The organism is Massilia sp. BGA-UO-ETr-WB1, assembly GCF_059567845.1.
In genome coordinates this window covers 617,333-842,378 of record NZ_JCAQOT010000025.1, presented here as the reverse complement: position 1 = coordinate 842,378, position 225,046 = coordinate 617,333, and the positions used below count along the sequence as shown (strand labels likewise).

Below are 225,046 nucleotides of genomic sequence, written 5' to 3'. Positions count from 1 at the left end.
TGGAAGTTACCGCCCGAGATGATCTCGAAACCGCCGCCGTCCTTGCCGAAGATCAGCGGGTTGTCGGTGGCCGAGTTGATCTCGTTTTTCACGATGGTGTCGATGTAGTCCAGCGCGTCGAACACGGGACCGTACACTTGCGGCGTGCAGCGCAGCGAGTACACGTCCTGGATGCGGGCGGTGTACGGGATGTCGGTGCGGCGCAGCTCGTCCGGGAACTGCACGGCGCGTGCTTCGTGCGTGGTGCGGGTGGAACCCTTGAGCAGCTTGCGCACCACCTTGGCGGTCTTGATCTGACCAGGGTGCGGGCGCGCCTGCTGGATGCGCGGGTCGAACGCGGCCATCTCGGCGCGCATCGCTTCCAGCGTCAGGCCCAGCGACAGGCAGGCGTCGGTCAGCAGGTTGCGCGCGTCATCGGTGGCCAGCACGGCCACGGCCAGCGAGGCGGTGCAGCCGTTGATCAGGGCCGATGCGTCCTTCGCTTTCAGGTCGAACTTCACCGGGCCGATTTCGGACCTGGTGATGGCTTCCGGCGCGGACATGCGTTTGCCGTCGTACATCACTTCGGCTTCGTCGAAGCCGGCGATGGCGGCTGCCAGGTAGGCCAGCGGCGCCAGGTCGCCGGACGCGCCGACGGAACCCTTTTGCGGCATGATCGGATGGATGCCGGCGTTGATGAAGGCCAGCAGGCGGTCCACCACTTCCACGCGCGGCGCGGAGTAGTTGGAGGCGAAGGCGTTCGCGCGCAGCAGCATGGTGGCGCGGCTCACCTCTTCCGGGAACGGCTCGCCGATGCCGCCGCTGTGGGCCATGATCAGCTGGGTCTGGAACAGTTCGATGTGCTCGACCTTGATGCGGGTGTCCTTCAGCAGGCCGACGCCGGTGTTAAAGCTGTACATCATCGGCGCTTCGTCGTGCATCCAGGTCGATTCGATGTAGTCGCGGCTTTCCTTCAGCGCAGCGCGCGAGGACGCGGCCAGCTCCACTTTGGCGTGCGGCGCGCGCGCCACGGCGATCACCTGCTCCGCTGTCAGGTTGAAGCCATCAATGATGACGGTAGTTTCGGTAGTCATAGTCATTCCTTCATGTGTGCGGGTCAGTTCGCGCCGGACTCGAACCAGGCGCCGATCATCTGGCGTTCGGCGTCGGTCATCTGCGTCATGTTCGCCAGCGGCATGTCCTTGTTCTGCACGGCGCGCTGGTAGATCTTGGCGGCGTGCTGCCTGGTCTGCTCAGGCGTGTCGAGCATCACGCCGCCCGGAGGCGAGGCGAAGCCGGCTTGCGTGGGCTGGGCCGAGTGGCACGATGCGCAGCGGGCGATCATCACTTGCTGCACGGTGTTGATGTCGTGGCTGGAGCGGGCAATGTCGGCGGCGCCCGGTGCTGCACCTGCCGCACCTTCGGCGCCATGGCCGTGGCCATCGGCAGCGGTGGCGGCAGCCGGCTGCGCTGCCATCGCCTTGCGCGGTGCGGGAGCAATGGCGATTGCCACGGCCACCAGCAGGATCACGCCGGCAACCGGGTAGCCCAGCGAGACGCGGCCGGCATGGCGCAGGTTGAAGAAGTGGCGGATCAGCACACCGGCAGCCATGATGGCGCCCAGGATCAGCCAGCTGTAGGCGTGGCTGTAGGTCATCGCGTAGTGGTTGCTGATCATGATCAGCAGCACAGGCAGCGTGAAGTAGTTGTTGTGCACCGAACGCACCTTGGCGCGCTTGCCGAAGATCGGGTCGGGCGACTGGCCCTTCTCCATCGCTTCCACCAGCTTGCGCTGGCCGGGGATGATCACGAACAGCACGTTACCCACCATCATGGTGCCGATCATGGCGCCAACGTGGATGTAGGCGGCGCGGCCGCTCAGGGTGTGCGTCAGCACGTAGGCCGAAGCGACGATCAGCACGAACAGCACAGTGCCGAGAACGGCGGGCTTTTCGCCCAGCGGCGATTTGCACAGCAGGTCGTAGACGATCCAGCCGCCGGCCAGCGTGCCCAGGCCCACGGCCACGGCTTGCATGGACGACAGGTCGGCCACGTTTTTATCGATCATCATCGCCGAGGCGTTGAAGTAGTAGACGATGAACAGCATCGCGAAGCCGCTCAGCCAGGTCGCATACGCTTCCCATTTGAACCAGTGCAGGTCGGACGGCAGTTCGGCCGGGGCCACCAGGTATTTTTGCGGGTTGTAGAAACCGCCGCCGTGCACGGCCCACAGTTCACCCGAGACGCCGGCCTTGGCCAGCGGGCTGCCGGGCTTGGGCGGCCGGATCGAGTTGTCCAGCCAGACAAAGTAAAACGAAGCGCCGATCCACGCTATGCCGGTGATCAAATGCAGCCAGCGTACCAGCAGATTGAGCCACTCCACCCCATACGATCCGAATAAAGCTTCCATGAATTTTCCAATTAGTCTGTTCATCTGCCTCTGGCGGGCACTTCAGATGAGCGAGGTTGTCACCTCCGGAACGATCGTTATCCTGCCGCCGCTACGATCGTGATGGCCTGTGGCCATCAACCTGCCCCCGGCCATGGAAAGTGTCTCCTCTCTTGCCGGGATGGTGGAACGATAGCGGTCCTGGAGGCGCGAGTCCTGCACTTGCACATATAACTTGCATACGTTTCCCGTTATAGCTGTTACGGGCCCGGATATGCGACTCTGTTATGCATAAGTTTAAATATCCAACCTTGGGAGACCGATATGTCACGCTTGCCAGAACACCTGGACATCCACCTGATCCGCATTCTTTACCTGCTGCTGTGCGAGAAAAACGTCTCGCGCGTGGCGCTGAAACTGAACCAGCCGCAGCCATCCATCTCGGCCTCGCTGCGCAAGCTGCGCGAGCTCACGGGCGACCCGCTGCTGGTGCGCGGCGGGCGCGGCATGGTGCCGACGCAACACGGCGAGAGCCTGCTCAAGCCGGCCAAGCGCATCCTCGACGAGACCGAAAGCCTGTTCAGCCCCAAGACGGCCTTCGTGCCGCAGGAGGAAGCGCGCACCTTCCACATCGCCGCGCCGGACTACATGAACACGCAGTTCTTCACCGAGGTGATCGCCCGGGTGCGGCGCGAGTCGCCCAAGAGCCGCCTGGTGATCCACGCGCTGGGACCGGACGCCGACTATGTGCGCCTGCTGTCGGACGGCGAGCTCGATCTGGTGGTGGCCAACTGGGACGAGCCGCCGCACCACCTGCACATCTCCAAGCTGTTCGACGACCCCATCGTGTGCCTGATGCGCGCCAACAGCGCCTATGCGCGCCGCACGCCGAAAGACGGCATGACCATCGAGGACTACCTGACCTTGCCGCACGCGGCGCCGGCGCTGATCCTGCCCGGCTACCACGGCAACATCGACGCCTTCCTGGAGCAGCAGAACATGGAGCGCAACATCGTGGTGGAGTCGGCGCACTTCCGCATGCTGCCCTACATCGTGGCGCAGACCGACCTGGTGCTGACGGCCGGCCAGCAGTTCGCCAGCTTCTACGAAAACACGCTGGGCCTGAAGTCGTACAAGGTGCCGGTGAAGTTCCCGCCGCTGCGCTTCTACCAGCTGTGGCACGAGCGCGCCCACCACGCCACCGAGCACAAATGGCTGCGCGCGCAGGTCAGCACGGCCGCGCGCCTGCTGGTGAAGTAGCTTATAGCCGGTACGCACAGTCGTTATCGGCAGCGCGATATAAGTCCCGGCATCCGGGCATCTATTATCAAATCGCCACCTCCCCGGATCACCCAACATGGAGCGGGCCGCCTTCGAACGCGGCCCGATTGCACGATGACGACTCTGAAGCAACTGAACACCTGCGACGTGCTGGATTTCAGCGCCACGCTGCACGGACTGTACGAACATTCGCCGTGGATACCGCAACGCGCCGCAGCGCTGCGCCCTTTCCGCACCATAGACGCCTTGAAGCTGGGCTTGCAGAAGGTGGTGGCCGACGCCACGCGCGACGAGCAGCTGGGCCTGATCCGCGCCCACCCGGAATTGGCGGGCAAGGCGGCCGTGGCCGGCGAACTGACGCCCGAGTCCACCGGCGAGCAGGCCAAGGCCGGCCTGCACCTGTGCAGCCCGGAGGAATTCGCGGCGCTGCAGGAGCTGAACGAAGCCTACAACAGCAAGTTCACCTTCCCCTTCATCATCGCCGTGAAAGGCGCCGACGGCCAGGGGCTGACGCGCCAGGCCATCATCTCCGCCTTCCGCCGCCGGCTGCGCAACCAGGTGGAGGACGAAACCCGCGAAGCGCTGCGCCAGATCAACCGCATCGCCGAGATGCGCCTGAACGCGCTGCTGCAGCATGAACCGGCAATGGGGCAGGCCATCATGGCCTGGGCCGAGCAGATCGGCGCGCTGAGCGAGGACACGCAAGGCCTGACCTGCACCTACATGACGCAAACCCACCGCAGCACGGCGGTGCAGCTGGCGCAGTGGATGCGCGAAGCGGGCATGCACGCGCATATCGACGCGGTGGGCAACGTGGTGGGCCGTTACCTTTCCACCGACCCGCAGGCGCGCACCCTGCTCACAGGCTCGCATTACGACACGGTGCGCAACGGCGGCAAGTACGACGGCCGCCAGGGCATCCTGACCGCCATCGCCGTGGTCAAGCAACTGCACGAGCGCGGCGAAACGCTGCCCTTCCATTTCGAGGTGATCGCCTTCTCGGAAGAGGAAGGGGTGCGTTTCAAGAGCACCTTCCTGGGCAGCAGCGCCGTTATCGGCCAGTTCGACCCGGCCCTGCTGAACCTGCGCGACCGCGACGGCATCCTGTTGCGCGACGTGCTGGCCGAGGCGGGACAGGACGTGAACACCATCGCCGCCATCGCGCGCGACCCGGCCGACCTGCTGGGGTATGTGGAAGTGCATATAGAACAAGGCCCGGTGCTGCTCGACCGCGGCCTGCCGGTGGGCGTGGTGACGTCGATAGCGGGCAGCCGCCGCTTCCTGGTCGAGCTGAAGGGCGTGGCCAGCCACGCCGGCACCACCCCCATGGGCATGCGCAAGGACGCCGCAGCAGCGGCCGCCGAGATCGTGCTGTATGTGGAAGACCGCTGCGGCGCGCACCAGCCGGGCGCCCTGGAATCGGCCCTGGTGGGCACCGTCGGCCAGCTGCAGGTACCGGGCGGATCGACCAATGTGATCCCCGGCGCCTGCAGCTTTTCGCTCGACATCCGCGCCGCCAGCGACGCCGCGCGCGATGCGGCGGTGGCCGACATCCTGGCGCGCATCGACAAAGTGTGTCAACGGCGCCACATTGATGTCAAGGTTGAACAAACAGTTTCTGCCAGTTCGGCGCCCTGCGCGCCCTGGCTCATGCAGCAGATTGCGGCCGCCACCGAACGGGCCGGCGTCCCCGCATTCCAGCTCGCGTCCGGCGCAGGCCACGACGCCATGCTGATGGCCCGCATTACCGATGTGGCCATGCTGTTCACCCGCTGCGGCAATGGCGGCATCTCCCACAACCCGCTGGAGACGATGACCGCCGACGATGCCGACGTGGCCGCCCGCATCCTGCTCGACTTCCTGCGCCATTTCAAGGCCAGGCCCAAGGCGGCAGCCAGGAACAATGCGGACTATACCGAGAAACAGATAACCAATATTCCCCAGCAAATAAGCTGACAAGGAGCGTATAGACGACGATACAAGAAAGCAGCGCAAAAAACAGAGCGCGGGACGTCATATTTTTCCACTCGCAAGAAGTGGAATTTCGGACGTATAAAAACTAAACACGAGACAAACATCATGAACTTCCTGGATAACTACTTCAAGCTCAGTGAGAACGGCAGCAATGTCCGCACCGAGGTACTGGCCGGCATCACCACCTTCCTGACGATGGCTTACATCATCTTCGTCAACCCTTCCATCCTCGGCGACGCGGGCATGCCCAAGGACGCCGTCTTTGTGGCCACCTGCGTGGCGGCGGCGGTCGGCACCCTGATCATGGGCCTGTACGCCAACTTCCCTATCGGCCTGGCGCCGGGCATGGGCCTGAACGCCTACTTCGCCTACGGCGTGGTGCAAGGCATGGGCTTCCCCTGGGAAGCGGCGCTGGGCGCAGTGTTCATTTCCGGCTGCTGCTTCCTGCTCGTGAGCCTGCTGCGCGTGCGCGAGAAGATCATGAACGCCATCCCGGCTTCGCTGCGCACCGCCATTCCGGCCGGTGTGGGCTTGTTCCTGGCGCTGATCTCGCTGAAGAACTCGGGCATCGTGGTCTCCAGCCCGGCCACCTTCGTCACCATGGGCAACCTGCACGAACCGGCGCCCATCCTGGCCATCGTCGGCTTCCTGATCATCGTCGCGCTGGACCGCCTGAAAGTGACCGGCGCCCTGCTGATCGGCATCATGAGCGTGACGGTGCTGAGCTTCTTCTTCGCCGGGAACACCTTCAACGGCGTGGTCTCCATGCCGCCGTCGATCGAACCGACCGTGTTCAAGCTGGACATCATCGGCGCCATTTCGCACGGCCTGCTGAACGTGGTGCTGGTGTTCTTCCTGGTTGAACTGTTCGACGCCACCGGAACCCTGATGGGCGTTGCGCAGCGCGCCGGCCTGATGAAAGACGGCAAACTGCCGCCGACCATGAACAAGGCCCTGCTGGCCGACTCCGGCGCCATCATCGCCGGCTCCGTGATGGGCACTTCGAGCACCACCGCCTTCATCGAAAGCGCCGCCGGCGTGCAAGCGGGCGGCCGCACCGGCCTCACCGCCGTCACCGTGGCCGTGCTGTTCCTGCTTGCCTTGTTCATTGCGCCGCTGGCCGGGGTGGTGCCGGCATACGCCACCGCTCCCGCCCTGTTCTTCGTGGCCTGCCTGATGCTGCGCGAACTGGCCGAAATCAACTGGAGCGAAACCACGGAGAGCATTCCCGCCGTGATCACCGCGCTGGTGATGCCATTCACCTATTCGATCGCCAACGGCCTGGCGCTGGGCTTCATCAGCTACGCCGCGTTGAAACTGCTGACCGGTAAGCACAAGGAAGTCAGCGGCATGATCTGGGGTATCGCCGGCGTATTCCTGTTCAAGACTATCTATATCGCAGGTTGAAGGAGTAGTTCATGTCTCACCCGATTCGTTTTTACTATCAGGGGCGCGTGCAGGAAGTCGCGTCCGCATCGCCCACCCGCACGCTGCTTCAGCATCTGCGCGAAGACCAGCATTGCACCGGCACCAAGGAAGGCTGCGCCGAAGGCGACTGCGGCGCCTGCACCGTCGTCATCGGCTCGCTGGTGAACGGTGAACTGGAAATGCGCAACGTGAACTCGTGCATCCAGTTCCTGCCTACGCTGGACGGCAAGGCCGTGTTCTCGGTGGAAGACCTGAAGCAGAAAGACGGCGCCCTGCACCCGGTGCAGGAAGCGCTGGTCGAGTGCCACGGTTCGCAATGCGGCTTCTGTACACCGGGCTTCGCCATGTCCTTGTGGAGCCTGTACCTGAAACAGGAAACGCAAACAGAACCCCTGTGCCGAAAACAAATCGACGAGACCCTGTCCGGTAACCTGTGCCGCTGCACGGGTTACCGCCCGATTATCGATGCCGCGCACCGCATGGGCGAACTGCCGCCGGTGCGCTTCGACCGGGATGCCCTGGTGGCCGCCCTGCAAGACCTGCAACGAAACACCATGTTCAGCTATACCCACGACGGCCAGACCTTCCACGCGCCGCGCACCCTGGCCGAACTGGCCGAACTGCGCGCCGCCAAACCCACTGCCACCATCCTGGCCGGCTCCACCGACGTGGGCCTGTGGGTGACCAAGCAAATGCGCAACCTGGGCGACGTGATCTACGTGCGCCAGGTGCAGGAGCTGCACCAGCTGGGCATGGTGGACGGCATGCTGGAAATCGGCGCCGCCGTGTCGCTGGACGACGCCTACCGCTCGGTGGGCGACCTGTACAAGAACGCCTCGCTGCACGAGCTGTGGCAGCGCTTCGCCTCGCAGCCGATCCGCAGCACCGGCACCCTGGGCGGCAGCGTCGCCAACGGTTCGCCCATCGGCGACTCCGCGCCGTGGCTGATCGTGCTGGGCGCCGAGATCGTGCTGAACGGCTCGCAGGGCCGCCGCAGCATGCTGCTGCAGGACTTCTACCTGGACTACATGAAGAAGAACTGGCAGCCGGGCGAATTCGTGGAAGCGGTGCGCATTCCGCTGCCGAAGGCAAACCAGCAGTTCCGCACCTACAAGCTGGCCAAGCGCTACGACCAGGACATTTCCGCCGTCGCAGCCGCCTACTGCATCACGCTGGAGGACGGCATCGTGCGCAATGCGCATATCGCCTACGGCGGCATGGCCGCCACGTCCAGGCGCGCGCCGCTGGCCGAAGCCGCCGTCAACGGCAAGCCGTGGAATGAAGAGACGCTGAAGGCCGGCATGGCCGCGCTGGCGCAGGACTACACGCCGCTGACCGATATGCGCGCCACCGCCAGCTACCGCATGAAGACCGCGCAGAACCTGCTGCGCCGCTTCTGGCTGGAGTCGCGCCCCGACGGCGCGCTGCCGGTCACTTCGATCAACGCCTTTGCATTCAAGGAAAAGGACGCAGCATGAACAGTAAATCCGAAGCGTTCATGACCATCGGCGCAGCCCAGGGATGGGCCGAAGTCGGCCAGAACCACCCGCACGAATCGGCCATCCTGCACGTGCTGGGCGAAGCCACCTACACCGACGACATCCCCGAGGCGCAAGGCACGCTGCATGCCGCGCTGGGCCTGTCGCCGAAAGCGCACGCGCGCATTTTGTCCATCAACCTGGAGCCGGTGAAAGCCATGCCGGGCGTGGTGGCCGTTTATACCTACAAAGACATCCCCGGCACCAATGACTGCGGCCCGATTATCCACGACGATCCGATCCTGGCAGAGGAAAAGGTTGAGTACGTGGGCCAGCCCATCTTCATCGTGGTGGCGCAGACCCACGACCAGGCGCGCCACGCCGCGCGCAAGGCCGACATCCAGTACGAGGAACTGCCAGCCATCCTGACGCCGGAAGCGGCGCGCGACGCCGAGTCCTTCGTGGTGCCGCCGATGCGCCTGACGCGCGGCGACGCAAAGGCCGCCTTCGAGCGCTCGAAGAACATCCTGAAAGGCACGCTGCACGTCGGCGGCCAGGAGCAGTTCTACCTGGAAGGCCAGATCTCGTACGCGCTGCCGAAGGAAGCGGGCGGCATGCACGTCTACTGCTCCACCCAGCACCCGACCGAAATGCAGCACGTGGTGGCGCATGCGCTGCACGTCGCTTCGCATGCCGTGGTGATCGAGTGCCGCCGCATGGGCGGCGCCTTCGGCGGCAAGGAATCGCAGTCCGCGCTGTGGGCCGCCTGCGCGGCCGTGTGCGCCAATGCGCTCAAGCGCCCGGTCAAGCTGCGTGCCGACCGCGACGACGACATGATGGTGACCGGCAAGCGCCACTGCTTCTACTACGAGTACGAGATGGGCTATGACGACAATGGCCGGATCACCGCAGCCAAGGTGGAAATGGTGACGCGCGCGGGCTTCTCGGCCGACCTGTCCGCGCCGGTGGCCACGCGCGCCATCTGCCACTTCGACAACACCTACTACCTGAGCGACTGCGACATCCGCGCCATGGCGGGCAAGACCAACACGCAGTCCAACACCGCCTTCCGCGGCTTCGGCGGCCCGCAGGGCGCCATCGCCATCGAATACATCGTCGACGAGATCGCGCGCAACCTGGGCAAGGACGCGCTGGACATCCGCAAGATCAACTTCTACGGCCGCAACGACGAGGAAGGCCGCAACACCACCCAGTACGGCCAGAAGGTGGTCGACAACGTGATCCACGAGCTGGTGGACCAACTGGAAAACGACAGCGCCTACCGCGCCCGCCGCGAAGCGGTCCGCGAGTTCAACGCCACCAGCCCGGTGCTGAAAAAAGGCCTGGCGCTGACGCCGGTGAAGTTCGGCATCGCCTTCAACGTCACCCACTTCAACCAGGCCGGCGCGCTGGTGCACATCTACACCGACGGCTCGGTGCTGGTGAACCACGGCGGCACCGAAATGGGCCAGGGCATCAACACCAAGGTGTGCCAGGTGGTGGCGCATGAACTGGGCATTCCGCTGGCCCGCGTGCGCGCCAGCGCCACCGACACCAGCAAGGTCGCCAACACGTCGGCCACGGCCGCCTCCACGGGCGCCGACTTGAACGGCAAGGCCGCGCAGGACGCCGCCGCCACGCTGAACCGCCGCCTGCGCGAGTTCGCCGCCAAAACGTACGCCTGCGAAGCGGCCGCCGTGGTGTTCGCCAACGGCATGGTGCACGCCGGGAACGCCACGGTCAGCTTCGCGGACCTGGTGCAGAAAGCCTACCTGGCCCGCGTGCAACTGTGGTCCGACGGTTTCTACGCCACGCCGGGCCTGAGCTGGGACCGCGAGTCGATGACCGGCAACCCGTTCGGCTACTACGCTTACGGCGCCTCGGTGTCCGAAGTGGTGGTGGACACACTCACCGGCGAATGGAAGCTGCTGAAAGTGAACGCCCTGTACGACGCGGGCAATTCGCTGAACCCGGCCATCGACGTGGGCCAGGTGGAAGGCGCCTTCATCCAGGGCATGGGCTGGCTGACGACGGAAGAGCTGTGGTGGAACAAGGCCGGCAAGCTGATGACGCACGCGCCGTCGACCTACAAGATTCCCGGCGTGTCCGACTGCCCGGAGGACTTCGACGTGCAGCTGTTCAAGAACCGTAACGCGTTCGACAGCATCCACCGTTCGAAGGCGGTGGGCGAGCCGCCGCTGCTGCTGCCCTTCTCGGTGTTCCTGGCGATCCGCGACGCGGTAGCCTCGGTGGGCGGCTATCGCATCAACCCGCCGCTGCGCGCCCCCGCCACCAGCGAAGCCATCCTCGACGCGGTGGAGGCCGTGCGCGAGCAGGCCGAAGCGGCGTGAGAGCGTAACCGACCGAACTGAAAGAGCCGCTGCGTGACCCCGCAGCGGCTTTTTTTTGCCGGATCCACCAATTGAAGAACGCCATTTATCTCTCCCTGCTCCTGCTGCAAGCGGCTCCCGCCTTCGGCGCCGATGCGATCCTGCGCGTGTGCAGCCTGAGCCTGGCGCCGCAAACCATGCAGGCCGCGGACGGCTCGCCCACCGGCTATGCGGTGGAACTTCTCCAGCATGTCGCCCGCAAGCTGCGCTGGAGCGTACACCTGCCGGAAGCCAGCGTCGTTGAGTAGACCCGCGTCAGTCGTGGGCGGCGAAAACTTCCTTGGCCGCGAACACGCCATTCAGCGCGGCCGGGAAGCCGGCGTATAAACTCATCTGCAGCATGGTCTCGATAATCTCGCTGCGCGACAGGCCGACGTTCAGCGCGGCCGCGATATGGACTTTGAGTTGCGGCTGCGCCGTTCCCATGGCGGTCAGGGCGGCGACGGTGGCCAGCTCGCGTTGCTGCAGCGTCAGGCCCGGGCGCGAATAGATGTCGCCGAAGCCGAATTCGATGATGTATTTGCCCAGGTCCGGGCTGATATCGGCCAGCGATGCGATCACCTTGTCGCCGGCGGCGCCATCGACTTCCCTCAGGCGTTCCAGTCCCCGTTCATAGCGCGTGCTTTCCATGCTGTTTCTCCTGTGATTGCAGTTCGTTTTCCAAGGTGGAGTACAGCGCAATTTTCTGGTGGAGATAGGCCAGCGTTTCCTGCATCACCTTCACTTCCGCCTCGACGGCGGCGGTGTGCTGGACCAGCATGGCTTTACGTTCGGCCACGCTGGCCGGCAGCTCGCCCTGCTCCCGCAATTGCGCATAACGCTGCATCTCGCCGATAGACATGCCGGTGGCGCGCAGCCGCAACAGGAAATCGATCCAGTTGAGGTCTTCCGCCCGGTAGAGCCGGTGGCCGTTGCTACGGCGCGGAATCGGCTTGATCAAGCCGATCCGCTCGTAGTAGCGCAGCGTGTGGACGCTCAGTCCGCACGCTTCAGCCGTCTGTTGTATCGTGAGTGAAGCTGTCATGGAGGCATGGTAGAAGTTCGAGTGCACTCAAAGTCAAGCCTATTTGGCGGGTCTTGGGATTGATCCTGAGCCTTGGCGATGGCTTCCACATTGCAAACATCGCCATCGGGCAAGTTCACGGTGATTTGCGCTATCTTGCACCTCCTGCCAATGGACATACTCAGTGTATATCGTTGACACGGAGGAGCAGCCTCGAGATAGGTTAAAACAGCATTATTCGAACTGTTTCTTGAACTCTTCGAACTGGGCGGCCAGGTCGGCGAAGTCCTGGCGCAGCTGGGCGACTTCGGCTTCGAGCTGGGCGACGCGGCCGCCCTGGGCCGGGGTGCTGGTGCTGCCGCCGTAGCTGGCGGCCGTTTCTTCGCGCGCCAGCGCTTCTTCGCCTTGCAGCAGGTGGCCGTAGCGCGGCTCCTTGGTGCCGGGGGCCAGCGGCAGCTTGGCGGCCAGCGGCGGGTATTTGTCGATCAGGAATTGCAGCGCCTGTTCGACGTCGGGCACGGATTTGAAGTCGTGCAGGCGGCCGGTGCGGGTGCGGATTTCGCCGGCGGTCTGCAGGCCGCGCAGCATCAGCACCGTCAGCACGGCCACCTTGTCCTGCTCCAGCGACCATTTGATGCGCATGCGGTGCTCGTACTTGGTGACGCGCGCACCGGCTTGCGTGATGCCGTTGACGAACTTGCGCTGCATCAGCCGCTGCAGCACGTCGGCCACGGTTTCTTCGGACAGCGACATCACCGGGTCGCGGCTGGAGAGCTGGTTACAGCCGTTGGTGATGGCGTTCAGCGACATCGGGTAGTTGTCGGGCGTGAGGGCTTCTTTTTCTGCCAGGACGGCGAGCACGCGGGTTTCAAACGGGTCCAGCAGGTTGGGGTTGTCCGCTTCGTTGGTCATGCGTTTTCCTTCATTCGACAAGTTGCATAGCCGAATTTACCATATTCCAGGTCAGGCAATAAGGATGGCGCGGAAGTCGTTGACGTTGGTGAGCGTGGGGCCGGTGACGACGGAGTCTCCCAGGGCCTGGAAAAAGCCGTGGCCGTCGTTGTCGTCGAGGCTCAGCCTGGGACGCAGGCCCAGCGCCGCCGCGCGCGCCAGCGTGTCCGGCACAAGAATGGCGCCGGCGATTTCCTCCACCCCGTCCACGCCGTCGGTGTCGCCCGCCAGCGCGTACACGCCCTGCTGACCTCCCAGCGCCACGCCCAGCGCCAGCAGGAACTCGACGTTGCGCCCGCCCCGGCCCTTGCCGCGCAGCGTCACCGTGGTTTCGCCGCCGGACAGCAGGATGCAGGGCTTTTCGAAGGGCTCGCCGTGCCTGGCCGTGCTGCGCGCGATTCCCGCCATGACCTTGCCGACGTCGCGCGCTTCGCCTTCCAGGCCGTCGCCGAGCAGGTGGCAGCGCATGCCGGCCTGGCGGGCAACCCGCGCCGCCGCCTGCAGCGCCATTCGGGGCGTGACGGCCATGCGCAGCTCGGAGGCGGCCAGGCGCGGGTCGCCAGGCTTGACGGTTTCGCCTACGCCGCTGCGCAGCAGCGCCAGCACGCTGTCCGGCGCGGCGATGCCGTAGCGCGACAGGATGGCCAGCGCGTCCGCGCAGGTGGTGGCGTCCGGCGCGGTGGGGCCGGAGGCGATGTCGATCGGGTCGTCGCCGGGCACGTCGGAGATCAGCAGGGTCACCACGCGGGCCGGGGCGCAGGCCGCCGCCAGCCGGCCGCCCTTGATGGCCGAGATGTGGCGGCGCACGCAGTTCATCTCGGAGATGGTGGCGCCGCTGGCCAGCAAGGCCTGGTTGACGGTCTGCTTTTCCGCCATGCTGATGCCGGGCGCGGGCAGCGGCAGCAGCGCCGAGCCGCCGCCGGAGATCAGGCAGATCACCAGGTCATCCGGGCTCAGGCCCTGCACCAGGTCCAGCATGCGCTGGGCAGCTCGGTGGCCTGCTTCGTCCGGCACCGGGTGGGCGGCCTCGGCGATTTCGATGCCCTCGCATGGCACGGCGTAGCCGTAGCGCGTGACCACCAGGCCTTGCAGCCGGCCGGGCCAGTTGCGCTCGACCGCCTGCGCCATCGCCGCGCTGGCCTTGCCCGCGCCGATGACGATGGTGCGGCCCTTCGGCGCCGGAGGCAGATTCGCCGGCACGCAAAGCGCCGGCTGCGCGGCGGCGATGGCCGCGTCGAACATGTCACGCAGCAGGCGGCGCTCCCGCTCGCCGTGCGCCGCGTCGATCAGCTTAGCCATGGCGCACAGCTCCTTCCATGGCCATGCGCACCACCGGCTGCGGCGCTTCTTCCGGCTCCCTGGCTGCGGGCTCGCCGTACAGCACGTCCATGTCCGCTGTGCCGTTCAGCACCGCGTCCGCCCGCGCCCGGTCCAGGCCACCCACCCAGCGCGCTATCGCCATGGTGCCGACCGCGTTGCCGATGGTGTTGGTGATGGCGCGCGCTTCGGACATGAAGCGGTCCACGCCCAGCAGCAGCACCATGCCCTCCACCGGTATCTTGCCCATCGACGCCAAGGTGGCGGCCAGCGTGATGAAGCCGGAGCCGGTCACGCCCGCCGAGCCTTTGGAAGTCAGCATCAGCACGCCCAGCACCAGCAGCTGGTCCATCAGCGTAAGGTGCGTGTTGGTGGCTTGCGCAATGAAGATGGCGGCCATGGTGTAGTAGATGCACTGTCCGTCCGGATTGAAGGTCAGCCCGGACGGCACCACCAGCCCCACCACCGGTTTGGAGCAGCCCACCTGCTCCAGCTTGTGCATCAGCTGCGGCACCACGGACTCGGACGAGCTGGTGCCCAGCACCGTGAAGATCTCTTCCTTCAGGTACTTGAGGAACTTCCACAGGCTGAAGCCGGAGAGGCGCGCCACCAGGCCCAGCACCACGAACACGAACAGGAAGCAGGTGAGGTACATGGTGCCCATCAGCTGCGCCAGTTTGGCGATGGACGAGAAGCCGTATTTGCCGACCGTGAAGGAGATGGCGCCAAACGCCGCAATCGGCGCAACCCGCATCACCATGCCAACGATGTAGAACATGGCGTTCGAGAAGCTCTCCAGGAAACTCACCACCGGCTTGGCGCGGCTGCCCAGGTGCGCCAGCGCCACGCCGAACATGATGGAGAACACCAGGATCTGCAGGATCTCGTTCTTGGCGAAGGCGTCCACCACGCTGCCCGGTATCATGCCCAGCACGAAGTCCATGAAGCTGGCCGGCTTGGCGGCCGCCGCCGTGTAGGTGGAAATGCTCTTGGTGTCCAGCGTGTGCGGATCGATGTTCATGCCCACGCCCGGCCCCACCAGGTTCACCGCCAGCAGGCCGAGGCCCAGCGCGAAGGTGGACATCACCTCGAAGTAGATCAGCGCGCGGCCGCCGACGCGGCCCAGGTCCTTCATGCTTTCCATCTTCGCGATGCCCAGCACCACGGTGGCGAAGATCACCGGCGCGAACACCATCTTGATCAGTTTGATGAAGGCGTCGCCCAGCGGCTTGAGCTTGGTGCCCAGTTCGGGATCGAGCACGCCGAGCACGATGCCTGCAGCCACGGCGATGAGGACTTGCACATATAGCGTCCCCAGGAACTTGCGGGTTCTTTTCATGATCAGTCTCCAGTTGTGAGTGAGCGTGCGGCGGCTCTCGGGCCGCCTTGGCACGCGGGTGGCTTGCTTTATTGGCCGGCGCGGATGTAGTCGCACACGGCGCGGGTGACGTCGGCCGTGGTGGCCTTGCCGCCCAGGTCCGGCGTGTGGACTTTGTCCGCCGTCACGGCTTCAATCGCCTTCATCAGCCGCTTGGCGGCGCCCTCCTCGCCCAGGTGCTCCAGCATCATGGCGGCGGTCCAGAAGGTCGCCACCGGGTTGGCGATGCCCTTGCCGGTGATGTCGAAGGCGGAGCCGTGGATAGGCTCGAACATCGACGGGAAGGCGCGCTCCGGGTTCAGGTTGGCCGTCGGGCCGATGCCCAGGCTGCCCGACAGCGCGGCGGCCAGGTCGGACAGGATGTCCGCGTGCAGGTTGGTGGCGACGATGACGTCCAGCGTTTTCGGTTTCAGCACCATGCGGGTGGTGACGGCGTCCACCAGTTCGCGGTCCACTTTAACATCCGGGAAACCGGCCGCCACTTCGTAGAAGATCTCGTCCCACATCACCATGCCGAAGCGCTGCGCGTTGGACTTGGTGACCAGCGTCAGGTGCTTGGCGGGCCGCTTCTGCGCCAGCTCGAACGCGAAGCGGTGGATGCGCTCCACGCCGGCGCGGGTGAACACGGCGGTCTCGGTGGCGGTTTCAATCGGCAGGCCGCGGTGCGTGCGGCCGCCATTGCCGGCGTACTCGCCTTCCGAGTTCTCGCGCACGATCACCCAGTCGATATCCTCGCCGCCTTTCAGGGGGCTGGTCACGCCCGGCAGCACGCGCGCCGGACGCACGTTGGCGTACTGGTCGAAGCCCTGCGCGATGGGCAGGCGCAGGCCCCACAGCGAAACGTGGTCCGGCACCTGCAGGCTGCCCACCGCGCCAAAGAAGATGGCGTCGAAGGCCTTCAGCTGTTCCAGGCCGCCTTCCGGGATGTAGTAGCCGTGCTCCAGGTAGTAGTCCGAGCTCCACGGGAAGTGTTCGATGTCGAACTTGAAGCCGCCGTCGTGGCTGGCGAGCGCGTTCAGCACCTCCAGTCCGGCTGCGATGACTTCGGGACCGATGCCATCGGCTGGAATGGCGGCAATTTTATGGATGCGCATGGATATCTCCTCAAGATTTGTATGGGATGCAACAGCACCGTGAACACAGTGTAGTGCTGCGCCAAACCCATGGAATGCATGTAAAGTTACGCTACTTGTTCCCTGGAGTTAAAGATGATCGATCCATCCGAGCTGGCGTTTTTCGTCCAGATCGTCAAGGAAGGCAGCCTGTCGGGCGCGGCGCGCGAGCTGGGCGTCACGCCCGCGTCGGTGAGCAAGCGGCTGACGAAACTGGAGGAGGAACTGGGCGTGCTGCTGCTGAACCGCACCACGCGGCGCCTGAGCGTGACCGACGCGGGCGAGCTGTATTACGCCAACGCGGTGCGCATCCTGGGCGAGCTGGAAGAGCTGGAGCGGCAGCTGTCGCAGGACCGCGCCGCGCCCAAGGGGCTGCTGCGGGTGAATGCGCCGCTGGGCTTCGGCCGCACCTACATCACGCCCATCGTCTCCAACTTCGTCAAGCGCTACCCGGAGGTGGAGGTGCAGCTGCAATTGAGCGACCATCCGCTGAGCCTGGTGGACGAGTCATTCGATATCGGCATCCGCTTCGGCGAAGTGCCGGACGCGCGCGTGGTGGCGACCAGGATCGCGGCCAACCGGCGGCTGGTGTGCGCGGCGCCTTCCTACCTGAAGCAGCACGGCGTACCAAAGGTGCCGAACGACCTGGCCAAATTCAATTGCATCGTGCTGCGCCAGAACGACGCGGCTTACGGCACCTGGCGCTTTACCAAGGGACGGCAGACGGAGACGGTGAAGGTGCGCGGTACCTTGAGCAGCAACGACGGCGAGGTGGCGCTGAACTGGGCGCTGGACGGGCACGGCCTGCTGCTGCGGGCGGAATGGGATATCGCGAAGTATCTGCGCTCGGGGCGCTTGCAGATTGTGCTGGAGGACTATGCCACGCCGCCGGCGGACATCCACGCCATCTACCCGGAGAAGCACAAGCTGTCGCCCAAGGTGAAGGTGTTCGTGGAATTCCTGGCGGCGAGCTTCCAGGGGCCGGCGGGGACGAAGCCGGCTTCCACCTGGTAAGGCTTGGTAATTACTCCACCAGCTTGTTCAGCTGGGCGGAGTCGAATTTATCGCATTCCGGCACGGATGGACAATCCAGCCCCGCCGCCTTCATGGTGGCGGCCATGCGCTCGATCTGCTGCTCCTGCGCCGCCGCCTGGTCGATCAGCGCGCGCAGCGCCTTGATGAGCGGGTCGTCGCCGTTGGCGGTGATGCCGTAGGCGGAGAACAGCTTGGCGGACGGGCTGACGCTGACCGCTTCCTTGTCGATCACGTGCGCAGGGTTGCCCACCGCCGTGGCGCCCGCAGGCACGGGTTTGAGCAGCACCGCATTGGAGCCGACCTTGGCGTAGTCGCCCACCGTGAACGCGCCCAGCACCTTGGCGCCGGCGCCGATGATGACGCCGCGCCCCAGCGTGGGGTGGCGCTTGCTGCCGGTGTGCAGCGAGGTGCCGCCCAGCGTGACGCCCTGGTAGATGGTGCAGTCGTCGCCCACCACGGCGGTTTCGCCGATGACCACGCCGAAGCCATGGTCGATGAACACGCGGCGGCCGATCTCGGCGCCGGGGTGGATCTCGATGCCGGTGATGATGCGGGCCAGGTAGGAAATGAAGCGGCCCAGCCATTTCAGGCCGCGCGTCCAGCACCAGTGCGCCCAGCGGTGCAGCACAATCGCCTGCAAGCCCGGATAACAGGTCAGCACCTCCCAACCGTTGCGGGCGGCAGGGTCGCGTTCGATGATGCTGTTGATGTCTTGGCGCAGGTTGTGGAACATGGCGGCGAAGGATTGGGACCGTTAACGCATGGTAGCGTATTCGGTTGCGGGTTGCTCGAAGCTGAAAAAACGGGGAGTGTTTTGCCGGGGCGCTGCGGCGCCCCGGCGGACGGCTGGAATCAGCCTTCTTTGACGAGGCGCTGGCGGCGCGCTTCGTACAGACAGACGCCTGAGGCGACCGATACGTTCAGGCTCTCGACGGTGCCGAACATGGGGATGCTGACCAGCATGTCGCAGGTCTCGCGGGTCAGGCGGCGCATGCCCTCGCCTTCCGAACCCATCACCAGCGCGGTCGGGCCGGTGAAGTCGGACTGGTACAGGTTCTTCTCGCCGTCGTCGGAGGTGCCGATCAGCCAGATATCGCGGTCTTTCAGGTCGCGCAGGGTGCGCGCCAGGTTGGTCACGGTGATGTAAGGCACGTTCTCGGCCGCGCCGGACGCCACTTTGGCGGCGGTGGCGTTCAGGCCTACCGCGCGGTCCTTCGGCACGATGACCGCGTGCGCGCCGGCGCCGTCGGCCACGCGCAGGCAGGCGCCCAGGTTGTGCGGGTCGGTAATGCCGTCCAGCACCAGCAGCAGCGGCGGGCCTTCGATGGCGTCCAGCAGCTCATCCAGGTTGCGCGCCAGCGAAATCTGCTGCGCAAAGGCGATCACGCCCTGGTGGCGGTGGGTGCCGACGATCTTGTCGAGGCGGGTGGAATCCACAGGCATCACGCGCACGCCGAGCGACTTGGCGTTGGCCACCAGGTCGGTCATGCGGCGGTCGTTGCGGCCGACGTCGACGAAGATTTCCTCTACCGAGGAAGCTTCGTGGCGCAGACGCGAGGTGACGGCGTGGAAGCCGAAAATCATTTTATTCTTGGACATGCTTATCTTCTTGTGACGCCGCCCCACTGGAGCGGGGGGCGGCTGGTTCAGTACTTAACTGCGGTGCTTAGCGTTTCTTCTTGCTCTTGGCGGCTGGCCTGGCTGCCGGGGCTGCGGACTTGCTGCGCTTCGGATTTGCGGCGGCCTTGGGCTGGCTGCCTTTCGACTTCGCTGCGGCCGGGGTACGCGACTGCACGCTCGGACCGGGCTTGACGTTGGTGCGCGTATCCGGTTTGGACGGCTGCTTGCGGTTACGGCCGCTGCCTGGCTCGTCGCCGGAGCCGGAACCCGGGCGAATGCCGGCAGCATCCTGCTCGGCTTGCGCCAGGCGCAGGTCGATCTTGCGGGTTTCCAGGTCCACGCGCACCACCTGCACGTTCACCTTGTCGGTCAGCTGGTAGCGCTTGCCGCTGCGTTCGCCTTTCAACTCATGGCGCGCTTCGTCGAACTGGAAGTAGTCCGCGCCCAGGTCGGTGATGTGCACCAGGCCTTCCACGAACAGTTCCTGCAGCTGCACGAAGATGCCGAAGGTGGTCACGCCGGTGATCATGCCGGTGAATTCCTCGCCCAGCTTGTCCTGCATGAAGTAGCACTTCAGCCAGGATTCCACGTCGCGCGAGGCTTCGTCGGCGCGGCGCTCGTTGGCCGAGCAGTGCACGCCCAGCGCGTCCCACACGGTCAGGTCGCCGGCCGCTTTCGGCTGCTTGCCTTCCGCCTTGTCCTTGGCCTGCTGGCGGCGCGTGGCGTTCGACACGGCCGTGTTCAGCACGCTGGTATCGGCCACTTTCGGGTCGTACTTCTTGCCCAGCAGGATGGCCTTGATGGCGCGGTGCGTCAGCAAGTCCGGATAGCGGCGGATCGGGCTGGTGAAGTGGGCATAAGCCTCGTACGCCAGGCCGAAGTGGCCGATGTTGTCCGGGCTGTAGACCGCCTGCTGCATCGAACGCAGCAGCATGGTTTGCAGCAGCGACGCGTCCGGACGCTCCTTGATCTTGCGCATCAGCTCGGCGTAATCGCCGGCGGCCGGCGTGTCGCCGCCCGCCAGGCTCAGGCCGACCTGCTTCAGGAAGTCGCGCACCTGCTTAAGCTTTTCCTTGGTCGGGCCGGCGTGGATGCGGTAGGTGCCGGGATGCTTGTGGCGCAGCAACAGGTCGGCGGCGCACACGTTGGCCGCCAGCATGCACTCTTCGATCAGCTTGTGCGCATCGTTGCGGGTGCGCGGGATGATCTTCTCGATCTTGCCGGCGGCGTTGCAGACGATATAGGTTTCGGTGGTTTCGAAGTCGATCGCGCCGCGCTCGTTGCGGGCTTTCACCAGCGCGTGGTACACGTCGTACAGGTTCTGCAGGTGCGGCACGATGCCGGGGCGGCGCGCCGCTTCCGGACCCTTGGTGTTGCCCAGGATGGCAGCCACTTCGTTGTACGTCATGCGCGCGGCCGAGTGGATCACGGCCGGATAGAACTGGTAAGCCTTGATCTCGCCCTTGGCGGTGATGACGGCGTCGCACACCAGCGTCAAGCGGTCGACCGCCGGGTTCAGCGAGCACAGGCCGTTGGACAGCTTTTCCGGCAGCATCGGGATCACGCGGCGCGGGAAATACACCGAGGTGCTGCGCTCGAGCGCATCCGCGTCCAGCGCGTCGTTCGGCTTGACGTAGTGGCTCACGTCGGCAATCGCGACGATCAGGCGGAAGGCGTTGGCGCGGCCGACCTTCACCGGCTCGCAATACACGGCATCGTCGAAGTCGCGCGCGTCTTCGCCGTCGATGGTGATCATCGGCACGTCGCGCAGGTCCACGCGGTCGGCCAGGTCGGCGTCGCGCACGTGGTCCGGCAGCTTGTTGGCCTGCTTCAGCGCGGCGTCCGAGAAGATGTGCGGCACGCCGAATTTGCGCACCGCGATTTCGATTTCCATGCCGGGGTCGTCCAGCGCGCCCAGCACTTCGGTGATGCGGCCCTGCGGCTGCTTGAAGCGGCCCGGCTGCTCGGTCAGCTCGACGGTGACGATCTGGTCCACCTTGGCTTTGCCCACCGGGCCTTCAACGATGATGTCCTGGGCGATGCGCTTGTCTTCCGGCGCCACCAGCCACATGCCGTTTTCCTTCAGCAGGCGGCCGATGATGTGGGTGTTGGCGCGCTGCACCACTTCAACAATGGTGCCTTCCGGACGGCCGCGGCGGTCCAGGCCGACCACTTTGGCCAGCACCTTGTCGCCGTGCAGCACTTTGGCCATTTCACGCTCGGACAGGAACAGGTCTTCGCCCGGCTCGTCCGGGATCACGAAACCGAAGCCGTCGCGGTGGCTTTGCACGCGCCCGGCCACGAAGCCGGAGTGGTCCGCCAGGGCGAAGAAGCCGTTGTGGTCTGAAACGATCTGGCCGTCGCGCTCCATGGCGTTCAGACGGCGCGTCAATACGGCGTGGGACTCGGCCTTGACATCGAGCGACAGCGCGAGTGCGCGCAGATCGAGCGGCGCCTTGGCGCTGCGGAAGATGCCGAGAATTTCCTCACGGCTAGGAATGATATGGGTAGATTGGTTCAAAAGTATTTCTATGGTTTTATTATTGATGGAGAAAAAATCGTGTACCGCCCTGACCAGCCACGTTGACATGGAACAGGGCGTAGTGTACCGGAGGTCGCGCCATTTGCCTAACGCGGGCCCGTGGCGTACGTATCGGCGGGGCCTGAAAAAAGTTACTCCAGGCTATTTGACTTCTCAAAAGAATCCTCTATAATTCTGGTCTTCCGCAGCGGCAACGTTGAGGAAACGGCGAGTTGATGTGCAGTATGGAACGGCAACGTTCATCTGGCGCGAAACTCTCCAAGTCGTTATAATAGCAGAAGTTGTTATGCAGTATCTGTTAGTAGCATCAGTGCCCACGTGGCGGAATTGGTAGACGCGCATGGTTCAGGTCCATGTGCCGCAAGGTGTGGGGGTTCGAGTCCCTCCGTGGGCACCACAGAATTCCGCAAAAAAGCCTCCTTCGGGAGGCTTTTTTCATTGTCGACCGCATTTGTCGGACTTGCTGACACTCAGCAACGGCCAGCCGTCAAACCGCGTGCAAGCTTGATCCCACAGCGCCGCATGGTTCTTGCATCAGTCCAGGCATTCCAATCGCGCTGGCTTGGGCGGGCCGCAGGAAATATTTTCACGGAAACATCAATTGACGCTTGACCAAGACCGCCGCGGCCTTTAAGATTCGGGCCTCTGTTGCAGAACAACGCTACGGAAGACGCAGTAACAGTGCCCACGTGGCGGAATTGGTAGACGCGCATGGTTCAGGTCCATGTGCCGCAAGGTGTGGGGGTTCGAGTCCCTCCGTGGGCACCACAGAATTCCGCAAAAAACGCCTCCTTCGGGAGGCGTTTTGCATTTACGCGCCACTTTGCGCGCCGGCCGCGCGCACAACCGAGAAATCTTGCTTCCGCTCTTGACGGCATGGCTCGCAGCCCTTACTATGCGTGCCTCTGTTGCAGAACAACGCAGCAAGGACAAAGAAGACAGAGCCCACGTGGCGGAATTGGTAGACGCGCATGGTTCAGGTCCATGTGCCGCAAGGTGTGGGGGTTCGAGTCCCTCCGTGGGCACCACAGTTCTGTTTTCGATGTTTGTAGTAGCGCAGTAAGTAGCACAATTGCCCACGTGGCGGAATTGGTAGACGCGCATGGTTCAGGTCCATGTGCCGCAAGGTGTGGGGGTTCGAGTCCCTCCGTGGGCACCAAGAATTCCGCAGAAAAAGCCTCCTTCGGGAGGCTTTTTCTCATTGTGCGCCCGGTTTGTTGACTCCCGCATATTTACGTCATAGCATCCTTATTCATTTAACAATAAGGATGCCCATGCTGCCGCTCCCTGTCCGCGCCTGCTGCGCCGCCCTGCTGCTCACCCTGTCCGCCGCTGCTGCGGGCGCCGCCGAGAAAACCGCCGCAGACTGGCAGGCCGCCGCCAAGGCCGACATCGAGGCAGTCCACAAGCTCATCCTCACCGCGCACCCCGGCAGCATCGACGAACGCAATCCCGGCTTCAAGGCCTGGGCCGAGCAAGGCTACCGGGAAGCGCTGCAGCTGCTGCCGCGCGTGAACAGCTACGATTCCATGATGTCGGCGGTGCGCTACTACGTCACCGGTTTCCGCGACGGCCACCTGGTGTACTCGGACAATGCGCGGCGCGGCTACCCCATGCTGGTCAACGGCTGGCGGCTGCGCAAGCAGGGCAGCGCCTACGTGGTGGATGCGCAGCTGAGGGAATGGCCGGCGCCCTTGCCGCCGCTGGGCGCCCAACTGCTGCAATGCGACGGGCGCAAGGTGGACGCCATCCTCGCCGAAGACGTGGCGCCCTATATCGACCGGCGCACCACCGGCAAGATGCAAGAGTACCTGGCCGGCGCGCTGACCGTGCCCGCCCTGCCCGATCTCAAGCTCAAGCGCTGCCAGTTCCGCACCGCCGAGGGCGCCGTGATGGACATGCCCATCACCTACCAGGGCATCCCCATGCAGCGCTACTTCCAGCCGTGGGAAAAGGCGCCGCAGCAGGGCCCGCAGCAGCAGCGCCGCAGCAACAAGTTCAGCTTCGAGGACGGCGTGCTGTGGATCAGCGCGGCCAGTTTCAACTCGCTGCCGTCCAAAGAGCAGATCGCCGAATTCGACGCCATGCTGGCCGCGCTGGGCAAACTCGAAGGCGTGCGCCTGATGGTGTTCGATACGCGCGGCAACGGCGGCGGCAGCAGCGCCATCGGCGACAAGATCTTCACCGCAGCCACCGGCGGACTCGACTACGACAAGCAGGATCTCGACAAGCTGCCGCGCACTTACGCCCAATGGCGCGTGTCCGATGTGCTGCTGGAGACGGCGGACAAGTTCAGCAAGGGCTTCAGCACGCGTTACGGCGCCGACAGCCCGGAGACCCGGCGCGCCGAAGCCTTTGTCAAGCAGGTGCAGGAAGCGAGAGCAAGAGGCGAAACCTGGCTGGAGCAGCCCGGCGGCCGCCTGCTCACCCGCGCCGAGATCGCCAGGCGCGGCGGCAAGCTGCGGCGCTACAGCGGCCCCGTGGCGCTGCTGACCGACGCCTCCTGCGCCAGCGCCTGCCTGGACTTCGCCGACCAGGTGCTCAGCGTGCCCGGCGCCATCCACATCGGCCGCACCACCGGCGCCGACACGCTGTACATCGACACCGGCCGCGCCCAGCTCCCGAGCGGCAATGTGCTGGTGCTGCCGCAGAAAGTGTGGCGCAACCGCCTGCGCGGCAACGACGAGGCGCTGGTGCCCGGCATCGTATTGAAGGCGGACCTGGACGACGACGCGGCGGTGCGCACCGAGACGCTGGCCGCGCTGAAGCCGCACTGAAGCCACCCCGGCAAGCCGGCCCTTGACGGCGGCTCATCCATCCCTTACTATGCGTGCCTTCTGTTGCAGAACAACGCTACGGAAGACGCAGTAACAGTGCCCACGTGGCGGAATTGGTAGACGCGCATGGTTCAGGTCCATGTGCCGCAAGGTGTGGGGGTTCGAGTCCCTCCGTGGGCACCACAGAATTCCGCAGAAAAGCCTCCTTCGGGAGGCTTTTTTCATTCCGCGTTCATTCCGCGAAGCGTACACTCATAAAGTCCACGAAGCTGCGCAGCTTGGGCGAGCGGTAGCGGTCCTGCAGATACACCAGATGCATCGGACGGCTGGGCAGCGCATGTCCGGGAAACAGCCGCACCAGGCGCCCTGCGCGCACATCCTCCTCCAGCAGGATCGCCGGCTGCAGCACGATGCCCATGCCATGCACCGCCGCCACCCGCAAGGCCTGCCCGTTTTTGACCTGCACGCGGCCGGACACCGGCACGCACAGGTCACCGCCTTCACCGCCCTCCCCCGTCAAACGCCAATGCGCCAGCGCGGCCGTCGAAAACGCCAGGCACTCATGCCCGCTCAATTCCTCCGGACTGGCCGGCGTGCCCCGCCGCGCCAGGTAGCCGGGCGACGCGCAAATCATCAGCTGGTAAGGCGCCAGCCGCCTGGCAACCAGCGCGGAGTCCGGCAAGTTGCCGATACGGATGGCCGCCTCGCAACCCTCTTCCACCAGGTCCACCACGCGGTCGCTCAGCACGACGTCCACATCCACCTGCGGATAGCGCTCAAGGTAGCCGGACAAGGCCGGCATCAGCGCTTCGGCGCCGAACGTGACGGGCGCTGTAACGCGCAATTTGCCTGCCGGCGCCAGTTGCAGGTTCTGCGCCTGCGCATCGGTTTCGGCCACCAGCCGCAGGATCTCCTTGCAGCGCTGGTAGTAGTCCTCGCCGAAGGCGGTCAGGTACTGGCGCCGCGTGGTGCGGTTCAGCAGGCGCATGCCGAGGCGCTGCTCCAGCATGCGCAGATGGTTCCCCGCCATCGTCGCCGAGATGCCGCTGGCCGCCGCAGCAGCACTGAGGCTGCCCTTGTCCACCGCCAGGACGTAAACCTTCATGCTCTCCAGCAGGTCCATTTAAAAGCTCCGGTTGAAAATGCATCAATATGAATGCAGTTTATCTCAGCCGGATTTTAAATAAAACTGAGGCTTTCCAGCACTCCAAGAAGGACCATTATGAAAGCCATCCAACTGACCGCCCCCGCCCTCAACGCTTTCCGCCAGGCCGAGCTGCCCGATCCCACGCCGGGCGCCGGCGAGGTGCTGGTGCGCATGCGCGCCGCGACGCTGAATTATCTGGACGTGGCCATCGCCAGCGGCAAGTTCCCCGCACCGGCCTTTCCGCTGGTGCCGGTGGCGGACGGCGCCGGCGAGATTGCCGCACTGGGCGCCGGCGTCAGCGGCTGGTCGGTGGGCGAGCGCGTGATTCCGCACTTCATGCCGAACTGGCAAGGCGGCGGCATCACGCCGCACAATGTGGCAGCCATGCGCGGCCTGACCTTGCCGGGATCGCTGGCCGAGTACGTCGCCGTGCCGGCCAGCAGCCTGGTCGCCCTGCCCGCGCACCTCGATTTCATCCACGGCGCGGCGCTGCCGATTGCCGCCACCACGGCATGGAATGCGGTGCGCTCGGCGCAGCTGCGGCCGGGTTCCGTGGTACTGCTGCTGGGGACGGGCGGCGTGAGCATTTTCGCCTTGCAGTTCGCCAAGGCGTCCGGCGCCACGGTCATCCTGGCGTCGTCGTCGGACGCCAAGCTGGAGCGCGCGCGGCAGGCGGGCGCGGACCATTTGATCAACTACCGCGCCACGCCGGGCTGGGACGGGGAAGTACTGAAGCTGACCGGCGGGCGCGGCGCCGACTTGGTGGTGGAAACCGCCGGCGCCGCCACCTTCTCCCGCTCGCTGAATGCAGCGGCCATGGGCGGCACCGTGTTCACGGTGGGCTTTGTGGCCGGCACGGCAGCGTCGATCGACCTGCTTCCCATCATCGTGAAGGCCTTGCGCGTGACAGGCAACAACACCGGATCGGTGGCCGACCTGGCCGAGGCCGCGCGCGCCATCGCCGCGCACAACATCGTGCCGGCCATCGACCGCGTGTACGGCATCGGCGACACCGCCGCAGCGTACGGGGAGCTTGCCGCGGGCGGACACCACTTCGGCAAGCTCGCCATCGCCCATTGAGCCTGTGCCCGCTGCACCCGCCGTACTGTTACTTCGCCAGCGCGGCGCGCACGGCGTCGGACAGCGGCGTGGTCGGATGGCCGGTCAGGCGCGACAGGGTGCCGCTGTTGTCTTCCAGCGCGCCCTTCGCCACGCCCGCATCCGATTCGGACAGCAGCGACGCCAGCCACTCCGGCAAGCCCGCGCCCAGCAGCGCGGCCTTGTATTCGGCTTCCGGCAAATCCTTGTACGGCACTTCCTTGCCCGCCTGGCGCGACAGTTCAGCCGCCAGTTCCGGCAGCGAGAAGCTGCTGTCGCCCGCCAGTTCGTACAGCGGCTCGGGCGCGGCACTGTTCAGCACCGCCACTGCGGCGGCCGCGTAATCGCCCCGCGTGGCGGCCGAGACACGGCCGGCCTGCGCGCTGCCCAGCAGCACGCCATGCGCCAGCGCGCCGCCCAGGCCGGCCGTGTAGTTTTCGTAGTACCAGCCGTTGCGCAGGATGCTGTAGCGCAGGCCCGAGGCGCGCAGCAACTCCTCGGTCGCCTTGTGTTCGCCCGCCAGCGCCAGCGGCGAGGTGTCCGCGTGCAGCACGCTGGTGTAGGCCAGCAGGCCCACATTGGCGCGCTTGGCCGCCTCGATCACATTGCGGTGCTGCGGCAGGCGCTGCCCGATCTCGCTCGACGAAATCAGCAGGATCTTCTCCGCGCCCGCGAAGGCGGCGTCCAGCGTGGCAGGGTCGTTGTAGTCCGCCTTGCGCACCTGCACGCCCAGCGCGGCCAGGCCGGCGGCCTTGGCCGGGTCGCGCACGGCGGCCACGATGGAGGCGGCCGGCGTGGTTTTCAGCAGTTCGCTAACAATCAGCTGGCCCAGTTGGCCGTTGGCGCCGGTAATGACGATCATGGTGTTTCCTTTCAATTCGCAGTTGGAGTAATTCATCTTAGCGCCTATACTTACCATTTGTAAGTACGCACATTTTAGTAAGTACCCCCCCCACCGCTGCCGGAGGCCCTGATGTCCCAACCGAAAACCCTGCGCGCCGCCTTGAGCGCGCACAACGAAGCCGGCCGTGGCCAGCTGATGGTGGCCGCGTGCCCGTCGCGCGCGGTGCTCAGCCACGTCACCAGCCGCTGGGGCGTGCTGGTGCTGGTGGTGCTGCTGGACGGCATGCACCGCTTCAGCGAACTGCGCCGCGAGGTGGGCGGGGTCAGCGAAAAGATGCTGGCGCAGACCCTGGAAGCGCTGGTGGCGGACGGCTTCGTGCTGCGCTACGCCCATCCGGTGATCCCGCCGCGCGTGGAATACAGCCTCACGCCCATGGGCCGGGAACTGGCGCAGCGGCTGGAATCGCTGGTCGACTGGATCGAAGAAAACTATCCGAGGATCGCCGAAGCCCGCGCGGCAGCGGGCAGCGATGAGGCCGAAGCCGCCTGACCTGCCACCTGAGCGCCGGCGAGCAGCTGGCATCTTGCCAGCATCATTTGCTTACCAATTGCATCGCCAAGGCGCGGCATCCTGTACTACACTTGGTCCTTGAACCCGCATCACGGACCGGGCAATGACGTCGATACCGCCTATCAAATTGCAAACCATACTGATCGTTACCGGCGCCAGCCTTGACCTGGCTGCGCTGGAAGGTGCGCTGGCGACGTCCGGGCTCGGCCTGCTCTCGGTCAGCCGCGCCGACAGCGCCCTCAACGCGGTGCGCGCCGGCGGCGTGGCCATGGTGCTGCTCGATGCGGCCCAGGCCGGCAGTTCCAGCTACGAGCTGTGCGGCTACCTGCAGGCCGCCAGCGCCACGCCGGCCCTGCCCATCATCCTGCTGACGCCGGCAGGCGGCGGCGATGCGGCCGAACTCCTCGAGGAAGAACAGCGCGCGCTGGCCGCCGGCGCCAGCGCCAGCCTGCGCCTGCCGTTCAGCACCGGCGCGGTGCTGGAACAGATCCTGACCCTGCTGCCCGCGCCGCGCTCGGCAGAGGAGCTGAGCGCCAGCATTGCACAATTGCGCCAGCTGCGCCTGGCGGACGCGGCCAGCCACCAGCACGCCGAAGCGCTGCGCGAAGGCCAGAACCAGCTGCTGGAACTGGTGGCGCGCGGTGCCCCGCTGAAAACCACGCTGGACAAGCTGATGCTGCTGATCGAGGCGCAATCGCCCGGCGTGCTGTGCTCCATCCTGCTGCTCGACCTGGACGGCCGCACGGTGCGCAGCGCCTCCGGCCCCAGCCTGCCCGCCGCCTATATGGACGCCATCGACGGCCTGCCGATCGGTCCGGTGGCCGGCTCCTGCGGCACCGCCATGTACCGCAAAGAAGCGGTGATCGTGAGCGACATCCAGACCGATCCGCTGTGGGCGCCGTACGCCGCCATTGCCGCCCAATACGATTTGCGCGCCTGCTGGTCCGTGCCGGTGCTGCTCGACAGCGACACCGTGCTCGGCACCTTCGCCATGTACTACCGCGACGTGCGCAGCCCCAGCGCGGGCGACATGCGCCTGATCGGCGTGGCCACCCACCTGGCCGGCATCGCCATCGCCCGCACCCGCCACGAGGACGAACTGCGGCGCCACCGCACGCAGCTGGAGGCGCTGGTGGCCGACCGCACCACGGAGCTGCGCAAGGCCAAGGAGCGCGCCGAGCAGGTGAACGACGAGCTGGCCACGGCGCTGGACAACCTCAGCATGACGCAGGACGAACTGGTGCGGCGCGAAAAACTGGCCGCGCTGGGCGCGCTGGTGGCCGGCGTGGCGCACGAACTGAACACGCCTATCGGCAACAGCCTGATGGCGGCGGGCACCATGGCCGACCGCACCCAGGCGCTGCGCACCGCCATCGCCGGCGGCGCCGGCCAGGCCGAGCTGGACGCCTATCTGGACCAGGCCGAGCAGGCCGACGACATCGTGGTGCGCAACCTGAAGCGCGCGGCGGCACTGCTGCACAGCTTCCGCGCCATCGCGGTCGATCACGACAATGGCCAGCGCAGCCGCTTCAAGCTGGCGCCGCTGGTGGCCGGCCTGATGCCCGCGCTGCAAGCGTCCGCCAAGAAGGTGGCGGTGCAGGTGGAGCTGGACATCCCCGGGCATTTGGAACTGGACAGCTACCCCGGCCCGCTGAGCCAGGTGCTGCAGACGCTGTTCGAGAACAGCCTGGCGCACGGCTTCGAAGGGCGCGGCAAGGGCCACGTGCGCATCAGCGCCAGCCTGAACGCCAAGGGCGAGGTGGTGCTGGTGTACGCCGACGACGGCAACGGCATCGCGCCCGAACACCTGGGCCGCGTGTACGACCCGTTCTTCACCACGCGGCGCGGCACCGGGGGCTCCGGCCTGGGTCTGTACATCGCGCATAACATCGTCAGCAGCGTGCTGGGCGGCCGCATCAAGCTGGCCAGCGAGCCCGGCAATGGCGCCGCGTTCACCCTGCTGCTGCCGCCGGCCGCGCCGCTTTAAGCTTTTTAGGACCGTCATGAAAACACTGCTCGCCTCCATCCTGCTCTTGTCCTGCACCGCCCTGGGCGCCGCGCCGGCCCCGTTCTACTGGTGGGTGAGCAAACTGGACGGCTCGCGCGTGTGCGCGCAAGGCCCGCTCGGCGAGGGCTGGGAAAGGGTGGAGCGTCCGTATAAAGATAGCCGTTGCGAAAAATTAGCATATGCCAAATAATGGGGCCATAACAATACGCCCTGATGCAGGCCGGTAAGTAGTAGTTCTATTCCAATAACCGAGGAGAACGAATGTTTACGAGTCCAGAGCAGTTCGCAGCCACCACCAAGGCGCTGTTTGAATTCCAGTTAGAAACCTTCAACACGCTGACCAACAAAGCCGTCCAGGGCGTGGAGCAGGTGGTTGCGCTGAACATGGCGACCGCCAAGACCAGCGTGCAAGAGCAACTGGCCGCCGGCAAGGAAATCAGCGTGGCGCGCGACCCGAAAGCCGTGATGGCCGTGGCCGCCGCCAAAGTCCAGCCCGGCATCGCCAACGCCGCCGCCTACAACGAGCAGCTGGGCGGCATCATCGCCGAGATCCGCGAAGAATTCACCCGCGCCGCCGACGCCCACATGACGGAAGCGAAAAGCACGCTCAGCGCGCTGATCTGCGACGTGACCAAGAATGTGCGCCCGGGTTCCGAAAACGCGGTGCAGATCGTCAAGCAAGCCATCGACAACGCCTTCGCCGGCTATGAGCAGGTGACCAACGCCACCCGCCAGGCCGTGGCCAACGTGGAGGCGCAAATCGCCAAAGCCGCCGCCACGGTGACGCCGACCGAAAAGTAAGCCCACCCGCGGGACGGCCGGCGCCGCCGGTTGCTCCCGGCCCGCTAACGCGCTACACTGTATGCACATACAGTCCGTAGCGCGTAGCAATGATCAGAGTTCTGGAAAACGAGTTTTATTACCTGGACAACTTCCACCGGGTACTGCAGTGGATCGGCGAGCGCTACGACGACCTGCTCACTGCCGAGGAACGCGCTTTTCTCACCCAATTCCCCACCCTGCCACGCGCGTCGCGGGCGCTGTTCGTGCGCATGGTGATGCGCAAGGGCGAGCTGTTCCGCGCCAGCAAGCTGGTGTACGCCGAGATCGGCTGCGCCCACGAGGCCGCCCGTCCGCTGGCCGGGCTGGGCTGGATAGACGCCGACCCGGTGCTGACCCTGGACCAATTGTTCGCGCTGCTGCAAAAGCCCGAAATCGTGCGCGTGTTCCAGCTGGGCGGGCATGAAAAGAGCGCGCGCAAGCCCGAGCAGCTGGCCGCGCTGCGCGAGCGCCACGACGGCGCGCACCGCTTTTCGGCCTGGTGCGGCGAGGCCTTCGACCACGTCTACCAGGTGCTGGCGCAGCAGCTGTGCGACCGGCTGCGGCTTATCTTCTTCGGCAACTACCACCAGGACTGGTCCGAGTTCGTGCTGTCCAACCTGGGCGTGTACAAATACGAGAAGGTGGAATTTTCGCCGTCCGCGCGCGGTTTCCGCAGCCGGCGCGACATCGACGACTACCTGGCCCTGCACCAGTGTCGCGAACGGTTTGCCGAGGGCGAAGCGCCGCAGGACGTGCTGCGCAGCCTGCCGCCCGCCATCACCGGCAACGAATGGCTCAACAGCCGGCGCGACAAGCTGCTGTTCCAGATGGCGCAGCACCTCGAAAGGCAGCAGGACTGGGACGGCGCGCACGCCATCTACGCCGCCAGCGCCTATCCGGGTGCGCGGGCGCGCGCCATCCGCGTGCTGGAAAAAAGCGAACGCTGCGGCGCCGCGCACGCGCTGCTGCTGGAAGCCATGGCGCAGCCGGAGAGCGAACACGAACGCCAGCAGCTGCTGCGCATGCTGCCGCGCCTGAAGCGCAAGCTGGGCCATCCCAAGCCGCCCGCCGCGCAGCCCGCGCCCGTGGTTCGGCTGGACCTGTCGCTGCCGATGCCGGCCGGAGACTGGTGGGTGGAAGGCGTGGTGCGCGACCACCTGGCGCGCGAGGACGCGCCGGTCTACTACGTCGAGAACGCGCTGATCAACTCCCTGTTCGGACTGCTGTGCTGGGACGCCATCTTCACCAGCATACCGGGCGCCTTCTTCCATCCCTTCCACCACGGCCCGGCCGACCTGCACAGCGCCGACTTCCAGCGCCGCCGCGCGCCGCAGTTCGCGGCCTGCCTGGGCCAGCTGGACGACGGCAGCTACCTGGACACGATACGCCGCAATCTGGCGGCCAAGGACGGCATCCAGTCGCCCTTCGTGTTCTGGGGCGCGCTGGACGCCGAACTGGTGGAACTGGCGCTGGCCTGCATCCCGGCCGCGCACCTGAAGAAATGGTTCGAGCGCATCCTGCTCGACATCAAGACCAACCGCAGCGGCTTCCCCGACCTGATCCAGTTCTGGCCCGCCGAACGGCGCTACCACATGATCGAAGTGAAAGGCCCGGGCGACCGCCTGCAGGACAACCAGCTGCGCTGGATCAGCTACTGCGCCGAACACCAGATGCCGATCACGGTCTGCTACCTGCAATGGGCGCAGGCATGAGCACCGGCATGAGCGCCGACCACCCCGTCTACACCGTGGCCGTGCGCGCGCTGTGCGAGTTCACCGCCAAGACGGGCGACCTCGACCTGCGCTTCACGCCCACGCCCACGGCGCAGGAAGGCATCGCCGGCCACGCGCTGGTAGCCTCGCGGCGCGGCGACAGCTACGAGAAGGAAGTGAGCCTGTCCGGCACCTTCGGCCCGTTGCGCGTGCGCGGCCGCGCCGATGGCTACGATCCGCAGCAAAACCAGCTGGAGGAAATCAAGACCTTCCGCGGCGACCTGGCGCGCATGCCGGACAACCACCGCCAGCTGCACTGGGCCCAGCTGAAGATCTACGGCCACCTGCTGTGCCTCGCGCGCGGGCTGGACAAGCTGCGCCTGGCGCTGGTGTATTTCGACGTCGGCAGCCAGAAGGAAACGCTGATCACCGAGCAGGCCGGTGCGGAAAGCCTGCGCGCCTTCTTCGAGCTGCATTGCGGCCGCTTCCTGGCATGGGCCGAGCAGGAGATGGCGCACCGCGCGCAGCGCGACGCGGAACTGAAAGCCATGCGTTTTCCGCACGCGGATTTCCGCCCCGGCCAGCGGCAACTGGCGGAAGCCATGTACAAGGCCAGCACCCGCGCCTGCTCGCTGCTGGCGCAGGCGCCCACCGGTATCGGCAAGACCGTCGGCAGCCTGTTCCCGCTGCTGAAGGCGAGCGCGGAGCACAAGCTGGACAAGGTGTTCTTCCTGGCCGCGAAAACGTCCGGCAGGCGCATGGCGCTGGACGCTGTCGAAACCATCCGTTCGTCCGCGCCGCTGCTGCCGCTGCGCGCGCTGGAGCTGGTGGCGCGCAACACGGCATGTGAGCACCCCGACAAGGCCTGCCACGGCGAATCGTGCCCGCTGGCGCAAGGCTTTTACGACCGCCTGCCCGCCGCCCGCAGCGCCGCCCTTGCCGCCTGCGCCGGCGCGGCCCCCGCCGGCGCCAGCGCCGCCACGCCGGTGCTCGACAAGGCCGCCGTGCGCGACATCGCACTGGCGCACCATGTATGTCCTTACTATCTGGGCACCGAACTGGCGCGCTGGGCCGACGTGGTGGTGGGCGACTACAACTACTACTTCGACATCAGCGCCATGCTGTACAGCCTGACGCTGCAAAACGACTGGAAGATCAGCGTGCTGGCCGACGAAGCGCACAACATGGTGTCGCGCGCGCGCAAGATGTACTCGGCGGAGCTGGAACACGCCGGCCTGCGCATGCTGCGCAAGACCGCGCCGGAAGCGCTGAAGAAGCCGCTGGACCGCGTGCACCGCCAGTGGTCCGCGCTGGAGAAGGAACAGGACGGTGAGTACCAGGTCCACGCCGAGCTGCCCGAAAAGTTCATGAACGCGCTGCAAACGGCGGTCACCGCCATCGGCGAATACTACGCCGAGCATCCCGCCTACGTGGACGAAGACCTGCAGCGCTTCTATTTCGACGCCATGGGCTTCGCGCGCCTGGCCGAAAGCTTCGGCCAGCATTCGCTGTTCGACATCACCGTCAGCGGCGCCGGCACCAGGATCAACTCCGTGCTCTGCCTGCGCAACATCGTCCCGGCGCCGTTCCTGAAGCCGCGCTTCGAGGCCGCGCACTCCACGGCGCTGTTCTCGGCCACGCTCAGCCCGTGGAACTACTACTGCGACACCTTGGGAATGCCGGACAACACCGCCTGGATCGACGTCGAATCGCCCTTCATCGCCGAGCAGCTGTCGGTGCGCGTGGCGGGCCACATCTCCACGCGCTACCAGCACCGCGACCGTTCGCTGGCGCCGATAGCGGAGCTGATGGGCGGGCAGTACCAGCGCCAGCCCGGCAACTACCTGGCCTTCTTCAGCAGTTTCGACTACATGGAAAAAGCCGCCGCGCTGTTCGCCGAGCGCCATCCCGGCGTGCCGGTGTGGCTGCAAACCCGGCGCATGGACGAAGCGGGCCGCGAACAGTTCCTGGCGCGCTTCAGCGCCGAAAGCAGCGGCATCGGCTTTGCGGTGCTGGGCGGCTCCTTCGGCGAAGGCATCGACCTGCCCGGCGCGCGCCTGATCGGCGCCTTCATCGCCACGCTGGGCCTGCCGCAGCTCAATCCGGTGAACGAGCAGATCCGCCAGCGCATGGACGCGATCTTCGGTTCAGGCTACGACTACACCTACACCTACCCCGGCATGCAGAAGATCGTGCAGGCGGCCGGCCGCGTGATCCGCACGGAGACCGACCGGGGCACCGTGCACCTGATCGACGACCGCTTTGCGCGCCCGGAAATCCAGGCGCTGCTGCCGTCCTGGTGGCGCATCGGCTGATATGGCCGGGGCGATGCCTCTCAGCAGCGCGCGGCCCAGGCCGTGAGTTCGCGGGCGCGCTTGCGCACGGTGACCACGGCGCTGCCGCCCCGGTCGCTCACATAGGTGAGCTGGTAGAACCGGTCCGGCGTGACGTCGATCGCGGCCAGTTCGAACTTGTGGGCGCGCTGCGGGGCGCAGCGCGTGTTGCCCGCGAATAGCAGGCGCGCGCTTTGCAGCAGCGGGCCTTGCTGCTCCAGCACCGTGACGATATCGCGCTCGCCGAGCGGCTGCTTGAGGTGCACGCGCTGCGGCGACACGCCGCAGTCTGACGAGCGGTCCAGCCACACGTATTGGCGCTGCCGGCCGCTCGCGCTCCAGCGCTGCGCTTTGGCTTCGTAGGTGTAGCCATCGCTACGCGCCAGGCACAAGCGCCACGCCGCGCGCTGCGGCGGCTGTTCGGCCCAGGCCGTCACGGTCCAGTCGCGCGCGCCCTCGCCGCGCTGGATGTCGTAGCTGGCTTTGAGCGCGCCGCCGCCGGGGTGCTGGCTGTACCAGCTTTCAAAGGATTTGATTTCAGCCTCGCTGGGCGGACGGGTTTCCGCACGCGCCCCCTCTGCGCCCGGCCATGCCAGCGCCAGGACCAGCGCGGCCAACGTAGCCGCCGGGGCCGCCGGCAGGATATGGGTCAGTTTTCTCATTGGATCACGCTGCGCACTTTCTGGTAGCCGCTGCGGCTGATCGGCAGCCGGGTGCCGTCCTTCAGCACCGCCACGTGGCTATCCTTGCCGGCCTGCTCGATGCGGCTCATACATTCGATATTGAGCAGGTAAGAACGGTGGATGCGCAGGAACTTGCCCGCTTCCAGCTGGCTCTCCAGGTCGGACAGGCGCTGGTTCTTCAGGTAGGACTTGCCCTCGCTGCGGATCTGCACATAGTCGTCCTGCGCTTCGATATAGTCGATCTTCCCGGCGGCGATCACATGCACCCTGGCGCCGTCGCGTATCAGCACACGGCCCAGCGGCCCCTTGCGCGCCGCCGCGTCCCGCACCACATCCGCCAGGCCTTCCTGCGCCGGCAACGCGCTATCGGGCTTGTCGGCCTTGCCGATGCTGGCGCGCACATGCGCCAGCGCCTGGTCGAAGCGGTGCTGGCTGAAAGGTTTGAGCAGATAGTCGAGCGCGTGGTACTCGAAGGCCTTGATGGCGTACTGGTCGAAGGCGGTGGCGAACATGAAACGGCACTTGCCGGCCGCCAGTTCGGCCACTTCGAAGCCGTCCAGCTTGGGCATCTGGATGTCCAGTATCGCCAGGTCCGGCTCCAGTTCCGTGATCGCCTTCACGGCCTCGAAGCCGTTGGCGCATTCGGCCACCACTTCCACGTCCGGATGCGCCGCCAGGTATTCACGCACGACGCCGCGCGCCAGTGCTTCGTCGTCCACGATGATGATGCGCATGTCTCTATCCTTCCTTGGTCTCTGCCGGCATGGCAATCGCCACAGTGAATATACTTCCTTCGCGCGCCCAGTGGATGGCCGCTTCGCGCCCGTAGGCGCAGGCCAGCCGCTGGCGCACGTTGGCCAGGCCGATGCCGTTGCCATCTTTTGCTGCGCCGGCAGATGCGTCCTGGTCCACCGCGTTGCGCACGCTGATGTGCAGCAGCGAGCCGCTGCGCCGCGCCGCCACCTCGACCCACCCTCCTTCCGGCAGCTGCGCGATGCCGTGCTTGATGGCGTTTTCCACCAGCGGCTGGATGATCATCGGCGGCACCAGGCAGGCGCCAGCCCCCTCCTGTATCGCCTCCCTCGCCTCCAGGCGCTCGCCGAAGCGTACTTTCTCAATCGCCAGGAAGTGCCGCAGCAGCGCCATCTCCTGGTCCAGCGCGACCTTCTTGTGCGCCTCCATGCTCAGGCTCTGGCGGAAAAAGCCGGCCAGCTGCAAGGTCATCTCGCGCGCGCCTTTCGGATTCTGCGACGTGAGCGCGCTGATGGAGTTCAGGCTGTTGAACAGGAAGTGGGGATCGATCTGGGTGCGCAGCATGCGCAGTTCGGCGTCCTGCGCCATCAGGCGCGATTCCAGTTCGCGGCGTTCGGCGCCGGACGCCCGCTCGAACTCGGTCACCAGGTAGTTGATGGCGGCCAGCAGGCCGTACAGCAGCACGCCCAGCCCGGAGATCAGGATCGCCAGCTGCGGCTTGAAGTCGATGCCCGCCCACGGCACGTCCGGCAGCAGGCAGGCCTCGTTCCAGCCGCGCACCACGGCGTTCCACAGCAGCGTGGAAACGATGGCGGCGGCGCCCAGCGCCAGCAGCACGCTGGCCGCGCCGCGTTCGGCCAGCGGATACGCACGGCACAAGTAGTAGGCGGAGAAGCCGGCGCTGACCGCGTACACCAGCATCACCGGGATGGCGAAGATCATCGCATTGACCCAGGCGGCATCCTCCACCGCCACCGTCACGCCGCCCAGCGCCGTGCCCAGGAACAGCCAGGCCAGCAAGTAGAGCGCGGCGCCGCGGCGGCTGGAGATCAGGCCTTGCATCGGTGCGGCAAGCGCTTAGTTGCGCACTTCGAGGCCGCCCATGATGGCGACGCCACGGATGATCAGGCGCTTGCTGGCATCCTTGTTGGGGAAGGTCTTTTCGCTGAAGCCGCCCAGCAGCGGCGTGCCCTGCAGGCTGACGGTCCAGTCGTCGGGCACCTTGATCTCGATGCCGCCGCACAGGGCGAACACGTTCAGCACCGCCTCGCTCTGCATCGACGCGTGACGCAAGTCCAGCTGGCAGCCGCCCATGATGGAGGTCACTTCGCCGCCACGGAAATCGCTGGTGGTGATGCGGCGCTCCATGCCGCCCAGGATGGCCGTCACGTTGATCACGCTGTCGTCGTCGGCCGGTCCATCCAGCTTGCCCAGCTTGTCGAACATCTGCGGCGGCTTGCGCCCCTGCTGGGCCTTGAAGATGACCACCAGGCCCAGCCCGATCAGCAACAGCGGCGCCAGTGTGCGCCAGCTGATATACAGCAGGCCGGTGCTCTTCAGGATCATCGCGGCGCCAAAGGCGATCAGCATACCGCCGATGGCCTTGCCGCCCTTGTCGCTGCTTTGCGCCAGCTTCAGCGCGCCAGCCAGTATCAGCAGCACCGGCCAGAACTGCAGCGTGTAGTCGAAATCGAGGATGCCGAGATTTTCAAGCAGGAACACGCAGCCGATGGCGATCACCGCCACGCCGATCAGGACCTGGCCCAGGCCATGTTGCGGACGCTTATTTTCCATCGTAATGCTCCTTGTTCGACTCGAAGTAATGATGCAGAACGGGCTTCAGCACCAGCGTCACGCCCCACATGATCAGCAGCAGCGGCCAGCTGTTGCCAAAGGTCAGCCCCCATACATGCTCGAACGAGCAGTAGAACCAGGCGCCGAAGAACATGTGCGACAGTCCGTCCAGCACCAGCTTGACATTGGTCGGAGGCACCAGGTTGCTGATGCCGGCCAGTACCAGCAGCGCTGGCCAGTAGCGCCACGCGGTGCCCCAGTGCAGTGCGCCCGACCGGTCGAGCAGGAAGGCCACGCCCACGCCGGTGAGGATAATGCCCCAGGTTAGCTGTTTGCGCCAGTGCTGCTCGTTTTCCTTGCCCATTACCGCCTCCGTGTGAATGTGTGGTGTAACAATACGGGGCAAGCGCGGCATGCGATAGCGCTATTCGGCGAACGGCGTGCCGGCGTCGGTGAATGACGCCGTTTTCAGCGAATGGCGCGGCGGGAGGGCAAAGAAAAGGGCCCGGACCTTGCGGTGCGGACCCTTGCGTAGCGGTGCGGGCAGTGCTGCGGCGAACTGTCAGACGCGGTCGCCGGTGCTCATTTTCTGGTCATACATCATCAAGCCCCAGCCTAGCTGGCGGCGGATTTCCTCCGGCGTTGGAGGAGGCTGAACTTCCTGCGAACGGCGTTCGAGATACTCGCGGACCACGTACTTCGATGGATGGTTTGCCTGCGTCATGATGGCCTCCGTATGTCTGCCTGCTATTCGGTTCGGCGCTGCCGTAACCGGCTCACTTCTTTGGAATTGGTGCCGGTACTCGAGGCGGCCGGCAAACCTGCGGAGGAGCTTCTGCGCTGCGCTTTTCGCGGCGCCCTGCATCAATCACGCAAGTCCATAGTATTCCCGTAGCGGGCCAAGCACCGTACGTTAACGCACACTTTGCGCACCGATTCATTGAGATAGGTCAAAACCCTGTAGGACTAAGCGCTGTAAGGGCTAGTGCGAATTCTTACATCCAATATTTACAGCTTTTTTTGCAGGAATTCGAGGAAGCAGCTGATACGCTGCGAGAGCTGCGTGTTGCGGTAATAGACCGCGTGAATCTGCTGGCGGAAGCCGGTGGAATACGCTTCGAGCACCTTCACCAGGCGGCCGGCGGCGATGTCGGCGCGCGTCATGAAGTCGGACAGGCAGACGATGCCCTGGCCGGCCAGCGCAAGCTGGCGCAGGGTCTCGCCGCTGGATGCGGCCAGCGCCGGTGTGATCTGCAGGCTGTTGCCGGCGGCGTGGCGCAGCGGCCATACGTTGCCCAACTCGTACTGCGCGAAGCCGAGCAATTCGTGCTGCGCCAGCGCCTCCGGCGTGGCCGGGGCGCCATGCCGCGCCAGGTATGCCGGACTGGCCAGCACATGCAGCGGACTGGAGCTGAGGGCGCGCGCGTGCAGGGTCGAATCGCTCAGCGTGCCGATGCGGATGGCGATGTCGGTGCGGTGCTCGATCAGGTCGGCGATCTGGTCGTTGCTGGTCAGTTCCAGGCGGATGTCCGGATACATGGCGCGGAATTCGGCCACGTGCGGCACCACGCAATGCAGCATGAAGGGCGAGGCGGCGTCCACGCACAGGCGGCCGGCCGGCTTCTGGCGGCGGATGCGGATGGTTTCCTCGGCCTCTTCCATGGCGGCCAGGATGGCGCGCGCCTGCGCCAGGAACAAATGGCCCTCCTCGGTCAGCTCCATGCGGCGCGTGGTGCGCGTCAGCAAGGTGGTGGCCAGCTTTTCCTCCAGCCGGGACAGCGCGCGGCTCACGCCCGAGGTGGTCTGGCCCAGGTGCACCGAGGCGGCGCTGAGGGTGCCGCTGTCGATCACCGCCACGAAAATCTTCAGATCGTCCGAATTGATATCCATGCCGGATTATAGACCGCGCACATTACATTGTTGAATTAACCCGGCAAGGCGGACTGATACATTCGACAAGTTATCAAATTGAAAAACTTGGTAACTTTCCCACCCTCACAAGGAGAGTCCTATGAACAATACTTTATGCAGCAAAGCGGTCATCGCCGCGCTGCTTTCGGCCGGCCTGCTGGCCGCCCCCGCCGTCCAGGCCGATGCCCTGGTGTTCGACGACCAGGGCAACGCCGTGTTCGGCGTCACCCACGACACGGCCGGCACCTATGAGGATGAGTTCGTCTTCTCGGTGGACGGCGAGGACCACCATTACGCCTCCGGCAGCCTGGTGCCCGGCTATTCCTTCTTCAACAACGCCCTCTCGGCCAATTACGAGATCATGGAGGTGCAGATTTTCAGCCAGAACTCGAACAGCAGCCGCACCTATCTGCCTACCCAGTTCCCCTGGGCCGACTCGCCCTTGCTGTTTTATCCTGTCAATCGCCTCACGCCGGGCAACTACGGCTTCATCATCACCGGCCGCACCACCAATCCGGGCGCGGGCGGCTCCTTCGCCGGCAATTTCAACATTACGCCAGTGCCCGAGCCAGCTACTTACGGTATGTTGCTAGCCGGCATGGTCTTATTGGGAGTTGCATCACGCACACGAAAGACCTGAAAAACTGACAACTTGCGGCGAGATTTGTTACCATCGCCGCTCGTCAGCTTTAACAGGAGAGAGAAATGCTGCATCAAAAGACGGCCCAATTCATGGCCGCTGTAGTTGGTATGTTCATCATCGCCACCGCCCAGGTTCACGCCCAGGACGCGGCCAAGGCGCCCAAGCTTGCCAATGTGACCATCCTGGCCACCGGCGGCACCATCGCCGGCAGCGGCGCCACGTCCACCACCACCGTCGGCTACACCGCCGCCACGGTTGGCGTGCAACAACTGATCAAAGCCGTGCCGGAACTGGCCAAAGTGGCCAACGTCAATGGCGAACAGGTGTTCCAGATCGCCAGCGAAAGCATGACCAACGACCACTGGCTGACCCTGGCCAAACGCGTCAACGTGCTGCTGGCCCAGAACAGCGTGGACGGCATCGTCATCACCCACGGCACCGACACCCTGGAAGAAACCGCCTACTTCCTGAACCTGGTCGTCAAGAGCCGCAAGCCGGTCGTGCTGGTAGGCGCGATGCGCCCATCGACCGCCCTGTCGGCCGACGGTCCGATCAACCTGTACAACGCCGTGCTGCTGGCCGCCGACCCGTCGGCCGCCAACAAGGGCGTGCTGGTGGCCATGGGCGACCAGATCCACAGCGCGCGCGACGTGAGCAAGACCAACACCTCCACCCCGGACGCATTCAAGACTTCCGAGCTGGGCATGCTGGGCTACATCCAGGGCAGCAAGCCCTTCTTCTACCGCGCCTCGACCCGCAAGCACACCGCCGACACCGAGTTCGACATCGCCAACCTTGCTGCACTGCCGCAAGTGGACATCGTGTACGGCTACGCCAACATGAACACCGTGGCGCTGGACGCGTTCGTGGCCGCAGGCGCCAAGGGCATCATCCACGCCGGCACCGGCGACGGCAGTGTCGCCGCCAAGGTAAAACCGGGCCTGGTCGCGGCACGCAAGGGCGGCACCATCATCGTGCGCTCCAGCCGCGTCGGCCAGGGCATCCTGGCCCGCAACGGCGAAGCCAATGACGACGAGCTGGACTTCGTCGTATCGGACACGCTGAGCCCGCAGAAAGCGCGTATCCTGCTGATGTTGGCCCTGACCAAGACCAATAACACCAAAGAACTGCAGCGCATGTTCTACAATTACTAAAAGCAGCCTGCTTTAAAGACACAAGGCCTTCCTTGCGGAAGGCCTTTTTCTTAATGAAACGCTTATCCACATTCATTATCGGCGCCCTGCTGGCCCAGCCCTGCCTGGCCGACGACATCGTATTCGGGGTGTCCACCGGCAGCGCCATGCCCATGACGGAATTCCGCGATGGAGCGCTGGTGGGCGGCCTGTTAAAGGACTTCGGCGATGCGCTCGCGCGCGAATTGCAGGCCGCGCCGCGCTATCTCACCTTTCCGCGCAAGCGCGTGGAATCGGCATTAATCGGCAAGCAGGTGGATTTGATATGCGATTTGCGCCCGGAATGGCTGGACCGCAAGGAATGGAATTGGACCGATACGGTTTTCACCAATAATATGACGGTGGCAAGCCGAAAAGACACGCCGCCGATAGCGCAATTGAAAGCCCTCGCCAATCTGCGGACCGGGACCTTGCTGGGATACCGGTATCAGGAAATAGAAAACGTCCTAGGCAAAAGCTTTCTGCGCGACGAGGCATTAACCGACGATATCAACCTCAGCAAGCTGCTGACGCACCGCTTCGATTATATGCTGACCAATTCGCTGTATTTCGAATATCAGCGCAAAGTCCACGCGGAACGCCTGCAGTTGAACCCGGTCTCCTTCAAAATTACTTCCTTCGATACTTACTGCGCCTTGCCGCCGCAAGGCAAATGGCAAGCAGCCAGGGTGAACCGCGCTATCCAGGCGCTGAAAAGCCGGGGCGAGATCCAGGCCATCCTGTCGCACTACCGTCCCGCCGGTAACTAAGCAAGCCATTCAGCCACGACCCAGCCGTCCCGCGCCAGGGCGGCTTTGGCACGCCTGAAGCATGCCAGATGTTGGCTTAATCACACCAAATCCGGGCATGAGCGTGCCTACCCTGCACCCGCAAGCAACAGGCGGCGGCACGCAAGCCTGCGTTCCTTGACACTGGCGGCCCTGGTGATACCATGAGGCAACACCCTCTCGAGTCCCGCCATGCATACCCAGACCCAAACGGATTTCCATTCGCCAGTCCAGTACCGCGCTTTATTCACGCCATGGACGGACGTTTTATTGCTGGGCGGCGGTTCGGTGATCGCATTATTGATCTTTAAAGCGCTGCGCCTCGATTCCGAAAGCGTGGCGCAATTGGCCATTGCCATGCTGGTCATTGCCAATTTCGTTAATCATCCGCACTTCGCCTATTCCTACCAACTGTTTTATGGATCGTGGAATGATGTAAGGAATGGCGCCATGCCGCCTGATTTAACGCGCCGCTGGTGGCTGGCGGGCGTTATTGCCCCTGCCGCACTGGCCTTGACACTGGTGCTGGGCGCATTGTTATGGCTGAATGGCCATCCCCTGGTATTGGGCATCGGTTTGAACCTGATGGGATTACTGGTGGGCTGGCATTATGTAAAGCAAGGCTTCGGCATGGCAATGATGGATGCGGCTTTTAAAAAGCGCTATTGGCCGGCTGCGACGCGTAAAGCCTTGCTGATGAATGCCTACGCCTGCTGGGTTGCTGCATGGACTTTAGGCAACAGCACGCAGATTGCGCGCGATTTGTGGGGCGTATTCGGCATTGCGGTCAATGTTCCCGGCCTTATTGTGATTGCCGCCTGCACCGTAGCGGCAGGCACGACTGCTTGGTGCGGACTGGAAATATATCGCGCCATTAGCCAATGGCATGCGCAGCAATTGAATTGGAAACAGTTGCCGCTGGCGGGATTAACCGGCTATCTCGTCACGCTCTATGTCTGGATGGGCCTGATCAGCCTGGATGCGGCATTCGTGCTGACCATCCCCTTCTTCCATTCGCTGCAATATCTGACCGTGATCGGCCGCTACAAGGCCAACGAAGCCAAATCCGGCGGCTGGACCCGGGCCCGCATAGCGGGCTTCGTGCTGACCGGCGCCGTGCTGGGCGCCATCGGCTTCTGGCTGCTGCCCGGCGCGCTGGACTATGCACGCACCGGCAAGATCCCCGAAATCGGCAGCCCCGCGCTGGCCGTGGCCTGCTGCTGGATTTTCATCAATGTGCACCACTACCTGATCGACAACGTGCTGTGGCGCCAGGGTAACCCCAAGGTCAAACAGCATTTGTTCGACGCCTGAACGGCCGCTTCCGCACTGCCGGTTTCACTCCACGCTGCATCGCAGCAAAAACGTGTGCTCGCGCGAACATGGAAGACCACGGCAACGGCATCGCGCCGGGCGACCTGCAGCAAGCCGCGCTCCTTCGGCCCGCTGGGCATGCGTGACCGGGTATGGGCATTGGACGGCAACATCGAGAGCGATTCAGATCGCACTATTTCACTTAGAAACTTTAATAGAAAATCAACTCCAGGCGCGGAATTGCAGATTGGCCTGCCCAGCTGGGTTCGAACCAGCGACCCTCAGCTTAGAAGGCTGATGCTCTATCCAACTGAGCTATGGGCAGTCAGGGTTGATATTTTTTGCCGGCAGAGAAGCTCTGCGGAAATGAAAAACGGGCTGTCTTTCGACAGCCCGTCTTAAAAGTTCTTGGTCGGAGTACAAGGATTCGAACCTTGGACCCCCTGGTCCCAAACCAGGTGCGCTACCGGGCTGCGCTACACTCCGATGAACGTATTATAGGTGCTAGGCCCCTATGGCGTCAATGCGGCGGCGGAAAAGTTTCGTCTGCTCAAGAGTCAGGCAGCCAGCTTGGCATCGACCTTGTCGGCGATGCGGCGGGCGCAGCTTTCGGCGGCGGCCGCGTCGCGCGCTTCCACCATCACGCGGATCAGCGGCTCGGTGCCGGAGGCGCGGATCAGCACGCGGCCGCTGTCGCCCAGCTCGCGCTCGACGGCATCCTTCTCGGCCACCATGGCGGGATTCTTCTGCCAGTCGAAACCGGCCGGCACGCGCACATTGATCAGGGTTTGCGGGAACAGCACCAGCTCGGCCGCGCATTGCTCCAGCGACTTGCCGCTGCGCTTCAGCGCGGACAGTACTTGCAGCGCCGACACGATGCCGTCGCCGGTGGTGTGCTTGTCCAGCGCCAGCAGGTGGCCGGAGCCCTCGCCGCCCAGCAGCCAGCCGCGCTCCTGCATCACTTCCAGCACGTAGCGGTCGCCCACCTTGGCGCGCGCGAACGGGATGTTCTTTTCCTTGAACGCCACTTCCAGCGCCATATTCGTCATCAGCGTGCCGACCGCGCCGTCCACCTTGCCGGTGGCGCAGCGGTCCATCACCATCACGTACAGCAGCTCGTCGCCGTTATACAGGCGGCCCTTGGCGTCGCACATGATGAGGCGGTCGGCATCGCCGTCCAGCGCGATGCCGAGGTCGGCGCCGTGCTCGACCACGGCGGCGGCCATGGCGGCCGGCGCGGTGGCGCCGACGCCGTCATTGATGTTGTAGCCGGACGGCTTGTTGCCGATGGCGATCACTTCCGCGCCCAGTTCATGGAACACGTGCGGCGCGATGTTGTAGGCGGCGCCGTGCGCGCAGTCGACCACGATCTTCAAGCCGCGCAGGTCCAGCGCGTTGGGGAAGGTGCTCTTGCAGAACTCGATGTAGCGGCCCTGCGCGTCGTCCAGGCGCTTGGCGCGGCCCAGCTTGTCCGGCGCCACGCATTCCATCGGCAGGTCCAGCTGCGCTTCAATGTCCAGTTCCACCGCGTCGGGCAGCTTGGCGCCCTGGTCGGAGAAGAACTTGATGCCGTTGTCCTGGTAAGGGTTGTGCGAGGCGGAAATGACCACGCCGGCCTGCAGGCGCAGCGCGCGCGTCAGGTAGGCGATGGCCGGGGTCGGCATCGGGCCGGCCAGCATCACGTCCACGCCGGCGGCCGCGAAGCCCGCTTCCAGCGCCGCTTCCAGCATATAGCCGGAAATGCGGGTGTCTTTGCCGATCAGCACGGTCGAACGCGCCGAGCCGCTCATGTTCTTGACCAGCACCTTGCCTGCGGCATAGCCCAGGCGCATGACGAAGTCCGGGGTGATCGGCGCGACGCCAACCAGGCCGCGTACGCCATCGGTTCCAAAATATTTACGTGCCATGTCAGTTCTCTTTATCGTTAGTTTGCCGCTTGCCATACTTTCAGCGCATCGACGGTCTCTGCCACGTCGTGCACCCTGACTATTTGCGCGCCATGCGCCACTGCCGCCAGCGCGCCGCCCAGGCTGCCGGCCATGCGCTGCTCGACCGGTTTGCCGGTTACCGCCCCTATCATGGACTTGCGCGACAGGCCCGCCAGCAGCGGTACGCCCAGCTCTTGCACCAGCTGGCGGCCCGCCTTGATCAAAGCATAATTATGCTCGACAGTCTTACCAAAGCCAAACCCCGGATCGATCCAGATTCGACGCCGCTCTATACCGGCTTCCGTCAGCGCGGCGATGCGCGCGCGCAGGAAGTCCGCCACCTCGCGCACCACGTCGCCGTATTCGGGCGCTTGCTGCATGGTAGCCGGGTCCCCGCGCATGTGCATAATACACAACGCGCAGTCGCTGTCGCGCACGGCAGCGATGGCGCCCGGCGCCTGGAAGGCGTTGATGTCGTTGATCATGTCCACCCCGGCCAGTACGGCTTCGCGCATCACGGCGGGCTTGTAGGTGTCCACCGAGATGGCTTTGCCGCAGTCGCGCAGCGCGTAGACCACCGGCATCACGCGGCGCAGCTCGTCTTCCAGCGGGACCGCCGGCGCGCCCGGGCGGGTCGATTCGCCGCCGATGTCGATGATGTCCACGCCCTGCTCGATCATTTCTTCGGCGTGGGCGATGGCGAACTCCAGCGAGGCGTGCTGGCCGCCGTCGGAGAAGGAATCGGGGGTGACGTTGAGGATGCCCATCACGAGGGCGCCCGCCGGGTGCAGCGGGAGGTTGAAACGGCCGAACGGTATGGTCTGTCGCATAAAACTGGTAAAGGCGTCTGAAAAGGAAAAAGGGGGATCGCGCCGCAGTGCGGTACGATCCGAGCCCCGTAGTAAAAAGCAAAAAGGGCGAGGATTGCTCCTCACCCTTTCTGTCTGGCGCGCGGCGTTTAAGCCGGTGCGGTGGCGCTGTTCGGCGTGGCGCCCGGACCGTCGCCGCTCGGCTGCTTGCGCAGCGTGACGCCGGCTTTCGGCGGGCGCGGCTCGATGCCGGCCATGATATCGTTGATCTGGTCGGCGTCGATGGTTTCCCATTCCAGCAGCGACTTCGTCATCACTTCCACCTTGTCGCGGTTTTCTTCCAGCAGCTTGCGGGCCAGCGCGTATTGCGTGTCCAGGATGTTGCGGATTTCCGCGTCCACCTTTTGCTGCGTGGCTTCCGAGATGGTCTTGTTGGTGCCGCCCATGAAGCCTTCGTTCTGGCTGTCCTCGTACACCATGACGCCCAGCGCGTCGGACATGCCGAAGCGGGTCACCATGGAACGGGCCAGCTTGGTGGCGCGCGAGAAGTCGTTGGAGGCGCCGGTGGACATCTGGCCGACGAAGATTTCCTCGGCGATGCGGCCGCCGAACAGGATGGAAATCTCTTCCAGCATCTTGTCCTTGTAGCCGGAGATGTTGTCGTGCTCAGGCAGCTGCCAGGTCAGGCCCAGGGCCCAGCCGCGCGGCATGATGGTCACTTTGTGCACCGGATCGGCCTTCGGCAGCAGCTTGGCGACGACGGCGTGGCCGCTCTCGTGGTAAGCCGTGTTGCGGCGCTCTTCCTCGCGGATCACCATGGACTTGCGTTCCGGGCCCATGAAGATCTTGTCTTTCGCGTCCTCGAAGTCCTGCATGTCGACCAGGCGCTTGTTGCGGCGCGCGGCGAACAGGGCAGCTTCGTTGACCAGGTTGGCCAGGTCGGCGCCCGAGAAACCGGGGGTGCCGCGGGCCAGGATGTCGGCTTTCACGTCGGTGCCGATAGGCACTTTGCGCATGTGCACGTTCAGGATCTGCTCGCGGCCGCGGATGTCCGGCAGGCCGACCGATACTTGACGGTCGAAACGGCCCGGGCGCAGCAGCGCCTTGTCCAGCACGTCCGCACGGTTGGTGGCGGCGATCACGATCACGCCGGACGAGGCTTCGAAGCCGTCCATTTCCACCAGCAGCTGGTTCAGCGTCTGTTCGCGCTCGTCGTTGCCGCCGCCCATGCCGGCGCCGCGATGGCGGCCGACGGCGTCGATCTCGTCGATGAAGATGATGCAAGGCGAGTGCTTCTTGGCGTTCTCGAACATGTCGCGCACGCGGCTTGCGCCCACGCCGACGAACATTTCCACGAAGTCCGAACCGGAAATCGAGAAGAACGGCACCTTGGCTTCACCCGCGATGGCGCGCGCCAGCAGGGTTTTACCGGTACCCGGAGGGCCGACCATCAGCACGCCGCGTGGAATGCGGCCGCCCAGTTTCTGGAATTTGGTAGGGTCTTTCAGGAAGTCGACGATCTCGGTCACTTCCTCTTTCGCTTCGTCGCAGCCGGCCACGTCGCCGAAGGTGACGGTGTTGTTGGTTTCATCCAGCATGCGCGCCTTCGACTTGCCGAAGGAGAACGCGCCGCCCTTGCCGCCGCCCTGCATCTGGCGCATGAAGAATATCCATACGCCGATCAGCAGCAGCATCGGGAACCAGGACACGAACACCTGCTGCAGGAACGATGGCTCCTCGGGCGGTTTCACGTCGAAGCGGACGTTGTTGTCGCGCAGGTCGCCGATCAGGCCACGGTCCAGGTAGGTGGAGGTGGTGCGGACCTTGCTGCCGTCGTCCTTGGTGGCGGTGATGGTATTGCCTTCAATCACCACATCTTTGACGCGCCGGGCTTTGACTTCATCCAGCAAATCGGAATAAGCGATCGTCTTCGAACCAGCGGCCGTGCCATGATTCTCGAATTGCTTAAACAGCATGAATAATAGCAGGGCAACGACGACCCAAATGGCTGATTTGGAAAACATGTTATTCACGAAAACTCCTTGGATGCGGGACGCATCTTTGACCGATAGCAGAAATCCGATTTTACTCGCAATACCGCTGCCCGTGCCATAAACCTGCCCCGTACGGTGCACAAATCCGGCGCACACCTGCCGCGAGGAGACGCAAATCCGCTCCCCATCGCAGGATTTGCGGCCGGGACGGCAAATATCAAGGTCTTTACACTATGGGATTGGACTTATTTTCCACCGGATTCTTCAATCCGCGCCCCAGCAGGAAGATTTCGGACGATTTGTCGCGGCTGGCCTTGGGCTTTTTCTGCGTCACGGTCTTGAACTCGGCGCGGAATTTCTCGTACACCGAGTTGAAACCCATGTCTTTAAAGCATTTGACCAGCAGCGCGCCGCCCGGTTTCAGGTGCAATTGCGAAAATTCGATGGCCAGATCGATCAGATCCTCCATGCGCGCCGCGTCCGCCGAGGAGATCCCGGACAGGTTGGGCGCCATGTCGGACAGCACCAGGTCGCATTTGCGGCCCTGCAACACCGCGCCGAGCTGCTCCAGCGTTTCGATTTCGCGGAAGTCGCCTTGTATAAAATGCACGTCGGCGATCGGTTCCATCGGCAGCATGTCGAGCCCGATCATGGTGCCGTTGATGCCGCCGCCCTCCTTGCCGGCCAGCTTGCGCCGCACGTACTGGCCCCAGCTGCCGGGGGTGCAGCCCAGGTCGACGATCACCTGCCCTGGTTTGACCAGATGTTCGTCTTCGTCGATCTCCTTGAGCTTGTAAGCGGCCCGGGCGCGGTAGCCGTCTTTCTGCGCCGCTTTCACGTAAGGATCGTTAATATGGTCGTGCAACCAGTTTTTGTTTAATTTCTTCTTTGCCATTCGCGTAGAATACTGCCTTTAGAGAACTACCGAAAAAAATATTATGATCAAACTCACACCCGTTGAACGCGCTGCCCTGCGCGCCGAGGCCCATGGCCTGAAACCTGTCGTCATGATAGGCGAAGCGGGCTTGACGCCTGCCGTCATCAAGGAAATCGAACTGGGCCTCGACGCCCACGGCCTGATCAAGGTGCGCGTGTTCGGCGACGACCGCGAAGCCCGCGCCGGCATGTACGACACCATCTGCGAGCAGCTGGAAGCCGCTCCGGTGCAGCACATCGGCAAGCTGCTGGTCCTGTACCGTCCGAAAAAGGAAGTGGAAAAGGAACGCAGCGCCAAGACCGGCAAAGGCATGCGCATGGTCACCATCGTGAAACCGAGCGCCAGCGGCACCAAAAAGCCGTCGGTCAACAAGGTTCTGCTGAAGGGGAATGAGCGTGTGACCGAGGGCGGCACCATCAAGCGTGCCAAGGTCCGCCAGAAAAGCACCAAGAAGTCCTCGCTGGGCTGATCTGCGAACCGGGGTTTCAACCCCGGTTTTTTTTTACTGCTTCAACACCAGCCAGCCCGCCAGCAGGCTCTGAATCAGGTAAATGCCGCTCGCCGCGCCGTGCAGCATGCCAAAGCGGCTTTTCATGGCCGACTCCATCACGCCCGCCGGTCCCGCCGCCGCGCGCAGTTCGGCCATCATCGGCTGCAGGCCGAAGTGGCTGACCACCGTGCACATCACCATCAGCACGATAATCGCCAGCACGGTGCGGCGGCGCTTGGCGTCCCAGTCCGGGGTGGCGCGCCACAACAGCAGCATCATGGCCAGGCCGCAGCCCAGCGACAGCAGCGCCATGGCATGGAACATGCTGCCGGCGATGGTGCCGGCCAGCACGCGGTCGCTCAAGGTGGCGAACAGGGTCGGCGCCACCAGGTAGCCCACCGCCCACAGGCTGCCGGCCCACAGGGCGGCCACCAGCAGGCGGACTTTCACCATGTAAGCGCGCATCAGATGTAGCGCACTTCCAGGATCTCGTACTCGCGCGGGCCGGACGGCGCCTGCACTTCCACCACGTCGCCGGCCGACTTGCCGATCAGCGCGCGGGCGATCGGCGAGGTCACCGATACCTTGCTCAGTTTCAGGTCGGCTTCATCCAGGCCGACGATCTGGTAGGTCACCTTCTGGCCCGATTCCAGGTCTTCCAGGTCCACCGTGGAGGCGAACACCACGCGGCCTTCGGCGTCCAGTTGGGTTGGATCGATGATTTGCGCTGCGCTCAGCTTGCCTTCCAGTTCCGCGATGCGGCCTTCCACGAAGGCCTGGCGCTCCTTGGCGGCATCGTACTCGGCGTTTTCCGACAGGTCGCCATGCGAACGCGCTTCGGCGATCGCGTCGATCACGATGCGGCGCTCCTTGGTCTTCAACTGGTGCAGCTCCTCCTTCAGGAGTTCTGCGCCGAATTTGGTCAATGGAACTGAAGTCATAATTGTCTCTCTAGGTTACGAAAAGCACAGAGCCCGCGCCATGCATCGGCGCGGGCTCTGTGTCAGCGATCTGGATTGCGTATCGCTTAAAGGAGCTTAGTGTAAGGTTTTATGCAGACCTTGTAAATCGTACACGCGCAACTCGTCCAAATGGCGGATACCGGCCACGGCCGCTTCCGCGCCGGCAATGGTGGTGTAGGTGGTGACGCGGGCCGCCAGCGACGAGGTACGGATGGCGCGCGAGTCCGTGATGGCGCTGCGCTTCTCTTCCACCGTATTGATCACCAGCTTGATCTCATGGTTCTTGATCATGTCGACCACGTGCGGACGGCCTTCGGCCACCTTGTTGACCGCGGTGACCGGCACGCCGGCCGCCGAGATCACCGCCGCGGTGCCCTTGGTGGCCACCAGCGTGAAGCCCATGTCGACCAGGTCTTTCGCCACTTTCACGGCGCGCGGTTTGTCCGAGGCCTTCACCGACAGGAACACCTTGCCCGACTTCGGCAGGTTCACGCCGGCGCCCAGCTGCGACTTGACGAAGGCTTCGCCGAAGGTCATGCCCACGCCCATCACTTCGCCGGTCGATTTCATCTCAGGGCCGAGAATGGTGTCCACGCCCGGGAATTTCACGAACGGGAACACGGCTTCCTTGACGCTGTAGTAAGGCGGCACCACTTCCTTGGTGATGCCCTGCGATTCCAGGCTCTGGCCGACCATGCAGCGCGCGGCGATCTTGGCCAGCTGCAGGCCGGTCGCTTTCGACACGTATGGCACGGTGCGCGAGGCGCGCGGGTTCACTTCCAGCACGAACACCACGTCCTGGCCATCCTGCTTCTGGATCGCGAACTGCACGTTCATCAGGCCGACCACGTTCAGGCCCTTGGCCATCAGCGAGGTCTGGCGCTTCAGTTCGTCGATGGTTTCCTGCGACAGCGAGTAAGGCGGCAGCGAGCAGGCCGAGTCGCCCGAGTGCACGCCGGCTTGTTCGATGTGCTCCATCACACCGCCGATGAAGGTGGTGGTGCCGTCGGAGATGCAGTCCACGTCGCACTCGATGGCGTCGTTCAGGAAGCGGTCCAGCAGCACCGGCGAGTCGTTCGATACTTTCACGGCTTCGCGCATGTAGCGTTCCAGGTCGCGCTGCTCGTGCACGATTTCCATCGCGCGGCCGCCCAGCACGTAGGAAGGGCGCACCACCAGCGGGTAGCCGATTTCCTGCGCCAGGGTCAGCGCCTCGGCTTCGGTGCGCGCGGTGCGATTAGGCGGCTGGCGCAGGCCCAGGTCCTGCAGCAGCTTCTGGAAACGCTCGCGGTCTTCCGCGGCGTCGATCATGTCCGGCGAGGTGCCGATGATGGGCACGCCGTTGGCTTCCAGGTCCAGCGCCAGTTTCAGCGGGGTCTGGCCGCCGTACTGCACGATCACGCCCACCGGTTTTTCCAGCGCCACGATTTCCAGCACGTCTTCCAGCGTCAGCGATTCGAAGTACAGGCGGTCCGAGGTGTCGTAGTCGGTCGACACGGTTTCAGGGTTGCAGTTGACCATGATGGTCTCGTAGCCGTCTTCGCGCATGGCCAGCGCCGCGTGCACGCAGCAGTAGTCGAATTCGATACCCTGGCCGATGCGGTTCGGGCCACCGCCCAGCACCATGATCTTTTTCTTGTCCGACGGGTTGGACTCGCATTCCTCGTCGTAGGTCGAGTACATGTAAGCGGTGTCGGTCGAGAACTCGGCGGCGCAGGTGTCCACGCGCTTGTACACCGGACGGATATTCAGCTCGTGGCGCTTGTTGCGCACGGCGGTGTCGGTGGTCTGCAGCAGGAAGCCCAGGCGGCGGTCCGAGAAGCCCTTCTGTTTCAGCTTGTACAGCGTGGTCTTGTCGATGTTTTCCAGCTTCTGCGTGTCCAGCCACAGTTCCAAGTCCACGATCTCCTTGATCTGGATCAGGAACCATGGATCGATCTTGGTCAGGTTGTGCACTTCTTCCAGCGTGAAGCCCTGGGCGAAAGCGTCGCCCACGTACCAGATGCGCTCAGGACCAGGCTCGCCCAGTTCCTCTTCGATCTTCTCGCGGTCGCGGGTTTTTTCGTTCATGCCGTCCACGCCCACTTCCAGGCCGCGCAGGGCTTTCTGGAACGATTCCTGGAAGTTGCGGCCGATGGCCATCACTTCACCGACCGATTTCATCTGGGTGGTCAGGTGGTGGTCGGCGGTCGGGAACTTCTCGAACGTGAAGCGCGGCACCTTGGTGACCACGTAGTCGATCGAAGGCTCGAACGAGGCAGGGGTGGCGCCGCCGGTGATCTCGTTGCGCAGCTCGTCGAGCGTGAAGCCGACGGCCAGCTTGGCCGCCACTTTGGCGATCGGGAAGCCGGTCGCCTTGGATGCCAGCGCCGACGAACGCGACACGCGCGGGTTCATCTCGATGACGATCATGCGGCCGTCTTTCGGATTGATCGAGAACTGCACGTTGGAGCCGCCGGTGTCCACGCCGATCTCGCGCAGCACCGCCAGCGAGGCGTTGCGCATGATCTGGTATTCCTTGTCGGTCAGCGTTTGCGCAGGAGCGACGGTGATGGAGTCGCCGGTGTGCACGCCCATCGGGTCCAGGTTTTCGATCGAGCAGATGATGATGCAGTTGTCCGCCTTGTCGCGCACCACTTCCATCTCGTACTCTTTCCAGCCCAGCAGCGATTCTTCGATCAGCAGCTCGTTGGTTGGCGAGGCTTCCAGGCCGCGTTTGCAGATGGCTTCGAACTCTTCCTCGTTGTAGGCGATGCCGCCGCCGCTGCCGCCCATGGTGAAGGACGGGCGGATGATGGTCGGGAAGCCGACTTCCTTCTGCACCGCCCACGATTCTTCCAGCGAGTGGGCAACGCCGGAACGGGCCGAACCCAGGCCGATCTTGGTCATCGCATCCTTGAACTTGGAGCGGTCTTCGGCCTTGTCGATGGCTTCCGGAGTGGCGCCGATCAGCTCGACCTTGTACTTGTCCAGCACGCCGTGCCGGTGCAGGTCCAGCGCGCAGTTCAGCGCGGTCTGGCCGCCCATGGTCGGCAGGATCGCGTCCGGCTTTTCCTTGGCGATGATTTTCTCAACGACTTGCCAGGTGATCGGCTCGATGTAGGTCACATCGGCCATTTCCGGGTCGGTCATGATGGTGGCGGGATTGCTGTTCACCAGGATGACTTTGTAGCCCTCTTCGCGCAGGGCCTTGCAGGCCTGGGCGCCGGAATAGTCGAACTCGCAGGCCTGGCCGATGATGATGGGGCCGGCGCCGATGATCAGAATACTTTTAATGTCTGTACGTTTTGGCATCTTATTATTTCTCCGCCGCTGCCATCATCGAGATGAAGCGGTCAAACAGGTAGGCGACGTCGGTAGGACCAGGCGATGCTTCAGGGTGGCCCTGGAAGCAGAAGGCCGGGGTGTCGGTGCGGGCGAAGCCCTGCAGCGAACCGTCGAACAGCGATTTGTGGGTGACGCGGCAGTTGGCCGGCAGCGTGTCCGCATCGACCGCGAAACCGTGGTTCTGCGACGTGATCAGCACTTGTTTGCTGTCCAGGTCCTGCACCGGGTGGTTGGCGCCGTGGTGACCGAACTTCATCTTCAGCGTCTTGGCGCCGGAAGCCAGCGCCATGATCTGGTGGCCCAGGCAGATGCCGAACACCGGCAGCTTTTTGTCCATGAAGACTTTGGTGGCGGCGATCGCGTAATCGCACGGCTCAGGGTCGCCGGGGCCGTTCGACAGGAACACGCCGTCCGGGTTCATGGCCAGCACCTCTTCGGCGCTGGTCTGGGCCGGCACCACGGTCACTTTGCAGCCGCGCGACGTCAGCATGCGCAGGATGTTGCGCTTGACGCCGAAGTCGTAGGCGACCACATGGAATTTCGGATCTTCCAGCTTGGCGTAGCCTTCGCCCAGGGTCCATTCGGCTTCGGTCCACTCGTAGGCGGCCTTCACCGTCACCACCTTGGCCAGGTCCATGCCGGACAGGCCGGGGAAGGAGCGCGCCAGTTCCAGCGCCTGCTCGACCGACGGTTCCTTGCCTTGCGTGCCGGTCAGGATGGCGCCGCCCTGCGCGCCTTTTTCGCGCAGGATGCGGGTCAGCTTGCGGGTGTCGATGCCGGCGATGGCGACGATGTTCTCGGCCTTCAGGTAATCGGACAGGGACTGGGTGGAGCGGAAGTTCGAGGCCAGCAGCGGCAGGTCGCGGATCACGAGGCCGGCGGCGTGGACTTTGGTGGATTCGACGTCTTCAGGATTGACGCCGTAGTTGCCGATGTGGGGATACGTCAGGGTGACGATCTGGCGGCAGTAGCTGGGGTCGGTCAGGATTTCCTGGTAACCGGTCATGGAAGTATTGAAAACTACTTCGCCTGTCGTGTGGCCGACGGCACCGATGGAAAAACCTTTGAAAATAGTTCCGTCAGCAAGAGCCAGGATGGCTGGGACGGCGGGGCCAGAAAAAAATGGCGGCAAGGGCAACTCCTGATAAAGTTACCGTAGCTGCGCCACGTCAGACGACCGACAAAATACCTGGCTGCGGGCCGGGCGGAAGGTCAGATTGATGATGGGTGAGTGGTAGTCGCTACGGTAGATGTGAGATTGGCTAAACCTTTGAATTATAACCTAAAGAGGCCCATTCCACAATGCCGTCCGGAAGTCGTTCGTCAGTCCCTGCAGCAATTCTTGCGCCAGATCCAAACGTCTTTGCACCGCCCCGCTAGACTGAGCCGGTGCCCGTCATCCCCCTGCCCCTGCCGCCCGAAACCTATGACGCACCCTGGAAAGGCGCGCTGGCAGCCTATTTCCGCGATTTCATGGCGTTCTATTTCCCGGACATGGGCGCAGCCATCGACTGGTCCAGGGCGCCGGTATTCCTGGACAAGGAACTGCCCCAGGTAACGCGCGACGCCGCACTCGGCACCCGGCTGGCGGATCATCTGGTGCAGATTTATACCCGGGACGGCAGCAAGCAGTGGATGCTGATCCATATCGAGGTACAGCCACAGCAGCGCCACGCCGCCAAATGGAAGCTCGCACGCTTGCTGTTCGCGCGTGACTGGGAGCGGCAGCGTGTCATAAACTTATTTCATGTCATAGACTGGATCATGCGCCTGCCGAAGGAACTGGAGGACCAGTTATGGCAGGACATCGTCGATCTGGAAGGGAGGAAAGCCATGGATACCTACGTCCCGCGCGGCGCACGCATAGCGATGATGCGCGAACTGAACGAGGCACGTGAAAAAGCGCAGAAAGAAGGCTGGCTGGAGGGGCAGCGCAAAGGCTGGGAGGAAGGACGGCGAAAAGGCTGGGAGCAAGGGCAGGCACAAGGGCAGGCACAAGGCCGCCAGCAAGGGCTTTTTGATGGGCTGCTGGAAGGCCGGCAGGAAGGCCGGCAGGAAGGCCGCATAGAAGGCCGCCAGGAAGGTTTGGCCGACGGGTTGCGGATGGGGCAGGCTGCACTCCTCGCCAGGCTGCTGACCAAGCGCTTCGGCCAACTGCCCGCCGATGCCGAGGCACAGATTGCCGGGGCCGAGTTGAGCCAGCTGCAGGCATGGGCGGATGCGGCGCTGGAGGCCCGCACGCTGGCCGAGGTCTTCAAGCGCCACTGAAGCGCCGGCGCCATCGAAGGCGCCACCCTGCCCCGCCGGCCCTGCTCTGCCCTGGTTTAGGCTTAACCCAGGGCGGCGATGCCGACCTTGGCTACTTGCGCGTCTTCGTTCGACTTCACGCCGGACACGCCAACCGCGCCCACCACGTGGCCGTCAACGATCACCGGCACGCCGCCTTCCAGCATGCCTTCCATTTCCGGCGCGCTCAGGAACGACACGCGGCCGTTGTTGATCATTTCCTCGTACACGCGCGATTCGCGGCGGCCCAGCGCGGCCACGCGCGCCTTCTTCGGGGCGATGTGCGACGAGATCGGCGCGGCGCCGTCCAGGCGCTGGAACCACAGCGCATGGCCGCCGTCGTCCACGATGGAGATCGATACCGCCCACTTGTTGGCCACAGCCTCGGCTTCGGCAGCAGCGGCAATCTTTTTCACATCTTCGAGGGTCAGTACTGGTTTGGTTTGCATGGGACTTCCTGATTAAGAATATTGAAATAACAACTTACTGCTCGCGCATGGCTTTCAGCTTTTGCTTGAGCTGGGCCATGATGGCGTTGGTGGCCCGCTCCCCGGCCTGGATGGCCTTGTTGCGGTTGCCGAAATCGTTGCCCGCCATGCGCCCCAGCGGGGGCTGGATCACGATGTCGGCGTCCTTCAGCTCATACTGGTTGATGCGCTGCCCCATGATGCTGAAGGTCTGCAGGATCACTTCCAGCGAGCTGATCGCCGCCTGCGAGTCGGTCTGGGTGGAAATATTGACGGCGATAATGAAATCCGCGCCCATCTCGCGCGCGAAGCGCACCGGCACCGGCGCCACTAGGCCGCCGTCCACATATGTGTGGCTGCCGATCACCACCGGCTGGAACACGCCCGGCACGGACGAACTGGCGCGCACCGCCATGCCGGTATTGCCGCGCTGGAACAGGATCGGCTGGCCGTTCTTCAGGTCGGCCGCCACCGCGCCGAAGGGGATCTTGAGTCTTTCGATGGGGCGGTTGTGCACCGCCTTGTTGACGTAGGCTTGCAGCGCCTCCCCCTTCAGCACGCCGGACGACTTGCCGAACAGCGGCATGGCCCAGTCCGAGATGGCGGCCTCATCCATCTCATACGCCATTTTCTGCAGGGCGGCGCCGGAATTGCCGGCCGCGTACAGCGCGCCGACCACGCTGCCGGCGCTGGTGCCCACCACCACGTCCGGCACGATGCCCTGCGCCTCGAGCGCCTTGATCACGCCGATATGGGCGAAGCCGCGCGCGGCGCCGCCGCCCAGGGCCAGGCCGATCTTGATCTTGCGCTGCGGGGGCGCGACGACGACGGGGGGCGCCAGCGGATTGACGGGAATCACGGCCGGCGCCACCACGGTGGCGGCCGGCGTAGCCGGCACCACGGGCGGCGCCACGGGAGTGGATGCGCATCCGGCCAGCGCGGCGGCGGCCAGGACGGAAGCGAATAAGCGTTTCAGGGACATGTATCGACTATCTGCACAGTTAAAGCGGGCAGATTGTAACGCAAGCCGGGCCATGGCCCCAAAACAGGCTTCAAATCGCAGCGCTCGGACAGCTGCTTACACTTTAGGCAGGCACACCGTGAAACTGCTGCCCTTGCCCGCCTCGGATTTGATCGACAGGCTGCCGCCATGCCGCAGCAGCACGTGCTTGACGATGGCCAGGCCCAGCCCGGTGCCCTGGGTTTCGCGCGAACGGCTCTTGTCGACACGATAGAAACGCTCGGTAAGCCGCGAGATATGCTCGGGGCTGATGCCGATGCCGGTATCCGCCACCACGAACTTGGCGCCCTTGCCGCTGTCGTTCCAGCTCAGGCGGATGCTGCCGCCGGCCGGCGTGTAGCGCACCGCGTTCGAGGCCAGGTTGCCGAAGGCGCTGTGCAGCTCGTCGTAATTGCCCTGCACCGCCACGTCCTCCATCTCCAGCGTGATCTCGTGCTTGCCCGCCGACAACGCGCGCGCGTCGCGCAGCACCTGCTCCAGCAGGGTGCGGGTGTCGATCTTCTCCGGCCGCATCGGGTGGTCCACCGACTCCAGGCGCGACAAGGTCAGCATGTCCTCGATCAGGTGCTGCATGCGGTGGCCCTGCTCGGTCATCAGCTTCAGGTGCGCCATGCGGGTGGCCGTGTCCAGGTCCTCGGAGGCGGCAATTTCCAGGAAGCCGACAATCACCGTCAGCGGCGTGCGCAGCTCGTGCGAGGCGTTGGCGATGAAGTCGCGCCGCATCATCTCGGTGCGCTCGGTCTCCGTCACGTCGTGCGTCACCAGGATCTGGCGCCGGTTCTCGAACGGAATGATATGCACGATCAGCTTGCGCTCGCGGAAGGTCAGCGTCAGCGGCTGGTCGTAGCGGCCCAGGATGATGTAATCCATGAACTCCGGGCTGCGGATCAGATTGGTCACCCGCATGCCCTTGTCGCGCTCGTTGCGCAGGCCCAGGTGGGCCTCGGCGGCCGGATTGCACCACTCCAGGAACAGCACGTCGTCCATGATGACCACGCCGTCCGGCAGCAGATGCATGGCCTGGCGGAAGCGCGTCAGCCATTCGGTCAGCTCGGCCTGGTTCTTTTCATCGTCGCGGCGCAGCCGGTACAGGCGCGAGAAGATGCCGGTCCAGGCGCCCCAGCCGTCCGGCAGCTTGGCGCTCTGCGGGTCGTCCAGCCAGTCGCTCAGCTGGTACAGATAGTTCAGCTGCGCAAACACCATCGCGGCCATCACGATGAAGGCCACGATCAGCGCCGGCGTGGCGCCGAACAGCCACCACAAAATGCCGACGCCCACCAGGATCAAGCCCATGCGCAGCGCCGCCGGCACCCAGAACACCAGTTTTGGATTCATAGTTCTATTTTTCGGACAGCATGTAGCCGACGCTGCGCACCGTCTTGATCAGGTGTTCGGCCTCCTTCAGTGCCTTGCGCAGGCGCAGCACGTGCACGTCCACCGTGCGCTCCTCGATCACCACGTGGTCGCCCCATACTTTGTCGAGCAGCTGGCTGCGCGAGAACACGCGCTCCGGATGCGCCATGAAGAACTTCAGCAGCTTGTACTCGGCGTGGCCGATGTCGATCTTCTGCTCGTTCATCAGCACCGTGCAGCTGACCGGGTCCAGGGTCACGCCGCCCACGTTCATGGCGGCCTGCGCGTGCTCCGGGCTCTTGCGCCGCAACAGCGCCTTGGCGCGCGCCAGCAGCTCGCGCGGCGAGAACGGCTTGGTGATGTAATCGTCGGCGCCGCTATTCAGGCCGGCCAGCTTGTCCTCTTCCATGCTCTTTGCGGTGAGCATGATGATGGGGATGTCCTGGAACTGGCGGTCGGAGCGGATGCGCGACAGCAGGCGCAGGCCGGTCTGGTCGGGCAGCATCCAGTCCAGCAGCAGCAGCTGCGGCGTGCGCTTGGTGATGAAGTCCCAGGCATCGCCCACGGTCGAGACGGCGCACACATTCCAGCCCGCGTCGCGCAGCGAAAACGTCACCAGTTCGACGATCGCAGGCTCGTCCTCCACTATCAGTACAGTCGTTTTATCAGATGCCATGGTACCGCTTTGCTTTATTCTGGGAGATCGTCCGGTACTGGAGCGGTCTTGGTATGGCGGATGTCCTTGCCTTCCACCACGTAAATCACGTACTCGGCGATGTTCTTCGCGTGGTCGCCGATGCGCTCGATCGCTTTCGCCACCCACAGCGTGTCCAGCGCGGCCGAGATGGTACGCGGATCTTCCATCATGAAGGTGATCAGATTGCGCATGATGGAGCGGAACTCGTGGTCGATCACGGCGTCCTGCGCGATCAGCTGCAGCGCCTGCTTGCCGTCGTTGCGGGCGAACGCGTCCAGCGCGTCGTGCAGCATGTCGCTGGTGGCGTTGGCGATGCTGCGCACCATTTCGTAGTGGCTCACCGTCACGGCGCCGCGGCTGTGCAGGCTTTTCGCGGTGCGCGCGATCTTGGTGGCCTCGTCGCCGATGCGCTCCAGGTCGGTGATCACCTTGATGGTGGCCATCACGGTGCGCAAGTCATTGGCGGTCGGCTGGCGGCGCACGATCAGGTGGCTGCAGGCGTCGTCCAGCTGCACTTCCAGCTGGTTCACGGTGTCGTCTTCGCGCATCACGCGCTCGGCGCGTTCCAGGTTGCCGATGCGGAAGCAGGTCATGGCGTCGAGGAATTGGGTCTCGACGATGCCGCCCATCAGCAGCACCTTGGAGCGGATCGCTTCCAGTTCCTCGTCATACTTCTTGGATGAATGTTCGCCCATCATGGTGGTTCTCTCCGTACTCTTGTTATGTGCCGAGGCTTAGCCGAAGCGGCCGGTGATGTAGTCCTGCGTTTCCTTGCGGGCAGGGTTCATGAAGATCTGGTCGGTTTCGCCGAACTCCACCAGCTCGCCCAGGTACATATAGGCGGTGTAGTCGGAGCAGCGCGCCGCCTGCTGCATGTTGTGGGTGACGATGGCGATGGTGTAATCCTGCTTCAGCTCGCTGATCAGTTCTTCCACTTTCGAGGTCGAGATCGGGTCCAGCGCCGAGGTCGGCTCGTCGAGCAGCAGCACGTCGGGCTTCACCGCCACGCCGCGCGCGATGCACAGGCGCTGCTGCTGGCCGCCGGACAGCGACAGGCCGCTCTTGGTCAGCTTGTCCTTCACCTCGCCCCACAGCGCGGCCTTCTTCAGCGCCCATTCCACGCGCTCGTCCATCTCGCCTTTCGACAGGTCCTCATACAGGCGCACGCCGAAAGCGATGTTGTCGTAGATCGACATCGGGAACGGGGTCGGCTTCTGGAACACCATGCCCACCTTGGCGCGCAGCATGTTCACGTCCTGGCCCGGCTCGAGGATGTTGCGGCCGCGGTACATGATGGAACCTTCGGCGCGCTGGCCCGGGTACAGGTCGTACATGCGGTTCAGGGTGCGCAGCAGGGTCGACTTGCCGCAGCCGGACGGGCCGATGAAGGCCGTCACCTGCTTCTCGTGCACGTCCAGGTTGACGTTGTGCAGGCTCTGCGCCTTGCCGTAGAAGAAGTTCAGGCCCGAAATTTCGATGGTCTTGCGCTTGGCGGCTTTGATTTCGTTGCTCATTTGCGTATTCATCAGTAGTAATCTTTTTTCGAATTAGTTCGGGGCTTTTTGCGAGAACACGGTGCGCGACAGGATGTTCAGGCCCAGCACGCTGAAGGTCACCAGCAGGGCGCCGCCCCAGGCCAGCGAGCGCCAGTTGTCGTACGGGCTCATGGCGAACTGGTAAATCACCACCGGCAGATTGGCCACCGGCGCGTTCATGTCGGCGCTGAAGAACTGGTTGTTCAGCGCGGTGAACAGCAGCGGCGCGGTTTCGCCGGAGATGCGGGCCACGGCCAGCAGCACGCCGGTCACCACGCCGGCCTTGACCGCGCGCAGGCGCACCGTCATGGCCACTTTCCAGCGCGGCGCGCCCAGCGCGAAAGCCGCTTCCAGCAGGCTGCTGGGCACCAGCTTGAGCATATTGTCGGTGGTGCGCACCACCACCGGCACCGCGATCAGCGACAGCGCGATGGAACCGGCGTAGCCCGAGAAGTGCTTCACGTTGGCCACGTACAGCGCGTACACGAACAGGCCGATCACGATGGACGGCGCGGACAGCATGATGTCGGTCACGAAGCGGGTCACTTGCGCCACCTTGTTCTCTTCACCGTATTCGGCCAGGTAGATGCCGGCCAGGATGCCGATCGGGGTCGACACCACGGTGGCCACGCCCACCATCATCAGGCTGCCGACGATGGCGTTCAGCAAGCCGCCGCCTTCGCTGCCGGGGGCCGGCGTGTTGGCCGTGAACAGGGTGTAGTGCAGAGCCGAGAAGCCGTTGATCAGCAGCGTGGCGAGGATCCACAGCAGCACGATCAGACCGACCGACATGGCCATCACGGACAGCGCGATGCCGACACGGTGCACCATCAGGCGCTTGCGGTAGACCGCGTTCATTGGGGTAGCTTGGCTCATTTGACGCCTTCCTTGCGGGACATGCCGGCCAGCATCAGCTTGGCGGCGGACAGAACGATCAGGGTAATCACGAACAGGATCAGCGCCAGCGCGTACAGCGAAGACACGTGCAGCGTGCTCTCCGCTTCGGCGAACTCATTGGCCAGCGTGGAGGCGATCGAGTTACCGGCCGCGAACAGCGACCAGGACAATTTGTTGGCGTTGCCGATGACGAAGGTCACCGCCATGGTCTCGCCCAGCGCGCGGCCCAGGCCCAGCATCACGCCGCCGACCACGCCGCTCTTAGTGTACGGCAGCACGATCTTGCGCACCACTTCCCACTTGGTGCAGCCCAGGCCGTATGCCGATTCCTTCAGCACCGCCGGCACGATCTCGAACACGTCGCGCATCACGGAGGAAATGAAGGGGATGATCATCACCGCCAGGATCAGGCCGGCGGTCAGGATGCCGATGCCCATGGTCGGGCCGCTGAACACGGAACCGATCACGGGCAGCTGGCCCAGCGTGGCTTTCAGGAAGGGCTGCACGTAGTCGCCGAACAGCGGCGCGAACACGAACAGGCCCCACATGCCGTAGATGATGGACGGCACGCCGGCCAGCAGCTCGACCGCCGTGCCCAGCGGGCGGCGCAGCCAGACCGGGCAGATCTCGGTCAGGAACAGCGCGATGCCGAAGCTCACCGGAAAGGCGATCAGCAGCGCGATGCCGGCCGTGGCCAGGGTGCCGACGATGGCGATCAGCCCGCCGTAGTTGTCGTTGACCGGGTCCCACTCGACGGTGGTGATGAAGGCCGGGCCGAAGTGCTGCAGCGCCGGCATGGCGCCGAGCACCAGCGAAATGATAATCCCCACCAGTACCAGCAGTACCGACAGGGAAAAGGTCATCGTGACTTTGTGGAAGATGAAATCCTGGATGCGCTGTTTGCGCATGGTCGAGAGCATGGCGGCATTGGACACTTCTGTCATGGCGGGCTCCGACAAGGTGATCGGCGGGGTAGTGATGTCTGCGCTCATAGAGTTGTCTTGTTCTGGATGTGGGCTAGCCGGGTGCGCCGCAGAGCTGATCTCCGCAGCGTCCCCGGCTAGCCTCCTCGGGCTTGCCGAGGAGGCCGCATGGATTAGTAGATTGCTTTACCCGAAGCGTCTTTCAGGTTGGCTTTCCACGAGTCCTGCACCAGCTTCACAACCGAAGCAGGCAGCGGCACGTAGTCCAGATCGGCAGCGGCGGCGCCGCCATTCTTGAAGGCCCAGTCGAAGAACTTCACGACTTCCTTGCCCTTGGCTGCGTCAGCCTGGGTTTTGTGCATCAGGATGAACGATGCGCCGGTGATGGGCCAGGAGGTCTTGCCGGCCTGGTCGGTCAGCACCACGCCGAAACCTGGCGTCTTGGCCCATTCGGCGTTGGCGGCGGCGGCCTTGAAGTTGTCATCGTCAGGCTGCACGAACTGGCCGTCCTTGTTTTTCACCTGGGCGTGGGCGATCTTGTTCTTCTTGGCGTAGGCCCACTCCACGTAGCCGATCGCACCCGTGATGCGCTGCACGTTGGCGGCCACGCCTTCGTTGCCCTTGCCGCCCACACCCACCGCCCACTTCACTGCGGTGCCGGCACCGATCTTGGTCTTAAACTCGGGATTGGTTTTCGACAGGTAGTCGGTCCACAGGAACGAGGTGCCCGAACCGTCGGCACGGTGCACTACCGTGATGTCGTCGGCCGGCAACTTCATGCCTGGGTTCAGCGCCACGATTTCCGCTGCGTTCCACTTGGTGATTTTGCCCAGGTAGATGTCGCCGATGACTTGGCCGGTCAGCTTCATCGCGCCAGGAGCGATGCCCGCCAGGTTTACCACCGGCACCACGCCGCCCATGATAGCCGGGAACTGCATCAGCCCCTCGGCAGCCAGGTCCTCTTCCTTCAGCGGCATGTCCGAGGCGCCGAAGTCGACGGTCTTGGCTTTGATCTGCTTGATGCCGGCGCCGGAACCTACGGACTGGTAGTTCAGGCCGTTGCCGGTGGCTGCCTTGTACGACTCCGCCCACTTGGCGTAAATCGGATAAGGGAAAGTTGCGCCCGCGCCGGTCAAGTCCGCAGCGGAGGCGGTGGAGAAGGCGACGGCAGCGGTTGCGCCGATAACCAGGGAGGTGAACAACTGTTTCATACGCATATCAATGTCCTTAGGGGTTGTGACGGGTTGAATGTTGCGCAGTCTACCGAGCCAATATGACAGCTTTATGACATGGGAAAAAATAATTAAAACGCACGTCTCAGAGGGAATCATACCCCGGTTTTGGGCGCGCCCCACCCAATTATGACAAGCATGACAGCGGGCTTGTCACGGTTTTGTCATGGAGTTGTCACAATTAACATCTACACTGGTGCGCGCCTGAATTGGGCTAGAATTAACCATCTGCAAAGATAAAGTGATAGACAACATCATGAAGCCTGACCTGCGTTCGGAAACAAATAAGCACGGTATCTTCCTCGACCGCGAACTATCCCAGCTGGCGTTCAACCGCCGCGTCATGGCGCAGGCCGCCGATCCCGCCGTGCCGCTGCTGGAGCGGCTGCGCTATTTGTGCATCGTCAGCAGCAACCTGGACGAATTCTTTGAAGTGCGCGTGGCCAGCCTGCTGGCGGCCGCCGCCACCGACGGCAGCAGCAGCGCGCTGCACCCTGCCCTGGCCGCCAACCTGCGCCGCATCTGCGACGAGTGCCATGAACTGGTCAAGCTGCAATACGACTTACTCAATACCGAAGTGCTGCCGCAGTTGCAGGAAGCCGGCATCCACCTGCTGCGCCACACCCAGCGCAACGAGGCGCAGCGCGCCTGGGTCAAGCAGTATTTCGAGCGCGAAGTGCGCCCGCTGCTCACGCCGATCGGGCTGGACCCGGCCCATCCCTTCCCGCAAGTGGTTAACAAGAGTCTCAACTTCATCGTCTCGCTGACCGGCAAGGACGCCTTCGGCCGCGGCACCGCCATCGCCATCGTCAAGGCGCCGCGCGTGCTGCCGCGCGTGATCCGCCTGCCCGACGAGTTGTCGGACGCCGGCGGCGTGTCGTTCTGCCTGCTCTCCTCCATCATCCACGCGCATATTTCCGACCTGTTCGCCGGCCGCGAAGTAATCGCCTATTCCCAGTTCCGCGTCACGCGCGACTCCGACCTGTGGGTGGACGAGGAGGAGGTGAAAAACCTGCGCCAGGCGCTCAAGGGCGAGCTGCAGGGCCGCCAGTTCGGCACCTCGGTGCGGCTGGAAGTGGCGAAGAACTGCCCGCCCGAGCTGTCGCAATTCCTGCTCGACCAGTTCGCGCTCGACAACAGCCGCCTGTACGAAGTGGACGGCCCGGTCAACCTGGTGCGCCTGACCGAGATCATCAACAACGTGGCCCACCCCGAGCTGCGCTTCCCGCCCTTCTTCCCCGGCGTGGCCAGCAAGACCACCAACACCGACATTTTCGGCGCGCTGCGCCAGCAGGACATCCTGCTGCACCACCCTTACCAGTCGTTCCAGACCGTGATCGACTTCATCCGCGCCGCCGCGCTGGACCCGGCGGTGGTGGCCCTCAAGCAGACCATCTACCGCACCGGCATGAACTCGGACCTGATGGAGTCGCTCATCATGGCGGCCCGCGCCGGCAAGGAAGTGACCGTGATCGTGGAGCTGATGGCGCGCTTCGACGAAGAGGCCAACATCAACTGGGCCGACAAGCTGGAACAGGCCGGCGCGCAAGTGGTGTACGGCGTGGTGGGCCTGAAGACGCACGCCAAGGTGGCGCTGGTGATACGCCGCGAAGAAGCCGGGCTGCGCTATTACTCGCACCTGGGCACCGGCAACTACCACCCCACCACCACCAAGCTCTACACCGACTTCGGCCTGCTCACCAGCAACCCGGAACTGGGGCGCGACGTCAACGAAGTGTTCATGCACCTGACCAGCCTGACCAAGCCGCAGAAGCTGAACCACCTGTGGCTGGCGCCGTTCGCGCTGCAGAACGAGGTGATCAAGGCCATCCGCAACGAGGCCAAGATCGCGCGCGCCGGGCGGCCCGGCCGGATTATCGCTAAAATGAACGCGCTGGTGGACGAATCGGTGATCCGCGCGCTGTACGCGGCGTCCAAGGACGGCGTGAAGATCGACCTGATCGTGCGCGGCGCCTGCACCCTGAAACCGGGCGTGCCGGGCTTGTCCGAGAATATCCGGGTGCGCTCCATCATCGGCCGCTTCCTGGAACACAGCCGCATTTATTACTTCCGCAACGACCTGACGCACGACGTCTACCTGGGCAGCGCGGACTGGATGAGCCGCAACCTGTTCCGCCGCATCGAAGTGGCCTTCCCCGTGCTGGACCGCGCGCTGAAGCGGCGCGTGATCGCGGAAGGCTTGAACCCTTACCTGAAGGACAACAGCAACGCCTGGGAGCTGGAGCCGACCGGCCACTACCAGCGCCGCCGTCCGCGCGGCAAGCAATCCCAGTTCAGCGGGCAGCAGTATCTGATGCACACCTTGGGCACGCCTGGCAGCGAAGTGGACGACTAAGTTGGGATAGCTAACGCGAAAGGGGAAGACGATGGACCTGATCTTGTGGCGTCACGCCGAGGCCGAAGAAGCGGCGCCCGGCCAGTCGGATTTGGAACGCGCCCTCACTACCAAGGGCCAGAAGCAGGCGCGGCGCATGGGCCAGTGGCTGGACTCCCAGCTGCCGGACAATTGCCGCGTGCTGTCCAGCCCCGCCGTGCGCACCCTGCAGACGGTGGAAGCACTGGGCCGCAAATTCAAGATCCACAACGACCTGGCGCCGGGCGCGGACGCGGCCGACGTGCTGAAAGCGGCCAACTGGCCGGGCGCCAAGGAAACCGTGCTGGTGGTGGGCCACCAGCCCACGCTGGGCCAGGTGGCGGCGCTGCTGATGACGGGCGACGACCAGGAGTGGGACATCCGCAAAGCCAGCGCCTGGTGGTTCGCGCAGCGCGAACCGGGCGATCCGGACAGCCTGTACCTGAAGGCGGTGATGGCTTCGGACCTGGTGGTGAAATAAGTGTTGCAATTCCGGCTTGAAAAGCAAAACGCTTCTGCTACAGTTTAGTTGTATCAACTCTAGGGAGCTGCCGTCCGAAAGACGGTTGAAGACATATGTTTACCCTCCTCACCATGGGCATTTTTGGCGGCATGATCGCACTGATTGTGTTCGAGCTGATCCAGGAGTCCAGTGGGAGTCATCACAAACTATCCGATCGCTATCACGAATAGCCTACCGCTTGGCGGAACCGGGCGCCTTAAGTTTGCACTTAAGGCGCCTTTGTCGTTTACAGTCCGCCTATATCCCCGGCTTACATGCCCGTTTTGAACTTGGTGTAGATGCGGGTGACCGAGCGGCGCACGTCGGCCGGCACCGCTTCCGGGGCGATCATGCGCTGCATGTCGGCCGCCGGCAGGAACACCGTCTTGTTCTCGGCGATATCCTTGCGCACAAACTTCATGCCGGCCTTGTTCGGGTTGGCGTAGAACACCTTGTTGGTCAGGCTGGCGTGCACTTCGGGGCGCAGGATGTAGTTGATGAACAGGTGCGCGTTGTTCGGGTGCGGCGCGTCGGCCGGAATGGCCATGGTGTCGAACACCAGCGCGGCCGAAGTCTTCGGCACCAGCACCTGGATCTGGTTGCCGTTCTTGGCGTCGAGCGCGCGCTGGCGGGCGATGTTGATGTCGCCGGACCAGCCGAAAGCCACGCAGATGGCGCCGTTGGCCATATCGTTGATGTAGCCGGACGAGCTGAACAGCGTTACGTAGGGACGGATGGCGCTCAGCACCTTGCCCGCCTCGGCGTAGTCGGCCGCCTTGGCCGAATAGGCCGGCTTGCCGATGTATTGCAGCGCCGCCGGCAGCACCTCGGACGGCGAATCGAGGAAGGACACGCCGCAGGACTTCAGCTTGGCCGCGTATTTAGGATTGAAGATCAGGTCCCAGGCGTTGTCCGGCATCGGCTCGCTGCCCAGCGCGGCTTTCACCTTGCCGACATTGATGCCGACTGTGGCGTAGCCCCACAGCCAGTCCACCAGGTATTCGTTGTTGGGGTCGATCTTGGCCAGCTTGGCCTGGATTTGCGGGTCCAGGTTGGCCAGGTTGGGCAGCTTGGACTTGTCCAGCTTGCGCAGCTGCTTGGCGTCGATCTGCAGCTTGGCCCATGGCGCCGTCGGCACCACGATGTCGTAGCCGGACTTGCCGGCGGCCAGCTTGGAGTTCAGGATTTCGTTGTTGTCAAAAACATCATAGCGGACCTTGATGCCGGTCTCTTTCTCGAAGTTCTTGATGGTGTCTTCAGCGATATAGTCCGACCAGTTGTAGATGTTCAGGACTTTTTCTTCCTGCTGCGCCTGCGCCTGCCCCATGATGGCTGCCGTTGCCGCCAACATCACCAACTTCCTCCAACGCTTCCCCGCCATATGCCTGCCTCCAAAGAAAAGAAGAATACTCAGAACGCGAGATGATCGGGCATTGTGGCGCTGAATGCAAGCGCCGGCGCCAGCTACACCAGGAAGTCGAACAGCGAGCGCGCGCCGGTATAGCCCGGCAGCGCCTCGCTGGCGGCGGCCTGCTCCTGCTGCGTGTAGAACGCCACCAGCACATTGGCCTGGGTGGTCAGCGCCTTGGCCAGGTCGGCCTTCTTCGCCGTCAGCGTGCCGATCTCCTTGCTGACCTGCTGCGCCTCGCGCTGGATGCTGCTGTTCTTGCCGGTCAGCGTGTCGATCTTGGCGTCGAACTGGTCCGCCAGGCCCTTGCCCTGGTTGGTGAACAGGCTGGCCACGCCGGCCGAATCGGCCGCGATGGCGCTTTTCAGTTTTTTATCGTCCAGCACCAGCTTGCCGCTGCTGTCCACCGTCACGCCGGCCGCCGCCAGCGCGGTCTTCGACACCCCGCCGCCGCCCTGCACCAGCGAGTTGAGTTCGCGGCTCACCTGGCCCAGCGCCAGGTCGGACTTCAGCTCGCCTTTCTGCAAGGCGGTCAGCTTGTTGTTCAGGTCGTTGTAGGCGTTGACGAAATTGGTGACGTTCTGCGCGATCTGGGCGCTGTCCTGGCTCACCGTCACGTCGGTCTTGCCGGTGCCGGTCAGCGTCACGCTGACGCCTTCGATGGCGTCCTTCAGCGTATTGCCGGCGCTTTTCACTTCCTTGCCGTTCACGGTGGCCAGCGCGTCCTGCGCCGCTTGCGCCTGGGTCAGGCCCTGCGCCGTGGGGCTGTTGTTGGCGGCCGGGTTGTAGGACACCAGGCTTTTCACGGCCGCGTCGCCGGACACGCTGATGCGCATGCTGGCCGCCTCGCCGTTCTCGCCCTTGATCTGCAAGGCATAGCCGGTGCCGCTCTTGACCACGCTGGCGTTGATGCCGGCGTCCTTGAAGGCGGCGGCAATGCCGTCCAGCGTATTGTTCTTGCTGTCGATGGTGATGGTCTTGGCGGCGGTTTTGCCGGGCGTGAACTTGTCCGCGCCCTCCGTGCCGAATTCGACCTTGATGGTGGCCGGCGAGCCGGTGCCGATCTTGGCGCCGGCGCTGGCCAGCTGGCCGCTATTGAGGATCTGGCCCTGCGCCAGCTGCTTCACGTCCACCGCGTACGTGCCCGGCTTGGCGGTGCCGCCGGCGCTCACGTTCAGCACGCCCTTGCCGGACGAGGTGGCCGAGGTGCTCAGGCCGCTGCCCGCGAGGCGTTCGGCGATCGACTGGAAGCCGGTCAGCGCGCTTTGCAGCTGGCCCAGGCCGGACAGTTTGGTCTGGTCGCGCAGCAGGCTGGTGTTCAGCCTGGCGACCGAACCGGCCTGGCTGGCCAAGGTGCGCTCGACCTTGGCCAGTACCGAGGCGGACGGCGTGGCGGTGTTGGCGCCGTAGGCCGCCGTGCCGGTCAGATTGCCGTAGTTGCCGATGCTACCGATGCCTGTGTTTGCCATGTTGTGCCATCCGATCAAAGTGGAAGACATGATAAGGTCTTCGCCAGCGCTCCCATGCGGCAAACAAAGCGGTATAAAGCGGCCGTATCAGCGCATGAACTTACCGATGGCGGCCACCGTGGCCGCATCCGGGTTGACAAATTGTAGGCCGACTTTCACATCGTCGCCGCTAAAGATGCAATATGTTACTTTTGAGCGGCAGTTGATAATGACCTGCTTGCCATCCACAAACATCTCGAATGAAACCTGCCCCATCTGGCCGGAGGGCACCATGTGTCCCATGGTGACCGACATGCCGGTCGGGCCGAGGTCGATGGTGCGGGCCGGCGCGGGCTTGGCGCCATCCATCACCACCACCGCCTTTGCGCGCAGAATTTTACGGGTTGTCTGCCTTTGATCTACTAGCACTCTTTTGCTTCCTGACTATCGTGATTGCCTGACTGGAGCGCGTCTCTGGTAGCGCTCTACAAGCCGTCATTTTACTGCGCATTCAATTTTGATGCAGGCGGAAGTTGCCGTGCGGTTAAACTTGCTTGCTGCAACTTATTGCAGCTCGCGCAGCTTGGTGAAAGCGTCGTCGATCCGCTCCACCGCCACGATGGTCATGCCCTCGATGGCCTGCTTGGGCGCGTTCGCCTTGGGGATCATGGCGATCGAGAAGCCCAGCTTGGCCGCCTCGCGCAGGCGCTCCTGGCCGCGCGGCGCGGGCCGGATCTCGCCGGCCAGGCCCACCTCGCCGAACACCACGAAGCCGCGCGGCAGGGCCTTGCTGCGCATCGACGAATTAATCGCCAGCAGCACGGCCAGGTCGGCCGCCGGCTCGGTGATCTTCACGCCGCCCACGGCGTTGATGAACACGTCCTGGTCGAAGGCGGCAATGCCGGCGTGGCGGTGCAGCACCGCCAGCAGCATGGCCAGCCGGTTCTGCTCCAGGCCCACCGACAGCCGGCGCGCGTTCGGCAGGTGGCTGGCGTCCACCAGGGCCTGGATTTCCACCAGCAGCGGGCGGGTGCCCTCCTGCGTCACCATCACGCAGGAGCCGGGAACCTGGTTGTCGTGCTGGGACAGAAACAGCGCGGACGGATTGGACACGCCCTTCAAGCCCTTGTCCGTCATGGCGAACACGCCCAGCTCGTTGACCGCGCCGAAACGGTTCTTGATGGCCCGCACCAGGCGGTAGCTGGAATGGCTGTCGCCCTCGAAGTACAGCACCGTGTCGACGATGTGCTCCAGCACGCGCGGCCCGGCCAGCGCGCCCTCCTTCGTCACGTGGCCCACCAGGATGATGGTGATGCCGCTCTGCTTGGCCATGCGGGTCAGCTGGGCGGCGCACTCGCGCACCTGGGCCACCGAGCCGGGCGCCGAGCTGAGCGCGTCCGAATACATGGTCTGGATCGAGTCGATCACCGCCACCTGCGGCTTCAGCTCGGCCAGCGTGCCGAGCACCTTTTCCAGCTGGATCTCGGCCTGCAGCTTCAGGTCGCGCGCGTCGATCGCCAGGCGCTTGGCGCGCAGCGCGATCTGGGCGCCGGACTCCTCGCCGCTCACATACAGCACGCTTTTCGCGTGCGACATGTGGGCCAGCGCCTGCAGCAGCAGGGTCGACTTGCCGATGCCGGGGTCGCCGCCGATCAGCACTACGCCGCCGGCGACCAGGCCGCCGCCCAGCACCCGGTCGAATTCCTCGATGCCGGTGGGGAAGCGCGGCACGTCCAGCGCCTCGATGTCCTGCAGCGACAGCACCGGCGCGGTCTGCGCCAGCGACAGGTGCTGCGGGTTGGAGTAGCGGTTATTGCCGGCGCCGGACTCCATCACGGTTTCCACCATGGTGTTCCACTGCTGGCAGGCGCCGCACTGCCCGGTCCATTTGCTGCTGGTGCCGCCGCATTCGCTGCAGGTGTAATTGGTTTTTGCCTTGGCCATGCCGATGTTCCCCTTAAGCTTCCACCACGCGCACGCGCGGCGCCAGTGCGCACATCAGCTCGTAGCCGATGGTGCCGGCCGATTCGGCCACCTCGTCGATCGGCATGCCCTGCCCCCACAGCACCACCGGGCTGCCCACGCGCGCCTGCGGCAGGCCGCTCAGGTCCACGGTCAGCATGTCCATCGACACCCGGCCGACAATGCGGGTGCGCACGCCGTCCACCAGCACCGGCGTGCCTTGCGGCGCGTGGCGCGGGTAGCCGTCGGCATAACCGCAGGCCACCACGCCGATGCGCATCGGGCCGTCGGCCTGGAAGCGGCTGCCGTAGCCGACGCAGTCGCCGGCCAGGATGTCCTGCACCGAAATGAGTTCGCTGCTCAGCGTCATGGCCGGCAGCAGGCCGAGTTCCTGGGCGCTCTTGCCGCCCGGCGAACCGCCGTACAGCATGATGCCGGGCCGTATCCAGTCGCTCACCAGCTGCGCGCCCAGGTTTTCCGCCGCCCCGGGCATCTGGAAGATGCCGGCCGAATTGGCCAGGCTGAACGGCCCCGGCAGGCCCGCCGCGCCGGCGTTGAAGCGGCGCAGCTGTTCGCCGATCGGCAGGCGCGGGTGCGCGGTTTCGTCGGCGTTGGCGAAGTGGGTCATCAGCGTGATTTCGCCCACGTGCGGCAGCGCGCGCAGGCGCGCGTGGGCGGCGGCGAACCGCTCCGGCTTGAAGCCGAGGCGGTTCATGCCGGTGTTCATTTTCAGGTGCAGGTTCAGCGGCCTGGCCGACGCGGGCAGCCGGGCCGCCTCGATCAGCGCCAGCTGTTCCTCGCAGTGCACGGCGCCGTTGATGTCATGCTCGGCCATCATGGCCACGTCAGCCGCGTCGAAGCCGCCCTCCAGCAGCAGGATGGGCTTGCTCCAGCCCAGGTCGCGCAGGCGCAGCGCGTTGTCCGGCTCGATCAGCGCCAGGCCGTCCGCACCGGCCAGGCCGCGCATGGCGCGCTCCAGGCCGTGGCCGTAACCGTTCGCCTTCAGCACGCCCCACACCCTGGCGCCCGGCGCGCAGGCCCTGGCGCGGGCCAGGTTGTGTTTCATGGACTCTATATGGATGGTTGCGACGATCGGCCTTGGCATAGTGACTTTGGGACGGTTGAGCGAAGCCGTATTCTACCGGATGGGATGGCGGACGCGCCCGCGGAATCGGCCCGGATTGCCCGCGCGCGTGGTGATTTCCAAGGGGAAACATCGGTTTCATACATGTAGTCGATTTCTTGGGAATACCAGATATTCATGGTATAAAGCAAGCCGAGATTAGTTTCCAGGCCTTCCAGTATGAATCGTGGTTTTTACACCATCATGGCAGCGCAGTTCTTTTCGTCACTGGCAGACAATGCACTGCTGTTCGTGGCCATCGACCTGCTGATTTCCATGAAGTCCCCGGCGTGGCTGACGCCGCTGTTGAAATTGTCGTTCGTGCTGTTCTACGTGCTGCTGGCCGCTTTCGTCGGCGCTTTCTCGGACGCCCTGCCCAAAGGCCGGGTCATGTTCATCGCCAACATGATCAAGATCCTGGGCTGCGCCATGATCTTCTTCCACGTGCACCCGCTGCTGGCCTACGCCATCGTCGGCTTCGGCGCGGCGGTGTACTCGCCCGCCAAGTACGGCATCCTGACCGAACTGTTGCCGGCCGAAAAGCTGGTGGCCGCCAACGGCTGGATCGAGGGCCTGACCGTCACCTCCATCATCCTGGGCACCGTCATGGGCGGCGCGCTGGTCACCGGCCGCCTGTCGAACATGCTGCTCAATATCGACATCCCGCTGATCGACACCGGCATCGACACCACCACCGAAGCGGCGTTGTGCGTGCTGGGCCTGACCTATGTGCTGGCCGCCATCTTCAACCTGCGCATCCCGGACACCGGCTGCGTCTACCCGCACCAGGAACGCAATCCGATCAAGCTGATCGTCGATTTCTCGAACTGCTTCACGCTGCTGTGGAGAGACAAGCTGGGCCAGATCTCGCTGGCGGTGACCACGCTGTTCTGGGGCGCCGGCGCCACCTTGCAGCTGATCGTGCTGGAATGGGCGCAGCGCTCGCTGGGCATGCGCTACGACCAGGCCACCAGCATGGTGGGCATGGTCGCCATCGGCATCGCCTTCGGCGCCATCATGTCGGCGCGCTTCATCACGCTGCGCAAGTCGCTGTCGGTGATCCCGCTGGGCATCCTGATGGGCGTGATCGTGATGGGCATGACGCTGGTGTACTCGACCTGGATCGCCTACCCGCTGCTGGTGGTGATCGGCGCCATCGGCGGCTTCTTCGTGGTGCCGATGAACGCGCTGCTGCAGCACCGGGGCCACGTGCTGATGAGCGCTGGCCACTCGATCGCGGTGCAGAACTTCAACGAGAACCTGTCCATCCTGACCATGCTGGCCATGTATTCGCTGATGATACGCCTGCACCTGGGACTGAACACCATCATCGTGCTGTTCGGCCTGTTCATCGCCGGCATCATGCTGTGCATTATGTGGCTGCACAATGCCAACCAGCGCCAGCAGGATTCGCTGGCACTGATCGGCGAAGCCAAGCACTAGCGTCCAGTCGCGTTTTAACCCGCTTACGGGGGCAGCAGCCCCTGTTCTCGGCGCGCGGCGGCCCGCGCGCGCCAGTCGTCGGGCGCGACGAAACCCCGCTCGCGCTCGACCAGCCAGCCATTCCGCTCCACCACCGACGCCACCATCACCGGCGACATCTCCTGTTCGAAACGCGCCAGCACGGCCTGCACCACTTGTGCTGCGCCCAGCGGCACGGCGCTGTCCACCGCCGCGATGGAATTGACGCGCGCCGGTCCGGCGGCGGCAGGCGCGCCCTGCCCGGCACCCGGCACGGGGGCCGGAACCCCGGCGCCGGCGGCAGCCACGCGCACCTTGAGCGGCGCCAGCCATTGCAGGCGCGGCATCACCACGTATTGCTGGTCCGGCTGCGCGGCGCCGTCGCGGCCGCCGGCGAATTCGCTCAGCGTGCTCCAGTAGCCCAGGCAGTGCCCGGGCGAGATGCCCGCCAGCGCGTGCGGCGAACCTTGCGGATAGAACAGCCAGCCCTTGACCAGCGCCTGCGCCTGGTCCACCGGCTGCGGCAGCAGCGGCTGCGCGGCCGGGTGGTAGGCCAGTTCCAGCTGCTTGGCGAAGGTCTTGCGCATTTTGACGCCCAGCGTGTCCGCCAGGTTGGGGCCGACCAGGTGGTTGAAGCTGGCCGCCCCCGCAGTATCGTCCAGCAGGTAGAACTTGGTGGCGAACTCCCAGTGCAGCAGCCGGCTGCCGTGGCGCAGCAGGAAGTCGAACTCGCCCACCGTGTCGTTGCGGTTGGCGCGCACCTGCAGGCCGTGCGCCACCAGCGTGCCGTGCTGCTCGAAATAGAAGGCCATCAGCTTCTCGGCGTACAGGCCAAGGCGCGAATAGAAGCGGCCGCCCAGGGCGGCGTCCAGCGGCGCGGGATCGTGCTCCAGCGCGGCCAGCCATGCGGCGGCGGCCGGCGGCACGGGGCCCAGCGTGGCGATGCGGTTTTGCCAGTGCGGCGAAGAGGGGTCGAGCAGGTCCGGCGCTTCCAGCAGCCAGGCCAGCGCGCGCACATGGGGACGGGTCAGATGGCCCCATGTGCGCTCGAAGCGCGTCTGGTACGTTTCCGTACCGGTCGGTTCCGGCGCGCTGTCAGGCCCGGCCGGCATGGGCCGCTCTCGCCAGGCACAGGTCGGACCACGCCTTGGCCTTGTCCACCGGCTTGCGCAGCAGGTCGGCCGGATGGTAGGTGGCGATGGTGGGAATGCCGTCGTAACGCAGCACCTTGCCGCGCGCGGCGGCGCCCAGCAGGCCTTTGCCGGCCGCGTGCCCCAGCGTGAGGATCATGCGGCTGCCGGCCAGCTCCAGCTCGCGCTGCAGGTAAGGGCGGCAAGCCGCCAGCTGCTCGGGCGTGGGCAGGCTGTCGCGGCCGCTGCCATCCTGGGCGGCCGGCGGGCGGCATTTCACCAGCGTGGTGACGTAGGCGTCTTCGTCCGGCGCGAGCGCGATGGCTTTCAGCATATTGTCCAGCAGCTGGCCCGCTTCGCCGGTGATGGCGCGCACTTCCTGCTCGTCCGCAGCGGTGGGAGCGGTGCCCAGCACCAGCCATTGCGCGTGCGGGTCGCCGCGCCCCGGCACGGCGGCCTGGCGGCTATGGCACAAGTCGCAGCGGGTGCAGGTGCTGACGGCGGCCTGCAGCGCAGTCCAGTCCATGTCGGCGATCTGCTGGCCGGGCTGCTGCGCGCGGGCGGCGGCCGACGCCGGAGCCGCCGCCGGCACGGGCACGTCGTCGAACCAGGCGGTCGATTCCGGCTCTTCCGCGCCTGCGGCGGGCGGGCGCGACGGCGCTGCCTGCACCGGCTTGGCGGGGGATTTGGTGACCACCGGCGGCGGCGTGGCCGGCAACGGCGCGTCGTCGAACCAGGCCGTATCGTCGCTCGCTGCGGCGTCCGGCGCAGGGCGCGCGGCGGCAGGCTGCATGGCGGCAGGCTGCTGCGCGGGGATCTCATGCCGGACGGCGGCAGGTTCGTGCCCGGCGTACGCCGCCATGACCGCAGCGGCCAGATCGACATCCCCGGCCGCCTCGGGAACTTCGGCAACCTCGTTCCCGGCGCAGGCCTCGGCAGCGCCCGGCGCCGGATTGCGCAAGCGCCACTGCACGCCTACGCCGATCTCCTGCAGGAAGACTTCGTTGCGGTTCATAAAATATAACGCATGACGATCGCGTCCTCGCGTTGCTGGCCGCCGGCCGGGTAGTAACCCTTGCGGCGGCCGATCTGTTCAAATCCATAGCGCTGGTACAGGTCCAGCGCGCGCGCGTTCGACGGCCGCACTTCCAGCAGCATCGATTCCATCCCCAACCCGCGCGCACAGGCCACGGACTGGTTCAACAGGAAGCGGCCCAGCCCCTGCCCCTGCCACTCCTGCGCCACCGCCACGTTCAGCAGATGCGCCTCGTCGACCATCTGCATCACCAGGAAGTAGCCCATCAGCTGCATGTCCGTGTTGCGCAGCACCCAGGCGTGGTAGCCGCTGGCCAGCGAATCGGCGAAATTGCCCCGGGTCCAGGGATAGGGGTAAACACGCTCTTCCAGCGCCACCACTTCATCGATATCGCTGTCCTGCATCGGTTCATAATTGAGCCGCGCCAGATCCCACACAGGCTTCATGCGGCGGCCTTTGCTGCGTTGATCTCGCGCCGTTCGGCGCTGGTGTAGGCAATCTTGTTGCGCAGGTAGAGCGGCTGCGCGTCGGCCGCCTTCACGCCCTGCCCTGCGGCGAAAGCGATCCGGCCCAACTGCGCGATCTGCGCCGCATGCGGCATCACGTCCGCGTGCGCGCCGGCCGCGAACGGCTTGCCCGCCAGCGCTTCCGCGTAGGCGGAAAAGCCGTTGCCGCAAGCCGTCACTTCGCCCTGCGGCGCCACCGCTTCCGGCGCCGACAGCGCGGGAGCCAGGACAGGCGCCGGCGCCGCCTGCGAGCCGCCGCCGAAGCGGTACTGGGCCCAGTAGACTTCGCTCATGCGCGCGTCCAGCACGGCCAGGATGTCGGTGCCGCCATGCTGCTGGTGGCAGGCCAGCGCCATCGCGTCCAGCGTCACCACCGGCACCAGCGGCAGCCCGGCGCCGTAGCCCAGGCCCTGGGCGATGCCGCAAGCGGTGCGCACGCCGGTGAAGGAACCGGGGCCGGCACCGTAGGCGATCGCGTCGCAATCGCGCAGCGCCACGCCGGCTTCGGCCAGCAGTTCCTGGATCATCGGCAGGATGGCCTGCGAATGGGTGCGCACGCCGGACGACGAACGCGTGTAGAGCTTGCCGCCGCGCAGCAGCGCGCAGGAAGCCATTTCAGAGGATGTTTCAATTGCAAGTATGGTAGACATGCCGTATTTTAACCCGCCGAAGCCGGCCTGCGCGGGTCGCGGTACAATACCGCGCATGCATAGCACTACCCTACATACCGATAACCGCGCCGACGTCGCGGCAGCGCTGGCGCAAGACCGCTGGATCGTCGCCTGCCTGTGCGCAGCCTGGTGCGGCACCTGCTCCGGCTACCGCGCCGCCTTCGACGAGCTGGCCGCGCGCCATCCCGACAAATACTTCCTGTGGGTCGATATCGAAGACCATGCCGACGTGGTGGGCGACCTCGATGTGGAGAACTTCCCCACCCTGCTGATCCAGCGCCACGAGCACGTGGCCTTCTTCGGCACCATGCTGCCCGACCCGAATGTGGCGCACCGTTTGATCCTGGCGCAGGCCGGCATGGACGAAGGCGAACTGGCGCGCTACGCGCAAAGCAGCGAAGAGCGCCGCCACTGGCAGCGCGACTGCAATCTGCGCGCCCTGCTCTCGGCCGCTTCCTAGGCCGGCACCTAAGCCAACCTGAGCGGCAGGCTGCGCAGGCGCTGCCCGGTCAGCGCGAACACCGCGTTGGCCACCGCCGGCGCCACCGGCGGCACGGCCGGTTCGCCCATGCCTTCGGGCGGCTCGGCGCTCAGCATGATGACGGTTTCCACTTTCGGCGCCTGGTCCATGCGCAGCACCGGGTACTGGTGGAAATTGGTCTGCTCCACCTTGCCGTCCTTGATGGTGATCTCGCCGCCCAGCGCGGCCGACAGCCCGAACACCACGGACGATTCCACCTGCTGCGAAATAATGCCCGGGTTGACGGCGATGCCGCAGTCCACCGCGCACACCACGCGGTGCACGACGATCTGCTTGTCCACCACCGACACTTCGGCCACCTGCGCCACGATGGTGCCGAAGGACTGGTGCAGCGCCACGCCGTGCGCGCGGCCCGCCGGCGGCTGGCCGGCCTTGTCCACCGCCGCGTTCAGCACCGCCAGGTGGCGCGGATGGCGGTTCAGCATGCCGCGCCGGAAGCCGACCCCGCTCATGCCCGCCGCGTGCGCCAGTTCGTCGATGAAGCTCTCCTTGAAGAAGGCATTGTGCGAATGCCCCACCGAGCGGAAATAGCCGACCGGCACCGCGCTGTCGGCGATGACGTGGCGGATGCGCTGATTGGGAATTTCGTACTGCATGTCGAATTCACCCTCGGCGGTGGTCATATCGGGCCCCAGGCCCGGCAGGCCCAGGCTGCGCTTGAGGTACTGGTGCCCGATCGAGCCGCTGACGGACTTGTTGTCCCAAGCCGCGATATTGCCGGCCGCATCCAGGCTGGCGGCGAAACGCGCCAGCGCAGCCGGGCGGTACACGTCGTGCGTGGTATCGTCCTCGCGCGACCAGATCAGTTGCACCGGCGCGCCATTGCACTCCTTGGCCACCGCCACCGCCTGCGCGATGAAGTCGGTTTCCAGCCTGCGCCCGAAACCGCCGCCCAGCATGGTGACCTCCAGCGTCACGTCGGCCGCTTTCACGCCCGCCACCTTGGCCGCAGTGTCTATCGCCAGCGTCGGCACCTGGGTCGACACCCACAGCCGCACCTTGCCGTCCTTAACCTGGGCGGTGCAGTTGAGCGGCTCCATGGCCGCATGCGCCAGGAACGGCGCGCGGTACTCGGCCTTCAGCGTCTTGACCGCGCCCTGCGCCTTGTCCATGGCGTCGACCACGTCCATGTCGCCCGCCGTGTAGTAGGCATGGCCGTCCTCATCGTCCAGCTGCTGCGCGAAATGCTTGAACACATCGGCGCTCGACAGCCTGCCGTTCACGCCTTCCAGCCAGGTCACCGGCAGCGCCGCTGCGGCCTGCCTGGCCTGCCAGTACTGCGCCGCCACCACCGCCAGGCCGGCGCCGGCGCCGGTTTTTTCGGCCAGCGCCGGCGAAAAATCCACCACGCGCGACACGCCCGGCATTTTCAGCACCGCCTGCGTGTCCACGCTGGCCACCGCGCCGCCGATCACCGGCGACATGACCACCGCCGCGTACAGCATGCCTTCGGGCCGCACATCCAGCCCGAACACGGCGCTGCCGTTGGCCTTGGACGGCGAATCGCGGCGCGGCACGACGGTGCCGATCAGGCGGAACTGGCCCACGGTTTTGAGCCGCACTTCGCCTGGCGTCATGCCCGCCGCGGCCGCCACCAGGCTGCCGTAGCTGGCGCGCTTGCCGTTCGGATGCGCCACAAAGCCGGCCTCGGTGAAGCACTCGAGCGGCCGCACCTTCCATTCGCGCGCGGCGGCCTCGATCAGCAGCGCGCGCGCAATGGCGCCGGCTTCGCGCATCGGCAGCCACAAGTCTTTCACGCTGGACGAGTGACCGGTCAGATTGATGCCCAGCTCGCGCCCTGCCTTGGCCACCAGCCATGCCGCCACGCGCTTGCCGCGGCTTTCGTCGTCGGGATGGAAAGGCAGGTTGTCCACCAGGGCAGCCACGTTACCGTAGATTTTGTCGTTCGGCGCCTGCACCAGCGTCACCCGCTCCAGCGGCACGTCCAGTTCCTCGGCCAGCAGCATGGGCAGCGCGGTGTGCACGCCCTGCCCCATTTCGCTGCGCGCCATGGCCACCGTCACGCTGTTGTCCGGCGCAATGGCGACCCAGCCGTTGAGCGCCACCGCGCCGCCGGAGCCCCCCAGCGGCAGCGGCACCTTGCCGCGCACCCGCTGGCGCGCCGGCAAGGCGCCCCAGCCAACCACCATGGCGCCCGCCACCGCAGTGGCGCTCAGCAGAAACCGGCGGCGCGACAACTTCATAAAGTCCTTTCGATGGGGTGCATCAGGGCTGCCAGCGCTGCAGCAGGTCATCCGGCAGCACCGGGCGGCTGTAGAAGTAGCCTTGCGCCAGGTTGCAGCCGTGGCGCAGCAGGAAGGCGGCCTGTTCGTCGGTTTCCACGCCTTCGGCGATGACGGACAGGTTCATGCTCTTGCCGAGCTGGATGATGGCGATGGCGATCGCCTCGTCGTTCACGTCGGTCGAAATGTCCTTGATGAAGGAGCGGTCGATCTTCAGCGTCTGCACCGGCATCTGCTTCAGGTAGGCCAGAGATGAATAGCCGGTGCCGAAATCGTCGATCGCCAGGCCCACGCCGATCGAGTGCAGGTCATTGATGAAGACCAGCGCGTCGCCGGTGTTCATGATCACGGACTCGGTCACTTCCAGCTGCAGGCGGTGCGGTTCCAGCCCGGTCTCGCGCAGGATGTCGCCCACCATGGAAGCGATGCTGCCGCGCTCGAACTGCTTGGCCGACAGGTTGACCGCCATCTTCGGCACCCACAGCCCGGCTTCCTGCCAGCGCACCATCTGCAAACAGGCCTGGTACAGCACCCACTTGCCCAGCTGGTTGATGTAGCCGGTGTCCTCGGCCAGCGAAATGAAGCGGTTCGGCGGCACCAGGCCCAGTTCCGGGTGGTTCCAGCGCACCAGCGCCTCCACGCCCACCAGGCGGCCGGTGTCGATTTCCACCTGCGGCTGGTAGTTCAGGAACATCTCCTCCTTCTCCAGCGAGCGGCGCAGGAAGGTTTCCAGGCGCAGGCGCTCCACGCCCTCGCCCGACATGGACGGCGCGTAGAAGCGGTAGCCGTTGCGGCCGCGCGCCTTGGCCTGGTACATGGCCACATCGGCGTTGCGGATCAGCATATTCAGGTCGGTGGCGTCGGCCGGGTACAGGCTGATGCCCACGCTGCAGGTGACGAACAGTTCGTGTCCTGCCACCATGAAGGGCTGCTCGAACATGCCGACCAGCTTTTCGGCCACCAGGCTGGCGCCGTACTGGCCGTCCACGTTCTCCAGCAGCACGATGAATTCGTCGCCGCCCAGGCGCGCCAGCGTGTCGCCGTCGCGCAGCTTGTCCAGCAAGGCCTTGGCCACCTGCTTGAGCAGCTCGTCGCCGATGTGGTGGCCCAGCGTGTCGTTGACGTTCTTGAAGCGGTCCAGGTCGATGAACAGCAGCGCCAGCTGCTCCTGCTCGCGCGCGGCGCGCTGCAGCGCGTGGTGCAGGCGGTCGTGGAACAGCAGGCGGTTCGGCAGTGCGGTCAGCGGATCGTGGTGGGCCAGGTGGTCCAGCTTTTCCTGCGACTGCTTGACCAGCGTGATGTCGCTGAACACGCACACGTAGTGCGTGGTCTCGCCATGGGTGTCGCGCACCGCGCTCACCGTCAGCCACTCCAGGTACAGCTCGCCCGTCTTGCGCAGGCTCCACAGCTCGCCGCGCCAGAAGCCGGTGGTTTCCAGCTCCTGCCACATGGCGTGGTAGAAGGTGTCCTCGTGGCGGCCGGAGCGCGTCAGCGCGCGGTCGCGGCCCAGCGCTTCGGCCTCGCTATAGCCGGTAATCTGCGTAAAGGCCGGGTTCACCGCCACGATGGTGCCCTGCGCGTCGATCACCATCACGCCGTCGGCGATGTGCTCCAGCACCGTGGCCGACAGGCGCAGCTTTTCCTCCGCTTCCTTGCGCGCGGTGACGTCGGCATAGACCCAGATGCTGCCCTCGTTGGCGCGGCTCTGGTCGATGGCGCAGCCGCTCACCATGCACCAGAACAGCGTGCCGTCCTTGCGCCGGTAGTGGCGCTCTTCGCTGAAGTACTCGCCGGCCGACAGCGTGGGATACTGGCGCGCGCCGGCCGACTCGAAGTCGAACGCGGTGGGGAACACGATGGCGGTGGAGGCGCCCGCCATGGCGCCCGGCTCGTAGCCGAACAGCTCTTCGCAGCGGCGGTTGACCGAGACGATCTGGCGGTTGCGCACGAACATCACGCCGAACATCACGTTGTCCAGGATGGCGCTCTGCTCGGCCAGCAGCGCCTCGATGCGCATTTCATTGTGCTTGCGCTGGCTGATGTCGGAAATGATGCCGTCCACCCAGGGCGCGCTGTCGCCGCGCTCGGACACCTGCGGCTGGCCGTTCTCGGCCACCCAGCGCTCGGTGCCGCTGGCGTCGGTGATGCGGTACTCGACCGCATAGGGGCGGCCGTCGCGGATGGCCTGGCTCACCACGCGGCGCTGCCTGCGGCGGTCCTCCGGGCAGATCAGGTTGGCCCAGGAATGGCTGGTGCTGCGCATGAACTGGGCGGCCGAATAGCCGCAGATGTCCTCGATGGCGTCGCTGACGAAATCGACCGGGCCGTCCGGGCGGAAGCGGAACACCGCGCCCGGCACCTGGGTCACGATGGTGCGGAAGCGCTCCTCGCGCTGGCCGATGTCCTCGAACAGGTGCTTGATCGCCACCCGCATCTGCTCCAGCTGGCCGGACAGGCGTCCCAGTTCGTCGCTGCCGGTCGGTTCCAGCCGGGTTTCAAAATCGCCGTGCGACAGGCGGTCCGAGAAGCGCATCAGCTTGCGCAGCGGCTTGAGCAGGCGCTTGTTCAGGAACAGCACGATCAGCAGCAGCGACACGGTGAGCTGCGCGGCCAGCACGAACACGTAGGAGCGCTGCTTCTCGCGCAGCTCCTGCTGGCTGCGGGCGTCGTCCATCTCCACCACGATGCGGCCGATCTTCTCGCCGCGCACCAGGATCTCGCGCTCGGCGCGATAGACGTTGCCGGTCTGCCGGCGCGGCGACTGCAAGTGCATGAACTGGGTCTCGGCCTGGCCGGTGACCTGCACCTGCAGCACCGAACGGTCGCGCATCACCGATTCCACCAGCGAATGGGCCGATTCGGCGTTCATATTCCACAGCGACTCCTGCATGCCCAGCGCCAGGATGTCGGCGTTGCGCTGCAGCGATTCGTTCAGCGCCATCTTGGCCGACTGCTGTTCATGCACGCCGATCAGCAGATAGCTGCCGATGATTGCAGGTATCACGAGGCCGCCAAACACCACCAGCAGCAAGGCGCCGTAGATGGAAAGGCCGTACAGCGCGCTCAGACGGGAACGCATCCTTCTGTATAAAGAACTAATCATTCACCACGGGACTTGGGGCTTGCGCGTGTTTGCGCGGTCAGGAATTTTTCATTTGAAACAATTATGCACGCAAACAAGCGTGCAAGTCACCAGAATACACGCTGCCGCGCCGTCCGCCGCAAGCAGGAAAGCGACAAGCTTGCTATCATCGCCACTCTTTCAACGAGGAGCCCGCAATGACTTTTAATACCTACACCGCATCGATCCCAGTGTTCAAGCAGATTCTGAACAGTCTGCTGGCCATCCTCGACAAGGCCGAAGCCCACGTGACCGACAAGAAACTGGACGCTAACGCCCTGTTGCAATTCCGCCTGTTCCCGGACATGCTGCCGTTCTCGCGCCAGATCCAGATCGCCACCGACTTCGCCAAGGGCGCCGGCGCGCGCCTGGCCGGCCAGGAAGTGCCGCCGTATGAAGACACCGAAAAGACCTTCGCCGAGCTGAAAGCACGCATCGCCAAGACCATCGCCTTCCTGGACGGCCTGAACGCGGCCGACTTCGGCGGCGCCGAAGACCGCGCCATCACCACCGGCAGCGGCGAGAAAACCAAGCACTTCACCGGCGCCACCTACCTGCTGCACTACGCGCTGCCGCACTTCTTCTTCCACGCCACCACCGCCTACGACATCCTGCGCCACAACGGCCTGGAAATCGGCAAGAAGGACTTCATCGGCACGTATTGATCGTTAATCACGTGTTGCGGCGCGGGTAGCCCTGCGCCGTGATGCGCTGCCACACCAGCTCTTTTTCCGCCTCCGACATCGACACCCAGTGCGCCACCTCTATATAGGTGCGGCCGCAGCCGCGGCAGATGTCGTCGAAGGTGGTGGAACAGACGGCCACGCAGGGCGTGTCCGGGCGCTGGGCCGGCGGCGCGGACGGCGCGGCCGCCTCGTGCACCGCCGCCGCCATGCGCTTCAGTTCCATTTCCGTCATTCCTTCACCTGCGGCTTGACCTCGATATCCAAGGCGTCCCAGCCCGCGTGGCCCAGCTTCTGCATGGTTTCGATGTTCTTCTCGAAGATGTCCCCGGCTTCCGGGAACGCTTCCACCGCGCGGTCCACGCTTTCCTCGCGCAGCAGGTGCAGGGTCGGATAGGGCGAGCGGTTGGTGTAGTTGTCGATATCGTTCTTGCCGGTGTCGGCGAACTGGTAGTCCGGGTGGAAGCTGGCCACCTGCAGGATGCCGTCCAGGTCCATTTCCTCCAGCGCCTCGTCGGCCACGTCCAGGAAGTCGTTGTAGTCCTCGAAATCGTTCAGCACCTGCGGGTGCATGATCAGCGTGGTATCGACTTTTTCCGGGTTCGCTTCGGCCAGGAACTCCAGTTCCTCCATCAGCACGTCCATCAGCTCCTCGGCCGTGGCGGCGTCCGTCACCACGTAGCGGATCTGGTTCTTGATGTGCACGGCCTTGGCGAAGGGGCACAGATTGAGGCCGATTACGGCCTTTTCCAGCCATTTCTGGGTCAGGGCGATGACGGTGTCGTGGTCGGCGATGGGCTTGCTCATAGGTCTTTCCTTGTAAATGCTTCCGGCGAGCGCGCATTGTACGCACTCCGGCAAAATGCCGTCTACTTCCGTCAACTTCAATATATATGCCGACATCATTACATCAAAGAAACTGTCATCCGGGCGACATATTTCTTGACTCAGCAGCGTCAACCTACGTACACTGCCCCATTATTCATGGCTCGTTTGTGTTTCTCGACGACAACAACGGAATACTATGCAAGCACGAATTAACCCATCCTTGCTGGCGGCGCTGATCACCCTGGCGCCGGCGATCGGCCAGGCAATCGACAGCGCGCCCCCGGCGGCGCCGTCCGCCACGCTCCCCCTGATCCCGCTGTCCACGCCCGCCACGGCCAAGCTGCCGACCACCGAACTGCTCCCCGCCTCCAAAGTTGTCGCCAAGCCGGCCGTCAGCGAAGACGCCTTCAAGGAAACCGACGTCTGGGGCCGCATCCGCACCGGCTACGCCATCCCCGACCTGAACAACGAGCTGGTCCAGAAGCACGTCAACTGGTACAGCGCCCGTCCGGACCACATGGCCCGCACCACCCAGCGCGCCTCGCGCTACCTGTTCCACGTGGTGACCGAACTGGAAAAGCGCGGCATGCCGACCGAACTGGCGCTGCTGCCCTTCATCGAATCGGCCTTCAACCCGCAAGCCCTGTCCAGCGCCAACGCGGCCGGCATGTGGCAGTTCGTGCCGGGCACCGGGCGCGACTACAATCTGAAGCAGGACGCCTTCAAGGACGAACGGCGCGGCATCCTGGCCTCGACCGACGCCGCCCTCAGCTACCTGCAGCGCCTGTACGACATGTTCGGCGACTGGCAGCTGGCCCTGGCCGCCTACAACTGGGGCGAAGGCAATGTGCAGAAAGCCATCAAGCGCAACCAGGCGGCCGGCAAGCCGACCGATTTCGAGAGCCTGGCCGAGCACATGCCGGCCGAAACCCGCAATTACGTGCCAAAACTGCAAGCGGTGAAGAACATCGTGGCCAATCCGGCCCAGTTCAGCCTGCACCTGCCGGTGATCGACAACCAGCCCTATTTTACCGCTGTCGACAAGACCAGCGATATCGACCTGGCCGTCGCCGCCCAGCTGGCGGAAATGTCGGTGGACGAGTTCAAGGCGCTCAATCCGCAGTTCAACCGCCCCGTCATCACCGGCGGCGAGCAGACCCAGATCCTGCTGCCCAAGGCCAACGCCGAAAAGTTCAACCTGAACCTGGCGCAATGGGGCCGCGCCCTGTCGAGCTGGACCACGCACAAGATCACCAGCGCGCGCGAGCGCATCGAGACGCTGGCGTCCAAGTTCCAGACCACGCCGGAAGTGATACGCCAGGCCAACAACATCCCGAGCAAATCGGTGCTCAAGGCCGGCTCCACCATCCTGGTGCCGAAAACCTCGTCCTCGCTGCACGTGGACATCGCGCCGGAAGTGGCGGACAACGCCATCGTCGCCTTCGAGGCGGACCGGGGCGGCAAGAAGGCGCGCACCAGCAATTACAAGCAAGCCAAGGGCGGCACCGCCAAGGATGCGCCCGTGTCGCTGGTGAAGGCGCGCGTGCCGCGCGACGCCGCCGGCAAAAAGAAAACCAAGCAAAACTGAGCCGGGCGGGCCGCGCGCCCGTCCCTGCAGGCCACGAAAAGTTGCAGTGGCGGCAGCTACGTCCTACAATCTTGGTCTCACGGTATCGGGTCTCCCACCCAGCACTGGAATAAACAACCCATACTGTCGCTAACGCCGCCCTGGGCGCGCGTGCCATCGCAGCAGTAGCAATTGGAGTGAATATGGCGTTCTTGCAAGGCAAAAAAATCCTCATCACCGGCCTGCTGTCCAACCGGTCCATCGCTTACGGCATCGCCAAGGCGTGCCAGCGCGAAGGCGCGGAACTGGCGTTCACCTACGTCGGCGAGCGCTTCAAAGACCGCATCACCGAGTTCGCCGCCGAGTTCGGCAGCAAGCTGGTGTTCGATTGCGACGTCGGCAGCGATGAGCAGATCGAAGCCCTGTTTGCCGACCTGGGCAAAGAGTGGAGCCAGCTGGACGGCCTGGTGCACGCCATCGGCTTCGCCCCGCGCGAAGCGATCGCCGGCGAATTCCTGGACGGCCTGACGCGCGAAAACTTCCGCATCGCGCACGACATCTCGGCCTACAGCTTCCCGGCCATGACCAAGGCCGCGCTGCCGCTGCTCAAGCCGGGCTCGTCGGTGCTGACGCTGTCCTACCTGGGCGCCGTGCGCGCAATTCCTTACTACAACACCATGGGCCTGGCGAAAGCCTCGCTGGAAGCGTCGGTACGCTACCTGGCGGAAAACCTGGGCCAGGTCGGCATCCGCGCCAACGGCATTTCGGCCGGTCCGATCAAGACCCTGGCCGCGTCCGGCATCAAGGACTTCAGCAAGCTGCTGGGCTTTGCCGCCTCGCACGCGCCGCTGCGCCGCAACGTGACGATTGAAGAAGTGGGCAACACCGCCGCCTTCATGCTGTCCGACCTGGCCTCCGGCATCACCGGCGAAATCACCTACGTGGACGGCGGCTTCTCGCACGTCATGGGCCTGAACGCCAGCGACTACCAATAATCGCACCTCACCGCCCAAGCGAGCTGAGCCGCATTCGGGGTCAGACCCCGAATGCGGCTCAGGCCGCTTAGCATACTGCACAGCATGAGCGACCTTTCCGACGAAGCCCTGATGCTGCGCTACTGCGAAGGCGACCTGTCCGCCTTCCAGGAGCTGTACGGCCGCCATAGCCGCGGCCTGTACCGGTTTCTCAGCTGGCGCTCGCCGCGCCGCGACTGGGTCGATGAAATCGCCCAGGACAGCTGGTTCAGCCTGCACCAGGCGCGTTCCGGCTACACGCCGCAAGCCACTTTCCGCACCTTTCTGTACCAGATCGCCCGCAACCGCCTGATCGACCTGCTGCGCCAGCCGCAAACCGCCGCCGAGGACGAGGCGCCCTGCCCGGCCGCCGATGCCGCCGCCGCGCCCGATGCGGCCATGGAATCGCGCCAGCAGAACAGCGCGCTGCACGCGGCCATCCACGCGCTGCCCGCCGAGCAGAAGGAAGCGCTTATACTGCAACAATTCAGCGGCATGTCGCTGGAGGAAATCGCCCAGCTGGTGGCGGCGCCGGTGGAAACCGTGAAGAGCCGCCTGCGCTACGCGATGAAGAAATTGCGCGAGCAGTATGCGCAGGAGGAACAGGCATGAGCGGCAAAGACCACGACCAACTCGACGATGCGGCGTTCGCAGCCTTCCTGCAAGGCGACGATCCGCTGGCGCGCGATCTGGCCGCGCTGGACCAGCCCGCGCCCCCGCCCGCGCTGGACGCCGCCATCCAGGCCCGCATCGCCGCCGCGCTGGCCGCCGAAAAACTGGCCGCGCTGCCGGCCGCGAACGATCCGGTTGCCGCCCCAGCCATTGCACCCGCGCCTGCGCCGGCACCTGCATCCACTCCTGCGCCGGCTCCTGCCGTTGCGCCTCCGGGACCGCGCTGGCAATCGCGCTGGCAGCTGCCCCTGGCACTGGCCGCCGGGGTCGCTGCGATCTCGCTCGCGCTGCCCTTGTGGCAAACGCACGACCCGGTCACCGAAGCCATGGTCGCCGCCGCGCCGGCCATGCCTCCCGAGCCGTCCGCACCGCCACCACCCCAGGCAATCGAGGCGCCAGCCGGGACGGTAGCGCCAGCAGCTCCTTCGCCTGAATCCGTGCCTGCGCCAGCCCCGGCGCCGGCGCCAGCCCCGCAGGCCAAACCGGCCAGCGGCGCCATCGAGAAAAAATCCGGGCGGGAAGACGCCGTGGCCCCAGAAGATGTCGCCAGCGCACCGCCGCCACAGAGCGAGCTGCCCCGCTATGCGCGCACCGCGCCTGCGTCGGTTGGGCAAGCGGCGCGAATGCCCGCGCCTGCGCCAAGCAGCTCGGTGGTCACCACCGTGATCGCCAACGCTTCCAACGTACGGCCATCGGCGGAATACAGCCAGCCGGCCGCATCGCTGGAGAAGTCCGCCGCGGCCGGCATCGACTACCGCGCCGCGCCCCGGATAGCGGCGCCGGCACCGCCACCCGCACCGGCACCGATGGCATTCGCGCCGATGGCGCCCATCGTGCAGCCGGCACCGGCCGCGCAGGCCGCGCCGTCGCAAAATGTGTCCATCACCGGATCGCGCATCCTGGCGCCGCAAGAACTGCAGGCCAAGGCCTGGCTGCAGAAGATTGAAGACCTGCTCAAGGCAAACGAACGCGACGCGGCCCTCGCCGAATGGCAGAAGTTCCGCGCCGCGTATCCAAGTTATCCAGTGCCGGACACGGTGTCCGAACACTTCCCGCCCGCTGCCGACTAACCGCCCGGTACCTCGAATTCCCCCATCAGCACCGTGTTGCCGCGCCCGGTGAGGCGCACCGTGATCATCTCCTCCTTGGCGTCCGGCGTGCCGAAGCCGGTGGTCAGGCGCAGCTGCACGGTGGTGGCGCCGGCCACCAGTTGCTGGCGGTGGCCGAAGAAGTTGGCCTGCACCTGGTACTTGCCCGGCTTGGCCTTGCGCAGCGAGAATTCCTCCGGTCCGTAGCCGCCGGTGAAATCGCGCGAGATGCGGCCGCCCTGCGCGGTCATCATCTGCGCGTAGTAGCAGCGTTCGCCGTTCGGGTCCGTCACCCACAGGTCCATGTCGCTGTTGTCCGCGTCCCAGGACAGCACCGCGCGCAGGTCGAGCGGCAGGTTTTTCAGCAGGCGCGAATCGACCCGGCCCGTGTCCACGGTACCCCTGGGCGCCTTGGCGATAATGGCGTTCATCTCGGCCAGCGCAATCAGTTCGACGTCGGCGAAGCGCCCATCCCATGGCCGCAGCACCACTTCGTACAACTGGTCCACCGCCTGCTGATGCTTGCCGACGGCGGCATAGGCCAGGCCCAGGTCGCGGTAGGACTGCGGCTCTTCGCCCGCCAGCAGCAGCACCTGCTCGAACACCGGCACCGCCAGTTGCGGCGCGCCCGCCTGCAGCAGGCGGTAGCCGAGGATGCGCAGTACGTGGCGGTTCTCCAGTTCCAGCTCGGCCAGGTTGGACAGCACCCGCAAGCCCAGCTCGCGCTGGCCGCGCTCGAACAGCATGTCCGCCACGTCCAGGTAGAAGGCGCTGCTGCCGCTCCACGATGGCCGCTCGTCCAGGTACACCGCATACAGCTGCTCATTGGCGGCAGCCTTCATGCGCGCAATATAGGGCGCGTTCGAAGACCACTTCTTCATCGTGATGGCGCCCGCCGCGCCCGGCGCGTCGCCTGCCTGCCCCGCCTGTCCCGCAACGAGACCTCCAGCGGGCGCCGGTGGGGGCGGAGGGGCAGCGGGCGCAATCCCGCGCGCCAGCGGCGACACGTTGGTGGCATTGGCGGTGATGGTTTTCCGCGCCATCATCGGCTCCGGCGCCGGCGCGGCAATGGGCGCCGGCATTGCGCGCGCGTCCTCGGCCACGAGGACCTCCCTCGCGCCGGCAATTCGGCTACCCTCCACTTTGACACCGACCGTACCGGGACGCGCATCAAGCTGTGCCGGTTGCGGCACGAACTTGACCGGCGGGTCTTTGGGAAATTCGGTACTCCACCACGCCACCTTCTGCTGGAAGCGGCGCACCACGTTATCTAGCTGCTTGTCGCGCCGCCGCGCCAGCATGGAACCGTAACGCGCCTTCGCCTTCTCAAAATCGGCCAGCAGCTCGGCCGGAGGCGTGACGTCATAACGCACATAGTCGTCCATCCGCTCCAGCACCAGCAGCGAGGTTTCGCGTGTCGGCAAGCCGAATTGCGCACCCAGGCGGCGGATGGCGCCGCGATGCAGCTCGAAGTCCGCCTCCAGTTCGCGCAGCTTGTAGCCCGCCCAAATGACGGCAGCTTGCGGACTAAACGGCGCGCTTTCCGCCACCGCCAGCTTGATGCCGCTCTCCCTCCCCTGCTGCACCAGCGTGAACGCCAATTGCGCGCTCGGCTGCGTGAGCTTGCCCGCCACGCGCAGCATGCCCTGCCGCGCGCCGGACAGGTCGGCCAGCAGGTCTTTGGCGCCGTCCGCCCGCAGGTCGCGCAATTGCGGGCCGTCCGTCAGCAGCATCTCGGCCGCCGCGCCGGGGCGGTCCGCCTGCACCTGCACCAGTTGTCCGCCGCTGCGCTCGGCCAGCGCAGCCAGCCGCCCCGTGTCCGCGCTGGCAGCGGAATTGAGCGCATACAGGCGCTGCCCCGCCGCCAGGGCCGGGAACTTCCCGCCGCCGTAGTTCAGCAGGCCGTCGCTCACCAGCAGGTATTCGTTCACATCCGCCTGCGGCTGCCAGTCCGCCAGCGCGCTGCCGCCGTCGTACACTGTGGCTTGCAGCGCCTTGCGCAGCGCGCTCCAGTCGCCGCGCTCCACCCGGTAAGTTACCGCCGCCTCGGAGCGGTCGCGCAGGCGCACCAGCCGCACTTCGGCCTGGCCCAGCGCCTTGAAGTAGCGGTCCAGCTCCGCCAGTTCCGCGTCGTGCTTGCGGCCCGCGCTGGAGCTGGAACTGTCCCACAGCAGGCCCACCACCTTGGGCAGCTTGCGCGCCGCGCGCCGCGCCGCCACCGGGATCTCGGCCACGAAATAACGCTCGCCCGCAAACTCCTGCACATAGGCTTGCGGCTGCGCGCCGGCCGGGATGCGCAGCACCTGCGCGCCGCCGCTGCCACCACTGGCCGCGAAGTCCTGCTTCGCCACGCGGGCGTGGTAGCCGCTGCGCATGCCGCTGAATTGCAGCTCGCCGAGGGCGCCGCTACTATGCGGCGCGGCGCCGGCGCCGCTCACTTGCAGGTTGAGATCGAACTCGCGCACGCGTCCGCCGTAGGCCAGCGGCAGGCGGTACAGCCAGGCCGCACCCGTCCCGGTTACATCGCGCGCCAGCGTTTCGGCGTACTTCAGCTCCACTGTGCGCGTGCCTTGCGCGGGAATCGGATAGACGCGCAGGCGGAAGTTATTGCCCTCGGTGCGCTCCAGCAGCCCGGGGTCGATGCCGCGCCGCTCCACCGCCTCCAGTATCTCGCGGCCCCGGCTTTTTTCCACCGGCACGGCCGGCCGCAGCTTGCCGTCGATATCAAGCGCGAAGGCGCTGATCTGCTGCCCCTCCTGCAAGGGGAAATGCAGCGTGCCTTCCAGCACGCGGCTGTTCGGATTGAAAAACACCATGCGCACCGTGGTTTCCGCCATGCCGCCGCTGACGGCACTGGCGATGCTCAGGCTTTGCAGCCGCACCGGCCGCTCGCCGCCCGGCGTTTCCATCAGCGGCGTGTCCATCCTCGGCGTTACCGCAAGGGCGGCGCAGGCCAGCGGCAACAGCGCCAGCAACGCAAACAGTCGTTTCAACATATTTTTCTCCTGGTCCCGGACCGGCCGGTATCAGCAATGAAACGAAGCGGCGCAAGAAAAGGGGTTAAATCAGGACAAAAATTGTGCCCTTGCTACTAAAATGACCAGATAAGCGTGCAGGAACGGCGGAAATGGGTTATAGTAGCGGCTTGTGCGCTGCAACACGCAGTCGGCACTTAGAATAACAGCAGCTACGCAAGCCTTAGCGCATCGTCCCGATGACGCTTATAAAGCCCCCCGCCTTGTGTGTCGAATAAGACACCGTCCCGGCGCAAAGCTTTTGTGCCGAAATTTCTAATCTGGTTTGTTAGAGTCATTTCGTTTGGTTGGCGTTGCTATTTTGCGTTCTGCGTTTTTGCATGAACGCTGATTTTTACGAAAGATAAGAATGACTTTTGAAGCACTTGGTATCAACACGTCCGTACTCAAAGCCCTGACCGACGCCGGCTACACCAAGCCTACTCCGGTGCAGGAGCAAGCTGTGCCCGCCGCTATCGCGGGCAAGGATCTGTTGGTATCCTCCCAGACCGGTTCCGGCAAGACCGCAGCTTTCATGCTGCCGTCGCTGACCCGTCTGGCCGCACTGCCGCCGGCTGCCGCCGGCAAGACCCCTAACCAGGAAATGCAAGCCGCCAAAGCACGCGGCGAGCGTCCACGTTTCAAAGCTGCACAGCCAAAAATGCTGGTGTTGACCCCAACCCGCGAGCTGGCCCTGCAAGTGACCACCAATACCGACAAGTACGCAGTGAACCTGCGCGGCATCAAGGCCGTGTCCATCCTGGGCGGTATGCCTTACCCTAAACAGATGCAACTGCTGTCACGCAATCCGGAAATCCTGGTGGCGACCCCGGGCCGCCTGATCGACCATATGGAATCGGGCAAGATCGATTTCTCCCAGCTGCAGATCCTGGTGCTGGACGAAGCCGACCGCATGCTGGACATGGGTTTCATCGACGACATCGAGAAGATCGTTGCCGCCACCCCGGACAGCCGCCAGACCATGCTGTTCTCGGCCACCCTGGACGGCGTAGTGGGCAATATGGCCCGCCGCATCACCAAGGACCCGATGGTCATCCAGATCATCAGCGCCGCCAACAAGCACGAGAACATCTCGCAGCGCGTGCACTTCGTGGACGACCTGTCGCACAAGAACCGCCTGCTGGACCACCTGCTGCGCGACGAAACGCTGGACCAGGCAGTGGTGTTCACCGCCACCAAGCGTGACGCCGACACCATCGCCGACCGTCTGAACATCGCCGGTTTCTCGGCAGCCGCGCTGCACGGCGACATGCACCAGGGCGCGCGCAACCGCACCCTGGACAGCATGCGCCGCGGCCAGGTGAAAGTGCTGGTGGCAACCGACGTCGCGGCACGCGGCATCGACGTTCCGACCATCACCCACGTGTTCAACTACGACCTGCCGAAGTTCGCTGAAGACTACGTGCACCGCATTGGCCGTACCGGCCGTGCCGGCCGCAATGGTCTGGCGATCTCGCTGGTGAACCACGCCGAAGGCATGAACGTGAAGCGCATCGAGCGTTTCACCAAGCAGCTGATCCCGGTCACGACGATCGAAGGTTTCGAGCCTAAGCGCACCGCGCCTCCGCGTTCGGCTGCCCGTCCAGGCGGCTGGAAACCAGGCGACAACCGTGGCGGCAAGCCAGGCCAGCGCAGCTTCAGCAAGCCGGGCGCTCCGCGCAAGGAAGGCGGCGGCTACCCGCGCGAAGGCGCCAGCACCGGCAGCGGCTACAACCGTGAAGGCGGCAGCTTCAACCGCGACGGCGGCGCTGGCGGCTACAAAGGCGCCCGCACCGACGGCGCACGCCGCAGCTACGGCGACCGTTAATCCGCGCGCTCAGCTCTAGATGAAAAGCCACCGAAAAAACCGGTGGCTTTTTTTTCGCCCCGGCCATATACTTGCTCACTCAATCATTTATCAATCATCAGTCAAATAACGTTCAAGGACTCATCATGGAAAACATTACCGGCGACGCCGCCCTCGACTTCTGCCTGCGCCTGGCGCGCGCGCAAGCGGCCATGGTGCGCCGCCTGGACGCGGCACTCGGCGGCCACTTCGGCCTGAGCTTCGGCGACTTCATGCTGCTCAACCATCTGGCCAAGGCGCCCGGCGGCCGCCTGCGCCGCGTGGACCTGGCCGAGCGCCAGGGCCTGACCGCGTCCGGCGTCACGCGCACCCTGCTGCCGCTGGAGAAAAACGGCATGGTGGCGCGCCAGCCGGACCCGCGCGATGCCCGCGTCGGCTACGCCGTCATCACCTCCGCCGGCCACGAGATGCTGGACAACGCCATGGTGACGGCGCGCGAAGTGAGCGCCGAACTGCTGCGCAATTCGGACCCGGCGCAGCTGGACACGCTGGCCGCCGTGCTGGGCAGCGTGGCCGGCATGAACCTCACCAATAGCTGACTAGTCCGCCTTGAAGTTCTGCCCCAGCGACATGGGCTTGTTCAACAGGATGGTCTTGGGATCGCGGCAAATGTAGACCAGCACCGCGATGGTCGCAAGGTAAGGCAACATGGACAGGAACTCGGACGGTACCGCGATGCCCAGCCCTTGGCCATGAAACTGCAGCACCGTCACGCCGCCGAACAGGTAAGCACCCAGCAGCACGCCGCGCGGCTTCCACGTGGCGAACACCACCTGCGCCAGCGCGATCCAGCCGCGGCCGGCCGTCATGCCCTCCACCCACATCGGCGTCAGCGCCAGCGACATGTAAGCGCCGGCCAGCCCCGCCATCGCGCCGCCGAACAGCACGCAGCCGTAGCGCAGGCCGATCACGTGGAAACCGACCGCGTGCGCGCTGTGCGGCGACTCGCCAACCGCGCGTATCAGCAGGCCAAGCCGGGTACGCGCCAGCATCCACCCCGCCGCGATCACCAGCAGCACCGAGGCGTAGACCATGCCGTCGAAGCGGAACAACAGCGGCCCGATGAAGGGCAAGTCCGACAAAACCGGCAAGGACAGTTTGGTCAACGGCTCCACGGTCTGCCCCACCAGCCCGCGCCCGAGGAAGGCCGACAGACCGATGCCGAACAGCGTTAGCGCCAGCCCGGTGGCGACCTGGTTGGTCTGCAGGGTGAGCACCAGGAAGGCGAACAGCAGCGCCATCCCCGTGCCCGCCGCCATCGCGGCCACCAAGCCCATACCCGCGTTGCCGGTGCCCAGCGTAACGGAGAATCCCACCACCGCCCCCACCAGCATCATGCCCTCCAGTCCCAGATTCAGCACGCCGGAGCGTTCCGCCACCAGTTCCCCTACGGAGGCGAACACCAGCGGCGTGGCCGCGCCTGCGGTGCTGGCAAGGAACGCGATCAAATATTCCGGGTTCATGCTGTTTCTCCCTGCAGGACCGTAGCGGCACGCTGGCGCGGCTTGAAGCGGTAGTGAATGAACAGGTCGGCCGCCAGCAGATAGAACAGCAGCAGGCCCTGGAACAGACCGGTGATGGCATTCGGCAGCTGCAGCTCGATCTGCACCGATTCGCCGCCGATATACAGCAGCGACATCAGCAGCGACGCCAGCACCACGCCCAGTGGATGCAGCCGGCCGACGTAGGCGACGATGATGGCCGCGAAGCCATAGCCCGGCGACACGGAGGGCTGCAGTTGACCAATCGGTCCCGCCACCTCGCCCACGCCGGCCAGCCCGGCCAGCGCGCCGCTGATCAGGAAGGCGCCCCACACATTGCGCCGCTCGCTGAAGCCCGCGTAAGCGGCCGCCATCGGCGCCATGCCGCTGACCTGCATACGGTAACCCGCGAAGGTGCGCGCGCAGAAGAACCAGGCCGCCACGGCCAGCGCCAGCGCCAGCGGCAACGCCGCATTGACGCGCAAGCCTTCCGCCAGCAAGGGCAGCAGCGCGGAATCGCCGAACATCTTCGACTGCGGAAAGTTGAAACCAGCCGGATCGCGCAAGGGGCCGTGCACCAGGTAGCTAAGGTACAAATAGGCGACATACACCAGCATCAGCGACACCAGGATTTCACTGGTGTTGAAGCGCGTGCGCAGCAGCGCGGGGATGGCGGCCCACGCCATGCCGCCCAGCGCGCCGGCCAGCAGCATCAGCGGCAACACCCACCACGCCTCCACGCCGTCGAAGTACAGCGCCACGCAGCCGGCCGCAATGGCGCCCATGGTGAGCTGGCCGTCGGCGCCGATGTTGGCGACATTGGCGCGGAAGCCTAGCGCCAGCCCAACGCCGCACAGGATCAGCGGCGTGGCTTTGAGCAGCAGTTCGCCCACGCCGTACATGCTGGCGGCGGGCTTGATGAAGTAGACGTAGAACGCGTGCAGGGGTTCCTGCCCCAGCACGTAGAACAGCACTGAGCTGGTGACCAGCATGGCCAGCGCCGCGATCAGCGGCGAGGCCAGCATCATCGTGCGCGACGGTTCGGGGCGGGCTTCAAGCCGGGACATGGTTTTCTCCTTGCGATTGTTCGGTGGCGGCGGGCCCGGCGCTGAAATCGCCGCTCATCCACACGCCGATCTGGTTGACGCTGGAGTCGGCCACGCGCACCGCGCGCGACAGCCGGCCCTTGGCCAGCACGGCGATGCGGTCGCTCATCATGAACAGTTCGTCGATCTCCTCGGACAGCACCAGCACCGCCACGCCCTGGTCGCGCAGGTCGATGATGGCCTGGCGTATCAGCATGGCGGCGCCGATGTCCACGCCCCAGGTGGGCTGCGCCAGCACCATGACCTTGGGTGCCAGCGCGATCTCGCGGCCGACAATGAATTTTTGCAGGTTGCCGCCGGACAGGCTGCTGGCAACGGACGCCTCGCCGCCGCATTTGACGTCGAAGCGCTCGATCACCTTGCGCGCGAAGTCCTTCACGGCGCCGTAGCGTATCAAGCCCTTCCTCACCATGCCGCTGGCACCGGCCGGCACATAGCCGGTCAGCAGCGCATTGTCGGCCAGCGACAGGCCCGGCACCGCGCCGCGCCCCAGGCGTTCCTCGGGCACGAAACACATGCCCAGTTCGCGCCGCTGGGCAGGATCGAGCCTGCCCGCCGGCTGGCCGAGCAGCTCCAGCGCGCCGGCTGCCGCCAGCGGCAGCTCGCCGGAAATCGCCTTCAGCAATTCCTGCTGGCCGTTGCCGGACACGCCGGCGATGCCGACGATCTCGCCGCTATGCAGCTCCAGCCCGATATCCTTGAGCACCGTGCCGAAAGGGTCGATGGTGGCCAGGTTCAGTCCCTTGAGCGCCATGCGCACCTCGCCCGGCTTGCGCGGCGCGATGCGGCATACCGGCAGCTCACGGCCTATCATCAGCTCGGCCAGCGAACGCGCGCTTTCTTCGCGCGGCACGGCCGTGCCGGACACGCGCCCGCCGCGCAGCACGGTCGCCTGGCCGCACAGCGCCCGGATCTCATCGAGCTTGTGGCTGATGTACAGGATGCTGCAGCCCTCGGACGCCAGCCGCCGCAGCGACTCGAACAGCTTGAGCACCGCGTCCGGCGTGAGCACCGACGTGGGTTCGTCCATGATCAGCAGCTTCGGATGCGCCAGCAGGCAGCGCACGATCTCCACCCGCTGCCGCTCGCCCACCGACATGCTGTGCACCAGCCGCTCCGGGTCCAGCGGCAGGCCGTATTCCTCGGACACCTTGCGGATGCGCGGCGCCAGTTCGGCCGGCGTGGCCCGTTCGTCCAGCGCCAGCGCGATGTTCTCGGCCACGGTGAGCGTGTCGAACAGCGCGAAGTGCTGGAACACCATGCCGATGCCCAGCTTGCGCGCGGCCGACGGCGAATCGATGCGGACTTGCTTCCCCTCCCACAGGATCTCGCCGCCGTCCGGCTGGGTCACCCCGTAAATGATCTTCATCAGCGTGCTCTTGCCCGCACCGTTCTCGCCCAGTACGGCGTGTATCTCGCCCGGCATCACCGTGAGGTTGATGTTGTCGTTGGCCACGACCGAGGGATAGATCTTGGAAATGCCCAGCATCTGCAAGCGCGGCTCTGCGCGCGGCGGGGACGTCGGGGCTGCGGTTCGATTCATTTGTCGATACTCCTGACTGCGGTTGTATACAACTGAACGTTATGCAAGTTGCATACCATGCATGCAAGGGCATGATGTGAGGAGCCCGCCGTTACGGGCCTGCCGTCGCAATGTCCGCCGCCCGCATTTGGCGCACCGCGCACCAAAAAGGATAGTGGACAGTAGCATCTTCACCACGATTGAACTTAACTGTATACAGAATTGTCGTGAAAGGCGCAGCGTATCGTACACAATGTGAGCACGAATCCTGCATATAGCTGTTTCACCACAGAACAGGAGACTCCACACCATGAGTAAGCAGCCGCCGTCCAAAGCCGCCGCGGACGCGCCCACCAAGCGCGGCACCACGGCAGTGGACCTGCGCATACACCGCGCCGTGTTCAACGCCGTCATGAGCCACCGCCTGCCGCCCGGCACGCACCTGGGCGAAGCGGATTTTTGCGAGCTGTACCAGGTAAGCCGCACCACCGTGCGCAAGGCCCTGCAACGGCTCGCGCACGAACACATTATCGAACTGCGGCCCAACCGGGGCGCGGTGGTCGCCTCGCCCACTCCGGCCGAGGCGCGCGACATCTTCGCCGCGCGCCGCGCCATCGAGCGCGCGATCGTGCCGCTGGCGATACGCAACGCCACGCCCGCCTCGCTGCAGCGTATCCATGCGGCGCTGGTCGAAGAGGACGAGGCGCGCCGCAGCGGCGACCGCGCCAGTTGGATACGCCTCGGCGGCGAGTTCCATTTGCTGCTGGCCGAGCTGGCCGGCAACCAGGTGCTGCAGCGCTATATGGCGGAGCTGGTGTCGCGCTGTTCGCTGATCATCGCGCTCTATGAAAGCCCCGGCACGCACATGTGCGAAAACGACGAGCATAAACGCCTGGTGGCGCTGATAAGTGAAGGCGAGGAAGCGCAAGCCGTGGCGCTGATCGAACATCACCTGGTGGAGATCGAATCGCGCCTGAACCTGGGCGCGTCGGGCCGCAAAGTGAACCTGGCCGACGCCCTGGCCGGTTTCTGACCGGCCCGGACGGCGCGCAACCGGTGCCGCATCTGGCCCGGTTATTGCTATGCCGCATCTGGCCCGGTTATTGCTAAAGAGGTAGGCAGTCATACCATACCAACCAACGAGGGAGTTAGAGCATGTCCAACAAGTTATTGAAGACCGCAGTCGTTTCAGTCATCGCCATGCTGGCCGGCAGCGCGCAAGCAGCGGACTGGAGCGACACCTCGCTGAGTTACCGCTACGGAACAGACTTCGCCGAACCGTTCAATCCGGCCGACATCAAGAAGAACATCGTCAACCTGAGCCACGTCAGCGGCTACGCCTACGGCAAGAACTTCTTCAGCGCGGACATGCTGTTCTCGGACAAAAACGATCCCTCGGCCGTGGGGGCCAGCAGCGGTGCGCACGAGGTCTACGTCCTTTACCGCCACACGCTGGACCTGGGCAAGGTCACCGGCAGCAATTTCAAGATGGGTCCCATGCGCGGCCTGGGCTTCACCGCCGGTTTCGACATGAACACCAAGACCGATGCGGGCTACAACTCCAAGAAGCGCATGGTGGTGGCCGGCCCCACGCTCAATCTGGACGTGCCGGGCTTCCTCGACGTCAGCCTGCTGGCCCTGTGGGAAAGCAACGCGCCCTATAGCGGCTTCTCGAAAGTGAGCACGCCGCGCTACGACTACGACGTGCATCCGATGCTGACGGCGGCCTGGGGCATTCCTTTCAGCGCCGGCATACCGCTGTCGTTCGAAGGCTACGCCAACTACATCGCCAGCAAGGGCAAAGATGAGTTCGGCGGCGCGACCAAGCCGGAAACCAACATCGACATGCAGATCATGTACGACATGAGCGCTGCCGTGGGCGCCGCCAAGAACACCTTCAAGGTCGGCATCGAGTACCAGTACTGGAGGAACAAGTTCGGCAACGACCATAAAGGCCCGGCGGGCCGCGGCGCATTCGCCAAGACTCCGATGATACGCGCCGAATACCATTTCTGATCCGCTTCCACCAAACCCTGAGAGGATGAACACGATGAATCGCCGTAAACTGCTTGCCGCCGCACTGGCCACCCTGGCCGCCACCGCCTCCTTCCACTCCGGCCTTGCTCACGCTGAGGAACCGCTGAAGGTGGGCTTCGTCTACGTCGGCCCGGTCGGCGACGCCGGCTGGACTTACGCGCACGACCAGGGCCGCCTGGCCATGGAAAAAGCGCTGGGAGCCAAAGTGAAAACCACCTTCGTCGAGAGCGTGCCGGAAGGCGCGGACGCCGAGCGCGTGATCCGCAAGCTGGCAGCCGACGGCAACAAGCTGATTTTCACCACCTCCTTCGGCTACATGAACCCAACCGAGAAAGTGGCGAAGACCTTCCCGAAAACGGTCTTCCTGCACGCCACTGGTTTCAAGACCGGCAAGAACATGGGCACCTATGAAACGCAGCTCTATGAAGGCGCCTACCTGAACGGCATCCTCGCGGGCAAGATGACCAAGTCCAGGACGCTGGGCGTGGTGGCCTCCTTCCCGATCCCGGAAGTGGTTCGCAACATCAACGCCTTCACGCTGGGCGCGCAAAGCGTGAACCCCGGCATCAAGACGAAAGTGATCTGGGTGAACTCGTGGTATGACCCGGCCAAGGAACGCCAAGCGGCGGAAACCCTGATCGCGCAAGGGGCCGATGTGCTGAACCAGAACACCGACTCGCCGGCCACGCTGCAGGCGGCGCAGGAAAAAGGCGTCTACGCCTTCGGCTGGGATTCGGACATGAGCAAGTTCGCGCCCAAGGCCCACCTGACGGCGGCTACCAACAACTGGGGCGACTACTACACCGAGACCGCCAAGGCCGTCATGGCCGGCACCTGGAAAAGCGGCGAAGTGCGCGGCGGCCTGAAGGAGGGCATGGTCAAGATGTCGTCGCTGAACGCGGCCGTGCCGGCCGATGCCGCCAAGGCGTTCGAAGAGAAGAAGGCGGCCATCACTGCCGGCAAATTCCACCCCTTCCAGGGTCCGATCAAGGACCAGTCGGGCGCCGTGAAAGTGGCAGCGGGCGCGGTGATGCCTTTGAAGGAACTGCTGTCGCTGAACTACTACGTGCAGGGCGTCGAAGGCAGTATTCCCAAATAAGGAGCGCGCATGAACCCGCACGATACCGCGCTGTACAACGACTGGCACCCGGTTGCCGCTGCCGCCGCGATCGGCGGCGTGGCTGGCGGCGCCATCGTGCGGGCGCAATTGCTGGATTTGCCGCTGGCGCTCTGGCGCGACAGCGCCGGACGGATCAACGCCTGGGAGGACCGTTGCCCGCACCGGGGCACGCGGCTGTCCCTGGGTACGCTGCAAGGCGACACACTGCGCTGTGCCTACCACGGCTGGAGCTTCGGGAGCACGGGCAGGTGCGAGCACATCCCCGCCCTGCCCGACCTTGCGCAAGCCAATCTGAAGGCGCAAGTGGCAACCTTCCACGCGCAGGAGCGCTACGGGCTGGTGTGGGTTTGTCTCGGCACGCCCGCAGGCGAGGTGCCGCCCTTCCCCGAGTTCAGCGATGCCCGGCTGCGCAAGGTGCTGTGCGGCCCCTACGATGTACAGGCCGCAGGTCCCCGCATCGTCGAAAACTTCCTCGACATGTCGCACTTCGCGTTCGTCCACGAAGGCATACTGGGTGAACAGGAGCGCGCAGCTATCGCCAACTATACGGTCGAACAGTTCGACGACGCCGCGTACGGTAAAGGCGTACGCGCGGTCCAGTGCCGCGCGTGGCAGCCGCAAGCCAGCAAGGACGCGGCGGCCGGCATGGAGGTCGAATACACTTACCGCGTGGTGCGCCCGCTCACCGCTATCCTGACCAAGCTGCCAGCCGGCCCGGCGGCGGCCGGCGGCGGCACGAACGCAGCTTGCGCCGCCGCCCCAGACACTGCGAGCGCCCGGGAAGCGCCTTCCGACGCAATCAGCTTGCACGTGCAGCCGTTGACGGAAACCACTTCCCGAGTCTGGATCATGCTCGCGCTGAACGACTTCACTTCACGCGACGAAGAGCTGCGCCACTTCCAGGACACCATCTTCCTGCAAGACCTGCCCATCGTGGAGAGCCAGCGGCCGCAGCGCATGCCCCTCACGCCGGGCGCCGAAGTGTCGGTAGCCTGCGACCGCATGTCGCTGGCCTACCGCAGCTATTTGAAAGCACAGGATGTGCGCTACGGCGTGATCCGGTAAATCACTGCTGCGGTTCGACGTAGATGGCGCGGAAGTCGTTCACGTTGGTCAGCGTCGGCCCGCACACCACCGACGCGCCTATCGCCTGGAAGAAGCCGTGGCCGTCGTTGTTGGCCAGGCTTATCCGGGGATTGATGCGCAAGCTCCACGCCTTCTCCAGCATGTCCGGCCCGATGATGGCGCCGGCGATTTCCTCCTGGCCGTCCACGCCGTCCGTGTCGCAGGCGATGGCGTAAATGCCGGGGTGGCCGTTCAGCGACACGCCCAGCGACAGCAGGAATTCCACGTTGCGCCCGCCCCGGCCGCCGCCGCGTATCGTCACCGTGGTTTCGCCGCCGGACAGCAGCACGCACGGCGCTTCGAACGGCTGCCCGCGCATGGCCACCTGGCGCGCCATGCCGGCCATGACGATGCCCACGTCGCGCGCCTCCCCCTCGATGCTGTCGCCCAGGATGTAAGGCACGATGCCGGCCTTGCGCGCCACCTCGGCTGCCGCCTCCAGCGCGATTTGCGGCGCCGTGATGAGGCGGATTTCGCTGCGCGCCAGGCGCGGGTCGCCCGGCTTGATGCTTTCGCTGGCGCCCGACTCCAGCAGCCGCGTCACCGCCTCCGGCACCGAGATGCCGTAGCGCTGCAGGATGGCCAGCGCATCGGCGCAGGTGGTGGCGTCGCCGCAGGTGGGGCCGGACGCGATGTCGGCCGGGTTATCGCCCGGCACGTCCGAAATCAGCAGCGTGACCACGCGCGCCGGATGGCAGGCCGCAGCCAGCCGCCCGCCCTTGATGGCGGACAGGTGGCGCCGCACGCAATTCATTTCGCCGATGGTGGCGCCGCTTTGCAGCAGCGCGCGGTTGATCTCCTGCTTGACCGCCAGGTCCAGTGCCGGATCCGGCAGCGGCAGCAGCGCCGAACCGCCGCCGGAAATCAGGCAGATCACCAAGTCGTCCGCCGTCAGCCCCTGCACCATGCCGAGGATGCGGCGCGCCGCCGCCATGCCGTTCGCGTCCGGCACCGGATGCGCCGCTTCGGCGATCTCGATGCGTTCGCACGGCACCGCATAGCCGTAGCGCGTGACCACCAGCCCGCTCAATTCACCCGGCCAGTGCTGCTCCAGCACGCGCGCCATCTCGGCCGAGGCCTTGCCCGCGCCGATCACCAGCGTGCGCCCGCGCGGCGGCTCGGGCAAGTGCGCCGGAAGGCACAGCGAGGGCTGCGCCGCCGCCACGGCGGCGTCGAACATGCTGCGCAATAAAGTGGCTTGAGATGTCATGAGCGTATCCTATTCAGGCAGCTTGGCGCCGATCTGGTAGTTTGCCATGATCTCCAGCGCCCGCACCAGCGCCGAATGGTCCCAGGCCTTGCCGCCGTGCGCCGCGCAGGTGTTGAACAGCTCCTGCGCCGTCGCCGTATTGGGCAGGCTCACGCCGATGGCGCGCGCGCTGCTCAGCGCCAGGTTCAAATCCTTCTGGTGCAGTTCGATGCGGAAGCCCGGATCGAATGTGCGCTTGATCATGCGTTCGCCGTGCACTTCCAGGATGCGCGAGGCGGCGAAGCCGCCCATCAGCGCCTGCCGCACCTTGGCCGGGTCCGCGCCCATGCGCGAAGCGAACAGCAGCGCCTCGCCCACCGCCTCGATGTTCAGCGCCACGATGATCTGGTTGGCTACCTTGGTGGTCTGGCCGTCGCCGTTGCCGCCCACCAGCGTGATGTTCTTGCCCATCAGTTCAAACAGCGGCTTGACCGCGTTGAACGCCTCTTCGCTGCCGCCCACCATGATGGTCAGCGTGGCGGCCTTGGCGCCCACTTCGCCGCCGGACACCGGCGCGTCCAGGTACTGGCAGCCCAGCGCGTTGATGCGCTCCGCGAACTGCTTGGTTTCAATCGGCGAAATGGAGCTCATGTCCACCACCGTCTTGCCGGCGCTCAGGCCCTGCGCCACGCCGCCTTCGCCGAACAGCACCTCGGCCACCTGCGGCGTATCCGGCACCATCAGGATGATCACGTCCGCCTTCTGCGCCACTTCCTTGCTGCTGGCGCAGGCCACCGCGCCCAATTCCACCAGCGCGGGCGGCAGCGCCTTGCGCTGCAGTACGAACAGCTCGTGGCCGCCTTTCAGCAGATTCGCCGCCATCGGCGCGCCCATGATGCCGAGACCGATAAAGCCGATTTTAGTTACGCCATTACTCATATCCATGCTCCTCTTGATGGGCCGCGCTCAGGCGGCGTTCTTGAATTTTCCGGCCAGCGCTTCGGCGCCGCGCGCCAGCAGCCCGATGTCGCTGCCTACCGCAGTGTAGGTGCAGCCGGCCGCGATGTAGCGGCGCGCCAGCGCCTCGTCCCCCATCAGCACCCCGGCCGCCTTGCCGGTGGCGACGATGCGGCGCACCGCGCCCTCAATGGCGGCCACCACGTCCGGGTGTTTCAGGTTGGCCAGGTGGCCCATGGAGGCGGCCAGGTCGCCCGGGCCGATGAAGATGCCGTCCACCCCCTCCACGGCGGCGATTTCCTCGATATTGGCGATCGCCTCCGGCGTTTCCACCTGCAGCAGCACGCAGATATCGTCGCTGCTGGTGGCCCAGTAGTCTGCCACGCGGCCATAGTCGGAGGCGCGCGCCGCCGTCGAAAAGCCGCGCACGCCGTGCGGCGGATAGCGCGTGGCGGCCACCGCCTGGCGCGCCTCCTCCGCGTTCTGCACGAAGGGAATCAGCAAGGTCTGCGCGCCCACGTCCAGCAGCCGCTTGATCACCACGGTGTCGTTCCACGGCGGGCGCACGATGGGCTGGGCCGATCCCTGCGCAATCGCCTGTAGCTGCGAATGCACCATGGGCAGCTCGTTGGGCGAGTGCTCCATGTCCAGCAGCAGCCAGTCGAAGCCCGCATTGGCCAGCACCTCCACCGTGACGTTGCTCGACAGCCCAGACCACAGGCCGATTTGCAGCGTGCCGCTCTTCAGCGCCCGCTTGAAATGGTTGATCCGTTTGCTCATGCCACTGCTCCTTGGAAAGGTTGGTGATATTTGTACAAACACTAAGTTGTCAGTCGTCATATGACTTGACTTAGTATATGCTGCAATGCAGAAGCAGCGCAAGAAATGAAATACAATCGCACTCTCTCGTTTGCGCTGGATCAAGCATGGAAACCAAATGGCTGGAAGACTTCATCTCGCTGGCCGAGACCAATAACTTCAGCCGCTCCGCCTCGCAGCGGCACGTGACGCAGCCGGCTTTCTCGCGCCGCATCCAGTCGCTGGAAAACTGGCTCGGCACCGACCTGGTGGACCGCACCTCCTACCCCACCCGCCTGACGCCGGCCGGCCTGGTGTTCTACGAGCAGGCGCTGGAAATGCTGGGCCAGATCAACGGCGTGCGCGAGCTGCTGCGCAACAAGCGCGCCGCCGCCATGAACAGCATCGACCTGGCCGTGCCGCACACGCTGTCGCTGACCTTCATCCCGAAATGGATCACCCAGCTGGAGACCGACTTCGCCCCCATCAACAGCCGTTTGATGGCGCTCAATGTGCACGACGCCGTGCTGCAGCTGGTGGAAGGCGGCTGCGACCTGCTGCTGTGCTACCACCATCCGCGCCAGCCGGTGCAGCTCGATCCCGGCCGCTACGACATGCTGGTGCTGGGCCGCGAAGCCATGCGCGCCTACGCCCGCTGCGACAAGACGCGCACGCCCGAGTTCACGCTGCCCGGAACCAAGCAGGCGCCGCTGCCCTTCCTCTCCTACACCAACAACGCCTACCTGGGCCGCATGGTGGAGCTGATCCTGGCGGACACCAAGACCGCCCTGCACCTGGAAAACCATTACGAAACCGATATGGCGGAAGGCCTGAAAATGATGGCGCTGGAGGGACGCGGCATCGCCTTCCTGCCCGAATCGGCCGTCACGCGCGAGCTGAAACAGAAGCTGCTGGCGCCCGCCGACGGCGGCGTGCAGGACTGGCAGATCGAAATGGAAATCCGCCTGTACCGCGAACGCCCTTCGCCCTCGCGGCCCGGCAAATTCATCGTTTCGCGGCTGTGGGACTACCTCGAGAGCCTGCAGAAAACGTCCGACAAAAAGCGCCGCGTGCCGGCCTCGGAACGTTAATTTTTACTCAACGATTGTAACGTTATGCTTTTTTTGCATAGGCGGATGCGCATACAGCATTAGCCGCCTTGCAGAGCTCCAGCCTATGATTCGCCTCGCTAACGCAACGCCACAAGCACCGCGTCGAACGAAGAATCCATCGAATAAAACAGGAGCCAAGCATGACCACCCAACACGCACTGCCGTCCTACCTCAATCCAGAAGATCTCGGTCCATGGGGCCAGTACCTGAAGCAGATCGACCGCGTTACCCCGCACTTGGGCAGCCTGTCGCGCTGGGTGGAAACGCTGAAGCGCCCCAAGCGCATCCTGACCGTTGACGTGCCGATCGAGCGCGACGACGGCTCCATCGCCCACTACGAAGGCTACCGCGTGCAGCACAACATGTCGCGCGGCCCGGGCAAAGGCGGCGTGCGCTTCCACCAGGACGTGACCCTGTCCGAAGTGATGGCCCTGTCGGCATGGATGACCGTGAAGAACGCGGCCGTGAACGTGCCATACGGCGGCGCCAAGGGCGGCATCCGCGTTGACCCGAAAACCCTGTCGCGCGGCGAACTGCAGCGCCTGACCCGCCGCTACACCAGCGAGATCAGCCTGATCATCGGCCCGAACAAGGACATCCCGGCGCCGGACGTGAACACCAACGAACAGGTGATGGCATGGATGATGGACTCCTACGCCATGATCGAGGGTAACCTGTCGACCGGCGTCGTGACCGGCAAGCCGATCTCGCTGGGCGGCTCGCTGGGCCGCCGCGAAGCAACCGGCCGCGGCGTGTTCGTGGTGGGCCAGGCGGCAGCGGCCAAGCGCGGCGTGGCAATCCAGGGCGCCCGCGTGGCGATCCAGGGCTTCGGCAACGTGGGCGGCGTAGCGGCAACCATGTTCGCCGATGCCGGCGCAAAAGTCATCGCCGTGCAGGACCACACCGGCACCGTGGTGCACTCGAACGGCCTGGACGTGGCACAATTGCACAAGCACGTAGCGGAAACGGGCGGCGTAAAAGGCTTCCCGGGCATCGAACAGTTCATGGACCGCGATGCATTCTGGGGCATTGAATCGGACATCCTGATTCCAGCCGCCCTGGAACAGCAGATCACCGCCGCCAATGCGCCGCTGATCCGCACCAAGATCATCCTCGAAGGCGCCAACGGCCCGACCACGCCGGAAGCGGACGACATCCTGTCCGACAAGGACATCCTGATCGTGCCGGACGTGCTGGCCAACGCCGGCGGCGTGACCGTGTCATACTTTGAGTGGGTGCAGGACTTCTCCAGCTTCTTCTGGAGCGAGGACGAGATCAATGCACGCCTGACGCGCATCATGCAAGACGCGTTCAACGCAGTCTGGGAAGTATCGCAAGACAAGAAGGTAACGCTGCGCACCGCGACCTTCATCCTGGCCTGCACCCGCGTGCTGCAAGCGCGTGAGGTACGCGGCCTGTACCCTTGATCAACACGCTGAGTAAGTGAAATCCACAGGCTGGAAGCGCACCGCGTACGCGGATAGTGTTGGTAATATCAGTTATTAGCCGCATTCAGTCATCACCACGCCTGCCCTGGCTTATGCTCGGGCAGGCGTTTTTCGCATATTAAAGGATTTGTTTCATGAGCACTTTCGAACAGAAGGCACTGGATTATCACAAGGCCGGCGGCCCGGGCAAAATCGCCATCGCCGTCACCAAGAGCGTCGCCAGCCAGGACGACCTGTCGCTGGCCTACTCGCCCGGCGTGGCCGTGCCCTGCGTTGAAATCCAGCGCGACCCTGCGCTGGCCTACGAGTACACCGCCAAGGGCAACCTGGTGGCCGTGATCACCAACGGCACCGCCGTCCTGGGCCTGGGCAATATCGGCGCGCTGGCCGGCAAGCCCGTGATGGAAGGCAAAGTGGTGCTGTTCAAGAAGTTCGCCGGCATCGACTCCTTCGACATCGAGATCGACGAAACCGATCCTGACAAGCTGGTCGACATCATCGCCGCGCTGCACCCGACCTTCGGCGGCATCAACCTGGAAGACATCAAGGCGCCGGAGTGCTTCTACATCGAGCGCAAGCTGCGCGAGCGCCTGTCGATCCCGGTGTTCCACGACGACCAGCACGGCACCGCCATCGTGGTCGGTTCGGGCCTGCTGAACGCGGTTGAAATGACCGGCCGCGACATCGCCGACATCAAGATCGTCTGCTCGGGCGCCGGCGCCGCCGCCATCGCCTGCCTGGATCTGATCCTGTCGCTGGGCGCGCGCCGCGAGAACATCTTCGTGTGCGACAGCAAAGGCGTGCTGACCACCGCGCGCGAACTGGACGGCGAGAAGAAAGCCTGGGCGCGCGACACGCAGGCCACCAAGCTGTCGCAAGTGATCGAAGGCGCGGACGTGTTCCTGGGCCTGTCCGGTCCCGGCCTGCTGTCGCAGGCGGACGTGAAATCGATGGCCAAGCAGCCCATCATCTTCGCGCTGGCCAACCCGGAGCCCGAGCTGCGCCCCGAGCTGGTGCGCGAAGTGGCGCCGGACGCCATCATCGCCACCGGCCGCTCGGACTATCCGAACCAGATCAACAACGCGCTGTGCTTCCCTTACCTGTTCCGCGCCGCGCTGGACTCGGGCGCAAGCACCATCAACCAGGAGATGAAGATCGCCTGCGTGGTGGCGCTGGCCGGCATGGCCCGCAGCGACGAGCGCTTCGGCAAGGACTACGTGGTGCCCGGCCTGCTGGATCCGCGCCTGCTGGTCGGCGTGACGCCGAAGATCGCCCAAGCCGCCTTCCGCAGCGGCGTGGCGCGCAAAGAGCTGGACGTGGAAGCCTACAGCGCCCACCTGGCCAAGCTGGGCGAATCGCTGATCTGATTGCAGTGGCGGGTTACGCGCTATGCGCGCCAACCCGCCGCCTCAGCTCCGCTTGCGCGCGGCCACCCAGTCGCTGACGACGTGCTCCAGCACCTTCAGCGGCAGGGCGCCGTGCGTCAGCACTTCTTCGTGGAAGGCCTTCAGGTCGAACTTGTCGCCCAGCTCCTGCTGCGCGTGCTCGCGCAACGACAGCATGGTCAGCATGCCCACCTTGTAGGCCAGCGCCTGCCCCGGCGATACGAAATAGCGCTCCACTTCCGCCGTCACGTCCCCCTCCGGCATGCCGGTGTTCTCCAGCATGTAAGCGATGGCCTGCTCGCGCGTCCAGCGTTTGTAGTGGATGCCGGTGTCGACCACCAGCCGCGTGGCGCGCATCATGTCGTCGCGCAGGCGGCCCAGCTTGTCGAGCTGCGTCTTCTCCCATCCCAGCTCGCTGGCCAGCCGCTCGGCATACAGCGCCCAGCCTTCCTGGTAAGCGCTGAACGGAATCACCTTGCGGAAGAACGGCACATCCTCCAGTTCCATCGCCACCGCGATCTGCAGATGATGGCCCGGCAAGCCTTCATGATGCGCCAGGGTGCGCATGGAGAACTTCGGCGTTTCGCTTACCGTGCGCATGTTCACGAAGAACACGCTGGGCCGTGAACCGTCGAACGCTCCGGGCTGGTAATAGGCGCCGGGCGCCGTGGCTTGCAGCGCGGCCGGCACCGGCTCCACGCGCAGCGCCAGGCGCGGACGCATGCTGAACGCCGAGCCCAGTTCTTTGCTGGCCTCGTCGATAATGGCGCGGTAGTGCGCCAGCATGGCGGCGCGGCCCTCCGCCGTATCCGGATATTTCTGCTCGGGCCGCGCCGACAGGCGCATCACGCGCTCGCCCAGGCTGCCTTCGTCCAGTCCCTGCTCCTTCAGGATGACATCCATCTCCGCACCCACGCGCGCCACCTCGGCCAGGCCCAGGCTGTGCACCTGCTGCGGCGTGAAGTCGGTGGTGGTGTGCATGCGTACCGCCCAGGCGTAGTAGTCGTCGCCGTCCGGCAGGCTCCACGCGCCGTCGTTCTTCAGTGCCTTGCCGCGCAGGGCGACGAAGTAGGCAATCAGGCTGCGGTAAGCCGGATAGACCTGGCCCTGCAGGGCCGCCTCGGTATCCGCCAGCAGCCTGGCGCGCGTGGCATCGTCCAGCGTCCCGGGCGGCAGCGCCGCCAGCTTGTCGCGCATGTCCAGGTACAGCCGGTGCTGCTGCGGCGGCGTGGCGACGAAGGCCTGCATCTGCCGCAGCACTTTCTCCACCGTGAAGCGCGGCGGCACGATGCCTTTGCTCTCGCTGAGCTTCATCCGCTCCAGCACCTGCGCGAACTTGACCGGGAAGCGGCGCAGGCGCGCGATGTAGTTTTCCGCATCGCCCGCGCCGGCGATGCGGTGCACCTGCACCATGAAGTCGGGCAGCGTGGCCTGGATGCCGTCGAGCTGGTTGACCGGGAAAGCGTGCGCCAGGTAGGGCTCGCCCTCCACCTGCATGGTCATGAAATAGTGCAGCGTGTCGTAGGACAGCTTGCCGTCGCGGTCCAGGTCCGCGCGGTCATAGCTCTCCAGCACCGCCAGGTTGTCCTTCATCTCCGCCATCACCTTGCGCTCATGGGCCGGCGAAGCGTCGTCCAGGCGGCTGCTGAAAAAATCCAGCCAGCGCGGCAGCACGCCGAACGAAGACAGCAGCTCCGGGCTGTCCATGGCGAAGGTGGCGAACACGCGCGTGTAGAACCAGTCCAGCCGCAGCGGCTTGAAGTGCGACGTGTGCGTCACCAGCAGCACGACAGCCAGCACGATGGCCGTCAGCGCCGTCAGCAACCAGGTTAACGCACGTTTCATTCATGACCTCGAGATTGTTAAATCAAGTTCTGATTTTATCAATTTTTCGAGCCGAAAACTGCCTGGCCTTTGAATACGCAGTTACCAGCTGCAGGTGCGCAAGCCTGCGAAGATGTCGTCCCGGCCCGGCAGGTGGAAATTGCGGAAACGGGCCGATCCCAGCCGCGACGGCGTGGCGAAGGAGGCGCCGCGCAGCACCTGGTGGGTGGCGAAGTGCGGCGCCGAGTATTCGCGCCACGGCCCCGCTTCGAAGCCGGGATACGGCTCGAACGGCGTGGCGGTCCATTCCCACAGCGGCCCCCAGCGGAACGCCGGATGCCCGGACAGGGCCGCGTATTCCCATTCCGCCTCGGTGGGCAGGCGCCGTTCGGCCCAGGCGCAGTAAGCCTGCGCTTCGAACAGGCTGATGTGGCGCACCGGCTCCGGCCCGGCCAGCGTGCTCAGATGGCCGAAGCGCATGGTGCGCCAGTAGGCCCCGTCGCGCTGCCAGTAGCGCGGCGCCGAGCGCTCCTGGCGCATCAGCCAGGCATTGCCGGCCGTGCTCCAGTACTGGCGCCGCTCATAGCCGCCGTCGGCCACGAAATCGGCATACTGCGCGTTGCTGACCAGCGCCGCGTCGATGCGAAACGGCGGCACGTAGCAGGCGTGGGACTGCAGTTCGTTGTCGAACACGAAGCCCACCCCGCCCTGGCTTCCCATGTGCAGTGTACCGCCCGGGAAGCCGATCTCGGACTGCTGCGGCCAGCTCGGCTCGTCGCGCGCCAGTTCCGGCGGCACCGCCACGCCCAGCGTCTGCAAGGCCGACAGCATGGCTTCGCCCTGCATGTCCTCGTAGGCCAGCGCCAGCCGGTAGGGATAGAGTTCGGTGTCGCTGCCGCCGCAGCGCGACAGCTGGTCCAGCACCCGGTCCAGCACTTCGCGGCAGTAGGTTTTCAGCGCGCCCGCGCTGGGCAGGTCCAGGTTCCAGCGCGCGCCGTGCGGCACGGTGTTGGCGTCGAACCAGTCGTCGCCCTTGCTCAGCAAGGCGTTCGGCTCGGCGTCGGCCGGGTGGCTGGAGGTGGCCTCGCGCAGCACGAACCACTCGGCGAACCAGGCCGTGCGGCCCAGCTCCCACAGCGGCGGATTGAGGCTGCGCAGCTGCGGCACGCGGATTGCCGCGTCCAGCCCGGCCGCCGCGGCGCAGTCGAACAGCGCCAGCGTGTAAGCCCGGGCATGCTGCAAGGCGTCCGCCAGTTGTTCCGGCCGGGCGTTGCGGAATGATGCATGAAGTGAGCTCATGGCTGATTGTAACCGAAGCTCCGGCGCAAGCGCCCGCCTGCAAGGCACTGCAGGCTTGTGATATCGTGACGGGCATTATGCAAACACCTATCAAACTCACCTCCTTTTCCCACGGCGGCGGCTGCGGCTGCAAAATCGCCCCTGGCGTGCTGTCGGAAATCCTGAAAAACACCCACGGCTTCCCGGTTCCGAAGGAACTGATGGTGGGCATCGAAACCTCGGACGACGCGGCCGTCTACAAGCTCAACGACGAGCAGGCGCTGATCGCCACCACCGATTTCTTCATGCCCATCGTGGACGATCCGTTCGACTTCGGCCGCATCGCCGCCACCAACGCCATCTCGGACGTGTACGCCATGGGCGGCACGCCCATCATGGCGCTGGCCCTGGTCGGCATGCCGGTCAACAAGCTGCCGATCGACACCATAGGCCAGATCATCAAGGGCGGCGAATCGATCTGCGCCGAGGCGGGCATTCCCATCGCCGGCGGCCACACCATCGATTCGGTGGAGCCGATCTACGGCCTGGTGGTGCTGGGCCTGGTGCATCCGTCCAAGGTCAAGCGCAACTCCGGCGCGCTGCCGGGCGACGTGCTGGTGCTGGGCAAGCCGCTGGGCGTGGGCGTGCTGTCGGCCGCGCTGAAGAAGGACAAGCTGGACGCGGACGGCTACGCCGCCATGATCGCCAACACCACCAAGTTGAACAAGCCGGGCCAGGCGCTGTCCGCGATGCCGGGCGTGCACGCCATGACCGACGTGACCGGCTTCGGCCTGCTGGGCCACCTGCTGGAGCTGGCGCGCGGCGCCGGCCTGGAAGCGCAGCTGGACATGGCCGCCATTCCGTTGCTGCCCGGCGTGGAGCAGCTGGCCACGGACGGCTACTTCACCGGCGCCTCCGGCCGCAACTGGGACGCCTACGGCAAGGACGTGACGCTGTCGGCCGCCATCACGCCGGCGCAGCAAGCCTTGCTGACCGACCCGCAGACGTCCGGCGGCCTGCTGGTGGCCTGCGATCCGGCCAGCGTGGACGAGGTGCTGGCGCTGTTCGCGCGCGAGGGCTTCGAGGCCGCCGCCGTGGTGGGCCGCACCGCCGCCGGCGCGCCGCGCGTGTGGGTCGCTGCATAAAGCTGTTTTGGCGAAAGAGTTAGCAAGATGGTATAATAAATAGTTAACCCTTCTTTTCCATATACAACTCCGATGATACGCAACAAACTGCTGAAACTCGCCCTCCCTTCCCTGTTCACCCTCCTCGCCAGTACTGGCGCTCACGCGGAAATCATCCAGTACAACTTCACTGCGAACAATGGTTATGTTGCCTTGCTCGGTGAAGGCACCCTGGACCCAGAATCCATTGCCGGCGGCCTGAGGGAAGGCGACACTCTGCACGGCACGTTTTCCTTCGACACCGAAAGGCCAGCCGATCTGGTCCAGGAATACCCAGACCTGTCCAGCGCACTCTACCTCGGCAACATTTCTCTGAGCGTCACCTTCGACCGTACCGGCTACACCTTGAGCACCAGCGATGCCTATGCATCGACGACGACGGTCATTCAACACAGCCTTGGAACTACGGGGATTCTCTCCAAATCAGCGGACCGGTCGAGTTATTCTTGTCCAACTTCTTCGGTACCGCGCTCTCCAACACCGAGCTGCCGACGGCCCTGTCCTTGTCGGACTTCGACGAAGCCAGGGTCAGCTTCAACTACTATTCGCCCACCGAATACAACTGGCTTGGCTTCAATGCCGATCTGACCAGCCTGACACGCGTCGGCGAGGTGCCTGAGCCGGCGACGTTTTCTTTGATGGCACTGGGATTGGGTCTGCTCGGCGTTTCGGTACGCCGTAAGAAGCGCCCAGCAGCCTGAGAGCCGTCATAGGCCAGCCTGCGCTGATCGGGGAGCTGCATTATTTAGCAACTCCCCATCAATTTTCTTGACATCCCTACTGCTGATCTCGTACATTAAAGCCCATGTTCCCGCATCCGCACCTATCCGCTTTCCTGCTGCCGGCTCCTAGCGCCCTATCGCTAGCGCCGCGCCTACTAGCACGCGCTTAAAAATCGCGTCTCAGTTGTACCCCTGCGCCGGCCACAAGCTGCGCAAGTCTCCCCAAAATCAGGAAAGTTTGCACCGATGTCCACCACGGCTATCCACACGCACCGTAGCACCGCACGCACCTTCGACGGTTTCGCGCTGCTACTGCTATCGCTACCGACCGGTTGCCTGGCCTAGCGTCTTCGTGGCCCGCCCGGCAGCCAACGCCACATCGCATGCGCCCATGATCGACATAGGGCTTTCCAAAATTCAGAAGACTCAGGAGTACCACCATGATGTTGCAAAACCCAGCAGCGAAATACCGCGCCTTCCCGGCTGTTCAATTGACCGACCGCACCTGGCCGAACGCCATCATCAGCAAGCCGCCAATCTGGATGAGCACCGATCTGCGCGACGGCAACCAGGCGCTGATCGAGCCGATGAGCCCGGAGAAGAAGCTGCGCTTCTTTGAAATGCTGATCAAGATCGGCATCAAGGAAATCGAAGTGGGCTTCCCTTCGGCCTCGCAGACCGACTTCGACTTCGTGCGCAAGCTGATCGACGAAGACCGCATTCCGGACGACGTCACCATCATCGTGCTGACCCAGTCGCGCGAAGAGCTGATCCGCCGCACCGTGGAAGCGGCGGCCGGCGCCAAGCGCGCCATCGTCCACCTGTACAACTCGGTGGCGCCGGTGTTCCGCAAGGTGGTGTTCGGCATGTCGCGCGAAGAGATCACCAACATCGCCACCACCGGCACCACGCTGGTGAAAGAGCTGGTGGCCCAGCACCCGCAAACCGACTGGGGCTTCGAATACACGCCGGAATCGTTCTCCACCACCGAACTCGATTTCTCCAAGCATATCTGCGACGCCGTCAGCGCCATCTGGAAGCCGACCCCGCAGAAGAAGATGATCATCAACATGCCGTCGACCGTGGAGTGCAGCACGCCCAACGTGTATGCCGACCAGATCGAGTGGATGTCGCGCAAGCTGGAGCGCCGCGATTCGCTGATCCTGTCGGTGCACCCGCATAACGACCGCGGCACCGCCATCGCCGCCGCCGAACTGGCCGTCATGGCCGGCGCAGACCGCGTGGAAGGCTGCCTGTTCGGCAACGGCGAGCGCACCGGCAACGTGGACCTGGTGACCCTGGCATTGAACCTGTACACCCAGGGCGTGCACCCGGGCCTGGACTTCTCCGACATCGACAGCGTGCGCAAGCTGGTCGAGGAATGCAACCAGCTGCCGGTGCACCCGCGCCACCCTTACGTGGGCGACCTGGTGTTCACCGCCTTCTCCGGTTCGCACCAGGACGCGATCAAGAAGGGCTTCGCCAAGCAGCAGCCGGACCAGCCATGGGAAATCCCCTACCTGCCGATCGACCCGCAAGACCTGGGCCGCAGCTACGACGCCGTGATCCGCGTAAACAGCCAGTCCGGCAAGGGCGGCATGGCCTATCTGCTCGAGCAGGACTTCGGCCTGGTGCTGCCGCGCCGCCTGCAGATTGAATTCAGCCGCGCGGTGCAGGCGGTGGCCGACCAGACCGGCCTGGAGATCACCTCCGAAGGCATCCACCAGATCTTCAGCCGGGAATACCTGGAGCAGACCGCGCCTTACGCCTACAGCTCGCACAAGATGCAGGAAGACACCACCAGCGACGAGCCGGTGCAGATCGACATCGCCCTCAGCCACCGTGGCGCCAGCATGGCGCTGCAAGGCGGCGGCAATGGCCCGATCGACGCCTTCGTCGACGCGCTGGGTCTGGACATCAAGCTGATGGACTACCATGAGCACTCGATCGGCTCCGGCGCCAACGCCAAGGCGGCCTGCTACGTTGAGCTGCGGCTGGAAAACGGCCCGACTCTGTTCGGCGCCGGCATCGACAGCAACATCGTCACCGCCTCCTTCAAGGCCGTTCTGAGCGCCGTCAACCGCCAGATCAAGCAGAAGGAAGCCGCCGCAGCCCCTGCCGCCACCGGCGCGGAAGCCGCGGCATGATGCGGGTGCCCATGTTCTCCGGGGCGGCTGCCGCCGCCCTCCTGCTCGCCGCCGCCAGCACCCACGCCGCCCCGCCTGCGGGGCAGGATGCTTACGCCAGCGGGCAGGTCAAGGTGGACGTGGGCGACCGCAAGCTGAATATGTACTGCATGGGCAAAGGCTCGCCGACCGTGCTGTTCGAAGCGGACGGCGGACGCGCGGGCTGGGACTGGTCCGCCGTGCAGCCGGAAGTGGCCAAGCGCACCCGCGCCTGCGTCTACGACCGCGCCGGCATGGGTTTCAGCGACCCTGCCACCCGCGCCGCCACGGCGGGCAACGCCACCAAGGATCTGCACTTCCTGCTGAAGAACGCGCGCATGGACGGGCCGTACGTGGTGGTGGGCGCCGGCTTCGGCGCCATGATCGCGCAGCAGTTCGCCGCGCGCGGACGCGACAACGTCACCGGCCTGGTGCTGGTGGAGCCGCCGGCCGACGAAGCGCTGGCCGCAGCGCCGGCGGCCGGTGCCGGCCCGCATCCGCAGGCTGCGGCGCTGGACGCCGCGCTGGCCTGCCTGGACGCCGCCAACAGCGGCAAGACGGCATCCGCCCCGGCCTGCGCCTACGCTCCCGGCGGCGAAACCGGCCCCAAACTGGCTGCCGCGCAGGCGGCGCAGGTGGCCAAGCCAGCCTACTGGCGCTCACGCGCCTCCGAAATCGACAACCTGGCCGCCAGCGCCAGCCAGCTGCGCGCGGCGCGCAAAACCTACGGCGACATGCCGCTGGTGGTGCTCACGCGCGGCCCGTCGGCCGAACCGGCCGCAGCGCAGCAACTGGCCGCCCTGTCCACGCGCGGCAGCAGCGCCGTGGTGCAGGACGCCGGCCAATCCATCCTGTTCGCCCGGCCGGAAGCGGTCGTCAGCGCCGTAATAGGCGTTCTGGACCAACAGTCGCCTTAATCGTCCGATCGCCTGCTGTGTCATTCACATGAATGACGCGCCCCCGTCCCGGCGAGCCTAGACTGCGTAGACTGCCTAGACTGTCATTGCGAAGGATGGACCACATCATGAAAACCCTCATCGTGGCGGGCCTGCTCGCCTCTGCATCGCTGCTGGCCGGCGCCCAGAACGCCGGCGACACCGTGACCATCCCCGCCCCCGTGCGCCAGATCGAAGCGCCCGCGCCCGGGCAGATCATCCCCATGCAGCGCGAGGAATTCCAGCACTTCGCCGGCGCCTACAACCTGGCCAACGGCCAGACGCTTTACCTGCGGCGCGTGGACAAGCGCTACTTCGCCAGGGTGGACGACTGGGCCGAACACCAGATCGTGGCCATCGGCTCGAACGACTTCGTGGCGCTGGACCGCCAGCTCAAAATGCGCATCGAACTGCAGCCCTATGGCCAGGTGAACGGCGAACTGCTGATCGCCGTGCCGCCCGTGAACCCGGCGCAAAACGGTGCGCAGCAGCCACAGCTCCTCCATCTGGCCTTCCGCTGATTCCAAGCCCCCTTCTCCTCCTGATTGTTGCTATACTTTATTGCATTGCAACATTCGGGGGGGGAGCATGAAACTGGCGAATCTGAATATCGGAGCCCGGCTCGGGCTGGGCTTCGGCGCGGTTCTGCTGCTGATGGCGGCGCTGATCGGGATGGGCCTGCAACGGCTCTGGGAGATCGGCGAGCTGAACGCCACCATGGTGGATAAGGACTGGCGCAAGGCCGATGCCGCCGCCACCATCGCCGCCACCACGCGCGCCAATTCGGCGCTGGTGCTGGAACTGTTCATCGTCACCGACAAGACGGCCGAGGCGCGCATCCACGCCGACATCGAAGCCAATAAAAAGACCATCTCCGGCGCGCTGGAGCTGCTGGACCAGCTGGTCTACCTCCCCGAAGGCAAGGCCATGCTGGCGGCGATACGCGCGCACCGGGCGCAGTATGTGCAGTCCTTCGGCAAGGTGTCCAAGCTGATCGCCGCCGGCCAGCGCGACGAGGCCGCGCAACTGATGTCCAGCGAAACGCTGCCGGTGCTGGCCGCGCTGCAAGGCAGCGTCAAGCAGCTGAACGATCTGCAGCGCGGCATCGTCACCGCGCATGGCGCAAAGGTGAAAGACAATATCGGCATGGCGGAGCGCATGATGGCCGGCGTGGGCCTGGTGGCGCTGCTGCTGGGCGTGGCGTTCGCATGGCGCGTCACGCGCTCGATCACCACGCCTATCGGCCACGCGCTGCGGGTGGCACGCGCCGTCGCGGCGGGCGACCTTACCAGCCAGATCAAGGCCGACACGCGCTGCGAAGCAGGCCAGTTGCTGGAAGCGCTGAAGGAAATGAACGGCAGCCTGGCGCACATCGTCGGCCAGGTGCGCAGCGGCACCGGCGCGATTGCCACCGCGTCCGGCCAGATCGCCAGCGGCAATATGGACCTTTCCGCGCGCACCGAGGCGCAAGCGAGCGCGCTGGAACAGACCGCCTCCTCCATGATCGAGCTGACCGCCACCGTGCGCAACAACAGCGACAACGCGCGCCAGGCCAACCAACTGGCGCAAAGCACGGCAGCGGTGGCGCAGCGCGGCGGCAGCGTGGTGTCGCAGGTGGTGGACACCATGGGGTCGATCAATGCCTCCTCGCGCAGGATTGCGGATATTGTCGGCGTCATCGACGGCATCGCCTTCCAGACCAATATCCTGGCGCTGAACGCTGCGGTGGAGGCGGCGCGCGCCGGGGAACAGGGACGCGGCTTTGCGGTGGTGGCGTCCGAAGTGCGCACCCTGGCGCAGCGTTCGGCCAGCGCGGCCAGGGAAATCAAGGAATTGATCGCCGATTCGGTGGGCAAGGTGGACGCGGGCGCCAAGCTGGTCGAGCATGCCGGCAGCACCATGGAGGAGGTGGTCGCCAGCGTTCAGCGCCTGAGCGACATCGTCGGCGAGATCACGCTGGCCAATCACGAGCAGACCGACGGCATTGAGCAGATCAACGTCGCGATTGGGCAGATGGATCAGACCACGCAGCAGAACGCTGCGCTGGTGGAGGAAGCCGCGGCGGCGGCGGCGGCCATGCATGACCAGACCGGTGCGCTGCAGGCGGTGGTGAGCCGGTTCCGCCTGGCCGAAGGCCAGGGCCACGCGCACGGCGACGCCCACATTGAGCCGCCTGCCCGCGCGCTGCTGGAACGGCGCGCCGCGTGACGGCTTGACGGCGCGGCGCCGGCGCCGGCGCCTAGCGCCGCGCCAGGCGGATGCCGGTGAATTGCCAGCGGGCGCCGGCAGGGAAAAAATTGCGGTAGCTGGCGCGCGCGTGTCCGCCCGGCGTGGCGCAAGACGAACCGCGCAGCACGTACTGGTTCAGCATGAACTTGCCGTTGTACTCGCCCAGCGCGCCCGGAGCCGTCTCGTAGCCGGGATACGGCCCGTAGCTGCTGCTGGTCCATTGCCAGCAGTGGCCGAACATCTGCCGCAGCCCGGCGTTGCCGCCCTCCCGCGCGGCGGCCGGATGCAGGTCGCCGGTTTCCACCGCAAGCTGCTGCGCCGCGAACTCCCACTCCCCCTCTGTCGGCAGGCGCGCGCCGCGCCAGTGCGCGTAGGCGTCCGCCTCGAATAGCGACAGGTGCGTGGCCGGGCCTTGCGGGTCCAGCGGCTGCAGGCCGAACAGCGTGAACTCGGACCACCGCCCGTCCGCCTCGTCGCGCAGCCAGTACATCGGCTTGCGCAGGCCTTGCGTGCAAACCCAGTCCCAGCCCTCGGCCAGCCAGAGCGACGGCGTCTCGTACCCGCCGGCCTCGATGAACGCCAGGTACTCGCCGTTCGTCACCAGGCGCGCAGCCAGCGCGAACGGCGCCACATACTGGCGGTGGCGCGGCAGCTCATTGTCGAAGCAGAAGCCTTCGCCGCCGTGGCCGATCTCGGTCAGCCCGCCGTCAAAGGCGATCCATTCGGGCCCGGCTGCGGGAGGGGCGCCGGCCGGCGCCCCGGCGCGCTGAACGTAGGCCGGATGCAAGGGATTCTGCGCCAGCAGGTGCTTCACGTCCGTCAGCATCAATTCCTGGTGCTGCTGCTCGTGCTCGAGCCCCAGCGTGACCAGCATTTCCAGCTGCCCGCGCTGCGGCGCCGGCAGCTCGCCCGCGAACAGGCGCGCCATGCGCACGTCCACATTGGCGCGGTAGGCCTTCACCTCGGCCAGCGCGGGCCGCGTCAGCAAGCCGCGCTGCGGGCGCGGATGCTTTTCGCCGATGCCGTTGTAATAGGAATTGAACAGCACCCGGAACGCGGGATGGAAGGGCGCGAAGTCCGCCTCCATGCGCTCCAGGATGAACGTTTCGAAGAACCACGTGGTGTGCGCCAGGTGCCACTTGATGGGGCTCGCGTCCGGCATCGACTGCGCGCCGCAGTCCTCGTCCGACAGCGGCTCGGCCAGCGCCAGCGAACGCTCGCGCACCGTGTTGTAGCGCGCGATCCAGCGCGCGGGGTCGGTCATGTGCATAGTCTGGTGCCCGGTCAGTCGCCTATCGCCCTGGCGTGCAGCACCGCGAACCACCCGGCGTCGTCGGTCCAGGTGCGCGTGGCGGCGAAGCCGGCTTCCTGCAGCAGGTCGATAAAGCTGCGCCGCGTGTACTTGTAGCTGTCTTCCGTATGAATCCGCTCGCCGCGCGCGAAATGACGCTGGTAGTCCGGCCAGCTCACCGTCAATGCCTCGCGCGCCTCCAGGTGCATCTCGACCCGGCTTTCCTCGGCGTTGAAGAAGGCCCGGTGCTGCCACTGCGTGACGTCGAAGTCGGCGCCGATCAGATGGTTCAGGTGGCGCAGCATGTTCAGGTTGAACGAGGCCGTCACGCCGATCGCGTCGTCATAGGCCGCGTCCAGCACGGCGCCGTCCTTGATCAGGTCCACGCCGATCAGCAAGCCGCCGTCGCCCTGCTCGTTGGCGCGCATGCGGCGCAGGAAGGCGATCGCCTCGTGCGGCGCGAAGTTGCCGATCGATGAACCGGGATAAAAGAACACGCGCCGCTCGGGCCGCACGCTGGCCGGCAGATGGAAGCTGCGCGAAAAATCCAGCCCCAGCGGCGTCATTTCGATGTGCGGGAAACGCTGCTGCAAGCGGCTCACCGCTTCCAGCAGGAAATCGCGCGAAATATCGACCGGCACGTACTGCGCCGGATGCAGCAGCGGGAACAGGCCGGCCGCCTTGGCGCAGTTGCCCGCCCCCAGGTCGATCAGCGTGGAACCGCGCCCCGCCGCCTGCGCAATCTCGGCGCCGTGGCGCTCAAAGATGGACGCCTCGGTGCGCGTGGGATAGTATTCGGGCAGCTCGCAGATCGCTTCGAACAGCTTGGAACCGAGGCTATCGTATAAATACTTGGGCGAAGTGTAGGCCCGCTCGGCCAGCAAGCCGGTACTGATCTCGGCGATGGCGGCTGGGCTGCCCTGCGGAACGCCGGCTGGCCGGCTGGGAATATCAGGCGGAATCACGCGGATCGCCGCAGTACGGGACATAGGCATATTGTGCTCAGTCAAGTTGGTCGGCCATCACCGGGCCTGCTGCCGATGACAGTTTTGCTATCATAGCTGAATATCACGCTTCCAGCGCCGCCGTGCCACAGCCGTGCATTCTTCCGTTAGCTGTTTAACAAAATTAGTGCGCTGCTTAACAAATCAGTGCTTCATTCCTCACATCAAAAGGAAAAAACCCATGAAATTCTCCCCCTTGAACATCGTCAAATCCCTGATGGCCGCCGGCCTGCTGTTCGCCGCCGCGCACGCCCCCGCCCAGCAAGTGCTGCGCGTGTCCGCCATCCCCGACGAAGCGCCGACCGAACTGCAGCGCAAGTTCAAGCCGCTGGGCGAATACCTGGAGAAGAAACTGAACGTGAAAGTCGAATTCACCCCGGTGACCGACTACGCCGCCTCGGTGGAAGGCCTGATCAACCACAAGCTGGACATGGTGTGGTTCGGCGGCTTCACTTTCGTGCAAGCCAAGGACCGCAGCAAAGGCCAGGTGGTGCCGCTGGTGCAGCGCGCCGAGGACGAGAAATTCCGCTCGGTGTTCGTCACCACCAACAAGGCCATCACCAAGCTGGATGACCTGAAAGGCAAGACCCTGAGCTTCGGTTCCGAGTCCTCCACCTCCGGCCACCTGATGCCGCGCTCCTTCCTGCTGGCCGCCAAGATCAACCCGGACACCGACCTGAAACGCGTGGCCTACTCCGGCGCGCACGACGCCACCGTGGCGGCGGTTGCCGGCGGCAAGGTCGATGCGGGTGCGCTGAACATCTCCGTGTGGGAAAAGCTGGTGGCCGAGAAGAAGGTCGATGCCAGCGCCGTGCGCGTGTTCTATACCACCCCGGGCTACTACGACTACAACTGGACCGTGCGCGCCGACATGCCGGCCGAGATGAAAAAGAAGATCACCGAAGCCTTCCTGGCGCTGGACCCGTCCAAGCCCGAAGACAAGGCGATCCTGGACCTGCAGCGCGCCTCCAGGTTCATCCCGACCAAGGCTGAAAACTACACCTCCATCGAAGCGGCCGCAGTCAACGCGGGCCTGCTGAAAAAGTAATATGGCATCTCCTTTGTACCTGCTCGAGCGCCTGACGGTGCGCCATATCGGCGCCGCCAGTGCGCCCGCGCTGCACGCCATCGACCTGGCCATCGCGCCGGGCGAGCAGCTTGCGCTGATCGGCCCTTCGGGCGCTGGCAAGACCACGCTGCTGGCCACGCTGGCGTGCAACCACCAGCCGCAATCGGGCGACGGCGGCCGCTACACGGCCTTCGGCGTCGACCCGTGGACGCTGGACAACGCAGCCCGGCACCGCCTGCGCGCGCGCCTGTTCCTGGCGCCGCAGACACCGCCGCTGCCGCCGCGCCAGCGCGTGGTGACGGCGGTGCTGGCCGCGCGCCTGCCGCACTGGAGCCTGTGGCGCGCACTGCGCTCGCTGGTGAAGCCGGTCGATCCGGAAGCGGCCTACCGCGCGCTGGCCCGCTTCAACCTGGGCGACAAGCTGTATAGCCGCGTGGACCGCCTGTCCGGCGGCGAACGCCAGCGCTGCGGCCTGGCGCGGCTGATGCTGTCGGACGCGCAGGCGCTGCTGGTGGACGAGCCGCTGTCCGCGCTGGACCCGGCGCTGTCGCAGCTGACGCTGGCCACCTTGCAGCAGGAGGCCCGCGAACGCGGCGCCGCGCTGGTGTGCAGCCTGCACCAGGTGGACCTGGCGCTGGCCAATTTCACGCGCATCGTGGCGCTGAAAAAAGGCCGCATTGCCTTCGACCTGCCGCGCGATCAGGTGACCGAAGCGATGATCGCCGAACTGTACCTGGGCGAACAGCCGCCGGCCAATGCGCCTGTGCTGGACAACACGCCCGAAAAGCTGGCCATCGGCGCCTGCCTGTAAAGCCCGTATGCGCAATATTCCCGCTGTCCCCTATTCCGAGCGCCACCCCGACCCCGCCTGGCGCGGCCGGGTGACGCTGACCGTGGTCGCCCTCATCGTGCTGTGGCCGATGGTCGCGGCCAGCGAATTCAAGCCCTCGCTGCTGTTCGACTGGCAAAGCCTGGTGGCCACCGGCCGCTTCCTGGCCGGCTTCGTGCCGCCCGCGCACGACCCCGAGTTCCTGGCCATGCTGCTGCGCGAAACCTGGCTCACCATCGCCATCGCCACCGCCGGCCTGACGCTGGCGCTGATCGGCGCCATCCCCGCCACCCTGCTGGTGACCGAGCGCCTGTCGATCTCGCGCCTGGGCGGCGGCCGCATGGCGCTGCCTTCGCGCCTGCTGCGCCAGGCCGTGCGCTGGCTGCTGATCCTGCTGCGCAGCGTGCCCGAGCTGGTGTGGGCGCTGCTGTTCGTGCGCATCGTCGGCCTGGGGCCGACGGCGGGCGTGCTGGCCATCGCCCTCACCTACTGCGGCATGCTGGGCAAGGTCTACGCCGAAATCCTGGAATCGTCCGAAGCCCACGCGGCGGACACGCTGCTGGCCAACGGCAGCGGCAGGCTGGCCGCGCTGCTGTACGGCGCGCTGCCGGAGGCGGCCTCGGAGCTGGTGTCCTACACCGTGTACCGCTGGGAGTGCGCGATCCGCGGCTCGGTGGTGATGGGCTTCGTCGGCGCGGGCGGCCTGGGCCAGCGCATGGACGAATCGATGAAGATGCTCTCGGGCGGCGAAGTGTCGTCCATGCTGCTGGTGTTCGTGCTGCTGGTGGCGGCCGCCGACCTGGTGTCGAAATACCTGCGCAGGCGGCTCGGATGACGCACGACGCCCTGAACATGCCGGCGCCGCCGGCGCGCTCCTGGTCCGGCTGGCTGATGGCGCTGGCCCTGGCCGTGCTGGTGGCGGCCAGCTTCGCCACCCTGCCGCTCAAATGGTCGGCCCTGTTCAGCGCGGACGCGGTGCGCAGCAGCAGCGAGTTCCTGGCCGGCTTCGCGCCGCCGGAACTGGCGGTGCCCTTCCTGCTCAAGACCGCCAACGCCACGCTGGAAACGCTCGCCATGTCCGCCCTCGGCACCCTGCTGGCGGTGGCCGGCGGCCTGCTGCTGGCGCTGCCCGCAGCGGGCCGCTTCGGCCGCCCCGCGCGCGCCGCCGTGCGCGTGGTGCTCAACGTGCTGCGCTCGGTGCCGGAGCTGGTGTGGGCCTCGATCCTGATGATCGCCGCCGGCCTGGGGCCGTTCGCCGGCACCCTGGCGCTGGCCGCGCACACCGCCGGGGTGCTGGGGCGGCTGTTCGCCGACGCGCTGGAAAACGCCGCGCCGCTGCCCGAGCAAAGCCTGCGCACCAACGGCGCCGCGCCGATGGCCGCCTTCTTCTACGCCACCCTGCCGCAAACGCTGCCGCAGATGCTGTCCTACACCTTGTACCGGTGGGAGAACAATATCCGCGCCGCCGCCATCCTCGGCGTGGTGGGCGCGGGCGGGCTGGGGCAAATGCTGAAATACCATTTGTCGCTGTTCCAGATGCAGGCCGCGGCCACCGTCATCATCGCCATGCTGCTGCTGGTGGCGCTGGTCGATGCCGCCAGCTTCGCCACCCGGCGCGCCCTCACCAGATAAGCGTTACCTGTAAAGGAATCCATGCTCGCCCTGCGCAACCTGTCCAAAACCTACGCCGGCCGCCCCGTGCTGGCCAATCTGAACTGGAACTTCCGCGCCGGCGAGTTTGTGGCCGTCATGGGCGAATCGGGGGTGGGCAAGTCCACCTTGCTGAACCTGATCGCCGGACTGGACCAGCCCGATCCTGCCGCCGAGGCGCCCATCTTGCTCGATGGCGTGGCCATGTCGGCGCTGGACGACGACGCCGCCACCCGGCTGCGGCGCCTGAAAATGGGCTTCATCTTCCAGGCCTTCCACGTGCTGCCGCACCTGACCTTGCTGCAAAACGTGGCCCTGCCGCTGCTGCTGAACGGCCTGCCGCAGCACCGCGCGCTGGAAATGCTGGACGCGGTCGGCCTGCAGGGGCGCGGCGGCGACTATCCGCACCAGCTGTCCGGCGGCCAGCTGCAGCGCGTGGCCATCGCCCGCGCGCTGGTGCACCGGCCCGGCCTGGTGCTGGCCGACGAACCGACCGGCAACCTCGACCCCGACACCGCGCACGGCATACTATTACTGCTGCGCAAGGAAATAAAGTCCAGCGGCGCCTGCACCATCATGGTTACCCATTCGCACGCCGCCGCCGAGATGGCCGACCGTACGCTTGTGCTGACCAGCTCGGGACTGCAAGAAGCAACATCCGTCAACCCGTTTGCGCAATAAACAAGAATTTTTTTTGTCCTAGACCTACCAATAATCTACCGTTGCAGTATCATACATACAACTTGCTTGGTTATTAATAGTTGAGTTGATCCGCCATGTTTACGCCGTTCGGGCGGTAAAACACAAGCCAGGAGACGCCAATCTATCCACGTTTTTTAACTAAGGAGGAAAAAATGAGCGTGCGGCAAAAAAAACTGGAACTGATCGAAGCAATGAATCGAGCCAGGGCGTTAGAACCCTCCAGCTTTGTCCCCAACAAGCTGCTCGATACGCTGATTGAGAAAATGCACCTCAAAAATGACGCCGAACTGTGCCGCGTCCTCGAAGTGCAGCCTCCCATTATCAGCAAAATCCGCCATCGAAAGCTGGCGGTGGGAGCGACCATCTTGCTTCGCATGCACGAGAAATCGGAATTGAGCATCCGCGAGCTGAAAGACTTATCGACTGCCTCGATGCACTGACTAAGCTCCCAGTCGTGCAATGCCAGGCGCCGGCATCGCGGTCACCGGCGCCAACCAACAGCCCAAGCCCCGCTGTTACCCCTCCTTGTTGCCCATCCCAATTTTCTTGCTCACTCAATTGCTCAGCCGCATGCGCAGGCGTTGTGTCGTGGTAACGAACACGTCCGGCCGGTCGAACGCGCGCGCCAGCACCAGCGCGCCCTGGATGCCGCCCACCACTTCCTCGGCCAGCGCCGCCGCCTCGCTGCCGCTTTTGCCGGTGCGCACCAGCGCGCTGGCCAGCGCGTCTATCCAGGCGGCAAAGTAGTCGCGCACCTTGATGGCGAAGCGGTCGCGCTCGTTGCCCAGCGCGAACACGCCCACCAGGCATACCTTGCGGCCGGACTGGAAATAGCGTTCCACCTGGTCGAACATGTGGACGATGCCGCCGGCCGGGTCGGCGCTCTCATGCAATGGCTCGAACACGTGCAGGCGGAACCAGGCGTCGATCTCGCCCAGCACGGCGTCCGCCATTTCCTCCTTGCCGCCGGGAAAGAAGTTATAGATGCTGCCCTTCCCCAGCCGCGTGCCTTCGGTAATCCGGGCCAGGCTGGCCCCTTCAAAACCGTAAGCGCGGAACACTTCCGCCAGCAGCGGCACCACGTCGGCCCGCTCTGCGATCACTCTTGCCATTGCATACTTTCTCAACTAAAAAAACGCTCAAAAACCCAGTTCGGTCAGGCCGGGATGGTCGGCCGGGCGCGGGCCGCCGGCATCCCAGAACAGCTTGCGCTCGGACTCCCTGATCGGCGTTTCGTTGATGCTGGCGTGACGGTGGTGCATCAGGCCGTGCTCGTCGAATTCCCAGTTCTCGTTGCCGTAGGCGCGGAACCACTGGCCGGAGTCGTCATGGTATTCGTAGGCGAAGCGTACCGCAATGCGGGCGCCGTCATGGGCCCACAATTCCTTCACCAGACGGTAGTCCAGTTCGCGCGTCCACTTGCGCTTGAGCAGACCGACGATGGCGGCGCGGCCCTGGACGAATTCGCCCCGGTTGCGCCACCAGCTGTCTTCGGTGTAGGCCAGCGCGACTTTTTCGGCGTCGCGGGTGTTCCAGCCGTTTTCGGCCAGGCGGACTTTTTCAATGGCGCTTTCGCGCGTGAACGGCGGCAGCGGCGGACGGGGCGAGGTGGGATTGGACATGATAGGACCTTTCAGTTGTTCCGAACGGTACAACATGTACCGTTCAGTACAATCACTATAATCCGTGCTCAGGCCGGCTGCAAGCTATTTTTTCGCGGCGGGATGGCAAGCTGCGCGCTGATGATGCGGTCCCACGCCAGCGCGCAGGCGCCCACCACGCCGGGCAGGCAGAAGATCAGGGTGCCGTTGGCGTAGCCCGCCAGCGCGCGCGATTGCACGATGGTGCTGCCGACGGCGCTGTAGGCCAGGTGCTGCAGCAGGTCGCCGAAGCCGCGTATTTCCTGCTCCAGCAAACCGGCCGCCGCCTCCGGCACGGCGTTGCGCCGCACGAAGCCGCTGCCGCCGGAGCTGAGCACCACCTGGATCTCGGGGTCGGCGATGCAGTCGCTCAGCATGCGGCGCACTTCGCCCACGTCGTCGCCCATGCAGACGCGCCGCACCACGCTGTGGCCGGCCGCTTCCGCGCGCGCGGCCAGCAACTCCCCCGCCCCGTCCCGCCCCGCGCCGTGCGGGCTGCTCACGCTGAGCACCGCGCAGCGCAGGCTGACTGCTTCAGGCACGCGTCAGCCTTCCACGCCGTAGTGGCGGGCGTAGCGGCTGTCCAGGTTAGCCAGCGGCATCAGCAGGAACAGGTCGGCGCTTTCAAAATCAGGATCCCAGGCCGGTTCGCCGCAAATCCACGCGCCCGAACGCATATAGCCCTTGAGCAGCGGCGGCACTTGCGGGTGTTGCGCCGCTTCGAGCTTGCTGTACGGGAAAGGCAGGTGGGGCGTGACGCGGTATTCCGCCGGCGCCATGTGGCGGGCGGACAGCGAGTTGTACACGGCCACCGCGTTGTGGCCGCCGTCCGCCAGGCTGATGCTGGCGCAGCCGGCCAGGAAGTCGCAGCGTTCGCGGCGCATGTATTCGGCCAGGCCGGACCACAGCAGCATGATGACGCTGCCGCCGCGGTAGTCAGGGTGGATGCAGGCGCGGCCCGCTTCCACGATGCGGTTGCGCACGTTGTTCAGGCGGCTGAGGTCGAATTCGTTCTCGGAGTAGACGCGGCCCAGCTTGTGGGCGCGCGCGGCGCTCAGCAGGCGGTAGGTGCCGACCACGCTCAGGGTATTGGTGTCGCGCACGATCAGGTGATCGCAGTGTTCGTCGAACTCGTCGCTGTCCAACCCGTCTTCGCTGGCCAGCGCGGTCAGGCCCATCGTCTCGATGAAGACCTTGTAGCGCAGGCGCTGCACTTCGCGCAGTTCCTCAGGCGTGCTGGCCATGCTGAGCGACAGCTTGGCGGAGGAAGTGCGGACTTCCGTCTGTAAGATAGGCTGTTGCATGCTTCGTCCTTGTGAGTTGAGACGAAGCAAGCGTAGCCCGGGAATACTTCAGGACCGTGACAAAGTCATGTCACTTTGGTTACATACAACGGCTCAGGCCTTTTTCGGACGGCCGGTCTTGAGCTGAGGCAACGAGCCCAGCACGCCCTTCAGCGTGGCGATGTCGGTCTTGCTGATCAGGGCGACGCCGACCCGCAGCAGCTCGCTCTTTTTGATCTCGAAACCGGCTTTCAGGGCGGCTTTTTTCACCTGGCCCAGCACGGCGTATTCGGCTTCCGGCATGGTGAAGCTGTCGCGCACCAGTTTATCCTTGCGGGCTTTTTCCTTGACGGCGACAACAGGCTGGGCGGCGGCCTTGGCTTTAGGAGCGGTTTTGGTTGCAGCCTTGGCAGCTGCCTTAGGGGCGGCTTTGACGGCGGCTTTCGGGGCGGCCGGCTTGGCGGCGGCTTTTGGCGCAGCGGCCTTTGGAGCGGCTTTCGCAGCCGCTTTTGGCGCGGCGGCTTTGGCTGCGGCGGCTTTCGGGGCGGCCTTAGGTACGGCTTTAAGTGCCGCTGCCTTCGGTGCGGCTTTCGGCGCTGCGGCTTTCACTGCGCCAGTCTTTGGCGCGGCCACTTTCGCTGCGGCGGCACGCGGGGCGGCCTGCTTGGCGCCATTGACCTTCGGTGCGGCGGCTTTGGAGGCCACTTCTTTAGGTGCGGCTTCCTTGAGTGCGGAAGGCTGTACGGCTGCTTGGACGGTGGTATCGGTCTTGTTCATTTTAGCTCCAGAATTTTCAACAATATAAACAATATATACTATTTTTTCGCATCCTGCTCATCTACAACATCTTCCGCGTCCCGGAACCTGCTGGCGATCTCCGCGAAAACGGGCTCGATCTCGAGGAAAGCGTCCAGGATATCCGGGTCGAAATGCGTGCCGCGCCCGTCCCGCATCACGGCCACCGCCTCCGCGTGGCTGAACGGCGGCTTGTAGATGCGCTTGGAAATCAGCGCGTCATACACGTCCGCCACCGCCATCAGCCGCGCCGACAAGGGAATCGCCTCCCCCGCCAGCTTTTCCGGGTAGCCGGAACCGTCCCACTTTTCCTGGTGCGAATGGGCGATTTCGCGGGCATAGGTGAGGAAGCCGTTGCTGCCGCCGATGTACTCCTCCACCTGGCGTATCGTGTCGCGCCCGCGCACGGCGTGCAGCTTCATGATTTCGAACTCCTCCTTATCCAGCTTGCCCGGCTTGAGCAGGATGCTGTCCGGCATGCCGACCTTGCCGATGTCGTGCAGCGGCGCGGACTTGTACAGCAGTGTGATGTTCTCGTCCGTCAGTTCGGCGGCGAAGCGCGGGTGGCTTTGCAGCTTGCGCGCCAGCGCGGCCACGTAATTCTGCGTGCGGCGGATATGGTTGCCGGTTTCGTTGTCGCGCGTTTCGGCCATGGTGGCCATGGCCATGATGGTGGCGTCCTGCATCAGCGAGAGCTGGCCCGTACGCTCCTGCACCAGGCTTTCCAGGTTGCTGTTTTCTGTCTTCAGCGTCTGGCTGGCGGCGCGCAGCTTCAAATGGGTGGCCACGCGCGCGAACAGGATGGGCGGGCTGATAGGCTTGGTCAGGTAGTCGACCGCGCCGAGGCGCAGGCCGAGCGCTTCGTCCTCGGGCTGGCTCCTGGCAGTCAGGAACAGCACCGGGATGTCGGCGCTGGCCGGGTTCTGCTTGAGGCGGCGGCAGGTTTCGTAGCCGTCCATGCCCGGCATCATCACGTCCAGCAGCACCAGGTCGACCGTGGAGGTTTCCACGATCTGCAGCGCGGTGGCGCCGTCCTTGGCGACCTTGGTGTTGTATTTGTCCTTCAGCAGCATGGACAGCAGCGTAATGTTGTCCGGCGTATCGTCGACGATCAGGATGGTTTGGCGGGTGGTCTGTTTGGTGTTCATGCAGGGTCCAGTTGTTGGATGACGGCGGCCAGGAGCTGGTTGGCGGCGGCAAAGTCGTAGTGTGCCATGTGTGCGGCCAGGCGGTCCATCGTGGCCGATGACAGTAGCGTGGCCAGGGCCGGCCGGGCGCTGCCGAAATAGTCGGAGCTGTCGCCGTTGAATTCGGCGAGCAGGGTTTGAAGTTTGCGCAGGGCGTGGATGGCGTCCATGGTGTCCATGGCGTCCTGCCCGGCGGCAGCGTCCCCGGGGCTGGCCGCCGGGGTGAGCGGGGCGGACAGGAAGTGGCGGTCCAGGGCGAGGATGACGCTGGCCAGCGCGCGCTCCAGGGCTGCCAGCAAGGGGCCGGAGGCAAGCGGGCCGGGTTCGGCGGCGGGCGCGAGGGAGGTCTCGAGATCGCGGGCGGCGCGCTCGATGGCTGTTGCGCCCAGGTTGCCCGCAACGCCGCGCAGGCTGTGGGCGATGGCGCCCGCCTCCACCTTGTCGCCCCGCGCCAGGGCGGCGTGCAGGCCGGCGGCAGCGCCGCGCTGGGCCTGACGGAAGCTGTCCAGCAGCTGCAGGTACAGCGCGGCATTGCCTGCCACGTGGTACAGGCCGCGCCTGGTGTCCACGCCGTCCAGCGATGGCACTTCCTGGCGTACACCCTCCCCCAAGGCGCCGTCTGCGCCGGCGGCCTGGTAGCGCTGGGCGGCGCCGGGCGCCAGGGTGGGTTCGGGCGACGGCATCTGCGTCGGCGCCAGGCGGGCAATGCCCAGCCAGCGCGCCAGCACGGCGTACAGCCGGTCCGGCTCGATAGGCTTGGTGACGTAGTCCTGCATGCCTTCGGCCAGGCAGCGCTCGCGGATGTCCGGCAGCGCGTGCGCCGTCATGGCCACCACCGGCACCGCGTCGAAAGCCTTGTCCCGGCGCAGCAGTTGGGTGGCCGCGTGGCCGTCCAGCAGCGGCATTTCCAGGTCCATCAGCACCATGGCGTAGGCCTCCGGCCCGCCCTCGCGCAGCATCTCCAGCGCCTGCTCGCCGTTGTTGGCCATGTCCACGCAGATGCCCAGCGTCGCCATCAGCTCCGCGCCGATCTGCTGGTTCACCGCGTTGTCCTCCACCAGCAGCACGCGCGCGGCGTAGCGCTGTCCCGGCACCGCCTCGCTCTCGGTCTGCTCCGCCTGGCGCCTTGGGCCGATGCGGCGCGGCAGCTCCGAGCGCCGCTCGGCGCCGCGCTGCTTGAAACCCGGCGCCAGCAGCGTCACCAGCGTGTCCACCAGCGCCGACTGCCCGATAGGCTTGAACAGGAATCCGATCACGCCGGCCGCCTCGGCCTCCGGCTGCACTTCCTCGCGTCCGAACGCCGTCACCAGCACCATGCCGGGACGCGCGCGCAGCGCGCCGTCCTGCTGCACGCGGCGCGACAGTTCGATGCCGCCCATGTCCGGCATCTGCCAGTCGCTCAGCACCAGCCGGTACGGGTCGCCGGCGCTGTCGGCCGCCGCAATGCTGGCCAGCGCCTCGGCGCCGGTGGCGGCCGTGTCGGTGCGCAGCGGCAGCGCGCGCAGGGCCTCGGCCAGGATCTCCAGCGCCACCGGGCTGTCGTCCACCAGCAGCAGGCGCACGCCGTTCAGCGCGGCCGGCACCACCACGGCGCGCTCGCCGTGCCCGGTAAGCTCGAACTCCAGGTCGAAGCGGAACACCGAACCGCGGTTCGGCGCGCTCTCCACCGTGATCTCGCCCCCCATCAGTTCCACCAACTGCTGCGAAATCGACAGCCCCAGGCCGGTGCCGCCGTACTCGCGCGTGGTGGAGCCGTTGGCCTGGCTGAAAGCCTGGAACAGCTTGCCCATCTGCTCCTGCGTCATGCCGATGCCGGTGTCGCGCACCGAGAAGCGCAGCAGCGCCGTACGCCCCGTGCTGCAAGCATCGCCGGCATGCGGTTGGTCGAGCCGGGTGCAGGTCATTTCCAGCTCGCCGGCCGGGGTGAACTTGACCGCGTTGTTGACCAGGTTGATCAACACCTGCTCCAGCCGCAGCGGGTCGCCCACCAGGTGGCGCGGGATGGACGGCGGCACGTGGAACAGGTATTCCAGCTGCTTGTCCGCCGCGCTCTGGCTGGTGACGCTGGCCACATTGGCCAGCACGTCGTCCAGGAAGAACGGCACCTGCTCCACTTCCAGCCGGCCGGCCTCGATCTTGGAAAAATCCAGGATGTCGTTGATGATGGCCAGCAGCGACATGGCGGCGCGGTGGATCTTGTTCACGTAGTCGTGCTGCTTGGGCGTGAGGCCGGTGCGCAGCGCCAGGTAGGCCATGCCGATGATGGCGCTCATCGGGGTGCGGATCTCGTGGCTCATATTGGCCAGGAATTCGGACTTGGCCACGTTGGCCGCTTCCGCCAGTTCATTCGCCTTCACCAGCTGCTTCTGGCTGTCGCTGGCCAGCTGCGCGGTGCGGGTCAGCTCCGCCGTGCGCTCGGCGATCTTGTGCTCCAGGTGGCTGTTCAGCTCCCGCAGCTCGTGCTCCGCCTGGCCCAGCCGGGTCAACGTATCGCGGAAACTGTGCACCGCCTTGGACAACCGCCCCACCTGGTCGGCCCGCCCGATGCCGGACAGCCGGATGTCGACATCGCCCTCGGTGAGCTTTTCAAGCGCTTTCTGGATGTCGGTGAAGGGCTGGCTCACCTTGCGCCCCACCAGCAGGATGGAGATCACGATGGCCAGCGCCAGCAGCAGGTTGGCCACCATGGTGTGGGTGATCTGGCGCCGCAGTTGCAGGTCCACCTGCTGGCGCGAGAACGACAGCTCCAGCATGCCGACCGGGAAGCTGCGCTTGCCGTCCTGGTATTCCACGGCGCGGCGCACGGTGATGGCGTCGGCCGCGGGATCGCCGCCGGCACGGTCGGCGCGGAAACTAGCCAGTTGCTCGCCGGTGGGGGCCAGCACGCGCAGCACCAGCACTTCCGGCGTGGCCTGCATGGCGTCCACCACGCTGGCCACGGCGGCACTGTTGATGTCGAACAGCGGGCGTGCCAGGGTTTGCGCCAGCACGCTGGCAAGGTGGTCGGCGCGCTGGCGCAGCTGCTGCTCCGCTTCGGCGCGCAGCGTGTGGGTTGCGTAGGTGGTGTAGACCGCCGTGGTCAGCGCCACAGCCAGCAATATGCCCGCCGCAAGCCGCAGCAGGATGTCTTCGCGCCAGGCCTTGAGCAGGCGCTGGCGCATCAGCTGCCCCCGCCTTCCAGCGCCGCCCGTTCGAGCTTCTTGTAGGCCGGACTGCTGCGCACCTGCGCCATGGCGCTCCAGATGCGCTGCGCCAGTTCCGGCCGCCGCCCGGCCATGCTGTGCGACAGCACCAGGAAGTACGGTTTTTCGATCAGCGGCAGCGGCAGCACTTCCAGCTGCGCCGCCATCGGGCCGCGCATGACGGCGGCGGCGTCGCTGCCGCCCATGGCGGCCGCGCCCAGCCTGCCTGCGATCAGCTTGCGCGCCAGTTCGTCGGCGCGCTGGCTGCCTTCGTCCACTTCCACCTGCAAGCCGCGCAGCACGTCGCCCACCGAATAGCCGAGCTGAAAGCCGACCGGCCCGTCCAGCTTGCGCAAGGCCTTGCCGTCCCACTCCACCGCGCTGCCCTTGCGGCGCAACAGCATGTAGCGGTCCACGTGCATGCGCTTGGCGCTGTCGGCGCCGGCGTCGGCACTGGCACCGGCGCCGCCGGGAAACACCCCCAGAGCGCGCCGTTCCGGCATGTAGCTGACGGCGAAGGCGCCGTCATAGGCGTTGGCCTGCAACTGCGCCAGGCAGCGCTTCCAGGGCATGCTATGGAAATCGAAACGGATATTGAGGCGCTGCTCCACCATGTGCAGCAGCTCGAAATTGAGGCCGCCCTGCTGCTCCGTGCGCCAGGGCGCGACATTGGCGCGCTCGAAGCACAGGGAGACGGTTTCCACCGGCGCGGCGCCGGCCGGCGCCGCCGCGCCCGCCACGCCCATACCCATGGCCTGCAGGCCGCAGCCCAGCACCGCCAGAGAGAGCAAGGCCCGAGAGCGGCGCGCCATGGTCAGGCGTTGGCCCGTATGCTGAAGTCCACACCCACCTCATCCCACAGTTCCTGCTCCTTTTCCATCCAGTAGGACACCGTGGGATGGTCCGCCACCCACTCGCGCCGCATTTCCAGCTCAATCCGGTTTTTCATGCGCAGCTTCAGCTCCGTGAAATCGATCTCTATGCGCGAGTGCATGAACAGGATGGCCAGGCGCAGCGCCACCACCGCCTTGGCGAAATCGCTGTCGGTGAGCGCGTCGCCCACCTTGCGCAAGTTGCCCTTCTGCGCCACGATCAGGCGGCCCATGGTTTTCTGCTCGCGCGTGGTGAAGCCCGGCAGGTCGGCATTCTCCACCATGTAACAGGCGTGCTTGTGGTAACCGGTCTGCGACACGGCCATGCCCACCTCGTGCAGCAGCGCGCTCCAGGACAGCAGGCGCGTGTAGTTGTCGGTGAGCGGCTTCATTTGCGCATACAGCACGGCGGCGTACTCGGCCACGCGGTTGGCGCGGCCCTCGTCGACCTGGAATTTCTGCAGGAAGGCGCGCACCGACTGGTCGCGGCGGTCGCGCTTGGTGGAACGCAGCTGCAAGTCCCACATCACGCCCACCCGCAGGCCGGCCTCGATCGGCGTCAGCGTGGCGATGCCCAGCTCGTGCACCAACGCGATCAGCACCGCCAGGCCGCCGATGATGGTGCTGGCGCGGTCCGGGCGCAGGCCCGGCATGTCGATCCTGCTCACGTGGCCGGCGGCGATGAAGCGCTTCTTCAGCGCATCCAGGCTGACCGCCGTCACGCCGTTGCCCAGCTTGTTTTTCTCGATGATCTCGGCGATGGCGCGGATGGTGCCGGACGAGCCGTAGCACTTTTTCCAGTATTCGGGATGGTACGGCGGTGCCGCGTCCTCGAAATGGCTGCGCGCCGACAGGATGGCGGCCTCGAACGACGGCCCGTCCACCCGGCCGCCGACAAAGAACGACAGGCTTTGCTTGACGCTGCCGATGGAGAACGACTCCACCCGCTCGATGTCGCTGCCGCGCCCCAGTATCAGCTCGGTGGAGCCGCCGCCGATGTCGATCACCAGGCGCCGCTCGCCGGGCAGGTTGAGCGCGTTGGACACGCCCATGTAGATCAGCCGCCCCTCTTCCTCGCCGGAGATGATTTCGATGGGGTGGCCGATGGCCTGTTCGGCGGCCGGCAGGAAGGCGGCCGAGTTGCGCGCCAGCCGCATGGTGGAGGTGGCCACCACCCGCACCGCTTCCAGGTCGTAGCCCGCCAGCACCTGGCGGAAATTCTTCAGGCAGCCGAGGGCGGACTGCATGGCAGCCTCGGTCAGGTTGCCGGAGGCGTCCAGGCCGGCCGCCAGCCGGATCGGCTCGCGCGCCGTTTTGACGACGCGGATTTCGTCGCCGTCATGCTTGCCGATGGCAAGCCTAAAACTATTGGAACCCAGGTCTACCGCTGCGTACATGCTACTTGCTCCAGGTGTGGGTCCGAGTATTGATTCCAGCATCGATTTATACTGTTTATATGAAAATGCTACCACAGTACGGCCCGATTGTGACGCGATGATGACAGCCTGTCCAGTGCGCGCGGCTAAGGCACGACACCAAGCCGCAACACTGCGCGGCTACACTTCCTCCGCGATGGTCACGTCCGGCGCTTCCACCACCTTGTTGGCGCCTTGCAGCATGGCCTGCTGCAAGGCGCCGTCGGCGCGCTTGAACAGGGTCACCGTGCTGTCGTCGGCGCGGATGGTGGTTACGCCCATGCTGGCGCTCAGGCTGATCATGGCCTTGTCGGCGCGCACCGGCTGGCCGGCGATGGCGGCGCGGATGCGCTCGGCCACCATGGCCGCGTCCTGCTGCGAGGTGCGCGGCAGCTGGATGGCGAACTCGGCGCCGCCCAGGCGGCCCATCAGGTCGCTGTCGCGCAGCTGTTTCTTGCAGATCTCGACCATGGCTTTCAGCACCACGTCGCCCACCGTGTGGCCGTAGCTGTCGTTGACGCGCTTGAACTGGTCCATATTCAGGATGATCAGCGCGGTCGGCAGGCCGGGGCGGCGCGCCAGCGCCATCCACGGCGCCAGCGCCTGGTAGAAGCCGCGCCGGTTCGGCACGTCCGTCAGCGGGTCGATCACCTCCAGGCGCGCCAGCTCCAGCTGCAGCTTTTCGCGCGACAGCAGCAGGTAGCCGAAGGCATTGGTCAGCATCATCAGGTACAGCGCGCCGAAACCCACGCCCTGCAGCACCAGCGGCCCCACCCAGGACCAGCCCTCGGGATAAGTGGCGGCCAGCACGCCGCGCCCGGCCACCAGCGCGCTCAGGCCCGCCATGGCGACCACCAGGTAGCGCCGCAGCATGCTGCCGCCGCGCCAGGCCACGGCCAGCGCGGCCACGCCGGACAGGAAGAAGCCGCTGACGATCAGGAAGCCGGCGGCCGCGCGCGCGCCCGGCTCCACTTCCAGGAAGTGGCAGGCCAGATAGACGAAGGAGGCACCGGCCAGCGCCGGCAGCAGCAGGCGGCGCCAGCCCGGCCGGCCGGCCGCCTCCCACAGCGCGCCCGCGTCCAGCGCCATGCCGGCGAACAGCAGCACATTGGCCAGCGGGCCGGTGAGCATGTCCGGCAGCACGCCGCGGAAGTACAGCAGGAACCAGGCCGCCGCCTGCAATTGCTTGGCGACCGCCCAGGTGGACAGGCTGAGGGACTTCTTGCTTTCGTACTCGAAAAAGAACAGCGCCGCGCACAGGCTCAGATTGCCCAGCGCCAGCGCCAGTACCAGGGTTTTTATATCCATGTCGGGGACACCGGGCCGCGCCTGCGGCCCTGCTTAAACTTCGTGTTCGACGTTGGTGCTGCCGTCGCCGATCTTGCTGGCCCAGGCCTTGGAGAAGAATTCCTTCTCGTCCTCGGTCGGCGCGTCGTGCCAGAACACGATCAGGGTGCCCTTGTGGTCATGGATCTGGGTGAATTTCTCGATGAAGCTGGATTTGCCGGCCATGTCGGCCAGCGCCGCCACGTAGCCATAAACGCGGCCCAGCCGCTCGATGCGGTCCGGCTCGGTGAAGCTGTTTGTGGCGGTAATGGTCGGGTGATCTAAAAACATGGTGTGCTCTCTCCACGGTGGCCGCTGCCTATGTCGGCAATGTACCTATAAATAGTGTGCGTGTAAATGAATATGCGCGGCCGCATGCTCTCCGCTACAATCCCACGAGCTTATCAGAACTTAACGGTTGACAACAAGGCCAGCAAGCCATGCCCGCCACTCTGCACCACAGCGCCGCAACAGAGCCGGCAGCCCCGCCGCGCGTGAGCACGCGCGGCGGCCTGCGCACGCTGGAATTCCAGCCCGGCATGGTGCAAAGCGAGATGAACCTGGCCGATCCCGACCAGCTGGTGCTCAGCTATGCGCGCGCCATGATGTGCTTCGTGCTGTTCCAGCCGCGCCCGGCCCACATTGTCATGGTCGGCCTGGGCGGCGGTTCGCTGGCCAAATTCTGCTACCGCTACCTGCCGCACAGCCGCATCACGGTGCTGGAACTGCGGGCCGACGTGATCGCGCTGCGCGAGCAGTTCGCCATCCCGCCGGACGATGAGCGCTTCCGCGTCATCCACGCCGACGCCAGCCGATACATGGCCAGCCTGCGCGGCGCCGCCGACGTGCTGCTGGTGGACGGTTTCGACGAGGACGGCCTGCCGCCCGCGCTGGGCAGCGCCGCCTTCTACGCCGACTGCCGCCGCGCGCTGCGCCCGGGCGGCGTGCTGGTGGCCAATGTGTTCAGCTACGACCCGCAGTATCCGGCCGTGCTGCGCCGCCTGCGCGCCTGCTTCCAGCAGCGCGTGGGCAGCTTCCATGGTATTGCCGGCAACAACCGCCTGCTGTTCGCCATCAAGGCCGGCGGCGGCCCGGGCGGCGGCGCCACGCCGGCCCAGCGCGCCCTGCAGCGGGCGGCGCACCGGCGCGGCCCCGCCTGGGGCCTGGCGCACCGCTTGCTGGCGCACTGGACCGTGTTCCGGCTGCGCTGGCTGCGGGCCGGCCGGGGCGCGCCGGACATATTGCCAAAATGAAATAATTGTTGTAGTTTGGAATTATTTTTGTCCAAGATTATGCCAAACGGCAAGATTTGTGACACACTAGTGGCGGCCCCATCCCCGCCGATTTCACCGTACAGGAAAGTAATGACACGTCGCCGCAAATCCACCCTGACCGTCGCGGCGGCGTGCACCCTGGGCGCGGGGCTGGTGATCACCGGCATCCTGTTCGGCGCGGTCGGCGCGCTCGAGTACGGCAAGCTGCAGCTCGACTTCGAACAGCGCGCCAACCTGCGCACCAGCGCCATCCAGCGCGGCCTGAACGACGCCGTGCAGGTGCTGAAGGTGACCAACCAGTTGTTCGTGGCTGCCGCCCCGGTCAGCCGCCAGCAGTTCCGCGACTTCACCGCGCCGCTGCTGCAGCAGTATCCCTTCATCCAGGCCTTCAACTACCACCGCACCGTGACGCTGGCCGAGCGCCCGGCCTACGAGGCGGAGATGCGGCGCACCTTCCCCGGCTTCACCATCACCGAAAACGCCAACGGCGTGCTGCGCCCGGCCGGCGAGCGCCCCAGCTACGACGTGGTGCACTTCCTGGAGCCGATGGACGGCAACCAGCGCGCCTTCGGCATCGACTCCGGCTACAACCCGCAAGTGCCGCTGGCGATCGACCAGATCCTCACCACCGGCCAGCCGCATTCCACCGGCCTGCTCAAGCTGGCCCAGTCCAAGGACAACGAGCCGGGCCTGGTGATGATGATGCCGGTGTACCGCCCCGGCGCGCCGGTGGGCACCGCGCTGGAGCGCAAGGAAGCCTGGCTGGGCGACACCGCCACCGTGCTGCGCGCGCCCTCGCTGGTGGGCAAGATCCTGCAATCGGCCGGCCTGCTGCAGGACGGCGGCCTGGCGCTGCGCGTCTACGTCGGCGCGCCGGCGCAGGCGGCCAACCTGGTGTTCAGCCACGGCGAGCTGCCGCAGCCGCCCGCCGCCAGCCACCCGCTGGCGCGCTGGTTCGCCTTCCACCAGCATGCACTGTACCGCCAGACCTACACCGTGCTGGGCCAGCCGTGGGAAGTGCACGTCACCGCCCTGCCCCAGCCCTTCATCGACAGCCATCTCGGCTCCCTGTGCACGCTGCTGGGCGGGGCGCTGTTCAGCGTGCTGATGGCGGCGCTGGTGCAAAGCCTGGTGCTGCGCTCGCGCCGCGTGCAGACGCTGGTGGACGCGCGCACCGCCGAGCTGCGCCAGTCCAACGAGCGCCTGGCCGACGACGTGGCCATGCGCAAGCACACCGAGCGCGCCCTGCTCGACAGCGAACAGCGCTTCCGCCGCCTGCTGGCGCTGTCCTCGGACTGGTACTGGGAGCAGGACGCCTTCTACCGCTTCACCAGCATCACCGACGGCTTCTTTGAAAAAGGCCACATCAACCCGGGCCGCTTCATCGGCCGCACCCGCTGGGACAGCACGCCCGAGATGCTGACCGCGCGCTGGGGCCGCGACCACATCGCCCGGCTGGAGGCGCGCCTGCCGTTCTCCAACCTGGAATACGCCATCACCGGCGACGACGGCATCGTGCGCTGGTTTAACACCAGCGGCGAGCCGGTGTACGACGCGCGCGGCGAATTCAAGGGCTACCGCGGCACCGGCAGCGAGATCACCGAGCGCAAGCTGTCCGAGCAGCGCATCCACCACATCGCCCACCACGACGTGCTGACCGGCTTGCCGAACCGCGCGCTGCTGCAGGACCGCCTGAGCCAGGCCATTGCCTACGCCAACCGCAGCGGCCACCCGATGTGGGTGCTGCTGATCGACCTGGACCGGTTCAAATTCGTCAACGACAGCCTGGGCCACAAGGCCGGCGACCAGCTGCTGCAGGCCGTGGCCGAGCGGCTGCTGGCGGCGGTGCGCGGCAGCGACACCGTGGCGCGCCTGTCGGGCGACGAATTCGTCGCCATCCTGGGCGAATCGAACGATGCTACGCTGTCGCCGGACATCGTGCAGCGCGTGATGAACGCGGTGGCGCAGCCGGTGGTCTTGGAGGGCAAGGAATTCTTCGTCACCTGCAGCATCGGCGTGGCCTCCTACGACGGCAACGGCAACGCCCAGCACCTGATCGAGCACGCCGACATCGCCATGTACGCGGCCAAGAAACTGGGCCGCAACAGCTTCCAGTTCTACGAGCCGGCCATGAACGAAGAGGCGCAGGAGCGCCTGCGCATCGAAAACGCGCTGCGCAAGGCGCTCGAGCGCGGCGAGTTCGCGCTGCATTACCAGCCGCAGGTGGACCTGGACAGCGGCCGCATCATCGGCGCCGAGGCGCTGCTGCGCTGGCAGCATCCGGAGCTGGGGCTGGTGTCGCCGGCGCGCTTCATCGGCCTGGCCGAAGAAACCGGATTGATCGTGCCGATCGGCTCCTGGGTGCTGCGCACCGCCTGCGCGCAGGCCAAGGAATGGCTGGAGCACAGCCACGGCCACGCGCCGATGAAGATGGCGGTCAACCTGTCGGCGCGCCAGTTCCGCCAGCCGGACCTGGTGCAGACGATTGCGGACGTGCTGGCCGAAACCGGGCTGCCGCCGGCCTGCCTGGAGCTGGAACTGACCGAGAGCCTGTTCATGAACGACGTGGCGCAGGCGGTGAACCTGCTGCACCAGCTGAAGGCGCTGGGCGTCACCTTGTCCATCGACGATTTCGGCACCGGCTATTCCAGCCTGTCCTACCTGCGCGACTTCCCCATCGACGTGCTGAAGATCGACCGCTCCTTCGTCAACGACATCGTTACCGATCCGGACGACGCGGCCATCGTGGTGTCCGTGATCGCGCTGGCGCACAACCTGCAGCTGCGCGTGGTGGCGGAGGGCGTGGAAAGCCGCGAACAGCTGGACTTCCTGCAGCAGCACGGCTGCGACGCCATCCAGGGCTACTACTTCAGCCGCCCCGTGGCGCCGGACCAGTTCGAACAAATGGCGCGCCAGGGCCGCCACCTCGACTCCGCCAGCTCAACCCTGGCCGCCTGAACGGCGGCCTGCCGGGGCTTACTTGCGCTTACTTGCGCTTGGCGGTGACCTGCTGGCGCGCGGCCTTGCGCAGCTTGGCTTGTTCGAAGCGGGCTTTCTGCTCGTCCGATTCGGGCACCAGCGGCGGCACGGAGACCGGCTTGCGGTCCTTGTCCACCGCCACCATGGTGAAGTAGCAGCTGTTCGCGTGGCGCACCAGGCGCTGCTGGATGTTTTCCGTCACCACCCGGATGCCCACTTCCATCGACGTGTTGCCGGTGTAGTTGATCGAGGCCAGGAAGGTCACCAGCTCGCCCACGTGGATGGGCTGCAGGAACATCACCTGGTCCACCGACAGCGTCACCACGTAGCTGCCCGAATAGCGGCTGGCGCAGGCGTAGGCCACGCTGTCGAGGTATTTCAGTATGGTACCGCCATGCACATTGCCGGAAAAATTGGCCATGTCGGGCGTCATCAGAACGGTCATCGTCAGCTCGTGGGCCGACCAGTGCATTGCGCTATCCATTGCAAACCTTGAAGTGTGGAGGGATCAGTAGGGCCTCAGATGCCTTGGGCTTCGATATCGGCCAGCGATTCGCGGCCCTTGTCGGTGATGTCGTAGCCGCCTTCGCGCGCCACGATGTGGCCCTTCTTGCCGAGGAAGGTGGCCACGTCGGTGTCCAGCTTGACGTCGCCGCCGGCCGCGACTGCGCGCAGGCCGAGCACGCAGCGGCGCAGGAACAGCGCCTGCTGGCCTTTGTCTGTCAGGGTGATGTGGCCGTTGCGGGCGATGTTGAACATCTTGAGCCCGGACAGGCGCTTGGTGTTGCGGCCGATGCATGCACTGATGCGCTCGCCCAGCTTGAGGCCGCGCGCGACCTCTTTCAGAGCGTCGTATTCATCGGCGGAGAGTTTTTCGTTTTTCATTGCCTAAATTCCAAAAGAGACTTGCGGCCCTCATGGTACGCGCCCTGTAGCGTCAGGGCAAGGCAATGCGGCCGCGCGCTTGCGCCCGGCGGCCCTTGCGGCGGCTGAATCAGCAGCCGGCAATCTTACTTCAGCGCCTGGATGGCGAACCACGCCAGCGCCGCGCCGGCCACCGCGGTGAACAGCAGCAGCGCCTGCACCCGCTTGGTGGCCAGGGCGTTCAGGGCGGCATGGCGACGGCCAAGATAGATTTTATTGTGTAAGGAATTGCCCATGATGGCCTCCGAGATCAATAAACCGAATGTCGATGATTCATTATATGAATAGATTCGTGACTGTACTGTGACGGCGGGCACAAACATGAAAATATGTAGCTAACGAGCAACGGCGTTTCTCGCCGGCCAATATTGTCCCTTCAGTCACCGCTGGCCTTCATCGGCGGCTGCGGCGGCTCGGGTTCCTCGATAGGCGGCGTTTCCGGCAAGGGGGTATTGTCCGGCGGCGGATCCTTTTCCGGTTCCGGCGACGGAATGTCCGGCTCGGGCGTGCTGTGCGCCCGGATAAATGCACTGACGATACGGCTCATGGCGTTCTCCTGTCTCTGCTTGGCCGGGCGGCCCGCCTCAAGCTGAAGCGAAGCCCCCCTTCCGAAATGGCGAATTGTGGCGAGCCGGGGCGCGGCCTACACTGGCTCATCGCTTCAATCTTGACGAGCCCACCATGAAATCCGACACCGACGACATTACCTTGCTGCAGCAGTGGACCGGCAAAACGGAAACCCTGCATGACGTGGTGCGGCCCGAGGCGGTAGCCGCGCTGGCTGCCACCCTAGACTATCCGAGCGCGCCGCAGCACGGCGCACCTTTGCCGCCTTTGTGGCACTGGATCAATTTCTGGACCACGGCGCCGCAGTCCGGCCTGGGCCCCGACGGCCACGCGCGCCGCGGCGGCTTCCTGCCGCCGGTGCCGCAGCCGCGCCGCATGTGGGCCGGCGGACGCCTCACCTTCCCCGGCAGCGTGCCGGTGGGCGCCGCCATCAGCCGCACCTCCACCATCCTGGACATCGCGCGCAAGACCGGCGCCGGCGGCGCGCTCACCTTCGTCACCGTGCGTCACGAGATCCACCACGGCGGCCGGCTGGCCATCACCGAGGAACACGACATCGTCTACCGCGACATGCCCGCCCCCGGCAGCGCCGGCCCCGCGCCGAAGATGCCGCCCGGCGAGGCGCAATGGAGCCGCCGGATCGTGCCGGACCCGGTGCTGCTGTTCCGTTATTCCGCGCTGACCTTCAACGGCCACCGCATCCACTACGACCGCAGCTACGTCACGGAAGTGGAAGGCTATCCCGGCCTGATCGTGCACGGCCCGCTGATCGCCACGCTGCTGATGGAACTGCTGCGCGCCGAACTGCCGCAGGCGCGCGTGGCCGCGTTCAGCTTCCGCGCCGTCTCGCCGCTGTTCGACACCGCGCCCTTCAGCGTGAACGCGCGCCGCAACGGCGACGGCACCGTCACGCTGTGGGCCGCCAACAGCAAGGGCGAGCTGGCCATGCAGGCCGAAGCCCAATTGGATTAGAAAGAGAAGACACCATGCATACCCCAACCCAGGACCACCAGGACATCCGCGACGCGGTGCGCGCACTGTGCGCCGAGTTCCCATCCTCCTACTTCCGCGACATCGACGAAAAACGCGGCTACCCGGAAGCCTTCGTGGACGCGCTGACCAAGGCCGGCTGGCTGGCCGCGCTGATCCCGCAGGAGTACGGCGGTTCCGGGCTGGGGCTGACGGAAGCCTCCGTCATCATGGAAGAGATCAACCGCTCCGGCGGCAATTCCGGCGCCTGCCACGGCCAGATGTACAACATGGGCACCTTGCTGCGGCACGGCTCCAGGGCGCAGAAGGACTTCTACCTGCCGAAGATCGCCAGCGGCGAACTGCGCCTGCAATCGATGGCCGTGACCGAACCGACCACCGGCACCGACACCACCAAGATCAAGACCACCGCCGTGAAAAAGGGCGACCGCTATGTGGTCAACGGCCAGAAGGTGTGGATCTCGCGCGTGCAGCATTCGGACCTGATGATACTGCTGGCGCGCACCACGCCGCTGGCCGAGGTGACCAAGAAGTCCGAGGGCATGTCGATCTTCCTGGTCGATATCAAGGAGGCCACCGCCAAGGGCATGTCGGTGCAGCCCATCCTCAACATGGTGAACCACGAGACCAACGAGCTGTTCTTCGAGAACCTGGAAATCCCGGCCGAGAACCTGATCGGCGAGGAAGGCAAGGGCTTCAAATACATCCTCGACGGCCTGAACGCGGAGCGCACGCTGATCGCCGCCGAGTGCATCGGCGACGGCTACTGGTTCATCGACAAGGTGACCAAGTACGTCAACGAGCGCGTGGTGTTCGGCCGCCCCATCGGCCAGAACCAGGGCGTGCAGTTCCCGATCGCAAAAGCCTATGTGAACCTGGAAGCGGCCAACCTGATGCGCTACAAGGCCTGCGAGCTGTTCGACGCGCACCAGCCCTGCGGCACGCAGGCCAACATGGCCAAGATGCTGGCGGCCGACGCGTCGTGGGAGGCGGCCAACGCCTGCCTGCAGTTCCACGGCGGCTTCGGCTTCGCCCACGAGTACGACGTGGAACGCAAGTTCCGCGAAACGCGCTTGTACCAGGTGGCGCCCGTCTCCACCAACCTGATCCTGTCGTTCGTGGCCGAGCACGTGCTCGGCATGCCGCGCTCGTTCTGAGGAGAGCACCATGCGCCCGCTCGATGGCATCACCGTCATAACGCTGGAACACGCGATCGCCGCGCCGTTCTGCACCCGCCAGCTGGCCGACCTGGGCGCGCGCGTCATCAAGGTGGAGCGCCCCGGCGTGGGCGACTTCGCCCGCGCCTACGACGCCCGCGCGCGCGGCCTGGCTTCGCACTTCGTGTGGACCAACCGTTCCAAGGAAAGCCTGACGCTGGACGTGAAGCACGATGAAGCCGCCGTCATCCTCGGCAAGCTGCTGGCCGGGGCGGACGTGCTGGTGCAGAACCTGGCGCCCGGCGCCGCCGCGCGCCTGGGCCTGTCCTACGACGCGCTGAAGGAGCGCTATCCGCGCCTGATCGTATGCGACATCTCCGGCTACGGCGCCGATGGCCCTTACCGCGACAAGAAGGCCTACGACCTGCTGATCCAGAGCGAATCGGGCTTCCTGTCGATTACCGGCTCGCCGGACGAACCGGCCAAGGCAGGCTGCTCGATCGCCGACATCGCGGCCGGCATGTACGCCTACACCAACATCCTGGCGGCGCTGATCCAGCGCGGCAAGACGGGGCAAGGCTGCAATATCGACGTGTCCATGCTGGAGAGCATGGCCGAGTGGATGAGCTACCCGCTGTACTACGCGATGGACGGCGCCTCGCCGCCGCCGCGCGCCGGCGCCGCGCACGCCACCATCTATCCCTACGGCCCCTTCCCCGCCGGCGACGGCAAGACCGTGATGCTGGGCTTGCAGAATGAACGCGAGTGGGAACTGTTCTGCAACAAGGTGCTGCTGCAGCCGGAGCTGGCGAAGGACGCGCGCTATTCGTCCAATGCCGTGCGCACGGCGGCGCGGCAGGAGCTGCGCGAGATGATCGTGGAAGTGTTTTCGAAGCTGACGGCGGAACAGGTGATCGAACGGCTGGACAGCGCGCAGATCGCCAACGCGCACATGAACACCATGCACGACCTGTGGCGGCACGCGCAGCTCAAGGCACGCGAGCGCTGGGTGGAAGTCGGCACGCCGGCCGGCCCCATGCCCGCGCTGCTGCCGCCCGGTGTGCCGAACACCTACGCCGCGCGCATGGACGAGGTGCCGGCCCTGGGCCAGCACACGGACGCGATCCTGGCAAGCCTGGGCTACGGCGCCGACGCCGTCGCCGCCCTGCACGCGGCCAAAGCGGTGTAAGCCGTGCCAGCCGTCCAATCCGCCGCCACCGGAGACACCATGAACGCGATCAACCACCCCAGCCTGGCCTTGGCCTCCTTCGCCGCCACGCTGCAATTCGAGACCATCCCGCACGACGTGCTGCGCCGGGCCGAGGACCTGCTGCTGGACTGGGCCGGCTCGGCGCTGGCCGGCAAGGGCGCGCGCCCGGTGGAGACCATCGCCCTCTACGCCGAACAGATGGGCGGCGGCAACACCGGCCCTTGCGAAATCCTGATCTCCCGCAGCCACGCCGCGCCCATGTTCGCCGCCATGGTGAACGCCGCCGCGTCCCACTACGCCGAGCAGGACGACGTCCACAACGGCTCCGTGTTCCACCCCGCCGCCGTGGTGTTCCCGGCCGCGCTGGCGGTGGCCCAGGCGCTGGGCCGCTCCGGGCGCGATCTGCTGACGGCCGTGGTGGCGGGCTACGAGGTGGGTATCCGCGTCGGCGAATTCCTCGGCCGCCCGCACTACAAGATCTTCCACACCACCGGCACCGCCGGCACCATCGCCGCCGCAGCGGCGGCGGGCCGCCTGCTCAACCTCACGCCGGAACAGATGCTGCACGCCTTCGGCTCGGCCGGCACCCAGGCCGCCGGCTTGTGGGAATTCCTGCGCGACGCGGCCGACTCCAAGCAGCTGCACACCGCCAAAGCCGCCAGCGACGGCCTGATGTCGGCCTTCCTGGCCCAGGCCGGCTTCACCGGCGCGCGCCGCATCCTGGAAGGCGCGCAAGGCATGGGCGCCGGCATGACGCGCGACGCCGATCCGGCGAGGCTGACCGACCGCCTGGGCTTCCGCTGGACCCTGGCCGAAACCTCGTTCAAATTCCATGCCAGCTGCCGCCACACCCACCCCGCCGCCGACGCGCTGCAGCAGGTGATGCGCGAACACCGGCTCACGCTGGACCAGATCGCCCGCGTCGACTGCCACGTGCACCAGGGCGCCATCGACGTGCTAGGCCCCGTAAGCAACCCGCAGACGGTGCACCAGGCCAAGTTCTCCATGGGCACGGTGCTGGGCCTGATCGCCGAATTCGGCAGCGCCGGCTTGACCGAATTCGAGTCCAGCTTCAATACGCAGCGCGTTGCCCAATTCCGTGGCAAAGTACACATGGTGCTCGATAAAGAGGTTGACCAGGCCTACCCGGCCCGCTGGATAGGCAAGGTCACCGTGGGCACCACGGACGGCCGCACGCTGCACGGCCGCGTCGACGAACCCAAAGGAGACCCCGGCAACACCCTGAGCCGCACCGAGCTGGAAGACAAAGCCGCGCGCCTGGCCGCCTTCAGCGGGGCCGCCACGCCGGCTGAAATGGCCGCACTGGCCGACAAAATCTGGACTATAAGCCGCATTACCAATATGGGAGACCTCTTATGAGCACTGCCGTACATGCTGCCCCACCCGACGCCAGGCTGGCCCTGGCCCATTCCTTCCTGTTTGTCCCCGGCGACCGGCCCGACCGCTTCGCCAAGGCCTGCGCCTCGGGCGCGGACGCCGTCATCATCGATCTGGAAGACGCGGTCGCGCCCAACGCCAAGGGCGCGGCGCGCGACGCGCTGGAGAACTGGCTGTCCAGCCCCGAGGGCCGCGCGCCGCACGTGCCGGTGCTGGTGCGCGTCAATTGCGTGAACTCCGGCTGCTTCGGCGACGACCTGATCCTGTGCCACCGCCCCGGCATCGCCGGCATCGTGCTGCCCAAGGCCGAGCGCGTGGCCGACGTGGCCAGCGCCTCGTCCAGCGCGCCGCTGTTCCCGCTGATCGAAACCGCGCAGGGCTTCGCCAACATGAGCCAGATCGTCTCCGCGCCGCGCGTGCAGCGCCTGATGTTCGGCTCCATCGACTTCAAGCTTGATATGGGCATCCATGGCGAGCGCGACGAGCTGCTCTACTTCCGCTCGCAGATCGTGCTGGCCTCGCGCCTGGCCGGCCTGCGCGCGCCGGTGGACGGCATCACCACCGCCATCGACGCCGCCGCCACCGAGGACGACGCCCGCTACGCGCACCGCCTGGGCTTCGGCGGCAAGCTGTGCATCCACCCGGACCAGCTGGACGCGGTCAACCGCGCCTTCCTGCCGTCCGGCGAGGAAGTGGCGTGGGCGCAGCGCGTGCTGTCCGCCGCCGAGGGCGCGCGCGGCGCCGCCGTCGCGGTGGACGGCAAGATGATAGACAAGCCTGTGCTGCTGCTGGCGCAGCGCATCGCCTCCGAGGCGGCGCGAAAGAATCTGCATTAGCCCGTACTGAAACCCTCAAGGGGCCGGCAAGAGCCCCTCACCTGCTGGAGACACCATGAAACTGCAATCCCTGCTGTTCGCCGCCGTTACCGTATTCGCGGCCAGCGCTTACGCGCAAAACCCCATCATCATCAAGTTCAGCCACGTGGTCGCGGCCGACACGCCGAAAGGCAAAGGCGCGCAGAAGTTCAAGGAGCTGGCCGAGGCGGCCACCAAGGGGCGCGTGAAAGTCGAGCTGTATCCGAACAGCCAGCTGTACAAGGACAAGGAGGAACTGGAGGCATTGCAGCTGGGATCGGTGCAGATGCTGGCGCCGTCGCTGTCCAAGTTCGGCCCGCTGGGCGTGAAGGAATTCGAAGTCTACGACCTGCCCTACATCCTGCCCAGCAAGGCCGCGCTGGCGCGCGTGAACGAAGGGCCGGTCGGCAAATCGCTGCTGAAGAAACTGGAGTCCAAGGGCATCGTCGGGCTGGCGTTCTGGGACAACGGCTTTAAGGAAATGACGGCCAACAAGCCGCTGCGCACGCCGGCCGATTTCAAAGGCACCAAGATGCGCATCCAGTCGTCCAAGGTGCTGGACGCGCAGATGCGGGCGCTGGGCGCCAACCCGCAGGTGCTGGCCTTCTCCGAGGTCTACCAGGCCATGCAAACCGGCGTGGTGGACGGCAGCGAGAACACGCCGTCCAACATCTACACGCAGAAGGTGCACGAGGTACAGAAGCACCTGACCGTGTCCGACCACGGCTACATCGGCTACGCCGTCATCGTGAACAAGAAATTCTGGGACGCGCTGCCGGCCGACGTCCGCAGCACGCTGGACGGCGCCATGAAGGAAGCCACCAAGTACGCCAACGACATTGCGCAGAAGGAGAACGACGCCGCGATGGACGCCATCCGCAAGTCCGGCAAGACCGAGGTCTACACGCTGACGCCGCAGGAAAAAGCCGCCTGGCGCGCCGCCCTGCTGCCGGTGCAGAAAACCATGGAAGACCGCATCGGCAAAGAGCTGATCGCCACGTTCAACAAGGAAGCGGCGGCCGCCGAAGGCAAGTAACTACTTCGCCTCCATCGTGCAGATAAAGTCCACCAGCTCGCGCGCATACAACGGCAGCGCGTCGAGCTTCTGGACCACCACGCTGCGTTCGCGCACCGCCCACGGCTCCGTCAGCTCCACCAGCGCCAGCTTCATGCCCCGGCTCAGGCGCAGCGCGGAGGAATGCGGCAGGATCGCGATGCCCACATTGTTCTCCACCATGCGGCACATGGCCTCGAAGCCGCGCACCTGGATGCGCAGCTGCAGCCGCTGGCCCGCCTCGTGCGCCGCGCGCGCCAGGAAGTGCTGCAAAGTGCTGCCTTCGTGCAGGCCGATGTGCTGGTAATCCAGCGTTTCGGCAAAGCCGATCTGGCCGCGCGCCGCCAGCGGATGGTCCTGCGCCGTGGCCAGCACCAGGCGGTCGGTTGAAAACGGGATGATCTCCAGGCCCGCGCCCTGCACCGGCCCGGCCGCGATGCCGATATCGGCCGTGCCTTCCTGCACGCCGCGGATGATGTCCTGGTTCAGCCGCTCCTCCAGCGCCACGTTCACCTGCGGATGCACGCCGAGGAAGCGGCCCAGCACTTCCGGCATGAATTCGGTGACGGCGGTGGTGTTGGCGAAGATGCGGATATGCCCCTTGATGCCATTGTTATACTGCTGCATCTCGCTTTTCAGGCGCTCCACCAGCTGCATGAACTGCTGCGCGTGCGCCAGCAGCGTTTCGCCGGCAGGCGACAGCTGCACGCCCTTGTTCTCGCGGTACAGCAGCCGCGTGCCGAAGCGCGCCTCCAGTTCCTTCACCCGGTTGCTGGCCGCCGCCAGCGACATATGCATGCGCTCCGCGCTGCGGGTAAGGCTTTTCAGTTCGGCGATGTGGATAAACAGGCGTAAGTCGGTCAAATCGAACAGCATGGCGCTCCTCTCGGCTAAGCGCCGATTCTACGCCGAATCCCCGGCTGCCGCTGCGCCGCCGGCTAGGGTTCGGGCCGCCAGATGTAGGTGGCGATGCTGGCCGGCGGGAGGGTGGCGCTGAAGCCGGCGGCGGCGGCGCGGACGGCGAAGGTGCGCGGCTCTGCAGCGGAGTTGACGGCCACCAGCACCACGGAGCCGTCGCGGTTTTCGAAGGCGGCGCTGTCGATGCCGCTGCTGCCATTTCCGGCCGCGCCGGCGTTCGAAGGCGTCGAGGCCAGGCGCCAGGCGCCGGGGCGCACGAAGCGGCTGGCGTGGGCCAGCGCGTAATACTCCGGGTTGCGCGTGACGGCGCCGTCCTCGCCCACCGTGACCACGCCACGGCAGCCGCGGCAGCCGCCGATGCGCGGGCCGCCCTGCTCGTCCAGCGCCAGGTTGCCGAACATGATGCCCCTGGCCGCGCCGCGCGCGGCGCCCTGCACCAGCGTGCGGCCGAAGTGAGTGAGGTTGTCGCGCCAGGCGGGCGCCCAGGCGCCGCCGGAGCATTCGGTGAGGTAGCTGGACTTGCCCGGGTGGGCGGCGGCCACGGCGGCTTGCGCGTCCACGCCGCCGGCGTAGCAGTGCCAGGCCACCCCGGCCACGTAGGGGCCTGCAGCCTTGTCCTGCAAGACTTTGAGCGGCGCTTGCGGGGCGTCGCGGTTGCCGTCCCATTCGAGTATCAGCGGGCCTTCGTCTTCCAGCAGCGGGCCGAGATGCTTGCCGATCAGCTGGGCGCGGGCGGCGTCGTCCAGGCGCATGGAAGGGGCGTCGGCAAGGTCGGCGGCGGGATCGCTCTGCAGCGTGATGGCGTGGATGGGGATGCCCTCCTCCAGGTACACGTCCACGTAGCGCTTCAGGTAGCGGGCGTAGGCGTCGAAGGCTTCCGGCTTGAGCGCGCCTTGCAGCAGGCTGCCGCTGGTTTTCATCCAGCCGGGCGCGCTGGAGGGACTGGCGATGAGTTCAAGGTCCGGGTTGCGGGCCAGCGCGTCCTGCACCAGCGGCAGCAGGTAGGCGCGGTCGGGGTCGATGGAGAACTGGGCCAGGCCGTCGTCGCTCTGGCCGGGCGGCAGGTCGTTGTAGCTGTACTGGCTGCGCGCGAATTCGCTGGCGCCCAGCGGCAGGCGCGCGACGCTGAGCCCGATCCCGGGCGGCGGGCCGTACAGCTCGGCCAGCAAGGCCTGGCGCCGGGCGCCGTCCAGCTTTTCGGCCAGCAGCCAGGCGGACGAGGCGCTCAGCCCTGCGCCGAAGCCGGACATCTGCTGGCGCCGCGCAGCGGGGCCGGTGGCGATGTCGATCGTAAGGCCGGCAGCGGCCAGCGGGCCGGCCGTTTCCACCCCGGCCGACCAGGGCGTGAGCGCGCGCGGTAGCGCGGCCAGCGGCGCGTCCGGCTGGCGCTGCAGCAGGCGGGACTGGTCGCCGGTGGTGAGCCAGGCGGCCACCATGCCGGGCGCGGGCAGGTCCGCCGGCTGGCCTGCCCCGGCCTTCTGCGACGCCGCCGCGCCGGGGCGCGCGGCAGCGGCTCCAGGGGCGCCGGCAGCCGAACCTGTGGCGCGCGGCGCGGCGGCGGCCTGCTTCGGTGCGGGCGGCTTGGCGCCGCCAAGGCCGGTCAGGCTGCGCAGCCTGTCCATGCTGCCGGCGCAGCCGCCGAGCGCCACGGCCGACGCCAGGGCCAGGGCCAGGCGCAAGCCCCGGCCCGGAGCCCGTGCAGCGCAGGGAGCGGTGGAAGCTGCGGAAGCGGCCTTGCGCGCCACGGGACTACTTGAAGCGGAACAGCACGTCGACCGACTGCGACAGCTTCATCGCGCTCACCATCAGCAAGTCCGCCGGGTCCTGCTCGTTGCGCTTGGCGTTGGTGCTGTTGCTGTTGCGCGGCCATTCGACCGGCGCCAGGCCGATCGAACGGGTGAGGTTCTTGATCTCGTCGGACGACACGCCGGCCACCGGCCCCACGCGCTTGCCGAAGCCCTTGGCCATGGCGTCCGCCTTGGCCGTCGCTTCGCGCACCGCGTGCCCCATCAGTTCAGCCTCCACCGTGGCTCGGTCCTTCAGGCTGAAGGTGGCGGCGAAGGCGTCCAGGTTCTGCTTCTTCAGCAGCGGCATCATGATGCCGCGCCATTTGCCCAGGTCGCGCACCACGATGTGGATCGAGCACTTGATGTCGTATTCCGGCTCGGACGCCGTGACGCTGGCCTTGCGGATCTGGCGCCGCATGTCGCGCACTTCCACGTCGGCGTCGGGCACGCCCTGCCCGGCCAGCAGCGCGCGGATCTCCAGCACGCGTTCCTGGACCACGGCCACCGCCGCCTCCGCGTTCGCATCGTAGGCCGAGACATCGAAATCGATCTCGCCCTGGTCCGGCGCCACGTACATGAAGCCGGTGCCGCGCGCGTGGATGAAGGGATAGGACGGCAGCTCGGCGGCGGCAACGCTTTGCAGGGAGGCCAGCGCCAGCACGGCGGCACACAGGGATTTTTTCAGCATGGCAGGGTTATGACAATAGCAAAGCGCCAGTATTGGCGAATTAACAAACTTTAGCAACCGCATTTTTCGCCGTACAGGATGGCCAGGATCTGCTCGAAGCCTACCGGCTTCACCAGGTGGTGCTGGAATCCGGCCTCGAACGCCAGTTGCCGGTCCTTCTGCTGGCCCCAGCCGGTGACCGCCACCAGCACCGTGCCGCGCAGCCCCGGCAGGCGCCGCAGCGCGCGTGCCAGGTCGTAGCCGTTCAGCTGCGGCAGGCCGATGTCGAGGAAGGCGAAGTCGGGCGCGAACAGGTCCGCCACGTCCAGCGCCTGTATGCCGTCGTGGCAGACCCGCACCGTGTGGCCGGCGGCGCGCAGCAGGCCGCCGATGCTGTCGACGAAATCGGTATTGTCGTCCACCAGCAGGATGCGGTAGGCAGGACGCTCGCCGCCGGCGCGCGGCGCCAGCGTGACGGCCTCCGGCGGGGTCGCCATCAGCGGCAGGGTGACGGTGAATTCGCTGCCCTGCCCCGGCCCCGCGCTGGCCGCCGCGACGCTGCCGCCATGCAGCTCCGCCAGCCTGCGCGCCAGCGACAGGCCCACGCCAAGGCCGGCCGTGCTGCGCTCCAGCGAGGTGTCGGCCTGCACGAACATGTCGAAGATCTCGCCCAGCATGTGCGGCGCGATGCCGATGCCGTTGTCGCGCACGCGTATCCGCAGCAGGCCGTCCTCGACCGCCGCCCGCAGCGACAGCCGGCCGCCCCGGTCGGTGTACTTGGCGGCGTTGTTCAGCAGGTTCGACAGCACCTGCGCCAGCCGCGTGGCGTCGCCGTTGATGTACACCGGCGGCGGCGGCAGTTCCACCTCCAGCGCGTGGCCGAGCGAGGCCAGGTAGGGCCGCACCAGTTCCAGCGCGTCGCTCACCACCGCGTGCAGCTGCAGCGGCGCGCGCTGTATCGCCAGCTTGCCGGTGTTGATGCGCGATACGTCCAGCAGGTCGTCCACCAGCCGCACCATCTGCTTGAGCTGGCGCTCCATGATGACGCGCGCCCGGCTGCCGGCCGCCAGGTCGTTCGGGTTCACGCGCAGGATGTCGAGCCCGGTGCGGATCGGCGCCAGCGGATTGCGCAGCTCGTGCGCCAGCGTGGCCAGGAATTCGTCCTTGCGCCGGTCCGCCAGCAGCAACGCGCGCTCGGCGCCCTGGCGCACCGTCATTTCGTGTTCCAGCGTCTGGTTGGCCTCCTGCAGCGCGTAGGCTCGCCGCCCCACTTCGGCCAGCATGTTGTTGAACGCGGCCACCAGGGTGCCGATTTCGCCGCTGCCCGACGGCGGCACGCGCAGGCTGAAATCGCGCTTTTGCATCACCTCCTGGGCCACCCCGGTGACCGCCGCCAGCGGCTGCGTGATGCTGCGCTGCAGCCGGCTCGCCACCAGCGCCGCCAGCAGCAGGCTGAGCACCATCACGCCGCCCAGGATGGCCGCGTAGCTGCGCACCCGCTCGATGAGCCGGTAGCGCGCGCTCAGGTAGACCGTGCCGATCACTTCGCCGTTTTCCACGATGGGGTGGTTCACCACCAGGCGCCCGCTCTCGATGGCGTAGCCCGGCCGGCCCGGCTTGGCCGGGAACACCGGCGTATCCTCCAGCGACTGGGCGTAGGCGGCGAACATCCTGCCGTTGGCGTCGTAGATGGCGCCGGCCTGGATTTGCGGCCGCACCCGCAACAGCGACAGGTTCTGCCGCGCCGCCTTCTGGTCGTTGAAGCTGAGCGCGGACGTGCTGACCGCCGCCACGATCTCGGCCTGGGTGGTCATGTCGTCCACCCAGTACTGCTGGAAGGAATCCAGGTCGTACAGCAGCATGGCCGCCGACGAGGCCACCAGCGCCACGAAGGTAGTGGCCAGGGCCATCAGGATCAGCTTGCCGCGCACCGTGCCTGGTTTCAGGCGCGCAAACATCATGAGCCGCCTTTTTTCACGTGGTAGGCCACCGCCAGCAGGCGCGAACTGAGTTTCAGATGGCTTTTCTCGGCGGCCGGGATCGACACTTCGAAACGCACCCGGTCTTCCACCAGGCGGAAATTGATGACGCTGCCCTGCTGCAGGCCGTCCTCGGTGTCGGTCACGCTCAGCACGCCGGCCTGCTGCGCCGCGCGCAGCAGCGCCAGCGGCCGCGCCGCGCCGCTGTCGATGAACACCATGTGCAGGCCGCTCAGCGCGTCGCCTTCGCGCAGCTGGCGCACGGCCACGGGGCGCGCGCCCACCATGCGGCCGGTGGTGATGCGCGTGAGCTCGGCGGCGATATCGTCCGCGCCCACCACGCCCACCGTCAGCGGGCCGCCGGCGTCCTGGCCGTTGCCGAACTCGACGTAGCCGAGGAATTTGTACAGGAAGGCGGCCTTCACGTTGCGCTCGACATTGGCCGGCGCCGCCACCGGCGCGTCGGCGCCGCCGGCCAGGCAGCTCAGCGCCAGGCACAGATAGCACGCCAGCATCAGCCAGCGCGCGCCGGCGAACTCGGTCCAGGGGCGGCGCGCCGGCAGCGTGAAAAGGCCGGCGGCGGGAGGAATTAGAATCGCCATGTCACTTTCAGCAATGCGCTACGTTCGTAGACGCTGCGCCCGGGTGCAGCGGCCCATTCAGGGTGTGTGGCATGCAGCAGGTTCTGGCCGATCAGCGCCACATCCAGCTCCGGCCGCACACGCCACAGCCATTGCACATCCATCTCGTAATAAGACGGCACCACCGGGTGCGGCAATTTGCCATTGTAGCGCAGCGTCACATCCAGCTGCTGGGTGTCCGAGAAGTCGTAGGAAGAACGCAGCTGCCAGTTGAGGCGGGGGTCGTTGGGCTGGAACAAGGCGTTGGTAACGCTGTCGCGGCTGCCCGGCTTGAGGCCCAGCTTGACCTTTTGCGCGATCAGCCCGGCGCTCAGGCGCCAGGCCGGCATCGCTTGCCAGCGCCCCCACAGCTCCAGGCCGCGCGTGGTGGCCTTGCCCAGGTTGCGGAATTCAAAACCCAGCACCGGCAGCGGTTCGGCGGTGCGCAGCTTGTCGTAGTCGCCGAAGAACAGCGTGCCGGAATAGCTCCAGCGCGGATTCGGCTGCGCGCGGTAGCCCAGCTCGGCCATATTGGCCACCTCGGACTCGAAGCTCCTGCCGCCCGCCACCAGGAAGCGCGGCTGGCCCGCTATGATCACCGGCTGGGCCGGCGCGTACCAGTCGCGGTCCACGCGCGACGGCGCGCGCACGGTCCGCGCCAGGCTGGCCCAGACCAGCTGGCGCGTGTCCGGCGTCCACGCCATGCGCATACTGGGCAGGTATTCGGCGCCGGTGTAGTTGTTGTGTTCCACTTTCAGGCCGGCGGTCAGGTTCAGCTGCGGCGTGACGGCGATTTCGTGCTGCGCGAACAAGTTACCCCAGTGCATGGCCAGCTTGTTGGGCTCGAAGGTGAAGCCGATCGGCGTGATGTCGTCCCAGCTGCGGCGGTAGCCGCCGCCCCATACCAGTCTGTGCACGCCGCCGAACCGCACGCCGTGCTGGGCTTCGATCTCCACCGTGTCGCGCCGCTCGATGAAGTTGTTCGGCTGGTTGCGCTCGGTGTGGTCCAGCACCAGCTGCAGGCGCAGGTCGGAATCGTCGGCCAGCTTGCGCATGTAGCGGTTCACCAGGTTGGCGCCGGCGATGCGGATGTCGCGCGTGTTGCGCTGGCCGAGCGCGCCCTGGTAGGCATTGCCTGTCATCATGAGGCCGCCCTGCAGCAGGTCCATGTCGGCGCGGAAGCCGGCTTGGCGGCGGCGCATGCCGGTGCGCGTGCTGACGCCGGCCGCCGTGCTGGTGTCGTCCACGTCCATATAGCGCGCGTACAGCCGGTAGTGGCTGCCGTTCTCCGTGCGGCCGCCGTAGCGCGCGGTGCCGTCCTTCTCGTCCGCACCGGCCGCCGCGCTCACCAGGCCGCCCTGCGTGTCCTTGGCCGAGCGCGTGATGATGTTGATCACGCCGTTGACGGCATTCACGCCCCAGATGGTGGCGCCGGCCCCGCTGATGACCTCGATGCGCTCGATATCCTCCATCACCACGTCCTGCGCGTCCCAGAACACGCCGGAGAACAGCGGCGTATAGATGCTGCGCCCGTCGATCAGCACCAGCAGCTTGTTGGTGAAGGCGCCGTTGAAGCCGCGCGCGGCGACCGCGTAGTTGCGCGCGTCCACCCGCGCCACCTGCAGATTGGGCGCCAGCCGCAGCGCTTCCGGCAATGAACGCACGCCGCTTCGGCGCAGTTCGCTGCCGGTGAGGATAAAGATGGAGGCGGCCGCATTGTTCAGGCGTTCATCCTGGCGCGACACGGAATTGACGACGATATTGCTTAATTGTTCAATCGACAGATCGGCCAGGTCGGCGTCCGGCAGGGCTTCGGCGCTGGCCGCCGCGGCGCCGAAGAGCAAGGGCAGGATGATGCTGCGGTGCGCGCGTATCGGCATGGCCTGTCTCTCGAATAACTACGTTGAAAAGATTATAAACATTTCCCTGCGGACTACCGGTTCCGTTCTGCAATTTTGCAGTTGTTTAGGACATCGATTGGGGAGAACACAACAGTCGATGTCACGTGGACTTCACTTAGAACCGCCTTAGGACGGCCGGAACTGTCTTGACCAGGCGCAAGTTGATAAATACACTGCGCCTTGTTCATATTTTATGGAGTCCCTTCATGGGCACTTGTTCGAGTGGTAGTTGTCGCCAGGCGCGTCCTGGCCCCGCCCCGGCAAGATAACGCAGGCTCCCCCTGCCGTCATCCCGCCGCCGGCGGATGACGGTGTCTATCCCGCCCGGAGGCTCTCCGGCGCAGGACATTCCCCGCACACAAACCGATTGCATGCAGCCCTTGCGGCCCATGCACCGTGGCCCGCGCACGCCTGCGATGCGCGCGCGGGCCGGAACCCGGCTGCCTTGCGCGGCCTGTACCGGGAATGCCGATGTTCACCTCATTCAGCCCCCTGCTCAGCCTTCACCACACCATCGTGCTGGACGCGGCCCAACTGCCCTACTACCTGCTGCGCACCTTGCTGCGCATGTTCCTGGCGCTCGGCTGTTCGCTGCTGTTCGCCTTCGTCTTCGCCACGGCGGCGGCGAAATGCCGCGCGGCCGGAAAGGTGCTGCTGCCGCTGCTGGACGTGCTGCAGTCCGTGCCCATCCTGGGCTTCCAGGCCATCGCCATTGCGCCCTTCATCGCCCTCTTCCCAGGCAGCCTGCTGGGGGTGGAATGCGCGGCCATCTTCGCCATCTTCACCTCGCAGGCGTGGAACATGGCGTTCAGCCTGTACCAGTCCATGCGCAGCGTGCCGGCGGAGCTGGACGAGGCCGCGCGCGTCTTCCTCCTGTCCGGCTGGCAGCGCTTCTGGCGCCTGGAGCTGCCCTACGCCATGCCCGGCCTGCTGTGGAACATGATGATGTCCATGTCCGGCGGCTGGTTCTTCCTGGTGGCGGCCGAGGCGATCCCGGTGGCGGGCCAGGACATCAAGCTGCCCGGCATCGGCGCCTATATCGCGCTGGCCATCGAGACCGGGAACAGCCGCGCCATCGCGCTGGCCATCGCCGCCATGCTGGCCGGGATCCTGCTGTGCGACCAGCTGTTCTTCCGTCCCCTGCTGGCGTGGGCGGACAAATTCCGCTTCGAGGACGCGCAGGGCGGCACGGCGCAGCGTTCCTGGCTGCTGGACTGGGGCCGCCGCAGCCGCTGGCTGCGCAGGCTGGCGGACCGCTTCCGGCGCTGCATGCGCGGCACGCTGGGCTGGTTCGCGGCGGCGCCGGGCCCTGTCACGGCAGGCGCGGCGTCCCGGCCCTACTGGCGGGCGGCTGCGCGGCACGCTCCGCGCGTCCTGGACACGGCCGTCACGCTGGCGTCCCTGGCGGCCGCGCAGCGGCTGGCCGTCTTCGTGCACGGCGCCGTGGGCTGGCCCGAAGTGGCGCACGTGGGCTGGCTGGGCATGGTCACGCTGCTGCGCGTGATGGTGCTGATCGCACTGGCGTCGCTGCTGTGGGTGCCGGTGGCGGTGTGGATAGGGTTGCGGCCGCGATGGGCGCAAGGCATGCAGGCGGCGGCGCAGTTCCTCGCCGCCTTTCCCGTCAACCTGATGTTCCCGGTGGTGGTCTACCTGATGGTGGCCTACAAGCTGAACCCGAATATCTGGCTCAGCCCCCTGATGGTGTTCGGCACACAGTGGTACATCCTGTTCAACGTAGTGGCGGGAGCATCCACCATGCCGAACGAGCTGCGCCTGGCGGCCGACAGCCTGGGCCTGAAGGGCTGGCTGAAATGGAAGCGCGTCTACCTGCCCGCCGTGTTTCCCGCCTACGTAACGGGCGCCATCACCGCCTGCGGCGGCTCGTGGAACGCCAGCATCGTGGCCGAGTACGTCAGCTGGGGCCACACCACGCTGGCGGCCGATGGCTTGGGCAGCTACATCAAGCAGATGACCGACGCGGGCGACTTCCATCGCATTGCGCTGGGCATCGGCGTGATGTGCACATTCGTGATGCTGTTGAACCGCTTCTTCTGGACCCGCCTGTACCGGCTGGCCGAAGAGCGTGGACTGGGTTAATCAAACGGGGAGCTGGCATGGCTGAACATATTCTGATGGAGCTGACCGGGGTCGGCAAGTCCTTCAACAAGGCGGACGGCGCGCCGCGCGTAGTCCTGGACGGCGTGGATTTCTCGCTGCGCGAGGGAGAAATCGTGGCACTGCTGGGCAAGTCCGGTTCCGGCAAGTCCACGCTGCTGCGCATCATGGCGGGCCTGGTGGCGGCGGACCAGGGCAGCGCGGCCTACCGCGGCGAGCGGATCGCCGGCCCGGCCGGCGGCGTGGCGATGGTGTTCCAGTCCTTCGCCCTGTTCCCGTGGCTGACGGTGCAGCAGAACGTGGAACTGGGGCTGGAGGCGCAGGGCGTAGCGCCCGCCGAGCGTGAACGGCGCGCCGGTGCGATGCTGGAGCTGATCGGCCTGGCGGGCTTCGGCGGCGCGCTGCCGCGCGAGCTGTCGGGCGGCATGCGCCAGCGCGTGGGTATTGCGCGCGCGCTGGCCACCAACCCGGACCTGCTGCTGATGGACGAGGCCTTCTCGGCGCTGGACGTGCTCACCGGCGAAACGCTGCGCAACGACATCCTGGACCTGTGGGACGGGGGCCGCATTGCCACGCGCGGCATGCTGGTGGTGTCGCACAATATCGAGGAAGCGGTGATGATGGCGGACCGCATCGTCATCCTGTCCAGCGATCCGGGCCGTGTACGGCACGAAGTCGCCGTCGGCCTGCCGCGCCCGCGCAACGCGGACTCGCCGCAGGTGCGCGCCCTGGTCGACCAAGTGTACGGCTTGATGACCCTGCGCACATAGGAACGCCTGCCGGCGCCGCCGGGCCGGCGGGCCAAAGGGTGCATATTTATTGCAATTGAGTTGCGTTTACGGGCCGGCCGCAATATTATTGCAAGTCTGTTGCATTTGAAGCGTCAATGCAAACGACGACCGATAACCTTACCGCAACTCAAACCATGCCCATACCAAGAAGCCCCCTGGCCGCCTCCATCTCGCTCGGCCTGGCCTGCTGGCTGCCCGCCCAGGCAGAGGACGGCGACGGCGCAATATCCGGTGCAACAGCCGGCGCGGCCGCCATGCAAAGCGTCACCGTCAGCGCCGCCAAGGCGCCCGCCGCCGGCCTGCCGGCGTATGCCGTCAGCAAAACTCAGGAAGAGCTGCGCCAGCAGCAGAACATCTTCAACCCCGAGGACGCGCTGCGCAACCTGCCCAGCATGACCATCCGCAAGCGCTACAGCGGCGACCGCAATGCCCTGGTCGGCGGCCGCAGCTTCTCCACTTCGCAGGCGCCGCGCGCGCTGGTGCTGATGGACGGCTACCTGCTGTCGAACTTCCTCGGCCGCTTCGACGCGCCGCGCTGGAACATGGTGGCGCCGGAAGAAATGGCGCGCGTCGACGTGCTGTACGGCCCCTTCTCCGCCGTCCATCCCGGCAACTCCATCGGCACCACCATCGCCATCACCACCAGCAAGCCCACCACCTTCAGCGGCTCGGCGCGCATCGCTTCCCAGGTCCAGCAGTACGACAACTACGGCCTGAAAGACCGCTATCGCAACTACCAGGCCTCCGCCCTGATCGGCGACCGGCTCGCATCCGGCCTTTGGTACAAGCTGATGGTGAACCACCAGGACGCCACCAGCCAGCCGATGCAGTACTACAGCGTGAACGCCAATGCCGCCGGGGTGTTCCCCGCCCCGGCAGGCGGCGGCAGCGCCGTCCCGGTGACGGGCGTGGTCTACGATACCGCGCCCACCGGGCAGCGGCGCGCCGTCTTCGGCGCCAACGCCGGCGCCATCGACCACACGCTGCAGGACACGGTGAAGGCCAGCTTCGGCTACGACTTCGCCCCGACCGTGAGCGCGGAAGGCTTCGTGGCCTGGTGGCGCAACAACTCCGCGAACAGCAACGCCAGCCTGCTGCGCGACGCGGGCGGCAACACCGTCTGGTCCGGACGCGTCAGCAACAACGGCAATGTGTTCAGCATTCCGGCCGCCACCTTCGCGCCGTTCGAGCGCGAGGAGCGCCATCTGCAGTGCGGCTTCACGCTGAAGAGCACCCGCAAAACCGGCTGGAACGGTTCGGCCATTGCAAGCAGCTACAAGATACTCGACGACACCCAGCGCAACGCCGGCGCGGCGGACCCGCTGGCCTCTGCCGGCGGCGCAGGCACGGCGGTGCAGCGCGGCGGCACCGGTTTCCGCTCGCTGGAACTGCAGGCGCGTTACACGCCCGTACCGGAAGACTGGACCGGCGGTGCGCACGCGCTCACCTTCGGCCTGCACGCCAGCAGCTATGAGCTGCGCCAAACCTCGCGCACCCTGCCCGACTGGCGCCGCGCCGTGGGCCAGGAAACCCAGTACGTGGGCGGCGCCACCGAGCTGCGGGGCGTCTACGCGCAGGATGCGTGGCGCTTCCTGCCCGATTGGACAGCCACGCTGGGCCTGCGCGCGGAGCGCTGGGAATCCTCCAACGGCACACAGCGCTTTACGCCCGGCCCTGCGGAGCACTATGCGCCGCGCAGCGAACAGGCCTGGTCGCCCAAGCTGTCGCTGGCATGGAACGCCACGGACAGCCTGGATTTGCGCCTGTCCGCCGGCAAGGGCACGCGTTTCGCCACGGTGGCGGAACTGTTCCAGGGCACGCAGTCCGGGCCTTCCATCATCGTCAGCGATCCCGCACTGAAGCCCGAGCGCTCGGAAGCCGTGGAGCTGAGCGCCGAACAGCGCCATGCCGCAGGCAGCCTGCGCGCCAGCCTGTTCCAGGACGACGTGCGCGACACCATCTGGACCCAGCTCAACCTGGCCGTGTTCCCCAACGTGACCAACACGCAGAACGTGGGGCGGGTGCGCACGCGCGGACTGGAACTGGCCGGCGCCATCGACCAGCTGGGCGTGCGGGGGCTTAGCCTGGACGCCAATATCGCCTTCAGCAAATCGGTCATCCTGGAAAACGGCAAGTACCAGCCCTCCGAAGGCAAGCGCTGGGTGCGCGTGCCGCACGTGCGCTCGGCCACCACGCTGGTGTACGCGCCGCTGCAATCCTGGAGCGTGGCCGCCACTTACCGCTACTCGGGCCGCCAGTTCAACGAGATCAACAACGCGGACATCAATCCCGACGTCTACGGCGGCCTGTCGCGCCAGAAGCAGCTCGATGCAAGGCTGCTGCTGCGTCCCGGCGGCAGTGCCGAATTCGCCGTGGGCGTGGACAACATCAACGACTACCGCGCCTACCAGTCGCATCCCTTCCCCGGCCGCACCTTCTTCGCTGAAGCACGCTACGCCTTTTAATAAAGGAACCCCGATGATACGCATCGAACAACTGACCAAGCGGTACGAAGGCCGCACGGTCGTCGACCACCTCAATCTCCATGTCGCAGCGGGAGAGATCTACGCCCTGCTCGGGCCCAACGGCGCGGGCAAGTCGACCACCATCGGCTGCCTGCTGGGCTTCGTCCAGCCGGACGGCGGCAGCATTACGCTGGCCGGTTCGCCGCTGCCGGCGGCCGCTGCGGCGGTGCGGCACGCCGCCTACATCGCGGAAAACGTGGCGCTGTACGACAAGCTGACCGGCGCCGAGAACGTGGAATTCTTCATGCGCCTGCTGGGCCAGGTGCCGTCGCGCGCCCGCATCGAACAGCTGCTGCAGCGCGCCGGCCTGCCCGCGCACGCATGGCACCGGCAGGCGCAGGGCTACTCGAAGGGCATGCGGCAAAAGGTCGGCATCGTGATGGCGCTGGCCAAGGGCGCGCAAGTGCTGGTGCTGGACGAGCCGACCTCCGGCCTGGACCCGGAGGCCAGCGTGTCCTTCGGCGAATTGATACGGTCGCTGGCGGCCGACGGCGCGGCCGTGCTGATGGCAACGCACGACCTGTTCCGCGCGCAGGAACTGGCGAACCGCTGCGGCATGCTGGTGGGCGGACATCTGATTAGTGAATGGAACCTGGGAGAATTGAATGCTGGCGAACTCGAACGCAACTACCTCGACACCCTGGCCAGCCGGGTCTGAGGCCGGGTCTGAAGCATCCCGCGCCTCCGGCCTGCGCCGCTGGCGGCGCGCCTTCGGCGGCGCCTGGCAGGCCGACTGGCGCGAACGGCGCCGCGACTGGCGCGTTTGGCTGGTGGCCGGGCTGGGCATGGTGCTGGCGCTGTGCGCGGGCGCGCTGGCGGCGCTGGACCTGCAAAGCACGCTCGATGCGCGCCACGTGGCCGGCAAGGCCGAGCAGCAGCGCTGGTCGCAGCAGGGAAAGAAATATCCGCACTCGGCCGCGCATTACGGCGTCTACGTATTCAAGCCCCTGCCCGCGCTGGCCGCGCTCGATCCCGGCGTGGAGCGCTACGTCGGCTCCAGCGTGTGGCTGGAGGCGCACAAGCAGAACGAGCTGGTGTACCGCCCGGCGGGCGACGAACCGGACGCCAGCCGGCAGTTCCGCCTCACGCCCGCCTTGCTGCTGCAGGTGCTGGCGCCGGTGGCCATGATCTTCCTCGGCTTCGGCATGTTCGCGGCGGAGCGGGAGCGCGGCACCCTGGCCGCGCTACGCGTGAACGCGGCGCCGCTGGGCGCCATCGGCGCGGCGCGCGCCGCCGTGCTGGTGTGCCTGGCGGCGCTGATCGCGCTGCCGGCCTGCGCCGCCGTGGCACTGGTCAAATGGCAGGGCGATGCCGTCAATCCGTTCACCGACGGCGCCCTGCGCGGCGCGCTGTTCGCCGCCGGCTACGCGCTCTACCTGGCTACCTGGGCGACCCTCATCACGGCCGTTTCCGCCTGGGCCGCCAGCACCCGCGCCAGCCTGGCCATCCTCATCGCGCTGTGGGCCGGGATGACGCTGGTGCTGCCGCGCGTTGCCGTCGAGCTGGCGCAAGCAGCCGCGCCGCTGCCCAGCATGCAGCAGTTCCGCCAGGCGCTCGATGCCGATCTTGGCATGCCGGACGATCCGGAGGAAGCCGAACGCCACAAGCAGCAACTGCTCAAGGAGTACCAGGTGAGCGACGTGCGCGAGCTGCCGCTAAACTGGGCCGGCATCAGCCTGGCGCGCGGCGAGGAACACGGCAACAAGGTCTTCGACCAGCACTACGGCCGGCTGTTCGACGCGTTGCGGCGCCAGAGCGACGCGGCGGCGCTGGCGGGCTGGCTGTCGCCCGCCGTCGGCGTTGCCGGCTTGTCGAGCTACCTGGCGGGCAGCGATACGGCCAGCCATCTCCAGTTCGTAGGGAGCGCCGAGCAGCAGCGCCGCCGCATGCAAACGGTGCTCAACGACGCCATCACGCGCCATCCGGAACGCGACGGCAAGCGGCATGACGGCGACGAGCAGCTCTGGAACAGCATTCCGCCGTTCCACTTCACTTACGCACCGATTCAATGGGAACACCTGATGATGAAATTTGCACTGCCGCTGCTGGCGGCGCTGGGCGCCAGCCTGTTGCTGGCCTTCCTCGGCATACGCCGGCTGCGCCGGGGGAGCTTGCGATGAAGCAGATCACCGCCTTGATACGCTACGACTTGCTGATGCAGCTGCGCGAGCGCGGCACGCTGTTGCTGCTGGCGGCGGCGCTGCTGCTGGCAGGCTTCGGCCTGTTCGAGGGCAGCCGCTTCGAGCGCCAGGGCCAGGCCGCGCGCGCCGATGCGGCGCGGCAGGAAGCCGACGCGCGCAGCCGCGCCGGGCTGCTGGCGGAGCGCTATTTCGCCCATCCGGACGCGCCCGAGTTTGCGGGCCTGCAGTGGTTTCGCACCCCGGTCGATATCCGCGGCTACGCCTTCCGCGAGCACGTCGGCTTCGCGGCCAAGCCCGGCGTGCCGGGTGCGGCGCTGGGCATCGCGCAGGCCGACATCCTGCCTGCGTACGTGCGGGTGCGCGCGGAGTCGATGGAGTCGGTCCGCACCGCTGCCGAGATCGAGCATCCGGGCCGCCTGGCGGCCGGGCGCTATGACCTGATGTTCTTCATGGTCTATCTGTGGCCGCTGATACTGCTGTCGCTGTGCATGTCGGTGCTGACGCAGGACCGCGAAAGCAGGCGCCTGCGCAGCCTGCAGCTGCAGGGCGTGTCGCCGCTGCGGCTGCTGCTGGTGCAGATCGGGGCGCGGGCGCTGGCCGTAACCCTGGCGTTGCTGCTGTTCTGCGTGGCGGCTGCGCTGGCCATCGGCGCGGTGCCGGCCACTGCGGCGGGGCTTGCGGCGCTGGCTTCGTGGTCGGCCATCGTGCTGCTGTATTCGGGGTTCTGGTCGGCGGTGGCGGCGGTAATCTGCGCCGTGTGCGCCAGCCGCATGAGCGCGGCGTTCGCCGTGTCCGGCGCGTGGCTGGTGTTCGCCATCGTGATTCCCGGCGCGCTGAATGCCGGCGTGCAGCTTGGCGCGCCGGTGCCGAACCGGGAATACTATGTGCAGGCCATGCGCGACGCGGGCGACCGCGTGGCGGCGGACAAGCTGAATAGCCTGGCGCGCTTTTACGACAGCCATCCGGAGTGGAAGCCTGTCAGGACGCCGCTGGAGAAGGTGTCGTCCAGCGTGTCGCGCATCCAGCGCGCGCAGGAGCTGGAAGGCGCGATGCGCGATGTGGAGCTGAAGTTCGGCCGGGCGCGCGAAAACCGCGACGCGCTGTTCGACACGGCCGCCGCGTTCAGCCCGGTGACGCTGGCGTATCAGGCGCTGGCGCATATCGCTGGCAACGACAGCGCGCGCCAGCAGCGCTTCATCGCGGAAGTGCAGCGGCATCACGCCGTGCTGCGCGACTACTTCCAGGCCGAAATCCAGCGCGCGGCGCTGGGGGACGAGCGCAATCCTTGCGCCAGGACCTGCCTGGGCGGCTACGGTTTCCGCGACTTCGCCAAGGTGCCGCGCTTCAGCGCGTCGGCGCAGCTGGCCGCGCCGCCCGCCGTTCCGGCCCGCTCGGCTTTGCTGTTGCTCTGGACGGCGTTGCTGGGGGCGGCGGCCGTGCTGCTGCTGCGCCACGTGTCGCGCAGGCAGGCGACGGCGTAGCTCAGGCGGCGGCCAGAGCGCGGACGGCGGCGGCCAGCTTGTCCAGGTCCGCGCTGCGCGTGAAGTACGACGGCGTGACGCGCACGCAGGCTCCGCCCGCCGGGCCGTTGCGCGCGACGGTGAAGATGCCGTAGTCGTCGGCCAGCGTGCGGGCCAGCGCCACGTTGGCTTCGAAGCTGGTTTTGCCGCGGATGCGGAACGAGGTCAGGCCGCCGTACATGCCTTTTTCTTCCGGCGTGAGGATTTGCACGCTGGGGATGTCGAGCACTTGTTTCACCCAGTGGTCGCGCATGCCGCGCAGCCGTTCGCTGCGTTCGGCGAGGCTGACCTGGCCGTGGAATTTGAGCGCGGCCGGGATGGTCATGATGGCGGCGGCGTTGACGGTGCCGGAGTGGACGCGGGAGCGGATGTCGGTGTCGGGATAGTCGCGGTCGCCCATGTGGACGCCGATGTCTTTCAGGCGCTCGGCGCGGATGTAGAGGAAGCCCAGTCCCAGCGGCGCGCCTATCCATTTGTGCAGGTTGGCGCCGACGAAGTCCGCGCCGAGGTCGGGGATGTTGAAGTCGAGCTGGCCCCAGGATTGGGCGACGTCGGCGATGACGTCGACGTTGCGGCGCTTGGCCATCCGGGTGATTTCGGCGACGGGGATGACGAGGCCGGTGCGGTGGCTGATGTGGGTGAGCAGCAGCAGCCGGGTGCGCGGGTGCTGCTGCAGGGCGCGCTCGTAGGCGTCGATGACGTTTTGGCGGGTGGCGGGTTCGGGTATCTGGACCACGGCGACGGTGGCGCTGCGGCGCTGCGCGAGGTCGTTCATGGCGTATTGCATGGCGTCGTAGTCGAGGTTGCCGTACATGACGGTGTCGCCGGCGCCGACGTGGCGGTAGTTGGTGATGAGGTTTTGCAGCGATTCGGTGGCGCCGCGGGTGATGGCGATTTCGCCGGTGCTTACGCCGGCGTGCCGCGCCAGCTGCGCGCGGATGGCTTCGATGCCGTCGCGGTCGAATTCGCGGCGCAGGAAGCGGGAGCTGTGGCGGTTGAGGTAGTCGATGTTGCGCTTGAAGTCTTCGGCGACCGGGGTGGGCATATGCCGTAGTAGCCGTTTTCGAGGTTGATGTAGTCGGGGGGGAGGTCGTAGGCGGTTGACGGGGTGTCGGGCGCGGCGCTGCGCGCGCGCCCTATCGCTGTGGCGCCCAGGGATAGGGTGGCGACTGTGCGGAGGAGGTTTTTGCGGCGGTGGGGGTTGGGAGACATTTGCAAGCTCCTTTGGGGTCGGTGGCCTACTCTAACGCTAAGGGACTGCATGCTGCAACCCTGAATGGGCGATTCGGAGAGCCTCCGCGCCCTTTAGGGCGCTTCGTCTTCGAATCCCACCCTCTCCGTCCGAACAAATAAAAAAGGGCTCCCGCAGGGGAGCCCTTCTTTAAATGGGCGATTCGGAGAGCCTCCGCGCCCTTTAGGGCGCTTCGTCTTCGAATCCCACCCTCTCCGCCAGAACAAATAAAAAAGGGCTCCCGCAGGGGAGCCCTTTTTTATTTGTTCTGGCGGAGAGGGTGGGATTCGAACCCACGGTAGGGTCGCCCCTACGCTTGATTTCGAGTCAAGTACATTCGACCACTCTGCCACCTCTCCGTGTGTCGTACGCCGCTTTATGCGAAGGCGTGATTATAGTTGCCCGCCCTCTAAATTGAAAGCCCTTTACGTAACTTTCCATGCGTCGTAGCCGTATACCCAGTCGGCATTGCCTCCTTCCCGCAACCAGTTGTTGCTGCGCGAGCCCAGCTGGATCTTGGAGGCTCTTTCTATCCGTAACCGCTCAAAGCCTTGCAGCGCGGCGGGAATGGCGCTGGCTTGCCTTACATTCCGCAGCGCGCAGGCGAGCACTACGCCGTCTTCGATGGCCATGCCGGCGCCTTGCGCCATGAAGGGCATCATGGGGTGCGCGGCGTCGCCCAGTACGGCCATGTGGCCTCTCGACCAGGCGGGCAAGGGGTCGCGTTCGTAGAGCGCGGTCTTGAGCACGTCGTCGCAGGCGTCGAGCAAGGCGCGCGCGTGCGGGTGGTAGCCGGCGTAGCTGTCGCGCAGCTCCTGCACGCTGCCTTGCGTGGTCCAGGACTCGAGCTGCCAGCTTTCCTGCGCGGTGGTGGCGAAGATGAAGATGTCTTTGCCGGCGTTGAGGGGGAAGGTGACGATCTGGCTTTCGGGCGTGGGGCCCCACCATTTGGTGAATGCTTGCAGGTTGGGCAGGCCGGCTAGGCGCTCGGCCGGGACCACGGCGCGGTAGGCGACCACGCCGGTGAAGCGCGGCCGCTCCTGGCCGAACATGGCGCTGCGCACTGCGGAGTGGATGCCGTCGGCGCCGATCAGCAGGTCCAGCCGGTGGTGGCTGCCGTCGGAGAAGGAAACGCCGGCGCCCTGCTCTTCGGCCTGGATTTCTTGCACGTGCTTGCCGAACAGGACGCGCTCGGAGGGGAAGGCGCCGGCCAGCGCGGCGAGCAGGTCGGCGCGGTGGATGGTCAGTTGCGGGGCGCCGTATTTTTGTTCGGCGCTGTCGCCCATTTCGAGCCGCGAGGTTTCTTCGCCGCTGTCCCAGGTGCGGCTGATGCGGTGCGTGGGGCGCGCCGCTGTGCGGCGGATCTGGGCTGCGACGCCGAGGCCGTCCAGTGCGCGCACGGCGTTGGGGGTGAGGTTGATGTCGGCGCCAACGCGCAGGAATTGTTTGGTTTGCTCGAATACGACGACGTCGTGGCCCATGTCGCGCAGTGCGATGGCTGCGGCCAAGCCGCCTATGCCGGCGCCGGCGATGCCGATTTTTAGGGTGCTCATGCGGTTGTCTCCTTTGGGGTTCAAGATGGGCTGACTATAGCAATGCGCTTTTTTGTTGTGCATTTTTTGTTCAATATGTTCAAATATGAACATATGGAGGGGTTATGAAGGATGACGAATTACGAGGCGGGTCGGTGGCGCGGGCGTTTCGCTTGCTGGGGTTTGTGGCGGGGGGCGGGTCGACCGCTAACTTGAGCGCGCTGGCGCGCGAGGCGGGGATGAATCGGATTACGGCGGCGCGGCTGCTGGCGACGCTGGAGGATGAGGGGGTGCTGGAGGCGCTGCCTCAGGGGGGGCATCGGATTGGGGTGTGCTTTTTGGGGCTGGCGGCGGATGCGCTGGGGCGGGATGATTTGATTGGTCATGGCCGCAGGCTGGTTGCGCTGTTGAGCAAACAGGTGCAGTGGTCGGGGTATTTGGTGGAGCTGGATGGGCCGTTTGCGGTTTATCTGGCGAAGGAGGTGCCGCAGACGCCTTTGGTGAGTAATATCCGGCCGGGGAGCAGGCTGCCGGCTTATTTGATTGCGCCGGGACGGGTGATTTTAGGGCGCAGGCCGCGCGCTACTTGGCGTGAAATGTATGCGGCGGCGCAGGGGGATCCGCGCGGGGGGCGGATTGGCTTTGCGGAGGCTGAGGCTTTGCTGCTGGAGGCGGCTGAACGGGATTGCTGCTGGAGTTTGGGGTTGTTTGAAACGGGGATTGATGCTTGTGCAGCGCCGGTGTTTGATGCGTCGGGCACTGCGGTGGCGGCGGTTAGTGTGGCGGGACCAAGCTATTTGCTGGCGGAGGAGCCGGGGCGGAAGGTGGAAATTGAGGCGGCGGTCGTTGAAACTGCGCGGCGGCTGTCGGGGTTGCTGGGGGCTTAGCTAGCCACTACTGCGAAGAGCAAAGTCAAAGGCAACTGCAAAATGGGCGATTCGGAGAGCCTTCGCGCCCTTTAGGGCGCGAAGTCTTCGAATCCCACCCTTTCCGTCCGAACAAATAAAAAAGGGCTCCCGCAGGGGAGCCCGTTTTTATTTGTTCTGGCGGAGAGGGTGGGATTCGAACCCACGGTAGGGTCGCCCCTACGCTTGATTTCGAGTCAAGTACATTCGACCACTCTGCCACCTCTCCTGGTGACGCATTTTCCTGCAGCAGCTTGTTGTGGCGGAGAGGGTGGGATTCGAACCCACGGTAGGGTCGCCCCTACGCTTGATTTCGAGTCAAGTACATTCGACCACTCTGCCACCTCTCCGTTTTCCCACCTGCTGCTGCGAGAAGGCAAGATTATAGCAGGCATTCCCGGAAAGGGAAGGACTATTTATCCTTCTTATGCCTTCAGTTGCGTCAGCCCGCCCATGTAGGGCTGCAGCACCGCCGGAATCTCTACCGAGCCGTCGGCTTGCTGGTAGTTTTCCAGCACGGCGACCAGGGTGCGGCCTACCGCCAGGCCGGAGCCGTTCAGGGTGTGCAGCAGCTCGGGCTTGCCTTGGGCGTTGCGGAAGCGCGCTTGCATGCGGCGGGCCTGGAAGGCTTCGCAGTTGGACAGCGACGAGATCTCGCGGTAGGTGTTCTGCGCCGGCAGCCAGACTTCCAGGTCGTAGGTCTTGGTGGCGCCAAAGCCCATGTCGCCGGTGCACAGGCTCATGACGCGGTATGGCAGGCCCAGGTCTTTCAGGATCTTTTCGGCGTGGCCGACCATTTCTTCCAGCACGTCGTAAGAGGTGTCGGGATGCACCACCTGGACCAGCTCGACTTTGTCGAACTGGTGCTGGCGGATCATGCCGCGCGTGTCGCGGCCGTAGCTGCCGGCTTCGGAGCGGAAGCATGGGGTGTGGGCGGTCATTTTCACCGGCAGCGCTTCGGCGGCCAGGATTTCGTCGCGCACGATGTTGGTCAGCGAGACTTCCGACGTCGGAATCAGGTAGAAGGTCTCGCCCTCGCCTTCCGCGCCGCCCTTCTTCACCGAGAACAGGTCGGCTTCGAATTTCGGCAGCTGGCCGGTGCCGCGCAGCGAGTCGGCGTTGACCAGGTAGGGCGTGTAGCATTCGGTGTAGCCGTGCTCGCCGGTGTGGGTGTTCAGCATGAACTGCGCCAGCGCGCGGTGCAGGCGGGCGATGCCGCCTTTCATGACCGAGAAGCGCGAGCCGGTCAGCTTGGTGGCGGTGTCGAAGTCCAGGCCCAGGGCCGCGCCGACGTCGACGTGGTCTTTGACTTCGAAATCGAAGGCGCGCGGCGTGCCGACTTTACGCACTTCGATGTTGCCGCTTTCGTCCGTGCCTACCGGGACCGATTCGTGCGGCAGGTTGGGCACCGCCTGCATGAAATCGCTCATCCGGGCTTGCACCACGGCCAATGCTTGTTCGTTGTTCTTCAGCTCATCGCCCAGGCCGGCCACTTCCGCCATCACGGCGGTGGTGTCTTCCCCTTTGCCCTTGAGCATACCGATCTGCTTGGACAGCGAGTTGCGCTTGCTTTGCAGTTCTTCGGTGCGCATCTGGATCGCTTTGCGCTCCCCTTCCAGGGCGTTGAAACCTGCCACGTCCAGCTGGAACTTGCGCGTCGCCAGGCGGGCTGCGACGTTGTCGATATCTTTACGGAGAAGTTGGATGTCTATCATGGGAGTTGCCGCTATGTCGGAAAGAGAGCAATTGTACCAAGATGACGCCACTTCTTTCGAGTTTTCAGATCAGGGCGGCTTTCTCTGCTGCGGTCAGGCGTTTAGCTGCAACGATCACGACCGGCATCTTGGCTGGGGCGGCGTTCACGCTGGCGAACGCGGCGGCAGGCACTTCGATCACCGGGGCGCTGGCGGTGGCGTAGCTGGTAACGAGAGCCAGCGAAGCGGCGGCGGCGAAGATGATTTCCATGTTTTTCAGTACGTTCATTTTAAGCTCCTTGGTGGTTGGGACTACGTTGTGTTCTGCGATGTTTGTACTGTACCTAAAGGCTCCCCGCGCTTCCATCGGCGTGCGATGAAGCGCAAAAAACGGGGGATGAAACGCAGAATACGCGGAGAGACGGCCGCCTGGAATCAGGCGGCGCGGGTGGCGGGAGCGGTGTCGGCGGCGCGCTGCACCAGGGCGCCGAGGCGGGCGATGGCGCTCTCCACTGCGGGGCTCCAGGGGTTGCCGCAGTTGAGGCGCAGGCAGTTGCTGAATTTGCCCGTGGCGGAGAATAGCTGGCCGGGCATGAAGGCGATGCCCTGCCCTACCGCTTCCCGGTGCAGCGCGAGGGAGTCCACTTGCGCGGGCATTTGCACCCAGAGCACGAAGCCGCCTTGCGGTTCGGAGATGGAGCATTCATGCGGGAAACTGGCGGCCACGGCGTCGGACATGCGGCAGATGCGCTGCGCCAGCGCGCGCCGCATCTTGCGCACCTGGGTTTCGTAGCTGCTGCCGGTGAGGAGGTCGGCCAGCACGGCCTGGAAGAACTGGCTGGTGGCGCCGCTCGACACCATCTTCAGCAAGGTCACTTCCTGCGCCCAGCGCCCGGCCACCACGTAGCCCACCCGCGAGGCGGGCGTGATGGCCTTGGAGAACGATGAGCACAGCAGCACGTGGCCGGTGCTGTCGTAGGCCTTGATGGGCCAGGGCCGCTCGGTGGCGAAGCACAGGTCGCGGTAGATGTCGTCTTCGATCAGCGGGATGTCGTGCTGGGACAGCAGCGCGGCCAGGCGCTTCTTGTTCTCCTCGGGCATGACGCAGCCGAGCGGGTTGTTGGCGTTGGGGACGAACAGGCAGGCTTGCACCAGCCCGGCGTTGAAGGCCAGCTCCAGCGCGTCGATCGAGGGGCCGGTTTTCGGGTGCGTGGGAATCTCGAGCGCCTTCATGCCCAGGCTTTCGATCAGCTGCAGCAGCACGAAGTAGGTGGCCGATTCGATGGCGATGGTGTCGCCGGGCTTGGCGACGGCGCGCAGGCACAGGCTGATGGCCTCTGTACAGGAACTGGTGACGACGATCTCGGCCGGGTCGGGCCTGCCCCAGTCGAGCGCGCGCCGCATGATCTGGCGCACGAAGGCCGGTTCGTTGGTTTCGAAGCAGCTCACGCGCGCCAGCAGCGCCGGTTCGCGCCGCGCCACGGCCGCCACGGTTTTCTGCACGCGCTTGATGGGCAGCAGTTCGTCCGGCGGCCAAGCGGAGCCGAGGTGCACCATGCCGGGCGCTTCGTTCTCTTTCAGCACCCGCATCAGCAGGCTGGTGATGCCGACGTATTCGGGCTCTTTCAGGTGCTCGGCGTCGGTCATCACGGACGACAGCAGGCGGGCGCGGTGGCGCACGTAGTAGCCGGCTTGGGGCCGCGCTTCGATCAGGCCGCGGTCTTCCATCAGCCGCAGCGCCTGCAGCACGGTGCTCACCGACAGGCGCTTTTGCTGCGCCAGGTGGCGGATGGAGGGCAGCCGGTCGCCGGGGGCGAACACGCGGCTGGCGATGTGGGCGCCCAGTTCGTCGGCCAGTTGTTCGTACAAATTGGTTTGCATGGACATCCTCCCATTGTGGCGAGCGCGCGCCGCGCGGCACAGGTACAGCGGCGCGTTATTTCGACCAGCACAGTTTAGCCGAACCGGCGCTGTGTACGTCACAATTCAGGTTTGCTGCATCTGTTATGGCCGGCGCGCCGTGGGTATGCTGGAGGCAGTCATCACCATCAGGAGAGCCTCATGCAAGCCCGTACCCAGCCCTATGCCGAATACACGCTGAGCAGCGACACCCCGCTGCGCCTGGAGGACGCCGGCGGCCGCGTGGTGGAGGCGATTTCGGGCGTGACGTGGATTACCGCGTATGGCCAGGCCACCGACTTCCTGCTGCGCCCGGGCCAGCGCTTCGTGGTGCCGAACGACGGCTTGACGCTGGTGGACGCGATCGGCAGCAGCCGGATACGGCTGGCGGCGGCGCCGGCGCAGAGCTGGCGCCACCGCGTGCTGCGCGAGGGCCACGCGCGGCTGGCGGAGTCCCTGACACGCTTGCGCCAGGGCTTGCAGCCCGCAAGCTGTGCGGACTTCCCGGGCTAGGAACCGGCCAGCCAGGTTTGCACGGCGGCGTTGAAGTCCTGTTCCCGTTCGCGCATCGGCCAGTGGCCGGTTTTCATGGCGATGGCGCGGCTGCCCGGCGTGGCATTCAGTCTATCGGTCCACGCCCTGGTGTGGAACAGGAAGGGCTTGCGGGTGCCGTAGATGTACAGCGTGGGGCAGGCCGGCATGGTGGCGGCGGCACCGCGGTAGGAGCCGTAGGCGCCCATCCAGGTGATGTAGTACGGGTAGTTCATCTGGCTGCCGATGGCGGCGCCGTCCACCGGCACCTTCATGGCCCTGGCCATCATGCGCGACATGCCGTCGCCAGCCCTGCCGCCTATGCGCCAGGCCAGCGCGAGCCACAGCTGGTAGTAGGCGGTGGCGAGCTTGGCGCCCAGGCCCAACCCGGCGCGGTACTCGGGCGTGAGCGCGTCGCCCACGTCCACCGAGACGATGCGCGACACCAGCTGCGGATGGCGCTGGGCGAACTCGGTGCCGAAGATGCTGCCCCAGTCGTGCTGCATCAGGATCACCGGCCGGTCCGGGCTGGCCTGGCGCGCGATGCTTTCGATCAGCGCGGTCATGCCGTCCAGCGAACAGGGGCGGCGCGGCTTGTCCAGGTCGAAGCCGGGCAGCGTGAAACGCACGCAGCAGTATTGCCGGCGCAGCGCGGCGACCTGGCCGTCCCACAGGCGGTGCGTGTCCGGCCAGCCGTGCAGCATCAGCACGGTCTCGGCGCCCTCGCCTTCCACGAACACATCGATGCCGTCCACTGCGAATGTCTGCTGCATGCCCTGCCTTCCGTTGTCAAAAAAGTAGCAATCATAGCCAATAAATAGCCATCCATGTATGATTGAGCATTGATTACTGCTACGGCTCCATGCAAACGTCCATCGTCGCCATCGAAGAAAAACAGAGCAGTGGCGAGAGCTCGAACGACATCGCAAACCACATCGCGGAGGCCATCGCGGCGCGCAAGCTGCCGCCCGGGACCAAGCTGCGCGAGGAGGCTTTGTCGCGCCTGTATTCGGTGAGCCGCACCAAGATCCGCGCGGCGCTGCTGATCCTGTCCAAAGATAAACTGATCCAGATGGTGCCGGACAAGGGCGCCTTCGTCAGCCAGCCGAGTGAGAAGGAGTCGCGCGACATCTTTGCGGCGCGGCGCATCCTGGAGGCGGCGCTGGCCAGGGAGTTCGTGGCCAAGGCCACGCCGGCCGACTACCAGGTGCTGGAGCGGCATTTGAAGATGGAGCGCCAGGCGCTGGGCGACCACAAGGTGCGCTCGCAGCTGCTGGGGGATTTCCACGTGCTGCTGGCGAACGTGGTGGGCAACCAGGTGCTGCATGAGATGCTGAGCGAGCTGGTGGCGCGCAGTTCGCTCATCACCATGCTGTACCAGTCGGACCGGGATGCGGTGTGCTCGTCGAACGAGCACGAGGAGTTCCTGGACGCGGCAAAGTCCGGCGACGCGGACCTGGCCGCGAAGCTGATGCTGGAGCACCTGCTGCACGTTGAGGGCGCGCTGCGCTTCGACAGCAGCGGCGCGGCGCCGGACAAGGACCTGGTCGCGGCGCTGCTGAAATAGTGGCGGGTGCTACGCCGCCTTGCGCGCGCCGGTGGCCAGCGCCAGCTCGTGCGCCAGGCTGTTGTGGCGCTCGATCACGATAGGCAGGTCCACCGTCTGCAGCAGCCCGTCCCGCACCACCACTTTGCCGTTGATGATGCTGTGCGTGACGTTGGACGGCGTGCAGAACACCAGCGCGGCCACCGGGTCGTGCAGCGCGCCGGCAAAGCCGACCTGGTCCAGCTTGAAGGTGATGATGTCGGCCGCCATGCCGGGCTTGAGCGCGCCGATGTCGTCGCGGTTGAGGACCTTGGCGCCGCCCAGCGTGGCCAGCTCCAGCGCCTGGCGCGCGGTCATCGCATCGGGGCCGAAGCCGACGCGCTGCAGCAGCATGGCTTGCCTTACCTCGCCCAGCATATGGCCCGCGTCGTTGGAGGCGCAGCCGTCCACGCCCAGGCCCACCGGCACGCCCGCGTCCACCATCTTGCGGATCGGCGCGATGCCGGAAGCGAGGCGCATGTTCGAGCACGGGCAGTGCGCGATGCCGGTGCCGGTCCTGGCGAACATGTAGACGCCGTCGTCGTCCAGCTGCACGCAGTGCGCATGCCACACGTCGTGCCCCACCCAGCCGCAGTCCTCGGCGTATTCCGCCGGCGTCATGTTGAATTTCTCGCGGCTGTAGGCGATGTCGTTGACGTTCTCCGCCAGGTGGGTGTGCAGCGACACGCCGTAGCTGCGCGCCATGGTGGCAGCTTCCTTCATCAGGTCGCGCGACACGGAGAACGGTGAGCAAGGCGCCACCACGATGCGCTGCATGGCGTAGCGGTTGGCGTCGTGGTAGGTTTCGATCAGGCGCTGGGTGTCCTTCAGGATGGCGCCCTCCTCTTCCACCACGCGGTCCGGCGGCAGGCCGCCCTTGGACTGGCCCACGCTCATGGAGCCGCGCGCGGCGTGGAAGCGCATGCCGATTTTCCTGGCCGCTTCGATGCTGTCGTCCAGGCGGCAGTCGTTGGGGTAGATGTAGAGGTGGTCGCTGCTGGTGGTGCAGCCGGACAGCATCAGTTCGGACATGGCCGTCAGCGTGGACACGTGCACCATCTCGCTGGTGAGGTTGGCCCAGATCGGATACAGGTTGGTAAGCCAGTTGAACAACTCGCCGTTCTGCGCGGCGGGGATCACCCGCGTCAGGCTTTGGTACATATGGTGGTGGGTGTTGACCAGGCCGGGCATGACCACCTGGCCGCTGGCGTCGATCACTTCGTCCGCCTGCTGCGGCAAGTCGGCCGTGAAGCCCACCTGTTCGATCACGTTGCCGCGCACGAAGATGGCGCCGTTGTCGATTTCGCGGCGCTCGTCGTCCATGGTCACCACCACGCGCGCATTGTTGATCAAGAGAGTTTTAGTCATTTTATGAAGTCCTTGGAATGATTAAACACTGCGGAAACAATGCGCGGGCACTGCGGAAACAATGTCAAAACCGCGCCGGGTGGTCGTCACCGGCGCGGAGGATTACTGCAGTCAGGCGGCTACGAGCTTAAGCCGTCTCGAGCTTTTTTACCAGCATGGGCTGGGGCACCTCGTCTTCCTCGTCGTCGCTCGCTTCCACGGGACGCTCCGGCAGGATCAGGTTCAGCGTGACCGCCACGATGGCGGCGGTGCTGATGCCCGAGCCGAAGATCTCCTGCACGAAGGCAGGCAGCTTGACCAGCAGTTCGGGGCGCACGCTGACCGCCAGGCCGCAGCCGATGGAGACGGCGATAATCAGGCCGGTGCGCTTGCTGTGCTCCACGTTGCTCAGCATCTGCACGCCGGCGGCGATGATCATGGCGAACATCATCAGCCCGGCGCCGCCCAGCACGGGCTGCGGGATGGTAACGACGATGGCGCCCAGCACCGGGAACAGGCCGGCCAGCGCCAGCATCACGCCGGTCAGGGCCACCACGTGGCGGCTGGCGACGCCGGTCAGCGAGATCACGCCGACGTTCTGCGCGAAGGTCGATACCGGCGGGCTGCCCAGCATGGCCACGCAGGCCGATCCCACGCCGTCGCACAGCACGCCGCGCGCCAGCGTTTTGCCGCGCATCTTGGTGTTGGTGGCCGAACCCAGCGCCATGAAGGTGCCGGTGGTTTCCACCATGGTGACCACGTAGGCCACGCCCATGGCGACGATGCCGCTGATCGGGAAGGTCATGCCGTACGCGAAAGGCTGCGGCACCGAGAACGCGGCGGCTTTCTGCACCGAGGAGAAGTCCACCAGGCCCATGGCGACGCAGGCAAGGTAGCCGACGAACATGCCCAGCACCACGGCCGCTGCCGAGAAGATGCCTTTGCCGTACTGGACCAGCGCGATCACGGTCACCAGCACGAACAGGGCGATGCCGAGGTTGATCGGGTCGCCGTAGTGGGCGCCGGCGCCCTTGCCGCCGGCGGCCCAGTCGATGGCGACCGGCACCAGCGACAGGCCGATCATGGTGACCACCACGGCGGTGACGGCGTGCGGGAACAGTTTGCGGATCTGCGGCATGAAGCAGGAGCCGACGATCATCACCACCGAGCCGGCCAGCGAGGAGCCGAGAATGCCCGGCACGCCGTGTTCCAGGCCGATGCTGATGGCCGCGCCGACGAAGGCGAAGCTGGTGCCCATGACGCAAGGCAGGCGGATGCCGATCGGGCCGACGCCCTTGCACTGGATGATGGTGACGATGCCCGAGCCGAGCAGCGCGGCGTTGATCAGGGCGACGATCTGGTCGGCGGGCAGTTTGAGGACCGCGCCCACGACCAGCGGCACGGCGATGATGCCGCCCAGGGCGGCGAGCATGTGCTGGGCGGCCAGCAGGGTGGTGGTGATCAGCGGTGGACGGTCATCCACCTGGAATAGCAGGTTGTTCATGTGTGTCTCCATCATTGATGTTATGTCGTGAACTACTTGTTCCGGTGCTATCCGGCATGCCTCTCCGCGCAGATCGTGGCGTCTGTTTTTATCGTGGCGAGGTCGAACTTGAGGCGGGATGGGGCGTCTTGTGGACGCTCCACTGGGATGCTTACACGCGGCTCTGTGGCAGCGTTCTATGTGATTGATGATGCCGAGTGCTGAAAAAGTTGTCAACCGATTTTGTATACAATCTATGCGTACTGGCGGTACGTATTGCATAAATGTCACACTGCCATTTACCCCAACAACAGTTAAGCCAAATGAGGATCGGTCTATAATGAGTCAGCCCAACCAATCTGCCCGCCCCATGAAATACTCAAGCCAGGTCAAGCCGCTCTCTTACCTCAAGAGCCATACCGCAGAGATTGTCACCACGCTGATGGAGACACGGCAGCCTATGCTCATTACGCAAAATGGGGAGGCGAAGCTGGTGGTGATGGACGTACACAGCTATGAAGAGCAGGAGCAAGCCATGGCCCTACTCCAGATTTTGGCGCACGGTCGCAAGGACATTGAAGAAGGCCGGGTCATCCCTGCAGCGGACGTCTTTGCGGAGATAGAGGCATTGGATCGGGCCGACGAAGAATGAGCCATCGGGTCGTATTTCTTCCATCCGCATTGGATGACCTGAAAGAAATACGACGCTACATACGCAAGCATTTCTCACAGGACGTCTGGCTCGATTCCTACGCGAAGATCAAGCACGCCATTCTGAATCTTGAGCAGTTCCCCTCCTCCGGCCACCCGCCGCCAGAACTCCCTACAACGCATTTTCTTCAAATAATCGCAGCAAAGAACCGGGTTATTTATGAAGTGGGAAGCAAGACAGTCTACATACATCTGATATGCGATAGCCGCCGGGATTTGCAGGCAAAGTTGGCCAAGCGGCCACTACGGCACTGGGCGCCGTAGTGGCCGTTCAAAGGCCGGGGTGCGGGGTTATTGGATTTGCAGCTGGCGGCCGTGGCCGCCGACTTTCTTGGGCAGGGTCAGTTCCAGCACGCCGTTCTTGCAGGCGGCGCTGGCTTTTTGGTCGTCCACCTCCTGCGGCAGCGTGAAGCTGCGGTACTGCTCGCCATGGAAACGCTCGCTGCGCATCAGCGTGCCGCTTTGCGGGTCCTTCTTCTGCTCATCGTGCTTGGCGCGGATGGTCACCGTATGGCCGTCGATCGAGACCGTGATGTCCTGCTTTTCATAACCGGGCATTTCCGCCCGGACCGTGTAAGCCTGGTCGGTTTCGTGCACGTCCATGCGCATGCTGCGCGGCTGGTCGGACCCGCCGTACGGCCGGTCGAACTCATCGAAGAAACGTTCGATGTCGCGGAATGGATCGAAGCGGGCAATGTCGCCGAAGGGGCTGAAACGGGTAAGATTGCTAGCCATAATTTCCTCCCTTTAGGTGAAATGGTTGAACAAGCTACTCCTTGTGCATTCAGCATAGCACCTGCTGCGGAGAGGTCCAGACGCGATTCAATCGTGCCGCATCCGCCCGTTCCCGCTCACCCCTTGCGCGCGTCCTCGTCCAGGCTGCGCAGGAAGGCCAGCTTGTCGGCGATCTTGCTTTCCAGGCCGCGCGGCACCGGCTGGTACCAGCCGGGCTCGGCCATGCCGTCCGGCAGATAGGTCTCGCCGGCCGCGTAGGCGTGCGGCTCGTCGTGGGCGTAACGGTATTCGTGGCCGTAGCCCAGCTCTTTCATCAGCTTGGTGGGCGCGTTGCGCAGGTGCACCGGCACTTCGCGCGACTTGTCCCGCTTGACGAAGGCCATGGCCTGGTTGAAGGCGTTGTAGCCGGCGTTGCTCTTGGCGGCCACCGCCAGGTAGATCACGGCCTGGCCCAGCGCCAGCTCGCCTTCCGGGGAACCCAGCCGTTCGTAGGTGGCGGCGGCGTCGTTGGCCATGGTCAGGGCGCGCGGATCGGCCAGGCCGATGTCTTCCCAGGCCATGCGCACGATGCGGCGCGACAAATAGCGCGGGTCGGCGCCGCCGTCGATCATGCGGCAGAACCAGTACAGCGCACCGTCCGGATTGGAGCCGCGCACGGATTTGTGCAGGGCGGAAATCTGGTCGTAGAAGTTGTCGCCGCCCTTGTCGAAGCGGCGCGCGTTCAAGGTCATGGCGTTCTCGACGAACTTGGCGTCGATCTTCTGCACGCCGGCCGACGAGGCGGCGTTGTCGGCCTGCTCCAGCAGGTTCAGGAAGCGGCGCGCGTCGCCGTCGGCGTAGCCGACCAGGGTGTCGGCGGCGGCATCGTCGAACTTCAGGTGCGGCAGGGCTTCCTTCTGCGCCTTGGCCAGCAGCTGGCGCATTTCCTCGTCGCTGAGCGACTTCAGCACGTAGACCTGGGCGCGCGACAGCAATGCCGAGTTCACTTCAAAGCTGGGGTTCTCGGTGGTGGCGCCGATGAAGGTGACCAGGCCGGACTCGACGAAGGGCAGCAAGGCGTCCTGCTGCGATTTGTTGAAGCGGTGGATCTCGTCGACGAACAGCAGCGTGTGCTTGCCGTGGCGGTCCAGGTTCTGCTGGGCCTGCTCCATGGCGGCGCGGATGTCCTTCACGCCGGCGAACACGGCCGACAGCGCGATGAATTCGGCGTCGAAGGCGTTGGCGGTCAGGCGCGCCAGGGTGGTCTTGCCGACGCCCGGCGGGCCCCACAGTATCATGGAGTGCGGCTTGCCGGCCTGGAAGGCCAGGCGCAGCGGCTTGCCCTCGCCCAGCAGGTGCTGCTGGCCGATCACTTCGTCCATGGTTTTGGGACGCAGGGCTTCGGCCAGCGGCGCGCGGGGTTCGGTTTTGAAAAGGTCGTCCATCATGCTTTACTGTAGCGGCAGCGGCGCGCGCCGCGTTTGCGCGCGCGCAAGCGGCGCGCCGAATGTGCCCCGGGTTTATTCTTCTATTGCTGAGAAATTTCCACGCCCTTGGGCATCACGAACTTGTAGTGCGCGGCGCCCACTTGCGGGTTTTTCTCGAACTTGCTGAAGGTCAGCACGGACATGGAGCCGAAGTTGTCCTTCAGCTCCATCGCTTCCGGCGTGCCGTTGCGCAGGCCGATGGCGATCTGTTCGAAGGTGGTGTCCTGCGCCTTCGGCACGGCTTTCAGCCACTCCAGGCCGTCGCGCGTGCCCGCTTCGGACAGGGTGAAGTTCTTTTCCAGGTCGTTGCTGCCGAACAGGATGGCGGCCGGCGACGAGCCCAGCGCGTTGCCCAGCTTCTTCACGGTGACCTGGTTCAAGTCCTTGTCGTAGATGTAGAGCTGTTCGCCGTCGGCCTGCAGCAGCTGGTCGTAGGGCTTCAAATAGGTCCAGATGAACTTGCCGGGCCGGGCGAACTCGAACGTGCCGCTGGCGGTGTTGGAGCTCTTGCCGGCCTTCACCTGGCGCTGCGTGAACTCGCCGCGCGCCGACTTGGTGCTGGCGACGAAGGTCTTGAACTGGTCCAGCGCGGCCGCCTGGGCGGCGCCCGCCAGCAGCAAAGCGGTTGCGAATGCTGCGATGTTCTTCAGTTGGGTCATGCTGTGTCCTTTATTCTGCGCTGGCGGCCGGCACCAGGATGTCGCGGTTGCCGTTCGACTGCATGGGCGATACCACGCCGCTCTGTTCCATCTGCTCCAGCAGGCGCGCCGCGCGGTTGTAGCCGATGCGCAAGTGGCGCTGCACCAGCGAAATCGAGGCGCGGCGGTTTTTCAGCACCACCTGGACGGCCTGGTCGTACATCGGATCGGCTTCGCCGCCGCCCTCGCCGCCTGCCCCGCCCTCCGCGCCGCCCTCGCCTTCCAGCGTGCCGCCTTCCAGGATGCCCTCGATATAGTTCGGTTCACCCTGCAGTTTCAAATGTTTCACCACGCGGTGCACTTCCTCGTCCGACACGAAGGCGCCGTGCACCCGCACCGGCAAACCGGTTCCGGGCGGCATGTACAGCATGTCGCCCATGCCGAGCAGCGTTTCCGCGCCCATCTGGTCCAGAATGGTGCGCGAGTCGATCTTGGACGACACCTGGAACGCGATCCGGGTCGGAATATTGGCCTTGATCAGGCCGGTAATCACGTCTACAGATGGGCGCTGCGTCGCCAGAATCAAGTGCAGGCCGGCGGCACGGGCTTTCTGGGCGATACGGGCGATCAGTTCTTCCACTTTCTTGCCGACCACCATCATCAGGTCGGCCAGCTCGTCGATGATGATGACGATGGTGGGCAGCTTCTCCAGCGGCTCAGGCGAATCCGGCGTGATGCTGAACGGATTCGGAATGTGTTCTTCGCGCTTGGCCGCCTCGGCGATCTTGGCGTTGTAGCCGGCCAGGTTGCGCACGCCCAGCTTGGACATCAGCTTGTAGCGGCGCTCCATCTCGTTCACGGCCCAGTTCAGCGCGTGGCCGGCCTGGCGCATATCGGTCACCACCGGCGCCAGCAGGTGCGGAATGCCCTCGTACACCGACATTTCCAGCATTTTCGGGTCGATCAGGATCATGCGCACGTCGGCCGGGTCGGACTTGTACAGCAGCGACAGGATGGTGGCGTTGATACCCACCGACTTGCCGGAACCGGTGGTACCGGCCACCAGCAAGTGCGGCATCTTGGCCAGGTCGGCCACCACCGGCTTGCCGGCGATGTCCTTGCCCAGCGCCACCGTCAGCGAGGACGCGTTGTCGTGGTAGACCTTGGAACCGACGATCTCGCTCAGGCGCACGATCTGGCGCTTGGGGTTCGGCAGCTCCAGCGCCATGTAATTCTTGCCCGGAATGGTTTCCACCACGCGGATCGAGGTCAGCGACAGCGAACGGGCCAGGTCGCGCGCCAGGTTGACGATCTGCGAGCCCTTCACGCCCGTTGCCGGTTCGATTTCGTAGCGGGTCACCACCGGGCCGGGATAAGCGGCCACCACGCGCGCTTCCACGCCGAAGTCCGACAGTTTCTTTTCGATCAGGCGGCTGGTGAACTCCAGCGTTTCCACCGCCACGGTTTCCTGCGACACCGGCGCATCGTCCAGCAGTGACAGCGGCGGCAGGTCGCCCGGACGGGAGTCCTGGAACAGCGCCCCCTGGCGCTCCTTGACGGCGCGGTCGGACGGCACGACGGCGGTGACCTGCTGTTCGATCTTCACCGGCACCGGCGCGGCGAACTTCTCCGGCGCCACGGTGGGCGCCGGGCGCGGCATATCATCGCCCATCGCGCCGGCCAGCCCCGCAGCGGGCGACTGCGAGAACGCCGGCGCCGCGGCGGCGGCCGAAGCCGGAGCGCCATCCAGGCGCGGCTCGGCGCGCACCGGCCTCTCCACGTGCTTCTCGATATGCTTGGCGCGCTCGCTGACCACCACTTCTTCGCGCAGCACGGTGGCGCGCTCGCCCTGGATGCGGTCTTCGCGGTCCTGGTAACGGTGCATCACCCACTCGCAGCAGTCTTCAATGAAGCCGCCGATGCGCTCGGCCACGGCCAGCCAGGACACATGGAAGAACAGGCTGAAGCCCAGCCCGAACAGCAGCAGCATCAGCAAGGTGGCGCCGGTAAAGCCAAGCCCCACGTGCGCGCTGTGGCCGATCAGCTTGCCCAGCACGCCGCCCGGCGCCAGCGGCAGCTGCATCTTGAGCGAGTACATGCGCAGGAATTCCAGGCCCAGGCTGCCCACCAGCAGGAAGGCGAAGCCGACCACGCGGATCAGGCCCTCGTGGCGGTGCTCGTCGTCGTCCGCCTCCTTGGTCACGAACTTGCGGGTCAGGCGGCGGTAGCCGCTCCACACGGCCCGCAGCAGCCACACGCACCACCACCAGGCGGAAACGCCGAAGATATACAGCATCAAATCGCTCATCCACGCGCCCGCGCGCCCGCCCAGGTTGTACACCTTGGGCACCACGTTGGAATGCGACCAGCCCGGATCGGCTTTGTTGAAGCTGATCATAATGAGCAGAAAGTACAAGGCCAGCGCAGCCAGCGCGAACCAGCGCGCCTCCGACAGCAGCCGCACCAGCCGGTTCGGCAGCGGTTGGCGCTCGGTGGGCGTGCGGGTATAGCTCAAGGGCTGCTGCTTCATCGGCTGCTGTTTCGCCGGGGCTTGCTTTGCAGGCTGTTCTCTCGTTTTAGACATTGATACTTTTATAAGATTTTTGCGGGCGCACCAGAGGGCGCTAGCCATTTGTGGGTATTCTAAGCCATCTCTATAGGAAGCGGCCTCCCAATTCAACCAGTTTCCCTGCTTGGACTATAATTCTGTCTTTGCTCGCCGGCATTGTTATCGCCCGGCCCGCCCCCAACTCCGGTTTATCCAATTAACGAAGAAGCCTTCCATGACCACTACCAAACACGCCCGCGTTTTGATTCTCGGCTCTGGCCCAGCCGGCTACAGCGCCGCCATTTACGCCGCGCGCGCCAATCTGAACCCCATGCTGGTGACCGGCGTGGAACAGGGCGGCCAGCTGATGACCACCACCGACGTGGAAAACTGGCCAGCCGACCCGATGGGCGTGCAGGGTCCGGACCTGATGCAGCGCTTCCTGCAGCACGCCGAGCGCTTCAAGACCGAGATCGTGTTTGACCACATCCACACCGCCAAGCTGAGCGAAAAGCCGATCCGCCTGATCGGCGACAGCGCCGAATACACCTGCGACTCGCTGATCATCGCCACCGGCGCCTCCGCGCAATACCTGGGCTTGCCATCCGAGCAAGAGTTCATGGGCCGCGGCGTATCCGCCTGCGCCACCTGCGACGGCTTCTTCTACCGTGGCCAGGAAGTGGCCGTCATCGGCGGCGGCAACACCGCCGTCGAAGAGGCGCTGTACCTGTCCAACATCGCCACCAAGGTGACCCTGGTGCACCGCCGCGACAAGTTCCGCGCCGAAGCCATCCTGATCGACCGCCTGATGGCCAAGGTCGCCGAAGGCAAGATCGAGCTGAAACTGAACCACACGCTGCAGGAAGTGACCGGCGACCAGGGCGGCGTGACCGGCCTGACGCTGGCGGCCACCGCCGACGGCGCGCTGACCAAAATCAATGTGCACGGCCTGTTCGTGGCCATCGGCCACAAGCCGAACACCGGCATCTTCGAAGGCCAGCTGGAAATGCACAACGGCTACATCAAGACCCGCACCGGCACCGAAGGCATGGCTACCGCCACCACCGCGCCGGGCGTGTTCGCCGCCGGCGACGTGCAGGACCACATCTACCGCCAGGCCATCACCAGCGCCGGCACCGGCTGCATGGCGGCGCTGGACGCGCAGCGCTACCTGGAAGGCCAGGAGTAACAGCATGGCGGGCTTGAAAGACTTCGCCGACCTGAAATCCCTCGGCAAGCAGCTGAAGGAACAGGGCGAGGCGCGCGCGGCCGCCGAGGCCGAGCGCGTCAAGCGCGAAAAAGTGGCGGCGGCGGAGGCCAACATCTTCCGCAACACGCTGGGCGCGCAGGGCGGCATCAAGCGCATGCCGGAGCAGAACCGCTACGTGCACCAGCCCGCCCCTGCCGTGTCCGCGAAGGCGCTGGCGGCGGCGAAGAAGCGAGGCCCGCTCACGCCCGAAGAGCAGCGCCAGGACGACGCCAACGTGCTGCGCGAGTCCCTGTCCGACCTGTTCGAGGTGGACCATTACATGGAGGAAGACCCGGCGCTGAACTACGCCGCGCCCGGCGTCGGCCCCGATGTGGTGAAAAAGATGCGCAAGGGCTACTGGCCGGTGCAGGACGAGCTGGACCTGCACGGCCTGAACCGCGACGGCGCGCGCGACGCGCTGGGCGCGTTCCTGACGCGCGCCAACCAGCGCGGCATGCGCTGCGTGTGCGTGATCCACGGCCGCGGCTTCGGCTCGCGCGGCCAGGAGCCGGTGCTGAAATCCATGGTGCACAGCTGGCTGGTGCAGAAGGAAGTGGTGGCGTTCTGCCAGGCCCGCCCGTCCGACGGCGGCGAAGGCGCCCTGATCGTGCTGCTGCGCGCCGCGCTGCAGCCGGAACGGCGCTGATATAAATTACCCTACCCGTAGTCGCTATCGCATGTTAACCTGTGGGAATTAGCAACTTTGCCAACCCCATAGTTAAATGAAGCACATCCCGCACGTCTCCCTGATCACCATCATCGAAGTCGTGGCAATCCTGGTCGGGGCGATTTCAGGCTTCATTGAGGCGCGGCGCAAGCGCATGGACCTGGTGGGCGTGTTCACCGTGGCCTTCATCACCGCATTTGGCGGCGGCACGCTGCGCGACATCCTGCTCGACAAGCGCCCGCTGTTCTGGGTCCAACACCAGGAATACGCCATCCTGATCTTCGTGCTGGCCCTGATCGCCACGCCCCTGATCCGCACCCTGCGCCAGATCGTTTCCGAACGCGTGATCGTGGTGGCCGACGCCGTCGGCCTGGGCCTGTTCGCCATCGCCGGCGTATCGCAGGCGCAGCAGGCCAATATGCCGGTGTTTATCGCGTCGATGATGGGGGTGATTACGGGGATCTTCGGCGGCGTGCTGCGCGACATCGTCTGCAACGAGGTGCCGATGGTGTTCCGCGACGGCAAACCCTACGCCATCTGCGCCTTCATCGGCTGCTGGATGTACATCGTGATGCAGAAAACGTCCGTCTCGGACGATTTCGCACTGTGGTCAAGCGCCATGGCGATCACCATCATGCGCCTGCTGACCTGGAAATTCGATATGCGGCTCGGCCGCCACTAGGCTCGCAAGCCTGCGGCGGCACGGCGATTACACCGCGTCCGGGCCGGTTTCGCCGGTGCGGATGCGGATCACCTGCTCCACGTTCTGCACGAAGATCTTGCCGTCGCCGATCTTGCCGGTGCGGGCGGCCTTGATGATGGCGTCCACCACCTGCTCGGCCACGCCGTCGTCCACCACCACTTCCACTTTCACCTTCGGCAGGAAATCCACCACGTATTCCGCGCCGCGATACAGCTCGGTGTGGCCCTTCTGGCGGCCGAAGCCCTTCACTTCGGTCACGGTCAGGCCGGTGACGTTCACTTCGGCCAGCGCTTCGCGCACTTCGTCCAGCTTGAACGGCTTGATCACTGCGGTGATTTGCTTCATTGCATTCTCCTAAAGGTAAATCGTTATGCGCGTTTATTCTTCGGGCACGGTCTTCAAGTCTTCCATCCACACCACGGATTCCGAATCGCTGGGCGCGCGCCAGTCGCCGCGGGGCGACAGCGAGCCGCCCGATCCCACTTTCGGCCCGTTCGGCACGCAGGTGCGCTTGAACTGGCTGGTCTGGAAGAAGCGGCGCAGGAAGATGCCCAGATTGTGCTTGATCTCTTTCAGTGCGTACTGGTTGCGCACCACGTGCGCCTCGTTCGGCCAGCCCCCGATGTCGCGGTCACGCCACGCGGCATGGGCCAGGAACGCCACTTTTGATGGCGCGAATCCGAACCGCAGCGTGTAGTATAAGTTGAAGTCCTGCAATTCGTATGGGCCAATCACGCTTTCGGTTATTTGCGCCGGCGCCGCATCGTCGCCCGCATCGGCCTTGCCCGGCACCAGTTCGGGGCTGATCTCCGTGTTGACCACGGCCAGCAGCACCGCAGAGTCCCGTTCGCCGAACTGGCGGCTCTCGGCCACCCAGCGCACCAGGTGCGAAATCAGGGTCTTCGGCACGCTGCCGTTGACGTTGTAATGCGACATATGGTCGCCCACGCCGTAGGTGCACCAGCCCAGCGCCAGCTCGCTCAGGTCGCCGGTGCCGATGACGATGCCGTTGTGGAAGTTCGCCAGCCGGAACAGGTGGTTGGTGCGTTCGCCCGCCTGCACGTTCTCGAACGTGATGTCGTACTGCGGCTCGCCTTCCGAGAACGGGTGGCCGATGTCCTTCATCATCTGGATGCAGCTGGGGCGGATATCGATTTCGGAGGCGCTGCAGCCGACGAACTCCATCAGCTGGCGCGCCTGCAGCAAGGTGCGCGCGCTGGTGGCGAAGCCCGGCATGGTGATGCCGATGATGTTGGTGCGCGGCAGATTCAGACGGTCCATGGCCTTGGCGCACACCAGCAGCGCGTGCGTGGAGTCCAGCCCGCCGGAAATCCCGATCACCACCTTCTTGATGCCGGACGACGACAGGCGCTGCACCAGCGCCTGCACCTGGATGTTGTACACCTCGTTGCAGCGCTTGTCGCGCAGCGCCGGATTGGATGGCACGTAGGGGAAGCGCGCCACGTTGCGCTCCAGCGCCAGCACCGGCTGCGCCGGCAGCTCCAGCGCAAAGCGCACGGTGCGGAAAGCCGCCACTTCCTCGCGGTGGCGGCGCACCGACTGGCCGAAGGTGGTCTGGCGCATGCGCTCGCGCGACATGCGCTCCAGGTCCACGTCCGCGTAGATCAGGTGCGACTCGTCCTGGAAGCGTTCGGCCTCGGACAGCAGTTCGCCGTTCTCGTAGATCAGCGCCTGGCCGTCCCAGGCCAGGTCGGTGGTGGACTCGCCCCGCCCCGCCGACGAATACAGGTAGGCCGACAGGCAGCGCGCCGACTGCTGGCTCACCAGCTGGTGGCGGTAGTCCGCCTTGCCGACCACCACGTTGGACGCCGACAGGTTCACCAGCACGGTCGCTCCCGCCAGCGCGGCGAAGGACGACGGCGGAATCGGCACCCACACGTCCTCGCAGATCTCGACGTGGAACTTGAACAGCGGCAGATTCTCTACCTCGAACAGCAGCGCCGAGCCAAACGGCACGCGCTGGCCCAGCAGGTCGATCTCGGTGGAGATGGCCTCGTCGCCCGCGCTGAACTGGCGCGCCTCGTAAAACTCGCCGTAGTTCGGCAGATAGGACTTCGGCACCACGCCGTGGATGCGGCCGCCGGACAGCACCACCGCGCAGTTGAACAGCTGGTGGTCCACCCGCAGCGGCACGCCGACGATCAGCGCGGCGCCGATGTCTCGGGATGCGTCCAGCACCGTCTGCAGGCCGGCCAGGCAGCCGTCCAGCAGCGCGCGCTGGTGGAACAGGTCGTCGCAGGTATAGGCGGAGATGCCCAGTTCCGTGAACGCCACCAATGCCGCGCCCTTGGCTGCGGCCTGTTTGGCCAGCTTGACGGTTTCGGCCGCGTTGTAGGCGGGATCGGCCACGCGGCAGCGCGGCACGGCGACGCTCAGGCGCGCAAAATCGTGGGAATACAGGTTGAAGAATGAATGCGGCATGCGACAGGTCCCTCTATGGATAAGGCGATTTTAGCATCCGCCCTTAGCCATCGTGCAAAGTTGCCCAGTTTGCGTAAAATGGCCCCATGAGCTACCGCCCCGACGTCATTTCCTCCCTCGCCGAAGTCGGCGAAGCCGCCTGGAACGCGCTGCTGGCAGCACAGGGCGAAGACAATCCCTTCCTGTCCTACGCCTTCCTGCACGCGCTGCACGAATCCGGCAGCGCCAGCGCCGACACCGGCTGGCAGCCGCAGTACCTGGCGCTGTGGGACGAGGACGGCGGCGCACTGGCCGCCGCCATGCCGCTCTACGTCAAGGCCCACTCCTACGGCGAATACGTGTTCGACTGGGCCTGGGCCGATGCCTACCACCGCAACGGCATCGAGTACTACCCCAAGCTGCTGTCGGCCATCCCGTTCACGCCGGTCACCGGCGGCCGCCTGCTGGCGCGCGACGGGCAGGCCCGCGCGGCCCTGGTGGCGCTGCTGAAGGCGCAACAGAAGTCCGCCGACATCTCGTCCACGCACGTGCTGTACCCGCCGGAAGAGCAGGCCATGCAGTTGCACCGGGCCGGCTTCATGCTGCGCAGCGGCGTGCAGTTCCACTGGCTGAACCAGGGCTACACGGACTTTGAACAGTTCCTGTCCACGCTGGAGCACAAGAAGCGCAAGAACATCCGCGCCGAGCGCCGCAAGGTGCGCGAAGCGGGCGTCACCATGCGGCAGATACGCGGGCACGACGCCAGCGCCGAAGACTGGCGCTTCTTCCACCGCTGCTACTCCAACACCTACGCCGAGCACCGCTCGTCGCCCTACCTGAACCTGGATTTCTTCCAGCGCATCGGCGCCACCATGCCCGGCAACATCCTGCTGGTGGTGGCCGAGCGCGCCGGCCGCGCCATCGCCTCTTCGCTGGTGATCCACACCGGGGACACCTTGTACGGCCGCTACTGGGGCGCCGACGAGCACGTGCCCTGCCTGCATTTCGAAACGGCCTACTACCAACCGCTGGAATTCTGCATCGCCAACGGCATCGCCACCTTCGAAGGCGGCGCGCAGGGCGAGCACAAGATGGCGCGCGGCTTCCTGCCGCAAAAAACCTGGTCCGCCCACTGGCTCGCCCACCCCGCCTTCGCCGACGCGGTCGAACGCTTCCTGGAACGCGAAAGCGGCGGCATCGACGACTACATCAGCGAGCTGAACGAACGCAATCCGTTCCGCTAGCGCTTTCGCAGCGTTAGCGGGCGCACCGTAACGCGGCAAAAACTGCGCGATGATGGCGCATTGGCATTGCGAAGGAGCGAATATGTCTGACGTACAGAAGATGCAGGAAGCACAGGAGCGCGCCATCATCGAGCTGGATGAGCCGCAGCAAGTGCGGTATTGGACCGACGAATTCGGCATACCGGAGGAAGAATTGCGCCAGCTGATCGCCCGGGTGGGGCCGTGCGCGAAGGATGTGCGGCAGGCGCTGGGGCGGCCCATCCATGAGGGCCACCAGGGCTGAACTGCCGGAGGCAGGGCCGACAGGCTACAGCGCGGCGTCCACCAGCAGTTCGGGCCGCAGGGCGCGCAGGCGCAGCTCGGTGAAGTAGCCGCCCGCCTCGTTGTAGCGCAAGAAGTGCCGGCCGCATGCCCGGCAGCGCAGCACCTGGCTGAGGTTGGCGGGATAGTAGCGCGGCGCGATGGGCGCGTCCTCGCTCTCGTAGCGCGTACCGTTGGGATGGTATTCCTTGAAAGTGGGCTCGTCGTACGGGTCTTCCACCAGCGTGCCCACCTCTTCCAGCTTCTCCAGGTCCAGCGACGTCGGCAGGCTTTGCCAAGCCAGCAACGGCGCGCTGCTGCAAGCGCATTTCTGCGTCACCGCAGCGGAGGCATGGGCCAAGCGCACCAACGCCACAAAATCAACTATCTGCATCGTTCTCTCCTAGCACCGCGCGGTTGCGGGCATCGATCCTGGCTTGGGTGGAAGCCGTCGCGCCCGGGCCGGGCAGCATGCGCACGTCGCGGAAGCCCAGCAGGCGGCCGTCGGCCGACTTGGGCCCCACCGGTTCGAGCGTCTTGCCGGTGTCGCGCTCCACGTAGCGCACCGAGCCGCCATGCGGGCCAGGCGCCCATTTGTCGCCCCATTGCAGCAAAGCCACCAATACGGGAAACAATTCCTCGCCCTTGGGCGTGAGCCGGTAGCCTTGCCGCTTCTCCTGCCCTTCCAGCGGCGCCTTTTCCAGTATCCCCAGCTCGGTCAGCCGGTTGAGCCGGCTGGTGAGGATGTTGCGGGCGATGCCTAGCCGCTCCTGGAATTCGTCGAAGCGCGTCGTGCCCAGAACGCATTCGCGCACGATCAGCAAGCTCCACCATTCGCCTACCTGGTCGAGCGCACGGGCTATTGAGCAATTCATGCCATCGAAAGTTTTACGTTGCATGCGGACGATTTTAGATTAATTAGTTGCGTCACGCAACTTTATCCACTAAGTTTCATCATGAAACTAAAACTCTGCCCGCAAGGGCGCCCGCATTGAAGGAGTAACAATATGGACCGTCGTTTAATCGTGCTCGCAGCCGGCATGTTCGCCATCGGCACCGACAGCTTTGTCGTCGCCGGCATTCTTCCCCAGGTGGCGCAATCGCTCGGGGTGTCGATCGGCGTCGCCGGCCAGATGGTGACTTTGTATGCACTCAGCTATGCACTGCTGTCGCCCGTCGTCGCCGCCACGCTGGCGCACTGGCCGCGCAAGCGCCTGCTGCTGACCGGCCTGGCGGTGTTTGTGGTTGGCAATCTGATCACGGCGGTGGCGCCCACCATTGAATGGGTGCTGGCCAGCCGCCTGATCGCCGGCCTGGGCGCCGCCATGTTCAGCCCCACCGCCACGGCGGCCGGCGCCTCTTTGGTGGCGCCGGAGAAGCGCGCCCAGGCGCTGGCCATCGTCATCGCCGGGCTCACCAGTGCCACCGCGTTCGGTTCGCCGCTGGGCACCTTCATCGGCGGCCTGGGCGACTGGCGCGCCACCATGTGGTTCGTCACCGTCGTGGGCCTGGCGGCCGGCGTTGCCGTCTACGCCATGCTGCCGCACATTCCCGCCTTGCCGGCCGTGACGCTGCGCCAGCGCCTCGCGCCGCTGAAGGATAGCCGCGTGGTGCTAACGCTGATGACCACCCTGGCCGCCTATTCCGGCATGTTCGCGGTGTACACCTACATCGGCGTGACGTTCGACCGCGTCACCGGCGGCAAGCCGGAGGTGCTGGCCGGCCTGCTGCTGCTGTGGGGCTTCGCGGCGACGGTGGGCAACCTGGGCGCGGGCAAGCTGACCGACCGCTTCGGCAGCCGCACCATCATCTACGGCGCGCTGGCGCTGAGCACCGTCAACTTCGCGCTGCTGCCGCTGGCGGGCGCGCATTTGTGGAGCACGGCGCTGTCCATCGTGGTGTGGGGCGTGTGCGGCTGGGGTCTGCTGGTGCCGCAACAGCACCGCCTGATCAGCCTGGCACCCGCGTCGGCGCCGCTGCTGCTGGGGCTGAATTCGGCGGCGCTGTACGTCGGAGTGTCGGCTGCCGGCGTGATCGGCGCGGCCAGCATCGCCGTGCTCGACAAGCATCAGATCGGCCTGGTGGGCGCGGCCTTGCTGGCCGCCGCCTTTTTCATTGCGCAGCAGGCGGACCGGCTGATCCGCAAGGAGCAAGCCGACGCCCGGGCGTTGGGCGCGGCGGTTAATTAACGCGGCTAAGTGAAGCGCAGGTGAAAAGTGGTGGTCCCGCCGGGCACACTGTCCACGCGCACGGCGCCGCCGTGCAGCGTCATGATGGCGCGCACGATGGACAGGCCCAGCCCCGCCGAATAGGCCTCGCCGGAGCGGGCGGCGTCGGCGCGGTAGTAGCGGTCAAAGATGCGGGACAGGTGTTCGGGCGCGATGCCGGGGCCGGTGTTGCTGACGGTGAGCTCAACGCCTTGCCCCATCCCCGCCCCCTGCTCCACATTGCGCGCCGCCAGCCGCACTTCGCCTCCTGCCGGCGTATAGCGGATGGCGTTGGACACCAGGTTGCTGACGGCGCGCTGCAGCAGCACCGGGTCGGCCTGCACGTCCAGCGCCGGCACATCCACCGTCAACTTCACGCCTGCGTCCTCGGCCAGTATCTCGAAGTAGTCGTGGATGCGCAGCAGCTCGGCGCGCAGGTCCAGCTTTTCGCGCTGCAGCGCCAGCTGCGCGTTGTCGACGCGCGCCAGGAACAGCGTGTTCTCTATCATGCGCGCCAGCCGTTCATATTCTTCCGAGTTGGACGCCAGCAGCGACTGGTACTCCTCCACCGTGCGAGGGCGCGACAAGGCCACCTGGGTTTCCACCATCAGGGTGTTGACCGGCGTGCGCAGGTCGTGCGCCAGGTCGGCGGCGAAGCCGGACAGGCGCTGCACGCCATCTTCCAGCCGGTCCAGCATGGCGTTGAACGCCTCGCCCATTTCGCGCAGCTCGGCCGGCGCATCCTGCACCGACAATCGGGTGTTCAAGCGGCTGGTGTTGATGTCGTTGGCCTTGCCGATCAGCGAGCGCAGGTTGCGCATGCTGTGGCGCACGATGACATAGCCCAGCAAGGCCGCCAGCGCCGCGCCGCCGGCCAGCGCCAGCAGCAGGTCGGTGCCGTAGCCCTTCAGGACGCGCAGCCGGTCGGAGCGCTCGCGCGCCAGCGTGATTTCCACCGCTTCGCCGCCGGCCAGGCCCAGCGCGCTGACCATGCGGCCGCTGCCCTGCTCCGGCACCCAGTCCCGGATATCGTCCAGCGACAGGGGCTGCTGCGCCGGCACGCTGGCGATCTTCGGCAAGGGGCGCGATGTGATCGACGTTTGCAGCAGCTTCTCGCCCTCCGGCCCGCGCACGCGCAGCATGAAGTCATTGTGGCCGGACAGGGTTTCCACCAGCGGGCGCTGGTCGCGCGCGATGGCCTGCGGCGACGGCAAGCTGGCGACGATACGGCGGATCTGGGCCGCCTTGTTGATCAGCTCCACATCGTCGCGATAGTACATCTGCCGGGCCAGGTTCTGGTAGAGATAGGCGCCGGCGGCCAGGAAGGTGGCAATGGCCACTGCCGCCAGCAGCAGCGCAACGCGAGCCGTGAGCGACAGCGGGCGTGTCCCAGTGGCGGCGCTCATGCCCGGTGCTCCAGCAGGTAGCCCATGCCGCGCACGGTCTGTATCAGCTTGGCCTCGTAAGGGTCGTCGATCTTGGCGCGCAGGCGGCGCACCGCCACGTCCACCACGTTGGTGTCCGAGTCGAAGTTCATGTCCCACACCATGGAAGCGATCTGCGTGCGCGACAGTACTTCGCCCTGGCGCTTGGCCAGCAGGTGCAGCAAGGCGAATTCCTTGGCCGTCAGTTCGATGCGCGTGGCCTGGCGCGTAACGCGGCGGCGCAGCACGTCGATCTCCAGGTCTGCCACGCGTATCAGCTCCATCTCGCGCACCGGGCCGCGCCGCATCAGCGTCTTGATGCGGGCCAGCAGTTCGGCGAAGGCAAACGGCTTGATCAGGTAATCGTCCGCGCCCAGTTCCAGGCCTTTGACGCGGTCCGCCACATCGTCGCGCGCGGTCAGGAACAGCACCGGCGTCTGCTTGCGTTCGCGCAGCTTCGCAAGCACGGCCCAGCCATCCATTTGCGGCAGCATCACGTCCAGCACGATCAGTTCATAGTCGAATTCCAGCGCCAGCGCCAGGCCGTCGGCGCCGTTGCGCGCCAGGTCCGCCACGTAGCCGGACTCCTGCAAGCCCTTGACCAGGTAATCGCCCGCCTTCGGCTCGTCTTCCACCACCAATATTTTCATCACGTCCTCCAGATGCGCCATTGTCGGCTTTTCGGCAATCCGCTTGGATTACAAATCTGTAATTCGCGCGTCATCTTCGCGTCAGTGGCACGCCGTTAGCATGGGAACCGTTCCAAACCACTCCAACCAAAGGACTACATCATGTTAAACGCAATTCGCATGGCCGCACTGACCGCCGCCCTGGCAGTCACGGCATCCGGCGCCTTCGCCGCCACCAGCGGCAACGCCATCTACGGCAAGGCTGTGGCGCCGTCGAACGCCCAGCGCCACATCGCGCTGACCCCGGCCACCGCCGGCGTCAACGTCGACAATGGCGACACCGTTGAATTCACAACCGTCGACGGCGCGAGCTTCACCTGGCATTTTGACACGCTCACGGGCGAAAGCGCCTTCAACCTGGCGAAAATCGCCCCGGCCGGCAGCGTGGACCCGAAAGTCATTGTCTACGTCGGCGCCAACCCGCTGTACCGTTGATTGCCTGGCGCCAGCCACACGGCTGGCGCAACGCCACGCAACACCCTCCTGCACCGCCGGCGCCCAGCGCCCGCCGTGCCTTTTTGCGTCCCGCTTGCGCGAACGAAGAAAAGCCCCGGCGCGCCACAGTCCTGCCGTGGCGCGCCGGGGCATCCGGCGTTCGATGCGCTGCATTCCGCTCTATTTGGCGGCCTCCAGGATCAGGTCTGCGATCGCATCAGGGTGCGAAATCATCGACACATGACTGGACTCCAGCGCTATCGTCCTGGCGCCCATGCGCTTGGCCACGTAGCGTTCCAATTCGGGCGAGGCTGTCCGGTCTTGCAGCGAAATGGCGTAGTAGCTTGGCTTGGTCCTCCAGGCTGCCTGGGTGGTGCGGCCGGCGAACAGCGTCTGCGAGATGCGGCCCTGCCCCGCGTACAGCACTCGCGCCTGCGCCGGATCCAGGTCACCCGCAAAATCACGCACAAACGCTTCTTCGCTCAGCTGGGCGTAGCCGTCCGGCGATTTGACCAAGCCCGCACTGGCAGGCGGCGCGGGAAACTGCGCCGCCAGGGCGCCGTAGTCTTCGCCCACATCCGGGGCGCGCGCGGCCACATAGACCAGCGCCTTCACCTTCGGATCGTTGCCTGTCTCGCTGATGACAGTGCCAGCCCAGGAATGGCCCACCAAGATGGTTGGACCGTCCTGCAGGGCCAGCACGCGGCGCGTGGCTTCGGCGTCGTCCGCCAGCGAAGTCAGAGGATTCTGCACCGAAGTCACATGCAAGCCGGCCTTCTGCAAGCGCGCGATGACTTCGTTCCAGCCGGAGCCGTCGGCGTAGGCGCCATGCACCAGCACGACGTTGCGGACCGAAGGAGCTGCGGCGATAGCGGTAGCATCGGATGGCGCGGCGAAGGCGGCGCCGCCGGCCAGCAGGGCTGCGGCCGCAGCCGCCAGGATTGAGCGTTTCATGGTCGTTTCCTTCTCTGTGGTAAAGAACCCAGTATAGAAAGCAGCGCATGACCCCAACATGACCCCCGCATTACAAACAGATTACCGCGGCCGGGCAATCTTCTCCAGGTAGGCGTTGAGCGACGCTTGGGACAGCTCGCCGATGTGCAGGCTGGCGAGCTTGCCGTCGGCGCCATAGAACAGCGTGGTCGGGAAGGCGGAGGCGCCCACCGCGTGGGCGATCTTCGCGTCCGCGTCGTGTACCGCGTTGGCCACCGCGAAACCGTGCTCGGACAGGAACTGCCGCCCCGCGACCGCTTCGGTGTCTTCATTGACGAACACAAACGCCACGTCGCCGCGCTGCTGCTGCGTCCTGGCCAGCACCGGCATCTCGCGCCGGCACGGCGGGCACCAGCTGGCCCAGAAATTCACCACCATCGGCTTGCCGCCGGCGAACTGCCGGATGGCGGCCGGCGCGGCGGCGCCCTGCGGGCTGCGCAGCGCGATGGCCGAGCCGGACATGTCCCATGCGAACACCGCCGCGATCAGGCCGGCGCCCAGCGGCGCCTGCAGCTGCGGCTTGCGCCAGCAGCGCCAGGCGCCGACCGCCAGCGCGCCGGCAATCGCGGCGGGCCAGTTGCCGCCGCCGTCGCGGATATCGAACACCGCCCACCACGGCGCGCTGCGGAAGTCGTCGAAACGCATCCCGACGAAGGCGATGCGGCCCGCCACCACGGCGGCCAGCGCCATGTCCAGCAAGATGCCGGTGACATTGACCTTGTTCTTGCGGCCCACCAGGTAGCCCACCCCGGCGGCGATGCCGAACGCCATGGCCAGCAGCAAATGGCTGGCTTGCAGCACCAGCGGCCCCACATTAACTGAAAACACCCGCGCTCCCGTCTCGTCCGCCGGCATGCTCCGGCCCAGCCGCACGATAGCACGGCGGCGGGCGCGCCGCAGCACGCGCGGAACGCGTCACTTCCGGCCACTGTCCGCCGGCGCTTTCCCGGCCGCACAGGCCGAAGTGAAATTAAGCGCGTTCGATGACGATGGCGATCCCCTGCCCGACGCCGATACACATGGTGCACAGCGCGTAGCGGCCGCCGGTGCGCGCCAGCTGGTACATGGCGCTGGCGACCAGGCGTGCGCCGCTCATGCCGAGCGGGTGGCCCAGCGCGATCGCGCCGCCCAGCGGATTGACGCGCGGGTCGTCGTCGCGCAGGCCCAGCTCGCGCAGCACGGCCAGGCCTTGCGAGGCGAAGGCTTCGTTCAGCTCGATGATGTCGATCTGGTCCAGCGACATGCCGAGCTGGCGCAGCACCTTCTGCGTGGCCGGCGCCGGGCCGATGCCCATCACGCGCGGCGCCACGCCGGCGGTGGCCATGCCGAGGACGCGGGCGCGCGGCGTGAGGCCGTGCTGCTTCACCGCTTCCGCGCTGGCCAGCAGCAGCGCGCAGGCGCCGTCGTTCACGCCCGACGCGTTGCCGGCGGTGACGCTGCCGTCCGACCGCACCACGCCTTTCAGCTTGGCCAGCGCCTCGATGGAGGTGGCGCGCGGGTGCTCGTCCTGCCCGAACAGCACCGGGTCGCCCTTGCGCTGCGGGATCTGCACCGGCACGATTTCATCGGCGAACAGGCCGTCGCGCTGGGCGCGCGCGGTTTTCTCCTGGCTGGCCAGTGCGAAGCGGTCCTGGTCGGCGCGGCTGATGTTGAAATCGTCGGCCACGTTTTCCGCTGTCTCCGGCATGGCGTCGGTGCCGTACAGTTCCTTCATCAGGCGGTTCGGGAAGCGCCAGCCTATGGTGGTGTCGTAGATGGCGGCGCTGCGCGAGAAGGCGGCGTCGGCCTTGCCCATCACGAAGGGAGCGCGCGTCATCGATTCCACGCCGCCGGCGATCATCAGTTGCGCGTCGCCGGACATGATGGCGCGCGCCGCCGTGCCCACCGCGTCCATGCCCGAGCCGCACAGGCGGTTGACGGTGGAGCCGGGAACTTCCAGCGGCAGCCCGGCCAGCAGCGAGGACATGCGCGCTACGTTGCGGTTGTCCTCGCCGGCCTGGTTGGCGCAGCCGTAGATCACGTCGTCCACCGCGCGCCAGTCCACCGATGGATTGCGGCGCATCAGTTCGCGCAGCGGCACCGCGCCCAGGTCGTCGGCGCGCATATCTTTCAGGGCGCCGCCGTAGCGGCCGATCGGGGTGCGGATGGCGTCGCAGATGTATGCATGTTTCATATTCTGTCCTCAGTTGGATTGCAGCAGCGGCGGAGGCAGCAACGGCGCAGCGGTGGCGGCCTGCAGTTCTTCAAAACTCAGGCCTTCGGCCATTTCACGCACCACCAGCCCGGCCGGGGTCACGTCCAGCACGGCCAGGTCGGTGTAGATGCGGTTGACGCAGGCGACGCCGGTGAGCGGGTAGCTGCACTGCGGGACGATCTTGCTTTCGCCGCTCTTGGTCTGGTGGTCCATCATCACGAACACCTGCTTGGCGCCGATGGCGAGGTCCATGGCGCCACCCACGGCGGGTATCGCGTCCGGCGCGCCGGTGTGCCAGTTGGCCAGGTCGCCGCCGGCCGACACCTGGAAGGCGCCCAGCACGCACACGTCCAGGTGGCCGCCGCGCATCATGGCGAAGGAGTCGCCGTGGTGGAAGTAGGCGCCGCCGGTGAGCAGCGTCACCGGCTGCTTGCCGGCGTTGATCAGGTCTTCGTCTTCCTCGCCTTCGGCGGGCGCCGGGCCCATGCCGAGCAGGCCGTTCTCGCTGTGCAGGAACACTTCGCGCTCGGCTGGCAGGTGGTCGGCCACCTTGGTCGGCAAGCCGATGCCGAGGTTGACGTAGGCGCCTTCAGGAATGTCCTGCGCCACGCGGGCGGCGATCTGGTCTCGGGTATAGCGCTGCATTATGCATTCTCCTTGACGACGCGCTGCACGAAGATGCCGGGCGTGACGATGACTTCGGGGTCGAGTTCTCCCAGCGCGACGACTTCCTGCACCTGGGCGATGGTGGTCTTGGCGGCCATGGCCATGATGGGGCCGAAGTTGCGCGCCGTCTTGCGGTACACCAGGTTGCCCCAGCGGTCGCCGCGCAGCGCCTTGATCAGCGCGAAGTCGGCGTGGATGGGCGCTTCGAGCACGTAGTGGCGGCCGTTGATCAAGCGCGTTTCCTTGCCCTCGGCCAGCAGGGTGCCGTAGCCGGTGGGCGTGAAGAAGCCGCCGATGCCGGCGCCGGCGGCGCGGATGCGCTCGGCCAGGTTGCCCTGCGGGGTCAATTCCAGTTCTATCTTGCCGGCGCGGTACAGCGCGTCGAAGTGGTGCGAGTCCGCCTGGCGCGGGAAGGAGCAGATGATCTTGCGCACCCGGCCCGCCTTGAGCAGCGCGGCCAGCCCGGTTTCGCCGTTGCCGGCATTGTTGTTGACGATGGTGAGATCGCGCGCGCCTTGCGCGATCAGCGCGTCGATCAGCGCCGACGGCATGCCCGCGTTGCCGAAGCCGCCGATCATGACGGTGGCGCCGTCATGCACGTCGGCCACGGCGCGCTGCAGGGATTCGTATGTCTTGTCTATCATATCTGCTCCTGTTCTGTTCGCTTATCGAACAAATGATTGATTACCGCACGCTTAATAGTATCGGCGATTTGCCGCCAAGGTCAAGAAAAAAAGTCCGTCGGCGCGCTGGCCCTGGCGATACCCGGCAGGTATCAAAAGGCTACCAAATCGGTCTTGGACGGCGCTGCAAGGTATATCTATGCTCCGAATGTCCCATTTCAAAACAACTAACCGGGCCATAAGGAGACCAAACCATGCAGCAAATCGACGTTCACAAAGTGTCGGACGGGGCGCGCTTCAACCGCTTCCACGCCGGCGTCCTGTTCTGGTGCGCCATCATCATCATCTGTGACGGCTACGACCTGGCCGTCGCCGGCATCGCCCTGCCGTCCATCATGAAAGAAATGGGCGTCACGGCCCAGAATGCCGGCTTCATGGTCAGCTCCGCGCTATTCGGCATGATGTTCGGCGCCATCTTCCTCGGCACCGTGGCCGACAAGATCGGCCGCCGCCTGGCCATCGCGATCTGCATTGCGCTGTTCAGCGTGTTCACGGCGGCAGCGGGCTTCGCCACCGATCCCTACAGCTTCAGCGCCATGCGCTTCCTGGCCGGCCTGGGCATAGGCGGCGTGATGCCCAACGTGGTGGCGCAGATGACGGAGTTCTCGCCCAGGAAAATCCGCTCCACCATGGTCACGCTGATGTTCAGCGGCTACGCCGTGGGCGGCATGCTGGCAGCCCTGCTGGGCAAGGGCCTGATCGAAACCTATGGCTGGTCGTCGGTGTTCCTGGCGGCCGGGGTGCCGGTGCTGCTGATCCCCTTCATCCTGAAGTCGCTGCCGGAATCGATGCCCTTCCTGATCAAGGAACAGCGCTTCGATGAACTGAAATCCATCCTGGCGCGCATGGAACCGTCCTACCGCGCCGGCGCCGGCGACCGTTTCACCATCCCCGCCGCCGACAGCGCAGCGGGCGCGCCTATCCGCAAGCTGTTCCAGGACGGGCGCGGCTTCAGCACCGTGATGTTCTGGATTACCTTCTTCATGTGCCTGTTCATGGTGTACGCGCTCAGTTCCTGGCTCACCAAGCTGATGGCCAGCGCCGGCTACAGCCTCGGCTCGGCGCTGACCTTCGTGCTGGTGCTGAACTTCGGCGCGGTGATCGGCGCCGTGGGCGGCGGCTGGCTGGCGGACCGCTTCAACATCAAGCACGTATTGATCGGCATGTACACGCTGGCCGGCGTGTCGATCACGCTGCTGGGCTACAAGGTGCCCACCGAAGTGCTGTTCCTGCTGGTGGGCCTGGCAGGCGCCTCCACCATCGGCACCCAGATCGTCACCTACGCCTACGCGGGCCAGTTCTATCCGATGGCGATCCGCGCCACCGGCATCGGCTGGGCCTCCGGCGTGGGCCGCAGCGGCGCCATCCTGGCGCCCATCGTCATCGGCACGCTGGTCGGCATGCAGCTGCCGCTGGAGCAGAACTTCATGGCCATGGCGATCCCCGCCGCCATCGCGGTCGTCGCCGTGTCGCTGATCCGCCAGAAAGCGCCGGCATCGGCCACGCACGGCGCCACGGTGCAAGGCGCAGCCGCGGCCGCAGCCAAAACTACAGCCTAAGCTACAGCTCTTCCTTGACGTGCGGGATGCCGCGCGACTCGTAGACGTCGTAAATAATCTGTAACATGTTGCGCAGCTCTTCCGACCGGTCCATCAGCCGGATGCTGAACAGGATGGGCGACACCGCGTGCTTGTCGTCGATCTCGACGTACTGCACGTCGGTGCGCTTCATGCCCTGCAGGCTGTCCGGCACGATGGAGATGCCCTGCCCAGCCGCCACCATGCCGATGGCGATCTGCAGTTCGCGCACTTCCATCACATGCTCGGGATGCAGCGCGCGGTCGCTGAAAATGGCCAGCACCTGGTCGGCGAAGCTGGGGCGCGGATTGCGCGGGTAGACGATCAGGGTTTCCTCCACCAGCTCGCGCAGCCTGAGCGGCCGGCCCAGTGCCGCCAGGCGGTGGCCCACCGGCATGGCGACGATCAGCCGTTCCTCGCGCAGCAGGATGCGGCGCACCGACGCGTCCTCCGACTTCACCCGGCCGAAGCCCACATCGATGCGGCCTTCCTTCAGCGCGCGCATCTGCTCCATCGTCGTCAACTCATGGAACGTGATCTCCACGCTTTCATACTGGGCGCGGAAGCGGCGCACGATCTCCGGCAGCAGGCCATACAAGGTGGACGCGACAAAACCGATCGACAGCGTGCGCTCGATTTTGCCGACGCGCTGCGTCATCGTCTTCAGGTCGGCCATCTTGTCGAGCAGGACTTGCGCGTGCGCCTGGAAAAACGCGCCGGCCTCGGTGAGCCGCAAGGGCCGCGAGCCTTTTTCAAACAGCGCCACGCCCAATTCCTCCTCCAGCTGCTGGATCTGCCGGCTAAGCGGCGGCTGTGCGATGAACAGCCGGTGCGCGGCGCGGGTGAAGTTCTTCTCCTCTGCCACAGCGAGGAAGTAGCGCAAATGCCGGATCTCCATCTTCATACCTCATAGGTATCAAACTCATACCAAAACAGTGTTGGACGATACTTTTTCAAGGGTTTATCGTGGTGTTATCCCTTCGAATTATACCGACTATACGGATAAGATATGATCAAAAGCATAGAAACCATCCTCGCCGACGTCCCCACCATCCGTCCGCACAAGCTGTCCGTGACCACCATGAGCACGCAGACGCTGGTGCTGGTGCGCGTGCGCTGCGGCGACGGCGTGGAGGGCTGGGGCGAGGCCACCACCATCGGCGGCCTGAATTACGGCGAAGAGAGCCCCGAGAGCATCAAGACCAATATCGACACCCATATCGCGCCGCTGCTGGTCGGCATGGAGGCGAGCCAGGTGGCCAAGGCCATGGCCAAGCTGCGCAAGGCGATCCAGGGCAACCGCTTCGCCAAGTGCGCCATCGAAACCGCGCTGCTGGACGCGCAAGCCCGCCGCCTCGGCATTCCATTGAGCGAGCTGCTGGGCGGCCGCGTGCGCGACGAACTGCCGGTGGCCTGGACCCTGGCCAGCGGCGACACAGCCAAAGACATCGCCGAAGCGGAAAAGATGCTGGAACTGCGCCGCCACCGCATCTTCAAGCTGAAGATCGGCGCCCGCCCGGTGGCCGACGACGTGCAGCACGTGCTGGCCATCAAGCGCGCCCTTGGCGACGCGGTCAGCATCCGCGTGGACGTGAACCAGGCCTGGAACGAACTGCAGGCGATTGAAGCCATCAGCGCGCTGGAAGCGGGCGGCGTGGACCTGATCGAACAGCCGGTGCCGGGCCACCACAAGGCCGCCATGGCGCGCCTGGCGCAGCGCTTCTCGGTGCCGCTGATGGCGGACGAAGCGCTGCAAGGCCCGCTCAGCGCCTACGACTACGCCACCAGCGCGGCGGCGGACGTGTTCGCGGTGAAGATCACGCAGTCCGGCGGCCTGGTGCAAGCGGGCCAGGTGGCCACGGTGGCGCAGCTGGCCGGCGTGGCGCTGTACGGCGGCACCATGCTGGAAGGCGGCGTGGGCACGGCGGCATCGGCCCACCTGTTCTCCACCTTCGCCGATCTGTCGTTCGGCACCGAACTGTTCGGCCCATTGCTGCTCACCGAGGAAGTGCTGCAGGAGCCGCTGGTCTACAAGGACTTCATGCTGCAAGTGCCCACCGGCCATGGCCTGGGCGTTGCCGTCGACACCGACAAACTCGGCCGCCTGCGCCGCTATTAAGGAGAACTGCCATGCTGTTCCACGTTCGCATGGATGTGAGCATCCCGTCCACCCTGCCCGAAGCCGAAGCGGCCGCCATCAAGGCGCGCGAAAAAACCTACTCGCAAGAACTGCAAGCGAGCGGCCAGTGGCGCCACCTGTGGCGCATCGCCGGCCAGTATTCGAACATCAGCGTTTTCGACACCGCCAGCATCGACGAGCTGCATACCCTGCTCTCCACGCTGCCGCTGTTCCCGTTCATGAAGATCGAGGTAATGCCCTTGTGCCGCCATCCATCTTCGATCCGCACCAACGACCTGTAAGCAAACCCACTAGACGGAGACTGACATGACTCACAACGACATCGACAAGCTGGTACAAAACTGGATCATCGACACCGCCACCGGCCCGGCCAACCCGCGCGTGCAGGCGGTGGTGCTGCGCCTGGTGGGCGACCTGTGCAAGGCGATCGAAGACCTGGACATCCAGCCCAGCGAATTCTGGAAAGGCCTTGAATACCTGACCAACGCAGGCAAGGCCAATGAACTGGGCCTGCTGGCGCCCGGCCTGGGCCTTGAGCGTTTCCTCGACATCCGCGCCGACGAAGCCGAAGCCAAGGCCGGCCTGCAAGGCGGCACGCCGCGCACCATCGAAGGCCCGCTGTACGTGGCCGGCGCACCGGAAAGCACCGGCTTCGCGCGCCTGGACGACGGCAGCGAGAGCGACCAGGCCGAAGTGCTGTTCATGCAGGGCACCGTGTACGACGAAGCGGGCAAGCCGCTGCCGGGCGCCAAGGTGGAAGTGTGGCACGCCAACCTGATGGGCAACTACTCCTTCTTCGACGCCTCGCAGTCGCACTTCAACCTGCGCCGCACCATCATCGCCGACGAGCAGGGCCGCTACCAGTTCCGCAGCATCCTGCCGAAGGGCTACGGCTGCCCTCCGGGCGGCAGCACCCAGTGCCTGCTGGACCAGCTGGGCCGCCACGGCCAGCGCCCGGCCCACATCCACTTCTTCGTCAGCGCAGGCGGCCACCGCAAGCTGACCACGCAGATCAACATCGACGGCGACGAGTACCTGTGGGACGACTTCGCCTTCGCCAGCCGCGAAGGCCTGGTGCCGGCCGTGAACAAGGTGACCGATCCGGCCGCCATCGCGCAGAAAGACTTGCGCCAGCCCTATTCCAGCATCGACTTCGACTTCCGCCTGTACGGCGAACGTCCAGCCGCGCCGGAAGCCGAAGTGGCACGCGCGCGCGCCGCCGCCTGAACCGGGAGAACGTCATGAGCACCACGATTCCCATCATCCCTGTGAACGCCGCCTCGTCCGGCGCCCGCCCGCTGGACCAGTACCTGGTGGAAGACCACGAAAAAGGCGACTTCCGCCTGCACCGCGCCGCCTTCACCGACGAAGCCCTGTTCGAGCTGGAGATGAAGCACATCTTCGAAGGCAACTGGATCTACCTGGCGCACGAAAGCCAGGTCGCCAATGTGAACGACTACTACACCACCCACATCGGCCGCCAGCCGGTGTTCATCGCGCGCAACCGCCAGGGTGAGCTGAACGCCTTCATCAACGCCTGCAGCCACCGCGGCGCGCAGCTGTGCCGCCACAAGCGCGGCAACAAGGCCACCTACACCTGCCCGTTCCACGGCTGGACCTTCAACAACAGCGGCAAGCTGCTGAAGGTGAAAGACCCGGAGGACGCGGGCTACCCCGAGTGCTTCAACAAGGAAGGCTCGCACGACCTCAAGAAGCTGGCGCGCTTCGAGAACTACAAGGGCTTCCTGTTCGGCAGCCTGAAGGAAGACGTGGCGCCGCTGTCCGAGTTCCTGGGCGAAGCGGCCAAGATCATCGACATGATCGTGAACCAGTCGGCCGACGGCCTGGAAGTACTGCGCGGCTCGTCCACCTACACCTTCGAGGGCAACTGGAAGCTGCAGGCCGAGAACGGCGCGGACGGCTACCACGTCTCGGCCGTGCACTGGAACTACGCGGCCACCACCAACCGCCGCAAGGAAGCCGAAGCCGATGCCGCCAATGGCCGCGAAGACAAGATCAAGGCCATGGACGCCGGCAAATGGGGCAAGCAAGGCGGCGGCTTCTACGCCTTCAAGCAGGGCCATATCCTGCTGTGGACCAAGTGGGCCAACCCGCAGGACCGGCCCAACTATCCGCGCCACGGCGAGTATGCGGACAAGTTCGGCACCGCCACCGCCAACTGGATGGTGGAACGCTCGCGCAACCTGTGCCTGTATCCCAATGTCTACCTGATGGACCAGTTCGGGTCGCAGATCCGCCTGCTGCGTCCCATCTCGGTGAACAAGACCGAAGTGACGATCTACTGCATCGCGCCGAAGGGCGAACCGGCCGAAGCGCGCGCGCGCCGCATCCGCCAGTACGAGGACTTCTTCAACGTGAGCGGCATGGCCACGCCGGACGACCTGGAGGAATTCCGCGCCTGCCAGCAGGGCTATGCCGGCAAGGCCATGGAATGGAACGACATGTGCCGCGGCTCCACCCACTGGATCGAGGGCGCGGACGACGCGGCCAGGGAAATCGGCCTGCAGCCGGTGATGAGCGGCGTGAAGACCGAGGATGAAGGCCTGTACACGGTGCAGCACCGCTACTGGCTGGATGTGATGAAGCAGGCGCTGCGCGCCGAGGGGGAGCAGAAATGAGCAGCATCGACATTAACGGCATCGCAGCCTTCCTGTACCGCGAAAGCCGGCTGCTGGACGACGAACAGTGGGATGCGTGGCTGGAGTGCTACCACGCGGACGCCCAGTTCTGGATGCCGGCGTGGGACGACGACGACACCCTGGTCTCGGACCCGGAGCGCGAAATCTCGCTGATCTACTACCCCACCCGCCAGGGGCTGGAAGACCGCGTGTTCCGCATCAAGACCGAGCGCTCCAGCGCCACCATGCCGGACACGCGCACCAGCCACAACATCGCCAACGTGGAGCTGGAGAAGCAGGAAGGCGCGGTGTGCACGGTGCGCTTCAACTGGCACACGCTGAGCCACCGCTACAAGACTGACTACAGCTACTTCGGCATGTCGCGCTACGTGATCGACTTTTCCGGCGCGGCGCCGAAGATCCTGAACAAGTACGTCGTGCTGAAAAACGACTACATCAATCAGGTCATCGATATTTACCATATTTAAAGTCTGGAGCACGGACATGAGCCATACCATCGCACTGCAGTTCGAAGACGGAGTGACCCGCTTCATCAGCTGCAACCCCAATGAAAAGCTGGCCGACGCGGCCTACCGCCAGAAGGTCAACATTCCGCTGGATTGCCGCGACGGCGCCTGCGGCACCTGCCGTGGCCTGTGCGAATCGGGCAGCTACGACATGCCCGCCTCCGGCTATATCGACGACGCGCTGACGCAGGAAGACGCGGAGCAGCGTTATGTATTGAACTGCCAGATGCGCCCCACCTCGGACTGCGTGGTGAAGATCCCCGCCACCTCAGCGTCCTGCAAAACGGCGGCGGCCAGCCACCCCGGCAGCATCGCCTCGGTGGAAAAGCTGTCCGAGTCCACGCTGCGCTTCTCGGTGGAGCTGACGCAGCCGGACGCGCTGGACTTCCTGCCCGGCCAGTACGTCAACGTGGATGTTCCCGGCACCGCGCTCACGCGCTCCTATTCCTTCAGCTCCGTGCCCGGCTCGCAGCTGGCCTCCTTCGTGGTGCGCAACGTGCCTGGCGGCCGCATGAGCAGTTACCTGTCTGATTCGGCACAGCCGGGCCAGCAGATCGCATTCTCGGGCCCGTTCGGCAGCTTCTACCTGCGCCCGGTGCAGCGGCCGGTGCTGATGCTGGCCGGCGGCACGGGCATCGCGCCCTTCCTGTCCATGCTGGAGGTGCTGGCCTCGCACGGCTTCCCGCAGCCGGTGCGGCTGGTGTTCGCCGTCACCCGCGACTGCGACCTGGTGGCGCTGGAGCAGTTGGACCGCATCGCGGCCGCGCATCCGCAGTTCAGCTACGTCACCTGCGTGGCAGAACAGGAAAGCACGCATCCGCGCAAGGGCTACGCCACGCACCACGTGGAGCCTTCCTGGCTGAACGGCGGCGACGCCGACGTCTACCTGTGCGGCCCGGTGCCGATGGTGGACGCGGTGCGTTCCTGGCTGGGCGACGTGGGCGTGACGCCGGCTAACTTCTATTTCGAGAAATTCTCGGCCAGCAGCGGAGCATAAAAATGAGTTTGCGATTCAAGGACAAAGTCGTCATCGTCACCGGCGCGGCACAGGGCATAGGACGCGGCGTGGCGCTGGAAGCGGCGCGCGAAGGGGCCTCGCTGGTGCTGGCGGACCGTTCGTCGCTGGTGCTGGAAGTGCTGGCCGAGGTGCAATCGGAGATAAAGTCGAAACCCGGCTTCCCGGCGGCGCGGGCCATCGCCTGCCAGGTGGACCTGGAAACGCACGCCGGCGCGCGCGAACTGGCCCGCGCCGCCGTCGCCGCCTTCGGCCGCATCGACGTGCTGGTCAACAACGTGGGCGGCACCATCTGGGCCAAGCCCTACCAGGAGTACGAGGCGGACCAGATCGAAGCGGAAATCCGCCGCTCGCTGTTCCCCACGCTGTGGTGCTGCCACGCGGTGCTGCCTTCCATGATAGAGCAGCAGCACGGCGTGATCGTCAACGTGTCGTCGATCGCCACGCGCGGCATCTACCGCATTCCCTACTCGGCGGCCAAGGGCGGCGTGAACGCCATGACGGCCAGCCTGGCGCTGGAGCACGCGCAGGACGGCATCCGCGTCAACGCCGTGGCCACCGGCGGCACGGAGGCGCCGCCGCGCAAGGTGCCGCGCAATCCCAAGCCGCTCAGCGAACAGGAACAGGGGTGGTATCAGGGCATCGTCGACCAGACCATCGCCAGCAGCTTGATGCACCGCTACGGCACCATCGACGAGCAGGTGCGCGCCATCCTGTTCCTCGCCTCCGACGAAGCCAGCTACATCACCGGCACGGTGCTGCCGGTCGGTGGCGGCGACCAGGGCTGAGCGGGCCATGGCGCGGTTCAGGGACTGGTCGCTGTCGGCCGTGCTGGCGGGCTTCCTGGCGGTGGTAATCTCGTATTCCGGGCCGCTGGTGATCTTCTTCCAGGCGGCCAGCGCGGCGCACGCCTCGCAAGCGATGATGTCGTCCTGGATCTGGGCCATTTCGCTGGGCGCGGGCCTGTCCGGCCTGTGGCTCAGCTGGCGCCTGAAAACGCCCGTCATCACCGCCTGGTCCGCGCCCGGCACCGCCCTGCTGGTGACGCTGTTCCCCGCCATGAGCATCAACGAGGCAGTGGGCGCCTACATCACGGCGGCCGCCGCGATACTGCTGATCGGCCTGTCCGGCTCCTTCGACAAGCTGCTGCGCCATATCCCCAAAGGCCTGGCGGCCGGCATGATGGCGGGCATACTGTTCCAGTTCGGCGTCAACACTTTCAAGTCCATCGCCACGCTGCCGGTGCTGGCGGTGGGCATGGTGGTGAGCTACATCGTGTGCAAAAAATTCGTGCCGCGCTACGCCGTGGTGGTGGTGATGCTGACCGGCGCGCTGATCGCCTGGGGCACCGGGACGGCGGACCTCGGCGGCGTGCAACTGGCCGCCGCCGCGCCGCAATGGATACAGCCCGAATGGAGCTGGCGCTCCACCTTCAGCTTCGCCGTGCCGTTGGTGCTGGTCAGCCTGAGCGGCCAGTTCCTGCCCGGCATGGCCATTCTCAAACTGTCCGGCTACCAGACCAGCGCCAGGCCGGTGATGGGCGCCACCAGCCTCGCTTCGCTGGCAGTGGCCTGCTTCGGCGGCATCACCATCGTCATCGCTTCCATCACGGCCGCGCTGTGCACCGGCAGGGACGCGCATGAGGATCCGGCGCGCCGCTACGTGGCGGGCATGGCCAACGGCGTGTTCTACATCATCGGCGGCACCATGGCGGCCACCATCGTGGCGCTGTTCGCCAGCCTGCCGAAAGAACTGGTGGCGGTGCTGGCCGGCCTGGCGCTGCTGGGCGCCATCACGTCCAACCTGATGGGCGCCATCGAGGAAGAGCAGCACCGCGAAGCGTCGGTCATCACGTTCCTCGCCACGGCATCCGGCATGAGCTTCCTCGGCCTGGGCTCGGCGTTCTGGGGCATCCTGATAGGCCTGTTCGCCTACCTGGTCCTGAAACGCAGACCGGCCATCACCAACATCTGAGTACCACTATGCCTATCGCACTCATCAACGACACCTGCCTCCATTACCGTACGGACGGAGACCGCCGCCTGCCGGCCCTGGTGTTTTCCAACTCGCTCGGCACGGACCTGAGCATGTGGCAGGCGCAGGCCGATGCGCTGGCCGGGCAATATCACGTGGTGCGCTACGACACGCGCGGCCATGGCCTGTCCGCCAGCCCTGCCGGCCCCTACTCCATCGCCCAGCTGGGCGCGGACGTGGTGGCGCTGCTGGACCACCTGGACATCGGGCAGGCGCACTTCTGCGGCCTGTCCATGGGCGGCGTTACCGGCCAGTGGCTGGGCGTGCACGCCGCGCGCCGGCTCGGCAAGCTGGTGCTCGCCAACACGGCCGCGCGGGTCGGCACGGCGGACGGTTGGCAAACCCGCGCCGCCGCCGTGCGCGCGCAGGGACTGGGAACGATCGCCGACAGCGCCGCCTCGCGCTGGTTCACGCCGGAATTCGTCCAGCGCCAGCCGGCCGCTGCCGACGCCATGGCCAACCGGCTGCGCGGCCAGAACTACGAAGGCTACGCGGCCTGCTGCGACGCCCTGGCCGGCGCCGACCTGCGCGGCGGCATCCACGCCATCAACGTGCCCACGCTCATCATCGCCGGCGCGGCGGACCCGGTCACCACCGTCGCCGACGCCGAGGCCATGCGCAGCGCCATTCCCGGCGCCCGGATAGCCGTCCTGCCCGCCTCGCACATCTCCAACGTCGAGGCGCCGGCCGCATTTACCCGCGTGCTGCTGGAATTCATGGCGTAGCGCACGCCTCCCTTCCAGGCGGAATCGTGCGCAGCCGAGCGGCGGCTCCCCGCTACACTGTTCCACATTGAGCCACGTACGGGGAGAACACCATGGACCAGCAGAGCTATCAGAGTTGCATCGACGCGTGCAACGCTTGCGCCACCGCCTGCGACAACTGCGCGGCCTCCTGCCTTGCAGAGCAGGATGTCGGCGCCATGGCGAGGTGCATTGCGCTGGACATGGACTGCGCCCAGACCTGCAGGCTGGCGGCGGCCCTGATGGGCAGGGGCAGCCGGTTCGCGCCGGCGGCGTGCAAGCTGTGCTGCCAAATCTGCGAGGCCTGCGCCGAAGAGTGCGGCACCCACGAAATGGACCACTGCCAGGTCTGCTCGGACGCTTGCCGGCACTGCGCGCAAGCCTGCCTGGCGATGGCCGCCTGACCGCCGCTGGGCCTGCATGCTGAGCATGCGTGCTAAAATGCACGGGTAAACCGTGCCCATGCCATCATGCCCCAGACCTCCTATACCACCCAAGCCGAATCGCTGATACGCGACACCGGTGCGCGCCTGACCCAGCCGCGCACCCGGGTACTGGCTTATCTGCTCAAGCAGAAGGAAGCGATGACGCATCACGAGATCCATGGCCACCTGCCGGGCGAGCCGTTGGATGCCGTCACGCTGTACCGCGTGCTGGAATGGCTGACCGAAAACCGGCTGGCGCACCGCATCGCCGGCGCCGACCAGGTATGGCGCTTTTCGGCCGGCGCCGTCCAGCAAAACCATGAGCACGCCCATTTCCAGTGCAACAGCTGCGACGCCGTCACCTGCTTCAACGACGTGCCGCTGCCGCGCCGCGTGAAAATGCCGGAAGGCTTCGTGGGCGAAGAAGTCGACTTCCTCATCAAGGGCATCTGCCCGCGCTGCAGCAAGAAGTAAGCTTTTTTTTCGCCATTAATGCAACTTGATTGCGTTAACTGCCGGGCTGCACTATTATTGCAACCCTCTTGCATTAATAAGGCCTCTCCATGCCACTCACCCGCGACAGCCGCTTGCCCGTCACAGTCCTCTCAGGATTCCTCGGCGCAGGCAAAACCACCCTGCTCAACCACATCCTGGCCAACCGCGAAGGCTTGCGCGTCGCCGTCATCGTCAACGACATGAGCGAGGTCAATATCGACGCCGCGCTGATCGCCTCCGGCACCGCCGGCGCGGGCGCGTCGTTGTCGCGCACCGACGAGCGCATGGTCGAAATGAGCAATGGCTGCATCTGCTGCACCCTGCGCGAAGACCTGCTGCTGGAAGTGCGCAAGCTGGCGGCCGAGGGCCGCTTCGACTATCTGCTGATTGAATCGACCGGTATCGGCGAACCGATGCCGGTTGCCGCCACCTTCGACTTCCGCAGCGAAGAAGGCGACTCGCTCAACGATATCGCCCGCATCGACACCATGGTGACGGTGGTGGACGCGCGCTGCTTCCTGCCGGACTACCGCAGCACCGATTTCCTGTCCAACCGCGGAGAAACCGCAGGCGAAGGCGACGAGCGCACCCTGCCCTCGCTGCTGGCGGAACAGGTGGAATTCGCCGACGTCATCGTCATCAACAAGACCGACCTGGTGACGCGGGCGGAACTGGCCGAAGTGCAGGCCGCGCTGATCGCGCTGAACCCCGCCGCAGAACTGGCGTTCGCCGAACGCGGGCGCCTGCCGCTGAAGCGCATCCTGGGCACCGGCAAGTTCGACCTGGAGCGCGCCAGCGGCATGGCCGGCTGGGCGCGCGCGCTGGCCGGCGAACACACGCCGGAGACCGAGGAATTCGGCATCTCCAGCTTCGTGCTGCGCGCGCGCAGGCCGCTGCATCCGGAACGTTTCGACGCCTACCTGGGGCGCGATTTTCCCGGCCTGCTGCGCGCCAAGGGCTATGTCTGGTTTGCCACCCGGCCCGACTGGGCGGTGGCGTATTCGCTGGCCGGCCGCATCGCCAGCGTGGAACCGGTGGGCCAGTGGTGGGCCGCCGGCGACAGGGACCGCTGGCCGCCGCAAGGCGATCCGCAGCGCGCCGAAATCGAAGCCATCTGGCAGGAGCCGTTCGGCGACCGCGTCAACGAAGTGGTGTTCATCGGCCAGGCGCTGGACCGCGCGGCGATCGAGCTTGCCTTCCAGACCTCGCTGCTGACGGACGCCGAAATGGCGGCCGGCATGGCCGGCTGGCGCAGCCTGGCCGACCCGTTCCCGGAATGGGAGCGCGGCGACGAATGAAGCACTTCAAGAAGACCACCATCGCGGCGATGGCGGCCTGCCTGGCGCCGTGCGCGGCGATCGCGGCGGATACCACTGCGCCAGCCGGCGGCGTTGCGCCGGCCGACAGCGTCACCGTCAGCGCGCAGCGCCAGAACTACCGCAGCCTGAGCGCGGCCGGCGCCACCAAGACCGACGCGCTGCTGCAGGACCTGCCGCAAAGCGTGCGCGTGCTGACCTCCGATCTGCTGCGCGACGCCGGCGCGACTTCGCTGTCGTCCGCGCTGGAACTGGCCAGCGGCATCTCGCAGCAAAGCAACCTGGGCGGCCTGTGGGACAGCTACGCCATGCGCGGCTTCACCGGCGACCCGAATTTCGGCTCCGACTACATGGTGAACGGCTTCAGCTCCAGCCGGGGCTACAACGGCATGCGCGACATCGCCGGCACGCAGTCGGTCGAGATCCTGAAGGGGCCGGCCTCGGCACTGTACGGGCGCGGCGACCCGGGCGGCACCGTCAACATCCTCACGCGCAAGCCGCGTTTCGCGCCGCAGTACAGCGTGGAGACGTCCGCCGGCAGCCACCGGACGTGGCGCACGGCGGCCGACCTGACCGGTCCAATCAGCGACACGCTGGCCTTCCGCCTGAACGCCGCCCACCAGCAAGGCGACAGCTTCCGCGACACGCTGCACAGCGAGCGCGATTTCCTGTCGCCGTCGCTGCTCTGGCTAATCGGCCCCGCCACCACGCTGTCCTATGAAGTGGAGGCTGCGCGCCAGACTTCCCCGTTCGACCGTGGCGTGCTGGCCGTCAACGGCCAGTTGGGCGCCGTGCCGGTCTCGCGCTTCCTCGGCGAACCGGGCGACGGCGGCATGACGGTCAAGTCGCTGGGCCACCAGCTGTTCGTGCAGCACGAGCTGTCGGCCGCGTGGTCGCTGCAAACCGGCCTGTCCTACCGCGACAGTTCGCTGGCCGGCTACTCCAGCGAAGCGAACAACCTGCTGGCCGACGGCCGCACCTTGCGACGCCAGCGCCGCTACCGCGACTTCTCGGCCACCGACCGCTCGGCGCGCGCCGAACTGCTGGGCCGCGTGACCACGGGCGCGGTGGTGCACAACCTGCTGTTCGGCGTGGACGCCTACCGCTTCGACGACGAACGCCTGCAACTGCGCCGCAATCCGGGCGCATCCAACGCTTACGCCATCGATATCTACGCGCCGGTGTACGGCGCCGCGGCCGATCCGCTCGCGCTGTCCATCGACACCCTGGAGCACCAGCGCGCGCACGCCGTGTATCTGCAGGACCAGCTGGTGCTGGGCGCGCAGTGGAAGGCGCTGCTGGGCGTGCGGCGCGACAGCTACCGCCAGCAGGTGCTGAACCGGCGCACCGCGGCCAGCAATGAACAGGCCCTGAGCGCCACCAGTCCGCGCGTGGGCTTTGTGTATCAGCCGGCGGCGGCGCTTTCGTTGTACGCCAGCGCGGCCAAGGGCTTCCGCCCCAACAGCGGCATCAGCATCACCAACCAGGCCTTCCCGGCCGAGGAAAGCCGCTCGTACGAGATCGGCGCCAAGGCCGACACGGCGGACGGCCGCCTGAACGCCACCCTGGCGCTGTACCACATCGCCAAGAAGAACGTGCTGACCACCAATCCAGCCAACACCGACTTCGCCATTCCGGCCGGCGAAGTGGGCAGCAAGGGCCTGGAGCTGGACGTGTCCGGCGAGCTGGCGGGGGGCTTGCGGCTGTCCGGCGCCTATGCCTACACGGACGCCAGCGTGACCAAGGGCGACAACACCATCCGCACCGGCAGCAGCCTGCCCAACGTGGCGCGCCACAGCGCCAACGTGCTGCTGGCGCAAACCTTCCGCCTTGGCGGCGGCGGGGGCGGCATCAGCAGCGGCGGCAGCGGCGCCGCCTTCACGCTGGGCGCGGGCCTGAACTACGTGGGCGAGCGGCTGGGCGACGTTGCCGCCTCGAGCGGCTTCCGCCTGCCCGCGCACACCACGGCGCGCCTGCTGGCCGCGTATGCGCCCTCGCCCCGGCTGCGCCTTGCGCTCAACGTGGACAACCTGTTCGACCGCGCCTACTACGCCAGCGCCTACAGCCCGCTGTGGGTCGCGCCCGGCGCCGGGCGCACCATTACCGCTACACTGTCCTACCGTTTTTGAAGCTGAACCGATATGAACCTGGCAATGCACAGCAAGCGCGTGGCCTCCATCGACATCCTGCGCGGCATCATCATGCTGCTGATGACGGTGGACCATGTGCGCGAAACCTTCTACCTCCAGCACCAGGTGAGCGACCCGATGGACGCCGCCGCCACGCCTCCCGCGCTGTTCTTCACGCGGCTGGCGGCGCATTTCTGCGCGCCGCTGTTCGTGTTCCTCACCGGCCTTGCGGCATGGCTTTACGCCCATCCGCCGGGAGGCCAGCGCAGCGCCACCGGCTTCCTGCTCAAGCGCGGCGCGCTGCTGCTGTTCCTGGAACTGGTGGTGATCAATTTCGCGTGGTTCGGCAAGTGGCCGGGGCCGGTGCTCTACCTGCAGGTGATGTGGGCCATCGGCCTGTCCATGATCGCGCTGGCCTTGCTGCACCGGCTGCCGCTGCGCTGGCTGGCGGTGCTGGGTGCGCTCATCGTGGCGGGCCACAACGCCCTGCCCACGACGGCGCAGCTGGCGGCGTCCTTCGGCAGCAGCTTCGAGCCGGGCGGCGCCGGCGCCATGCTGTGGACGGTGCTGGAGCAGCGCGGCTACATCGTGGACCAAGGGCCGGTGCGGGTGCGCATCAGCTATCCGCTGCTGGCGTGGATAGGCGTGATCCTGCTCGGCTACGCGGCCGGGCCGCTGTACAGCCGCGCGGTGGCGCCGCAGCGCCGCGCGCGCCTGCTGCTGGGGGCAGGCGGCGCCGCGCTGGCGGCGCTGCTGGTGCTGCGCACCTTTAACATTTACGGCGAAGTCAAGCCGTGGGCGCAGGGAACAGACGCGCTGCACACCGCCATGTCCTTCCTGAACTTCACCAAGTATCCGCCCTCGCTGGACTTCCTGCTGCTGACGCTGGGCGCCGGCCTGCTGGTACTGGCGCTGCTGGAGCAGCCGGTGCGGCATGCAGCCTGGAGCCGCGCCTGCGCCATGCTCGCCGTGTTCGGCGGCGCGCCGCTGTTCTACTACCTGCTGCACCTGTACGCACTGCTGGCCTTGCAGCTCACAGCGGCGGCGCTGCATGGCCAGGGCCGCTATGAATTCAGCGCCGTGTGGCAGGTATGGCTGGCCAGCGCACTGCTGATCGCCCTGCTCTACCTGCCCACGCGCTGGTTCGGCCACACCAAGCGCACCAGCGGCAGCGCCTGGCTCAAATACTTCTGACGAAAAAAAAAGCACCCGGCCTCGCGGCCCGGGTGCTTTTTGCAGTAGCAACGGCAGAACGGCAATTAGCCCTCTGCATTTTCCTTGTTGTAGTTGGCCACGCCGTTCAGGATTTCCTGTTTGGCTTCTTCCGGGCCGAACCAGCCTTGTACTTTCACCCACTTGCCTGGCTCCAGGTCTTTGTAGTGCTCGAAGAAGTGCTGGATCTGCTGCAGGCGCAGGTCTTGCAGGTCTTCCGGCTTCTGCCAGTGCTTGTAGATCGGCAGTACCTTGTCCACCGGCACGGCCAGTACTTTGGCGTCTTCACCGGCTTCGTCGGTCATTTTCAGCACGCCGATGGCGCGGCAGCGCACCACCACACCAGGGATCAGCGGGAACGGGGTGATGACCAGCACGTCGCATGGGTCGCCGTCGTCGGACAGGGTGTTCGGCACGTAGCCGTAGTTGCATGGGTAGTGCATGGCGGTGCCCATGAAACGGTCGACGAAGATCGCGCCCGATTCCTTGTCCACTTCGTACTTGATCGGATCGGCGTTCATCGGGATTTCGATAATCACGTTGAAGTCGTTCGGCACGTCGCGGCCGGATGGTACTTTATTCAGGCTCATATTTTCCTCGGTTTGCTATGCTGGGGGATTGCTTTTGGAAAGTCTAACCGCGTAATTATAGCGAAGTGGACAGCACTTGTGCGCCGCAGCAGGAAAAAGCCATGGCAGCGCCACTGTGATCCAACGCAATCCCGCTTCTCCTACTTTGGCCTAATTTGGCATTACACCAAAAGATTGACCGCCAGACCGGCATGCTGGCCTTGTATCCCGAACTGGGCCGCCCAGGACGACGCGCCGGCACGCGAGAACTGATCATTTCCAACACGTCATTCATCATCGTCTATCGATATCGCCCCAGAGCGCGCCGCATAGACGTCATTCGCTTCCTGCACAGTTCACAGCAGTGGCCGCCAAGCACATAAAAAAGCCCGTCGCGGGGACGGGCTTGGGGAATTACAGGATGGTGGCCAGCGCGCACTGGCGGTAGTGGCTGGCGGCTTCCTCGGGCTGCTGCAGCGCTTCGTGCAGCTGCGCCAGCTTCAGGTGCGATTCGCGCACCATGCGCGAGTCTTCCGCGTCCGACAGGGCCTGCTCCAGGTAGCGCTGGGCCTTGCCCCACAGTTTCTGCTTCAGGCACAGCGAACCCAGGGTCAGCGCCAGCTCGGCGTCGGTCGGGCGCTCCTGCATCCAGCGCTCGCAGTGCTCGATCTGCGCCAGCAGCGCCGGCGTGCCGGCCGGGGCGGCCGCTTCGCGGTAGACGCGCACCACGCGCTCGTCCCAGTTGGCCGCCAGCGCCTCTTCCGCCACCACGCGCGCCGCGTCGTGCAGGCCGCGCGCGTTCATGGCGGCGGCGGCGCGGCAGGCCACGTAGGGCTTCAGGCGGTCGGCGGTCGGGATGGTGGACCACACGCGCTGCACCGATTCGGCGTCGTGCGCCTTGTCCGACAGCAGGTCGTTGTAGGCCAGCTCGCGCAGGCGCGCCGACAGCGCCGGGTGCAGCGCCTTGTGCTTGTCCAGCGAGCGCACCAGGCGCAGCACTTCCGGCCAGTTCTTGGCCTGCTGCTGCGCCTTGAGCGACCATTGCAGCGCGTGGATGTGGCGCGTGCCGCTGGCGTTCAGCTCGCGCACCGCTTCCAGCGCCGCTTCCGGCTGGTGGTCGTCCACCAGCAGCTCGGTCATGGTCATCAGGCGCGCGGTTTTCAGCGCGTTGTCGCCGGCGGTCTGGGCCAGCCAGTTGTCACGGCGGTGGTTCTGGCGCATGCGGTGCGCGGCGCGCGCGCCGATCAGCGCGGCCACGCCGGCGTTTTCGGGCAGTTCGGAAGCGCGCAGCGCGGCCTTTTCGGCGTGGCCGAAGCGGCCTTCGAACAGCGCCTTGAGCGCGTCGCGCAGGCCCTTGTTGCCGTCGCGTTCACGCTTGCGCTGGCGGTAGGCGGCCACGCGGTGCGGCATCTGCATGGTGCTGCGCAGCGCGCCGATCACCAGGTACAGCAGCGCGAACAGCGCCAGCATCAGCACCACGAACAGGTTCAGGGACAGGTCGATGCGGTGCGGCGGGTAGAACAGCACCACATTGCCCGGATTGAAGCGCGCCGTCACGGCGACGCCGATGGCCAGCGCCATCAGTGCGAGTAACCAGAGGAAGAAACGCATGGCTTAAGGCTTCGCTTTGTAGTTGCGCACAGCGTTCAGGCTGTCGGCCAGCGTCGGCATTTCGATCGCCAGGTTGCTGCCCTGCACCTGGCGCAGCAGCGCCTGCACGGTCTGGGTGGTCTTGGCGCGGGTGTCGAAGTACTTGTTGAGCGCTTCCTGGGCGGCGATCAGGTCGCTGCGGAAAGCGGTCTCGTTGCGCGACAGCAGCGCCATGCGGGCGTTCAACAGGCGCAGCTTCAGGTTCTCGCGCAGGAAGTAAGCCTGGCTGGGCGACAGCATCAGCGCGTCCGGCGTGTCCACGGTGCGCACGCGGATCAGCTGGCGCACGTCGGTCCACATTTCGCTGCTCCAGCTGTTCCATACGTCCTGCGCCTGGTGCAGCCACGGGCTGCCTTCCTCGGCCGGCGCGCCGGCGGCGGCCTTGCCGCCCTTGGCGGCAACGGCCGGCTTGGCGGCGGCGCGGGTTTTCTTCTCCGGCGCGGCCGGCAGGGTCGGCTTTTCGTCGGCCAGCATCGGCAGGGTGTCCACTTGCGCCATCACGTTATCGAGGCGCAGCGCCAGGCCCACCGAATCGACGCTCGGCAAGGCCTTCAGCTTGTCGAGGTCCTTGGCGATGGCGCGGCGGATGGTGATGAATTGCGGCTTGTCCGAGCGCGACAGGCTGCGGTCGGCATTCTGCAGCGCGATCAGCGCGCCCGGCACGTTGCCGGCCAGTTGCAGCTGCTGGCTGGCGGTCGACAGCACTTGCTCGATCTCGGCCAGCGCCCACTCGTCGCGGTTCTTCGACAAGTCCTGGTACAGCTGCTCCAGCGCCAGTTGCTGGCTCTGGGCCTCGGTCTGGCGGCTTTCCAGCAGGCCGACCTTGATCTGCAGTTCCTTGGCGGTTTCCTGCACCGAGCGCGCCAGCGCGCCGGTTTCGGTGTTGACGGCGTCCCCCTTCTGCAGGCGGCGCGCCATTTCCTCGCGCAGGTTGCGCATCTGGTTGTGCGACGACCAGGTCTGCGCGGCCAGCAGGATGCCAAGCACGACGACGGCGATGGTCAGCGGGCGTTGCAGGCTGCCGGTCACGCTCGGCGCACCGGAAGCCGGGGATGGGGAAGCGGCGCCAGCGGCCGGGCTGGCGGTCAGCAGGGCCGGCTGGTCCACTGCGCGTTCGGGCTGCGCTGCGGGGTCGGGTTTTGTAGGCAAATCGTTCATGGACGTGATTGTAACGCGGCCAGCAGGCGTTCGTCGCCTGATCCGGTCTGCGTGATGCTGTGGAAGCCCAGCCCATTTGCCGTTTGGGCAATACGGGCATGGGGGACAATTAAATGCTGTTGTTGCAACTTTACAACGGCGTCGGAACCGCCGGGCAGCTGGCCTGCCAGATGCAGCAGGCCGCGCAGCGCCTCGGAACTGGTGATGACCCAGTCGGCCGGGCGCGCCAGCAGGCGCTCCAGCGTGGCGCTCAGCGCCGGCGTGAGCGCGGGCGTGCTGCGGCGGTAGGCCGCCACCACGGTGACGTCGGCGCCGGCGGCGCGGAAGGCGTCGCCCATCAGTTCGCGGCCGCTCTCGCCGCGCACGATCAGCACGCGCGCGCCGCGCAGCGCGTTCAGGTCCAGCGCCTGCAGCAAGTGTTCGGTGTCGGCGTGGGCCGGGTTGGCCGGGCTGGCGATGTGGGCGTTGGCGTCGGTCACGCCGTGCGCGGCCAGCGCGGCGCGGCTGCCCTCGCCCACCACAGCCGCCGTCACGCCCGCCGGCCAGGCCGGGATGTGGGCAAAAGCGGCGTCGATGGCGTTGGGCGACACGAAGGCCACCAGCGCGTAGCTGGACAGCTGCGCCAGCGTGGCCTGCAACTGGCGGTTATCGGCCAGCGGCGCGATCTCCAGCAGCGGCAGCACTTCGACCGGGCGGCCGAGCGCAGCCACGCGCGCGGCCAGCGGCTGCGCCTGCGCTAAAGGACGGGTGATGACGACGGTGGCGGGCATCCGGTGCTGGCGTGCCGCGCGTCAGACGCCGGACCGGCCGCCGGTCGGCTCGCCGGGCTGCGTGTAGGCGATGTCTTCGGGGCTGCCGGGCTGCGGATCGCTGCGGCGCGCATCGGACGGCGCGGCCTGCGGATTGGCGGCCGCAGCGTCGGCGGCGGCGGCATCGGCCAGGCAGCAGGCGAGAATGGCGACCGCGTCCTGCTGGCGCAGCAGTTCGGCCACGTCCTGGCCCAGCTGCTCGGCGCTGGCGGCCACGCCGCGCACCTCGGCCGTGGCCATGCGCGCGCCGTCCGGCGTGGCGACCATGGCGCGCAGGTGCATCGTGTCGCCGTCCACCGTGGCGTAGGCCGCCAGCGGCACCTGGCAGCTGCCGCCGAACACCTTGGACACCTTGCGCTCGGCCGTCACGGCTTGCGCGGTGGCCAGGTGGTTCAGCGGCGCCAGCAGGCGCATCAGGTCCAGGCCGTCCGTGCGCTCGGCGATTTCAATCGCCATGGCGCCCTGCCCGGCTGCCGGCAAGCTGGTTTCCGGTTCCAGCAGCGCGCGGATGCGCTGCGGCAGGCCGAGGCGCTTCAGGCCGGCGGCGGCCAGGATGATGGCCGCGTAGTCGCCGCGGTCCAGCTTGCCCAGCCGGGTGTCGAGGTTGCCGCGCAGCGGCTTGATCACCAGGTGCGGATAGCGCGCCGCGATCAGCGACTGGCGGCGCAGGCTGCTGGTGCCCACCACGGCGCCGGCCGGCAGCTCGTCCAGCGAGGCATAGTCGTTGGAGACGAAGGCGTCGCGCGGGTCTTCGCGTTCCAGCACGGCGGCCAGCGCGAAACCCTCGGGCAGCTCCATCGGCACGTCCTTCAGCGAATGCACCGCCAGGTCGGCGCGGCCCTCGGCCATGGCCACTTCCAGCTCCTTCACGAACAGGCCCTTGCCGCCCACCTTGGACAGGGTGCGGTCCAGGATCTGGTCGCCGCGCGTGGTCATGCCCAGAATTTCTACGCTACACTGCGGATACAAGGCCGACAGCCGCGCGCGCACGTGCTCCGCCTGCCACATGGCAAGGCGGCTTTCGCGCGAGGCGATCACCAGTCGGGTAGGAAGCTCTTGAGCCAAATCGGAAGTATTCAAAGCCTGTTCTTTCGCTAGCGTGCATGATTACAAATTCTTGGACCCAAATTTTATCATGCGCGCCCCATTCAAGAATCATGCATAGGGCATATACCATGGTTGCAAGCATCACAGCAGCATCAGCCGCCGGCGCCGACAAGGACGCGCCCCTGAAGGAAGACATCCGCCTGCTCGGCCGCCTGCTGGGCGACGTGCTGCGCGCGCAGGAGGGCGAAGACGTGTACGCGGTGGTGGAAACCATCCGCCAGACCGCCGTGCGCTTCCGCCGCGAGGCCGACGCCGGCGCCGCCAAGGAGTTGGACGGCATGCTGAAAATCCTCACGCGCGAGCAGACCATCACCGTGGTGCGCGCCTTCTCCTACTTCTCGCACTTGGCCAATATCGCCGAGGACCAGCACCACATCCGCCGCCGCCGCGCCCACCTGCTGGCCGGCTCGAAGCCGCAGCAAGGCAGCGTAAGCTACGCGCTGTGCAAGCTGGCCGGCGCCGGCGTGGACCGGGCCACCGTCACCGGCTTCTTCGAACAGGCGCTGATTTCGCCGGTGCTGACGGCCCACCCCACCGAGGTGCAGCGCAAATCCATCCTGGACGCCGAGCACGACATCGCGCGCCTGCTGGCCGAGCGCGACACGCCGCTCACGCCCAAGGAAAGCGCCGCCAACCTGCACCTGCTGCGCTCCCGTGTGGCCACCTTGTGGCAGACCCGCATGCTGCGCTACACCAAGCTGACCGTGGCCGACGAGATAGAGAACG

Annotated in this window: 204 protein-coding genes, 10 tRNA genes and 1 pseudogene (2 of these 215 cut by a window edge); 99 read left to right on the top strand and 116 right to left on the bottom strand. The window is 65.9% G+C overall.

Annotation, left to right across the window (positions count from 1 at the left end):
- Together AC56DV_RS22005 and AC56DV_RS22000 are read right to left on the bottom strand one after the other, a co-directional pair.
- Positions 1–1,073: the 5' portion of an HAL/PAL/TAL family ammonia-lyase gene (locus AC56DV_RS22005; protein ID WP_496316346.1), read on the bottom strand. 562 nt of this gene lie to the left of the window's left edge; the window shows 1,073 of its 1,635 coding nt (coding positions 1–1,073); it begins with the start codon at positions 1,071–1,073; the stop codon falls past the left edge of the window.
- Between the two features lie 23 nt (positions 1,074–1,096).
- Positions 1,097–2,389 carry a urate hydroxylase PuuD gene (locus AC56DV_RS22000; RefSeq protein ID WP_496316345.1) on the bottom strand — a complete coding sequence of 431 codons (1,293 nt, stop codon included), beginning with the start codon at positions 2,387–2,389 and terminating at the stop codon, positions 1,097–1,099.
- A 303-nt stretch (positions 2,390–2,692) separates the two neighbouring features.
- Between AC56DV_RS22000 and AC56DV_RS21995 the strand changes: the two genes are divergently transcribed.
- The 6 genes from AC56DV_RS21995 to AC56DV_RS21970 all read left to right on the top strand — a co-directional run bounded on the left by AC56DV_RS21995 (position 2,693) and on the right by AC56DV_RS21970 (position 11,167).
- Positions 2,693–3,628 (top strand): LysR family transcriptional regulator, encoded by a 936-nt coding sequence (locus tag AC56DV_RS21995; RefSeq protein WP_057155523.1) that lies wholly within the window; start codon positions 2,693–2,695, stop codon positions 3,626–3,628.
- 135 nt (positions 3,629–3,763) lie between these two features.
- Complete coding sequence (locus tag AC56DV_RS21990; protein ID WP_496316344.1) at positions 3,764–5,605, top strand: allantoate amidohydrolase; 1,842 nt, start codon at positions 3,764–3,766, stop codon at positions 5,603–5,605.
- 123 nt (positions 5,606–5,728) lie between these two features.
- Positions 5,729–7,030: an NCS2 family permease gene (locus tag AC56DV_RS21985; RefSeq protein ID WP_496316343.1), complete on the top strand. Its 1,302-nt coding sequence runs from the start codon at positions 5,729–5,731 to the stop codon at positions 7,028–7,030.
- Positions 7,031–7,041: 11 nt separating this feature from the next.
- Positions 7,042–8,529, top strand: coding sequence for a xanthine dehydrogenase small subunit (xdhA, locus tag AC56DV_RS21980; protein WP_496316342.1), 1,488 nt, complete (start codon positions 7,042–7,044; stop codon positions 8,527–8,529).
- Positions 8,526–10,880, top strand: coding sequence for a xanthine dehydrogenase molybdopterin binding subunit (gene xdhB, locus AC56DV_RS21975; protein ID WP_496316341.1), 2,355 nt, complete (start codon positions 8,526–8,528; stop codon positions 10,878–10,880). The genes xdhA and xdhB overlap by 4 nt, the downstream gene beginning before the upstream one ends.
- Before the next feature lie 71 nt (positions 10,881–10,951).
- Positions 10,952–11,167: a hypothetical protein gene (locus AC56DV_RS21970; protein WP_496316340.1), complete on the top strand. Its 216-nt coding sequence runs from the start codon at positions 10,952–10,954 to the stop codon at positions 11,165–11,167.
- A gap of 7 nt (positions 11,168–11,174) precedes the next feature.
- Here the strand turns inward: AC56DV_RS21970 and AC56DV_RS21965 are convergent, their stop codons facing one another.
- From AC56DV_RS21965 to AC56DV_RS21940, 6 genes are all read right to left on the bottom strand, one after another.
- Positions 11,175–11,549, bottom strand: coding sequence for a carboxymuconolactone decarboxylase family protein (locus tag AC56DV_RS21965; RefSeq protein ID WP_496316339.1), 375 nt, complete (start codon positions 11,547–11,549; stop codon positions 11,175–11,177).
- Positions 11,530–11,943: a MerR family transcriptional regulator gene (locus AC56DV_RS21960; protein WP_496316338.1), complete on the bottom strand. Its 414-nt coding sequence runs from the start codon at positions 11,941–11,943 to the stop codon at positions 11,530–11,532. Before AC56DV_RS21960 ends, AC56DV_RS21965 begins: the two co-directional genes overlap by 20 nt.
- Positions 11,944–12,156: 213 nt before the next feature.
- Positions 12,157–12,834, bottom strand: coding sequence for a YceH family protein (locus AC56DV_RS21955; protein ID WP_496316337.1), 678 nt, complete (start codon positions 12,832–12,834; stop codon positions 12,157–12,159).
- Between the two features lie 51 nt (positions 12,835–12,885).
- Entirely contained in the window at positions 12,886–14,172 is a 1,287-nt protein-coding gene (locus tag AC56DV_RS21950; protein ID WP_496316336.1) for a glycerate kinase type-2 family protein, read from the bottom strand.
- Positions 14,165–15,529, bottom strand: a complete 1,365-nt coding sequence (locus AC56DV_RS21945) for a dicarboxylate/amino acid:cation symporter (RefSeq protein ID WP_496316335.1) — start codon at positions 15,527–15,529, stop codon at positions 14,165–14,167. The genes AC56DV_RS21950 and AC56DV_RS21945 overlap by 8 nt, the downstream gene beginning before the upstream one ends.
- Before the next feature lie 68 nt (positions 15,530–15,597).
- Positions 15,598–16,662 (bottom strand): tartrate dehydrogenase, encoded by a 1,065-nt coding sequence (locus AC56DV_RS21940; protein WP_496316334.1) that lies wholly within the window; start codon positions 16,660–16,662, stop codon positions 15,598–15,600.
- Positions 16,663–16,776: 114 nt separating this feature from the next.
- Between AC56DV_RS21940 and AC56DV_RS21935 the strand changes: the two genes are divergently transcribed.
- Positions 16,777–17,694 carry a LysR family transcriptional regulator gene (locus AC56DV_RS21935; RefSeq protein WP_496316333.1) on the top strand — a complete coding sequence of 306 codons (918 nt, stop codon included), beginning with the start codon at positions 16,777–16,779 and terminating at the stop codon, positions 17,692–17,694.
- A 10-nt stretch (positions 17,695–17,704) separates the two neighbouring features.
- On the opposite strand, the gene cysE is transcribed toward AC56DV_RS21935, so the two are convergent.
- The 3 genes from cysE to rnr all read right to left on the bottom strand — a co-directional run bounded on the left by cysE (position 17,705) and on the right by rnr (position 21,856).
- Complete coding sequence (gene cysE / locus AC56DV_RS21930) at positions 17,705–18,448, bottom strand: serine O-acetyltransferase (RefSeq protein ID WP_496316332.1); 744 nt, start codon at positions 18,446–18,448, stop codon at positions 17,705–17,707.
- A gap of 119 nt (positions 18,449–18,567) precedes the next feature.
- Entirely contained in the window at positions 18,568–19,314 is a 747-nt protein-coding gene (rlmB, locus tag AC56DV_RS21925; protein WP_057155534.1) for a 23S rRNA (guanosine(2251)-2'-O)-methyltransferase RlmB, read from the bottom strand.
- 67 nt (positions 19,315–19,381) lie between these two features.
- The gene (gene rnr, locus AC56DV_RS21920; protein ID WP_496316331.1) at positions 19,382–21,856 is read right to left on the bottom strand and encodes a ribonuclease R; all 2,475 of its coding nucleotides are present in this window, start codon (positions 21,854–21,856) and stop codon (positions 19,382–19,384) included.
- Between the two features lie 333 nt (positions 21,857–22,189).
- Between rnr and AC56DV_RS21915 the strand changes: the two genes are divergently transcribed.
- The 6 genes from AC56DV_RS21915 (at position 22,190) to AC56DV_RS21890 (ending at position 24,837) form a co-directional block, all read left to right on the top strand.
- Positions 22,190–22,274: transfer RNA gene (locus tag AC56DV_RS21915), tRNA-Leu, on the top strand.
- Between the two features lie 286 nt (positions 22,275–22,560).
- Positions 22,561–22,645, top strand: a tRNA-Leu gene (locus AC56DV_RS21910).
- Between the two features lie 175 nt (positions 22,646–22,820).
- Positions 22,821–22,905: transfer RNA gene (locus tag AC56DV_RS21905), tRNA-Leu, on the top strand.
- 46 nt (positions 22,906–22,951) lie between these two features.
- Positions 22,952–23,036: transfer RNA gene (locus AC56DV_RS21900), tRNA-Leu, on the top strand.
- A gap of 115 nt (positions 23,037–23,151) precedes the next feature.
- Positions 23,152–24,654 (top strand): S41 family peptidase, encoded by a 1,503-nt coding sequence (locus tag AC56DV_RS21895; RefSeq protein ID WP_496316330.1) that lies wholly within the window; start codon positions 23,152–23,154, stop codon positions 24,652–24,654.
- A gap of 98 nt (positions 24,655–24,752) precedes the next feature.
- Positions 24,753–24,837 (top strand) — tRNA-Leu (locus AC56DV_RS21890).
- A gap of 49 nt (positions 24,838–24,886) precedes the next feature.
- Here AC56DV_RS21890 and AC56DV_RS21885 read toward each other — a convergent pair.
- A complete protein-coding gene (locus tag AC56DV_RS21885) occupies positions 24,887–25,777 on the bottom strand; it encodes a LysR substrate-binding domain-containing protein (protein WP_496316329.1) in 891 nt (296 codons plus the stop codon).
- A gap of 99 nt (positions 25,778–25,876) precedes the next feature.
- Here AC56DV_RS21885 and AC56DV_RS21880 point away from each other — a divergent pair, with 99 nt between their 5' ends.
- A complete protein-coding gene (locus tag AC56DV_RS21880; RefSeq protein ID WP_496316328.1) occupies positions 25,877–26,881 on the top strand; it encodes a zinc-dependent alcohol dehydrogenase family protein in 1,005 nt (334 codons plus the stop codon).
- Between the two features lie 28 nt (positions 26,882–26,909).
- On the opposite strand, the gene AC56DV_RS21875 is transcribed toward AC56DV_RS21880, so the two are convergent.
- Entirely contained in the window at positions 26,910–27,761 is an 852-nt protein-coding gene (locus AC56DV_RS21875; RefSeq protein WP_496316327.1) for an SDR family oxidoreductase, read from the bottom strand.
- A 111-nt stretch (positions 27,762–27,872) separates the two neighbouring features.
- Here AC56DV_RS21875 and AC56DV_RS21870 point away from each other — a divergent pair, with 111 nt between their 5' ends.
- The 6 genes from AC56DV_RS21870 (at position 27,873) to AC56DV_RS21845 (ending at position 35,170) form a co-directional block, all read left to right on the top strand.
- Positions 27,873–28,292 (top strand): winged helix-turn-helix transcriptional regulator, encoded by a 420-nt coding sequence (locus AC56DV_RS21870; protein ID WP_496316326.1) that lies wholly within the window; start codon positions 27,873–27,875, stop codon positions 28,290–28,292.
- Between the two features lie 124 nt (positions 28,293–28,416).
- On the top strand, positions 28,417–30,300 hold the full coding sequence (locus tag AC56DV_RS21865; RefSeq protein ID WP_496316325.1) for an ATP-binding protein: 1,884 nt from the start codon (positions 28,417–28,419) through the stop codon (positions 30,298–30,300).
- A gap of 16 nt (positions 30,301–30,316) precedes the next feature.
- Positions 30,317–30,511, top strand: a complete 195-nt coding sequence (locus tag AC56DV_RS21860) for a hypothetical protein (RefSeq protein ID WP_496316324.1) — start codon at positions 30,317–30,319, stop codon at positions 30,509–30,511.
- 71 nt (positions 30,512–30,582) lie between these two features.
- Entirely contained in the window at positions 30,583–31,122 is a 540-nt protein-coding gene (locus tag AC56DV_RS21855; protein WP_496316323.1) for a phasin family protein, read from the top strand.
- An 89-nt stretch (positions 31,123–31,211) separates the two neighbouring features.
- A complete protein-coding gene (locus tag AC56DV_RS21850; RefSeq protein WP_496316322.1) occupies positions 31,212–32,855 on the top strand; it encodes a VRR-NUC domain-containing protein in 1,644 nt (547 codons plus the stop codon).
- Positions 32,852–35,170 (top strand): ATP-dependent DNA helicase, encoded by a 2,319-nt coding sequence (locus AC56DV_RS21845; protein ID WP_496316321.1) that lies wholly within the window; start codon positions 32,852–32,854, stop codon positions 35,168–35,170. Before AC56DV_RS21850 ends, AC56DV_RS21845 begins: the two co-directional genes overlap by 4 nt.
- Before the next feature lie 20 nt (positions 35,171–35,190).
- Here the strand turns inward: AC56DV_RS21845 and AC56DV_RS21840 are convergent, their stop codons facing one another.
- The 7 genes from AC56DV_RS21840 to AC56DV_RS21810 all read right to left on the bottom strand — a co-directional run bounded on the left by AC56DV_RS21840 (position 35,191) and on the right by AC56DV_RS21810 (position 40,308).
- Positions 35,191–35,850 (bottom strand): hypothetical protein, encoded by a 660-nt coding sequence (locus AC56DV_RS21840; RefSeq protein WP_496316320.1) that lies wholly within the window; start codon positions 35,848–35,850, stop codon positions 35,191–35,193.
- Positions 35,847–36,605: a LytR/AlgR family response regulator transcription factor gene (locus AC56DV_RS21835; RefSeq protein ID WP_496316319.1), complete on the bottom strand. Its 759-nt coding sequence runs from the start codon at positions 36,603–36,605 to the stop codon at positions 35,847–35,849. The genes AC56DV_RS21840 and AC56DV_RS21835 overlap by 4 nt, the downstream gene beginning before the upstream one ends.
- Before the next feature lie 4 nt (positions 36,606–36,609).
- Positions 36,610–37,686, bottom strand: coding sequence for a sensor histidine kinase (locus tag AC56DV_RS21830; RefSeq protein WP_496316318.1), 1,077 nt, complete (start codon positions 37,684–37,686; stop codon positions 36,610–36,612).
- 15 nt (positions 37,687–37,701) lie between these two features.
- Positions 37,702–38,418, bottom strand: a complete 717-nt coding sequence (locus AC56DV_RS21825; RefSeq protein ID WP_496316317.1) for a LiaF transmembrane domain-containing protein — start codon at positions 38,416–38,418, stop codon at positions 37,702–37,704.
- Complete coding sequence (locus tag AC56DV_RS21820) at positions 38,408–38,782, bottom strand: LiaI-LiaF-like domain-containing protein (protein WP_496316316.1); 375 nt, start codon at positions 38,780–38,782, stop codon at positions 38,408–38,410. Before AC56DV_RS21820 ends, AC56DV_RS21825 begins: the two co-directional genes overlap by 11 nt.
- 198 nt (positions 38,783–38,980) lie before the next feature.
- Positions 38,981–39,142: a hypothetical protein gene (locus AC56DV_RS21815; protein WP_496316315.1), complete on the bottom strand. Its 162-nt coding sequence runs from the start codon at positions 39,140–39,142 to the stop codon at positions 38,981–38,983.
- 284 nt (positions 39,143–39,426) lie between these two features.
- Complete coding sequence (locus AC56DV_RS21810; RefSeq protein WP_496316314.1) at positions 39,427–40,308, bottom strand: LysR substrate-binding domain-containing protein; 882 nt, start codon at positions 40,306–40,308, stop codon at positions 39,427–39,429.
- A gap of 121 nt (positions 40,309–40,429) precedes the next feature.
- Between AC56DV_RS21810 and AC56DV_RS21805 the strand changes: the two genes are divergently transcribed.
- The 4 genes from AC56DV_RS21805 (at position 40,430) to AC56DV_RS21790 (ending at position 44,246) form a co-directional block, all read left to right on the top strand.
- Positions 40,430–40,969, top strand: a complete 540-nt coding sequence (locus AC56DV_RS21805) for an FxDxF family PEP-CTERM protein (protein ID WP_496316313.1) — start codon at positions 40,430–40,432, stop codon at positions 40,967–40,969.
- A gap of 110 nt (positions 40,970–41,079) precedes the next feature.
- Positions 41,080–42,126 carry a type II asparaginase gene (locus tag AC56DV_RS21800; RefSeq protein WP_496316439.1) on the top strand — a complete coding sequence of 349 codons (1,047 nt, stop codon included), beginning with the start codon at positions 41,080–41,082 and terminating at the stop codon, positions 42,124–42,126.
- 53 nt (positions 42,127–42,179) lie between these two features.
- Positions 42,180–42,914 carry a substrate-binding periplasmic protein gene (locus AC56DV_RS21795; protein ID WP_496316312.1) on the top strand — a complete coding sequence of 245 codons (735 nt, stop codon included), beginning with the start codon at positions 42,180–42,182 and terminating at the stop codon, positions 42,912–42,914.
- A gap of 210 nt (positions 42,915–43,124) precedes the next feature.
- Positions 43,125–44,246: a hypothetical protein gene (locus tag AC56DV_RS21790; protein WP_496316311.1), complete on the top strand. Its 1,122-nt coding sequence runs from the start codon at positions 43,125–43,127 to the stop codon at positions 44,244–44,246.
- A gap of 248 nt (positions 44,247–44,494) precedes the next feature.
- Here the strand turns inward: AC56DV_RS21790 and AC56DV_RS21785 are convergent.
- The 6 genes from AC56DV_RS21785 to AC56DV_RS21760 form a co-directional block, all read right to left on the bottom strand.
- Positions 44,495–44,571: transfer RNA gene (locus tag AC56DV_RS21785), tRNA-Arg, on the bottom strand.
- 84 nt (positions 44,572–44,655) lie between these two features.
- Positions 44,656–44,732: transfer RNA gene (locus tag AC56DV_RS21780), tRNA-Pro, on the bottom strand.
- Positions 44,733–44,803: 71 nt separating this feature from the next.
- Positions 44,804–46,153 carry a phosphoglucosamine mutase gene (gene glmM, locus AC56DV_RS21775; protein ID WP_496316310.1) on the bottom strand — a complete coding sequence of 450 codons (1,350 nt, stop codon included), beginning with the start codon at positions 46,151–46,153 and terminating at the stop codon, positions 44,804–44,806.
- 17 nt (positions 46,154–46,170) lie between these two features.
- On the bottom strand, positions 46,171–47,004 hold the full coding sequence (folP, locus tag AC56DV_RS21770; protein WP_496316309.1) for a dihydropteroate synthase: 834 nt from the start codon (positions 47,002–47,004) through the stop codon (positions 46,171–46,173).
- A 128-nt stretch (positions 47,005–47,132) separates the two neighbouring features.
- Positions 47,133–49,016, bottom strand: a complete 1,884-nt coding sequence (gene ftsH, locus AC56DV_RS21765; RefSeq protein WP_496316308.1) for an ATP-dependent zinc metalloprotease FtsH — start codon at positions 49,014–49,016, stop codon at positions 47,133–47,135.
- A gap of 187 nt (positions 49,017–49,203) precedes the next feature.
- A complete protein-coding gene (locus AC56DV_RS21760; RefSeq protein WP_496316307.1) occupies positions 49,204–49,872 on the bottom strand; it encodes an RlmE family RNA methyltransferase in 669 nt (222 codons plus the stop codon).
- Positions 49,873–49,915: 43 nt separating this feature from the next.
- On the opposite strand from AC56DV_RS21760, the gene AC56DV_RS21755 reads away from it, so the two are divergent.
- A complete protein-coding gene (locus tag AC56DV_RS21755; RefSeq protein WP_496316306.1) occupies positions 49,916–50,383 on the top strand; it encodes a YhbY family RNA-binding protein in 468 nt (155 codons plus the stop codon).
- A 33-nt stretch (positions 50,384–50,416) separates the two neighbouring features.
- On the opposite strand, the gene AC56DV_RS21750 is transcribed toward AC56DV_RS21755, so the two are convergent.
- The 4 genes from AC56DV_RS21750 to carA all read right to left on the bottom strand — a co-directional run bounded on the left by AC56DV_RS21750 (position 50,417) and on the right by carA (position 55,825).
- Positions 50,417–50,857, bottom strand: coding sequence for a DUF4149 domain-containing protein (locus AC56DV_RS21750; RefSeq protein ID WP_496316305.1), 441 nt, complete (start codon positions 50,855–50,857; stop codon positions 50,417–50,419).
- Between the two features lie 11 nt (positions 50,858–50,868).
- Positions 50,869–51,345, bottom strand: coding sequence for a transcription elongation factor GreA (gene greA, locus AC56DV_RS21745; protein WP_056404685.1), 477 nt, complete (start codon positions 51,343–51,345; stop codon positions 50,869–50,871).
- 96 nt (positions 51,346–51,441) lie between these two features.
- The gene (carB, locus tag AC56DV_RS21740) at positions 51,442–54,660 is read right to left on the bottom strand and encodes a carbamoyl-phosphate synthase large subunit (protein WP_496316304.1); all 3,219 of its coding nucleotides are present in this window, start codon (positions 54,658–54,660) and stop codon (positions 51,442–51,444) included.
- Positions 54,661–54,664: 4 nt separating this feature from the next.
- Positions 54,665–55,825 carry a glutamine-hydrolyzing carbamoyl-phosphate synthase small subunit gene (carA, locus tag AC56DV_RS21735; RefSeq protein ID WP_496316303.1) on the bottom strand — a complete coding sequence of 387 codons (1,161 nt, stop codon included), beginning with the start codon at positions 55,823–55,825 and terminating at the stop codon, positions 54,665–54,667.
- Positions 55,826–56,082: 257 nt separating this feature from the next.
- On the opposite strand from carA, the gene AC56DV_RS21730 reads away from it, so the two are divergent.
- Entirely contained in the window at positions 56,083–56,961 is an 879-nt protein-coding gene (locus AC56DV_RS21730; RefSeq protein ID WP_496316302.1) for a DUF4351 domain-containing protein, read from the top strand.
- Positions 56,962–57,023: 62 nt separating this feature from the next.
- On the opposite strand, the gene AC56DV_RS21725 is transcribed toward AC56DV_RS21730, so the two are convergent.
- From AC56DV_RS21725 to pstS, 9 genes are all read right to left on the bottom strand, one after another.
- On the bottom strand, positions 57,024–57,428 hold the full coding sequence (locus tag AC56DV_RS21725) for a heme-binding protein (protein ID WP_056404693.1): 405 nt from the start codon (positions 57,426–57,428) through the stop codon (positions 57,024–57,026).
- 34 nt (positions 57,429–57,462) lie between these two features.
- Positions 57,463–58,428, bottom strand: coding sequence for a patatin-like phospholipase family protein (locus AC56DV_RS21720; protein WP_496316301.1), 966 nt, complete (start codon positions 58,426–58,428; stop codon positions 57,463–57,465).
- A 96-nt stretch (positions 58,429–58,524) separates the two neighbouring features.
- Positions 58,525–59,802, bottom strand: a complete 1,278-nt coding sequence (phoR, locus tag AC56DV_RS21715; protein WP_496316300.1) for a phosphate regulon sensor histidine kinase PhoR — start codon at positions 59,800–59,802, stop codon at positions 58,525–58,527.
- A 4-nt stretch (positions 59,803–59,806) separates the two neighbouring features.
- Positions 59,807–60,496: a phosphate regulon transcriptional regulator PhoB gene (gene phoB, locus AC56DV_RS21710; RefSeq protein ID WP_056404698.1), complete on the bottom strand. Its 690-nt coding sequence runs from the start codon at positions 60,494–60,496 to the stop codon at positions 59,807–59,809.
- 14 nt (positions 60,497–60,510) lie between these two features.
- Positions 60,511–61,215 carry a phosphate signaling complex protein PhoU gene (gene phoU / locus AC56DV_RS21705; RefSeq protein ID WP_496316299.1) on the bottom strand — a complete coding sequence of 235 codons (705 nt, stop codon included), beginning with the start codon at positions 61,213–61,215 and terminating at the stop codon, positions 60,511–60,513.
- 36 nt (positions 61,216–61,251) lie between these two features.
- Positions 61,252–62,043, bottom strand: a complete 792-nt coding sequence (pstB, locus tag AC56DV_RS21700; protein WP_496316298.1) for a phosphate ABC transporter ATP-binding protein PstB — start codon at positions 62,041–62,043, stop codon at positions 61,252–61,254.
- Positions 62,044–62,064: 21 nt separating this feature from the next.
- Positions 62,065–62,928: a phosphate ABC transporter permease PstA gene (gene pstA / locus AC56DV_RS21695; protein WP_496316297.1), complete on the bottom strand. Its 864-nt coding sequence runs from the start codon at positions 62,926–62,928 to the stop codon at positions 62,065–62,067.
- On the bottom strand, positions 62,925–63,941 hold the full coding sequence (gene pstC, locus AC56DV_RS21690) for a phosphate ABC transporter permease subunit PstC (RefSeq protein ID WP_496316296.1): 1,017 nt from the start codon (positions 63,939–63,941) through the stop codon (positions 62,925–62,927). Before pstC ends, pstA begins: the two co-directional genes overlap by 4 nt.
- 104 nt (positions 63,942–64,045) lie before the next feature.
- A complete protein-coding gene (gene pstS, locus AC56DV_RS21685) occupies positions 64,046–65,089 on the bottom strand; it encodes a phosphate ABC transporter substrate-binding protein PstS (protein WP_496316295.1) in 1,044 nt (347 codons plus the stop codon).
- A gap of 271 nt (positions 65,090–65,360) precedes the next feature.
- Here pstS and ppk1 point away from each other — a divergent pair, with 271 nt between their 5' ends.
- Together ppk1 and sixA are read left to right on the top strand one after the other, a co-directional pair.
- A complete protein-coding gene (gene ppk1, locus AC56DV_RS21680) occupies positions 65,361–67,460 on the top strand; it encodes a polyphosphate kinase 1 (RefSeq protein ID WP_496316294.1) in 2,100 nt (699 codons plus the stop codon).
- A gap of 31 nt (positions 67,461–67,491) precedes the next feature.
- Positions 67,492–67,959: a phosphohistidine phosphatase SixA gene (gene sixA, locus AC56DV_RS21675; protein WP_496316293.1), complete on the top strand. Its 468-nt coding sequence runs from the start codon at positions 67,492–67,494 to the stop codon at positions 67,957–67,959.
- A gap of 292 nt (positions 67,960–68,251) precedes the next feature.
- Here sixA and AC56DV_RS21670 read toward each other — a convergent pair whose 3' ends face one another.
- The 5 genes from AC56DV_RS21670 to alr form a co-directional block, all read right to left on the bottom strand.
- Positions 68,252–69,331: a polyamine ABC transporter substrate-binding protein gene (locus tag AC56DV_RS21670; RefSeq protein WP_496316292.1), complete on the bottom strand. Its 1,080-nt coding sequence runs from the start codon at positions 69,329–69,331 to the stop codon at positions 68,252–68,254.
- Positions 69,332–69,444: 113 nt separating this feature from the next.
- Positions 69,445–70,857, bottom strand: coding sequence for a flagellar filament capping protein FliD (gene fliD / locus AC56DV_RS21665; protein WP_496316291.1), 1,413 nt, complete (start codon positions 70,855–70,857; stop codon positions 69,445–69,447).
- Between the two features lie 87 nt (positions 70,858–70,944).
- Positions 70,945–71,265 (bottom strand): PilZ domain-containing protein, encoded by a 321-nt coding sequence (locus tag AC56DV_RS21660; protein WP_496316290.1) that lies wholly within the window; start codon positions 71,263–71,265, stop codon positions 70,945–70,947.
- A gap of 135 nt (positions 71,266–71,400) precedes the next feature.
- Positions 71,401–72,780: a DNA repair protein RadA gene (gene radA / locus AC56DV_RS21655; RefSeq protein ID WP_496316289.1), complete on the bottom strand. Its 1,380-nt coding sequence runs from the start codon at positions 72,778–72,780 to the stop codon at positions 71,401–71,403.
- A 13-nt stretch (positions 72,781–72,793) separates the two neighbouring features.
- The gene (gene alr, locus AC56DV_RS21650) at positions 72,794–73,903 is read right to left on the bottom strand and encodes an alanine racemase (RefSeq protein ID WP_496316288.1); all 1,110 of its coding nucleotides are present in this window, start codon (positions 73,901–73,903) and stop codon (positions 72,794–72,796) included.
- Positions 73,904–74,101: 198 nt separating this feature from the next.
- Here alr and lplT point away from each other — a divergent pair, with 198 nt between their 5' ends.
- Positions 74,102–75,364, top strand: coding sequence for a lysophospholipid transporter LplT (gene lplT, locus AC56DV_RS21645; RefSeq protein ID WP_496316287.1), 1,263 nt, complete (start codon positions 74,102–74,104; stop codon positions 75,362–75,364).
- 23 nt (positions 75,365–75,387) lie between these two features.
- Here the strand turns inward: lplT and AC56DV_RS21640 are convergent, their stop codons facing one another.
- The 4 genes from AC56DV_RS21640 to tsaB are packed head-to-tail and all read right to left on the bottom strand — an operon-like array spanning position 75,388 to position 78,704.
- The gene (locus tag AC56DV_RS21640) at positions 75,388–76,494 is read right to left on the bottom strand and encodes a DUF1853 family protein (protein ID WP_496316286.1); all 1,107 of its coding nucleotides are present in this window, start codon (positions 76,492–76,494) and stop codon (positions 75,388–75,390) included.
- Complete coding sequence (locus tag AC56DV_RS21635; protein WP_496316285.1) at positions 76,478–77,527, bottom strand: uracil-DNA glycosylase; 1,050 nt, start codon at positions 77,525–77,527, stop codon at positions 76,478–76,480. Before AC56DV_RS21635 ends, AC56DV_RS21640 begins: the two co-directional genes overlap by 17 nt.
- Complete coding sequence (gene rimI, locus AC56DV_RS21630; RefSeq protein WP_496316284.1) at positions 77,524–77,994, bottom strand: ribosomal protein S18-alanine N-acetyltransferase; 471 nt, start codon at positions 77,992–77,994, stop codon at positions 77,524–77,526. The genes AC56DV_RS21635 and rimI overlap by 4 nt, the downstream gene beginning before the upstream one ends.
- A complete protein-coding gene (gene tsaB, locus AC56DV_RS21625; RefSeq protein WP_496316283.1) occupies positions 77,991–78,704 on the bottom strand; it encodes a tRNA (adenosine(37)-N6)-threonylcarbamoyltransferase complex dimerization subunit type 1 TsaB in 714 nt (237 codons plus the stop codon). Before tsaB ends, rimI begins: the two co-directional genes overlap by 4 nt.
- Before the next feature lie 55 nt (positions 78,705–78,759).
- On the opposite strand from tsaB, the gene AC56DV_RS21620 reads away from it, so the two are divergent.
- Positions 78,760–79,185: a thioredoxin family protein gene (locus AC56DV_RS21620; protein WP_496316282.1), complete on the top strand. Its 426-nt coding sequence runs from the start codon at positions 78,760–78,762 to the stop codon at positions 79,183–79,185.
- Between the two features lie 8 nt (positions 79,186–79,193).
- Here the strand turns inward: AC56DV_RS21620 and AC56DV_RS21615 are convergent, their stop codons facing one another.
- Together AC56DV_RS21615 and AC56DV_RS21610 are read right to left on the bottom strand one after the other, a co-directional pair.
- Positions 79,194–81,470, bottom strand: a complete 2,277-nt coding sequence (locus tag AC56DV_RS21615) for a xanthine dehydrogenase family protein molybdopterin-binding subunit (protein ID WP_496316281.1) — start codon at positions 81,468–81,470, stop codon at positions 79,194–79,196.
- Positions 81,471–81,492: 22 nt separating this feature from the next.
- Positions 81,493–84,612, bottom strand: coding sequence for a bifunctional diguanylate cyclase/phosphodiesterase (locus tag AC56DV_RS21610; RefSeq protein WP_496316280.1), 3,120 nt, complete (start codon positions 84,610–84,612; stop codon positions 81,493–81,495).
- A 176-nt stretch (positions 84,613–84,788) separates the two neighbouring features.
- On the opposite strand from AC56DV_RS21610, the gene AC56DV_RS21605 reads away from it, so the two are divergent.
- Positions 84,789–85,295 (top strand): DUF1993 domain-containing protein, encoded by a 507-nt coding sequence (locus tag AC56DV_RS21605; protein ID WP_496316279.1) that lies wholly within the window; start codon positions 84,789–84,791, stop codon positions 85,293–85,295.
- A 7-nt stretch (positions 85,296–85,302) separates the two neighbouring features.
- On the opposite strand, the gene AC56DV_RS21600 is transcribed toward AC56DV_RS21605, so the two are convergent.
- Together AC56DV_RS21600 and AC56DV_RS21595 are read right to left on the bottom strand one after the other, a co-directional pair.
- A complete protein-coding gene (locus AC56DV_RS21600) occupies positions 85,303–85,524 on the bottom strand; it encodes a DUF1289 domain-containing protein (RefSeq protein ID WP_496316438.1) in 222 nt (73 codons plus the stop codon).
- Between the two features lie 20 nt (positions 85,525–85,544).
- Positions 85,545–86,120, bottom strand: coding sequence for a DUF1415 domain-containing protein (locus tag AC56DV_RS21595; RefSeq protein ID WP_496316278.1), 576 nt, complete (start codon positions 86,118–86,120; stop codon positions 85,545–85,547).
- Positions 86,121–86,337: 217 nt separating this feature from the next.
- Between AC56DV_RS21595 and AC56DV_RS21590 the strand changes: the two genes are divergently transcribed.
- The 4 genes from AC56DV_RS21590 (at position 86,338) to AC56DV_RS21575 (ending at position 90,463) form a co-directional block, all read left to right on the top strand.
- Positions 86,338–87,729 carry a transglycosylase SLT domain-containing protein gene (locus AC56DV_RS21590; protein ID WP_496316277.1) on the top strand — a complete coding sequence of 464 codons (1,392 nt, stop codon included), beginning with the start codon at positions 86,338–86,340 and terminating at the stop codon, positions 87,727–87,729.
- Between the two features lie 182 nt (positions 87,730–87,911).
- Positions 87,912–88,703: an enoyl-ACP reductase FabI gene (fabI, locus tag AC56DV_RS21585; protein ID WP_496316276.1), complete on the top strand. Its 792-nt coding sequence runs from the start codon at positions 87,912–87,914 to the stop codon at positions 88,701–88,703.
- An 84-nt stretch (positions 88,704–88,787) separates the two neighbouring features.
- The gene (locus AC56DV_RS21580; RefSeq protein WP_496316275.1) at positions 88,788–89,333 is read left to right on the top strand and encodes a sigma-70 family RNA polymerase sigma factor; all 546 of its coding nucleotides are present in this window, start codon (positions 88,788–88,790) and stop codon (positions 89,331–89,333) included.
- Positions 89,330–90,463 carry a hypothetical protein gene (locus AC56DV_RS21575; RefSeq protein WP_496316274.1) on the top strand — a complete coding sequence of 378 codons (1,134 nt, stop codon included), beginning with the start codon at positions 89,330–89,332 and terminating at the stop codon, positions 90,461–90,463. Before AC56DV_RS21580 ends, AC56DV_RS21575 begins: the two co-directional genes overlap by 4 nt.
- Here AC56DV_RS21575 and AC56DV_RS21570 read toward each other — a convergent pair.
- Positions 90,460–93,477 (bottom strand): DUF2135 domain-containing protein, encoded by a 3,018-nt coding sequence (locus AC56DV_RS21570; RefSeq protein WP_496316273.1) that lies wholly within the window; start codon positions 93,475–93,477, stop codon positions 90,460–90,462. The two genes, AC56DV_RS21575 and AC56DV_RS21570, sit on opposite strands and share 4 nt — an antisense overlap.
- A gap of 388 nt (positions 93,478–93,865) precedes the next feature.
- Between AC56DV_RS21570 and AC56DV_RS21565 the strand changes: the two genes are divergently transcribed.
- A complete protein-coding gene (locus tag AC56DV_RS21565; protein WP_496316272.1) occupies positions 93,866–95,323 on the top strand; it encodes a DEAD/DEAH box helicase in 1,458 nt (485 codons plus the stop codon).
- A gap of 125 nt (positions 95,324–95,448) precedes the next feature.
- Positions 95,449–95,901, top strand: a complete 453-nt coding sequence (locus AC56DV_RS21560) for a MarR family winged helix-turn-helix transcriptional regulator (protein ID WP_496316271.1) — start codon at positions 95,449–95,451, stop codon at positions 95,899–95,901.
- Here the strand turns inward: AC56DV_RS21560 and AC56DV_RS21555 are convergent, their stop codons facing one another.
- Genes AC56DV_RS21555 through AC56DV_RS21545 form a run of 3 tightly spaced genes read right to left on the bottom strand, consistent with a single transcriptional unit; the run spans position 95,902 to position 99,492 of the window.
- On the bottom strand, positions 95,902–96,825 hold the full coding sequence (locus AC56DV_RS21555; RefSeq protein ID WP_496316270.1) for an ABC transporter permease: 924 nt from the start codon (positions 96,823–96,825) through the stop codon (positions 95,902–95,904).
- Positions 96,822–97,910 (bottom strand): ABC transporter permease, encoded by a 1,089-nt coding sequence (locus tag AC56DV_RS21550; RefSeq protein ID WP_496316269.1) that lies wholly within the window; start codon positions 97,908–97,910, stop codon positions 96,822–96,824. The genes AC56DV_RS21555 and AC56DV_RS21550 overlap by 4 nt, the downstream gene beginning before the upstream one ends.
- Positions 97,897–99,492: an ABC transporter ATP-binding protein gene (locus AC56DV_RS21545; protein WP_496316268.1), complete on the bottom strand. Its 1,596-nt coding sequence runs from the start codon at positions 99,490–99,492 to the stop codon at positions 97,897–97,899. The genes AC56DV_RS21550 and AC56DV_RS21545 overlap by 14 nt, the downstream gene beginning before the upstream one ends.
- A gap of 289 nt (positions 99,493–99,781) precedes the next feature.
- Between AC56DV_RS21545 and AC56DV_RS21540 the strand changes: the two genes are divergently transcribed.
- From AC56DV_RS21540 to AC56DV_RS21525, 4 genes are all read left to right on the top strand, one after another.
- Positions 99,782–100,504 (top strand): GntR family transcriptional regulator, encoded by a 723-nt coding sequence (locus tag AC56DV_RS21540; RefSeq protein WP_496316267.1) that lies wholly within the window; start codon positions 99,782–99,784, stop codon positions 100,502–100,504.
- A 122-nt stretch (positions 100,505–100,626) separates the two neighbouring features.
- On the top strand, positions 100,627–101,487 hold the full coding sequence (locus AC56DV_RS21535) for an outer envelope protein (RefSeq protein WP_496316266.1): 861 nt from the start codon (positions 100,627–100,629) through the stop codon (positions 101,485–101,487).
- Between the two features lie 25 nt (positions 101,488–101,512).
- Positions 101,513–102,607: a BMP family ABC transporter substrate-binding protein gene (locus AC56DV_RS21530; protein WP_496316265.1), complete on the top strand. Its 1,095-nt coding sequence runs from the start codon at positions 101,513–101,515 to the stop codon at positions 102,605–102,607.
- A gap of 9 nt (positions 102,608–102,616) precedes the next feature.
- Entirely contained in the window at positions 102,617–103,693 is a 1,077-nt protein-coding gene (locus AC56DV_RS21525; protein ID WP_496316264.1) for a Rieske 2Fe-2S domain-containing protein, read from the top strand.
- A gap of 1 nt (position 103,694) precedes the next feature.
- Here AC56DV_RS21525 and AC56DV_RS21520 read toward each other — a convergent pair whose 3' ends face one another.
- From AC56DV_RS21520 to AC56DV_RS21510, 3 genes are read right to left on the bottom strand one after another with little or no spacing between them, the layout of a single operon-like run.
- Positions 103,695–104,963 carry a glycerate kinase type-2 family protein gene (locus AC56DV_RS21520; protein ID WP_496316263.1) on the bottom strand — a complete coding sequence of 423 codons (1,269 nt, stop codon included), beginning with the start codon at positions 104,961–104,963 and terminating at the stop codon, positions 103,695–103,697.
- Positions 104,964–104,972: 9 nt separating this feature from the next.
- Positions 104,973–105,881 carry a 2-hydroxy-3-oxopropionate reductase gene (glxR, locus tag AC56DV_RS21515; protein ID WP_496316262.1) on the bottom strand — a complete coding sequence of 303 codons (909 nt, stop codon included), beginning with the start codon at positions 105,879–105,881 and terminating at the stop codon, positions 104,973–104,975.
- Between the two features lie 27 nt (positions 105,882–105,908).
- Positions 105,909–106,679, bottom strand: a complete 771-nt coding sequence (locus tag AC56DV_RS21510) for an aldolase/citrate lyase family protein (protein ID WP_496316261.1) — start codon at positions 106,677–106,679, stop codon at positions 105,909–105,911.
- A 146-nt stretch (positions 106,680–106,825) separates the two neighbouring features.
- Here AC56DV_RS21510 and AC56DV_RS21505 point away from each other — a divergent pair, with 146 nt between their 5' ends.
- From AC56DV_RS21505 to AC56DV_RS21495, 3 genes are all read left to right on the top strand, one after another.
- Positions 106,826–107,788 carry a LysR family transcriptional regulator gene (locus tag AC56DV_RS21505; RefSeq protein WP_496316260.1) on the top strand — a complete coding sequence of 321 codons (963 nt, stop codon included), beginning with the start codon at positions 106,826–106,828 and terminating at the stop codon, positions 107,786–107,788.
- Positions 107,789–107,949: 161 nt separating this feature from the next.
- Positions 107,950–109,236, top strand: coding sequence for a Glu/Leu/Phe/Val family dehydrogenase (locus AC56DV_RS21500; RefSeq protein WP_496316259.1), 1,287 nt, complete (start codon positions 107,950–107,952; stop codon positions 109,234–109,236).
- A gap of 155 nt (positions 109,237–109,391) precedes the next feature.
- Complete coding sequence (locus AC56DV_RS21495) at positions 109,392–110,624, top strand: malic enzyme-like NAD(P)-binding protein (RefSeq protein WP_496316258.1); 1,233 nt, start codon at positions 109,392–109,394, stop codon at positions 110,622–110,624.
- 42 nt (positions 110,625–110,666) lie between these two features.
- Here AC56DV_RS21495 and AC56DV_RS21490 read toward each other — a convergent pair whose 3' ends face one another.
- Both AC56DV_RS21490 and senA read right to left on the bottom strand, forming a co-directional pair.
- Positions 110,667–112,487, bottom strand: coding sequence for a DUF885 domain-containing protein (locus tag AC56DV_RS21490; RefSeq protein ID WP_496316257.1), 1,821 nt, complete (start codon positions 112,485–112,487; stop codon positions 110,667–110,669).
- Between the two features lie 81 nt (positions 112,488–112,568).
- Positions 112,569–113,765 (bottom strand): selenoneine synthase SenA, encoded by a 1,197-nt coding sequence (gene senA, locus AC56DV_RS21485; RefSeq protein WP_496316256.1) that lies wholly within the window; start codon positions 113,763–113,765, stop codon positions 112,569–112,571.
- Positions 113,766–113,842: 77 nt separating this feature from the next.
- On the opposite strand from senA, the gene selD reads away from it, so the two are divergent.
- The 6 genes from selD (at position 113,843) to AC56DV_RS21455 (ending at position 120,958) form a co-directional block, all read left to right on the top strand.
- Positions 113,843–114,889, top strand: coding sequence for a selenide, water dikinase SelD (gene selD / locus AC56DV_RS21480; protein WP_496316255.1), 1,047 nt, complete (start codon positions 113,843–113,845; stop codon positions 114,887–114,889).
- 485 nt (positions 114,890–115,374) lie between these two features.
- On the top strand, positions 115,375–115,629 hold the full coding sequence (locus tag AC56DV_RS21475) for a PEP-CTERM sorting domain-containing protein (RefSeq protein WP_496316254.1): 255 nt from the start codon (positions 115,375–115,377) through the stop codon (positions 115,627–115,629).
- 461 nt (positions 115,630–116,090) lie between these two features.
- Positions 116,091–117,797: a 2-isopropylmalate synthase gene (leuA, locus tag AC56DV_RS21470; protein ID WP_496316253.1), complete on the top strand. Its 1,707-nt coding sequence runs from the start codon at positions 116,091–116,093 to the stop codon at positions 117,795–117,797.
- The gene (locus tag AC56DV_RS21465) at positions 117,794–118,732 is read left to right on the top strand and encodes an alpha/beta fold hydrolase (protein ID WP_496316252.1); all 939 of its coding nucleotides are present in this window, start codon (positions 117,794–117,796) and stop codon (positions 118,730–118,732) included. Before leuA ends, AC56DV_RS21465 begins: the two co-directional genes overlap by 4 nt.
- Before the next feature lie 107 nt (positions 118,733–118,839).
- On the top strand, positions 118,840–119,271 hold the full coding sequence (locus AC56DV_RS21460) for a hypothetical protein (RefSeq protein WP_496316251.1): 432 nt from the start codon (positions 118,840–118,842) through the stop codon (positions 119,269–119,271).
- A 67-nt stretch (positions 119,272–119,338) separates the two neighbouring features.
- The gene (locus AC56DV_RS21455) at positions 119,339–120,958 is read left to right on the top strand and encodes a methyl-accepting chemotaxis protein (protein ID WP_496316250.1); all 1,620 of its coding nucleotides are present in this window, start codon (positions 119,339–119,341) and stop codon (positions 120,956–120,958) included.
- A gap of 31 nt (positions 120,959–120,989) precedes the next feature.
- Here the strand turns inward: AC56DV_RS21455 and egtB are convergent, their stop codons facing one another.
- Together egtB and egtD are read right to left on the bottom strand one after the other, a co-directional pair.
- A complete protein-coding gene (gene egtB, locus AC56DV_RS21450) occupies positions 120,990–122,249 on the bottom strand; it encodes an ergothioneine biosynthesis protein EgtB (protein WP_496316249.1) in 1,260 nt (419 codons plus the stop codon).
- A gap of 14 nt (positions 122,250–122,263) precedes the next feature.
- Positions 122,264–123,265, bottom strand: a complete 1,002-nt coding sequence (gene egtD, locus AC56DV_RS21445; protein ID WP_496316248.1) for an L-histidine N(alpha)-methyltransferase — start codon at positions 123,263–123,265, stop codon at positions 122,264–122,266.
- A gap of 190 nt (positions 123,266–123,455) precedes the next feature.
- On the opposite strand from egtD, the gene AC56DV_RS21440 reads away from it, so the two are divergent.
- The 6 genes from AC56DV_RS21440 to AC56DV_RS21415 all read left to right on the top strand — a co-directional run bounded on the left by AC56DV_RS21440 (position 123,456) and on the right by AC56DV_RS21415 (position 127,964).
- Positions 123,456–124,322, top strand: coding sequence for a putative selenate ABC transporter substrate-binding protein (locus AC56DV_RS21440; RefSeq protein WP_496316247.1), 867 nt, complete (start codon positions 123,456–123,458; stop codon positions 124,320–124,322).
- A gap of 1 nt (position 124,323) precedes the next feature.
- On the top strand, positions 124,324–125,154 hold the full coding sequence (locus AC56DV_RS21435; protein ID WP_496316246.1) for a phosphonate ABC transporter ATP-binding protein: 831 nt from the start codon (positions 124,324–124,326) through the stop codon (positions 125,152–125,154).
- 7 nt (positions 125,155–125,161) lie between these two features.
- Positions 125,162–126,007 (top strand): PhnE/PtxC family ABC transporter permease, encoded by an 846-nt coding sequence (locus AC56DV_RS21430; protein WP_496316245.1) that lies wholly within the window; start codon positions 125,162–125,164, stop codon positions 126,005–126,007.
- Entirely contained in the window at positions 126,004–126,804 is an 801-nt protein-coding gene (gene phnE, locus AC56DV_RS21425; RefSeq protein WP_496316244.1) for a phosphonate ABC transporter, permease protein PhnE, read from the top strand. The genes AC56DV_RS21430 and phnE overlap by 4 nt, the downstream gene beginning before the upstream one ends.
- A gap of 21 nt (positions 126,805–126,825) precedes the next feature.
- Positions 126,826–127,503 carry an ABC transporter ATP-binding protein gene (locus AC56DV_RS21420; RefSeq protein WP_496316243.1) on the top strand — a complete coding sequence of 226 codons (678 nt, stop codon included), beginning with the start codon at positions 126,826–126,828 and terminating at the stop codon, positions 127,501–127,503.
- A gap of 173 nt (positions 127,504–127,676) precedes the next feature.
- Positions 127,677–127,964, top strand: coding sequence for a hypothetical protein (locus AC56DV_RS21415; protein ID WP_056404796.1), 288 nt, complete (start codon positions 127,677–127,679; stop codon positions 127,962–127,964).
- A gap of 114 nt (positions 127,965–128,078) precedes the next feature.
- On the opposite strand, the gene AC56DV_RS21410 is transcribed toward AC56DV_RS21415, so the two are convergent.
- The 11 genes from AC56DV_RS21410 to AC56DV_RS21360 all read right to left on the bottom strand — a co-directional run bounded on the left by AC56DV_RS21410 (position 128,079) and on the right by AC56DV_RS21360 (position 139,515).
- Entirely contained in the window at positions 128,079–128,636 is a 558-nt protein-coding gene (locus AC56DV_RS21410) for a TetR/AcrR family transcriptional regulator (protein WP_496316242.1), read from the bottom strand.
- A gap of 27 nt (positions 128,637–128,663) precedes the next feature.
- Positions 128,664–129,146 (bottom strand): nuclear transport factor 2 family protein, encoded by a 483-nt coding sequence (locus AC56DV_RS21405; RefSeq protein ID WP_496316241.1) that lies wholly within the window; start codon positions 129,144–129,146, stop codon positions 128,664–128,666.
- Between the two features lie 68 nt (positions 129,147–129,214).
- On the bottom strand, positions 129,215–129,706 hold the full coding sequence (locus AC56DV_RS21400) for a molybdopterin-binding protein (RefSeq protein ID WP_496316240.1): 492 nt from the start codon (positions 129,704–129,706) through the stop codon (positions 129,215–129,217).
- Between the two features lie 3 nt (positions 129,707–129,709).
- Positions 129,710–130,468, bottom strand: a complete 759-nt coding sequence (locus tag AC56DV_RS21395) for a GNAT family N-acetyltransferase (protein WP_496316239.1) — start codon at positions 130,466–130,468, stop codon at positions 129,710–129,712.
- 93 nt (positions 130,469–130,561) lie between these two features.
- The gene (locus AC56DV_RS21390; protein ID WP_496316238.1) at positions 130,562–131,224 is read right to left on the bottom strand and encodes a hypothetical protein; all 663 of its coding nucleotides are present in this window, start codon (positions 131,222–131,224) and stop codon (positions 130,562–130,564) included.
- Positions 131,225–131,262: 38 nt separating this feature from the next.
- The gene (locus AC56DV_RS21385; RefSeq protein ID WP_496316237.1) at positions 131,263–132,390 is read right to left on the bottom strand and encodes a response regulator; all 1,128 of its coding nucleotides are present in this window, start codon (positions 132,388–132,390) and stop codon (positions 131,263–131,265) included.
- Positions 132,387–135,590: a response regulator gene (locus tag AC56DV_RS21380; protein ID WP_496316236.1), complete on the bottom strand. Its 3,204-nt coding sequence runs from the start codon at positions 135,588–135,590 to the stop codon at positions 132,387–132,389. Before AC56DV_RS21380 ends, AC56DV_RS21385 begins: the two co-directional genes overlap by 4 nt.
- Entirely contained in the window at positions 135,590–136,423 is an 834-nt protein-coding gene (locus AC56DV_RS21375; RefSeq protein ID WP_496316235.1) for a substrate-binding periplasmic protein, read from the bottom strand. The genes AC56DV_RS21380 and AC56DV_RS21375 overlap by 1 nt, the downstream gene beginning before the upstream one ends.
- A gap of 2 nt (positions 136,424–136,425) precedes the next feature.
- Complete coding sequence (locus AC56DV_RS21370; RefSeq protein ID WP_496316234.1) at positions 136,426–137,880, bottom strand: Ppx/GppA phosphatase family protein; 1,455 nt, start codon at positions 137,878–137,880, stop codon at positions 136,426–136,428.
- A gap of 159 nt (positions 137,881–138,039) precedes the next feature.
- Positions 138,040–139,206 (bottom strand): GGDEF domain-containing protein, encoded by a 1,167-nt coding sequence (locus tag AC56DV_RS21365; protein WP_496316233.1) that lies wholly within the window; start codon positions 139,204–139,206, stop codon positions 138,040–138,042.
- A gap of 33 nt (positions 139,207–139,239) precedes the next feature.
- On the bottom strand, positions 139,240–139,515 hold the full coding sequence (locus AC56DV_RS21360; protein ID WP_056404818.1) for a hypothetical protein: 276 nt from the start codon (positions 139,513–139,515) through the stop codon (positions 139,240–139,242).
- A gap of 149 nt (positions 139,516–139,664) precedes the next feature.
- On the opposite strand from AC56DV_RS21360, the gene AC56DV_RS21355 reads away from it, so the two are divergent.
- Complete coding sequence (locus tag AC56DV_RS21355; protein ID WP_496316232.1) at positions 139,665–140,477, top strand: spermine/spermidine synthase domain-containing protein; 813 nt, start codon at positions 139,665–139,667, stop codon at positions 140,475–140,477.
- Between the two features lie 111 nt (positions 140,478–140,588).
- On the top strand, positions 140,589–143,456 hold the full coding sequence (locus AC56DV_RS21350; RefSeq protein ID WP_496316231.1) for a bifunctional diguanylate cyclase/phosphodiesterase: 2,868 nt from the start codon (positions 140,589–140,591) through the stop codon (positions 143,454–143,456).
- A gap of 28 nt (positions 143,457–143,484) precedes the next feature.
- Here AC56DV_RS21350 and AC56DV_RS21345 read toward each other — a convergent pair whose 3' ends face one another.
- From AC56DV_RS21345 to AC56DV_RS21330, 4 genes are all read right to left on the bottom strand, one after another.
- Positions 143,485–143,949: an acyl-CoA thioesterase gene (locus AC56DV_RS21345; RefSeq protein WP_496316230.1), complete on the bottom strand. Its 465-nt coding sequence runs from the start codon at positions 143,947–143,949 to the stop codon at positions 143,485–143,487.
- A gap of 47 nt (positions 143,950–143,996) precedes the next feature.
- Positions 143,997–144,362 (bottom strand): hypothetical protein, encoded by a 366-nt coding sequence (locus AC56DV_RS21340; RefSeq protein WP_496316229.1) that lies wholly within the window; start codon positions 144,360–144,362, stop codon positions 143,997–143,999.
- A 125-nt stretch (positions 144,363–144,487) separates the two neighbouring features.
- Entirely contained in the window at positions 144,488–144,637 is a 150-nt protein-coding gene (locus AC56DV_RS21335) for a hypothetical protein (RefSeq protein ID WP_496316228.1), read from the bottom strand.
- 140 nt (positions 144,638–144,777) lie between these two features.
- Positions 144,778–144,948 (bottom strand): hypothetical protein, encoded by a 171-nt coding sequence (locus AC56DV_RS21330; RefSeq protein WP_496316227.1) that lies wholly within the window; start codon positions 144,946–144,948, stop codon positions 144,778–144,780.
- A gap of 134 nt (positions 144,949–145,082) precedes the next feature.
- Between AC56DV_RS21330 and AC56DV_RS21325 the strand changes: the two genes are divergently transcribed.
- From AC56DV_RS21325 to AC56DV_RS21300, 6 genes are read left to right on the top strand one after another with little or no spacing between them, the layout of a single operon-like run.
- Positions 145,083–145,940: an HTD2 family dehydratase gene (locus tag AC56DV_RS21325; RefSeq protein ID WP_496316226.1), complete on the top strand. Its 858-nt coding sequence runs from the start codon at positions 145,083–145,085 to the stop codon at positions 145,938–145,940.
- 14 nt (positions 145,941–145,954) lie between these two features.
- Positions 145,955–147,115 (top strand): acyl-CoA dehydrogenase family protein, encoded by a 1,161-nt coding sequence (locus AC56DV_RS21320; protein ID WP_496316225.1) that lies wholly within the window; start codon positions 145,955–145,957, stop codon positions 147,113–147,115.
- Positions 147,116–147,125: 10 nt separating this feature from the next.
- A complete protein-coding gene (locus AC56DV_RS21315) occupies positions 147,126–148,304 on the top strand; it encodes a CaiB/BaiF CoA transferase family protein (RefSeq protein ID WP_496316224.1) in 1,179 nt (392 codons plus the stop codon).
- A 39-nt stretch (positions 148,305–148,343) separates the two neighbouring features.
- The gene (locus tag AC56DV_RS21310) at positions 148,344–149,705 is read left to right on the top strand and encodes an MmgE/PrpD family protein (protein ID WP_496316223.1); all 1,362 of its coding nucleotides are present in this window, start codon (positions 148,344–148,346) and stop codon (positions 149,703–149,705) included.
- Positions 149,702–150,559 (top strand): HpcH/HpaI aldolase/citrate lyase family protein, encoded by an 858-nt coding sequence (locus tag AC56DV_RS21305; protein ID WP_496316222.1) that lies wholly within the window; start codon positions 149,702–149,704, stop codon positions 150,557–150,559. Before AC56DV_RS21310 ends, AC56DV_RS21305 begins: the two co-directional genes overlap by 4 nt.
- A gap of 55 nt (positions 150,560–150,614) precedes the next feature.
- Positions 150,615–151,613, top strand: a complete 999-nt coding sequence (locus tag AC56DV_RS21300; protein ID WP_496316221.1) for a TRAP transporter substrate-binding protein — start codon at positions 150,615–150,617, stop codon at positions 151,611–151,613.
- Here AC56DV_RS21300 and AC56DV_RS21295 read toward each other — a convergent pair whose 3' ends face one another.
- The 6 genes from AC56DV_RS21295 to AC56DV_RS21270 all read right to left on the bottom strand — a co-directional run bounded on the left by AC56DV_RS21295 (position 151,614) and on the right by AC56DV_RS21270 (position 159,482).
- Positions 151,614–152,507 (bottom strand): LysR family transcriptional regulator, encoded by an 894-nt coding sequence (locus AC56DV_RS21295; protein WP_496316220.1) that lies wholly within the window; start codon positions 152,505–152,507, stop codon positions 151,614–151,616.
- Between the two features lie 62 nt (positions 152,508–152,569).
- Entirely contained in the window at positions 152,570–154,228 is a 1,659-nt protein-coding gene (locus tag AC56DV_RS21290) for a glycoside hydrolase family 30 protein (protein ID WP_496316219.1), read from the bottom strand.
- A 70-nt stretch (positions 154,229–154,298) separates the two neighbouring features.
- Positions 154,299–155,024, bottom strand: a complete 726-nt coding sequence (locus tag AC56DV_RS21285) for an SIMPL domain-containing protein (RefSeq protein WP_496316218.1) — start codon at positions 155,022–155,024, stop codon at positions 154,299–154,301.
- A gap of 50 nt (positions 155,025–155,074) precedes the next feature.
- Positions 155,075–156,964 carry a sensor histidine kinase, YfiR-like protein-associated gene (locus AC56DV_RS21280; RefSeq protein ID WP_496316217.1) on the bottom strand — a complete coding sequence of 630 codons (1,890 nt, stop codon included), beginning with the start codon at positions 156,962–156,964 and terminating at the stop codon, positions 155,075–155,077.
- The gene (locus tag AC56DV_RS21275) at positions 156,961–157,584 is read right to left on the bottom strand and encodes a TOL_0243 family YfiR-like periplasmic protein (protein WP_496316216.1); all 624 of its coding nucleotides are present in this window, start codon (positions 157,582–157,584) and stop codon (positions 156,961–156,963) included. Before AC56DV_RS21275 ends, AC56DV_RS21280 begins: the two co-directional genes overlap by 4 nt.
- The gene (locus tag AC56DV_RS21270; protein ID WP_496316215.1) at positions 157,572–159,482 is read right to left on the bottom strand and encodes a TOL_0244 family TonB-dependent receptor; all 1,911 of its coding nucleotides are present in this window, start codon (positions 159,480–159,482) and stop codon (positions 157,572–157,574) included. The genes AC56DV_RS21275 and AC56DV_RS21270 overlap by 13 nt, the downstream gene beginning before the upstream one ends.
- 492 nt (positions 159,483–159,974) lie before the next feature.
- Here AC56DV_RS21270 and AC56DV_RS21265 point away from each other — a divergent pair, with 492 nt between their 5' ends.
- The 6 genes and pseudogenes from AC56DV_RS21265 (at position 159,975) to AC56DV_RS21240 (ending at position 168,556) form a co-directional block, all read left to right on the top strand.
- Positions 159,975–161,600, top strand: a complete 1,626-nt coding sequence (locus AC56DV_RS21265) for an ABC transporter permease (RefSeq protein WP_496316214.1) — start codon at positions 159,975–159,977, stop codon at positions 161,598–161,600.
- A 17-nt stretch (positions 161,601–161,617) separates the two neighbouring features.
- A pseudogene (locus AC56DV_RS21260) lies at positions 161,618–162,382 on the top strand (ABC transporter ATP-binding protein); the annotation flags it as partial.
- A 161-nt stretch (positions 162,383–162,543) separates the two neighbouring features.
- On the top strand, positions 162,544–164,874 hold the full coding sequence (locus AC56DV_RS21255; RefSeq protein WP_496316213.1) for a TonB-dependent receptor: 2,331 nt from the start codon (positions 162,544–162,546) through the stop codon (positions 164,872–164,874).
- 13 nt (positions 164,875–164,887) lie between these two features.
- Positions 164,888–165,592, top strand: coding sequence for an ABC transporter ATP-binding protein (locus AC56DV_RS21250; RefSeq protein ID WP_496316212.1), 705 nt, complete (start codon positions 164,888–164,890; stop codon positions 165,590–165,592).
- Positions 165,540–167,054, top strand: a complete 1,515-nt coding sequence (locus AC56DV_RS21245; protein WP_496316211.1) for a DUF3526 domain-containing protein — start codon at positions 165,540–165,542, stop codon at positions 167,052–167,054. Before AC56DV_RS21250 ends, AC56DV_RS21245 begins: the two co-directional genes overlap by 53 nt.
- Complete coding sequence (locus AC56DV_RS21240) at positions 167,051–168,556, top strand: DUF3526 domain-containing protein (RefSeq protein WP_496316210.1); 1,506 nt, start codon at positions 167,051–167,053, stop codon at positions 168,554–168,556. The genes AC56DV_RS21245 and AC56DV_RS21240 overlap by 4 nt, the downstream gene beginning before the upstream one ends.
- 1 nt (position 168,557) lies before the next feature.
- Here AC56DV_RS21240 and AC56DV_RS21235 read toward each other — a convergent pair whose 3' ends face one another.
- The 3 genes from AC56DV_RS21235 to AC56DV_RS21225 all read right to left on the bottom strand — a co-directional run bounded on the left by AC56DV_RS21235 (position 168,558) and on the right by AC56DV_RS21225 (position 171,379).
- Positions 168,558–169,640, bottom strand: coding sequence for an aminotransferase class V-fold PLP-dependent enzyme (locus tag AC56DV_RS21235; RefSeq protein ID WP_496316209.1), 1,083 nt, complete (start codon positions 169,638–169,640; stop codon positions 168,558–168,560).
- 455 nt (positions 169,641–170,095) lie between these two features.
- A tRNA-Ser gene (locus tag AC56DV_RS21230) sits at positions 170,096–170,185 on the bottom strand.
- Between the two features lie 66 nt (positions 170,186–170,251).
- Positions 170,252–171,379, bottom strand: a complete 1,128-nt coding sequence (locus tag AC56DV_RS21225; RefSeq protein WP_496316208.1) for an FAD-dependent monooxygenase — start codon at positions 171,377–171,379, stop codon at positions 170,252–170,254.
- Between the two features lie 104 nt (positions 171,380–171,483).
- Here AC56DV_RS21225 and AC56DV_RS21220 point away from each other — a divergent pair, with 104 nt between their 5' ends.
- Positions 171,484–172,245 carry an IclR family transcriptional regulator gene (locus tag AC56DV_RS21220; protein ID WP_496316207.1) on the top strand — a complete coding sequence of 254 codons (762 nt, stop codon included), beginning with the start codon at positions 171,484–171,486 and terminating at the stop codon, positions 172,243–172,245.
- A 157-nt stretch (positions 172,246–172,402) separates the two neighbouring features.
- Here the strand turns inward: AC56DV_RS21220 and AC56DV_RS21215 are convergent.
- The 5 genes from AC56DV_RS21215 to AC56DV_RS21195 all read right to left on the bottom strand — a co-directional run bounded on the left by AC56DV_RS21215 (position 172,403) and on the right by AC56DV_RS21195 (position 175,838).
- Positions 172,403–172,492 (bottom strand) — tRNA-Ser (locus AC56DV_RS21215).
- A gap of 31 nt (positions 172,493–172,523) precedes the next feature.
- Positions 172,524–172,613: transfer RNA gene (locus AC56DV_RS21210), tRNA-Ser, on the bottom strand.
- 75 nt (positions 172,614–172,688) lie between these two features.
- Positions 172,689–173,978 carry a serine--tRNA ligase gene (serS, locus tag AC56DV_RS21205; RefSeq protein WP_496316206.1) on the bottom strand — a complete coding sequence of 430 codons (1,290 nt, stop codon included), beginning with the start codon at positions 173,976–173,978 and terminating at the stop codon, positions 172,689–172,691.
- Between the two features lie 64 nt (positions 173,979–174,042).
- Entirely contained in the window at positions 174,043–174,246 is a 204-nt protein-coding gene (locus AC56DV_RS21200; protein WP_496316205.1) for a hypothetical protein, read from the bottom strand.
- A 146-nt stretch (positions 174,247–174,392) separates the two neighbouring features.
- Positions 174,393–175,838, bottom strand: a complete 1,446-nt coding sequence (locus AC56DV_RS21195) for an aminotransferase-like domain-containing protein (protein ID WP_496316204.1) — start codon at positions 175,836–175,838, stop codon at positions 174,393–174,395.
- A gap of 180 nt (positions 175,839–176,018) precedes the next feature.
- On the opposite strand from AC56DV_RS21195, the gene AC56DV_RS21190 reads away from it, so the two are divergent.
- Positions 176,019–176,369, top strand: coding sequence for a DUF2917 domain-containing protein (locus tag AC56DV_RS21190; RefSeq protein ID WP_496316203.1), 351 nt, complete (start codon positions 176,019–176,021; stop codon positions 176,367–176,369).
- On the opposite strand, the gene AC56DV_RS21185 is transcribed toward AC56DV_RS21190, so the two are convergent.
- Entirely contained in the window at positions 176,366–177,160 is a 795-nt protein-coding gene (locus AC56DV_RS21185; protein WP_496316202.1) for an alpha/beta fold hydrolase, read from the bottom strand. The genes AC56DV_RS21190 and AC56DV_RS21185 overlap by 4 nt on opposite strands.
- 89 nt (positions 177,161–177,249) lie before the next feature.
- Here AC56DV_RS21185 and AC56DV_RS21180 point away from each other — a divergent pair, with 89 nt between their 5' ends.
- A complete protein-coding gene (locus tag AC56DV_RS21180; RefSeq protein ID WP_496316201.1) occupies positions 177,250–177,954 on the top strand; it encodes a GntR family transcriptional regulator in 705 nt (234 codons plus the stop codon).
- A gap of 9 nt (positions 177,955–177,963) precedes the next feature.
- Here the strand turns inward: AC56DV_RS21180 and AC56DV_RS21175 are convergent, their stop codons facing one another.
- Together AC56DV_RS21175 and AC56DV_RS21170 are read right to left on the bottom strand one after the other, a co-directional pair.
- Entirely contained in the window at positions 177,964–179,340 is a 1,377-nt protein-coding gene (locus tag AC56DV_RS21175; RefSeq protein WP_496316200.1) for an 8-oxoguanine deaminase, read from the bottom strand.
- A gap of 127 nt (positions 179,341–179,467) precedes the next feature.
- Positions 179,468–180,823: a uracil-xanthine permease family protein gene (locus AC56DV_RS21170; RefSeq protein ID WP_496316199.1), complete on the bottom strand. Its 1,356-nt coding sequence runs from the start codon at positions 180,821–180,823 to the stop codon at positions 179,468–179,470.
- Between the two features lie 349 nt (positions 180,824–181,172).
- Here AC56DV_RS21170 and AC56DV_RS21165 point away from each other — a divergent pair, with 349 nt between their 5' ends.
- The gene (locus AC56DV_RS21165) at positions 181,173–181,454 is read left to right on the top strand and encodes a type II toxin-antitoxin system Phd/YefM family antitoxin (RefSeq protein ID WP_496316437.1); all 282 of its coding nucleotides are present in this window, start codon (positions 181,173–181,175) and stop codon (positions 181,452–181,454) included.
- Positions 181,451–181,777, top strand: coding sequence for a type II toxin-antitoxin system RelE/ParE family toxin (locus tag AC56DV_RS21160; RefSeq protein ID WP_496316198.1), 327 nt, complete (start codon positions 181,451–181,453; stop codon positions 181,775–181,777). Before AC56DV_RS21165 ends, AC56DV_RS21160 begins: the two co-directional genes overlap by 4 nt.
- A gap of 27 nt (positions 181,778–181,804) precedes the next feature.
- On the opposite strand, the gene AC56DV_RS21155 is transcribed toward AC56DV_RS21160, so the two are convergent.
- From AC56DV_RS21155 to AC56DV_RS21140, 4 genes are all read right to left on the bottom strand, one after another.
- Positions 181,805–182,248, bottom strand: a complete 444-nt coding sequence (locus tag AC56DV_RS21155; RefSeq protein WP_496316197.1) for an Hsp20/alpha crystallin family protein — start codon at positions 182,246–182,248, stop codon at positions 181,805–181,807.
- A 116-nt stretch (positions 182,249–182,364) separates the two neighbouring features.
- The gene (locus AC56DV_RS21150; protein WP_496316436.1) at positions 182,365–183,672 is read right to left on the bottom strand and encodes a replication-associated recombination protein A; all 1,308 of its coding nucleotides are present in this window, start codon (positions 183,670–183,672) and stop codon (positions 182,365–182,367) included.
- A gap of 83 nt (positions 183,673–183,755) precedes the next feature.
- A complete protein-coding gene (gene lolA / locus AC56DV_RS21145; RefSeq protein ID WP_496316196.1) occupies positions 183,756–184,373 on the bottom strand; it encodes an outer membrane lipoprotein chaperone LolA in 618 nt (205 codons plus the stop codon).
- Between the two features lie 10 nt (positions 184,374–184,383).
- Positions 184,384–186,882 (bottom strand): DNA translocase FtsK, encoded by a 2,499-nt coding sequence (locus tag AC56DV_RS21140; protein ID WP_496316435.1) that lies wholly within the window; start codon positions 186,880–186,882, stop codon positions 184,384–184,386.
- A 253-nt stretch (positions 186,883–187,135) separates the two neighbouring features.
- Here AC56DV_RS21140 and trxB point away from each other — a divergent pair, with 253 nt between their 5' ends.
- The 3 genes from trxB (at position 187,136) to AC56DV_RS21125 (ending at position 189,498) form a co-directional block, all read left to right on the top strand.
- Entirely contained in the window at positions 187,136–188,089 is a 954-nt protein-coding gene (gene trxB / locus AC56DV_RS21135; RefSeq protein ID WP_496316195.1) for a thioredoxin-disulfide reductase, read from the top strand.
- A gap of 4 nt (positions 188,090–188,093) precedes the next feature.
- Positions 188,094–188,795, top strand: coding sequence for a Smr/MutS family protein (locus tag AC56DV_RS21130; protein ID WP_496316194.1), 702 nt, complete (start codon positions 188,094–188,096; stop codon positions 188,793–188,795).
- Positions 188,796–188,871: 76 nt separating this feature from the next.
- On the top strand, positions 188,872–189,498 hold the full coding sequence (locus AC56DV_RS21125) for a trimeric intracellular cation channel family protein (protein WP_496316193.1): 627 nt from the start codon (positions 188,872–188,874) through the stop codon (positions 189,496–189,498).
- 27 nt (positions 189,499–189,525) lie between these two features.
- Here AC56DV_RS21125 and AC56DV_RS21120 read toward each other — a convergent pair whose 3' ends face one another.
- Both AC56DV_RS21120 and AC56DV_RS21115 read right to left on the bottom strand, forming a co-directional pair.
- Positions 189,526–189,864, bottom strand: a complete 339-nt coding sequence (locus AC56DV_RS21120; RefSeq protein WP_019922031.1) for a P-II family nitrogen regulator — start codon at positions 189,862–189,864, stop codon at positions 189,526–189,528.
- Between the two features lie 33 nt (positions 189,865–189,897).
- Positions 189,898–191,961, bottom strand: a complete 2,064-nt coding sequence (locus tag AC56DV_RS21115; protein WP_496316192.1) for an NAD(+) synthase — start codon at positions 191,959–191,961, stop codon at positions 189,898–189,900.
- Positions 191,962–192,047: 86 nt separating this feature from the next.
- On the opposite strand from AC56DV_RS21115, the gene AC56DV_RS21110 reads away from it, so the two are divergent.
- Together AC56DV_RS21110 and AC56DV_RS21105 are read left to right on the top strand one after the other, a co-directional pair.
- Complete coding sequence (locus AC56DV_RS21110; RefSeq protein ID WP_496316191.1) at positions 192,048–193,184, top strand: GNAT family N-acetyltransferase; 1,137 nt, start codon at positions 192,048–192,050, stop codon at positions 193,182–193,184.
- A gap of 82 nt (positions 193,185–193,266) precedes the next feature.
- Positions 193,267–193,467 carry a DUF3606 domain-containing protein gene (locus AC56DV_RS21105; protein WP_496316190.1) on the top strand — a complete coding sequence of 67 codons (201 nt, stop codon included), beginning with the start codon at positions 193,267–193,269 and terminating at the stop codon, positions 193,465–193,467.
- A gap of 24 nt (positions 193,468–193,491) precedes the next feature.
- Here AC56DV_RS21105 and AC56DV_RS21100 read toward each other — a convergent pair whose 3' ends face one another.
- Both AC56DV_RS21100 and AC56DV_RS21095 read right to left on the bottom strand, forming a co-directional pair.
- On the bottom strand, positions 193,492–193,878 hold the full coding sequence (locus tag AC56DV_RS21100; protein ID WP_496316189.1) for a hypothetical protein: 387 nt from the start codon (positions 193,876–193,878) through the stop codon (positions 193,492–193,494).
- Positions 193,865–194,383 carry a winged helix-turn-helix transcriptional regulator gene (locus AC56DV_RS21095; RefSeq protein ID WP_496316188.1) on the bottom strand — a complete coding sequence of 173 codons (519 nt, stop codon included), beginning with the start codon at positions 194,381–194,383 and terminating at the stop codon, positions 193,865–193,867. The genes AC56DV_RS21100 and AC56DV_RS21095 overlap by 14 nt, the downstream gene beginning before the upstream one ends.
- Before the next feature lie 108 nt (positions 194,384–194,491).
- Between AC56DV_RS21095 and AC56DV_RS21090 the strand changes: the two genes are divergently transcribed.
- Positions 194,492–195,673 carry an MFS transporter gene (locus AC56DV_RS21090; RefSeq protein ID WP_496316187.1) on the top strand — a complete coding sequence of 394 codons (1,182 nt, stop codon included), beginning with the start codon at positions 194,492–194,494 and terminating at the stop codon, positions 195,671–195,673.
- 5 nt (positions 195,674–195,678) lie between these two features.
- Here AC56DV_RS21090 and AC56DV_RS21085 read toward each other — a convergent pair whose 3' ends face one another.
- Both AC56DV_RS21085 and AC56DV_RS21080 read right to left on the bottom strand, forming a co-directional pair.
- On the bottom strand, positions 195,679–197,097 hold the full coding sequence (locus tag AC56DV_RS21085; RefSeq protein WP_496316186.1) for a heavy metal sensor histidine kinase: 1,419 nt from the start codon (positions 197,095–197,097) through the stop codon (positions 195,679–195,681).
- A complete protein-coding gene (locus AC56DV_RS21080; RefSeq protein WP_496316185.1) occupies positions 197,094–197,765 on the bottom strand; it encodes a heavy metal response regulator transcription factor in 672 nt (223 codons plus the stop codon). Before AC56DV_RS21080 ends, AC56DV_RS21085 begins: the two co-directional genes overlap by 4 nt.
- A 141-nt stretch (positions 197,766–197,906) precedes the next feature.
- On the opposite strand from AC56DV_RS21080, the gene AC56DV_RS21075 reads away from it, so the two are divergent.
- Entirely contained in the window at positions 197,907–198,239 is a 333-nt protein-coding gene (locus tag AC56DV_RS21075; RefSeq protein ID WP_496316184.1) for a CzcE family metal-binding protein, read from the top strand.
- Positions 198,240–198,419: 180 nt separating this feature from the next.
- Here AC56DV_RS21075 and AC56DV_RS21070 read toward each other — a convergent pair whose 3' ends face one another.
- From AC56DV_RS21070 to AC56DV_RS21050, 5 genes are all read right to left on the bottom strand, one after another.
- Entirely contained in the window at positions 198,420–199,193 is a 774-nt protein-coding gene (locus AC56DV_RS21070; RefSeq protein ID WP_496316183.1) for an alpha/beta fold hydrolase, read from the bottom strand.
- Positions 199,194–199,274: 81 nt separating this feature from the next.
- Positions 199,275–200,060, bottom strand: coding sequence for a redoxin family protein (locus AC56DV_RS21065; protein ID WP_496316182.1), 786 nt, complete (start codon positions 200,058–200,060; stop codon positions 199,275–199,277).
- Positions 200,061–200,202: 142 nt separating this feature from the next.
- Positions 200,203–201,405 (bottom strand): 3-oxoadipyl-CoA thiolase, encoded by a 1,203-nt coding sequence (gene pcaF / locus AC56DV_RS21060; RefSeq protein ID WP_496316181.1) that lies wholly within the window; start codon positions 201,403–201,405, stop codon positions 200,203–200,205.
- Positions 201,406–201,414: 9 nt separating this feature from the next.
- Positions 201,415–202,071 (bottom strand): CoA transferase subunit B, encoded by a 657-nt coding sequence (locus tag AC56DV_RS21055; protein WP_496316180.1) that lies wholly within the window; start codon positions 202,069–202,071, stop codon positions 201,415–201,417.
- Positions 202,071–202,736 carry a 3-oxoacid CoA-transferase subunit A gene (locus AC56DV_RS21050; RefSeq protein WP_496316179.1) on the bottom strand — a complete coding sequence of 222 codons (666 nt, stop codon included), beginning with the start codon at positions 202,734–202,736 and terminating at the stop codon, positions 202,071–202,073. Before AC56DV_RS21050 ends, AC56DV_RS21055 begins: the two co-directional genes overlap by 1 nt.
- Positions 202,737–202,969: 233 nt before the next feature.
- Here AC56DV_RS21050 and AC56DV_RS21045 point away from each other — a divergent pair, with 233 nt between their 5' ends.
- Positions 202,970–204,334: an MFS transporter gene (locus AC56DV_RS21045; RefSeq protein WP_496316178.1), complete on the top strand. Its 1,365-nt coding sequence runs from the start codon at positions 202,970–202,972 to the stop codon at positions 204,332–204,334.
- A 1-nt stretch (position 204,335) separates the two neighbouring features.
- Here the strand turns inward: AC56DV_RS21045 and AC56DV_RS21040 are convergent, their stop codons facing one another.
- Positions 204,336–205,250 (bottom strand): LysR family transcriptional regulator, encoded by a 915-nt coding sequence (locus AC56DV_RS21040; RefSeq protein ID WP_496316434.1) that lies wholly within the window; start codon positions 205,248–205,250, stop codon positions 204,336–204,338.
- A gap of 111 nt (positions 205,251–205,361) precedes the next feature.
- Between AC56DV_RS21040 and AC56DV_RS21035 the strand changes: the two genes are divergently transcribed.
- From AC56DV_RS21035 to AC56DV_RS20970, 14 genes are all read left to right on the top strand, one after another.
- The gene (locus AC56DV_RS21035; RefSeq protein ID WP_496316177.1) at positions 205,362–206,471 is read left to right on the top strand and encodes a muconate/chloromuconate family cycloisomerase; all 1,110 of its coding nucleotides are present in this window, start codon (positions 205,362–205,364) and stop codon (positions 206,469–206,471) included.
- A gap of 11 nt (positions 206,472–206,482) precedes the next feature.
- A complete protein-coding gene (catC, locus tag AC56DV_RS21030) occupies positions 206,483–206,773 on the top strand; it encodes a muconolactone Delta-isomerase (protein ID WP_496316176.1) in 291 nt (96 codons plus the stop codon).
- A gap of 25 nt (positions 206,774–206,798) precedes the next feature.
- Positions 206,799–207,719: a catechol 1,2-dioxygenase gene (gene catA / locus AC56DV_RS21025; RefSeq protein ID WP_496316175.1), complete on the top strand. Its 921-nt coding sequence runs from the start codon at positions 206,799–206,801 to the stop codon at positions 207,717–207,719.
- A gap of 14 nt (positions 207,720–207,733) precedes the next feature.
- Positions 207,734–209,131 (top strand): benzoate 1,2-dioxygenase large subunit, encoded by a 1,398-nt coding sequence (gene benA, locus AC56DV_RS21020; RefSeq protein WP_496316174.1) that lies wholly within the window; start codon positions 207,734–207,736, stop codon positions 209,129–209,131.
- Positions 209,128–209,619, top strand: a complete 492-nt coding sequence (benB, locus tag AC56DV_RS21015) for a benzoate 1,2-dioxygenase small subunit (RefSeq protein ID WP_496316173.1) — start codon at positions 209,128–209,130, stop codon at positions 209,617–209,619. Before benA ends, benB begins: the two co-directional genes overlap by 4 nt.
- Before the next feature lie 16 nt (positions 209,620–209,635).
- A complete protein-coding gene (gene benC / locus AC56DV_RS21010) occupies positions 209,636–210,655 on the top strand; it encodes a benzoate 1,2-dioxygenase electron transfer component BenC (RefSeq protein WP_496316172.1) in 1,020 nt (339 codons plus the stop codon).
- A gap of 2 nt (positions 210,656–210,657) precedes the next feature.
- Complete coding sequence (locus AC56DV_RS21005) at positions 210,658–211,461, top strand: 1,6-dihydroxycyclohexa-2,4-diene-1-carboxylate dehydrogenase (RefSeq protein WP_496316171.1); 804 nt, start codon at positions 210,658–210,660, stop codon at positions 211,459–211,461.
- A gap of 7 nt (positions 211,462–211,468) precedes the next feature.
- Positions 211,469–212,647: a benzoate/H(+) symporter BenE family transporter gene (locus AC56DV_RS21000; protein ID WP_496316170.1), complete on the top strand. Its 1,179-nt coding sequence runs from the start codon at positions 211,469–211,471 to the stop codon at positions 212,645–212,647.
- 8 nt (positions 212,648–212,655) lie between these two features.
- Positions 212,656–213,432: a 3-oxoadipate enol-lactonase gene (gene pcaD / locus AC56DV_RS20995; RefSeq protein ID WP_496316169.1), complete on the top strand. Its 777-nt coding sequence runs from the start codon at positions 212,656–212,658 to the stop codon at positions 213,430–213,432.
- A 92-nt stretch (positions 213,433–213,524) separates the two neighbouring features.
- Positions 213,525–213,854, top strand: a complete 330-nt coding sequence (locus AC56DV_RS20990) for a four-helix bundle copper-binding protein (protein WP_496316168.1) — start codon at positions 213,525–213,527, stop codon at positions 213,852–213,854.
- Positions 213,855–213,920: 66 nt separating this feature from the next.
- Positions 213,921–214,349 (top strand): Fur family transcriptional regulator, encoded by a 429-nt coding sequence (locus AC56DV_RS20985; RefSeq protein ID WP_496316167.1) that lies wholly within the window; start codon positions 213,921–213,923, stop codon positions 214,347–214,349.
- A gap of 89 nt (positions 214,350–214,438) precedes the next feature.
- Positions 214,439–215,668, top strand: a complete 1,230-nt coding sequence (locus AC56DV_RS20980; RefSeq protein ID WP_496316166.1) for a GTP-binding protein — start codon at positions 214,439–214,441, stop codon at positions 215,666–215,668.
- Entirely contained in the window at positions 215,665–217,815 is a 2,151-nt protein-coding gene (locus tag AC56DV_RS20975; RefSeq protein WP_496316165.1) for a TonB-dependent siderophore receptor, read from the top strand. Before AC56DV_RS20980 ends, AC56DV_RS20975 begins: the two co-directional genes overlap by 4 nt.
- 12 nt (positions 217,816–217,827) lie before the next feature.
- Positions 217,828–219,009: an acetyltransferase domain-containing protein gene (locus tag AC56DV_RS20970; protein ID WP_496316164.1), complete on the top strand. Its 1,182-nt coding sequence runs from the start codon at positions 217,828–217,830 to the stop codon at positions 219,007–219,009.
- A 65-nt stretch (positions 219,010–219,074) separates the two neighbouring features.
- On the opposite strand, the gene ppa is transcribed toward AC56DV_RS20970, so the two are convergent.
- Entirely contained in the window at positions 219,075–219,617 is a 543-nt protein-coding gene (ppa, locus tag AC56DV_RS20965) for an inorganic diphosphatase (protein ID WP_496316163.1), read from the bottom strand.
- Positions 219,618–219,772: 155 nt separating this feature from the next.
- On the opposite strand from ppa, the gene AC56DV_RS20960 reads away from it, so the two are divergent.
- Positions 219,773–219,979, top strand: coding sequence for a type II toxin-antitoxin system RelE/ParE family toxin (locus tag AC56DV_RS20960; protein ID WP_496316162.1), 207 nt, complete (start codon positions 219,773–219,775; stop codon positions 219,977–219,979).
- A gap of 31 nt (positions 219,980–220,010) precedes the next feature.
- On the opposite strand, the gene AC56DV_RS20955 is transcribed toward AC56DV_RS20960, so the two are convergent.
- The 4 genes from AC56DV_RS20955 to hemC are packed head-to-tail and all read right to left on the bottom strand — an operon-like array spanning position 220,011 to position 224,293.
- The gene (locus AC56DV_RS20955) at positions 220,011–221,207 is read right to left on the bottom strand and encodes a heme biosynthesis protein HemY (protein WP_496316161.1); all 1,197 of its coding nucleotides are present in this window, start codon (positions 221,205–221,207) and stop codon (positions 220,011–220,013) included.
- A 3-nt stretch (positions 221,208–221,210) separates the two neighbouring features.
- Entirely contained in the window at positions 221,211–222,404 is a 1,194-nt protein-coding gene (locus AC56DV_RS20950; RefSeq protein WP_496316160.1) for a uroporphyrinogen-III C-methyltransferase, read from the bottom strand.
- The gene (locus AC56DV_RS20945; protein WP_496316159.1) at positions 222,401–223,174 is read right to left on the bottom strand and encodes a uroporphyrinogen-III synthase; all 774 of its coding nucleotides are present in this window, start codon (positions 223,172–223,174) and stop codon (positions 222,401–222,403) included. The genes AC56DV_RS20950 and AC56DV_RS20945 overlap by 4 nt, the downstream gene beginning before the upstream one ends.
- Before the next feature lie 21 nt (positions 223,175–223,195).
- Positions 223,196–224,293 carry a hydroxymethylbilane synthase gene (hemC, locus tag AC56DV_RS20940; protein WP_496316158.1) on the bottom strand — a complete coding sequence of 366 codons (1,098 nt, stop codon included), beginning with the start codon at positions 224,291–224,293 and terminating at the stop codon, positions 223,196–223,198.
- A 95-nt stretch (positions 224,294–224,388) separates the two neighbouring features.
- Here hemC and ppc point away from each other — a divergent pair, with 95 nt between their 5' ends.
- On the top strand, positions 224,389–225,046 hold the beginning of the coding sequence (gene ppc / locus AC56DV_RS20935; RefSeq protein WP_496316157.1) for a phosphoenolpyruvate carboxylase. Its footprint extends 2,213 nt past the window's final position; 658 of the gene's 2,871 nt are visible here — the first part of the coding sequence; it begins with the start codon at positions 224,389–224,391; its stop codon lies beyond the right edge, outside the window.

Bases quoted from the DNA above. Each gene is read 5' to 3' on its own strand.
- rlmB (WP_057155534.1), bottom strand. From the start codon at position 19,314: ATGTCCAAGAATAAAATGATTTTCGGCTTCCACGCCGTCACCTCGCGT.
- folP (WP_496316309.1), bottom strand. From the start codon at position 47,004: ATGCGACAGACCATACCGTTCGGCCGTTTCAACCTCCCGCTGCACCCG.
- AC56DV_RS21590 (WP_496316277.1), top strand. From the start codon at position 86,338: ATGCAAGCACGAATTAACCCATCCTTGCTGGCGGCGCTGATCACCCTG.
- AC56DV_RS21255 (WP_496316213.1), top strand. From the start codon at position 162,544: ATGCCCATACCAAGAAGCCCCCTGGCCGCCTCCATCTCGCTCGGCCTG.
- rimI (WP_496316284.1), bottom strand. From the start codon at position 77,994: ATGAAGCCTGTGTGGGATCTGGCGCGGCTCAATTATGAACCGATGCAG.
- AC56DV_RS21220 (WP_496316207.1), top strand. From the start codon at position 171,484: ATGAAGGATGACGAATTACGAGGCGGGTCGGTGGCGCGGGCGTTTCGC.
- AC56DV_RS21190 (WP_496316203.1), top strand. From the start codon at position 176,019: ATGCAAGCCCGTACCCAGCCCTATGCCGAATACACGCTGAGCAGCGAC.
- AC56DV_RS21005 (WP_496316171.1), top strand. From the start codon at position 210,658: ATGAGTTTGCGATTCAAGGACAAAGTCGTCATCGTCACCGGCGCGGCA.
- AC56DV_RS20970 (WP_496316164.1), top strand. From the start codon at position 217,828: ATGAACCTGGCAATGCACAGCAAGCGCGTGGCCTCCATCGACATCCTG.
- AC56DV_RS21080 (WP_496316185.1), bottom strand. From the start codon at position 197,765: ATGAAAATATTGGTGGTGGAAGACGAGCCGAAGGCGGGCGATTACCTG.
- AC56DV_RS21420 (WP_496316243.1), top strand. From the start codon at position 126,826: ATGCTCGCCCTGCGCAACCTGTCCAAAACCTACGCCGGCCGCCCCGTG.
- AC56DV_RS21800 (WP_496316439.1), top strand. From the start codon at position 41,080: ATGTTCATCATCGCCACCGCCCAGGTTCACGCCCAGGACGCGGCCAAG.
- AC56DV_RS21245 (WP_496316211.1), top strand. From the start codon at position 165,540: ATGCTGGCGAACTCGAACGCAACTACCTCGACACCCTGGCCAGCCGGG.
- AC56DV_RS21620 (WP_496316282.1), top strand. From the start codon at position 78,760: ATGCATAGCACTACCCTACATACCGATAACCGCGCCGACGTCGCGGCA.
- AC56DV_RS21850 (WP_496316322.1), top strand. From the start codon at position 31,212: ATGATCAGAGTTCTGGAAAACGAGTTTTATTACCTGGACAACTTCCAC.
- AC56DV_RS20975 (WP_496316165.1), top strand. From the start codon at position 215,665: ATGAAGCACTTCAAGAAGACCACCATCGCGGCGATGGCGGCCTGCCTG.
- AC56DV_RS21175 (WP_496316200.1), bottom strand. From the start codon at position 179,340: ATGACTAAAACTCTCTTGATCAACAATGCGCGCGTGGTGGTGACCATG.
- glmM (WP_496316310.1), bottom strand. From the start codon at position 46,153: ATGGCACGTAAATATTTTGGAACCGATGGCGTACGCGGCCTGGTTGGC.
- AC56DV_RS21155 (WP_496316197.1), bottom strand. From the start codon at position 182,248: ATGGCTAGCAATCTTACCCGTTTCAGCCCCTTCGGCGACATTGCCCGC.
- AC56DV_RS21640 (WP_496316286.1), bottom strand. From the start codon at position 76,494: ATGCCGGCCGGGCCTGACAGCGCGCCGGAACCGACCGGTACGGAAACG.
- AC56DV_RS21070 (WP_496316183.1), bottom strand. From the start codon at position 199,193: ATGAAACGCTCAATCCTGGCGGCTGCGGCCGCAGCCCTGCTGGCCGGC.
- AC56DV_RS21440 (WP_496316247.1), top strand. From the start codon at position 123,456: ATGAAATTCTCCCCCTTGAACATCGTCAAATCCCTGATGGCCGCCGGC.
- AC56DV_RS21055 (WP_496316180.1), bottom strand. From the start codon at position 202,071: ATGCAGCGCTATACCCGAGACCAGATCGCCGCCCGCGTGGCGCAGGAC.
- AC56DV_RS21090 (WP_496316187.1), top strand. From the start codon at position 194,492: ATGGACCGTCGTTTAATCGTGCTCGCAGCCGGCATGTTCGCCATCGGC.
- AC56DV_RS21185 (WP_496316202.1), bottom strand. From the start codon at position 177,160: ATGCAGCAGACATTCGCAGTGGACGGCATCGATGTGTTCGTGGAAGGC.
- AC56DV_RS21985 (WP_496316343.1), top strand. From the start codon at position 5,729: ATGAACTTCCTGGATAACTACTTCAAGCTCAGTGAGAACGGCAGCAAT.
- AC56DV_RS21860 (WP_496316324.1), top strand. From the start codon at position 30,317: ATGAAAACACTGCTCGCCTCCATCCTGCTCTTGTCCTGCACCGCCCTG.
- AC56DV_RS21940 (WP_496316334.1), bottom strand. From the start codon at position 16,662: ATGCGCATCCATAAAATTGCCGCCATTCCAGCCGATGGCATCGGTCCC.
- AC56DV_RS21815 (WP_496316315.1), bottom strand. From the start codon at position 39,142: ATGACGCAGGCAAACCATCCATCGAAGTACGTGGTCCGCGAGTATCTC.
- pstS (WP_496316295.1), bottom strand. From the start codon at position 65,089: ATGCGTATGAAACAGTTGTTCACCTCCCTGGTTATCGGCGCAACCGCT.
- AC56DV_RS21110 (WP_496316191.1), top strand. From the start codon at position 192,048: ATGAGCTACCGCCCCGACGTCATTTCCTCCCTCGCCGAAGTCGGCGAA.
- AC56DV_RS21845 (WP_496316321.1), top strand. From the start codon at position 32,852: ATGAGCACCGGCATGAGCGCCGACCACCCCGTCTACACCGTGGCCGTG.
- AC56DV_RS21150 (WP_496316436.1), bottom strand. From the start codon at position 183,672: ATGGACGACCTTTTCAAAACCGAACCCCGCGCGCCGCTGGCCGAAGCC.
- fliD (WP_496316291.1), bottom strand. From the start codon at position 70,857: ATGGCAAACACAGGCATCGGTAGCATCGGCAACTACGGCAATCTGACC.
- pcaF (WP_496316181.1), bottom strand. From the start codon at position 201,405: ATGAAACATGCATACATCTGCGACGCCATCCGCACCCCGATCGGCCGC.
- sixA (WP_496316293.1), top strand. From the start codon at position 67,492: ATGGACCTGATCTTGTGGCGTCACGCCGAGGCCGAAGAAGCGGCGCCC.
- AC56DV_RS21250 (WP_496316212.1), top strand. From the start codon at position 164,888: ATGATACGCATCGAACAACTGACCAAGCGGTACGAAGGCCGCACGGTC.
- AC56DV_RS21995 (WP_057155523.1), top strand. From the start codon at position 2,693: ATGTCACGCTTGCCAGAACACCTGGACATCCACCTGATCCGCATTCTT.
- leuA (WP_496316253.1), top strand. From the start codon at position 116,091: ATGATGTTGCAAAACCCAGCAGCGAAATACCGCGCCTTCCCGGCTGTT.
- AC56DV_RS21040 (WP_496316434.1), bottom strand. From the start codon at position 205,250: ATGGAGATCCGGCATTTGCGCTACTTCCTCGCTGTGGCAGAGGAGAAG.
- ppk1 (WP_496316294.1), top strand. From the start codon at position 65,361: ATGAAGCCTGACCTGCGTTCGGAAACAAATAAGCACGGTATCTTCCTC.
- AC56DV_RS21880 (WP_496316328.1), top strand. From the start codon at position 25,877: ATGAAAGCCATCCAACTGACCGCCCCCGCCCTCAACGCTTTCCGCCAG.
- AC56DV_RS21340 (WP_496316229.1), bottom strand. From the start codon at position 144,362: ATGAAAAACGAAAAACTCTCCGCCGATGAATACGACGCTCTGAAAGAG.
- AC56DV_RS21855 (WP_496316323.1), top strand. From the start codon at position 30,583: ATGTTTACGAGTCCAGAGCAGTTCGCAGCCACCACCAAGGCGCTGTTT.
- AC56DV_RS21435 (WP_496316246.1), top strand. From the start codon at position 124,324: ATGGCATCTCCTTTGTACCTGCTCGAGCGCCTGACGGTGCGCCATATC.
- AC56DV_RS21120 (WP_019922031.1), bottom strand. From the start codon at position 189,864: ATGAAGCAAATCACCGCAGTGATCAAGCCGTTCAAGCTGGACGAAGTG.
- AC56DV_RS21760 (WP_496316307.1), bottom strand. From the start codon at position 49,872: ATGGCAAAGAAGAAATTAAACAAAAACTGGTTGCACGACCATATTAAC.
- AC56DV_RS21635 (WP_496316285.1), bottom strand. From the start codon at position 77,527: ATGAACCGCAACGAAGTCTTCCTGCAGGAGATCGGCGTAGGCGTGCAG.
- AC56DV_RS21540 (WP_496316267.1), top strand. From the start codon at position 99,782: ATGAGTAAGCAGCCGCCGTCCAAAGCCGCCGCGGACGCGCCCACCAAG.
- AC56DV_RS21125 (WP_496316193.1), top strand. From the start codon at position 188,872: ATGAAGCACATCCCGCACGTCTCCCTGATCACCATCATCGAAGTCGTG.
- fabI (WP_496316276.1), top strand. From the start codon at position 87,912: ATGGCGTTCTTGCAAGGCAAAAAAATCCTCATCACCGGCCTGCTGTCC.
- AC56DV_RS21600 (WP_496316438.1), bottom strand. From the start codon at position 85,524: ATGGCGGCGGCGGTGCACGAGGCGGCCGCGCCGTCCGCGCCGCCGGCC.
- lolA (WP_496316196.1), bottom strand. From the start codon at position 184,373: ATGACCCAACTGAAGAACATCGCAGCATTCGCAACCGCTTTGCTGCTG.
- AC56DV_RS21535 (WP_496316266.1), top strand. From the start codon at position 100,627: ATGTCCAACAAGTTATTGAAGACCGCAGTCGTTTCAGTCATCGCCATG.
- serS (WP_496316206.1), bottom strand. From the start codon at position 173,978: ATGATAGACATCCAACTTCTCCGTAAAGATATCGACAACGTCGCAGCC.
- AC56DV_RS21830 (WP_496316318.1), bottom strand. From the start codon at position 37,686: ATGCAAGGCCTGATCTCCAGCCGCCGCGGCGCCGCGCTCTACTTGCTG.
- AC56DV_RS21240 (WP_496316210.1), top strand. From the start codon at position 167,051: ATGAAGCAGATCACCGCCTTGATACGCTACGACTTGCTGATGCAGCTG.
- AC56DV_RS21000 (WP_496316170.1), top strand. From the start codon at position 211,469: ATGGCGCGGTTCAGGGACTGGTCGCTGTCGGCCGTGCTGGCGGGCTTC.
- AC56DV_RS21870 (WP_496316326.1), top strand. From the start codon at position 27,873: ATGTCCCAACCGAAAACCCTGCGCGCCGCCTTGAGCGCGCACAACGAA.
- AC56DV_RS21990 (WP_496316344.1), top strand. From the start codon at position 3,764: ATGACGACTCTGAAGCAACTGAACACCTGCGACGTGCTGGATTTCAGC.
- AC56DV_RS21225 (WP_496316208.1), bottom strand. From the start codon at position 171,379: ATGAGCACCCTAAAAATCGGCATCGCCGGCGCCGGCATAGGCGGCTTG.
- AC56DV_RS21130 (WP_496316194.1), top strand. From the start codon at position 188,094: ATGGCGGGCTTGAAAGACTTCGCCGACCTGAAATCCCTCGGCAAGCAG.
- AC56DV_RS21545 (WP_496316268.1), bottom strand. From the start codon at position 99,492: ATGAATCGAACCGCAGCCCCGACGTCCCCGCCGCGCGCAGAGCCGCGC.
- AC56DV_RS20950 (WP_496316160.1), bottom strand. From the start codon at position 222,404: ATGAACGATTTGCCTACAAAACCCGACCCCGCAGCGCAGCCCGAACGC.
- AC56DV_RS21200 (WP_496316205.1), bottom strand. From the start codon at position 174,246: ATGAACGTACTGAAAAACATGGAAATCATCTTCGCCGCCGCCGCTTCG.
- phoB (WP_056404698.1), bottom strand. From the start codon at position 60,496: ATGGCATCTGATAAAACGACTGTACTGATAGTGGAGGACGAGCCTGCG.
- AC56DV_RS21575 (WP_496316274.1), top strand. From the start codon at position 89,330: ATGAGCGGCAAAGACCACGACCAACTCGACGATGCGGCGTTCGCAGCC.
- AC56DV_RS21325 (WP_496316226.1), top strand. From the start codon at position 145,083: ATGAAATCCGACACCGACGACATTACCTTGCTGCAGCAGTGGACCGGC.
- AC56DV_RS21195 (WP_496316204.1), bottom strand. From the start codon at position 175,838: ATGCAAACCAATTTGTACGAACAACTGGCCGACGAACTGGGCGCCCAC.
- AC56DV_RS21160 (WP_496316198.1), top strand. From the start codon at position 181,451: ATGAGCCATCGGGTCGTATTTCTTCCATCCGCATTGGATGACCTGAAA.
- AC56DV_RS21465 (WP_496316252.1), top strand. From the start codon at position 117,794: ATGATGCGGGTGCCCATGTTCTCCGGGGCGGCTGCCGCCGCCCTCCTG.
- AC56DV_RS21355 (WP_496316232.1), top strand. From the start codon at position 139,665: ATGCCCGCCACTCTGCACCACAGCGCCGCAACAGAGCCGGCAGCCCCG.
- benC (WP_496316172.1), top strand. From the start codon at position 209,636: ATGAGCCATACCATCGCACTGCAGTTCGAAGACGGAGTGACCCGCTTC.
- AC56DV_RS21360 (WP_056404818.1), bottom strand. From the start codon at position 139,515: ATGTTTTTAGATCACCCGACCATTACCGCCACAAACAGCTTCACCGAG.
- AC56DV_RS21275 (WP_496316216.1), bottom strand. From the start codon at position 157,584: ATGGCGATTCTAATTCCTCCCGCCGCCGGCCTTTTCACGCTGCCGGCG.
- AC56DV_RS21115 (WP_496316192.1), bottom strand. From the start codon at position 191,961: ATGCCGCATTCATTCTTCAACCTGTATTCCCACGATTTTGCGCGCCTG.
- AC56DV_RS21320 (WP_496316225.1), top strand. From the start codon at position 145,955: ATGCATACCCCAACCCAGGACCACCAGGACATCCGCGACGCGGTGCGC.
- AC56DV_RS21045 (WP_496316178.1), top strand. From the start codon at position 202,970: ATGCAGCAAATCGACGTTCACAAAGTGTCGGACGGGGCGCGCTTCAAC.
- AC56DV_RS21755 (WP_496316306.1), top strand. From the start codon at position 49,916: ATGATCAAACTCACACCCGTTGAACGCGCTGCCCTGCGCGCCGAGGCC.
- AC56DV_RS21235 (WP_496316209.1), bottom strand. From the start codon at position 169,640: ATGCCCACCCCGGTCGCCGAAGACTTCAAGCGCAACATCGACTACCTC.
- AC56DV_RS20985 (WP_496316167.1), top strand. From the start codon at position 213,921: ATGCCCCAGACCTCCTATACCACCCAAGCCGAATCGCTGATACGCGAC.
- AC56DV_RS20990 (WP_496316168.1), top strand. From the start codon at position 213,525: ATGGACCAGCAGAGCTATCAGAGTTGCATCGACGCGTGCAACGCTTGC.
- AC56DV_RS21095 (WP_496316188.1), bottom strand. From the start codon at position 194,383: ATGCAACGTAAAACTTTCGATGGCATGAATTGCTCAATAGCCCGTGCG.
- AC56DV_RS21165 (WP_496316437.1), top strand. From the start codon at position 181,173: ATGAAATACTCAAGCCAGGTCAAGCCGCTCTCTTACCTCAAGAGCCAT.
- AC56DV_RS21345 (WP_496316230.1), bottom strand. From the start codon at position 143,949: ATGCACTGGTCGGCCCACGAGCTGACGATGACCGTTCTGATGACGCCC.
- greA (WP_056404685.1), bottom strand. From the start codon at position 51,345: ATGACTTCAGTTCCATTGACCAAATTCGGCGCAGAACTCCTGAAGGAG.
- xdhB (WP_496316341.1), top strand. From the start codon at position 8,526: ATGAACAGTAAATCCGAAGCGTTCATGACCATCGGCGCAGCCCAGGGA.
- AC56DV_RS21350 (WP_496316231.1), top strand. From the start codon at position 140,589: ATGACACGTCGCCGCAAATCCACCCTGACCGTCGCGGCGGCGTGCACC.
- lplT (WP_496316287.1), top strand. From the start codon at position 74,102: ATGAATCGTGGTTTTTACACCATCATGGCAGCGCAGTTCTTTTCGTCA.
- trxB (WP_496316195.1), top strand. From the start codon at position 187,136: ATGACCACTACCAAACACGCCCGCGTTTTGATTCTCGGCTCTGGCCCA.
- AC56DV_RS20945 (WP_496316159.1), bottom strand. From the start codon at position 223,174: ATGCCCGCCACCGTCGTCATCACCCGTCCTTTAGCGCAGGCGCAGCCG.
- catA (WP_496316175.1), top strand. From the start codon at position 206,799: ATGACTCACAACGACATCGACAAGCTGGTACAAAACTGGATCATCGAC.
- AC56DV_RS21550 (WP_496316269.1), bottom strand. From the start codon at position 97,910: ATGTCCCGGCTTGAAGCCCGCCCCGAACCGTCGCGCACGATGATGCTG.
- AC56DV_RS21820 (WP_496316316.1), bottom strand. From the start codon at position 38,782: ATGGGCAAGGAAAACGAGCAGCACTGGCGCAAACAGCTAACCTGGGGC.
- phnE (WP_496316244.1), top strand. From the start codon at position 126,004: ATGACGCACGACGCCCTGAACATGCCGGCGCCGCCGGCGCGCTCCTGG.
- AC56DV_RS21505 (WP_496316260.1), top strand. From the start codon at position 106,826: ATGGAAACCAAATGGCTGGAAGACTTCATCTCGCTGGCCGAGACCAAT.
- AC56DV_RS21285 (WP_496316218.1), bottom strand. From the start codon at position 155,024: ATGCTGAAAAAATCCCTGTGTGCCGCCGTGCTGGCGCTGGCCTCCCTG.
- AC56DV_RS21565 (WP_496316272.1), top strand. From the start codon at position 93,866: ATGACTTTTGAAGCACTTGGTATCAACACGTCCGTACTCAAAGCCCTG.
- AC56DV_RS21520 (WP_496316263.1), bottom strand. From the start codon at position 104,963: ATGACATCTCAAGCCACTTTATTGCGCAGCATGTTCGACGCCGCCGTG.
- AC56DV_RS21335 (WP_496316228.1), bottom strand. From the start codon at position 144,637: ATGGGCAATTCCTTACACAATAAAATCTATCTTGGCCGTCGCCATGCC.
- AC56DV_RS21605 (WP_496316279.1), top strand. From the start codon at position 84,789: ATGACTTTTAATACCTACACCGCATCGATCCCAGTGTTCAAGCAGATT.
- AC56DV_RS21810 (WP_496316314.1), bottom strand. From the start codon at position 40,308: ATGGATATCAATTCGGACGATCTGAAGATTTTCGTGGCGGTGATCGAC.
- AC56DV_RS21725 (WP_056404693.1), bottom strand. From the start codon at position 57,428: ATGCAAACCAAACCAGTACTGACCCTCGAAGATGTGAAAAAGATTGCC.
- AC56DV_RS21750 (WP_496316305.1), bottom strand. From the start codon at position 50,857: ATGGTGAAAGTCCGCCTGCTGGTGGCCGCCCTGTGGGCCGGCAGCCTG.
- cysE (WP_496316332.1), bottom strand. From the start codon at position 18,448: ATGTTCCACAACCTGCGCCAAGACATCAACAGCATCATCGAACGCGAC.
- pstB (WP_496316298.1), bottom strand. From the start codon at position 62,043: ATGAATACGCAAATGAGCAACGAAATCAAAGCCGCCAAGCGCAAGACC.
- benA (WP_496316174.1), top strand. From the start codon at position 207,734: ATGAGCACCACGATTCCCATCATCCCTGTGAACGCCGCCTCGTCCGGC.
- AC56DV_RS21405 (WP_496316241.1), bottom strand. From the start codon at position 129,146: ATGTCCAATCCCACCTCGCCCCGTCCGCCGCTGCCGCCGTTCACGCGC.
- AC56DV_RS21170 (WP_496316199.1), bottom strand. From the start codon at position 180,823: ATGAACAACCTGCTATTCCAGGTGGATGACCGTCCACCGCTGATCACC.
- selD (WP_496316255.1), top strand. From the start codon at position 113,843: ATGCAAACACCTATCAAACTCACCTCCTTTTCCCACGGCGGCGGCTGC.
- pstC (WP_496316296.1), bottom strand. From the start codon at position 63,941: ATGAGCGCAGACATCACTACCCCGCCGATCACCTTGTCGGAGCCCGCC.
- AC56DV_RS21895 (WP_496316330.1), top strand. From the start codon at position 23,152: ATGCTGCCGCTCCCTGTCCGCGCCTGCTGCGCCGCCCTGCTGCTCACC.
- benB (WP_496316173.1), top strand. From the start codon at position 209,128: ATGAGCAGCATCGACATTAACGGCATCGCAGCCTTCCTGTACCGCGAA.
- AC56DV_RS21460 (WP_496316251.1), top strand. From the start codon at position 118,840: ATGAAAACCCTCATCGTGGCGGGCCTGCTCGCCTCTGCATCGCTGCTG.
- AC56DV_RS21295 (WP_496316220.1), bottom strand. From the start codon at position 152,507: ATGCTGTTCGATTTGACCGACTTACGCCTGTTTATCCACATCGCCGAA.
- AC56DV_RS21555 (WP_496316270.1), bottom strand. From the start codon at position 96,825: ATGAACCCGGAATATTTGATCGCGTTCCTTGCCAGCACCGCAGGCGCG.
- AC56DV_RS20955 (WP_496316161.1), bottom strand. From the start codon at position 221,207: ATGCGTTTCTTCCTCTGGTTACTCGCACTGATGGCGCTGGCCATCGGC.
- AC56DV_RS21280 (WP_496316217.1), bottom strand. From the start codon at position 156,964: ATGATGTTTGCGCGCCTGAAACCAGGCACGGTGCGCGGCAAGCTGATC.
- AC56DV_RS21395 (WP_496316239.1), bottom strand. From the start codon at position 130,468: ATGCAACAGCCTATCTTACAGACGGAAGTCCGCACTTCCTCCGCCAAG.
- AC56DV_RS21530 (WP_496316265.1), top strand. From the start codon at position 101,513: ATGAACACGATGAATCGCCGTAAACTGCTTGCCGCCGCACTGGCCACC.
- AC56DV_RS21610 (WP_496316280.1), bottom strand. From the start codon at position 84,612: ATGATTAGTTCTTTATACAGAAGGATGCGTTCCCGTCTGAGCGCGCTG.
- AC56DV_RS21265 (WP_496316214.1), top strand. From the start codon at position 159,975: ATGTTCACCTCATTCAGCCCCCTGCTCAGCCTTCACCACACCATCGTG.
- AC56DV_RS21305 (WP_496316222.1), top strand. From the start codon at position 149,702: ATGAGCACTGCCGTACATGCTGCCCCACCCGACGCCAGGCTGGCCCTG.
- AC56DV_RS21105 (WP_496316190.1), top strand. From the start codon at position 193,267: ATGTCTGACGTACAGAAGATGCAGGAAGCACAGGAGCGCGCCATCATC.
- glxR (WP_496316262.1), bottom strand. From the start codon at position 105,881: ATGAGTAATGGCGTAACTAAAATCGGCTTTATCGGTCTCGGCATCATG.
- pcaD (WP_496316169.1), top strand. From the start codon at position 212,656: ATGCCTATCGCACTCATCAACGACACCTGCCTCCATTACCGTACGGAC.
- AC56DV_RS21885 (WP_496316329.1), bottom strand. From the start codon at position 25,777: ATGGACCTGCTGGAGAGCATGAAGGTTTACGTCCTGGCGGTGGACAAG.
- AC56DV_RS21965 (WP_496316339.1), bottom strand. From the start codon at position 11,549: ATGGAAAGCACGCGCTATGAACGGGGACTGGAACGCCTGAGGGAAGTC.
- AC56DV_RS21945 (WP_496316335.1), bottom strand. From the start codon at position 15,529: ATGAAAAGAACCCGCAAGTTCCTGGGGACGCTATATGTGCAAGTCCTC.
- AC56DV_RS21805 (WP_496316313.1), top strand. From the start codon at position 40,430: ATGAACAATACTTTATGCAGCAAAGCGGTCATCGCCGCGCTGCTTTCG.
- AC56DV_RS21960 (WP_496316338.1), bottom strand. From the start codon at position 11,943: ATGACAGCTTCACTCACGATACAACAGACGGCTGAAGCGTGCGGACTG.
- ppa (WP_496316163.1), bottom strand. From the start codon at position 219,617: ATGAGCCTGAATAAAGTACCATCCGGCCGCGACGTGCCGAACGACTTC.
- AC56DV_RS21310 (WP_496316223.1), top strand. From the start codon at position 148,344: ATGAACGCGATCAACCACCCCAGCCTGGCCTTGGCCTCCTTCGCCGCC.
- AC56DV_RS21670 (WP_496316292.1), bottom strand. From the start codon at position 69,331: ATGTTGGCGGCAACGGCAGCCATCATGGGGCAGGCGCAGGCGCAGCAG.
- AC56DV_RS21330 (WP_496316227.1), bottom strand. From the start codon at position 144,948: ATGAGCCGTATCGTCAGTGCATTTATCCGGGCGCACAGCACGCCCGAG.
- AC56DV_RS21140 (WP_496316435.1), bottom strand. From the start codon at position 186,882: ATGAAGCAGCAGCCCTTGAGCTATACCCGCACGCCCACCGAGCGCCAA.
- AC56DV_RS21935 (WP_496316333.1), top strand. From the start codon at position 16,777: ATGATCGATCCATCCGAGCTGGCGTTTTTCGTCCAGATCGTCAAGGAA.
- AC56DV_RS21385 (WP_496316237.1), bottom strand. From the start codon at position 132,390: ATGAACACCAAACAGACCACCCGCCAAACCATCCTGATCGTCGACGAT.
- AC56DV_RS21430 (WP_496316245.1), top strand. From the start codon at position 125,162: ATGCGCAATATTCCCGCTGTCCCCTATTCCGAGCGCCACCCCGACCCC.
- AC56DV_RS21365 (WP_496316233.1), bottom strand. From the start codon at position 139,206: ATGGATATAAAAACCCTGGTACTGGCGCTGGCGCTGGGCAATCTGAGC.
- carB (WP_496316304.1), bottom strand. From the start codon at position 54,660: ATGCCAAAACGTACAGACATTAAAAGTATTCTGATCATCGGCGCCGGC.
- AC56DV_RS21825 (WP_496316317.1), bottom strand. From the start codon at position 38,418: ATGGAAAATAAGCGTCCGCAACATGGCCTGGGCCAGGTCCTGATCGGC.
- AC56DV_RS21300 (WP_496316221.1), top strand. From the start codon at position 150,615: ATGAAACTGCAATCCCTGCTGTTCGCCGCCGTTACCGTATTCGCGGCC.
- AC56DV_RS21315 (WP_496316224.1), top strand. From the start codon at position 147,126: ATGCGCCCGCTCGATGGCATCACCGTCATAACGCTGGAACACGCGATC.
- AC56DV_RS21490 (WP_496316257.1), bottom strand. From the start codon at position 112,487: ATGAAACGTGCGTTAACCTGGTTGCTGACGGCGCTGACGGCCATCGTG.
- alr (WP_496316288.1), bottom strand. From the start codon at position 73,903: ATGCCAAGGCCGATCGTCGCAACCATCCATATAGAGTCCATGAAACAC.
- AC56DV_RS21560 (WP_496316271.1), top strand. From the start codon at position 95,449: ATGGAAAACATTACCGGCGACGCCGCCCTCGACTTCTGCCTGCGCCTG.
- catC (WP_496316176.1), top strand. From the start codon at position 206,483: ATGCTGTTCCACGTTCGCATGGATGTGAGCATCCCGTCCACCCTGCCC.
- AC56DV_RS21035 (WP_496316177.1), top strand. From the start codon at position 205,362: ATGATCAAAAGCATAGAAACCATCCTCGCCGACGTCCCCACCATCCGT.
- AC56DV_RS21840 (WP_496316320.1), bottom strand. From the start codon at position 35,850: ATGAGAAAACTGACCCATATCCTGCCGGCGGCCCCGGCGGCTACGTTG.
- phoU (WP_496316299.1), bottom strand. From the start codon at position 61,215: ATGATGGGCGAACATTCATCCAAGAAGTATGACGAGGAACTGGAAGCG.
- AC56DV_RS21950 (WP_496316336.1), bottom strand. From the start codon at position 14,172: ATGGCTAAGCTGATCGACGCGGCGCACGGCGAGCGGGAGCGCCGCCTG.
- AC56DV_RS21570 (WP_496316273.1), bottom strand. From the start codon at position 93,477: ATGTTGAAACGACTGTTTGCGTTGCTGGCGCTGTTGCCGCTGGCCTGC.
- AC56DV_RS21525 (WP_496316264.1), top strand. From the start codon at position 102,617: ATGAACCCGCACGATACCGCGCTGTACAACGACTGGCACCCGGTTGCC.
- AC56DV_RS21380 (WP_496316236.1), bottom strand. From the start codon at position 135,590: ATGCGCCAGCGCCTGCTCAAGGCCTGGCGCGAAGACATCCTGCTGCGG.
- radA (WP_496316289.1), bottom strand. From the start codon at position 72,780: ATGGCCAAGGCAAAAACCAATTACACCTGCAGCGAATGCGGCGGCACC.
- AC56DV_RS21595 (WP_496316278.1), bottom strand. From the start codon at position 86,120: ATGAGCAAGCCCATCGCCGACCACGACACCGTCATCGCCCTGACCCAG.
- AC56DV_RS21795 (WP_496316312.1), top strand. From the start codon at position 42,180: ATGAAACGCTTATCCACATTCATTATCGGCGCCCTGCTGGCCCAGCCC.
- xdhA (WP_496316342.1), top strand. From the start codon at position 7,042: ATGTCTCACCCGATTCGTTTTTACTATCAGGGGCGCGTGCAGGAAGTC.
- AC56DV_RS21100 (WP_496316189.1), bottom strand. From the start codon at position 193,878: ATGCAGATAGTTGATTTTGTGGCGTTGGTGCGCTTGGCCCATGCCTCC.
- AC56DV_RS21270 (WP_496316215.1), bottom strand. From the start codon at position 159,482: ATGCCGATACGCGCGCACCGCAGCATCATCCTGCCCTTGCTCTTCGGC.
- egtB (WP_496316249.1), bottom strand. From the start codon at position 122,249: ATGCACATGACCGACCCCGCGCGCTGGATCGCGCGCTACAACACGGTG.
- AC56DV_RS21720 (WP_496316301.1), bottom strand. From the start codon at position 58,428: ATGTCCCTGAAACGCTTATTCGCTTCCGTCCTGGCCGCCGCCGCGCTG.
- pstA (WP_496316297.1), bottom strand. From the start codon at position 62,928: ATGAGCCAAGCTACCCCAATGAACGCGGTCTACCGCAAGCGCCTGATG.
- AC56DV_RS21580 (WP_496316275.1), top strand. From the start codon at position 88,788: ATGAGCGACCTTTCCGACGAAGCCCTGATGCTGCGCTACTGCGAAGGC.
- AC56DV_RS21375 (WP_496316235.1), bottom strand. From the start codon at position 136,423: ATGGCGCGCCGCTCTCGGGCCTTGCTCTCTCTGGCGGTGCTGGGCTGC.
- AC56DV_RS21075 (WP_496316184.1), top strand. From the start codon at position 197,907: ATGTTAAACGCAATTCGCATGGCCGCACTGACCGCCGCCCTGGCAGTC.
- AC56DV_RS21180 (WP_496316201.1), top strand. From the start codon at position 177,250: ATGCAAACGTCCATCGTCGCCATCGAAGAAAAACAGAGCAGTGGCGAG.
- AC56DV_RS21370 (WP_496316234.1), bottom strand. From the start codon at position 137,880: ATGTACGCAGCGGTAGACCTGGGTTCCAATAGTTTTAGGCTTGCCATC.
- senA (WP_496316256.1), bottom strand. From the start codon at position 113,765: ATGAGCTCACTTCATGCATCATTCCGCAACGCCCGGCCGGAACAACTG.
- AC56DV_RS21415 (WP_056404796.1), top strand. From the start codon at position 127,677: ATGAGCGTGCGGCAAAAAAAACTGGAACTGATCGAAGCAATGAATCGA.
- AC56DV_RS21410 (WP_496316242.1), bottom strand. From the start codon at position 128,636: ATGGCAAGAGTGATCGCAGAGCGGGCCGACGTGGTGCCGCTGCTGGCG.
- AC56DV_RS21390 (WP_496316238.1), bottom strand. From the start codon at position 131,224: ATGAACAAGACCGATACCACCGTCCAAGCAGCCGTACAGCCTTCCGCA.
- AC56DV_RS21955 (WP_496316337.1), bottom strand. From the start codon at position 12,834: ATGACCAACGAAGCGGACAACCCCAACCTGCTGGACCCGTTTGAAACC.
- AC56DV_RS21865 (WP_496316325.1), top strand. From the start codon at position 28,417: ATGACGTCGATACCGCCTATCAAATTGCAAACCATACTGATCGTTACC.
- AC56DV_RS20980 (WP_496316166.1), top strand. From the start codon at position 214,439: ATGCCACTCACCCGCGACAGCCGCTTGCCCGTCACAGTCCTCTCAGGA.
- AC56DV_RS21615 (WP_496316281.1), bottom strand. From the start codon at position 81,470: ATGAAGTTGTCGCGCCGCCGGTTTCTGCTGAGCGCCACTGCGGTGGCG.
- AC56DV_RS21875 (WP_496316327.1), bottom strand. From the start codon at position 27,761: ATGATCGTCATTACCGGCGCCAACGGCCAACTGGGCCAGCTGATTGTT.
- AC56DV_RS21495 (WP_496316258.1), top strand. From the start codon at position 109,392: ATGAGCACTTTCGAACAGAAGGCACTGGATTATCACAAGGCCGGCGGC.
- AC56DV_RS21500 (WP_496316259.1), top strand. From the start codon at position 107,950: ATGACCACCCAACACGCACTGCCGTCCTACCTCAATCCAGAAGATCTC.
- phoR (WP_496316300.1), bottom strand. From the start codon at position 59,802: ATGAATCCAAAACTGGTGTTCTGGGTGCCGGCGGCGCTGCGCATGGGC.
- AC56DV_RS21510 (WP_496316261.1), bottom strand. From the start codon at position 106,679: ATGAGCAAACGGATCAACCATTTCAAGCGGGCGCTGAAGAGCGGCACG.
- egtD (WP_496316248.1), bottom strand. From the start codon at position 123,265: ATGCCTATGTCCCGTACTGCGGCGATCCGCGTGATTCCGCCTGATATT.
- AC56DV_RS21790 (WP_496316311.1), top strand. From the start codon at position 43,125: ATGCATACCCAGACCCAAACGGATTTCCATTCGCCAGTCCAGTACCGC.
- AC56DV_RS21050 (WP_496316179.1), bottom strand. From the start codon at position 202,736: ATGATAGACAAGACATACGAATCCCTGCAGCGCGCCGTGGCCGACGTG.
- tsaB (WP_496316283.1), bottom strand. From the start codon at position 78,704: ATGTCTACCATACTTGCAATTGAAACATCCTCTGAAATGGCTTCCTGC.
- AC56DV_RS21835 (WP_496316319.1), bottom strand. From the start codon at position 36,605: ATGCGCATCATCATCGTGGACGACGAAGCACTGGCGCGCGGCGTCGTG.
- AC56DV_RS21085 (WP_496316186.1), bottom strand. From the start codon at position 197,097: ATGAGCGCCGCCACTGGGACACGCCCGCTGTCGCTCACGGCTCGCGTT.
- AC56DV_RS21455 (WP_496316250.1), top strand. From the start codon at position 119,339: ATGAAACTGGCGAATCTGAATATCGGAGCCCGGCTCGGGCTGGGCTTC.
- AC56DV_RS22000 (WP_496316345.1), bottom strand. From the start codon at position 2,389: ATGGAAGCTTTATTCGGATCGTATGGGGTGGAGTGGCTCAATCTGCTG.